General features: G+C 71.4%; 193 protein-coding genes and 7 pseudogenes (1 of these 200 only partly in view). 100 read left to right on the top strand and 100 right to left on the bottom strand.

Annotated features, from left to right (window positions below; translation table 11 throughout):
- Together ACFZDK_RS39590 and ACFZDK_RS39585 are read left to right on the top strand one after the other, a co-directional pair.
- Positions 1-878 carry the 3' portion of an ABC transporter permease gene (locus ACFZDK_RS39590; RefSeq protein ID WP_390979912.1) on the top strand. Its footprint begins 151 nt before the window's first position, so only the last 878 of its 1,029 coding nucleotides appear in the window; the start codon falls outside the window, past its left edge; it ends in the stop codon at positions 876-878.
- Between the two features lie 103 nt (positions 879-981).
- The gene (locus tag ACFZDK_RS39585) at positions 982-1,986 is read left to right on the top strand and encodes a substrate-binding domain-containing protein (RefSeq protein WP_390979910.1); all 1,005 of its coding nucleotides are present in this window, start codon (positions 982-984) and stop codon (positions 1,984-1,986) included.
- A gap of 92 nt (positions 1,987-2,078) precedes the next feature.
- Here the strand turns inward: ACFZDK_RS39585 and ACFZDK_RS39580 are convergent, their stop codons facing one another.
- The 6 genes from ACFZDK_RS39580 to ACFZDK_RS39555 form a co-directional block, all read right to left on the bottom strand.
- The gene (locus ACFZDK_RS39580; protein WP_390979908.1) at positions 2,079-3,587 is read right to left on the bottom strand and encodes a cellulose binding domain-containing protein; all 1,509 of its coding nucleotides are present in this window, start codon (positions 3,585-3,587) and stop codon (positions 2,079-2,081) included.
- A 199-nt stretch (positions 3,588-3,786) separates the two neighbouring features.
- A complete protein-coding gene (locus ACFZDK_RS39575) occupies positions 3,787-4,029 on the bottom strand; it encodes a hypothetical protein (protein ID WP_390979906.1) in 243 nt (80 codons plus the stop codon).
- A 190-nt stretch (positions 4,030-4,219) separates the two neighbouring features.
- The gene (locus tag ACFZDK_RS39570) at positions 4,220-5,539 is read right to left on the bottom strand and encodes a radical SAM protein (protein ID WP_390979904.1); all 1,320 of its coding nucleotides are present in this window, start codon (positions 5,537-5,539) and stop codon (positions 4,220-4,222) included.
- Between the two features lie 58 nt (positions 5,540-5,597).
- On the bottom strand, positions 5,598-6,260 hold the full coding sequence (locus tag ACFZDK_RS39565) for a pyridoxamine 5'-phosphate oxidase family protein (protein ID WP_390979902.1): 663 nt from the start codon (positions 6,258-6,260) through the stop codon (positions 5,598-5,600).
- 109 nt (positions 6,261-6,369) lie between these two features.
- Entirely contained in the window at positions 6,370-7,437 is a 1,068-nt protein-coding gene (locus ACFZDK_RS39560; RefSeq protein WP_390979900.1) for a substrate-binding domain-containing protein, read from the bottom strand.
- A 49-nt stretch (positions 7,438-7,486) separates the two neighbouring features.
- Positions 7,487-8,494 carry an NAD(P)-dependent oxidoreductase gene (locus ACFZDK_RS39555; protein WP_390979897.1) on the bottom strand — a complete coding sequence of 336 codons (1,008 nt, stop codon included), beginning with the start codon at positions 8,492-8,494 and terminating at the stop codon, positions 7,487-7,489.
- Between the two features lie 155 nt (positions 8,495-8,649).
- Between ACFZDK_RS39555 and ACFZDK_RS39550 the strand changes: the two genes are divergently transcribed.
- The 5 genes from ACFZDK_RS39550 to ACFZDK_RS39530 all read left to right on the top strand — a co-directional run bounded on the left by ACFZDK_RS39550 (position 8,650) and on the right by ACFZDK_RS39530 (position 13,995).
- Positions 8,650-9,903, top strand: coding sequence for an FAD-binding protein (locus tag ACFZDK_RS39550; RefSeq protein ID WP_390979895.1), 1,254 nt, complete (start codon positions 8,650-8,652; stop codon positions 9,901-9,903).
- 71 nt (positions 9,904-9,974) lie between these two features.
- Positions 9,975-11,210 (top strand): ROK family protein, encoded by a 1,236-nt coding sequence (locus tag ACFZDK_RS39545; protein WP_390979893.1) that lies wholly within the window; start codon positions 9,975-9,977, stop codon positions 11,208-11,210.
- Between the two features lie 160 nt (positions 11,211-11,370).
- Positions 11,371-12,384 carry an ATP-binding cassette domain-containing protein gene (locus tag ACFZDK_RS39540; protein WP_390979891.1) on the top strand — a complete coding sequence of 338 codons (1,014 nt, stop codon included), beginning with the start codon at positions 11,371-11,373 and terminating at the stop codon, positions 12,382-12,384.
- 1 nt (position 12,385) lies between these two features.
- Entirely contained in the window at positions 12,386-13,189 is an 804-nt protein-coding gene (locus ACFZDK_RS39535) for an ABC-2 family transporter protein (protein ID WP_390979889.1), read from the top strand.
- A 5-nt stretch (positions 13,190-13,194) separates the two neighbouring features.
- A complete protein-coding gene (locus ACFZDK_RS39530) occupies positions 13,195-13,995 on the top strand; it encodes an ABC-2 family transporter protein (protein WP_390979887.1) in 801 nt (266 codons plus the stop codon).
- A 7-nt stretch (positions 13,996-14,002) separates the two neighbouring features.
- On the opposite strand, the gene ACFZDK_RS39525 is transcribed toward ACFZDK_RS39530, so the two are convergent.
- Both ACFZDK_RS39525 and ACFZDK_RS39520 read right to left on the bottom strand, forming a co-directional pair.
- Positions 14,003-14,686, bottom strand: coding sequence for an alpha/beta fold hydrolase (locus ACFZDK_RS39525; RefSeq protein ID WP_390979885.1), 684 nt, complete (start codon positions 14,684-14,686; stop codon positions 14,003-14,005).
- The gene (locus ACFZDK_RS39520; RefSeq protein ID WP_390979883.1) at positions 14,679-15,269 is read right to left on the bottom strand and encodes a WHG domain-containing protein; all 591 of its coding nucleotides are present in this window, start codon (positions 15,267-15,269) and stop codon (positions 14,679-14,681) included. The genes ACFZDK_RS39525 and ACFZDK_RS39520 overlap by 8 nt, the downstream gene beginning before the upstream one ends.
- 116 nt (positions 15,270-15,385) lie before the next feature.
- Here ACFZDK_RS39520 and ACFZDK_RS39515 point away from each other — a divergent pair, with 116 nt between their 5' ends.
- The gene (locus tag ACFZDK_RS39515) at positions 15,386-16,654 is read left to right on the top strand and encodes an MFS transporter (RefSeq protein WP_390979881.1); all 1,269 of its coding nucleotides are present in this window, start codon (positions 15,386-15,388) and stop codon (positions 16,652-16,654) included.
- A gap of 51 nt (positions 16,655-16,705) precedes the next feature.
- Positions 16,706-18,088 (top strand): hypothetical protein, encoded by a 1,383-nt coding sequence (locus ACFZDK_RS39510; RefSeq protein WP_390979879.1) that lies wholly within the window; start codon positions 16,706-16,708, stop codon positions 18,086-18,088.
- Here the strand turns inward: ACFZDK_RS39510 and ACFZDK_RS39505 are convergent.
- The 3 genes and pseudogenes from ACFZDK_RS39505 to ACFZDK_RS39495 form a co-directional block, all read right to left on the bottom strand.
- A complete protein-coding gene (locus ACFZDK_RS39505; protein ID WP_390979877.1) occupies positions 18,078-18,329 on the bottom strand; it encodes a hypothetical protein in 252 nt (83 codons plus the stop codon). The genes ACFZDK_RS39510 and ACFZDK_RS39505 overlap by 11 nt on opposite strands.
- 75 nt (positions 18,330-18,404) lie before the next feature.
- Positions 18,405-20,105, bottom strand: coding sequence for a DUF2264 domain-containing protein (locus ACFZDK_RS39500; RefSeq protein WP_390979875.1), 1,701 nt, complete (start codon positions 20,103-20,105; stop codon positions 18,405-18,407).
- 93 nt (positions 20,106-20,198) lie between these two features.
- Positions 20,199-20,690, bottom strand: a pseudogene (locus tag ACFZDK_RS39495) (carbohydrate esterase); the annotation flags it as partial.
- A 713-nt stretch (positions 20,691-21,403) separates the two neighbouring features.
- Here ACFZDK_RS39495 and ACFZDK_RS39490 point away from each other — a divergent pair.
- Both ACFZDK_RS39490 and ACFZDK_RS39485 read left to right on the top strand, forming a co-directional pair.
- A complete protein-coding gene (locus ACFZDK_RS39490; RefSeq protein ID WP_390979873.1) occupies positions 21,404-23,083 on the top strand; it encodes a rhamnogalacturonan lyase B N-terminal domain-containing protein in 1,680 nt (559 codons plus the stop codon).
- Positions 23,084-23,219: 136 nt separating this feature from the next.
- Positions 23,220-24,143 (top strand): pectinesterase family protein, encoded by a 924-nt coding sequence (locus ACFZDK_RS39485; RefSeq protein ID WP_390979938.1) that lies wholly within the window; start codon positions 23,220-23,222, stop codon positions 24,141-24,143.
- 7 nt (positions 24,144-24,150) lie between these two features.
- Here ACFZDK_RS39485 and ACFZDK_RS39480 read toward each other — a convergent pair whose 3' ends face one another.
- On the bottom strand, positions 24,151-25,560 hold the full coding sequence (locus tag ACFZDK_RS39480; protein WP_390979871.1) for an RICIN domain-containing protein: 1,410 nt from the start codon (positions 25,558-25,560) through the stop codon (positions 24,151-24,153).
- 207 nt (positions 25,561-25,767) lie between these two features.
- On the opposite strand from ACFZDK_RS39480, the pseudogene ACFZDK_RS39475 reads away from it, so the two are divergent.
- From ACFZDK_RS39475 to ACFZDK_RS39460, 4 genes and pseudogenes are all read left to right on the top strand, one after another.
- Positions 25,768-27,869 (top strand): annotated as a pseudogene (locus tag ACFZDK_RS39475) (autotransporter).
- 67 nt (positions 27,870-27,936) lie between these two features.
- The gene (locus ACFZDK_RS39470; RefSeq protein ID WP_390979869.1) at positions 27,937-28,242 is read left to right on the top strand and encodes an antibiotic biosynthesis monooxygenase; all 306 of its coding nucleotides are present in this window, start codon (positions 27,937-27,939) and stop codon (positions 28,240-28,242) included.
- Between the two features lie 79 nt (positions 28,243-28,321).
- Positions 28,322-29,239, top strand: a complete 918-nt coding sequence (gene mmuM / locus ACFZDK_RS39465; RefSeq protein WP_390979867.1) for a homocysteine S-methyltransferase — start codon at positions 28,322-28,324, stop codon at positions 29,237-29,239.
- A 128-nt stretch (positions 29,240-29,367) separates the two neighbouring features.
- A complete protein-coding gene (locus ACFZDK_RS39460; RefSeq protein WP_390979865.1) occupies positions 29,368-30,426 on the top strand; it encodes a substrate-binding domain-containing protein in 1,059 nt (352 codons plus the stop codon).
- Here ACFZDK_RS39460 and ACFZDK_RS39455 read toward each other — a convergent pair.
- The 7 genes from ACFZDK_RS39455 to ACFZDK_RS39425 all read right to left on the bottom strand — a co-directional run bounded on the left by ACFZDK_RS39455 (position 30,373) and on the right by ACFZDK_RS39425 (position 41,189).
- On the bottom strand, positions 30,373-31,962 hold the full coding sequence (locus ACFZDK_RS39455; protein ID WP_390979863.1) for a carboxylesterase family protein: 1,590 nt from the start codon (positions 31,960-31,962) through the stop codon (positions 30,373-30,375). The two genes, ACFZDK_RS39460 and ACFZDK_RS39455, sit on opposite strands and share 54 nt — an antisense overlap.
- A gap of 107 nt (positions 31,963-32,069) precedes the next feature.
- The gene (locus ACFZDK_RS39450) at positions 32,070-33,308 is read right to left on the bottom strand and encodes an alginate lyase family protein (protein ID WP_390979861.1); all 1,239 of its coding nucleotides are present in this window, start codon (positions 33,306-33,308) and stop codon (positions 32,070-32,072) included.
- 29 nt (positions 33,309-33,337) lie between these two features.
- Complete coding sequence (locus tag ACFZDK_RS39445; protein ID WP_390979858.1) at positions 33,338-36,448, bottom strand: alginate lyase family protein; 3,111 nt, start codon at positions 36,446-36,448, stop codon at positions 33,338-33,340.
- Positions 36,445-37,971: a glycosyl hydrolase family 28 protein gene (locus tag ACFZDK_RS39440; protein ID WP_390979856.1), complete on the bottom strand. Its 1,527-nt coding sequence runs from the start codon at positions 37,969-37,971 to the stop codon at positions 36,445-36,447. Before ACFZDK_RS39440 ends, ACFZDK_RS39445 begins: the two co-directional genes overlap by 4 nt.
- A 37-nt stretch (positions 37,972-38,008) precedes the next feature.
- Positions 38,009-38,860: an ABC transporter permease subunit gene (locus ACFZDK_RS39435; RefSeq protein ID WP_390979854.1), complete on the bottom strand. Its 852-nt coding sequence runs from the start codon at positions 38,858-38,860 to the stop codon at positions 38,009-38,011.
- Positions 38,857-39,849 carry an ABC transporter permease subunit gene (locus tag ACFZDK_RS39430; protein WP_390979852.1) on the bottom strand — a complete coding sequence of 331 codons (993 nt, stop codon included), beginning with the start codon at positions 39,847-39,849 and terminating at the stop codon, positions 38,857-38,859. Before ACFZDK_RS39430 ends, ACFZDK_RS39435 begins: the two co-directional genes overlap by 4 nt.
- Complete coding sequence (locus tag ACFZDK_RS39425; protein ID WP_390979850.1) at positions 39,846-41,189, bottom strand: extracellular solute-binding protein; 1,344 nt, start codon at positions 41,187-41,189, stop codon at positions 39,846-39,848. The genes ACFZDK_RS39430 and ACFZDK_RS39425 overlap by 4 nt, the downstream gene beginning before the upstream one ends.
- 329 nt (positions 41,190-41,518) lie before the next feature.
- On the opposite strand from ACFZDK_RS39425, the gene ACFZDK_RS39420 reads away from it, so the two are divergent.
- From ACFZDK_RS39420 to ACFZDK_RS39395, 6 genes are all read left to right on the top strand, one after another.
- Positions 41,519-42,847 (top strand): extracellular solute-binding protein, encoded by a 1,329-nt coding sequence (locus ACFZDK_RS39420; protein WP_390979847.1) that lies wholly within the window; start codon positions 41,519-41,521, stop codon positions 42,845-42,847.
- A gap of 10 nt (positions 42,848-42,857) precedes the next feature.
- The gene (locus ACFZDK_RS39415; protein WP_390979845.1) at positions 42,858-43,742 is read left to right on the top strand and encodes an ABC transporter permease subunit; all 885 of its coding nucleotides are present in this window, start codon (positions 42,858-42,860) and stop codon (positions 43,740-43,742) included.
- A complete protein-coding gene (locus tag ACFZDK_RS39410) occupies positions 43,742-44,647 on the top strand; it encodes an ABC transporter permease subunit (protein ID WP_390979843.1) in 906 nt (301 codons plus the stop codon). Before ACFZDK_RS39415 ends, ACFZDK_RS39410 begins: the two co-directional genes overlap by 1 nt.
- Complete coding sequence (locus ACFZDK_RS39405) at positions 44,644-46,293, top strand: family 43 glycosylhydrolase (RefSeq protein WP_390979841.1); 1,650 nt, start codon at positions 44,644-44,646, stop codon at positions 46,291-46,293. The genes ACFZDK_RS39410 and ACFZDK_RS39405 overlap by 4 nt, the downstream gene beginning before the upstream one ends.
- 199 nt (positions 46,294-46,492) lie before the next feature.
- Positions 46,493-47,557, top strand: a complete 1,065-nt coding sequence (locus tag ACFZDK_RS39400) for a substrate-binding domain-containing protein (RefSeq protein ID WP_390979838.1) — start codon at positions 46,493-46,495, stop codon at positions 47,555-47,557.
- A 30-nt stretch (positions 47,558-47,587) separates the two neighbouring features.
- Complete coding sequence (locus ACFZDK_RS39395) at positions 47,588-47,794, top strand: hypothetical protein (protein WP_390979836.1); 207 nt, start codon at positions 47,588-47,590, stop codon at positions 47,792-47,794.
- A 52-nt stretch (positions 47,795-47,846) separates the two neighbouring features.
- Here the strand turns inward: ACFZDK_RS39395 and ACFZDK_RS39390 are convergent, their stop codons facing one another.
- From ACFZDK_RS39390 to ACFZDK_RS39375, 4 genes are all read right to left on the bottom strand, one after another.
- On the bottom strand, positions 47,847-48,092 hold the full coding sequence (locus ACFZDK_RS39390; protein WP_359219088.1) for a hypothetical protein: 246 nt from the start codon (positions 48,090-48,092) through the stop codon (positions 47,847-47,849).
- A complete protein-coding gene (locus tag ACFZDK_RS39385; RefSeq protein ID WP_390979834.1) occupies positions 48,089-48,955 on the bottom strand; it encodes an isocitrate lyase/phosphoenolpyruvate mutase family protein in 867 nt (288 codons plus the stop codon). The genes ACFZDK_RS39390 and ACFZDK_RS39385 overlap by 4 nt, the downstream gene beginning before the upstream one ends.
- 160 nt (positions 48,956-49,115) lie before the next feature.
- Entirely contained in the window at positions 49,116-49,766 is a 651-nt protein-coding gene (locus ACFZDK_RS39380) for a ThuA domain-containing protein (RefSeq protein ID WP_390979832.1), read from the bottom strand.
- 31 nt (positions 49,767-49,797) lie between these two features.
- Positions 49,798-50,340, bottom strand: a complete 543-nt coding sequence (locus tag ACFZDK_RS39375; RefSeq protein ID WP_390979830.1) for a membrane lipoprotein — start codon at positions 50,338-50,340, stop codon at positions 49,798-49,800.
- A gap of 6 nt (positions 50,341-50,346) precedes the next feature.
- On the opposite strand from ACFZDK_RS39375, the gene ACFZDK_RS39370 reads away from it, so the two are divergent.
- Positions 50,347-50,793 (top strand): VOC family protein, encoded by a 447-nt coding sequence (locus ACFZDK_RS39370; protein WP_390979936.1) that lies wholly within the window; start codon positions 50,347-50,349, stop codon positions 50,791-50,793.
- A gap of 54 nt (positions 50,794-50,847) precedes the next feature.
- A complete protein-coding gene (locus ACFZDK_RS39365) occupies positions 50,848-51,243 on the top strand; it encodes a VOC family protein (RefSeq protein ID WP_390979827.1) in 396 nt (131 codons plus the stop codon).
- Here the strand turns inward: ACFZDK_RS39365 and ACFZDK_RS39360 are convergent.
- The 3 genes and pseudogenes from ACFZDK_RS39360 to ACFZDK_RS39350 form a co-directional block, all read right to left on the bottom strand.
- Complete coding sequence (locus tag ACFZDK_RS39360) at positions 51,232-51,903, bottom strand: helix-turn-helix domain-containing protein (protein ID WP_390979825.1); 672 nt, start codon at positions 51,901-51,903, stop codon at positions 51,232-51,234. The genes ACFZDK_RS39365 and ACFZDK_RS39360 overlap by 12 nt on opposite strands.
- Before the next feature lie 81 nt (positions 51,904-51,984).
- Positions 51,985-52,563 (bottom strand): annotated as a pseudogene (locus tag ACFZDK_RS39355) (cupin domain-containing protein); the annotation flags it as partial.
- Entirely contained in the window at positions 52,467-53,615 is a 1,149-nt protein-coding gene (locus tag ACFZDK_RS39350; RefSeq protein ID WP_390979823.1) for a YhjD/YihY/BrkB family envelope integrity protein, read from the bottom strand. The gene ACFZDK_RS39350 and the pseudogene ACFZDK_RS39355, both read right to left, overlap by 97 nt.
- A 149-nt stretch (positions 53,616-53,764) precedes the next feature.
- Between ACFZDK_RS39350 and ACFZDK_RS39345 the strand changes: the two genes are divergently transcribed.
- From ACFZDK_RS39345 to ACFZDK_RS39275, 15 genes are all read left to right on the top strand, one after another.
- Positions 53,765-55,408, top strand: a complete 1,644-nt coding sequence (locus ACFZDK_RS39345) for an acyl-CoA dehydrogenase family protein (protein ID WP_390979821.1) — start codon at positions 53,765-53,767, stop codon at positions 55,406-55,408.
- A gap of 421 nt (positions 55,409-55,829) precedes the next feature.
- Positions 55,830-57,107: a GAF domain-containing protein gene (locus ACFZDK_RS39340; protein ID WP_390979819.1), complete on the top strand. Its 1,278-nt coding sequence runs from the start codon at positions 55,830-55,832 to the stop codon at positions 57,105-57,107.
- Between the two features lie 185 nt (positions 57,108-57,292).
- Positions 57,293-58,627 (top strand): hypothetical protein, encoded by a 1,335-nt coding sequence (locus ACFZDK_RS39335; protein WP_390979816.1) that lies wholly within the window; start codon positions 57,293-57,295, stop codon positions 58,625-58,627.
- 42 nt (positions 58,628-58,669) lie between these two features.
- Positions 58,670-59,254: a GNAT family N-acetyltransferase gene (locus tag ACFZDK_RS39330; protein ID WP_390979814.1), complete on the top strand. Its 585-nt coding sequence runs from the start codon at positions 58,670-58,672 to the stop codon at positions 59,252-59,254.
- A 109-nt stretch (positions 59,255-59,363) separates the two neighbouring features.
- Positions 59,364-59,447: a putative leader peptide gene (locus ACFZDK_RS39325; protein WP_309500612.1), complete on the top strand. Its 84-nt coding sequence runs from the start codon at positions 59,364-59,366 to the stop codon at positions 59,445-59,447.
- Between the two features lie 127 nt (positions 59,448-59,574).
- The gene (locus ACFZDK_RS39320) at positions 59,575-61,272 is read left to right on the top strand and encodes a nitrite/sulfite reductase (RefSeq protein ID WP_390979812.1); all 1,698 of its coding nucleotides are present in this window, start codon (positions 59,575-59,577) and stop codon (positions 61,270-61,272) included.
- Complete coding sequence (locus ACFZDK_RS39315; RefSeq protein ID WP_351328653.1) at positions 61,269-61,448, top strand: hypothetical protein; 180 nt, start codon at positions 61,269-61,271, stop codon at positions 61,446-61,448. The genes ACFZDK_RS39320 and ACFZDK_RS39315 overlap by 4 nt, the downstream gene beginning before the upstream one ends.
- Positions 61,445-62,155 (top strand): phosphoadenylyl-sulfate reductase, encoded by a 711-nt coding sequence (locus ACFZDK_RS39310; RefSeq protein WP_390979809.1) that lies wholly within the window; start codon positions 61,445-61,447, stop codon positions 62,153-62,155. Before ACFZDK_RS39315 ends, ACFZDK_RS39310 begins: the two co-directional genes overlap by 4 nt.
- Positions 62,156-62,199: 44 nt before the next feature.
- Complete coding sequence (gene cysC, locus ACFZDK_RS39305; RefSeq protein ID WP_390979807.1) at positions 62,200-62,736, top strand: adenylyl-sulfate kinase; 537 nt, start codon at positions 62,200-62,202, stop codon at positions 62,734-62,736.
- Complete coding sequence (gene cysD, locus ACFZDK_RS39300) at positions 62,733-63,671, top strand: sulfate adenylyltransferase subunit CysD (protein WP_390979805.1); 939 nt, start codon at positions 62,733-62,735, stop codon at positions 63,669-63,671. Before cysC ends, cysD begins: the two co-directional genes overlap by 4 nt.
- Before the next feature lie 2 nt (positions 63,672-63,673).
- Complete coding sequence (locus ACFZDK_RS39295; protein WP_390979803.1) at positions 63,674-65,011, top strand: GTP-binding protein; 1,338 nt, start codon at positions 63,674-63,676, stop codon at positions 65,009-65,011.
- A gap of 231 nt (positions 65,012-65,242) precedes the next feature.
- Positions 65,243-66,352, top strand: coding sequence for an aliphatic sulfonate ABC transporter substrate-binding protein (locus tag ACFZDK_RS39290; protein WP_390979801.1), 1,110 nt, complete (start codon positions 65,243-65,245; stop codon positions 66,350-66,352).
- Between the two features lie 35 nt (positions 66,353-66,387).
- Positions 66,388-67,173, top strand: coding sequence for an ATP-binding cassette domain-containing protein (locus ACFZDK_RS39285; RefSeq protein WP_390979799.1), 786 nt, complete (start codon positions 66,388-66,390; stop codon positions 67,171-67,173).
- Positions 67,160-68,038 (top strand): ABC transporter permease subunit, encoded by an 879-nt coding sequence (locus ACFZDK_RS39280; protein WP_390979797.1) that lies wholly within the window; start codon positions 67,160-67,162, stop codon positions 68,036-68,038. The genes ACFZDK_RS39285 and ACFZDK_RS39280 overlap by 14 nt, the downstream gene beginning before the upstream one ends.
- Before the next feature lie 5 nt (positions 68,039-68,043).
- Entirely contained in the window at positions 68,044-68,784 is a 741-nt protein-coding gene (locus ACFZDK_RS39275) for a CbiX/SirB N-terminal domain-containing protein (protein WP_390979795.1), read from the top strand.
- A gap of 175 nt (positions 68,785-68,959) precedes the next feature.
- Here ACFZDK_RS39275 and ACFZDK_RS39270 read toward each other — a convergent pair whose 3' ends face one another.
- The gene (locus tag ACFZDK_RS39270; protein WP_390979793.1) at positions 68,960-71,581 is read right to left on the bottom strand and encodes a fibronectin type III domain-containing protein; all 2,622 of its coding nucleotides are present in this window, start codon (positions 71,579-71,581) and stop codon (positions 68,960-68,962) included.
- 174 nt (positions 71,582-71,755) lie between these two features.
- On the opposite strand from ACFZDK_RS39270, the gene ACFZDK_RS39265 reads away from it, so the two are divergent.
- On the top strand, positions 71,756-72,613 hold the full coding sequence (locus ACFZDK_RS39265) for a transglutaminase domain-containing protein (RefSeq protein ID WP_390979791.1): 858 nt from the start codon (positions 71,756-71,758) through the stop codon (positions 72,611-72,613).
- Here the strand turns inward: ACFZDK_RS39265 and ACFZDK_RS39260 are convergent.
- Positions 72,594-73,145, bottom strand: coding sequence for a DUF1697 domain-containing protein (locus tag ACFZDK_RS39260; protein ID WP_390979789.1), 552 nt, complete (start codon positions 73,143-73,145; stop codon positions 72,594-72,596). The two genes, ACFZDK_RS39265 and ACFZDK_RS39260, sit on opposite strands and share 20 nt — an antisense overlap.
- A 383-nt stretch (positions 73,146-73,528) precedes the next feature.
- On the opposite strand from ACFZDK_RS39260, the gene ACFZDK_RS39255 reads away from it, so the two are divergent.
- On the top strand, positions 73,529-75,775 hold the full coding sequence (locus ACFZDK_RS39255; protein WP_390979787.1) for an MMPL family transporter: 2,247 nt from the start codon (positions 73,529-73,531) through the stop codon (positions 75,773-75,775).
- A gap of 85 nt (positions 75,776-75,860) precedes the next feature.
- Here ACFZDK_RS39255 and ACFZDK_RS39250 read toward each other — a convergent pair whose 3' ends face one another.
- From ACFZDK_RS39250 to ACFZDK_RS39240, 3 genes are read right to left on the bottom strand one after another with little or no spacing between them, the layout of a single operon-like run.
- Entirely contained in the window at positions 75,861-77,141 is a 1,281-nt protein-coding gene (locus ACFZDK_RS39250; RefSeq protein ID WP_390979785.1) for an extracellular solute-binding protein, read from the bottom strand.
- Positions 77,141-77,974, bottom strand: coding sequence for an ABC transporter permease subunit (locus ACFZDK_RS39245; protein WP_390979783.1), 834 nt, complete (start codon positions 77,972-77,974; stop codon positions 77,141-77,143). The genes ACFZDK_RS39250 and ACFZDK_RS39245 overlap by 1 nt, the downstream gene beginning before the upstream one ends.
- Positions 77,971-78,894, bottom strand: coding sequence for an ABC transporter permease subunit (locus ACFZDK_RS39240; protein WP_390979934.1), 924 nt, complete (start codon positions 78,892-78,894; stop codon positions 77,971-77,973). Before ACFZDK_RS39240 ends, ACFZDK_RS39245 begins: the two co-directional genes overlap by 4 nt.
- Before the next feature lie 199 nt (positions 78,895-79,093).
- On the opposite strand from ACFZDK_RS39240, the gene ACFZDK_RS39235 reads away from it, so the two are divergent.
- Complete coding sequence (locus ACFZDK_RS39235; protein ID WP_390979781.1) at positions 79,094-79,957, top strand: phosphotransferase; 864 nt, start codon at positions 79,094-79,096, stop codon at positions 79,955-79,957.
- 125 nt (positions 79,958-80,082) lie between these two features.
- Here ACFZDK_RS39235 and ACFZDK_RS39230 read toward each other — a convergent pair whose 3' ends face one another.
- From ACFZDK_RS39230 to ACFZDK_RS39215, 4 genes are all read right to left on the bottom strand, one after another.
- Complete coding sequence (locus ACFZDK_RS39230) at positions 80,083-80,802, bottom strand: exonuclease domain-containing protein (RefSeq protein ID WP_390979779.1); 720 nt, start codon at positions 80,800-80,802, stop codon at positions 80,083-80,085.
- A 103-nt stretch (positions 80,803-80,905) separates the two neighbouring features.
- Positions 80,906-82,147 carry an SAV2148 family HEPN domain-containing protein gene (locus tag ACFZDK_RS39225; protein ID WP_390979777.1) on the bottom strand — a complete coding sequence of 414 codons (1,242 nt, stop codon included), beginning with the start codon at positions 82,145-82,147 and terminating at the stop codon, positions 80,906-80,908.
- Positions 82,148-82,249: 102 nt separating this feature from the next.
- Entirely contained in the window at positions 82,250-83,590 is a 1,341-nt protein-coding gene (locus ACFZDK_RS39220) for a copper amine oxidase (protein WP_390979775.1), read from the bottom strand.
- Between the two features lie 64 nt (positions 83,591-83,654).
- Positions 83,655-84,476: a Tat pathway signal sequence domain protein gene (locus ACFZDK_RS39215; RefSeq protein ID WP_390979773.1), complete on the bottom strand. Its 822-nt coding sequence runs from the start codon at positions 84,474-84,476 to the stop codon at positions 83,655-83,657.
- A 196-nt stretch (positions 84,477-84,672) separates the two neighbouring features.
- Here ACFZDK_RS39215 and glgX point away from each other — a divergent pair, with 196 nt between their 5' ends.
- From glgX to ACFZDK_RS39200, 3 genes are all read left to right on the top strand, one after another.
- Complete coding sequence (gene glgX, locus ACFZDK_RS39210) at positions 84,673-86,781, top strand: glycogen debranching protein GlgX (RefSeq protein ID WP_390979771.1); 2,109 nt, start codon at positions 84,673-84,675, stop codon at positions 86,779-86,781.
- Positions 86,782-86,884: 103 nt separating this feature from the next.
- Positions 86,885-89,209: a malto-oligosyltrehalose synthase gene (gene treY, locus ACFZDK_RS39205; protein WP_390979932.1), complete on the top strand. Its 2,325-nt coding sequence runs from the start codon at positions 86,885-86,887 to the stop codon at positions 89,207-89,209.
- Between the two features lie 262 nt (positions 89,210-89,471).
- Entirely contained in the window at positions 89,472-90,722 is a 1,251-nt protein-coding gene (locus tag ACFZDK_RS39200; RefSeq protein ID WP_390979769.1) for a M14 family zinc carboxypeptidase, read from the top strand.
- Positions 90,723-90,756: 34 nt separating this feature from the next.
- Here ACFZDK_RS39200 and ACFZDK_RS39195 read toward each other — a convergent pair whose 3' ends face one another.
- The 3 genes from ACFZDK_RS39195 to ACFZDK_RS39185 all read right to left on the bottom strand — a co-directional run bounded on the left by ACFZDK_RS39195 (position 90,757) and on the right by ACFZDK_RS39185 (position 93,215).
- A complete protein-coding gene (locus ACFZDK_RS39195) occupies positions 90,757-91,173 on the bottom strand; it encodes an SSI family serine proteinase inhibitor (protein WP_390979767.1) in 417 nt (138 codons plus the stop codon).
- Positions 91,170-92,495, bottom strand: a complete 1,326-nt coding sequence (locus ACFZDK_RS39190) for a M14 family zinc carboxypeptidase (RefSeq protein WP_390979765.1) — start codon at positions 92,493-92,495, stop codon at positions 91,170-91,172. The genes ACFZDK_RS39195 and ACFZDK_RS39190 overlap by 4 nt, the downstream gene beginning before the upstream one ends.
- Before the next feature lie 168 nt (positions 92,496-92,663).
- Positions 92,664-93,215 carry an FHA domain-containing protein gene (locus ACFZDK_RS39185; RefSeq protein ID WP_390979763.1) on the bottom strand — a complete coding sequence of 184 codons (552 nt, stop codon included), beginning with the start codon at positions 93,213-93,215 and terminating at the stop codon, positions 92,664-92,666.
- A gap of 176 nt (positions 93,216-93,391) precedes the next feature.
- On the opposite strand from ACFZDK_RS39185, the gene treZ reads away from it, so the two are divergent.
- Positions 93,392-95,137, top strand: a complete 1,746-nt coding sequence (gene treZ, locus ACFZDK_RS39180) for a malto-oligosyltrehalose trehalohydrolase (RefSeq protein ID WP_390979761.1) — start codon at positions 93,392-93,394, stop codon at positions 95,135-95,137.
- A gap of 13 nt (positions 95,138-95,150) precedes the next feature.
- Here the strand turns inward: treZ and ACFZDK_RS39175 are convergent, their stop codons facing one another.
- From ACFZDK_RS39175 to ACFZDK_RS39160, 4 genes are all read right to left on the bottom strand, one after another.
- Positions 95,151-96,098 carry a phosphotransferase gene (locus tag ACFZDK_RS39175; protein ID WP_390979759.1) on the bottom strand — a complete coding sequence of 316 codons (948 nt, stop codon included), beginning with the start codon at positions 96,096-96,098 and terminating at the stop codon, positions 95,151-95,153.
- Between the two features lie 62 nt (positions 96,099-96,160).
- Positions 96,161-97,291, bottom strand: a complete 1,131-nt coding sequence (locus ACFZDK_RS39170) for a M24 family metallopeptidase (RefSeq protein WP_390979757.1) — start codon at positions 97,289-97,291, stop codon at positions 96,161-96,163.
- A 196-nt stretch (positions 97,292-97,487) separates the two neighbouring features.
- Positions 97,488-98,042, bottom strand: a complete 555-nt coding sequence (locus tag ACFZDK_RS39165; RefSeq protein ID WP_390979755.1) for a PDZ domain-containing protein — start codon at positions 98,040-98,042, stop codon at positions 97,488-97,490.
- Between the two features lie 91 nt (positions 98,043-98,133).
- Entirely contained in the window at positions 98,134-99,018 is an 885-nt protein-coding gene (locus ACFZDK_RS39160; RefSeq protein ID WP_390979753.1) for a LysR family transcriptional regulator, read from the bottom strand.
- Between the two features lie 87 nt (positions 99,019-99,105).
- Here ACFZDK_RS39160 and ACFZDK_RS39155 point away from each other — a divergent pair, with 87 nt between their 5' ends.
- Positions 99,106-99,840: a hypothetical protein gene (locus ACFZDK_RS39155; protein ID WP_390979751.1), complete on the top strand. Its 735-nt coding sequence runs from the start codon at positions 99,106-99,108 to the stop codon at positions 99,838-99,840.
- A gap of 69 nt (positions 99,841-99,909) precedes the next feature.
- On the top strand, positions 99,910-100,743 hold the full coding sequence (locus ACFZDK_RS39150) for a hypothetical protein (RefSeq protein ID WP_390979749.1): 834 nt from the start codon (positions 99,910-99,912) through the stop codon (positions 100,741-100,743).
- A gap of 19 nt (positions 100,744-100,762) precedes the next feature.
- Here the strand turns inward: ACFZDK_RS39150 and cyc2 are convergent, their stop codons facing one another.
- Together cyc2 and rox are read right to left on the bottom strand one after the other, a co-directional pair.
- The gene (gene cyc2 / locus ACFZDK_RS39145; protein WP_390979747.1) at positions 100,763-102,928 is read right to left on the bottom strand and encodes a germacradienol/geosmin synthase Cyc2; all 2,166 of its coding nucleotides are present in this window, start codon (positions 102,926-102,928) and stop codon (positions 100,763-100,765) included.
- A gap of 153 nt (positions 102,929-103,081) precedes the next feature.
- Positions 103,082-104,515, bottom strand: a complete 1,434-nt coding sequence (gene rox, locus ACFZDK_RS39140; protein ID WP_390979746.1) for a rifampin monooxygenase — start codon at positions 104,513-104,515, stop codon at positions 103,082-103,084.
- A 291-nt stretch (positions 104,516-104,806) separates the two neighbouring features.
- Between rox and ACFZDK_RS39135 the strand changes: the two genes are divergently transcribed.
- Together ACFZDK_RS39135 and ACFZDK_RS39130 are read left to right on the top strand one after the other, a co-directional pair.
- Positions 104,807-106,510 (top strand): protein kinase, encoded by a 1,704-nt coding sequence (locus tag ACFZDK_RS39135; RefSeq protein ID WP_390979744.1) that lies wholly within the window; start codon positions 104,807-104,809, stop codon positions 106,508-106,510.
- A gap of 46 nt (positions 106,511-106,556) precedes the next feature.
- Positions 106,557-107,822 (top strand): cytochrome P450, encoded by a 1,266-nt coding sequence (locus ACFZDK_RS39130; RefSeq protein ID WP_390979742.1) that lies wholly within the window; start codon positions 106,557-106,559, stop codon positions 107,820-107,822.
- Here ACFZDK_RS39130 and ACFZDK_RS39125 read toward each other — a convergent pair.
- Both ACFZDK_RS39125 and ACFZDK_RS39120 read right to left on the bottom strand, forming a co-directional pair.
- On the bottom strand, positions 107,785-108,945 hold the full coding sequence (locus ACFZDK_RS39125; protein ID WP_390979740.1) for an ARMT1-like domain-containing protein: 1,161 nt from the start codon (positions 108,943-108,945) through the stop codon (positions 107,785-107,787). The genes ACFZDK_RS39130 and ACFZDK_RS39125 overlap by 38 nt on opposite strands.
- A gap of 53 nt (positions 108,946-108,998) precedes the next feature.
- The gene (locus tag ACFZDK_RS39120; protein WP_390979738.1) at positions 108,999-109,646 is read right to left on the bottom strand and encodes a ScbR family autoregulator-binding transcription factor; all 648 of its coding nucleotides are present in this window, start codon (positions 109,644-109,646) and stop codon (positions 108,999-109,001) included.
- 473 nt (positions 109,647-110,119) lie between these two features.
- On the opposite strand from ACFZDK_RS39120, the gene ACFZDK_RS39115 reads away from it, so the two are divergent.
- Complete coding sequence (locus ACFZDK_RS39115; protein ID WP_390979735.1) at positions 110,120-111,067, top strand: lytic polysaccharide monooxygenase; 948 nt, start codon at positions 110,120-110,122, stop codon at positions 111,065-111,067.
- A gap of 17 nt (positions 111,068-111,084) precedes the next feature.
- Here ACFZDK_RS39115 and ACFZDK_RS39110 read toward each other — a convergent pair whose 3' ends face one another.
- On the bottom strand, positions 111,085-111,729 hold the full coding sequence (locus ACFZDK_RS39110) for a Tat pathway signal sequence domain protein (protein ID WP_390979733.1): 645 nt from the start codon (positions 111,727-111,729) through the stop codon (positions 111,085-111,087).
- 608 nt (positions 111,730-112,337) lie between these two features.
- Between ACFZDK_RS39110 and ACFZDK_RS39105 the strand changes: the two genes are divergently transcribed.
- From ACFZDK_RS39105 to ACFZDK_RS39095, 3 genes are all read left to right on the top strand, one after another.
- The gene (locus ACFZDK_RS39105; RefSeq protein ID WP_390979731.1) at positions 112,338-113,039 is read left to right on the top strand and encodes a DUF6230 family protein; all 702 of its coding nucleotides are present in this window, start codon (positions 112,338-112,340) and stop codon (positions 113,037-113,039) included.
- Entirely contained in the window at positions 113,039-113,479 is a 441-nt protein-coding gene (locus ACFZDK_RS39100; RefSeq protein WP_390979729.1) for a DUF6114 domain-containing protein, read from the top strand. The genes ACFZDK_RS39105 and ACFZDK_RS39100 overlap by 1 nt, the downstream gene beginning before the upstream one ends.
- Positions 113,480-113,693: 214 nt before the next feature.
- On the top strand, positions 113,694-114,659 hold the full coding sequence (locus tag ACFZDK_RS39095; RefSeq protein WP_390979727.1) for a sporulation protein: 966 nt from the start codon (positions 113,694-113,696) through the stop codon (positions 114,657-114,659).
- Between the two features lie 25 nt (positions 114,660-114,684).
- Here the strand turns inward: ACFZDK_RS39095 and tatA are convergent, their stop codons facing one another.
- The 3 genes from tatA to ACFZDK_RS39080 form a co-directional block, all read right to left on the bottom strand.
- Positions 114,685-114,948: a Sec-independent protein translocase subunit TatA gene (gene tatA / locus ACFZDK_RS39090; RefSeq protein WP_390979725.1), complete on the bottom strand. Its 264-nt coding sequence runs from the start codon at positions 114,946-114,948 to the stop codon at positions 114,685-114,687.
- Between the two features lie 153 nt (positions 114,949-115,101).
- Positions 115,102-117,600: a magnesium-translocating P-type ATPase gene (gene mgtA, locus ACFZDK_RS39085; protein ID WP_390979723.1), complete on the bottom strand. Its 2,499-nt coding sequence runs from the start codon at positions 117,598-117,600 to the stop codon at positions 115,102-115,104.
- Positions 117,590-117,952 carry a metalloregulator ArsR/SmtB family transcription factor gene (locus ACFZDK_RS39080; RefSeq protein WP_390979721.1) on the bottom strand — a complete coding sequence of 121 codons (363 nt, stop codon included), beginning with the start codon at positions 117,950-117,952 and terminating at the stop codon, positions 117,590-117,592. Before ACFZDK_RS39080 ends, mgtA begins: the two co-directional genes overlap by 11 nt.
- Before the next feature lie 194 nt (positions 117,953-118,146).
- Between ACFZDK_RS39080 and ACFZDK_RS39075 the strand changes: the two genes are divergently transcribed.
- A complete protein-coding gene (locus ACFZDK_RS39075) occupies positions 118,147-118,602 on the top strand; it encodes a tellurite resistance TerB family protein (RefSeq protein ID WP_132890095.1) in 456 nt (151 codons plus the stop codon).
- Between the two features lie 24 nt (positions 118,603-118,626).
- On the opposite strand, the gene ACFZDK_RS39070 is transcribed toward ACFZDK_RS39075, so the two are convergent.
- From ACFZDK_RS39070 to ACFZDK_RS39050, 5 genes and pseudogenes are all read right to left on the bottom strand, one after another.
- The gene (locus ACFZDK_RS39070) at positions 118,627-119,988 is read right to left on the bottom strand and encodes an MFS transporter (protein WP_390979718.1); all 1,362 of its coding nucleotides are present in this window, start codon (positions 119,986-119,988) and stop codon (positions 118,627-118,629) included.
- 163 nt (positions 119,989-120,151) lie between these two features.
- Positions 120,152-120,226, bottom strand: a pseudogene (locus ACFZDK_RS39065) (ABC transporter ATP-binding protein); the annotation flags it as partial.
- A complete protein-coding gene (locus ACFZDK_RS39060; RefSeq protein ID WP_390979716.1) occupies positions 120,196-120,711 on the bottom strand; it encodes a hypothetical protein in 516 nt (171 codons plus the stop codon). The pseudogene ACFZDK_RS39065 and the gene ACFZDK_RS39060, both read right to left, overlap by 31 nt.
- Positions 120,597-121,052 (bottom strand): aromatic amino acid lyase, encoded by a 456-nt coding sequence (locus tag ACFZDK_RS39055; protein WP_390979714.1) that lies wholly within the window; start codon positions 121,050-121,052, stop codon positions 120,597-120,599. The genes ACFZDK_RS39060 and ACFZDK_RS39055 overlap by 115 nt, the downstream gene beginning before the upstream one ends.
- 17 nt (positions 121,053-121,069) lie before the next feature.
- On the bottom strand, positions 121,070-122,029 hold the full coding sequence (locus ACFZDK_RS39050) for a glycine betaine ABC transporter substrate-binding protein (protein ID WP_390979712.1): 960 nt from the start codon (positions 122,027-122,029) through the stop codon (positions 121,070-121,072).
- A gap of 319 nt (positions 122,030-122,348) precedes the next feature.
- On the opposite strand from ACFZDK_RS39050, the gene ACFZDK_RS39045 reads away from it, so the two are divergent.
- From ACFZDK_RS39045 to ACFZDK_RS39030, 4 genes are read left to right on the top strand one after another with little or no spacing between them, the layout of a single operon-like run.
- Positions 122,349-124,823 carry an ATP-binding protein gene (locus ACFZDK_RS39045; RefSeq protein WP_390979710.1) on the top strand — a complete coding sequence of 825 codons (2,475 nt, stop codon included), beginning with the start codon at positions 122,349-122,351 and terminating at the stop codon, positions 124,821-124,823.
- Positions 124,820-125,296, top strand: a complete 477-nt coding sequence (locus tag ACFZDK_RS39040) for a roadblock/LC7 domain-containing protein (RefSeq protein ID WP_355707758.1) — start codon at positions 124,820-124,822, stop codon at positions 125,294-125,296. Before ACFZDK_RS39045 ends, ACFZDK_RS39040 begins: the two co-directional genes overlap by 4 nt.
- Positions 125,297-125,330: 34 nt before the next feature.
- Positions 125,331-125,747, top strand: coding sequence for a DUF742 domain-containing protein (locus tag ACFZDK_RS39035; RefSeq protein WP_390979707.1), 417 nt, complete (start codon positions 125,331-125,333; stop codon positions 125,745-125,747).
- Complete coding sequence (locus ACFZDK_RS39030) at positions 125,734-126,330, top strand: ATP/GTP-binding protein (RefSeq protein ID WP_355707762.1); 597 nt, start codon at positions 125,734-125,736, stop codon at positions 126,328-126,330. Before ACFZDK_RS39035 ends, ACFZDK_RS39030 begins: the two co-directional genes overlap by 14 nt.
- An 87-nt stretch (positions 126,331-126,417) precedes the next feature.
- Here the strand turns inward: ACFZDK_RS39030 and ACFZDK_RS39025 are convergent, their stop codons facing one another.
- Genes ACFZDK_RS39025 through ACFZDK_RS39015 form a run of 3 tightly spaced genes read right to left on the bottom strand, consistent with a single transcriptional unit; the run spans position 126,418 to position 128,860 of the window.
- Positions 126,418-127,086, bottom strand: coding sequence for an ABC transporter permease subunit (locus tag ACFZDK_RS39025; RefSeq protein ID WP_390979705.1), 669 nt, complete (start codon positions 127,084-127,086; stop codon positions 126,418-126,420).
- On the bottom strand, positions 127,083-127,733 hold the full coding sequence (locus ACFZDK_RS39020) for an ABC transporter permease subunit (protein WP_390979703.1): 651 nt from the start codon (positions 127,731-127,733) through the stop codon (positions 127,083-127,085). The genes ACFZDK_RS39025 and ACFZDK_RS39020 overlap by 4 nt, the downstream gene beginning before the upstream one ends.
- Positions 127,730-128,860, bottom strand: a complete 1,131-nt coding sequence (locus ACFZDK_RS39015; protein WP_390979701.1) for an ATP-binding cassette domain-containing protein — start codon at positions 128,858-128,860, stop codon at positions 127,730-127,732. The genes ACFZDK_RS39020 and ACFZDK_RS39015 overlap by 4 nt, the downstream gene beginning before the upstream one ends.
- Before the next feature lie 242 nt (positions 128,861-129,102).
- Here ACFZDK_RS39015 and ACFZDK_RS39010 point away from each other — a divergent pair, with 242 nt between their 5' ends.
- Together ACFZDK_RS39010 and ACFZDK_RS39005 are read left to right on the top strand one after the other, a co-directional pair.
- Complete coding sequence (locus tag ACFZDK_RS39010; RefSeq protein ID WP_390979699.1) at positions 129,103-129,984, top strand: glycosyltransferase; 882 nt, start codon at positions 129,103-129,105, stop codon at positions 129,982-129,984.
- Positions 129,981-132,098: a glycosyltransferase family 39 protein gene (locus ACFZDK_RS39005; protein ID WP_390979697.1), complete on the top strand. Its 2,118-nt coding sequence runs from the start codon at positions 129,981-129,983 to the stop codon at positions 132,096-132,098. The genes ACFZDK_RS39010 and ACFZDK_RS39005 overlap by 4 nt, the downstream gene beginning before the upstream one ends.
- A gap of 64 nt (positions 132,099-132,162) precedes the next feature.
- Here ACFZDK_RS39005 and ACFZDK_RS39000 read toward each other — a convergent pair whose 3' ends face one another.
- The 3 genes from ACFZDK_RS39000 to ACFZDK_RS38990 are packed head-to-tail and all read right to left on the bottom strand — an operon-like array spanning position 132,163 to position 134,937.
- Entirely contained in the window at positions 132,163-132,885 is a 723-nt protein-coding gene (locus ACFZDK_RS39000) for an FAD:protein FMN transferase (RefSeq protein WP_390979695.1), read from the bottom strand.
- 2 nt (positions 132,886-132,887) lie between these two features.
- A complete protein-coding gene (locus ACFZDK_RS38995) occupies positions 132,888-133,589 on the bottom strand; it encodes an FMN-binding protein (protein ID WP_390979693.1) in 702 nt (233 codons plus the stop codon).
- A 10-nt stretch (positions 133,590-133,599) separates the two neighbouring features.
- Positions 133,600-134,937 (bottom strand): ferric reductase-like transmembrane domain-containing protein, encoded by a 1,338-nt coding sequence (locus ACFZDK_RS38990; RefSeq protein WP_390979691.1) that lies wholly within the window; start codon positions 134,935-134,937, stop codon positions 133,600-133,602.
- Between the two features lie 151 nt (positions 134,938-135,088).
- Between ACFZDK_RS38990 and ACFZDK_RS38985 the strand changes: the two genes are divergently transcribed.
- Together ACFZDK_RS38985 and ACFZDK_RS38980 are read left to right on the top strand one after the other, a co-directional pair.
- A complete protein-coding gene (locus tag ACFZDK_RS38985) occupies positions 135,089-135,784 on the top strand; it encodes a response regulator (protein ID WP_390979689.1) in 696 nt (231 codons plus the stop codon).
- The gene (locus ACFZDK_RS38980; protein WP_390979687.1) at positions 135,781-137,229 is read left to right on the top strand and encodes an ATP-binding protein; all 1,449 of its coding nucleotides are present in this window, start codon (positions 135,781-135,783) and stop codon (positions 137,227-137,229) included. The genes ACFZDK_RS38985 and ACFZDK_RS38980 overlap by 4 nt, the downstream gene beginning before the upstream one ends.
- Before the next feature lie 163 nt (positions 137,230-137,392).
- On the opposite strand, the gene ACFZDK_RS38975 is transcribed toward ACFZDK_RS38980, so the two are convergent.
- The 5 genes from ACFZDK_RS38975 to ACFZDK_RS38955 all read right to left on the bottom strand — a co-directional run bounded on the left by ACFZDK_RS38975 (position 137,393) and on the right by ACFZDK_RS38955 (position 142,328).
- Positions 137,393-138,571 carry a SpoIIE family protein phosphatase gene (locus ACFZDK_RS38975; protein ID WP_390979685.1) on the bottom strand — a complete coding sequence of 393 codons (1,179 nt, stop codon included), beginning with the start codon at positions 138,569-138,571 and terminating at the stop codon, positions 137,393-137,395.
- A 167-nt stretch (positions 138,572-138,738) separates the two neighbouring features.
- Entirely contained in the window at positions 138,739-139,146 is a 408-nt protein-coding gene (gene msrB / locus ACFZDK_RS38970) for a peptide-methionine (R)-S-oxide reductase MsrB (RefSeq protein WP_390979683.1), read from the bottom strand.
- 13 nt (positions 139,147-139,159) lie between these two features.
- Positions 139,160-140,548 (bottom strand): UDP-N-acetylmuramate--L-alanine ligase, encoded by a 1,389-nt coding sequence (murC, locus tag ACFZDK_RS38965; RefSeq protein ID WP_390979681.1) that lies wholly within the window; start codon positions 140,546-140,548, stop codon positions 139,160-139,162.
- Positions 140,549-140,743: 195 nt separating this feature from the next.
- Entirely contained in the window at positions 140,744-141,217 is a 474-nt protein-coding gene (locus tag ACFZDK_RS38960; RefSeq protein WP_390979679.1) for an indole-3-glycerol phosphate synthase, read from the bottom strand.
- 154 nt (positions 141,218-141,371) lie between these two features.
- Positions 141,372-142,328: a dihydrofolate reductase family protein gene (locus tag ACFZDK_RS38955; protein WP_390979677.1), complete on the bottom strand. Its 957-nt coding sequence runs from the start codon at positions 142,326-142,328 to the stop codon at positions 141,372-141,374.
- Between the two features lie 37 nt (positions 142,329-142,365).
- Here ACFZDK_RS38955 and zapE point away from each other — a divergent pair, with 37 nt between their 5' ends.
- The 7 genes from zapE (at position 142,366) to ACFZDK_RS38920 (ending at position 148,340) form a co-directional block, all read left to right on the top strand.
- Positions 142,366-143,475 carry a cell division protein ZapE gene (zapE, locus tag ACFZDK_RS38950; protein WP_390979675.1) on the top strand — a complete coding sequence of 370 codons (1,110 nt, stop codon included), beginning with the start codon at positions 142,366-142,368 and terminating at the stop codon, positions 143,473-143,475.
- Positions 143,476-143,669: 194 nt separating this feature from the next.
- The gene (locus tag ACFZDK_RS38945; protein ID WP_390979673.1) at positions 143,670-144,065 is read left to right on the top strand and encodes a hypothetical protein; all 396 of its coding nucleotides are present in this window, start codon (positions 143,670-143,672) and stop codon (positions 144,063-144,065) included.
- Positions 144,066-144,157: 92 nt separating this feature from the next.
- Positions 144,158-144,736, top strand: coding sequence for a carbonic anhydrase (locus tag ACFZDK_RS38940; RefSeq protein ID WP_390979671.1), 579 nt, complete (start codon positions 144,158-144,160; stop codon positions 144,734-144,736).
- A gap of 8 nt (positions 144,737-144,744) precedes the next feature.
- Entirely contained in the window at positions 144,745-146,244 is a 1,500-nt protein-coding gene (locus ACFZDK_RS38935) for a SulP family inorganic anion transporter (RefSeq protein ID WP_390979669.1), read from the top strand.
- 160 nt (positions 146,245-146,404) lie between these two features.
- Positions 146,405-147,235 (top strand): SPFH domain-containing protein, encoded by an 831-nt coding sequence (locus ACFZDK_RS38930; RefSeq protein WP_390979667.1) that lies wholly within the window; start codon positions 146,405-146,407, stop codon positions 147,233-147,235.
- A 52-nt stretch (positions 147,236-147,287) separates the two neighbouring features.
- A complete protein-coding gene (locus ACFZDK_RS38925; RefSeq protein WP_390979665.1) occupies positions 147,288-148,139 on the top strand; it encodes a polysaccharide deacetylase family protein in 852 nt (283 codons plus the stop codon).
- A gap of 18 nt (positions 148,140-148,157) precedes the next feature.
- On the top strand, positions 148,158-148,340 hold the full coding sequence (locus ACFZDK_RS38920) for a hypothetical protein (RefSeq protein ID WP_390979663.1): 183 nt from the start codon (positions 148,158-148,160) through the stop codon (positions 148,338-148,340).
- On the opposite strand, the gene ACFZDK_RS38915 is transcribed toward ACFZDK_RS38920, so the two are convergent.
- Together ACFZDK_RS38915 and ACFZDK_RS38910 are read right to left on the bottom strand one after the other, a co-directional pair.
- A complete protein-coding gene (locus ACFZDK_RS38915; RefSeq protein ID WP_390979661.1) occupies positions 148,332-149,003 on the bottom strand; it encodes an ABC transporter in 672 nt (223 codons plus the stop codon). The genes ACFZDK_RS38920 and ACFZDK_RS38915 overlap by 9 nt on opposite strands.
- Complete coding sequence (locus ACFZDK_RS38910; RefSeq protein ID WP_390979659.1) at positions 149,000-149,908, bottom strand: ATP-binding cassette domain-containing protein; 909 nt, start codon at positions 149,906-149,908, stop codon at positions 149,000-149,002. The genes ACFZDK_RS38915 and ACFZDK_RS38910 overlap by 4 nt, the downstream gene beginning before the upstream one ends.
- 106 nt (positions 149,909-150,014) lie before the next feature.
- Between ACFZDK_RS38910 and ACFZDK_RS38905 the strand changes: the two genes are divergently transcribed.
- The 6 genes from ACFZDK_RS38905 to ACFZDK_RS38880 all read left to right on the top strand — a co-directional run bounded on the left by ACFZDK_RS38905 (position 150,015) and on the right by ACFZDK_RS38880 (position 156,741).
- Complete coding sequence (locus ACFZDK_RS38905) at positions 150,015-150,707, top strand: peptidyl-tRNA hydrolase (RefSeq protein WP_390979656.1); 693 nt, start codon at positions 150,015-150,017, stop codon at positions 150,705-150,707.
- Positions 150,708-150,812: 105 nt separating this feature from the next.
- Entirely contained in the window at positions 150,813-151,607 is a 795-nt protein-coding gene (locus ACFZDK_RS38900) for a DUF4142 domain-containing protein (protein WP_390979654.1), read from the top strand.
- Positions 151,608-151,765: 158 nt separating this feature from the next.
- Complete coding sequence (locus tag ACFZDK_RS38895; protein ID WP_390979652.1) at positions 151,766-153,037, top strand: DUF692 family multinuclear iron-containing protein; 1,272 nt, start codon at positions 151,766-151,768, stop codon at positions 153,035-153,037.
- Between the two features lie 222 nt (positions 153,038-153,259).
- A complete protein-coding gene (locus ACFZDK_RS38890) occupies positions 153,260-154,063 on the top strand; it encodes a DUF4142 domain-containing protein (RefSeq protein WP_390979650.1) in 804 nt (267 codons plus the stop codon).
- A 96-nt stretch (positions 154,064-154,159) separates the two neighbouring features.
- On the top strand, positions 154,160-154,939 hold the full coding sequence (locus ACFZDK_RS38885; RefSeq protein WP_390979648.1) for a TIGR04222 domain-containing membrane protein: 780 nt from the start codon (positions 154,160-154,162) through the stop codon (positions 154,937-154,939).
- Between the two features lie 155 nt (positions 154,940-155,094).
- Positions 155,095-156,741 carry an alpha/beta fold hydrolase gene (locus ACFZDK_RS38880; RefSeq protein ID WP_390979646.1) on the top strand — a complete coding sequence of 549 codons (1,647 nt, stop codon included), beginning with the start codon at positions 155,095-155,097 and terminating at the stop codon, positions 156,739-156,741.
- Positions 156,742-156,748: 7 nt separating this feature from the next.
- Here the strand turns inward: ACFZDK_RS38880 and hemQ are convergent, their stop codons facing one another.
- Both hemQ and hemG read right to left on the bottom strand, forming a co-directional pair.
- Positions 156,749-157,480, bottom strand: a complete 732-nt coding sequence (hemQ, locus tag ACFZDK_RS38875; RefSeq protein WP_390979644.1) for a hydrogen peroxide-dependent heme synthase — start codon at positions 157,478-157,480, stop codon at positions 156,749-156,751.
- A 5-nt stretch (positions 157,481-157,485) separates the two neighbouring features.
- Positions 157,486-158,937: a protoporphyrinogen oxidase gene (gene hemG / locus ACFZDK_RS38870; protein ID WP_390979642.1), complete on the bottom strand. Its 1,452-nt coding sequence runs from the start codon at positions 158,935-158,937 to the stop codon at positions 157,486-157,488.
- A 158-nt stretch (positions 158,938-159,095) separates the two neighbouring features.
- Here hemG and ACFZDK_RS38865 point away from each other — a divergent pair, with 158 nt between their 5' ends.
- Together ACFZDK_RS38865 and ACFZDK_RS38860 are read left to right on the top strand one after the other, a co-directional pair.
- On the top strand, positions 159,096-159,992 hold the full coding sequence (locus tag ACFZDK_RS38865) for a DUF4349 domain-containing protein (protein ID WP_390979640.1): 897 nt from the start codon (positions 159,096-159,098) through the stop codon (positions 159,990-159,992).
- Between the two features lie 58 nt (positions 159,993-160,050).
- Complete coding sequence (locus ACFZDK_RS38860; protein ID WP_390979638.1) at positions 160,051-161,436, top strand: FAD-dependent oxidoreductase; 1,386 nt, start codon at positions 160,051-160,053, stop codon at positions 161,434-161,436.
- A gap of 126 nt (positions 161,437-161,562) precedes the next feature.
- On the opposite strand, the gene ACFZDK_RS38855 is transcribed toward ACFZDK_RS38860, so the two are convergent.
- Positions 161,563-161,865, bottom strand: a complete 303-nt coding sequence (locus ACFZDK_RS38855; protein ID WP_390979636.1) for a hypothetical protein — start codon at positions 161,863-161,865, stop codon at positions 161,563-161,565.
- Positions 161,866-161,985: 120 nt separating this feature from the next.
- Between ACFZDK_RS38855 and ACFZDK_RS38850 the strand changes: the two genes are divergently transcribed.
- Positions 161,986-162,810 carry a rhomboid family intramembrane serine protease gene (locus ACFZDK_RS38850; RefSeq protein WP_390979634.1) on the top strand — a complete coding sequence of 275 codons (825 nt, stop codon included), beginning with the start codon at positions 161,986-161,988 and terminating at the stop codon, positions 162,808-162,810.
- Positions 162,811-162,829: 19 nt separating this feature from the next.
- Here ACFZDK_RS38850 and hemE read toward each other — a convergent pair whose 3' ends face one another.
- Positions 162,830-163,897 (bottom strand): uroporphyrinogen decarboxylase, encoded by a 1,068-nt coding sequence (gene hemE / locus ACFZDK_RS38845; RefSeq protein WP_390979632.1) that lies wholly within the window; start codon positions 163,895-163,897, stop codon positions 162,830-162,832.
- Between the two features lie 120 nt (positions 163,898-164,017).
- Between hemE and ACFZDK_RS38840 the strand changes: the two genes are divergently transcribed.
- From ACFZDK_RS38840 to ACFZDK_RS38830, 3 genes are all read left to right on the top strand, one after another.
- Positions 164,018-164,695 (top strand): DUF3000 family protein, encoded by a 678-nt coding sequence (locus ACFZDK_RS38840; RefSeq protein WP_390979630.1) that lies wholly within the window; start codon positions 164,018-164,020, stop codon positions 164,693-164,695.
- A 297-nt stretch (positions 164,696-164,992) separates the two neighbouring features.
- Complete coding sequence (locus ACFZDK_RS38835) at positions 164,993-165,655, top strand: response regulator transcription factor (protein ID WP_123973178.1); 663 nt, start codon at positions 164,993-164,995, stop codon at positions 165,653-165,655.
- Between the two features lie 225 nt (positions 165,656-165,880).
- Positions 165,881-167,161 carry an HRDC domain-containing protein gene (locus ACFZDK_RS38830; RefSeq protein ID WP_390979627.1) on the top strand — a complete coding sequence of 427 codons (1,281 nt, stop codon included), beginning with the start codon at positions 165,881-165,883 and terminating at the stop codon, positions 167,159-167,161.
- Between the two features lie 13 nt (positions 167,162-167,174).
- Here the strand turns inward: ACFZDK_RS38830 and ACFZDK_RS38825 are convergent, their stop codons facing one another.
- The gene (locus tag ACFZDK_RS38825; protein WP_390979625.1) at positions 167,175-167,861 is read right to left on the bottom strand and encodes a TetR family transcriptional regulator; all 687 of its coding nucleotides are present in this window, start codon (positions 167,859-167,861) and stop codon (positions 167,175-167,177) included.
- Between the two features lie 368 nt (positions 167,862-168,229).
- On the opposite strand from ACFZDK_RS38825, the gene ACFZDK_RS38820 reads away from it, so the two are divergent.
- The gene (locus ACFZDK_RS38820) at positions 168,230-169,483 is read left to right on the top strand and encodes a hypothetical protein (protein WP_390979623.1); all 1,254 of its coding nucleotides are present in this window, start codon (positions 168,230-168,232) and stop codon (positions 169,481-169,483) included.
- Here ACFZDK_RS38820 and ACFZDK_RS38815 read toward each other — a convergent pair.
- Positions 169,450-169,706 (bottom strand): annotated as a pseudogene (locus ACFZDK_RS38815) (carbohydrate ABC transporter permease); the annotation flags it as partial. The gene ACFZDK_RS38820 and the pseudogene ACFZDK_RS38815 overlap by 34 nt on opposite strands.
- A gap of 268 nt (positions 169,707-169,974) precedes the next feature.
- Here ACFZDK_RS38815 and ACFZDK_RS38810 point away from each other — a divergent pair.
- Positions 169,975-171,192, top strand: coding sequence for an acetyl-CoA C-acyltransferase (locus tag ACFZDK_RS38810; RefSeq protein WP_390979621.1), 1,218 nt, complete (start codon positions 169,975-169,977; stop codon positions 171,190-171,192).
- The gene (locus ACFZDK_RS38805; RefSeq protein WP_390979619.1) at positions 171,189-173,318 is read left to right on the top strand and encodes a 3-hydroxyacyl-CoA dehydrogenase NAD-binding domain-containing protein; all 2,130 of its coding nucleotides are present in this window, start codon (positions 171,189-171,191) and stop codon (positions 173,316-173,318) included. Before ACFZDK_RS38810 ends, ACFZDK_RS38805 begins: the two co-directional genes overlap by 4 nt.
- Before the next feature lie 66 nt (positions 173,319-173,384).
- Here the strand turns inward: ACFZDK_RS38805 and ACFZDK_RS38800 are convergent, their stop codons facing one another.
- Positions 173,385-173,912 carry a CDP-glycerol glycerophosphotransferase family protein gene (locus ACFZDK_RS38800; protein ID WP_390979617.1) on the bottom strand — a complete coding sequence of 176 codons (528 nt, stop codon included), beginning with the start codon at positions 173,910-173,912 and terminating at the stop codon, positions 173,385-173,387.
- 210 nt (positions 173,913-174,122) lie between these two features.
- Here ACFZDK_RS38800 and ACFZDK_RS38795 point away from each other — a divergent pair, with 210 nt between their 5' ends.
- Positions 174,123-175,175, top strand: coding sequence for an LCP family protein (locus ACFZDK_RS38795; protein WP_390979615.1), 1,053 nt, complete (start codon positions 174,123-174,125; stop codon positions 175,173-175,175).
- Between the two features lie 33 nt (positions 175,176-175,208).
- Here ACFZDK_RS38795 and ACFZDK_RS38790 read toward each other — a convergent pair whose 3' ends face one another.
- Positions 175,209-176,225, bottom strand: a complete 1,017-nt coding sequence (locus ACFZDK_RS38790) for a hypothetical protein (RefSeq protein WP_390979613.1) — start codon at positions 176,223-176,225, stop codon at positions 175,209-175,211.
- Positions 176,226-176,289: 64 nt separating this feature from the next.
- On the opposite strand from ACFZDK_RS38790, the gene ACFZDK_RS38785 reads away from it, so the two are divergent.
- Positions 176,290-176,661 (top strand): NTP pyrophosphohydrolase, encoded by a 372-nt coding sequence (locus ACFZDK_RS38785; RefSeq protein ID WP_390979611.1) that lies wholly within the window; start codon positions 176,290-176,292, stop codon positions 176,659-176,661.
- 27 nt (positions 176,662-176,688) lie between these two features.
- Here the strand turns inward: ACFZDK_RS38785 and ACFZDK_RS38780 are convergent, their stop codons facing one another.
- The 10 genes from ACFZDK_RS38780 to ngcE form a co-directional block, all read right to left on the bottom strand.
- On the bottom strand, positions 176,689-178,131 hold the full coding sequence (locus ACFZDK_RS38780) for a glycosyltransferase family 39 protein (protein WP_390979609.1): 1,443 nt from the start codon (positions 178,129-178,131) through the stop codon (positions 176,689-176,691).
- 72 nt (positions 178,132-178,203) lie between these two features.
- The gene (locus ACFZDK_RS38775) at positions 178,204-179,700 is read right to left on the bottom strand and encodes an amino acid permease (protein ID WP_390979607.1); all 1,497 of its coding nucleotides are present in this window, start codon (positions 179,698-179,700) and stop codon (positions 178,204-178,206) included.
- Positions 179,701-179,957: 257 nt separating this feature from the next.
- Positions 179,958-181,871, bottom strand: coding sequence for a 1-deoxy-D-xylulose-5-phosphate synthase (gene dxs, locus ACFZDK_RS38770; protein WP_390979605.1), 1,914 nt, complete (start codon positions 181,869-181,871; stop codon positions 179,958-179,960).
- Between the two features lie 194 nt (positions 181,872-182,065).
- Positions 182,066-183,415 (bottom strand): sugar ABC transporter permease, encoded by a 1,350-nt coding sequence (locus tag ACFZDK_RS38765; protein WP_390979603.1) that lies wholly within the window; start codon positions 183,413-183,415, stop codon positions 182,066-182,068.
- A complete protein-coding gene (locus ACFZDK_RS38760; protein WP_355724003.1) occupies positions 183,412-184,203 on the bottom strand; it encodes an ATP-binding cassette domain-containing protein in 792 nt (263 codons plus the stop codon). Before ACFZDK_RS38760 ends, ACFZDK_RS38765 begins: the two co-directional genes overlap by 4 nt.
- 325 nt (positions 184,204-184,528) lie before the next feature.
- Positions 184,529-185,623, bottom strand: a complete 1,095-nt coding sequence (locus ACFZDK_RS38755) for a substrate-binding domain-containing protein (RefSeq protein ID WP_390979600.1) — start codon at positions 185,621-185,623, stop codon at positions 184,529-184,531.
- 133 nt (positions 185,624-185,756) lie between these two features.
- On the bottom strand, positions 185,757-186,956 hold the full coding sequence (locus ACFZDK_RS38750; RefSeq protein ID WP_390979598.1) for an ROK family protein: 1,200 nt from the start codon (positions 186,954-186,956) through the stop codon (positions 185,757-185,759).
- Between the two features lie 332 nt (positions 186,957-187,288).
- Entirely contained in the window at positions 187,289-188,188 is a 900-nt protein-coding gene (locus ACFZDK_RS38745; protein WP_390979596.1) for an ABC transporter permease subunit, read from the bottom strand.
- 4 nt (positions 188,189-188,192) lie between these two features.
- On the bottom strand, positions 188,193-189,119 hold the full coding sequence (locus ACFZDK_RS38740; RefSeq protein ID WP_390979594.1) for an ABC transporter permease subunit: 927 nt from the start codon (positions 189,117-189,119) through the stop codon (positions 188,193-188,195).
- 28 nt (positions 189,120-189,147) lie between these two features.
- Positions 189,148-190,599 (bottom strand): N-acetylglucosamine/diacetylchitobiose ABC transporter substrate-binding protein, encoded by a 1,452-nt coding sequence (ngcE, locus tag ACFZDK_RS38735; protein ID WP_390979592.1) that lies wholly within the window; start codon positions 190,597-190,599, stop codon positions 189,148-189,150.
- A gap of 424 nt (positions 190,600-191,023) precedes the next feature.
- Here ngcE and ACFZDK_RS38730 point away from each other — a divergent pair, with 424 nt between their 5' ends.
- A complete protein-coding gene (locus ACFZDK_RS38730; protein ID WP_390979590.1) occupies positions 191,024-194,767 on the top strand; it encodes a GH92 family glycosyl hydrolase in 3,744 nt (1,247 codons plus the stop codon).
- Between the two features lie 306 nt (positions 194,768-195,073).
- Here the strand turns inward: ACFZDK_RS38730 and ACFZDK_RS38725 are convergent, their stop codons facing one another.
- Together ACFZDK_RS38725 and ACFZDK_RS38720 are read right to left on the bottom strand one after the other, a co-directional pair.
- On the bottom strand, positions 195,074-198,346 hold the full coding sequence (locus tag ACFZDK_RS38725) for a GH92 family glycosyl hydrolase (RefSeq protein WP_390979588.1): 3,273 nt from the start codon (positions 198,344-198,346) through the stop codon (positions 195,074-195,076).
- A gap of 343 nt (positions 198,347-198,689) precedes the next feature.
- On the bottom strand, positions 198,690-199,757 hold the full coding sequence (locus ACFZDK_RS38720; protein ID WP_390979930.1) for a lytic polysaccharide monooxygenase: 1,068 nt from the start codon (positions 199,755-199,757) through the stop codon (positions 198,690-198,692).
- A 253-nt stretch (positions 199,758-200,010) separates the two neighbouring features.
- On the opposite strand from ACFZDK_RS38720, the gene ACFZDK_RS38715 reads away from it, so the two are divergent.
- Positions 200,011-200,625, top strand: coding sequence for a Uma2 family endonuclease (locus ACFZDK_RS38715; protein WP_390979586.1), 615 nt, complete (start codon positions 200,011-200,013; stop codon positions 200,623-200,625).
- A gap of 26 nt (positions 200,626-200,651) precedes the next feature.
- Here ACFZDK_RS38715 and ACFZDK_RS38710 read toward each other — a convergent pair whose 3' ends face one another.
- From ACFZDK_RS38710 to acnA, 3 genes are all read right to left on the bottom strand, one after another.
- Positions 200,652-202,307: an ATP-binding protein gene (locus tag ACFZDK_RS38710; protein ID WP_390979584.1), complete on the bottom strand. Its 1,656-nt coding sequence runs from the start codon at positions 202,305-202,307 to the stop codon at positions 200,652-200,654.
- Complete coding sequence (locus ACFZDK_RS38705) at positions 202,304-203,029, bottom strand: winged helix-turn-helix domain-containing protein (protein ID WP_390979582.1); 726 nt, start codon at positions 203,027-203,029, stop codon at positions 202,304-202,306. Before ACFZDK_RS38705 ends, ACFZDK_RS38710 begins: the two co-directional genes overlap by 4 nt.
- Positions 203,030-203,202: 173 nt before the next feature.
- Positions 203,203-205,917, bottom strand: coding sequence for an aconitate hydratase AcnA (gene acnA / locus ACFZDK_RS38700; protein ID WP_390979580.1), 2,715 nt, complete (start codon positions 205,915-205,917; stop codon positions 203,203-203,205).
- A 414-nt stretch (positions 205,918-206,331) separates the two neighbouring features.
- Between acnA and ACFZDK_RS38695 the strand changes: the two genes are divergently transcribed.
- Positions 206,332-207,861 carry a UDP-N-acetylglucosamine 1-carboxyvinyltransferase gene (locus ACFZDK_RS38695; RefSeq protein ID WP_390979578.1) on the top strand — a complete coding sequence of 510 codons (1,530 nt, stop codon included), beginning with the start codon at positions 206,332-206,334 and terminating at the stop codon, positions 207,859-207,861.
- A gap of 55 nt (positions 207,862-207,916) precedes the next feature.
- Here the strand turns inward: ACFZDK_RS38695 and ACFZDK_RS38690 are convergent, their stop codons facing one another.
- A complete protein-coding gene (locus ACFZDK_RS38690; RefSeq protein WP_390979576.1) occupies positions 207,917-208,456 on the bottom strand; it encodes a hypothetical protein in 540 nt (179 codons plus the stop codon).
- A gap of 179 nt (positions 208,457-208,635) precedes the next feature.
- Here ACFZDK_RS38690 and ACFZDK_RS38685 point away from each other — a divergent pair, with 179 nt between their 5' ends.
- Together ACFZDK_RS38685 and ACFZDK_RS38680 are read left to right on the top strand one after the other, a co-directional pair.
- The gene (locus ACFZDK_RS38685; RefSeq protein WP_390979574.1) at positions 208,636-209,634 is read left to right on the top strand and encodes a substrate-binding domain-containing protein; all 999 of its coding nucleotides are present in this window, start codon (positions 208,636-208,638) and stop codon (positions 209,632-209,634) included.
- A gap of 137 nt (positions 209,635-209,771) precedes the next feature.
- Entirely contained in the window at positions 209,772-210,329 is a 558-nt protein-coding gene (locus ACFZDK_RS38680; protein WP_390979572.1) for a hypothetical protein, read from the top strand.
- Positions 210,330-210,372: 43 nt separating this feature from the next.
- Here the strand turns inward: ACFZDK_RS38680 and ACFZDK_RS38675 are convergent, their stop codons facing one another.
- From ACFZDK_RS38675 to ACFZDK_RS38665, 3 genes and pseudogenes are all read right to left on the bottom strand, one after another.
- Positions 210,373-211,563, bottom strand: coding sequence for an acyltransferase family protein (locus tag ACFZDK_RS38675; RefSeq protein ID WP_390979570.1), 1,191 nt, complete (start codon positions 211,561-211,563; stop codon positions 210,373-210,375).
- A 115-nt stretch (positions 211,564-211,678) separates the two neighbouring features.
- Positions 211,679-212,334 (bottom strand): annotated as a pseudogene (locus tag ACFZDK_RS38670) (ion transporter); the annotation flags it as partial.
- Positions 212,335-212,499: 165 nt separating this feature from the next.
- Positions 212,500-213,288, bottom strand: a complete 789-nt coding sequence (locus ACFZDK_RS38665) for a hypothetical protein (RefSeq protein WP_390979568.1) — start codon at positions 213,286-213,288, stop codon at positions 212,500-212,502.
- 300 nt (positions 213,289-213,588) lie between these two features.
- On the opposite strand from ACFZDK_RS38665, the gene ACFZDK_RS38660 reads away from it, so the two are divergent.
- From ACFZDK_RS38660 to ACFZDK_RS38650, 3 genes are read left to right on the top strand one after another with little or no spacing between them, the layout of a single operon-like run.
- Complete coding sequence (locus tag ACFZDK_RS38660) at positions 213,589-214,266, top strand: VTT domain-containing protein (RefSeq protein WP_390979566.1); 678 nt, start codon at positions 213,589-213,591, stop codon at positions 214,264-214,266.
- Positions 214,267-214,307: 41 nt separating this feature from the next.
- The gene (locus ACFZDK_RS38655) at positions 214,308-214,970 is read left to right on the top strand and encodes a response regulator (protein WP_390979564.1); all 663 of its coding nucleotides are present in this window, start codon (positions 214,308-214,310) and stop codon (positions 214,968-214,970) included.
- Positions 214,967-216,337: an ATP-binding protein gene (locus ACFZDK_RS38650; RefSeq protein WP_390979562.1), complete on the top strand. Its 1,371-nt coding sequence runs from the start codon at positions 214,967-214,969 to the stop codon at positions 216,335-216,337. Before ACFZDK_RS38655 ends, ACFZDK_RS38650 begins: the two co-directional genes overlap by 4 nt.
- A gap of 20 nt (positions 216,338-216,357) precedes the next feature.
- Here ACFZDK_RS38650 and ACFZDK_RS38645 read toward each other — a convergent pair whose 3' ends face one another.
- Positions 216,358-216,657: a hypothetical protein gene (locus ACFZDK_RS38645; protein ID WP_390979560.1), complete on the bottom strand. Its 300-nt coding sequence runs from the start codon at positions 216,655-216,657 to the stop codon at positions 216,358-216,360.
- 64 nt (positions 216,658-216,721) lie between these two features.
- The gene (locus ACFZDK_RS38640) at positions 216,722-216,949 is read right to left on the bottom strand and encodes a hypothetical protein (protein WP_390979558.1); all 228 of its coding nucleotides are present in this window, start codon (positions 216,947-216,949) and stop codon (positions 216,722-216,724) included.
- Positions 216,950-217,358: 409 nt separating this feature from the next.
- On the opposite strand from ACFZDK_RS38640, the gene ACFZDK_RS38635 reads away from it, so the two are divergent.
- Entirely contained in the window at positions 217,359-218,363 is a 1,005-nt protein-coding gene (locus ACFZDK_RS38635) for a substrate-binding domain-containing protein (protein WP_390979556.1), read from the top strand.
- Between the two features lie 3 nt (positions 218,364-218,366).
- On the opposite strand, the gene ACFZDK_RS38630 is transcribed toward ACFZDK_RS38635, so the two are convergent.
- Positions 218,367-219,392: a substrate-binding domain-containing protein gene (locus ACFZDK_RS38630; RefSeq protein ID WP_390979554.1), complete on the bottom strand. Its 1,026-nt coding sequence runs from the start codon at positions 219,390-219,392 to the stop codon at positions 218,367-218,369.
- 230 nt (positions 219,393-219,622) lie between these two features.
- Between ACFZDK_RS38630 and ACFZDK_RS38625 the strand changes: the two genes are divergently transcribed.
- From ACFZDK_RS38625 to ACFZDK_RS38610, 4 genes are read left to right on the top strand one after another with little or no spacing between them, the layout of a single operon-like run.
- Entirely contained in the window at positions 219,623-220,579 is a 957-nt protein-coding gene (locus ACFZDK_RS38625) for a TIM barrel protein (protein ID WP_390979552.1), read from the top strand.
- A gap of 10 nt (positions 220,580-220,589) precedes the next feature.
- A complete protein-coding gene (locus tag ACFZDK_RS38620) occupies positions 220,590-222,014 on the top strand; it encodes a sugar porter family MFS transporter (RefSeq protein ID WP_390979550.1) in 1,425 nt (474 codons plus the stop codon).
- Between the two features lie 18 nt (positions 222,015-222,032).
- A complete protein-coding gene (locus ACFZDK_RS38615) occupies positions 222,033-223,049 on the top strand; it encodes a Gfo/Idh/MocA family oxidoreductase (RefSeq protein ID WP_390979548.1) in 1,017 nt (338 codons plus the stop codon).
- Positions 223,046-223,912 (top strand): TIM barrel protein, encoded by an 867-nt coding sequence (locus ACFZDK_RS38610; RefSeq protein WP_390979546.1) that lies wholly within the window; start codon positions 223,046-223,048, stop codon positions 223,910-223,912. Before ACFZDK_RS38615 ends, ACFZDK_RS38610 begins: the two co-directional genes overlap by 4 nt.
- A 96-nt stretch (positions 223,913-224,008) precedes the next feature.
- Here ACFZDK_RS38610 and ACFZDK_RS38605 read toward each other — a convergent pair whose 3' ends face one another.
- The gene (locus tag ACFZDK_RS38605; protein ID WP_390979544.1) at positions 224,009-226,000 is read right to left on the bottom strand and encodes a BTAD domain-containing putative transcriptional regulator; all 1,992 of its coding nucleotides are present in this window, start codon (positions 225,998-226,000) and stop codon (positions 224,009-224,011) included.
- 57 nt (positions 226,001-226,057) lie between these two features.
- Here ACFZDK_RS38605 and ACFZDK_RS38600 point away from each other — a divergent pair, with 57 nt between their 5' ends.
- Positions 226,058-226,930, top strand: coding sequence for an alpha/beta fold hydrolase (locus tag ACFZDK_RS38600; RefSeq protein ID WP_390979542.1), 873 nt, complete (start codon positions 226,058-226,060; stop codon positions 226,928-226,930).
- A gap of 52 nt (positions 226,931-226,982) precedes the next feature.
- Here ACFZDK_RS38600 and ACFZDK_RS38595 read toward each other — a convergent pair.
- Positions 226,983-227,418, bottom strand: a pseudogene (locus ACFZDK_RS38595) (DUF6299 family protein).
- Positions 227,419-227,529 lie beyond the last annotated feature (111 nt).

Here is a 227,529-nt window from a genome sequence, read left to right as displayed (position 1 = left end):
TCACCACGTACGACATCACCCAGATCGCCGTGAACGCGGCCATCTATCTGGTGCTCGGTGTCGGCATGACCTTCGTGATCATCACGGCCGGCATCGATCTGTCGATCGGCTCGGTGCTGGTGCTGGCCGCGGTGGCGGCGGGCGAGTACAACCTCCATCACGGCGGCCCGAACTCGGGCTGGGGCACGGTCGCGTTCTGTGTGGTGATCGCGCTGGCCGTGGGCACGGCGTGGGGCGCGCTGCAGGGCGCGGTGGTGGCGACCGGCAAGGTGCCGCCGCTGATCGTGACGCTGGGCGGGCTCGGCGCGGCGCTGGGGATCGCCGAACTCGCCACCGGCGGCCAGGACCCGGCCGGCGCGGCCTCCACCCACCTCCAGAACAGCCTCGGCTTCGGCAAGGTGCTCGGCATCCCCTGGATGGTGATCCTGGCGGCCGTGGTCACGGCGGCCTTCGGCTGGGTGCTGGGCAGTACCCGGTTCGGGGAGCACACGCTCGCCATCGGGTCGAACCCGACGGCCGTACGGCGGGCGGGCATTCCGGTGGGCCGGCATCTGGTGAAGGTGTACGGGCTGATGGGGCTGCTGGCCGGGCTCGGCGCGGTGATGTGGCTGGCCTCGTACGGCACGACGTCGATCGCCGGGCACTCCACCGACAACCTCAAGGTGATCACCGCGGTGGTGCTGGGCGGTACCAGCCTGTTCGGCGGGCGGGGTTCGGTGCTGGGCACGGTGATCGGCGTGTTCATCCCGGCGGTGCTGACCACCGGGCTGATCGTGATCGGTGTCCAGCAGTACTGGCAGGACGTGGCGGTGGGCGTGGTGCTGGTCGTGGCGGTCTACGTCGACCAGCTGCGCAGGAAGACCCGGGAACGCGCATGACCGCATCTCCGGTGGCCACCGCATCACTCGTGACTACCGCATCGCTCGTGGCTACTGAATCGCTCGTGACTACTGAATCGCTCGTGACTAAGGAGACTCTGTGATGAGGAGCATTCGCAGCAGGCGCCGCATGCTGGTCGCGGTGGGCACGGTTCTGGCCCTCGGCGCGGGGGCCTCGGCGTGCGGTTCGTCGAACGACAGTGGCGGCTCGGGGAGTTCGGGCGGCGCGAAGGGCAAGAAGGTCCGGCTCATCACGGGCGTGAAGAGCGACCCCTTCTACATCACCATGACCTGTGCCGCGCAGGAGGAGGCCAAGGCCAAGGGGATGGACTTCACGGCCGACGGTTCCGCGCAGTGGGACGTGTCGGTGCAGCGCCCGCTGCTGGACTCGGTGGCGGCGGCCCGGCCCGACGGGCTGCTGATCTCGCCGGTCGACACCAGCGCGCTGACGCCGTCGCTCAAGCAGATACAGTCGGCCGGCACCAAGGTGGCGCTGGTGGACACGACCGTGAGCGACGACTCCGTCGGCATCACCCGGATCTCGTCCGACAACGAGAAGGGCGGCCGGGTCGCCGCCGACGCGCTGGCCAAGCTGATGAACGAGAAGGGCTCGGTCATCGTCATCAGCGTCAAGCCCGGTGTGTCGACGACCGACGCGCGGATCAAGGGCTTCACGGAGGAGATGGGCAAGTACCCGAACATCAAGGTGCTGCCCACGCTCTACGACAACGACCTGCCGGCCACCGCGGCCTCCCAGATCCAGTCGACGCTGGCCGCCCACCCGGACCTGGGCGGGGCGTTCGCGGGCAACACCAACACCGGTACCGGTATCGCCACCGGCCTGAAGCAGGCCGGCAAGCAGGGCAAGGTGAAGGTGGCCGCGTTCGACGCCGAGCCCGACGAGGTCGCCGCGCTGAAGGCGGGCACCCTCCAGGTGCTGGTCGCCCAGGACCCGGCGGCGATCGGCCGGCAGGCGGTGGACCAGCTCGCCAACTCCTTCGAGGGCAAGTCGGTCAGCAAGTCGATCGGCACCACCATGGTGGCGATCACCAAGGACAACATGAACGACCCGTCGGTCAGCAAGTACTTCTACAAGTCGCAGTGCTGACAGCAGGCCCGAACAGAGGTACATGACGGACAGTCAGCGGCCGGGCGGTCCCACCCTCTTGGGTCCGCCCGGCCGCCGGTCGTACGGACGGCTCAGCTCACCGAGCAGTCCGCGCCGTTCAGCGTGAAGCCGTCCGGCGCCGAGTTGCTGCCGCTCCAGGTGCCGAGGAAGCCGAAGGACAGGGTGCCGTTCGCGGAGACGGACTGGTTGTAGTCGGCGGCGTCGGCGGTGACCTGCTCGCCGCTCTGGCTGACGCTCGCGTCCCACATCTGGGTGACCCGCTGGCCGTCGTGGAAGAGCCACTGGACCCGCCAGCCGGCCAGGGCCCGGGAGCTGGTGACGGTGATGGTGGCCTGGAAACCGTCGTTCCACTGGTTGACCAGGTCGTAGGCGACTTGGCAGGTGGCCGCCGGGGCGGCGCTCGGGCTCGCGGAGGTGGTGGCGCCGCCCTTGTGCCCGGAGCCCGCCGTCGACGAGGAGGTGCCCTGGGGCTCCGGGTCGGGGTTCTTGCGGGCGGATGTGCCGGTGGAGGCGGAGGAGGACCGAGCGGCGGAGGCCGACGTGTGCGTGGGGGTCGGGTCGCCGGTCGGGAGGACCGCGGTGGGGTCGGCGACCGGCTGGCGGTCGTCGTGGGAGGCGGTGGCCGTGTCGTCGCCGGCGCCGCTGCCCATCGGCATCATCGACACGCCGAGCGCCACCAGCGAGATCAGCACCGCCGCGCCGAGCAGGCCGTGCCGCAGCACCTTGGCCCGGCCGCTGCCCTCCTTGGGGTCGGCGCCATCGTTGTCGACGGTGCCGGGCCGGCCCGCGCCGAGCCGTACCTCGGCGGCGCGGCGGCGACGCTCCAGGTAGGCGAGGCCGCCCCAGCCGATGACCCCGCCGGCGAGCGCCGCGGGCAGTCCGCCGCCGTGCAGCCGCAGACACGCGGCGGCCTCGGCGCACTGCACACAGGTCGCGAGGTGCCGGGAGAGGTCGTCGGGCGTGTCGGCCCCGGCGGACCGGGTGACCGCGTCGAGCAGCCGGGCGTAGCTGCGGCACTCGGCGTCCATCGGCGTGTCGAGGTGGGCGCGGTGGCAGCGGTCCCGGAAGAGCGCGCGCACCTGCTCCAGCTCCTGGGCGGCGACGGCCGGGTCGAGACCGAGCCGGCGGCCCACGGAGGACAGCGGCAGCGCCTCGACCTCGGCCAGCCAGAGCAGCGAGGCGTCCGCCTCCTGCATGTCCCGCAGGCCGCGCAGCGCGACGGGCCGCTGCAACGGCAGGCCCGTGTAGCGCGTGGCCTTCTCGGAGTTGAGCCAGAGCCGGAGGTCCGGATCGAGCTTGTGCCCGAGCCCCTCGGCCTCCCAGCTCGCAGCCGTGTTACGGACGGCGGTGAGCAGCAGCGGGATCATGGGCAGCCGGGCGGCGCGCCGGCCGGAGCTGCGGCCCGGTGTGAAGTCCGTTTCGCGGGCCTCGCGCATACCGAGCGTGAAGGCCTCGGTGGCCAGTTGATTGGCCGTCAGAGAGCCGGACGTGCACAGGTCGGCATAGGAGAGCACCGCGTCCCAGCATTCGGAGAACAGCGCTGCCTCGGTGGCGTCCTGAGGGGTCGGCAGGTCGGGCATGGGTCTCCTGCATCCAAAGCGAGGTCAACTCACCATATCGGCAATGGAGTTGGGGGGAACCTCGCGGCAGGACCCGAGCTTTTCACGTCTCCTGCACAACTGACAAGCGGCATATGCAAATCCGGTTACCGGTGGTCGTGCCACGGATTCTCCCCGTCACCCCTACCACCGGTCCCCGGAGTCACGTCAACCACTGTGCTCAGTTGTCCGGCCGCTCCTCGGCCACCACCCGCCCCCGCGCGTCCGGCGCCTGCACCGTGTACGCCGACCACGCGAGGGGATCGCGGTCGCCGTACCGGGCGTAGGTCACGAGATACCGCTTGCCGTCGACCTCGACGGGTCCTGCGGTACCTCTGTCCGCCCAGGTGATACGGACGCTGACGGCCGAAGCGGGCACATGGCCGTGGATCGCGGTCCAGTCGGAGAACGCTTTCGTGTCCACCGTGGCCCACAACTCCGGCCTCTTGTACGGACCGCGACCGCATTTCGACTCACCGTCCTCCTTGGTCCCTTCAACATCCATGGCACGGAGGTAGGTGCGGTCGCCGCCGGAGGGGCTGGGAGCCCACCAGCACTCCAGGCCCCGGCCGTCCGGCGTGCGACCCGTGAACAGCGGCTTTGCCCGACGGGAGTTACACCGTCGTCGCCTCCTGCGCGGGCAGGCTGTCCATGAAGGAGCTCACGGAGAAGACGGCGCGGCCGGGTCCGGGCGGGCCGTAGCCGGGCGGGGAGGAGAGCCCGAAGTCCTCCATGGTCTGGCGGTAGGCCTGGAGCAGGCGGATGTGGTACTCCAGCGGGGCGCCCTGCGGGTTGGCCTTGCCGAGCGGGGTGGTGGGCTCCGGGCACCAGGTGGTGAAGCGGGGCGTGATGCCCTGCGACATGAAGAAGCGCAGGCCCTCGGTGGTGGAGGCGATCGCCTCGTCGACGGTCTTGAAGCCGAAGGGCTCGGCCATCTCCACACCGGCCACGAAGTTGGGGATCACATTGCGGGCGCCGAAGATCTCGGCGGAGTCCAGGATCCGCTTGTGCCACTCGTCCCGGCCGACGTACCGCTCCTTGCCCGGGCAGTACATCTTGAACAGGTACTCGTCCCACACCTCGTAGTTGGGGTGGTAGATCTGCACGCCGTAGTCCTTGAACCGCTGCACGTCGTCACGCGGCAGCGCCTGGGCGACGACCTTGCCGATCCACCGCCCCGGGAAACGCTCCTCGATGGCCTTGGCGTAGTGGCCGTAGAAGTCGGCCTCGTCGCGCCCGGAGACGGTCTTGGTGATGGCACCGCCGGTGAGCGTGTAGGCGGTGGACGTCTTCGCGGTGTCGTACCGGTCGATGATCTCCAGGGCTTCGAGGACCTCCTCGACGTCCTTCACGCCCGTGTACGGCCGCCCGGCCGCCTTGTGCTGGCGCCAGTTGTGGTTGATGTCGCAGTACTGGCACTCCTCCTTGGCGCCGAAGTACTGGCAGACCCGGAAGACGGTGAGGTAGATCAGGTAGCCCCACTGGATGGTCGGGGCGACCTCCATCACGGACTTCCCGTTGGCGAGCTTGTGCCGGTAGTACTCCGGCATCGGCGGCACCCCGACGTCGGCGATCCGCTTGCCGTCGAGGTAGAGCGCGAGCATGCCCGCGTCGTCGGCGGCGACGCGGTACGGCGAGGTGGGGTTCACCCGCACCGACACCACGGTCCGGCGCAGGTCGTACGGCCCGCCGGTGAGGATGATCTCCTCCGGCGGCCGGCGCAGCGCGGCCTCGCCCAGCTCGGGCAGGGTGCCGTGGTCGAAGGAGAAGATGAAGTACGACTTCGGCTTGACCTCGCCGCTCTCGTTGTCGCTCAGTGCGGACGGGTCGAAGGCGACACCGCCCCGGAGCAGGTCCTCCTTGAAGACGGCCTCCCGTGGTACATGCGGGAACCTCTCCATCAGATCCTCGACCAGCGCGGTACGGCTGCCCATCCCGTGTCTCCTCCCGGCTCAGGCGTTCGGCTCCTCACGGTATGCCCCCACCCGGCCGTCAGCCGTGCCGGGTCCCCTCACGGCGAGCGATGTGTCCCGGTACGGGGGTGTTCGGGGGCAGTGCGGGATCCGTCACGGGGGCACCCCAGGCCGAGGTCAGGGGCAGCACACCGGCCCAGCGCCCCAGTTCCGCGTCCGGTCCGTCGCCGTCCTCCGGCGCACCGGTACGGATCTTGACGGAGGCCTCGTCCAGGGGGAGGGCGAGCAGGGTGGTGGCCGCCAGCTCCCTGCGGTTGGGGCGGCGGGCGTACGACCACTGCCCCGGCGCCGAGTGCTCGGTGAGCAGGCGCAGGCCCGTGAGCTTCTCCTCCGGGTCGGTCACCTTGCGGGCGGTGCCGTGGATCACCGCGCTGCGGTAGTTGACGCCGTGCTCGAAGACGGACCGTGCCAGCACCAGGCCGTCGACCTGGGTGACCGTGACGCACACCGGGGTCCCGCCCGCCAGGCTGCGGCTGGCGACCGAGCCGTGCAGGTACAGCTGCCGCTCGTCCCGCCCGTACACCGTCGGTACGACCAGCGGCCGTCCCTCGACCACCACGCCGAGATGGCAGACGAACCCGGCGTCCAGGATCGCCTCCAGATCGGCCCGGTCGAGGCTGCCCTGCTCGCGCAGGCGGCGGTGCCGGGTGAGGTCGGTGACGGGAAGCCGGTCTGCGGTCATGACCCGCACGCTACCGATATCGCAGCCTGATGGCCACACTCTTGCCGATTACCGACATCAAGCGCCTAAATTCAACGAAATCAGCAGTTCACCGAGCATCCCGCCCGGCTCAGCCGCCGCCCGCCCGCCGCGTCGACTCCCGCAGCACCACATGCGTGCCCAGCACCAGATGCTGGCCGTCCGGCAGCTCGTCGCGGTGCAGGGCGAGACGGACGGCGGCGCGGCCCAGTTCCTCCTGGGGCACGTGGACCGTGGTGAGGGTCGGGTGGACGTCCCGGGCGACCGGGATGTCGTCGTACCCGGCCACCGCGAGGTCGTCGGGGATACGGCGGCCGGACTCCCGCACCGCCTGGATCACGCCCGTGGCGATCATGTCGGTGGCGGCGAAGATCGCCGTGAACTCCCTTCCGGAAGTGAGGAGTTCACGGGTGGCCTGGTAGCCGTAGGAGCGGGAGAAGACGCCGTCGAGGATAAGGTCCGGGTCCGGCGCGAGGCCGAGGAGTTCATGGGCGCGGGTGAAGCCGGCGATGCGCTGTGCGCTGGTGGACAGGCCGGGCACGCGGCCGAGGTAGGCGATGCGCCGGTGACCGCCGGAGAGCAGGTGACCGGTGAGGGCGAAGGCGCCTCCCTCGTTGTCGTAGTCGACGACCGTGGCGGGGACGCCCGGGCCGAGCGGTGGCCTGCCCACCAGCACCAGCCGGGAGCCGGACCGGTCCAGGGCGTGCGCGAAGTGGGTCATGCGGTCGTGGTAGGCCTTGTCCTCCAGTGCGCCGCCCACCACGATCACCGCGTCGGCGCGCTGCTCCCGCATGGTCTCGACGACGGCGAGGATGCGCCGTGGGTCGCCGTGGGTGGTGCAGAGCATGCACAGCCGGCCCTCTGCCGAGGCCTGCTCCTCGACCCCGCGGGCGATGTGCGCGTAGAAGGGGCCGGTGACGTCGTCGACGACGAAGGCGACCGTCTTGTTGGTGGCGCCGCCGAGCGCGCGGGCGTGCGCGTTGACCACGTAGTCCAGCTCGCGCATCGCCTTGAGGACCTTGGCCCGGGTGGCGGCGGCCACCGGGTAGGTGCCGCCCAGGACCCGGGAGACGGTCGACGCCGAGACCCCGGCCCGCGCGGCCACGTCCCGTACCGTCGAGGCGTCCCCGTTCAGCGCCGGCTGCGTCCTCTTCACCACCGCTCGGCTCCCCTTCCTCGCGTGTTCAGGTCACCCTACGAGACGGTCGTCACGCGGCCCGCTCCAGGACCGACTGGTCGATGAGATGGACCAGGCCGTCGCCGCTCAGCAGCCGCTCGGCCTCTTCCACGACCGTGAGGCCGAGCCGTGCCACCTCGTTGCCCTGCGAGCCCGCGAGGTGCGGGGTGAGGAAGGCGTTGGGCAAATCGAAGAGGGGGGAGTCGGCCGGGAGGGGTTCGGGGTCGGTCACGTCGAGGATCGCGGTCAGCCGGCCGGTGCGCAGCTCCCCGATCAGGGCGTCGTGGTCGACGAGGGAGCCGCGCGCGGTGTTGACGAGGACCGATCCGTCCGGCATCAGGGCGAGTTCGCGGGCGCCGAGGAGGTGCCGGGTCTCGGGGGTCTGGGGGGCGTGCACGGTGACGATGTCCGAGGTGCGCAGCAGGTCGTCCAGGGGCAGCAGGGGGACGCCGAGCCGCGCGGCCTCCGCCTCGTCCACGTACGGGTCGGCGAGGCTCACCACCAGGTCGTGGGGGCGCAGGAGTTCGATCAGCCGGCGGCCGATGCGGGAGGCGCCGACGATGCCGACCCGGCGGTGGAAGTTGCCGATGCCGGGGACGATGTCGCCGTAGGGGAAGGCGCGGCGGGTGCGGAGCAGGTCACGGAAGGCGAAGACGTCCTTCCCGGCGAGCAGGATCATCGCGAGCGTGTACTCGGCGACGGGCAGGGCGTTGGCGGCGGCCGCCGAGGAGACGACGATGCCGCGCCGCCACACCTCGGGCGTGGTGAAGCCCTTGACCGAGCCGGCCGCGTGCAGCACGGCGCGCAGTCTGGGTGCCGCGTCCAGGGCCGCCGGGTCCAGGACCGGGCAGCCCCAGCCGGTGACGAGGACCTCGGTGCGGGCGAGCGTCTCCCGTACCCGGGGGTCGGTGAAGTCGTGCGCCACCAGAGTGGGATCGATTTCTACGCACTCGCGCAGCCGCGCGAGCACCTCCGGCGGGAAGATGTGCGGCACGTTCTGGGCCGTCATGGCGAACAGTGCCTGGGGACGCTCGGGCAAGGAAGTGACCTTCCGGCTCGGTGACGCGCGGATAGCAACCGGTCTCTACCGTAGGTCTCGGCGAATGAGAGGGTCAATGGACACGCACTCCCCGGAGTTCGACGGCGGACGACGGAGGACGACCGGGATGGCACGACAGGGATGGGACGGCACAGATGACGGATCCGGCGCAGAAGGTCACCAACTGGGCGCGCAACATCGCCTACACGGCCAAGGAGTTCCACCGTCCGCACACACCCGACGCGCTCCGCGCCCTGGTGGCCGGCAGTGCGCGGGTACGGGTGCTGGGCAGCGGGCACTCCTTCAACCGCATCGCCGACCCCGGCCCGGAGGGCGTGCTGCTCTCGATCGCGGACCTGCCGCCGGCCGTCGAGGTGGACACCGCGGCCCGTACGGTCCGGGTCGCGGGCGGGGTGCGGTACGCCGAACTGGCCCGCGCGGTGCACGCGCACGGGCTGGCGCTGCCCAACATGGCCTCGCTGCCGCACATCTCGGTGGCCGGCTCGGTGGCCACCGGCACCCATGGTTCGGGCGTGACCAACGGGTCGCTCGCGGCGCCGGTCCGGGAAGTGGAGCTGGTCCTCGCCGACGGCTCGGCGGAGACGATCGCCCGCGGGGACGCCCGTTTCGAGGGCGCGGTCACCTCGCTGGGGGCGCTCGGGGTCGTCACCGCGCTCACCCTCGACCTGGAGCCGGCCTACGAGGTCGAGCAGACGGTGTACGTCGAACTTCCCCTGGAGGGACTGGACTTCGCGGCCGTGTCCGGGGCCGCGTACAGCGTGAGCCTGTTCACCGACTGGCGGGAGCCGGGCTTCAGGCAGGTGTGGGTGAAGCGGCGCGCCGACCGGCCCGCCGTGGACTTCGGGTGGGCGGCCCCCGCGACGGAGGCGATGCACCCGGTGCCGGGCATGCCGGGCACCAACTGCACCGAGCAGTTCGGGGTGCCGGGACCGTGGCACGAGCGGCTGCCGCACTTCCGGGCGGAGTTCACGCCGAGCAGCGGGGACGAGCTCCAGTCGGAGTACCTGCTGCCGAGGGCGGCGGCGCTGGACGCGCTGCACGCGGTCGACGGCATCCGGGACACCGTCTCCCCCGTCCTGCAGACCTGTGAGGTGCGGACCATCGCCGCCGACCCGCAGTGGCTCAGCCCCGCCCACGGCCGGGACTCGGTCGCCCTGCACTTCACCTGGGTGGACGATCTGGCGGCCGTACTGCCGGTGGTGCGGCGGCTGGAGGCGGCGCTGGAGCCGTTCGGTCCGCGCCCGCACTGGGGGAAGGTGTACGCCGTCTCCGGGGAGCCGCTGCGCGGCCGGTACCCGCGGCTCGACGACTTCCGCGCCCTGGTCCGGAGCCTGGACCCCGCCGGGAAGTTCACGAACCCGTTCGTGGCAGAGGTCCTGCGGGAATGACCCGCCACTTAATCCAACCCTTAATGTAATGGCTTGTCGAAAGTGCTTCCCAGGCCATAGCGTTGCGCCGTGTGAAGCACACATCACGGGACATCCGCACCGCGAACCGCTACGAGGTGCTGCGGCACATCATCGCCGAGTCTCCCACCTCCCGGCAGGAGCTGGCGTCCGTCACCGGGCTGAGCCTGGCCACGGTCGCCACGCTCGTCGGCGAGCTGCTGGAGCTGCGGATGATCACGGAGGTCGGGTTCGAGGACTCGGCGGGCGGCCGTCCCCGGGGCCTGGTCGCGGTCAACGCGTCCGGGGGCGCGCTGATCGGCGTCGACATCGCCGAGACGTACGTCCATGTCGAGCTGTTCGACCTCGGACTGAACGTGCTGGCCCGCGCCGAGGAGGACATGCGCCCCGGCGAGCACCGGCCCCAGCAGGTGGTGGGCCATGTGGCCGCCGCGGTCGGCTCGGTGGTGGCGCAGGCGGGCGTGGAGGGCGCGCGGGTGCTCGGCGTCGGGGTGAGCGTGCCGGGGCAGGTGGACCGGGACACGGGCATCGCCGAGTACGCGCCCAACTGGGACTGGCACGACGTGCCCCTGCTCGACCTGCTCTCCGAGCACATCGCCTACCCCCTCCACCTGGACAACCCGCTGCGCGCCTGCGCGGTGGCCGAGCAGTGGTTCGGGGCGGCGCGCGGGCGCGGGGACACCGTGGTGGTGAACCTCGGCACCGGGGTCGGCGCCGGGCTGGCGCTCGGCGGCGGGCTGCACCGGGGGGTCAGCAACAGCGCGGGCGAGTGGGGCCATACGACGCTGGTGCTGGACGGGCGGCCCTGCCACTGCGGCAACCACGGCTGTGTGGAGACCTATGTCGGCGCGCCCGGCATCATGCTCAACCTGCGGGAGCTGAGCCCGCAGAGCCCGCTGCTGCACCCCGAGGACCAGACGGCCACCGTCGACGCGCTGGCCCGGGGCCTGGCGGACGGCGACCCCGTCGCGGTCCGGGTCGTGCGGGACACCGCCCGCTACATCGGCGCCGGGGTCGCCAACCTGGTCAACCTGCTCAACCCCGAACTGGTCGTGCTCAGCAGCTGGGTGGCCCGCAGGCTCGGCGAACCGCTCCTCGACGAGGTGCGCGAGGCCGTCCGCCGGCACGCGCTCGGCCGGCCCTTCGCCGCCACCGAGATCGTCCTCTCCCCCATCCCCACCGACCCGGTCTCCCTGGGCGCGGCCACCTTCGCGCTGGAGGGCGCCCTGCGCTCCGTGGGGCTCCGGAACACGGGACGGACGGCCCGTACCACACCGTCCGCACGCTGACCCGGCCGTCCTCCCGGTGATCGAATAGTCCAAATCGCGGGTCGATAAATCCATTGCCGGGCTATTCGGCGCTCTGCGACCGTCGTGACGTATCCGCGGCCGGTCGGCCTCAAAAACCGACCGGCCGTATGTCGTGCACGGAACGAGGGAGTCACCCAGCGTGGCCGCAAGCATCGAGGTCCGCGGTCTGTCCCGCACCTTCCACACCACCGTCCGGCGCCCGGGCTTCGCGGGCGCCCTGCGATCCCTGGTCAACCCCGAGCGCGTCGAGAAACACGCGGTCTGCGACATCACCTTCGACGTCGCCCCCGGCGAACTCCTCGCCCTGCTGGGCCCGAACGGCGCGGGCAAGTCCACCACCATCAAGATACTCACCGGCATCCTCACCCCGACCTCCGGGGAGGCCCGGGTCGCGGGCGTGGTGCCCTACCGGGAACGGGAGCGCAACGCGCGGAACATCGGCGCGGTGTTCGGGCAGCGGACCCAGCTGTGGTGGGACCTGCCGGTGCGCGAGTCGTTCGCGATCCTGCGGGACATCTACGAGGTACCGAAGGCCGAACACGCGGCCCGCCTGCGGGAGTTCGACGACCTGCTGGAACTCTCCGCGTTCTGGGACACCCGGGTCCGGCACCTCTCGCTCGGCCAGCGCGTCCGCTGCGACCTGGCCGCCGCCCTGCTGCACGACCCACCGGTCGTCTTCCTGGACGAGCCGACCATCGGCATGGACGTGGTGGTGAAGGAGCAGGTCCGCGAGTTCCTGCGGTACCAGGTCGCCGAGCGCGGCCGTACCGTGCTGCTGACCACCCACGACATGACCGAGGTGGAGCGGCTCGCCGAACGCGTGGTGCTGGTCAACCACGGCCGGCTGGTACTGGACGGCACCCTGGACGAGGTCCGCCGGGACTTCGGTTCGACCTGGCAGGTGCGGGCTACGCTCGCCGACCCGCACACCCCGGTCGGCCCGCTGCCCGGCATCACCCTGGTACGCCGCGACGGCCCCCAGGTGGTGTTCGGCCCGGACGGCCCGGCCGCGCCCACCGTCCACCAGGCGCTGAAGCTGGTCATCGAGCGGTACGAGGTGACCGGCGTGGCCGTGGACGAGGCGGACCTGGAGGACGTCATGCGCGCGGCGTACGCCGAGGCAAGGGCTGCTGCCAGGGCCGAGGCGGTCTGAGATGGCCCTCCTGTACGCCTGGCGCGCCGCCCGGGTCACCCCGCTCGGCGAGCTGTACACACCTCCCCGGATGACCGGGGTCCTGTTGCGGCTGACCGTGCAGGTGGTGCTGGTCGCCTCGCTGTGGCGGGGCCTGTACGCCCAGTCGGGTACCACCGCGGGTCTGGACCGCGGCCAGGCCGTCACCTACGCGGTGCTGGCCGTGCTCGCCTCCCGGCTGCGGGAGCTGGACCAGTACGCGGGCCGCGACTCCGTGATGCAGCACATGCACTTCGGCACGATCGTCTACTGGTATCTGCGCCCGCTGCCGCCCCAGCGCTACCACGCGCTGCGCGCGGTCGGCGAGCAACTGTACGGACTGACCTGGGCGTTGGCGGGATACGCGGTCTGTCTGGCCGCCGGGGTGGTGGATCCGCCGCGGTCGGCTGCGGTGGCGGCGGTGTTCGCGCTCAGCCTGCTGCTCGGCCAGCTGGTCCTCTACTACGTCATGCTCCTGATCGACCAGTTCTGCTTCTGGACGCTGCGCAACACCGCGGCGATGCTGATCCTGGTCTTCGCGCAGAACCTGCTGTCCGGGGTGTACGCGCCGCTGTGGTTCTTCCCGCACTGGTTCGTCGTACTCAGCTCCTTCCTGCCCTTCCAGGCGACCCTGAGCGTGCCGCTGTCGCTGTACGTGGGCCGGATCCCGCTGACCGACGCCGGTTTCCAGCTCGGTGTCCAGGCCGGCTGGGTCGTGGCGCTGCATCTCTTCACCCGTTTCGTGTGGCGGCGAGCCGCCCGCCGTGTCATCTCCCAGGGAGGCTGAGGCCGTTGAACGCCGTCCGGATCGCCTGGCGCATCACGCGCCTCAACTTCCGTGCGCAGCTGGAGTACCGCACCGAGTTCCTGATGATGATCGCGATCGGCGCGGTCTGGCAGGTGTCGGTGATCGTGTTCGCGACCGTGCTGCTCACCCGGTTCAGCGGGATGGGCGGCTGGGACAGCTCGGACGTCCTGCTCATCCCGGCGACGCGCATGCTGGCACACGGTCTGTTCGTACTGGTCCTGGGCCGGGTGCACGGTGTGGGCCGGTTCATCCAGGAAGGCAGGATCGACGCGTACCTGCTGCGTCCGCTGCCCGTGCACCGGCAGGTGCAGCTGGAGTACTTCCCGACCAACGCGATCGGTGACCTGACCGTGGCCGCCGGTCTGATGGTGGGCGCGCTCGGCCGCAGCCACCTCGACTGGACCGCGGGCCGGATCTCGTACCTGATCGCGGCGGTGCTCGGCGGGATGCTGCTGGAGGCGGCCCTGTTCACGGTCGTGGCCAGCGCCTCGCTGCGCTACCCGGCCGCCGACTACTGGAGCCGCTGGCTGGAGGAACTCCTCGGCACCTTCGGCAGCTACCCGCTGAACGTGCTGCCCCGGGCGGTCGGCGGGCTGCTCACCTACGGCCTTCCGCTCGCCTTCGTCGCCTACCTTCCGGCCGCGGTCCTCACCGGCCACGGCCACTCCACCGTCGTTCCCTACTGGCTGGCGGCGGGCTCCCCCCTCGTCGGTCTGCTCGCCTATCTGGCCGCGCGGTGGCTGTGGCGGTGGGCGCTGGGCCGGTACACGGGGGTGAACGGCTGAGAGGCCGTCACCCCAGGAGCGTCTCCCGGACCCGGTCCGCGAAGGCGGCCGGGTGCTCCACCGTGCCGAGATGCCCGCCGGGGAACTCGGCGAAGGTGCCGCCGGTGTGCCTGGCCGCGGACTCCGCCGTGTCGTGGAGGAGTTGGCCCCGGGAGTCGGTGCCGGCGGCCACGGTGAGGCGGGGCAGGCCGGTGACCGGGCGGTAGGCGGTGAACGGGCGCAGGACATGGTCGAGGAAGACCGAGAAGGGCGTCGGTCCGTCGTCGGTGACCGAGCGGCCGCTCTCCAGCTGACCGATCAGCTCGGCGCGCAGCCGCTCCCCGTCGGGCAGCAGGGTGACGCAGGGCGGTTCGTGGGCGACGACGCCCCGCAGTCGGGCGGGGTGGCGGGCCGGCAGGTCGAGGGCGGCGATCCCGCCCGCGCTGGTGCCGAGGACGTACGCCTCCTCGCCCTCGCCGAGCACCTCGGCCAGCACCCGGGAGGCGCCGTCGCTCCAGTCCTCGACCCGCTGGTCGGCGACGGGTTCGCCGAGGCGGCCGTGGGCGAGGCCGAGCGGGTCGTACGTGACGACGGTGAAGTGCGGTGCCAGCCGCCCGATCAGCGGGTCCAGGCCCATGGGGTGGCCGGCGCCACCGGGGAGGAGCAGCAGGACGGGTCCGGTGCCGGCGACGTCGTAGTGGAGTTCAGGCATGGCGTTCGGTCTCCTCGCGGGGCCAGTGGTCGAGGGCGATGTGCAGGGCGTCGATCGCCCGGTCCCAGGAGGCGCGGACATCGCGCGGGGCGTTGAAGCCGCCGCCCGCCTCCAGGGCGCAGTAGCCGTGGAAGGTGGCCCGCAACAGCCGTACGGCGTCGGTGAGATCGGGCTCGTCGAGGCCGTAGCCGCGCAGCATGCCGTAGGTGATCTCGACGGTACGGCGCATGGCCGGGTTGCCGGGGTCGACGAGGGCGGGGTCGATGCGGATCTGGGTGGCCGCGTACCGGCCGGGGTGGGCGAGGGCGTAGGCGCGGTAGGCGCCGGCGTAGGCGGCGAGCGCGTCCTTGCCGGACCGGCCGGCCACCGCGGTGGCGATGCGGTCGATCATCTCGCCGCCGGCGAGCAGCGCGAGCCGGTGCCGCAGCTCGTTCAGGTTTCTGACGTGCGAGTAGAGACTCGCGTCCTTCACCCCGAACCGGCGCGCCAGCGCGGAGAGCGTGACCTGCTCGAAGCCCGCCTCGTCCGCGAGTTCGGCCGCCGCCTCGACCAGCCGGTCGACGGTGATCCCGGCCCGGGCCATGGGCCCACCTCCCTAGTCTCTCTAGCTCTTATCCTAGGATCCCAAGGTTTTGTCGGTCCAGCGAATATCGCGGGACGTGGTCGGCGTAGGGTTGCCGGGGTGCGGAAGGGGGAGCCGTGACGAACGAGGCGCGGCGGGTGGAGCGGGCGGCGCGCTCGGGGGTGACGGCGGGACAACCGCTGTGGCGGCAGCGGGACTTCGGCTTCTTCTGGCTCGCCCAGACCCTGTCCGTCCTCGGCGACTCCTTCAGCCTGATCGCGCTGCCCCTGCTGGTCCTGCAGGCGACCGGCTCGGTGGCCCGGATGGGGCTGCTCACGGCCGTCGGCGGGGTCGCGATGGTGCTGGCCGCGGTCTTCGCCGGGGTGGTGGTGGACCGGGTCGACCGCCGCCGGCTGCTCATCGGCTGCGACCTGGTCCGCATGGTCCTCTACGGCCTGGTCCCGCTCGTCTGGCTCGCCGGACCGCGACTCTGGCTCCTGTACGTGGTCCTGCCCCTGTGCGAGGCCGTCGGCATGCTCTTCGCCGTCGGATACGTCACCGTCGTCCGCGGACTCGTCGACGTCACCCGGCTCACCGAGGCCAACGGGCGGGTCAACGCCACCGCGGCGGCCGCCGGGGTGCTCGGACCGCTCGGCGCGGGCCTGGTGGCCGCCTGGGCCGGGCCCGCCGACGCGGTGGCCGTGGACGCGGCCAGCTACGCCGTCTCGGCGGCCCTTCTCCTCTTCGTACGGGTCCGGGAGCGCACCGGGGACGACCACCCGGCCGAGCGCAAGGGCGTGTGGCGCGATCTGCGCACCGGGGTGGGCTACCTCGTCCGGCACCCCGTGCTGCGGTCGGTCACCGGCCTGCTCGCCGTCTTCAGCTTCCTCAGCCTCGGCATCAACGACCTGCTGATCTACCACCTCAAGCACGACCTCGGCCACGACGACGGCACAGTCGGCACGGTCCTGGCGATCGGTGCCGTCGGCACCATCGCCGGAGCGCTGCTGGTCGCCCGGCTGCGGCGGCGGCTGGGCTTCGGGCCGACCTGGATCGGCGCGACCGCCCTGTGCGGTCTGGCCTTCGCCGGGCTCGGCTGGGTGCGCACGGTACCGGCCGTGGCCCTGCTGAGCGCGGTCTACCTGGCCTGTGTGGGCATGGCGGGCACCTGCTCCATGTCCCTGCGCCAGGAGATCACGCCCGAACCACTCCTCGGCCGGGTCACCGCCGCCCACTGGACGCTCCAGTACTCGCTGGCCCCGGTCGGCGCGGCGGTCCTCACCTGGGCGGCCGAGCGGTACGGCACCGCGCCCGTGGCCGCCGTCGCCGGGGCCTGCTGCACGCTGATCGCCGTCGCCGGCCTGTGCACCCCCGTCCGGACGGCGGCGGCCCGGGATCAGCCCTAGAACAGACGGCGACGCGGGCAACCTTCCGCGGACCGGCGGCGACCACAGGGCATGACAACCGCACCACGCACCACAGAACACCGTCGGGTCCACGCCTTCCGCAAGCCCGCGATCGGTGCCCTCGCCGCGGCGGGCCTGCTGGCCGGCGCCTGGTACGCCACCGCCGGCGCCGCGACGACCCCGGACCTGAAGGTCACCTCCACGGCGGTCGCCCTCAGCGCCAAGTACCCCTATCTCTCCGCGGGTTACAACAACACCCGGGAGTGGAACCGCACCGCCACCGCGGTCGCCCCCGACGGCACGATCCGGGTCGCCTGGCCCGCCGCCGACGGCGTCCATGTCACCCCGCTCACGGCGGCCGGCAAGCGGTCCGGCGCCGACACCGTCGTCAAGGGCGCCAAGGAGGTCGGCGGCCTGGTCGCCCACACCAACGGGTTCGCCCTGCTCACCCGGGTCGCCGACACCAACAAGTGGAAGGAGACGGCGGCCGCGATCATCCGCTACACGGGCTCCCGGCGGACCTGGTCCGTCAAGCTCACCGGCACCGCCACGCACGACACCTCCCCCACCCTCGACGGCCAACTGACCTGGAACGGCTCCAAGTACGGCGCCTACTTCGTCGTGCACGGCGCGGGCGGCTTCGCCGACGGGCACTACGGCGACAAGCTGTCCTACGTCAGCGCCAAGGGCAAGAAGCTGAGCGGCGGCTGGAGTTGGGGCTGCAGCCACAACGAGGGCATAGCCCTGCACGCCGAGACCTCCGGCGCCTTCACCTCCCTCTGCTTCGACGACTGGCGCTCGGGCCTGTTCGTCTCCACCGGCATCGGTGCCCCGGACGTGGCCCCGGTGGTCCAGCGGGAGCAGTGCTGGGCGGGGTACTGCGGTGGTACCTTCCCCAGCCGCACCGGCGACCTCGTCAAGTCGTCCACCGGCAGGTACGCGACCGCGTTCGCCTCCCGGGGCGCGGCCTCCGCGAAGAAGACCCCGGACGACAGCAGCGGGCGCGGCTGGACGGTCACCCCGAAGACCGCCACCCACCAGGTCGCCGTCGCCTTCCTGAAGAACCGCAACTCCGGCCCCGGCAAAGCGGTCTACCTCACCAGCGCCAAGACCGTCGAGAACGTCGACGTCCACCTCGCCCCCTACGGCAAGGACAAGCTCCTGCTCTCCTGGGAGTCCCTGAAGAACGCCAAGTGCTCGGCCGGCACCTGCACCGGCACCTTCACGGGCACGCATCTGCGGCTGATCAACTGGAGCGGTGACTTCGTCAGCGCGGGCAAGGTGGTGAGCGCGCGGATCACCGGTGACATCGCGGTCCTCAAGGACGGCTCCCTCACCTGGGCCTACGCCCCGGTCACGCCGAGCTACGGCACCCCGCTCACCGGCGCGTCCCCGACCACGACGACCCTGCGGATCGCCCGTCTCACGCCGTGACCCGTGCCGCCGTCGCCAGTGCCTCCGCCATCCGGCCCACGACCCGTTCGGGCAGCGCCGGATCGCGGGCGGCGTCCTCGGCGGTGCCGCGGCTCCGCAACAGCCGCGTCAGCAGCCGTGCGGCGGCGGACAGCCAGGGGTCGGTCGCGGCGCGGTGGCGTACCTCGTCACTCGCGTCGCGGCTGAGCCGCTCCATCAGGTCGGGAGCCGACTCGGGGTCGTCCAGGGCGAGTCGGCGCATGCGCGGTCTCGGGTCGTCCGCGTACCCCAGGAGGCCCTGGCGAGGGACGTTCGGAGCCTCGGTGCCCGAGGCGGCTCAGTCCCGCGCGGCTTCCTCCACGACCACCGGGGACCCCTGCCACCGGACCCGCACGCCGGGACCCTCATGCCACCGAACGGTCAACTCCCCTTCCCCTGCGGCGCGCACCGCCACCGCTTCCCCCAGCGGCAACTCGTCCTCCGCACCCGTGAGCCGGCTCAGCGCCACGAACAGGGTCGGCCCCTCTCCCGTGACCCCGCTCAGCGTGTCGTCGAGGCCCACGGCGGGCAGCAGTTCGGCCCGCAGGCCCTCCCGTGCGGCCCACCCGGTCACCCGCACCGACGTCCCGGGCTCGGCGCCCGCCACGAGGAAGGCACGCACCTCCACGGCCCCGTGCGCGAGCACGACCGCGGTCACCCGGGCGGCGCCCGAACCGGCCGTGTGCCGCGAGGCCGCCCAGCCCTCCCCCACGCCCAGCGGCTCGATCTCCGTCCGGCTCGGATCGCCGCCGACAAGCACACTGTTGTCGTACGACGCCGAGGGCCGCGTCACGGTCGAGTACCCGAGCCGGGTGTAGTACGGGTCGTAACGGACGTCCTCGCTGCCGTGGTTGTGGAGCCGGACCACGCCGTCCGCACGCGTGGACTGGAGGAGCCAGTTGGCGGGGGCGATCGGCGTGACCGCGTCCGTGCGCTCCGCCGGGCCCGGTTCCTCCGTCGCCGTCCACACGTCGTGGTCCGCGGGGAGCAGCAGGCCGAGGAAGCCCTTGCTCGCCCAGTAGGGGGAGGCGGGGCCCGAATAGCCTTGCAGGACGGCGGAGTCGGGGCCGTGCCAGCCCAGGGTCAGCAGGCCTTGTTCGTCGACCGCGCCCCGGTAGAGGAAGTACTTCAGGGCGCCGGAGGCCAGTCGCCGGGTCTCCCCGGCGGCGAGGGGGGTGCGGCCGGTGAGCGCGCCGAGCCAGAGGGGGGCCGTGGTCGCGAAGCGGTAGGTCAGGGAGCGGCCCTGGTGCAGGGGGGCGCCGTCACCGCCGAACAGGCGGGCGTAGTCGGAGAGATGGCGTTCCAGACGACCGCCGTACAGGTCGAGCAGCTCCGTGTCGTCGGCGAGCCAGGCATGCAGCACGGGATAGAGGTGCATCGCCCAGCCGTTGTAGTAGTCGAACTTGCGGCCGTCGCCGTCGGTGTACCAGCCGTCGCCGACGTACCAGTCCTCGATGCGGGCCAGGCCGTGGTCGACCGCCTTGTGCGCGGCCTCCGGCTCGTGGCCGATCTCGGCCAGGAAGCCGCCGACCGTGACCGGGAACAACTCCCAGTTGCAGGGCCAGGGTTCGGCGGTGAGCGCGTCGCCGAGCCAGGCCGCGGCGCGCTGGCGCACGGCGTCGTCGAGCCGGTCCCAGAGCAGCGGGCGGGTCAGGCGCAGGGCGAGGGCGATCGAGGCGGCCTCGACGAGCGGCTGGCTGCGGTCCCCGATACGCGGCCAGACGCCCGACACACCGGCGGCGAGCCCGTCCGCGTACCGCTGGAGCGCGGTCTCGTCGCGGCGGAAGGCGGCGAGGAGCAGGGTGCGGGCGTAGCCCTCCAGGCCGTCGGAGAGCCGGCCGGACCAGCTCTCGTGGTCGCCGGGGAGGTGGTAGAGGGCGCGGTCCTCGGTGGCGTAGGGCTCCACGGCGGCGAGCAGGGCGTCGGCCGCAGCCTCCCAGTGGGCCCGGGTGTAGCCGGTGAGAGGGCTGGGACGGCGGTCCTCGGGAGGCAGCTGCATCGGTGCTCTTTCTCGCTCGTACCAGAACTCGTACCGAACCTCGTACCGGTTGAACCTGGGGCGCCCCGGTTCCGGTCGGGACGCCCCAGGGGCTCATCGCGCCCGCACGGTGCCCCGGGGCACCAGGTGCTGGGCGAGCAGTTCGTCACGCACCAAGCCCGCGTAGACGGTGGCGCCGTACGCGGAGGTGTGCGTGTTGTCCTTCTTCTCGTTGTACAGGTACAGCGCCTTGGAGCCCTCCACGCCGAGGGACTCGACCAGCGCCTTGGTCTTCGCCGTGAGGTCGATCAGCGGAACGTCCTCGGCGGCGGCGACCGAGCGGATCACCTCAGGATGATTGACGCCGAGCCCGTTGACCAGAAGGGCGATGTCATTGTTCAGCGTGCCGTCGGAGTTGAACCAGCGGCGCACGATGGGTGTGACGAGCACCGGCCGCCCGCCCTTCTCCCGTACGCCCGCCACGAGGGTCTCCAGATTCGCCCGGTAGGTGGCCTCGTCCGTGGTCTTGTCGTTGTGCGCCAGCTGGATCAGGACCAGGTCGCCCGGGCGGATCAACGGCTGGACAGTACCCCAGAGCTGGGGGTCGCCAGCTGGTCGCCGGGACCGGGCACAAGGGCGCTTTAACTCGATCGTGTGATGGTGGGCGTCTGGGCTTGCGGGGGTCTGGGCCGTGCGGGCTACGGTGATCGTGCGACCCGGGACACCGGGTGCGGCGCCAGCGTGCGGGGCCCCTGCTCCACCGGAGTGATGGTTCAGGGCCTCCCCGTCGCCTCTGGCCACACCCATACGGCCAGGTCGTGAGGGAACCGGCCTCCCGGGATCGGACCACGGACAGGATCCGTGTCGCTGCCCCGGGGTCGAGTACGCCGGGGACCAGTGCGCCCAAGACCGTTCGGGGCGCGCGGCTGAGCGGACTCAGTCCACAGGAACGGTTCTGGAGGTAGGTCACCGTACCTCCCCCGGAATCGGCGTAGTTGGCGACGCCGCCGCGGGTGACACGCTCACCCGCGGCCGCCCGCCGTGGGCCTGGGCGGCGGGAGCGGCCGTCAGGCAGGTGCCGAGGACGACCGCCGCGAGCGCGGCGGCACGTACTGGGTTGAAACGTCTCACCCGGGACTCCTCCGTCGGGGCGACATGGCCTGGCGAGGACCGTACCCGCACCCGCAAGCGCTTTCTAGACCTTGGACCGGTTTCACAAGATTGCCAACTCCATGCAGCCGAAAGCCCTTTCGCGAAATCGATTCAACTGCCACCCTCACAGACACCCGCACCCCCGCCCCACCGAAGGAGGCACCCCCATGTCCGGAATGAACGGGAGACCGCTCGGACGCCGCACCTTCGTCCTCGGCAGCGCGGCCGCCGCCGGTACCGCGGCCCTCGCCGGACCGCTCGCCGAGAGCGCGTCGGCCGCGAGCTTCGGCTGGTCGGACGACGGCTCCAACTACGTCGTGGACACCGGCGCCAGCCTGGTCTTCAAGGTCAGCAAGACCAACGGCGACCTGACCTCGCTGGTCTACAAGGGCACCGAGTACCAGGGCTACGGCGGCAAGAACTCGCACGTCGAGTCGGGCCTCGGCACCTCCACGGTGACCATCGCCCAGTCCGGTACCACGATCCTGGTCTCGGTCGCGTACGGCACGCTGAAGCACTACTACGCGGCCCGCAGCGGCGAGAACAACGTCTACCTGTGGACCAACAAGGCCGACTCGTCCGTCTCCGCCACCCGGTACATCGTGCGCGTCAAGGCGGGCCTGTTCCTCAACGACGAGCCGGACTCCTACACCTACGCGCCCACCACCATCGAGTCCGCGGACGTCTTCGAGAAGTCCGACGGCCAGACCCGCTCCAAGCACTACTCGAAGCTGCGGGTGATGGACTACAACTACGTCGGCTGGACGACCGGCAGCGTCGGCCTGTGGGTCGTGCGCAGCAACCACGAGAAGGCCTCCGGTGGCCCGTTCTACCGCTCGCTGCTGCGCCATCAGAGTGCCGACGGCGGCGGTCTGTACGAGATCCTGTACTACGGCGAGAACCAGACCGAGTCCGAGCGTTACGGCCTCCAGGGCCCGTACATCATCGCCCTCACGGACGGCGGCGCACCCTCCTCCTCGCTGTTCGCGGGCACCCTCACCACCTCCTGGGCGGACTCGCTCGGCATCTCCGGGTACGTCTCCGCGAGCGGCCGCGGCCGGGTCGCGGGCGTCGGCATCTCCGGGCGGGACACGGCGTACGCGTACACGGTGGGCCTCGCCAACTCGGCCGCCCAGTACTGGGGTTCGGCACGCTCCTCGGACGGCTGGTTCTCGATCGCGGGGGTGCTGCCTGGGACGTACACCCTCACCGTCTTCAAGGGTGAACTGGCGGTCCACACCGGCTCGGTGACCGTGATGGCGGGCACCACGACCACCCTCAACACGATCGCGATCGCGTCCTCCAACGACCCGAGCAACGCCTCCGCGATCTGGCGGATCAACAACTGGGACGGGACGCCGAGCGGGTTCAAGAACGCCGACCTGATGACGTACGCGCATCCGTCGGACGTCCGGGCCGCGTCCTGGACCGGGAACGTGGTGATCGGCAGCGGCACCGAGACCTCGGCCTTCCCCTGCTACCTGTGGAAGGACGTGAACAGCGGGATCATCGTCTACTTCAAGCTGACGGCCGCCCAGGCCGCCGCCGCGCACACCCTGAGGATCGGGGTGACGACGGCCTACGCGAACGGCCGGCCACAGGTCGTCGTCAACGACACCTGGACCTCCGCCGTGCCCTCGCCGCCCACCCAGCCGAACACCCGGTCGCTGACCGTGGGCTCCTACCGGGGCAACAACAACACGTTCACCTACAGCGTCCCGGCGTCCGCCTGGCTGACGGACACCAGCGCCTACAACACGCTGAAGATCTACGTGGCGAGCGGTTCGGGGACGACGTCCTTCCTCAGCGCCGGCACCTCGATCGACGCGATCGACCTGCTGGCCTGAGAACCGGCAACCCCCCGGGGCCGGGCGGCGACTTGGGGACACGACCGCTTCGCACGAGCAGCAGCCCTCCACCCCCGCCCGGCGCCGCACCACGGCGCTCACCGCCGGCACCGCGGCGGCCCTCGGGCTCGCCGCGCTGTCCCTGGCCGGGCCCGCCAGCGCCGCTGCCACCCTCACCGTCGCCAAGGACGGCTCCGGGATGTACACCACCGTCCAGGCGGCGGTGAACGCGGCCGCCGCCGGTGACACGGTCTCCATCGCGAAGGGCACGTACCAGGAGATCGTCAACGTCCCGGTGACCAAGACGGGGCTCACCCTGAAGGGCGCCACCGGCAACGCCGAGGACGTCGTCATCACCTACGACCGGGCCGCAGGTTACACCGACGCGAACGGCAACAAGTACGGCACGCTGGGCAGTTCGGTGGCGACCTTCTCCGCGAACAACCTCACCGACACCCAGGCCGTCGCGGTGACCGCGCAGGGTGACCGGCAGACCTTCCGCAACGCCCGGTTCATCAGCCGCCAGGACACCGTGCTGAACTGGGCGCCGTCCGCCACCGGCCAGTACCGCCAGTACTTCTCCTCGTCCTTCGTCACCGGGGACGTCGACTTCATCTTCGGTAACGCGACCGCCGTCTACGACCGCGTGAACATCCAGCTGCGCAACTCGGGTGCGGCCGCGGGCGGCCTGAACGGCTTCCTCGCCGCACCCAACACCAGCTCCGCGAAGACGTACGGGTTCCTGGTCACCGGCAGCACCATCAGCAGCTCCGCGGCGGCGAACACCTACTACCTGGGCCGCCCCTGGCATCCGACGTCGGATGCGGTCGGCCAGCTGGTGATCCGCCAGACCTCCCTGCCGGCGGCCGTGAAGACCGCCGGACCGTGGACCGACATGAGCGGCTACTCCTGGAAGAACGCCCGGTTCTTCGAGTACCGGAACACCGGGGCCGGTGCCGGCGTGAACTCCAACCGCCCGCAGCTCACCGACTCCCAGGCCGCGAACTACACGGCCCGGAAGTACCTGGCGGGCACGGACGGCTGGAATCCCGTCGGCTGATCTCCACTCAGCTGCCGCGTGTCCACTGCTGGTTGGTGCCGCTGTTGCACGTGTACGTGATGATGGCGGCCGAGTTGGCGGTGGACGCGCCGTTCACGTCCAGGCACTCACCGGTCGTCCGGGCCTTGATGTTGACGTAGGAGCCGGAGGTGACCACCGACCACTGCTGGGTGGTGGCGCCGGTGCAGTCCTCCTGGGTGACGTTGGTGGAGTTCTCCTGGAGGCAGAGGGAGCTGCCCCGGCCCATCAGCTCGTAGTAGCCGGTGCCGAGGTCCTTGAACCACCACTTCTGGTTGGTGCCGCTGTTGCAGGTGTACTGGCTGATCGCGATGGACTCCCAGAGCGACTGGTTGGGGACGTCGGCGCACTTGCCGCTGTGCCGGGCGATCAGGGTGTTGTACGTGGCGCTGGTGCCGCTGACCGTGCCCGCGGCGGTGTCGACGGAGACCTGCGGGTACCAGGACATCGACATCGAGGTGTCGGTCGGGAAGGTCAACGGCAGCCACACGTAACGGGAGTCGTTGACCGTACCGCCGAAGGAGTTGCCCCAGCGGTCGCCCATGTAGAGGTACGAGGTGCCCGAAGTGCCGCTGATCGGCAGGACGTAGGCGGTCTGGGAGTTGTACGCCGTGGAGTCGCCGACGTTGCTCCAGGAGGTCCAGGGGCCGGAGAGCGAGGTCGCGGTGGCGTACTCCTGCTGGTTGGCGCTCCAGCCGGTGGCGCCCGAGGTCAGCATGAAGTAGACACCGTTGCGCTTGAAGAGGGCCGGGGCCTCGCGGTGGCCGCCCGCCCACGGGTTGGCGACCAGGCTGTCGATCGCGGTGTAGTCGGACGTGAGCTTGTAGATGTGCAGGTCGTAGTTCTCGTTGGCCGCCGAGACCATGTAGGCGGTGCCGTCCGTGTCGACGAAGGTCGTGATGTCCCGGGACATGTACTGGCCGAGCGGCTGGAAGCTGCCCTGGTAGGTGTAGTTCCCGTCGACGGTGTCGGAGACGGCGACGGCGGCCTTGGCCTCGCTGTAGTCGACGCCGTTCTCCTTGTGCATCCACATCACGAACTTGCCGGTGGAGGCGTTGTAGATGACCTTCGGGCGTTCGATGTAGGCGGTGGAGAGCTCGGAGGCGGAGGACTGGGTGAGGACGTGGTTGCGGAACTCCCAGGTCTTCAGGTCGGTGGAGCGGTAGGCGTCCACGTACTTGAAGGTGTTGTCGGAGTTGCGGTCCTCGCCGAACCAGTAGTAATAGGAGCCGACCTTGATGACCCCGCCGCCGTGGGCGTGCACGATGTTCCCCGAGGTGTCGGTGAACTGGGTGCCGTTGGTGACGGTCTGGGAGGCCGCCGCGGCGGGTCCCGCGGTGGCCAGGGCGCCGACCACCGCCAGACAGAGGGCCAGCAGGACCGCGTACGCACGTCTCATCTCACACGCTCCTTGGGGGGAAGGACTGCGGTTCGGGATTCCGAACGACAGGTGGTATGACGAACGTTGTGATCGCCGAAAAGGTAAGGGTGTGTTACCCGTGGGTCAACGGGTCTGACGAGACATGAGGGAAAGCGATTTCCAAGAGATCGCCGCCCAGGCCTGTTTTTCTGTTATCGAGGACCACCCGCCCCCGTCTCCCCTCACGTGCGCACCCCTCTCCACACCACCGCCGCGGTCGCCGGCGCCCTCGCCGCGCTGCTGGCCTCCGCTCCCCCGGCCCTCGCCGCCGGCCCCCGGGACGTCACCGCAGACGTGCTGGCCGGCCGGGACGTGACCCTCACCGGCGACACCGTCGTCGTCGTGCCGGCCGGCACGACGACCTACGACGGCGTCCTGCGCGGCGAGGGCACGCTCACCGTGCGCGGCGGCGGCACCCTGATCCTCACCAAGGACGGCGACTTCACCCTGCCGAAGGCACGGCAACGGCAGATCGTCCGCACCCAGGGCGGCAACCACCCGTATACGACCGTCACCCACCCCGACCCGCCCGCGATCACCGTCGAGCGCGGTACGACCCTGCAGTACGGCACCGGCGGCGGCACCGGACTGCTCGGCCACTTCCCGTACGACACGCCCGGCTACCGGCTGAACCAGCTCAACATCCGCGTCGACGGCACGCTGCGGCTCTCCCTGACCCGCACCTTCAACATCGGCACGATCAGCGGCTCCGGCCTGGTCACCCAGCCCCGCGGCATGTGGGGCACCCTGGACCTGGCGGGCACCCACCCCTTCTCCGGGGTCATCGACAACGGCACGGGGATGGCGGTCGGCCGCCCCGAGTACCCGGTCGCGCTGCCCGCCGCCCGCGCGATCCTCAACCAGGGTTCCTGGATCATCGACACCCCGCTGTACCAGACGGTCACCCTGCGCCAGAACTTCTACCAGCGGGAGTACGGCAGCGACGTCAACGTCCACTCGCGGCCCGGCAGCAAGGTGGTCCTCACCGGGCAGTACAGCTACAGCGACCAAGGCGGCGACACCGACCCGTCGCTCAGCGACCCCTCGCTCAACTGGAAGGCGATTCCCCACCAGTTGAACAAGCGCGGCACCAACATCGAGGGCGCCGACGTGCACTGGGGCGACGGCACCACCCACCGCATCTTCATGCCGGGCACGAAGGACACCGTCTACATCAACCTGCACGCCGCGAGCGGCCGGCGGTCCCGGCTCACCTTCGACTACGACGGCCCGGTGACGCTGGGCGCCCCGATCGGCGGCGGCCGCTACCACGACACGCTCGCCGCGCCCGGCGCCGGGGACATCGTCGTCGCGGGGACCCGCGGGAACGACGTGACCTTCGCGGCCGCCCAGGACTACGACGGCTCGACGACGGTCGAGAAGGGCGCGGTGCTCCGGCTGGGCTCGGGCGCGCGCGGCGGCGACGGCTCCCTGCTGACCGGCACGCCGACCCGCCGGATCGTGAACGACGGCACGCTGTACGTCCGCAACACGTCGACGCCCGTGACCCTGGCGTACGTCGCGGATCGGGCGCCCTCGTCCAGTCGGGCGCGGCGACGACCACGCTCACCGGGAACTCGGTGTCGTACACGGGGACGACGACCGTCAGCAAGGGCACCCTGGCCCTGCGCTCCGGAGCGACGCTCGCCCACAGCAAGGCGATCCGGCTCACCTCGGCGGGCGCGAAGCTGGACGTGGGCACGGCGGGCCTCCGGGTCGCCACCAGCCTCTCGGGCACGGGCACGGTGCGGGGCTCGGTGACCAACGACAGCCTGGTGGCGAGCGGATTGACGGTGAAGGGGGACTACACCCAGCACAGGCGCGGCGAACTGGTCCTGCGGGACAAGCCGTTGAAGGTGACCGGCCGCCTCACCCTGGCCGGCGCCTTCGACCTGTCCGACGCCGGCACGTCCCCGGCCCGCCACATCACGGTGATCGACCACACCGGCACGGCCCGCACCACCGGTGCCTTCGACGGCCTGCCCGAGGGCACCGAGGTGAAACTGGCCGACACCGTCTACCGGATCACCTACCGGGGCGGCGACGGCAACGACGTGGTCCTGAACGCGCGGTCGGCCAAGGCCACGACGAAGAGCGACGACCTCACCGGCTCCCCCGCCACCGCTCCCCCGACCGTGACCACCCGCTCCGCCGCCGACTCCTCCGAGTCCTTCGGCTGGTGGCCGTACGCCCTCGCCCTCGGCCTCCTCGGCGGCCTGATGGTCCCGGCGGGCCTGCGCACCCAGAAGAAGGGCCGGACGAAGGGCGGCGGACGGCACGCGGCGTGACGGTGCGGGCGTGGTCCTGCGCCATGATGGGCGCCGGACCACGCACCTCTGAGGAAGGCGGCACGACATGGCCTACGGCTACATCGGCTCGATGCGGACCCGGCCCGGCAGACGTGACGAGGTCGTCGCGATCCTGCTCTCCGGCACCGACCGCCTCGGCGAGCTCGGCTGCCGTAGCTACGTGGTGGGCCTGGCCGCCGACGACCCGGACGCGATCGTGGTCACCGAGATCTGGGAGTCGAAGGAACACCACGACGCGTCCCTGCGGCTGCCCGAGACCAAGGAGGCGATCGCGACCGCCATGCCCCTGCTCACCGGCGAGTTCACGAGCCGCGAACTGACCATCGCGGGGGGCCTGGGCGCCGACGGCTGACGGATCATGGTGGCGTGCGGTGTGTTCGTACCGTGGGCGTGGTCGGCCGTTCGGTGGCGGGTCGGCTAGCGTCGGAGACATGACCAGCGACAATTCCCCCAGCCTCGCCGAAGCCCTCGCCGCCGGGACGGTCGTCCTCGACGGCGGTATGTCCAACCAGCTGGCGTCCGCCGGACACGACCTGAGCGACGAGCTGTGGTCGGCACGGCTGCTGGCCGACCGGCCCGACGCGGTCAGCGACGCGCATCTCGCGTACTTCAGGGCGGGCGCGGACGTCGCAATCACCGCGAGCTACCAGGCCACGTTCGAAGGCTTCGCCCAGCGCGGGATCGGACCCGAGGAGGCGGCACGGCTGCTCGCACTGAGCGTGGAGCTGGGGCGGGACGCGGTGCGGCGGGCGCGGGAGGAGGGGATCGTACGGCCGTTGTGGGTGGCCGCGTCGGTCGGGCCGTACGGGGCGATGCTCGCGGACGGCTCCGAGTACCGGGGGCGGTACGGCCTGAGCGTCGACGAGCTGGAGCGGTTCCACCGGCCGCGGATCGAGGTGCTGGCCGGGGCGGGTCCTGACGTGCTCGCGCTGGAGACCGTGCCGGACGCGGACGAGGCGGCGGCGCTGCTGCGGGCGGTGCGGGGGCTGGGGGTGCCGGCCTGGCTGTCGTACAGCGTGGCGGGCGGGCGGACCCGGGCGGGGCAGCCCCTGGAGGAGGCGTTCGCCCTGGCCGCCGACGTGGACGAGGTGATCGCCGTGGGTGTGAACTGCTGTGCGCCGGAGGACGTGGAGTTCGCGGTGGAGACGGCGGTGCGGGTGACCGGGAAGCCGGTGGTCGTCTATCCCAACAGCGGTGAGGTGTGGGATGCGGAGGCCCGGGCGTGGACGGGGCGGTCGACGTTCGCGGCGGAGCAGGTCGCCGGGTGGCGGGAGGCGGGGGCTCGGTTGATCGGGGGGTGCTGCCGGGTGGGGCCGGAGGGGATCGCCGGGATCGCGCGGGTGGTGTGAGGGGCGCCTGTTCGCCGTGAGGGTGCGGATGGAGGGCGGCTGCGGGCCGTGGGGGGCCGGTCGCGCAGTTCCCCGCGCCCCTGAAGGGGCGCTACTGTCCCCGGGGGAACCGGTTGGCGGGGGTGGGGTTGACCAGGAAAAGCGATGATGCGGGCCGGAGCACTGTCAGAGATGTGGCCGCTCGGGCCGGGGTGTCCGCGTCGACCGTTTCGCGGGTGCTCGGTGGGGACTACCCGGTCAGTGCCGCGACGCGTACGCGTGTGCTGCGTGCCGTGCGGGAGCTGGACTATGTGGCCGACGCGCGGGCGAGGGCGGTGGCCGGGGCCGGGACGCCGACGCTCGCCTTTGTGCTGGAGGACATCACCGGGCCGTCGTTCGCGCACATGGCGCACGGGGTGGAGCGGGAGGCGGCTCGGCTGGGGCATCTGAGTCTGGTGTGCAGCACGGACGGCGATGTGCGGCGTGAGCTGGAGTTCATCGAGATGATGAGGGCGCAGCGGGCCGCGGCCGTGATCCTGGTCGGCGGGGCGGCGGACACGCCGGAGTACCGGGAGCGGACCCGTCGGATCGCGGACTCGCTGGCCTCGGCGGGGTCCCGGCTGGTGCTGTGCGGGCGGCCGCCGCTCGGGCCCGGCGCGCCGGTCACGGTCATCGAGTACGACAACGAGGGCGGGGCCTTTGCCCTGGTCTCCCATGTGCTCGCGCAGGGCCATCGGCGGGTGCTGTTCCTGGGCGGGAAGCCGGACCACACGACGGCGCTGGGCCGGGAGCGGGGATACGCGGCCGCGCACCGGGCCAGGGGGCTGGAGCCCGACCCCGCGCTGCTGCTGCACGGGGACTTCACGCGGGACTCGGGGCACCGGTTGATGCGGCAGGCGCTCGCGCGGGAGCTGGAGTTCAGCGCCGTGGTCGCCGCCACCGACATGGTCGCGGCCGGGGCGCTGACCGCGCTGCACGAGGCCGGGCTGGCGGTGCCGGGGGACGTGTCGCTGGCCGGGTACGACGACATTCCGTTCGCCCGTGATCTGCACCCGGCCCTGACCACCGTGCACGTGCCCTACGAGGAGCTGGGGCGGCTCGCCGTACGCACCGCGCTCGGGCACGGCGGGGAGTCGGCCGACGAGCATCTGCTGCTAGGGACGCATGTCGTCGTACGGGACTCGGTGGCGGCGCACGGCGGCCATTGAGCGGCGCAACCGGCGTACGGCGAGGGCGAGTTCGGCCGACCGGTCGGGGTGGGGCGGCCGGGGCTCCGCGGCCGTCCAGAGGGCGAGGTCGTCGTCCCGGAGGCCGGGTACCGTGCGGGGCTCGCCGTCGCCGATGACGCGGACCGGGTGGGTGTCGTCCCAGGGCTGCCAGCCGGGGTCGCCGGTCGTCGCGAAGCGGACCCACGCGCCGTGCATCGCGTCGGCCAGGTCCTGCGGGGCGTCCTCGCCGGCCAGCCGGGCCGAGTCGGGCTGGTCGCCGGTGTCGAAGACGAAGCCCAGCTCGAGGGCGTGGCAGGCGCCGAGGCCGGGCCGGCGGGAGGGCCAGGCGAACTCGTAGAGGTACGAGGAGCCGGGGCGGGCCTCGGCCAGGCGGCGCAGCGGAAGGCGGAGCAGGTGGTCGGTGACCATCTGGCCGACGATCTCGGCGGGCCCTGCCTCCGGGTACCGGGCGCGGTAGCCGCGCGGCACCTCGTGGCCGACGTGGCAGCGGGCCATGGCACCGGCGAAGGCGACCGGGCCGAGCCGGTCGACGTGGTCGTGGAGGCCGCCGGGGACCAGCCAGAGCCGGTACTCGTCGCGGGTCCAGCCCATGAGAAGGTCGACGCCCCTGGCCGCCTGGCCGTCGAGGAGGGCTTCCAGCGGGTGGCGCGGAACGAGGTCGCCGTCGACGACGATGCCGAAGGCGGGGCCGCCGAGCACCGGGCTGCTCAGCCGGCCCACCTCGGCCTGGGTGCGCAGCAGCAGTTCGCGGTCGGCCTCGGCGAAGGCCTGGGCGGTCGCGGGGATCCTCAGCCGGTTCGCCATCCGGCGGACCATGCGCCGTACCTTGTCCCGCTCCGCGGCCTCGGGCGGGCCGCTCTGCAGCACGGCCCTGCGGATCAGGCCCTGGGCCTGGGGCGCGGCGAGCAGCGCACCGGCGCTGATGGCGCCGGCGGACTGGCCGCAGAGGGTGACCCGGTCCGGGTCGCCGCCGAACGCGGCGATCGCCTCGTGGACCCAGCGCAGGGCGGCGAGTTGGTCGCGCAGGCCGGGGTTGGGCGGGGCGTCCGGGAACAGTCCGTAGCCCTCCACCCCCAGCCGGTAGTTCACCGAGACGAAGACCACCCCGTCACGGGCGAACGCATGACCGTCGTACACCGGTACGGCCGAGGATCCCCTGGTCAGGGCTCCACCGTGCAGCCAGACCAGGACCGGGAGCCGGGCACCGGGGCCCGGCTCCGGGGTCCACACGTTGAGGTTGAGGCAGTCGTCGCCGGGGATCACCGGATCGGACAGGTACTGCGCGAACGCCTCCGAGTACGGCGGTTTGGGCGCCGTCGGCCCGAAGGCGCCCGCGTCCCGGACGCCGTCCCAGGGCTCGGGCGGCACGGGCGGGCGGAACCGATGCTCCCCGAAGGGCGGGGCGGCGTACGGGATGCCGCGGAACACGGCGATGCCGTGCTCCCATCTGCCGCGCACCGCCCCGTACGGGGTGTCGGCCACAGGGTCCGTCGGGTCCGTCCGGTCTGCCGTCATCCGCCACCAGCTCCTCCCGCCGCGCGTACCGGTACGCCGGTACGACAAGAGCACCACATCCGCTGCCGGTATTCCGGCACGCACGGCGTTCGGACGGACGTTCGGGGCTACTTGGCGTACATCAGGGTGCCGAAGCCGAGCTGGTCGTAGCCGCCGCTGGTGGAGCCGTAGTCCCCGCCGCCGCCCTCGGGGGCGACGAGGTCGTAGTACATGGCGGAGATGTACTTGTCGTCGAGGCCGATGCGCCGGTTGTAGTGGAAGTGGAGCATCGCCCACACGGGGCGGATCTGGCCGCGGGAGGCGTCGGAGATCACCGTCTGGGAGGACTGGGCACAGCTCTGCCCGGTGCCCCAGGTGTAGGTGGTGTACGGCACGTCCTGGCCGAGGTTGTACTTGGCGACGTACTGGGCGGCCTTCATGAAGCGTCGGCTGTCGTACGAGTAGAGGTCGTCGCCCTGGTTCCACGCCATCTCGCAGATCGCGCCCATCTGGCCCATGCCCATGACGGTGTGGCCCTGGTCGCGGCCGGACTCCTGCCACTGGCCGAGGGCGTAACCGTCGGAGTCGGTGTAGAGGTACGGCACCGCGTGTGCGAGGGAGCCGTTGCCCGCGCCGGACTTGAAGTAGGTGACGGCCTGGTCGTACTTGGCCGCGTTGTCGGTGAGGATCCCGATGGCCATGACCGAGGCCATGTTGCACAGGTCCCAGTTGGCCCAGTAGTTGGTGATGCAGGCGTCGTTGTGGTTGGTCAGGAAGCTGTTGTTGAGCGGGTAGAAGACGTTGACCATCATGTCCTGGAACGCCGCCAGGTCGAACCCGGCGTAGCCGCGCATGAGTTCGGCGGCCTGGCAGAACTCCCATCCGTAGATGCCGGCGGCGAGGAACCGGTCGGCGTTCCCGGTGAGGGTGGTCAGCGTGGCCGACCAGGCGTTGAGGATCTTCACGGCGGTGTCGCCGTTGGCGGCCGTGCCGGCGACCTTCCAGCGCAGGGCGTTCTGGTAGGCGGCCGCGATGTCGTTGTAGAGGATGCCGTAGTTCTCGCCGGTTCCTCCGCGGATGATGGTGGCCTGCGGGTTGGGCGTCCAGGTGGACGCGGAGTGGGAGTTGGCGGTCAGCCTGTTCCAGCCGGACAGCCAGGGGTCGGTGCCGGCGGCGACCCGCACCTTGGCGCGGTTGATGTCACCGGCGTTGTGCAGCATGCCGGGGTGGGTGAAGGTGGCAGGTGCCGCGTCGGCCACCGTGGGGGCGGTGACGGAGGCGGCTACGGCAAGCGCGGCGGCGGACTTCAGGACACCGCGGCGGCTCAATCCGCTGGTGTCTGACTGGGGTGGTACGCGGCGGCTCATCGCGTAACTTCTCCTTCGGTGGGGGGAGTTCAGGTGAGTCGGACACTCACCTCTTCGAACTGCGCGGTGCCGAGGGCAAGTGGCGTGCGGGAGCACACCACCAGGCCCACGTGGTAGGGGGCGTCACCGAAGGTGGGGATCGTGCCCGTGGCGAGCGCGGTCCAGGTGACGCCGTCATCGGTGGAGACGGCGGCGGCGAAGGCGGTCCCGGTGCGCTTCAGCCGCAGCAGCAGGGGCAGTTGGACGGCGGCGGTGCCGGTGAAGGCGGAGGCGCCGGCGACGGTCGGGCGCAGCATCAGCTGGGCGGTGGTGCCTCCGATGACGACGACTCCGGCCGCCTGGTCGAAGGGGGAGAGGGACTTGGTCATCAGCAGTCCGACCCGGTCGGCGGTGGCGCCGGAGCGGGAGGCCAGGCGGGCGGTGAGTTCGCAGTCGCCGGTGACCTGCCGTCGTACGAACTGGCCGGTCATGCCCTGTGAGTTGACGTTGAGGTCGACGCCCGCGCCGCGCACGGTGAAGGTGCCGTCGGCGTACGCCGCGTCGCCGGGGGTGAGGACGGCGACGACTCCGAGGGTGCCGTAGGCGCTCCGGTCGAGGATCACGTCGCCGAGGTCGCCGTTGGTCCAGGGGTCGGGCAGGGGCGGGGCGGCGATCGCCGTCGGTGCGGTGGTGGTGGCCGTGACGGCGGGCATCACCGCGCTCGCCGCAGCCGAACGCGGGCCATGTCCCGCGCAGTTGGTCTTGGCCACGGCGTAGTGGTACGTCGTCCCGGACGCACCGCTGCCGTCCGTGTACCGGACCCGGGTGCCGAAACCGACCGCGCCCACGTCCCGGGCGAGGGTCCGGTACGGCCCGTGGGCGTCAGTGGCGCGCAGAACGGTGTAGCGGGCCGACGGGTCCGGGTCGGTCCAGGTCAGCTCGGTACCGTCGATGGCCGTCCCGGCCACCAGGTCGGTGACCCTGCGGGCCGGGCGCGGGACGCGCCACACCGCGCCGCCGCCCCGGGAGACGACGCTGACGTTGTCGAAGGCGCCGGTGCCGGTCTCGGCGTAGTCGTGGTCGACGCCGAGGGAGGAGGTGAGGAGGAGCCCGGCGTATGTCACATGTGCCATGTCACATACCGCCGTGCCCACCTCGGTCCACCGCACCCCGTCCGCCGAGATCGCCCCGGTGAACCGGTCCCCCTCCCGGCTCACCCGCACCCAGTAGGGCGCCCGCAGCCGGTAGCCGTCCCCGGCCCCCTCCACATACGGGGCGGTCAGCGGGGTCGCCGACGCGGGCAGCGCGCCCAGGTCGGAGATCGGGAAGCCGGCGCCCGAGGTGATCGTCTGCTGCTGGCTCGGCGGCAACGGGGTGCTGCCGGTCGAGGAGATCCCGGCACCGGCCGACGGCCGTACGCTCCACACCCCGCTCCAGGTTGCCAGCGGCAGCCCCTGGATCAGCATCGAGGCCTGGGCGTCCGACGGGTCGAGCGAGGCCCTGAGGGTAACGCCGATCTTGGCGTACTGCGAGCTCAGCGGCCAGACGACCCGGGCGGTGACCGTGCCGTCGCCGTGCAGCGGCAGCCACACGCAGCGGTACGTGTCCGCGGTGCCGCTCGCCTCCAGCACGAACCGTTCGCCGTCGAAGCGCGCCGAGCCCGGCGTACGGACGGCACCCAGGTCCTGCGTCCGCCAGGGCTCCGGAAGTCCCGCGGTCGCCACGGCGACGGCCGACGTACCGCTCTCTCCGAGGGAGTTGGCGGCGGTGACCGCGTAGTAGTAGGTCCGCCCGGGCCGCACCCGCCCGTCCGCGTACGACGGCTCCGCCGCCTCGGCCAGCGGTTCATAGGGTCCGTCGGGGTGCCCGGCGCGCCGCACCTCGTAGCGCGTCGCGCCCACGGACGGCAGCCAGGACACCGCCACCGTCCGTTCGGCGCCGTCGGCCGTGACGCCCGCCGGAGGGGCGGGCACGCCCGGGGCGGGGGCCGTGGCACCGGCGTAGGCGAAGGTGCCCCAGCTCGGCAGGTCGTCGTTGCTGCCCTCGACGACCCGGGTGCCGCCGGTGCCCCGGAAGACGGCGGCCCGCGTGTACGGCGTGTCCAGGCCCCGTACGCCCGCGTAGTGGGCGTAGTACATCTCGTAGATCGGTGGCAGGGTGCCGCGTGCGGTCGCCGACACCGCCGTCTTGAGGTACTTGCCGGTGCGGTCGAGGTCCGCGGTGAAGGGGACGTCGCCGCCTAGGTTGTAGCGGGCCGCGTACTCGGCGTTGGCGAGGATGCGGTCGCCGTCGAAGCCCCACAGGTCGACGCCCTGGTTCCAGGCGACCTGGGCGGCGTCGCCCATCAGGCCCACCGCGAGCTGTTCGTGGCCCTGGTCGCGGCCGGACTCCTGGCCCTGGCCGGCGTCGGTGACGATCCGGTGGCGGACGCTGCCGTTGCCCGCGCCCGCGGCGGCGAAGCGGAGGGCGTCCTCGAAGAGGGTGCGTTCCTCGCAGAACACCCCGATGGCGAGGATGGTCTGCAGGGCCGTCAGGTCCCAGTTGCCGTTGGCGTAGAGCATGTAGCCGGAGACGGCCGGATACCAGACGTCGAGGAAGGACGCCGTGCAGCGCGCGATGCCGTCGTCGCTCCAGCCGTCGTAGCCGGTGTGCCGCAGGAGTTCGGCGGCGTTGGCGAACTTGAAGCCCTGCAGGCCCGCGCCGAGCGGGCCGTCGGCGCCGGTGACGATCGTGAGCGCGGCCGACCAGGCGTCGAGGATGTCGCGGGCCTTGTCGGCGTGGGCGCGGTCGCCGGTGACGGCCCACAGGAGGGCGTTCTGGTAGGCGGCGGCCGAGTCGGCGACGGCCTGGTTCTGGAAGTTCGAGGGGCCGCGGCCCCAGGAGGTGATCTGGCCGGTGTTCTGGACGGTGTACGACGCCTGGGAGCGGGCGTGGGCGGCCAGGGCGAGGTAGCCGTCGTACACGGGCGACTGCCTGCTCTCGACGGCGGATCGCATCCGGGCCAGATCGGCGGACGTGTGCAGGATGCCGGGGTGGGTGAAGGTGAAGCCCTCAAGGTCGCCGTCCGCCCGGGCCGCGGGCACGAACAGGGTGTTCGTGCCCGCGGCGAGCAGCAGCGCGCCGGAGGACTTCAGCAGGCCGCGGCGGCTGAGCGGGCTCACTGGGCGGCCGCCTCCGCCTCGGCGGTGGTGAGGAACTTGAGGTTCGTCACGTGCTCGTTGTAGAACCACTGGATGGCGTCGGTGGTGTAGTACCAGCTCGGCTTCTTCATCGAGTCGGCGATGACGACGCCGTTGATGACGAGGTTCTCGAACGTGACGTTCTTGATGGCGTGGTCGGCGTCGTAGCCGAGGAAGAGCGACGGGTTGGCGTGGGTGCCGGTGTAGCTGAGGTTCTTGACGTAGACGTTCTCGATACCGCGGCCGACCGAGGTGTTGTACTTCGTGTTGTACATGACCTTCATGTAGATGACCTGGCCCCAGCGGAAGTCCTCGATCCGCACGTCCTCGATGCGGACGTTGCTGATGAGGTTGGAGTCGCCCGGGTTGAGGGCGATGCAGCCCTGGTAGTTCATCTGGGGTTCGCGGTGGTCGAGGATGTCGATGTTGCGGATGACCAGGTTGTCGATGGTCTCCGGGGCGTCGGTGTTGCCGTGCGTGCCGATGTTGATCGGGTGGGCGACGTCGGCCCACAGGGAGCAGTTCTGCACGGTGATGTTGCGGGTGTCGCCGTAGTAGTCCCAGCGGTGGGCGTAGATGGCGATGCAGTCGTCGGAGTTGCGCAGGAAGCAGCCGTCGATGAGGACGTCGCTGGAGGAGAAGACGTCGATGCCGTCGCCGTTGCCCCTGGAGCTGAAGCCGCGGACCTTCCTGATGTGGACGTTCTGGGCCTCGCCGAGGGTGGCGATGTAGCCCCCGGGGTTCATGATGATGACGTCTTCCACCCGGATGTTCTTGCTGCCCTCGCACAGCACGCCTCCGCCCGGGCCTGCCCAGATCATTCCGTGCCCCCGGAGGGCTGCCTTCTCCACGTCCTTGAAGTAGACGGTCGCCTTGAGGACGGCGCCGCCGGCGAGGTAGACGGTCTTGCCGCTGGGGACGGTGAGGACTCCCCCGGGGACGGTCTGCACGCCGGGCCCGAAGTAGATGACGTCGGGGTCGTCGGCGGCCGGGGCGTGGTGCTCGACCCGGTTGGTGAGGACGTGCAGGCAGTCGAAGATCTCGTCGTTGATCTGGACGACGAGGTCCTTGGGCTCGTCGAGGGTGAACCGCAGGGTGTCGCCGAGGAGTTCGGGCTTGATGCCGTACGAGTCCGGTCTCACCCGGGCCTTGGTGGTGCCGCCCTTGAGGTAGGTCACCTCGACCTCGACGGAGCACTGGAAGTCGAAGTACACCAGCGAGGAGTTGTAGACCTTGCCGGAGCCGGTGTTGGCGTTGATCTCCTCGAACTGCGGCCGGTAGACGTCCAGCGTCTGCCAGTCGCCGTCGGGGGCGGTGCGCACCCGCACCTGGAAACTGGTGTTGGTCGGCACGGCGGACGGGCGGGGGTAGGTGACCAGCTGGGGCGCGGGTCCGCTGCCCTCGGCGTGGGCGGCGGTGGCGGTCAGCCCGCCGGACAGGCCGGCGGCGAGCGCGGTGGCTCCGGCGGCCTGCAGGGCGCTGCGGCGGGAGAAGGGCGCGTTCATCGGTGACTCCTTGCGGTGAACGGGTCGGCGGGCTGGGCTACTTGAGACCGGACGTCGACATGCCGGCGACGAAGCCGCGCTGGGCGACGAGGAAGACCAGCAGGATCGGGACGACGTACATGACGGAGGCGGCGGCCTGGAGATGGGTGACCGGCTGGCCGGCCTCGGTGACGTAGGTGGTCATGACGGCGACGGCGAGCGTGGTGCGGTCGGTGGACAGCAGCAGCTGGGGGGCGATGTAGTCGCCCCAGGTCCAGGTAAAGGCGATCACGAAGCTCGCGGCCAGGACCGGCCAGGACTGCGGCAGGAAGATCCGCCAGAAGATCCCGGCGTAGCCGCAGCCGTCGACGATCGCGGCCTCCTCCAGCTCCCGGGGCAGTCCGGCGAAGAACTGCCGGAAGAGGAAGACGAGATAGGGGGTGGCGGCCAGGCCCCACAGCACCCAGGGCCAGTAGGTGTCGACCATGCCGAGCTTCGCGAAGATCAGATAGGTCGGCAGCAGGGTGACCATCTGGGGCAGCATCATCGAGCCGAGCAGGACGCCGAACAGCGCCTTCTTGCCGGGCGCGGACAGCCGGGCGAAGCCGAAGCCGACCCAGGCGGAGCTCAGCGTGACAAGGGTCGCGTACAGCGTGGCGATGATCAGGGAGTTGCGGGCGTAGCCGAGGAAGTCGATCAGGCGGTAGGCGTCGGCGAAGTTGTGCCACTGGATGTGGGCGGGCAGCCAGTGGACGGGCGACGCGGCGAGCTCGGCGGGGGTCTTGAGGCCGGTGAGGACGAGCCAGCCGAAGGGGCCGAGGAAGAGGCCGGTGATCACCACCAGGACGGTGTAGAGGACCAGACGGCGGCCGTGGATCCGCGTCCGCGGACCGGGAAGGGTGGCGGTCACTTCTTCGCCTCCGGGTCGACGTTGTAGAACACCACGCCGGACGTGGCTTTGAAGATGACGGCGGTCACCAGCAGGATCAGCACGAAGAGCACCCACAGCAGCGCCGAGGCGTAGCCGTAGCGTCCGAGCGCGAAGTACTCGGCGAAGACGTGCATCATGTAGAGGTAGTTGGACTGCGGGATGGCGGTGACGCCCGCGGTGGTGCCGTCGGGGGCCAGCAGCAGCGGCATGATGGTCTGCACCGAGGCGATCACACCGGTCACGGTCTGGAAGAGCAGGACCGGTGACAGCAGCGGCACGGTGATGCTGCGGAAGGACCGCCAGGCGCCCGCGCCGTCGATCCGGGCGGCTTCGAGGAGTTCCCGGGGGATGTCCTGGAGTCCCGCCAGCGAGATGATCATGATGTTTCCGGCGGCCCACAGCACGGTCATGAGCAGGACGTAGCGGGCGTAGGGGTCGGAGAGCCAGTTGAGGGCGTCGAAGCCCAGGCCGGTCAGCACGCCGTTCGCGGCGCCGGAGTTCTGGTCGAAGAGCCATTTGAAGGCGAGTCCCGCGCCCACCGGGGGCACCACGGCCGGCAGGTACAGCAGCGTCCGGAACACCCCGCGTCCCTTCAGCGGCCGGTTGACCAGTACCGCGAGACCGAGCCCGGCGACGATCGACAGCGGGACCGAGGTGACGGCGAACAGACCGGTCCGGCCGAGCGCCTGCCAGGTGACCGAATCACCGAGCAGCTCGCGGTAGTTGGCGAGGCCGACGAACCGCCAGCGCGGCGAGAGGCCGTCGAAGGTGGTGAGGCTGAGCCACAGGGCGTAGCCCATGGGGACGATGGTCAGCAGCAGGAAGCCGATGATCCAGGGGGCGGTGAAGAGATAGAACGCGCGGTGCCGCCGCGTGGTCATGGAGGAGCGTGGGCGCTCCGCCGGCCGTGTCCGGCCGGTCGCCGCGGCGGTCCCACCCCGCACGGCGGGTATCTGCTCGACGCTCATCCCACCTGCTCCTTCCCGCGCTTGAGCTGCTCGTTCATCGTCGAGTTCAGGCGGCGGGCGAGGGTGTCCACGGACATCTCGCCGCGCATCGCGGCCGGGGCGGCCTGGTTGAAGAGGGCGTCGAGGGCGTCCGTACGGGCGTACGGCGTGAAGGAGATCACCGAGAAGTGCTTCAGTTCGGCCTGCTGCACCTTCAGCACGTCCTTCTGATAGCTCTCCTGATGGGGCATCAGGGACCGGAGCGACCTGAGCGTGGGGATCCCCCAGCCGCCGGATGCGCGTGCCTTCGCCGGGGCCTCGCCGAAGAACCACTCGAAGACCCGCCAGGCCGCGTCCTTGTTCCTGGCCTTACTCGGCATCCACATCCCGGTGGCGCCCTGGCAGGAGCTGATGCGCGGACCGCCCGCGAAGACCGGGGCCGGTGCCAGCCGGGAGACGGCGGCGAGTTTCTTGTCGGTGTTGATCAGACCGCCCAGCCAGTAGCCCGAGTTGGACATCGCCATCCGACGGGCCTGGTAGGTGGGTCCGTCCCAGCCGTTCGGGTCGGGCTGGATCAGGCTCGGGCCGACCTTGGCCCGGCACAGCTCGATGTACCAGTCCAGTGCCTTGCGGGCCTCGGGGGCGGTGAAGTCGACCCGGGAGAAGTCGGCGCTGAAGAGACTGCCGCCGGCCGAGGCGGTGAGGCCGGACAGCAGGGTGGAGGCGCCGAGGCCGTTGTAGCTGCCGCCGAAGACGGTCGTCTGGCCCTTGCTGGTCCGGGTCAGCCGCTTCGCCCTGTCCAGCCACTCCTCGAAGGTGACCGGCTCGGTCTCCGACGGGTGCTCGACGCCCGCGCTGTCGAACAGGGCGGTGTCGTACCAGTACATGGAGTCCTGGGAGAAGTCCTTGGCCATGCCGTAGCGCGGGCCCCTGCCCTGGGTGCGGCCGTCGTAGCGCCACAGGTCGTTGACCGGATCGAGGTCGTCGACCTTGAGGACGCCGCTGCGGGCGAAGTAGGGGTCGAGGTCCTCGGCCACGCCTCGTGCCGCGAGATACGGCGTGTCGACGGCGCCGACGCCACGGACCAGGTCGGGCGGGCTGCCGCTGGTCATCATCGCGATCAGCTTGGTGATGTCGTACCGCACCGTGTTGATGCGGATCCCGAGTTCCTGGTGGGCCTGCGCGAGCAGGTCGGTGCTGATGTCGTCGGCCTTGGTCATCAGGGTGACGGTCTCGCCCGAGCCGCCGACGCTTCCGGACACCGGAAGGGCACAGCCGCCCAGTGCGGCCGTGGCCGCCGCGGTGCCGCCGAGCGCGAGGAACCGGCGCCGGCTGACCGGAGCACGGGCGTGCGTCTGCATGGACTTCCCACTCTCTTCACGGAGGTGACGAGGCATCGACTGGTAAGCAACCGGTTGCTATGGGCGGTGAGGGGAGCTTCAACCCGTGGGAGGGCATCGTCAAGAGGCGTGACGAACTTTCGAAAACCCTTCGCCCGCAACCGGTTGCTCTTGCGTACCGGTTGCTGCTCATGGCCCGTTCGATCGACCGCACATCGAAAGATTCCGACTCATACCCCTTGCTGGGAGCGGCCGCACCGTCCTACGGTCTCGTGGAAACCGGTTTCTAAGGCACTGCCGAGCCGCCGCCCTCCTCCCGAGAGCGCCCACCTCCGAAGGAACACGGTCTGATGAACTCCACCAGGTTGGTCCGCGCCGCGATCGCGGGTCTCGCGCTGACAGGTCTGCTCTCCGCCTGCGGCGGATCGGGCTCCGGCTCCGGCGGCTCCGACGCGGCCTCCGGCCCGGTCACCCTGCCCTTCTGGGGCTGGGCGAACGGCCAGGAGGCCGTGGTGAAGGCGTTCAACGCCGCCCACAAGGACGTGCAGCTGAAGTACACGAAGGTCACCGACCAGCTGACCATGCAGAAGCAGCTCACCAACGCGGTCAAGGCGGGCAACGCGCCCTGCCTGGTGCAGAACACTGCCGAGTACGTGACGAGCTGGGTCGCCCAGGGCGCCCTCGCCGACATCACGGAGTACGTCGGCTCGGCCAAGGCCAAGTTCAACTCCGGCTCCTGGTCGGCCGCGCAGGTGCAGGGCAAGCTGTACGGCGTCCCCACCAGCTCCTCACCGAACTTCACGATCTACCGCACCGACGTCTTCCAGAAGTACGGCCTCAAGGCACCGACCACCTGGGACGAGTTCATCGCCGCCGGCAAGGTGCTCAAGAAGCACGGCGTCAAGATCACCAACTACGCCGGTGAGGACCCCAGCACCCTGGAGGTCCTCGCCATGCAGGCGGGCGCCCACTGGTACGCGATCGACGGCGACTCCTGGAAGGTGGACTTCCAGGACGCGGGCACCCTGAAGGCCGCCGCCGTGATCCAGCAGATCATCGACAACGACCTCGACTCGAAGCTGTCGTTCGCCGACTACGCGGCCGTGCAGCGCAACTACGACAACGGCGGCACCGTGACCCGCCAGATCTCCACCTGGCAGATGGCCGGCATGGTGCAGAACTTCACCAAGTCCTTCGGCAAGTGGGCCCTCGCCCCCTGGCCCGCCTTCACCGGTGAGGCCGCCAAGACCCCGGCCGGCACCAACCTCACCGGCGGCGTCACCCTCGTCACCAAGCAGTGCGCGCACCAACAGCAGGCCGCCGAGGCCGCGTTGTGGATGTCCACCGACGCCGGCGCGGTGAAGACGATGGCCAGCCCGACCACCGGCAACGGCGTGATGCCCGCGCTCGCCGACAGCAGCGCCTACGTCGACGAGGCGATCTCCCAGAAGCTGCTCGGGGCGAACTACGACCCGGCCAAGAAGGTCGTCACCGACAGCCTGAACACGGTCACCACCGACTGGACCTTCGGCCCCGACTGGACCGCCATGTTCACCGAACTGCAGAGCGGCTGGGCGAAGGTGGTCAGCAAGCAGCAGAAGGTCACCGACCTCCTCGCCCACATGCAGCAGTGGACGGTCGCCGACCTGAAGTCCCGCGGCATCAGCGTCAAGGGCTGAGGCGGCACGGATGGTCCGCTCCCAGCGCTGGAAGGGCGCCGCCTTCACGGTGCCCTTCCAGCTAGGTTTCGTCTTCCTCTACCTCGTCCCGATCGGGTACGCCGTCCACCAGTCGCTGTACCGGTCCCAGTCCTCCGGCCTGGGCCTCGGCGGCACCACGGACCGGTTCGCCGGTCTCGCCAACTACCGCGCGGGCCTGACGGACCCGGCATTCCTCGACTCCGTACTCCGCGTGCTCCTCTTCGCGTGCGTACAGATCCCGGTGATGCTGCTGGTCAGCCTGCTCCTGGCGCTCTTCCTGGACGCGCTGGCGTCCCGGGCGGCGGGCCGCTTCCGGGTGCTGCTCCTTGTGCCGTACATGATCCCCGGCGTCGTGGCGGCCATCGTCTGGATCAACCTCTACAGCCCCGACGTCGGCCCCCTCACCCCCCTGGGCAAGGTTTTCGGCCTCGACTGGAACTTCTTCTCCCCGTCGATGGTCTGGCCGTCCATCGGCAACCTGCTCACCTGGCACGGCATCGGCTACAACATGGTGATCATCTACGCGGCCCTGCAGGGCGTCCCGCGCGAACTCTTCGAGGCGGCACGGCTGGACGGCGCCTCGGAGCGCCGTATCGCACTGAGCATCAAAGTGCCGTACGTCCGGGGCGCGCTGGTCCTCACCGGCATGCTGTCGATCATCCAGATGCTCCAGATCTTCAACGAGCCGGCCCTGTTCCGCAACGTCACACCCCAGACGGTGAACGACAGCTTCACCCCGATCATGGTGATCTACAACCAGGCCTTCAACGCGGGCAACTACCACTACGCGGCGGCCCTTTCCGTCCTGCTGGCCCTGATCCTCGGCATCGCCTCCTTCCTCTTCTACCGGCTGACCGCGAAGGAGACCGACTGATGGCACTCACCGAGGAACGCACGAGAACCCACCACGTCCGACGCATCAACAAGCCCGACCCCGCGGCCCGTTCACGGGGCGGCCAGCGCTTCCTCCTCGTCGGCCTCGCCCTGGCGAGCGCGTACAGCCTCTTCCCGGTGTGGTGGCTGGTCGTCGCCGCGACGAAGGACCGCACCGGCCTCTACCAGAGCAACGGCCTCTGGTTCTCCGGCTGGCACCTCTGGGACAACCTGCACCAGCTGTTCACCTACGAGAACGGCATCTTCCTGCGCTGGACCGCCAACTCCTTCCTCTACGCCGGAGTCGGCTCCCTCGGCGGCACCCTCATCGCCCTCGCCACCGGCTACGGCCTGGCCCGCTTCCGGTTCCCCGGCCGCGACCTCGTCTTCGCCTGCGTGGTCGGCTCCTTCCTGATCCCGATCGCCCTGCTCACCCTGCCGCTGTACCTGCTGTTCTCCGAGATCGGCCTGGTGGACACCCCCTGGGCCATGCTGATCCCCTGCCTGATCAACCCGTTCAGCGTCTACCTGGCGAAGGTGTACACCGAGGCGACGGTCCCGTACGAACTCCTCGAAGCGGCCCGCATAGACGGCGCCGGCGAGCTGCGCATCTTCTTCTCGATCGTCCTGCGCATGATGACGACGGGCGGTGCGACGGTCTTCCTCCTGGCCTTCGTCAACACCTGGAACGCCTTCTTCCTCCCCCTCACCGTGCTCCGCGGCGAGGAGAACTGGACCCTCAACCTCGGCCTCTACAACTGGTCCGGCAAACGCCTGGAATCCGGCGTCGACCTGACCAGCCTGGTCCTGACCGGCGCCCTGCTCTCCATCGTCCCGATGGCCGTCATGATGATCGCGATGCGCCGCTACTGGCGGACCGGTGTCACCCTGGGAGCCCTCAAGTGACCGTGCTCCACAACCCGGTGATCCGCGGCTTCGCCCCCGACCCCTCACTGGTCCGCGTCGGCGACTGGTACTACCTGGCGACCAGCTCCTTCGAGTGGTTCCCGACGATCCCGATCCACCGCTCCCGCGACCTGGCCCACTGGGAGTACGCGGGCCATGTCGAGGGCGCGGCGCCCGGCGACTCCCTGGCGGGCGTCCCCGACTCGGGCGGCATCTGGGCCCCGTCGCTCAGCTGGGACGGCGAACGCTTCTGGGTGACCTACGCGATCGTCCGCTCGGTCGGCACCCCGTACTTCGACCTGGACACCTACGTCAGTACGGCCCCGGACGTCTCCGGCCCGTGGACTCCCCCACGCCGCGTCCCGAGCCACGGCTTCGACCCCGCCCTCTTCCACGAGAACGGCCACCTCTGGCTCCTCAACCTCCAGAACGACCACCGCCCCGACGGCCGCCGCTTCGCCGGCATCATCGCCACGCAACTGGACCGGGAGACGCTCACCACCGTCGGCCCGACCCGACTCCTCCTCCAGCACGACCGGTTGATCGAGGGCCCGAAACTGCTGAAGCGGGACGGCTGGTACGTCCTGGTCCTCGCGGAGGGCGGAACGGGGTTCGAGCACGGGGTACGGGTCGCCCGCAGCAGAAACCTGACCGGCCCGTACGACCTCCACGAACGGCCACTGCTGACGTCGAGGCACGACCCCGCCTGGACGTTGCAGAAGGCGGGACATGCGGAGTTGGTCCAATCCCCCGAGGGCGACTGGTACTTGAGTCACCTGACGGCACGCCCCCTGCGAACACCGGAGGGCCCGAGGTGCCCCCTCGGCCGCGAGACCGCGATCCAGGCGGTGACCTGGGACACGGAGGGCTGGCCGAGACTCCGCCACGGAGACACCCGACCGGCGGTGACGGTCAAGGTGCCTGCCGGGCAACGCCCCGCTCTCAGGGGCGCGGGGCTGTATTCGATATGCGGCTGCCGCCGCGTGGGCGCGACCAGCCCCCACCGGCCCGCAGCCGACAACGCAACCCCTTATTACACCCTCCGCTCCCCCGCCGCCCCCTCCTGGATCGACCCCACCACCCGCCCCGGCTGGCTACGCCTCCGCGGCCACCACGGCCCCGACTCCCTCTGGTCCCACCACCTCCTCGCCCGCCGCATCACCGAACACCGCACCGAAGCTCAGGTCACCCTCCAGGCGACCCCCACCACCTTCACCCAGGCCGCCGGCCTCCTCCTCTGGTACAACACCTCGGCCTACTACGCCCTGGACCTCACCTGGACGGAACCGGCAGGAGAGAACCAGCACGGCCAGCAATGGCAGCAGCAGAACTCGGGCCGGACCGTGCTGACCCTGACCACACGCGACGAGAACGCACTCCACCGCGTGTCCGAGACAGAAGTCGACGCGGCCACCCCCCTCACCCTCGGCGTCACCATCGACGGCGCGGACGCCCGGTTCTGGCATCTCACCGGCGACATCCGCTCCCCCATCGGCCCGCCCCTCGACTTCTCCCGCCTCTCCGACGACCACGGCCCCCGCCTCCGTTTCACCGGCGCAATGGCCGCGATTCATGCCGTAGACCTCGTCGGCGCCTCTTTCACCGCGGATTTCAAGGATTTCCAAGTCACCTGCACACCCGGCTGATCCGACCTCCTCTGTTCGAAGTTTCGAAAGTCCCGCCGCCAGTGATCCCGTGAATTCCCAGGTCTTCACGCCGTGTTGACGCGCACCTATCGTAGGAAGCGCTTACTGCACGGCTTGCACACAGACCGCGGAAGCAGCGTTGGTCACAACTTTCGTTACTTTCGTTGGCCCAAGGGCGGGCCGGAGAGGCGGGTTCCCCATGGTCCGTGCGGGAGGTACGAGCGTGGCGGCGGCCGGTCCGACGCTGGCGGTGGTGGCCCGCGAAGCGGGTGTCTCCGTGCCGACCGCGTCGAAGGTGGTGAACGGCCGTGAGGACGTGGCCCCCGAGACCCGCCGCCGGGTCACCGAGGCCCTGGAACGGCTCGGTTACGTCCGCAGGCCGCGTTTCGACGCGGCGAAGGCCCCCGCCCTCATCGACCTGGTCGTGCACTCCCTGGACAGCTCGTGGTCGGGCGCGGTGCTGCACGGGGTGGAGGAGGCGGCGCACGAGGCGGGCCTGGAGATCGTGGTGTCGGCGGGGCTGACCCGGACCCGGACGGGCGGTCCGGAGCGCGGCTGGCTGGACAAGCTCACCGTGCGCGGGTCCTCCGGGGTGCTGTTCAACCTGGCCGAGCTGACCCAGGCGCAGTACGCCTGGCTGGACCACCACCGCATCCCGTACGTCCTGATCGACCCCGTCCACGAGCCCCCGGCCGGTGTGGTCTCCGTCGGGGCGGCGAACTGGCAGGGCGGGGTCACCGCGACCGAGCACCTGCTCTCCCTCGGTCATGAGCGGATCGCGGTGATCGCCGGCAGCCGACGCCGGATGTGCAGCGGCGCCCGGGTGGCCGGCTACCGCTCGGCGCTCGCCTCGGCCGGGCTGCGCCACCGCGCCGAGTACGTCCGGCACGCGGGCTTCGACGAGGGCACGGCCCGGCACCGTATGCACGAGCTGCTCGACCTGCCGGAGCCGCCGACCGCGGTGTTCGTCTGCTCGGACCGGATGGCGCTCGGGGCGTACGCGGCGCTGGCCGAACGCGGGCTGCGGGTGCCGCACGACATCAGCGTGGTCGGTTTCGACGATCTGCCCGAAGCCCGCTGGGGCACCCCGGCGCTGACCACGGTCCGCCAGCCGCTGTCCGAGATGGCGGCGACCGCGCTGCGGCTGCTGGTGCGGCTGATGCACGGGGACCGTCCGGAGGGCACCCGGACGGAGTTGTCGACGCGGCTGGTGGAACGGGCGAGTACGGCTCCTCCGCCCGCTCTTTCGGCCCTACGCGGGTGACCGCGATTCCCTCAAGATCGTTTACCGGGCATGAAACTCACCCTGCGCACGGTGGCTGCCTGCGCGCTCGCCGCGGCCGCCCTGACGACGACGGCTCTGGTCACCGCCCACGCCACGACCCGGACCCTCGCCCCCTCCCGGCAGCACGCCACGGTGGCCGCGCCGCTCGACGAGCACGACCCGAAGGAGGACGTGGAGCTGGACGAGAACGGCCGCCCGGACCTGAACGAGGACTGAGCGCACACAGCCCCGCGCCCGTCATGGGCGCGGGGCTGTGCCGGCGAGTCGCTCAGTCGTCGTCGTCCTGGCGCGGCTCGCCGAGCAGCGCCTGGATCGCGTCCACTGCGCTGCCGTCGTGGTCACTGCCGGCGTCGCCTCTCCCGGTCTGGACGTTCGCCGTGCGGTCCACCTCCAGGATGGAGTCCGCGTGGGAGTTGTCGATCACGGTGATCAGACTGCCGGCCGCGTGCACGGGCGCCGCGGCCACGCCGAGGAGCGCCGCCGTGACGGCCGCGGCGGTCCGCAACCGCGTCACACGCCCACGCCCTCGGGCTCGTCGAGCCGTTCGCGGGCGATGTTGCGCTCCAGCAGGGTCGTGGACGCCTTGACGCCGACCCCGCTCGCCGCGTCCACCTGGGGCAGCCGACCGTCGGCCGCCCTGAGGTCGCTGAGCGCCGAGTCCATCGCCTCGTGCGCGGCGAACAGACACGGCGTGGAGTAGATCGCCACGTCGACGCCGAGGTCGTCCAGTTCGGTCAGCGAGAGCCTCGGCGACTTGCCGCCGGCGATCTGGTTGAACAGCAGCGGCTTGTCGCCGACGACCTTGCGGATGCGGCGGATCCACTCCTCGCTGCGCACCCCGTCGACGAGGATCACGTCGGCGTCGGTGGCGGCGAGCCGCTCCGCGCGGTGCAGGATGTCGTGCTCGTCGGTGGCGTCCGTACGGGCCACCACGACCAGGTCGTTGCGGGTCTCCAGGACCTTCTCCAGCTTGTCCAGGTACTCCTCCAGGGGCAGTACCTGTTTGCCGTCGGCGTGCCCGCAGCGGCGGGGCCGCTTCTGGTCCTCCAGGATCACCCCGGAGGCGCCGATCCGTTCCAGGCCCTCCACGACATGGCAGGCGACCTCGGGGTCGACGTACCCGTCGTCGATGTCGACGAGCAGATGGTGGTGCGGGAACGCGCCCCGCAGCCGCTGGACGAAGGCCACCATGTCGGGCCAGGCGATGAATCCGATGTCCGGCAGGCCGTAGTACGAGGCGGCGAATCCGAAGCCGGAGACGAACATCCCGTCGTAGTGCTTGGCCGCGATCGACGCCGAGTACATGTCGTACACGCCGATCAGCGGGGTGGTTCCCGGCCCGGCGATCTGCTCGCGCAGCTTCTTCCCGTAAGTCAAGGTCCGGCTCCTCCTGTGGGTGGGTGACGCGAAGGCACGAGCGGCCTCCGCGTCTCGACAGCCCTTTGCCAAGACAAGAGCATCTCTAGATACGCACGTGACTATCTCCGTGCGCGGCCTTTGCTCACCCCAATGGCCGAACGGGTTCACCGGAGAAACGTCACTGGCCGGGCCGTGCGGCCCAGGTGATGCCCCCGTGCAGATGGGCCAGGAAGGCCGGATCGCGGTAGGCCTCCGGGGCGTGCCCGAGGGCCGTGTAGAACACCCGTCCGGCCCCCTGCTCACGGCACCAGGCCAGCGGGTGGTCGTCCCCCATCCCGCCCCCGTCGTACGACGACTCGTCGGCGCGCAGCAGCACCCGCGCCCGGCCGCGCGGGCTGTCGCGGAAGTCGTACCACTCGTCGGTGAAGTCCCAGACGGCGGGCAGGTGCCGGGTCGCCGGATGAGCGTCGTCCTCGACGAGCGCTCTGCCGGACTGGTACTCCGGGTGGCGGTCGAAGCGGGCGCCGAGGAGTTCGCCGTAGTACGGCCAGTCGTATGCGGTGCAGGCCGCCGCGTGCACGCCGGCGAAGCCGCCGCCCGCCTCCACGTAGGCGGCCGGCCGCGCGCGCCCGGCCGGGGTCAGGATCTCGCCGCTGGTGGAGAGGAAGACGACGGCCGCGTACCCGTCCAGGGGCTGTTCGAGGGCGGCCGGGTCCGCCGTGGCGTCGACCCCGAAATCGCCGAACTCCCGTACGGCGGCAATGCCGTCCGGGATGGAGTCGTGGCGGTAGCCGGTGGTGCGGGTGTGCAGGAGCAGTCGAAGGGCCATGACCGCATGGTCGCCCAGGGACCGCCGCGGCTCAAAGGCCGGGCGTGGGCACGCTGTTGTCGGGAGCGCCGTCCCCGTTGGAGGGCAGGTCGCCGCGCTGTACCGGCACGTCGTCGGTGAAGGCCGGGTCGGGCGTCGGCAGGAGGGTGTCGAGTTCGGCGGCGGTGGGGCGGTGGACCGCGCGCAGCGCCTTGTCCAGCACGGCGCCGGAGACCCCGCCCTCGCCTTCGAGCCAGACCACGCAGTCCTTCTTGGTCACCTCGTACTTGTACCGGCCGGCGTAGCGCGCGTGGTCGGTGTAGAGGTGGATGACGGCACCGGTGCGGTCCGTGTAGGCGGCGGAGAAGCCGTCGTCGCCCTGGACGCCGACGGACTGCTGGGCGAGGGTGAAGCCGGCGGCCTCGGTGACGTACACCATCTCCGGGTCGATGCCCAACGCCGCTGCTTTGGAGGCGAGTTCGCCGGGATCGGCGGGCGCACCGGAGTCGCCGGCGCCCGCCTTCTGCGTTCCGCAGCCCGTGAGCAGGGCGGCGGCGAGGAGCAGGGGTGGCAGGACGCGCACGGCACGGATCATGCGCCCATCGTGCCGCACAGGTGTTCCACAGGCACCGGGTTTTCCGGTCGTCGCGCCGCCCGTACGGACGTCCCGCCCAGGCCTGGCCTCGGGCTCGCTGAACGCCATTGCGTCCACCCGGACCTCGGCACCCGCAACCATCTGGTGGCCCTGGACGGCACCGGCTACCTGGAGATCATCGGCCCGGACCCGGACCGGCCCGTACCGCCCGGCGCCCGCCCCTTCGGCGTCGACGGGCTGACCACCGCCCGAACGGTCACCTGGGCGATCAGTCCGCCGGACCTGGACGCGGCGGTCGCGGCGGCCCGGGCGCGCGGCCACGACCCCGGCACCCCGCACCCGATGAGCCGCCGCCGGCCTGGGGCCCCCGGCCTGGGGCCCATCCTGATCGACCGGGGTGCGTCGCTCTCCTTCACCGTCGACACCCCGAACGGCCCGGTGACCTTCACCTGAGCCGTGTCCGATTCGTTCAAGACCGCCGGCGGACTCTCCGCCTACGGTGACGCCATGACTCCGCGATTCGCCGTGATCGGCCTCGTCACCTCCGACCTGGCCGCGTCCCTCGCCTTCTACCGCCGCCTCGGCCTGGCCTTCCCGCCCGACGCCGAGGAGCAGCCGCATGTCGAGGCCGAGTTGCCCGGCGGCCTCACTCTCGCCATCGACACCGAGGAGACGATCCGCTCCTTCCACCCGGCCTGGCAGCCGCCCACCGGCGGGGGCCGCGTGTCTCTCGCCTTCCGCTGCGGTTCGCCCGCCGAGGTGGACACCGTGTACGAGGACCTGGTCGGCGCCGGACACCACGGCGAGCTCAAGCCCTGGGACGCCTTCTGGGGCCAGCGCTACGCGACGGTGCACGACCCCGACGGCAACGGCGTCGACCTGTTCGCCCCGCTACCGAAGTAGCCCGGTCAGCGGCGCTCCCGCCAGTTCCCGCACCTCGCGGGAGAGATGCGCCTGATCCGCGTACCCGGCCCGGACGGCCGTCTCCGCGAGCGGCACCCCGGCCCTGGCGAGCGCGAGCGCCCGCTGCATCCGGAGCACCCGGGCGAGTGTCTTGGGCCCGTACCCGAAGGACACCAGGGACCGGCGGTGCAACTGCCGGGTGCCGATGCCGAGTTCGTCGGCGGTGGCCGCCACCGCACGCCCCGCGTCCAGCGCCTCGACGAGCCGTGACAGCAACGGGTCGCGGGGCACGGCCCGTTCGAGCGCGATCTGTTCGAGCGCGGCGCCGGGATCGTCGGCGCCGTCGACGCGGGCGGTCAGCCGCCGTACGGCGGAGGCCGCCCACAGGTCGCTCAACTCGACGCGCCGGTCGCGGAGTTCGTGGGCCGGGACACCGAGGAAGTCGGGCGCGGTCCCCGGCGGGAAGCGCAGGCCCGTCCACACACCCGTGCCGCCCTCCGTGACATGGGCGTGCGTGTCGGGCCCGGCGACCAGCAGCCGCCCCTCGTTCCAGAGCAGGTCCATGCACCCGTCGGGCAGCACCCGCCCCGGCCCGGCGCCGGACGGATCGTTCGTCCAGACGACCGCACCGGCGAGCCGAGAAGCCCGTTCCCTGTACACAACGCCAGCGTAGACGCGCCCCGCCAAGGGCGCGGGAAACTGCGCGAGCACCCCTCACAACCATCAGCCGCCCACGCCCCCTCAGCCCGCCCGATGCTCCTGCGGACGCACCCCGTACACCCTCTTGAACGCACTCGACAGCGCGAACGCGCTCCCGTACCCGACCCGGCGCGCGATCGTCTCCAGCGTGTCATCGGTGTCCCGCGGCGCGTCCGCCTTGGCCGCGAGGGCGGCGACCGTCCAGGGGTGGGTGGGGTCGTCCTGGAGCAGCCGCGGCACCCGGCCGACCACCGGGTCCGCCAGCGCCCGGTACCAGCCGGGCGCCTCCCCCTCCGGCCGGGCGAACCACGCCCGCGGCGCGGCGGCGATGACGAGCAGGTCGGGGAGGCGGTCGAGGACCACCTCCTGCCCCGGCTCGTCGCGGACGATCTCCGCCATCAGCAGCGGGGTGAGCGGGCACTCCCAGACGTCGGCGGTGAGCGTCAGCAGCGGCGGCAGCGCGTCCGGCAGCCGACCGCTGATCTCGCCCCGCATCAGATACGTGCCATGGAAGCCCTGACCGCTCAGCGGCTCTCCGGCTTGGGCTTGTGCGGCGGGTGGCTGCTCTTCACATGGGTGCGCAGCCGGGCCGTGACGTCCTCGGGGGGCAGGAAGCGGGACCAGCGCTCCGGGAACTCGGAGGGCATGTCGGGGTCGTCGGGGTCGGGGTCGGCCTCGCGGGCCGCGGCGGCGCGGGCGACGTACTCGGCGACCTGGACCTCGCGCAGCCGCTCGTTGGCGGCGCGGGCCGCGGCGGTCGCGGCGGCCGGCCAGACCCGGTCGATCGCGGCGTTCACCGCGGCGCCGACCAGCACGGCGAAGGCCGACACACCGATCCACAGCAGCACGGCGACGGACGCGGCGAGCGAGCCGTAGATCGTGGCGCCCTCGATGGTGTTGGTCAGGTAGATGCGCAGCAGGAAGCTGCCGAGGACCCACATCGCCAGGGCGACCAGGGCGCCGGGCACGTCCTCGATCCACGGCGAGCGGACCGGCACGGAGACGTGGTACAGCGTGGTCAGGAAGACGATGGACAGGACGATCACGACCGGCCAGTACAGGACCTGGACGAGCGTCTCCGACCAGGGCACGATCCCGACCACGGCGTCCGGTCCCGCCACCATCAGCGGCAGCGCCACCGAGCCGATCAGCAGCGCCGCGATGAAGAGCAGGAAGGAGACGATCCGGGTCCTCACGATGCCCCGGACGCCGTCGAGGCCGTACATCACGGTGATGGTGTCGATGAAGACGTTCACCGCGCGGGAGCCCGACCACAGGGCGAACAGGAAGCCGATGGAGATGACGTCGGGGCGGCCGCCCTTCATCACGTCGTGCAGGATCGGCTCCGCGATCTCCTTCACGCCCTTGTCGGACAGGACGGTGCGGGAGGCCTCCAGGAGGTTGCTCTCCAGGCTGGCGATGGTGTCGGCGCCGGTCCAGTCGTCGACGTAGCCGAGCAGTCCGATGAGGCTGAGCAGCAGCGGTGGGACCGACAGCAGGGTGAAGAAGGCGGCCTCGGCGGCCAGGCCGAGGATGCGGTACTCCATGCAGGAGTTGACGGTGTCCTTGAGCAGCAGCCAGACCGTCCGGCGCTTGGAGACGTTCCGGTAGAGGGCTCTGGCCCGATGGAGCCGGCCGGAGGGCCGCTCGGGGGTATCGCTTGCTGGCTGCACGCCCTAACGGTATCCGCCGTCCGGGGCGCTACTCATCTTCCGGGGCCCCGATCGTGATCTTCCGCGAACAGCGGATCACGCGACGCGGCCGGTGGTGCCCCTGTGTCAGGCTGGAGACCACCGCCGTCGCCCCGGGTAGGTTCGCAGACATGGCAGGCACCACCACCCACACCGTGACCAACCAGCCTCCCCCGCTCGTCGGATACGACCTCTTCGGCGCCGACCACGCCCTCGTCGAGGCCGTCGGGCGGCACACCGCCCCCGAGCTGCTGGACGAGGTGCGCGCCGAGCTGTCGGGGATCGGCGTCTCGGCCGGTTCGGCACAGGTGCAGGAGTGGGGGGCGCAGGCGAACGAGCACCCGCCGCGGCTGCGCACCCACGACCGCTACGGGCACCGGATCGACGAGGTCGAGTTCCATCCGGCCTGGCACCGGCTGCTCGGCAAGGGCGTGGGCGCGGGCCTGACCACGGGCTGGGTACGGCCGTCCGGGCACGTCCGGCGCGCGGCCGCCTTCCTGGTCTGGACCCAGGTCGAGGCCGGCAACTGCTGCCCGCTGTCGATGACGAACGCGGCGGTGCCCGTGCTGCGCACCGACCCGGAGCTGGCCGCCGTGTGGGAGCCGCTGCTGACGTCCGTGATCTACGACCGTGAGCTGCGGCCCGCCGCCCGGAAGGCCGGCGCCCTCTTCGGCATGGGCATGACGGAGAAACAGGGCGGCAGCGACGTACGCGCGAATACGACCGCCGCGGTGCCGCTCGCCGAGTCCGGGACGTACGCCCTCACCGGACACAAGTGGTTCTGCTCGGCACCGATGTCGGACGGCTTCCTGGTGCTGGCCCAGGCGCCCGCCGGGCTCACCTGTTTCCTCGTCCCCCGGGTGCTGGCGGACGGCACTCGCAACGTCTTCCTCCTGCAGCGGCTCAAGGACAAGCTCGGCAACCGGTCCAACGCGTCGAGCGAGGTCGAGTTCGACGGGACCTGGGCGCGGCGGGTGGGCGAGGAGGGGCGGGGGGTGCCGACCATCATCGAGATGGTCGCCGCGACCCGGCTGGACTGCGTGCTGGGCTCGGCGGGCCTGATGCGGCAGGCGGTGGCCCAGGCCGTGCACCACGCCACCCACCGCGAGGCGTTCGGCGGCCGGCTGGCCGACAAGCCGCTGATGCGCAACGTGTTGGCCGACCTCGCGGTCGAGTCGGAGGCCGCGACCACGCTCGCGCTCCGGCTGGCCGCCGCCTACGACGACGACAGTGAGGCCGAACGGGCGTTCCTGCGACTGGCGTTGCCCGCCGCCAAGTACTGGGTGACCAAGCGCTGCGCGCCACTGACCGTCGAGGCCGCCGAATGCCTCGGCGGCAACGGCTACGTGGAGGAGTCGGGCCTGCCCCGCCTGGTCCGCGAGTCCCCGCTCAACTCGGTCTGGGAGGGCGCCGGCAACATCCAGGCCCTGGACGTCCTGCGCGCCCTGCACCGCGAACCCGGCGCCCTCGACGCCTACCTCCAGGAAATCGGCCGCGCCCACGGCGCCGACCACCGCCTGGACCGCGCCGTCAAGGACCTCTTCTCCGAACTGGCCGACCTGGAGGGCATGGAGGCCCGGGCCAGACGCCTCGTGGAACGCCTGGCAACAGTCCTCCAGGGCTCCCTGCTGGTCCGCTTCGCCCCACCGGAGACCGCAGACGCCTTCTGCGCCTCCCGCCTGGGCAACGACTGGGGCTCAACCTTCGGCACCCTGCCATCAGGACTGGACCTGACCGCCCTGGTGGATCGAGCCCGGGTGCCCGTCCCTACCTAAAGGGGCGCTGGGGGTACCCCCGGCCAAAGGCTGGGGGAGGAACTGCGCGAGCAACCCACCACAACCGTCAGCCGCCAACGCACCGGACAACGCACCCTCTGCCGCGCACGGCCAGGGCGCCGCAGGCACAGGCGGGGGTGGTGCTGCGCCGACACGGCACCACCCCCGCCCCCTCGGCCCATGTCAGGCCACTGACGCCGTGGCGTCGGCTCAAGTTTCGGCCACCCCCGGCTCGTTCACCAGGGTTGCAAGGGGTTGCAACATCTCGGTGTCTGTGTGCGGACTGTGTGCCTCCGGCACCGGAAAACGGCAGTATGAGACACGGAGTCGGACCGGAAACCGCCGCCCGGACGGCTTGACAGCGACTCATCGATGCCTTTTTCGAGGCGTATCCGGGAGGACCTCCGTGGGGAACCCGCCGATGGACGTGGCGCGACTCGCCGCGAAGAACGCGGCACAGGCGGCGCGGGTACTGAGCGAGGTACGCGAGGCCAGACTCGCCGGGAACCGTGGGCGGGTCTCGCCCCGGCCCGTGATCGAACAGTCCTGGGGGCGGATGCTGCGCAGCGGCGTCGACCCCGACCACGACTTCCGCACCGGGCTGCTGTCCGCCGACGAAGTCCGGCGCAGACGTGAGGAGTCACCGCTCAAGGACGTGCTGCCGGTACTGCGCGAGGGGTTGCTTTCGGTCGCGGACGTCGCCCAGCACATCATGGTGGTGGCGGATGCCGACGGCCGTGTGCTGTGGCGGGAGGGTTCCTCGCCGGTACTGCGCAAGGCGGACAGGCTGGGCTTCGAACTCGGCGCCGACTGGCGCGAAGACGTCGTCGGCACCAACGGGGTCGGCACCCCGGCGGTGGTGCGCCGGCCCGTGCAGGTCTTCGCCGCCGAGCACTTCGTCCGCTCGCACGCCTCCTGGACCTGTTCCGGCGCCCCGGTCACCGACCCCCGGGACGGCGCCCTGCTCGGTGTGGTGGACGTCAGCGGCCCGCTGGAGACCATGCATCCGGCCACCCTGGCCTGGGTGAACTCGGTGGCGAAGCTCGCCGAGGCGCGGCTGCGGGAGCTGCATCTGGACGCGCTGGAGCGGCTGCGGGCGGTCGCCGCACCGGTGCTGGCCCGGCTGGGCGGGCGGGCGCTGGTGGTGGACGCCGACGGCTGGACGGCGGCGGTGACCGGGATGCCGTGTCCACGGCGGCTCGCGCTGCCCAAGTCCCTGTCGCCGGGCCGCCGCTGGCTGCCCTCGCTCGGACTGTGCGCGGTGGAGCCGCTGGCCGGGGGCTGGCTGCTGCGGGCGGTGGACGAGCCGGTGCCGGTGGGCGGCGGCCGGCTCGTGCTGGACCTGACCCGGCCGCGCCGGTCCTCGGTGACCGTCGGCGGCGGCGTGGGCACCTGGTCGCGCGAACTGAGTCCCCGGCACGCCGAGTTGCTGTACCTGCTGGCGGTGCGGCGCGCCGGGCGGAGCGCGGCCGGGCTGGCCGAGGACGTGTTCGGGGACGCCTCACGGACCGTGACCGTACGGGCCGAGATGTCCAGGATCCGGCGGTATCTCGGGGCGCTGCTCGAACACCGGCCGTACCGCTTCCGTGAGGACGCGGAGATCGAGGTGCTGTTCCCGGACGACCCTCGCGACCTGCTGCCGTACTCGACCGCCCCGGCGGTGACGGCGGGCCGGACACCGGGCCGCCGGCCCGAATAAGCGTCCCCTTACCCTGAGCTTATTTAACGCATCCGGTGCATCAAGGGAGGTATCTTCCGCATATTTGCGGGGTCTTCGAGGTACGGCGGCCCGGACTGCCGTAGCATCCCGGTACGGGCCTCCCCACCTGCTCCTCGGTCAACGTACGGACCATCAGGCGCAGTTGGCCCGCCTCGGGAGGAAACATGAAGCATCGCGGCAGACACCGGCGACGCAGGCGGGGCGCGGCACTGCGCGCCGCCCTGGCCGGGACCGCACTCGCGCTCACCGCGACTGCCACGATCGTCAGCGCCTCGCAGGCCACGGTCGCCGAGGATCCCGGCGCGCTGAAACCGCTGGCCTCCACGACCGACAGCGCGCGGCTGCAGTTGCAGGAGCACCTCGTACCGCGCCGCTCGCTGGACCGGCTCGCCGCCGCGATGGGCGGCACGGTCGGGGTCGCCGACGTCCTGGCCACCGCCGACCACACCCTGCGCGAGGCGGCCGACTGCGACTCCGACGACCGGGACTCGCTGCCGGTCACCCCGGCGGCCGACGAGGCGTACTGCTGGGACCCCGCCGACACCCTCACCGCCGACTGGCGGCCGGCCTCGGTGACCACCTCCTCCGACGCCGACGACGACGGCCTGTGGGGCGCCAACCGGGTCGTCCTGGCCGGCTGGACGCACAGCACCGACACCGGCCCCGCCGCCTCCCGGGGCCTGGCCCGGGTTGCCGTGATCAACACGAACGACCCGGCGCACCCCTCCTACTCCTGGGTCCTGCTGACCGTGCCCAGCGCCGACGGCAGCACCTACCGGGGCCTGTCCTCGCAGATCTCCGGCATGGCCTGGTACGAGGACAAGCTCCTGGTCACCACCGTCCAGGGCAGCGCCGACGCGCTCTACGTGTACGACCTGAACCGCATCCAGCGCACCTCGGTGCTGGCCGACGCGATCGGCCGGGTGCGGGGCGGCTGGTCGGCTGACGGCTTCCGGTACGTGATGCCCGCCGTCGGCTCGTACAGCTTCACCGCCGGAGCCTGCTCCGCGAGCGGCGCACCCTGTCCGAGCGCGCTCTCCGTGGACCGGGGGACGTCCCCGGACAGCCTGGTCCTCGGCGAGTGGACCTCCGCGGACAGCGACCGGCCGGCCCGGCTGTGGCGGTACGCGTTCGACGAGACCCCGCGGCGGGACGGGCTGCTCGCCACGGACACCTTCGGCCGGGCCGACGCCGTCGAGGCGTACCGGACCGGGGCCTCCGAGATCCGGGGCGTCCTGTCGTACCGTCCGCCGGGCGCGACCGACTCCCTGTGGTATGTCGGTCACCTCCCCGGCGCCATGGACGGGCACGGCGGCCTGTGGCGGCAGGACACGAAGGGCGCGCAGGCGGCGCGCTGCGGCTCGGACGACTCGCACCGCTGCTGGGCCGAGGGCACCGGCTCGCTCTCCTACGCCCCGGACACGGGCGAGGTGTGGTCGGTCACAGATCGCATGCTGTTCTCGGTGCCGCTGCGCTCGATCGACTCGTCGCTCGGATAACGGCCGTCGACACGTCCGGGGCCGGGATGATTGCCTGGCCCCATGAGCACCATCGCCGTGACCACCTGGTCCCTGGAGCAGACGTCCCCCACCGACCTCCGACCCGCCGCCGTCCCCGACGGCGACGCGGTCAGGATCGTCCGCTCCGCGGTCCCCTCCCCCGAGTTCAGCCGCTTCCTGTACGCCTCGGTGGGCGGTGACATCCGCTGGACCGACCGGCTGAGCTGGAGCTACGCCCGCTGGCAGCAGCACCTGGAGCGGCCGGGCGTGGAGACCTGGGTCGCCTACGACCGGGGCACCCCGGCGGGCTACGTCGAGCTCGAACCGCAGGACGACGGGGTCGTGGAGATCGTCTACTTCGGTCTGATCCCGGCGTTCCGGGGCCGCCGGATCGGCGGCCACCTGCTCTCGTACGGCGCCGCCCGCGCCTGGGACCTGGCGGAGCGGTGGGCCGCGCTCCCGCCGACCAAGCGGGTGTGGCTGCACACCTGCAGCCTGGACGGCGAGCACGCGATGGCGAACTACCAGCGACGCGGCTTCCAGCTCTTCGACACGAAGATCGAGGAGGAACCGGAGGTCACGGCGCCGGGGCCCTGGGTGGGGGCGCATCCGGACACCCGGCCGTAAACGCGCCCGGGGCGTGACGCACGACACCTTGTCTCACCATTCAGAATAGATCCGTCCGAATCGCGGACAATGGTGGACTGGCCGGAGATCCGCGTGACACGCTTCCGTCATGTCTGGAACTGGAATTGCCTTGGTGAGTCGGCGGCACGTCGACCTCGGCCGCATGTCCAGCGCCATCTGTCCGGCGGGCTGAGAGCACAGCACCGCCGCGCTTTCCTGTCCAGACCTCCCGTTGCGCAACGTTGCGCACGTATGCCCGCATGCGCCCGCACGCGCAGGTCAGAGCCGCTTCCCCGCCTGTCCCGAAGGACGTATCAACCATGGCCGCCACCCCGCAGAACCCTGCCGCCTCCGCGCCCCGCCGCAAGGTGAGCCGTCACCGCGGCGAGGGTCAGTGGGCTATGGGTCACTTCACCCCGCTCAACGGCAACGAGCAGTTCAAGAAGGACGACGACGGTCTCAATGTGCGGACACGCATTGAGACGATCTACTCCAAGCGCGGCTTCGACTCGATCGACCCCAACGACCTGCGCGGCCGTATGCGCTGGTGGGGGCTGTACACCCAGCGCAAGCCCGGCATCGACGGCGGCAAGACCGCCATCCTGGAGCCGGAGGAGCTGGACGACAAGTACTTCATGCTGCGGGTGCGGATCGACGGCGGCCGCCTCACCACCCAGCAGCTGCGGGTGATCGGCGAGATCTCGCAGGAGTTCGCCCGGGGCAGCGCGGACATCACCGACCGGCAGAACATCCAGCTGCACTGGATCCGCATCGAGGACGTTCCGGAGATCTGGAACCGCCTGGAGGCCGTCGGGCTGTCCACCACCGAGGCGTGCGGCGACACCCCGCGTGTCGTCATCGGCTCGCCGGTGGCCGGCATCGCCGAGGACGAGATCATCGACGGCAGCTGGGCGATCGACGAGATCAACAAGCGGTACATCGGCAGCAAGGAGTTCTCCAACCTGCCGCGCAAGTTCAAGTCCGCGATCTCCGGCTCGCCGCTCCTGGACGTGGTGCACGAGATCAACGACATCGCCTTCGTCGGCGTGGAGCACCCCGAGCACGGCCCCGGCTTCGACCTGTGGGTCGGCGGCGGCCTCTCCACCAACCCGAAGATCGGCGTCCGGCTCGGCGCCTGGGTGCCGCTGGCGGAGGTCCCGGACGTCTGGGCCGGCGTGATCGGCATCTTCCGGGACTACGGCTACCGCCGGCTGCGCACCCGCGCCCGCCTGAAGTTCCTCGTCGCCGACTGGGGCGCGGAGAAGTTCCGCCAGGTGCTGGAGGACGAGTACCTCAAGCGCCCGCTGGTCGACGGCCCCGCGCCGGCCCAGCCCCTGCAGCGCTGGCGCGACCACGTCGGTGTGCACCGGCAGCAGGACGGCAACTTCTACGTCGGCTTCGCCCCGCGCGTCGGCCGGGTGGACGGCGCCACCCTGGCGAAGATCGCGGACCTCGCCGAGGCGCACGGCTCGGGCCGGGTGCGGACCACCGTCGAGCAGAAGATGATCATCCTCGATGTCACCGAGGCACAGGTCGAGTCGCTGGTCGAGGCCCTGGAGGCGCTGGACCTGACCGCCAGGCCGTCCTCGTTCCGGCGCGGCACCATGGCCTGCACCGGCATCGAGTACTGCAAGCTCGCCATCGTCGAGACCAAGCAGCGCGGCAGCTCGCTCATCGACGAGCTGGAGCGCCGCCTGCCGGACTTCGACGAGCCGCTCACGATCAACCTCAACGGCTGTCCGAACGCCTGCGCCCGTATCCAGGTCGCGGACATCGGTCTCAAGGGCCAGCTGGTCCTGAACGACGCGGGCGAGCAGGTCGAGGGCTACCAGGTGCACCTGGGCGGCGCCCTGGGCCTGGAGGCCGGTTTCGGCCGCAAGGTCCGCGGTCTCAAGGTGACCTCGGAGGAGCTGCCCGACTACGTCGAGCGGGTGCTCAAGCGTTTCCAGGCCGAGCGCGAGGACGGCGAGCGGTTCGCCGCCTGGGCGTCCCGTGCCAGCGAGGAGGCCCTCTCATGAGCGAGCGGGCCGCCCCCTTCTACTGCCCCTACTGCGGTGACGAGGACCTGCGTCCCAGTGAGCAGGGCCACGGTGCCTGGGAATGCGCGGCCTGCAACCGCGCATTCCAGCTGAAGTTCCTCGGGCTGCTCGCCCGGGGGCTGAAGCATTCCGAAGCCGGAGGGGAACAGATATGACCACCGCTCAGGAAGAGCGAACGAGCGAGGAGTTGAAGGCGCTGGCCGAGCAGGCCGGCCGCGATCTCGAAGACGCCTCCGCCCTGGAGATCCTCCAGTGGGCGGTGGACACCTTCGGCAAGGGCTTCTGTGTGACCTCCTCGATGGAGGACGCGGTGGTGGCCCATCTGGCGTCGCGCGTCCAGAAGGGCGTGGACGTCGTCTTCCTCGACACCGGTTACCACTTCCCGGAGACCATCGGCACCCGCGACGCGGTCGAGGCCGTGATGGACGTCAACGTCATCACCCTCACCCCGCGCCAGACGGTCGCCGAGCAGGACGCCGAGTACGGCCCCCGGCTCCACGACCGCGACCCCGACCTGTGCTGCAAGCTCCGCAAGATCCAGCCGCTGGAGCGGGGCCTGACCAAGTACGCGGCCTGGGCGACCGGGCTGCGCCGCGACGAGTCCCCGACCCGGGCGAACACCCCGGTGGTCGGCTGGGACGAGAAGCGGCAGAAGGTCAAGATCTCCCCGATCGCCCGCTGGACCCAGGACGACGTGGACGAGTACGTCGCCGAACACGGCGTACTGACCAACCCGCTGCTGATGGACGGCTACACCTCCGTCGGCTGCGCCCCCTGCACCCGCCGGGTGCTGGAGGGCGAGGACGCGCGCGCCGGCCGCTGGGCCGGGCGGGCCAAGACCGAGTGCGGGCTGCACGAATGACGACCACCGCGCCTTCGACGAACTCTACGAATCAGGAGAACACCGTGACGACCGGAGCCACCGTCTGGCTCACGGGTCTGCCGAGCGCCGGCAAGACCACCATCGCGTACGAGCTGGCCGCCCGGCTGCGCGACGAGGGCCACCAGGTCGAGGTGCTCGACGGCGACGAGATCCGCGAGTTCATCTCGGCGGGCCTCGGCTTCAGCCGCGAGGACCGGCACACCAACGTGCAGCGCATCGGCTTCGTCGCCGAGCTGCTGGCGCGCAACGGCGTCAAGGCCCTGGTCCCGGTGATCGCCCCCTACGCGGACAGCCGCGACGCGGTGCGCAAGCGTCACGAGGAGAACGGCACCGCGTATGTCGAGGTGCATGTGGCGACCCCGGTCGACGTGTGCTCCGTACGCGACGTGAAGGGTCTGTACGCCAAGCAGGCCGCCGGTGAGCTGACCGGGCTGACCGGGGTCGACGACCCGTACGAGGAGCCCGAGACGCCCGATCTGCGGATCGAGTCGCAGCACCAGACCGTCGCGGAGTCCGCGGCGTCCGTGCACGCCCTGCTGAGCGGGAAGGGACTGGCATGACGACGACCGTGGCGGCTCACGGGGAGGGCACGGGCACCCCGTACGCCCTGTCCCACCTGGACGCGCTGGAGTCCGAGGCGGTCCACATCTTCCGCGAGGTGGCGGGCGAGTTCGAGCGGCCGGTGATCCTGTTCTCCGGCGGCAAGGACTCCATCGTCATGCTGCACCTGGCGCTGAAGGCGTTCGCGCCCGCGCCGGTCCCCTTCTCGCTGCTGCACGTCGACACCGGGCACAACTTCTCCGAGGTCCTGGAGTACCGGGACCGCACGGTGGAGCGGCACGGGCTGCGGCTGCATGTCGCCTCCGTGCAGGACTACATCGACCGGGGTGTGCTGCGCGAGCGCCCGGACGGCGTCCGCAACCCGCTCCAGACCGTGCCGCTGACGGAGAAGATCCAGGGCGAGAGGTTCGACGCGGTCTTCGGCGGCGGCCGCCGGGACGAGGAGAAGGCCCGCGCCAAGGAACGGGTGTTCTCGCTGCGCGACGAGTTCTCCCAGTGGGACCCGCGCCGCCAGCGCCCCGAGCTGTGGAACCTGTACAACGGCCGGCACGCCCCCGGCGAGCACGTCCGTGTCTTCCCGCTCTCCAACTGGACCGAGCTGGACGTCTGGCAGTACATCGCCCGCGAGGGCATCGAGCTGCCGGAGATCTACTTCGCGCACGAGCGTGAGGTCTTCCGGCGCAACGGCATGTGGCTGACCGCCGGCGAGTGGGGCGGCCCGAAGGACGGCGAGAGCGTCGAGAAGCGCCAGGTGCGCTACCGGACGGTCGGCGACATGTCCTGCACCGGTGCCGTCGACTCCGACGCCGGCACGCTGGACGCCGTGATCGCCGAGATCGCCGCCTCCCGGCTCACCGAGCGCGGCGCCACGCGTGCCGACGACAAGCTCTCCGAGGCCGCGATGGAAGACCGCAAGCGCGAGGGGTACTTCTAACCATGAGCACCAGCACCACGGAACTCGGCCTCACCGAGACGACCCTGCTGCGGTTCGCGACCGCGGGCTCCGTCGACGACGGCAAGTCCACCCTCGTCGGGCGGCTGCTGCACGACTCCAAGTCGGTCCTCACCGACCAGCTGGAGGCCGTCGAGCGCGCCTCCGCGTCGCGCGGCCAGGACGCCCCCGACCTCGCCCTGCTCACCGACGGGCTGCGCGCCGAGCGGGAACAGGGCATCACCATCGACGTGGCCTACCGCTACTTCGCCACCCCGAAGCGCCGGTTCATCCTCGCCGACACCCCGGGACATGTGCAGTACACCCGGAACATGGTGACGGGCGCCTCCACCGCCGAACTGACCGTGGTCCTGGTCGACGCCCGCAACGGCGTCGTCGAGCAGACCCGCCGGCACGCCGCGATCGCCGCCCTGCTGCGCGTCCCACACGTGGTGCTCGCCGTCAACAAGATGGACCTGGTCGGCTACCAGGAGTCGATCTTCGCCGGGATCGCCGAGGAGTTCACGGCGTACGCCACCGAGCTGGGCGTCCCGGAGGTCACCGCGATCCCGATCTCGGCGCTCGTCGGCGACAACGTCGTGGAGCCGTCCGCGAACATGGACTGGTATGGCGGCCCGACCGTCCTGGAGCACCTGGAGACCGTCCCGGTCAGCCACGACCTGGCGCACTGCCACGCCCGGCTGCCCGTACAGTACGTGATCCGCCCGCAGACCGCCGACCACCCGGACTACCGGGGCTACGCCGGCCAGATCGCGGCCGGCACCTTCCACGTCGGCGAACCGGTCACGGTCCTGCCGTCCGGCCGTACGACGACGATCTCGGGCATCGACCTGCTGGGCAAGCCGGTCGACACGGCGTGGACCACCCAGTCGGTGACCATCCTGCTCACGGACGACATCGACGTCTCGCGCGGCGACCTGATCGTCCCGACCAAGGACGCCCCGGCGACCACCCAGGACGTCGAGGCGACCGTCTGCCACGTGGCCGACCAGCCCCTGACCGTCGGGCACCGGGTGCTGCTCAAGCACGGCACCCGCACGGTCAAGGCGGTCGTCAAGGACATCCCGTCCCGCCTCACGCTCGACGACCTGTCCCTGCACCCGCACCCGGGGCAGCTCGTCGCCAACGACATCGGCCGCGTGAAGATCCGCACCGCCGAGCCGCTGCCGGTCGACTCCTACGCCGACTCGCGCCGCACCGGCTCGTTCATCCTGATCGACCCCGCCGACGGCACCACGCTCACCGCGGGCATGGTCGGCGAGTCGTTCGCGTCCCCCGAGCCGGTCAAGGACGAGACCGAAGACGACGGCTGGGACTTCTGACATGACGATGACCGACGTCTACTCGACGTTCGCGAAGGAGGGCGGCCGCGTCGGCAGCGGCGCCCTCGGCAGCGGGCAGGGCGGGGTGGCGCGATGTGCGCGATGACGTACGCGCACTGCCTGCGCGCCCTGGCCCCCCACCCGCCGTCCCGGATGCGACGAAGACCTGCCGACCTCCCGGCCACGACCTGAAAGACCGTGACCGCCGGGCCAACGAGAGGAAAGCCTCCCGTGCCTGCCAACCGCTCCCAGCTCCTCCGTCGCGGCATAGCCGCGGTCGCCGCACTTCCCCTGCTCACGCTCGCCGCCTGCGGGTACGGGTCGGACTCCGACAAGAGCGAGACCACCAAGGTCGCCGCCGGGGCCAAGAAGATCGACGGGCTCGACACCGTCAAGATCGGCTACTTCGGCAACCTGACCCACGCGACCGCGCTGGTCGGCAACCAGAAGGGCTTCTTCCAGAAGGAGCTCGGCGCCACCAAGGCGAAGTACGCGATCTTCAACGCGGGGCCCTCCGAGATCGAGGCGCTCAACTCCGGCTCCATCGACATCGGCTGGATCGGCCCCTCCCCGTCGATCAACGGCTACACCAAGTCCAACGGCACCGACCTGAAGATCATCGGCGGTTCGGCCTCGGGTGGCGTGAAGCTCGTCGTCAACCCGAAGAAGATCAAGTCCCTCAAGGACGTCAAGGGCAAGAAGATCGCGACGCCTCAGCTGGGCAACACGCAGGACGTGGCGTTCCTCAACTGGATCGCCGACCAGGGCTGGAAGGTCGACGCGCAGAGCGGCAAGGGTGACGTCACGGTCGTCCGCACCGACAACAAGATCACCCCGGACGCCTTCAAGGCCGGTTCCATCGACGGCGCCTGGGTGCCGGAGCCGACCGCGTCCAAGCTGGTCGCCGAGGGCGGCAAGGTGCTGCTCGACGAGTCCACGCTGTGGCCCGACAAGAAGTTCGTGATCACGAACATCATCGTGTCGCAGAAGTTCCTCAAGGAGCACCCGAAGGTCGTCGAGGCGGTCCTCAAGGGCTCGGTCGAGACCAACAAGTGGATCAACGCCAACCCGGACGCGGCGAAGACCGCGGCCAACAAGCAGCTGGCGATCGACTCCGGCAAGGCGCTGCCCGACGCCGTCCTGAACTCGGCCTGGTCGTCCATCAAGTTCACCGACGACCCGCTGGCCTCCACCCTCAACACCGAGGCCCAGCACGCCGTCAAGGCCGGTCTGCTCACCGACCCGCTGCTGAAGAACATCTACGACCTGACGCTCCTCAACAAGGTGCTGAAGGCCGACGGGCAGAGCCCGGTCGACGCCGCCGGTCTCGGCAGCAGCTGACCCCGGCCCCGACGAGTTCCCAGGAGGTGACGACCATGGCCACGACCACGACACTCGCCAAGGCCGACGAGTCGGTCGAGTACGCGGCACGCCTTGAGCATGTCTCGAAGTCCTTCGCGACTCCGGGCGGGCAGCAGCTCGTCCTGGACGACATCACCCTCGATGTCGCGCCGGGCGAGTTCGTCACCCTCCTGGGGGCCTCGGGCTGCGGCAAGTCCACGCTGCTGAACCTGGTGGCGGGGCTCGACAAGCCCACCGCGGGCTCCATCGCGACGGACGGGCGGCCCGCCCTGATGTTCCAGGAGCACGCCCTCTTCCCGTGGCTGACCGCGGGCAAGAACATCGAACTCGCCCTGAAGCTCAGGGGAGTTCCCAAGAACGACCGCCGGGACAAGGCCGAGCGGCTGCTCGAACTGGTCCGGCTGAAGGGCGCGTACGGCAAGCGCGTCCACGAGCTGTCCGGCGGTATGCGCCAGCGGGCCGCGCTGGCCCGCGCGCTCGCCCAGGAGAGCAGGCTGCTGCTGATGGACGAGCCGTTCTCGGCCCTGGACGCCATCACGCGGGACGTGCTGCACGACGAGCTGACCCGGATCTGGCAGGAGACGGGGCTGTCCGTCCTGTTCGTCACGCACAACGTGCGCGAGGCGGTACGGCTCGCCCAGCGGGTGATCCTGCTGTCGTCCCGGCCGGGCCGGATAGCCCGCGAGTGGGAGGTCGGCATACCGCAGCCGCGCCGCATCGAGGACGCCCCGGTGGCCGAACTGTCCCTTGAGATCACCGATGTACTGCGTGGGGAGATCCGCCGTCATGGCCAGCACTGAGACGACGCCGGCCAAGGACGCCGGAAGTGTCGAGGCCGGCCTCGACGCCCTGGAGACGACGGCCACCAGCCGCCCGACCTTCCGCCAGACCTTCACCAGCAAGATCCTTCCCCCGATCATCGCGCTCGCCGTGGTCCTCGTGGTCTGGACGCTGCTCGTCCCGGTCGTCGACGACCCGTCCAAGCTGCCCTCGCCGGCCGCCGTGGGCGACACGTTCAAGGACGCCTGGCTCAAGGGCGACCTGCTCGGCTACATCTGGACCAGCGTCAGCCGCGGTCTGCTCGGCTTCCTCTTCGCGCTGGTCATCGGCACCCCGCTGGGGCTGCTGGTGGCGCGGGTGAAGTTCGTGCGGGCGGCCATCGGACCGATCCTGTCCGGCCTCCAGTCGCTGCCGTCGGTGGCCTGGGTGCCGCCGGCCGTGATCTGGCTCGGCCTGAACAACTCGATGATGTACGCCGTGATCCTGCTCGGCGCGGTCCCCTCCATCGCCAACGGTCTCGTCTCCGGCGTCGACCAGGTGCCGCCGCTGTTCCTGCGGGCCGGGCGCACGATGGGCGCGACGGGCGTCAAGGGCATCTGGCACGTCGTGCTGCCGGCGGCGCTGCCCGGTTATGTGGCGGGCCTGAAGCAGGGCTGGGCGTTCTCCTGGCGGTCGCTGATGGCGGCGGAGATCATCGCGAGCTTCCCCGACCTCGGGGTGGGCCTCGGCCAGCTCCTGGAGAACGCGCGCACCGCCAGCGACATGGCCATGGTGTTCGAGGCGATCATCCTGATCCTGTTCGTCGGTATCGCGATCGACCTGCTGATCTTCAGCCCGCTGGAGCGGTGGGTGCTGCGCAGCCGCGGTCTGCTGGTGAAGAGCTGAGGTCCATGCGTACGAAGCCCGTTCTCCTCGTCATCGCCCACGGCAGCCGCGATCCGCGGCACGCGGCGACCGTCCACGCCCTGGTGCGCCGGGTACGGTCGCTGCGGCCCGGGCTGCGCGTGGAGACGGGCTTCCTGGACTTCAACATCCCGTCCGTGCACGGGGTGCTGGAGTCCCTGGCGGCGGAGGGCGTCCGGGACGTCGTAGCCCTCCCCCTGCTGCTGACGCGCGCGTTCCACGCGAAGGCGGACATCCCGGCGGTCCTGCGGGACGCGCCGGCGCGGCTTCGTATCCGCCAGGCGGAGGTGCTGGGCCCGTCCCCGCTGCTCCTGTCGGCCCTGGAACGGCGGCTGTACGAGGCGGGGCTGTCCCCCGCCGACAAGTCCTCGACCGGGGTCGTGCTGGCCTCGGCGGGGTCCAGTGACCCGGAGGCGATCGCGGTGATCGCGGAGATCGCGCGGGAGTGGCTCCACACCGGCTGGTGGGCCGTACGGCCCGCGTTCGCCTCCGCGTCCCTGCCCCGCACCGAGGACGCGGTACGGGAGCTCCGGGAACTCGGCTGCGCCCGGGTGGCCGTGGCGCCGTACGTCCTCGCCCCCGGCTTCCTGCCCGACCGGATCGCCCGGGGCGCCGCCGAGGCGGATGTGCTGGCCGCGGTGCTGGGTCCGGCGCCGGAGGTGGCCCGGGTGCTGCTGGAGCGGTACGACGCGGCGCGGCGGCCCGCGCTGGCGGCCGTGGGGGCCTGAGAACGAGTCGGGGTTCGCGGTCCGGCGCTCCCCTGTGACGTCGGACCGCGAACAGCCGGCCTACGGCGGGGCTCTCGCGAGCTTCCCTGCCGTGGCCGGCTCTTACTACTGCGTCCAGTGCCGCGAAGGTGTCACACCTGGGGCTTTACCGGTTCAGGTTCCCAACGGCTTGTCCCTATTGGGCAGTTGATCGGGTGGTCGCGGTGACCGTCGCCGCCGGTCCGACGCCGGCCGCGGTGACGGCGGCGACGGTCACGGTGTAGGCCGTGCCGGGCTCCAGTCCGCCGATCACCCGGAACATGCCCTTCGCGGAGGGCTGGGTGACCAGCACGTCCCGTCCGGTGACGTCGATGGGGATGCGGCCGTCGGAGACGGTCACCCGGTAGCCGGTCACCCGGGCGTCGCCGGTGGCGGTCGGCGGGGTCCAGGCGAGGGTGGCCGCGGTGGCCGCCGTACGCAGCTTGGGACCGGTCGGCGCGGCCGGGAGGGTGTTCGCGGCCGTCGCGGCCAGCGGTGCCGAGGCGAGCGAGGGGGCGCTCTCGCCGTAGGCGTTGCGGGCGGTGACGGTCACGGTGACGGGTCCGGTGGGGACTGTGAGTCGGACCAGGGCGGTGCGCTTGAACTCGGCGGCGGAGACGCTCTGTTCGGCGACCTGACGGCCTGCCGCGTCATAGCCGCGGGCGGTGTAGCCGGTCACCGGTGAACCCCCGTCCGCGAAGGTGGGGTTGAAGGTGACCCACAGCGCGTCGGCGCCGGCCGTGGCGGTCCCGACCCGGGACGGTGCCTCGGGGACGGAGGGGGCGCCGATCCGGCGGTCGAGGAGTGTGCGGAAGGCGGGCTCCAGACCCGCGTTCTGGATCACGTCCGACGGTACGTCGGACGGTCCCGTCCTGATCGTGTTGCCGGTGGTGACCAGGCCCTTGTTGTCGCCGTCGGCGGTGCCCTCCTCCCACCAGTTGTCCTTGACCAGGGTCGGGTCGTTGTTGCCGAGGCCGTCGCGGTAGTCGGTGTGCCGGGAGGCGACGTTGGCGTAGGAGGCGCTGTAGAGGACATTGCCCTCGACCGTCTCGTAGGTGCAGCCGTTGTCGGTGTAGACGTTCTTGCCCAGGCCCCACTGGTCGTGAATGACGTTCCCGGTGACCTTCTCCCCGTCGGCGATCGAGGTGCCGGTCAGGCCCTGGGTGTAGACGCCGCCGCCGTCGTCGAGCATCTGCATGTAGTCGAAGATCAGGTTGTTCCGTACGGCGTTGTCGTGGCTGGGGTTCGCGGTGGCCGGGTCGCCGATCTTGTCGGGCCAGCCGCCCCAGCCCAGGGAGACGGCCGAGTAGCCGACGTGGTCGATCTGGTTGTGGGCGATGGTGTCGTGCCGGGTGTAGCCGTTGAGGATCGCGACCCCGCCGTGGTACTCACGGGGCAGCCCGTAGAGGTGGTTGTCCGTCACCTGGACACCGGAGGCGGGGGTCTGCCCGTCGACCCCGCCGATCTCCATCCCGTTGCCGGAGATGTCGGTGAAGATGCTTCCGCTGACGGTGGAGTCCGTGGAGCCCGCCCCCAACTCCAGCCCGGACGCGCCGAGATGGGCGAAGACGTCATCGGCGAAGTCGATGCGCTGTCCGTGGGCGAAGGACACGTTGCCGGGCATCTTCGTCCAGGACGCGAACGGGCAGGTGCCGCCCTCGACGTATTGGCACAGCCCCTGGGTGGCCCAGCCCTTGTCTCCGGTGATGGTGTAACCGGCCTGGATCTCGGAGAAGCCCTCGGCCGTGGACGGGGTCAGCCAGGTGGCGTAGCCGAACTCGATGCCCCGGAAGGCGATGTCGTGCACAGGTGCGTCCGCCGTGCCCTGCCCCTCGACCAGCTTCTCGGCCTCGGCGGCCTCCACGTCGGCGCGGGCGAGGTTCTCGCCCTTGCGCGGCAGGTAGAAGACGCGGTGGGCGCTCCGGTCGAGGTACCACTCGCCGGGCTGGTCGAGGAGTTCGTAGGCGTTCTCGACGTACGACGGCTTGCCACCGTTGGTGAGCTTGCCCGGGCCGACCATGCTGACGGTGCGGCCGGGGATGTCGGGGAACTCGACCCGCTTGTTGGAGTTGTCCCAGCAGGGCTGGGTCATGGTGATCGTGGTGCCCTCGGCGGCGGCGATGCGGCAGCGCGGCTCGGTCCACTGGCCGAGGCCGTTGCGCTCGACGTTCCACAGGGCCTCGCCGCTGGTGTATACGAACTCGGCGTCGGCGGGGTGCTTCCAGTGGGCGAGGGTGTCGGCGGAGGCGATGTAGCCGGTGTCGGTCTGGGTGAGCGTCACCGGGACGGTCCCGCGGGCCCGTTGCGCGCGCACCCCGTCGACGTACAACTGCCGGGTGTCGCGGAGCCCTTGGGGGGCCGGTGCGGACCACAGCCCGGGCCGGCCGGGCTCCCGCTGCCAGCCGGTGACCCGACGGCCGCCGCTGACCAGGGTGCCGTCGCCGGTGCCCTGCCAGATGACCTTGTGCCCGTTGCCTCCGGAGTCTCGGGCGTCCAGGACGAGGGGCTTCGTACGGCGGTAGGTGCCCGGGGCGAGATGCACGGTGAGGTCGGCGCGCAGCCGGGCGGCCCTGGCGCGGACCAGGTCGCGGGCGCGGTCCAGGGTGCGGACGGGGTGGCGGGCGGTGCCGTCGGCGTGGTCGTCGCCGGTGGGTGCGACATAGACGTCGGAGGAGGCCGTGGCCCCGGCCGCCGGGGCCGGGGCGGCGAGGCCCGGCGTGCCGAGGGCGAGGACGGCGGCGGCGAGGGTGACGAGGGCGGCTCTTCGGTGCGTGGGCATGTACCCCTCCCGTGGGATCAGCCTGTACCCAACGCCGGGAAAGGTAGGAGCACTTGAATGCTCGAGTCAATGAAGTTGACAGGATTACGCGTGGAGTTCAGACCAAACCCCTTGATTCATCGGATCAGTTCAGTCCCTTGACTCTCCCCCCAGGGCAAGGCCGAGGGTCCGGGCATGGACCCCTACCTGAAGCAGACGCCGTACAGCGATCCGGGCGACCTCGACACCGGCGGCCTGCCCCGCGATCCGCGCGCGCTCACCCGGACGGTCCGCGGGCTGATCGTCCACCGGGCGGAGGGCGGGCGGCTCGGGTACGACATCCCCGAGGAGCGGCTGCGCCACGACGGCGAGTCCCGCTACGTCCGGGAGATCCTGCGCCTCCTGCGCGAACGCAAGGACGCCCCGCTGACCGAACCCCGCTCCTTCGACCAGCGGTTCGTCGGGACCTGCCGGGACTTCTCCCTGCTGCTGTGCGCGCTCCTGCGGGCGACCGGGACCCCGGCCCGGGTCCGGGGCGGCTACGGCACCTACTTCGTGCCGGGCTTCCACGACGACCACTGGGTGACCGAGTACCGGGCGGCGGAGGGCAGTTGGCGGCTGGCGGACGCGCAGGTCTGCGCCGACTTCTACGACGTGCCCTTCGACCCGCTGGACGTGCCCCGGGACCGGTTCGTGGTGGCGGGGCAGGCGTGGCGGGCCTGCCGGGCGGGCGAGGCCGACCCCGGGACGTTCGGGGTGTGGGCCGAACCCGGGCTGCGGGGCCTGTGGCTGGTGCGCCGCAACGTGGTCCTGGACCTCGCCGCCCGGCACGGCACCGAACCGCTGCCCTGGGACGGCTGGGGCCGCCTCGCCGGTCTGGAGGACGGCACGCCCACGGCGGAGGAGCTGGCACTGGTCGACGCCGTGGCGGCCACGGACGACCCCGGCGAGCTGCGCCGCCTGGCCCGGGACCCGCGGCTCGCGGTGCCGCGCGAGATCCGGTCGCGGGCCCCCTTCCTCGGCCTGCGGACGGTCACGCTCCCGGCGCCGTGAGCTCCACCAGCTTGACGACCGTGTTCCAGTTCCGGGTGGTGGCGATCAGCCCCTTGTTGATCCGGGGCCGGGCCAGCGCCTCCGCCAGCTTGGAGCGTCCCAGGCCGTCCGGGGCGTACAGGTACAGCGCGCGGTCGCCGAGCCTGAACTCCTCGGGGAGGTGGGCGGCGGGGTCCATGTCCGCGAACCGTTCCGGGCCGACCGGCGCGGAGAAGTAGGTGACGTGCAGCTGCTTGGCCTCCAGCTCGGCGGCCGGGAACGGGCAGGCCTCGGCGACCGCCTTCAGATAGGCGTGGTCGCGGACGAGTACGTCGACGGTGAAGCCGAACCGCTCCTCGATCGCCTTGCCCAGCTCGGCGGCGAGCGACTCCGCGTCCCCGTGGCCGCAGGAGAAGACGGCCTGCCCGCTCTGCAGATAGGTCTGGACGGACTCGTAGCCCAGCCCGGCCATCAGCCCGCGCAGCTCGGCCATCGGGAGCTTCTTCCTGCCACCCACGTTGATCCCGCGCAGCAGCGCCGCATACGTCGTCATTCGAACACCTTAGAACGGCCGTCGTGCCCCGTGGGGGTGGGCACGACGGCCGTGCCGGGCAGGCCGGGCTGCCCGAAACTCTGGCCGATCGGACCGGTCCGGATCAACTCCTACACGCACCTGTGACTTGTTCAACAAGGTTCCGTAATCACAAAGAGGACCCGCGTCGTCGGAAGGGACAGCCCTGATGATCACCCCCGAGATGGGGCGATAGATGTAGGGGCCCGACATCCTCCTGGGTGACGACGGCCGGCCGCCGTACTTCACCGGAGAGCACGACGAGTCACTCTTATCCGGCCCATACCTTCGATTCCAGCGAAGGAAGTCGTGAAGACACCGTGGCGGCCGGGGGCCGTCACCGCACACGAGGGGGCAATCCCGTCATGGGGAACGGAGACACACGGGTGCGGGGCCTGGCCGCCCGGGCCGGCGGCTGGAGCGCCCGGCACCGCTGGGCCGCCGTCGGCATATGGGTGCTGTTCGTCGTCCTGGCGATGGGACTCGGCTCGGCGGCCGGCCGGGTCGACGTCGACGAGAGCGACCAGCTCAAGGGCGAGACCCATACCGCAGCGAAGATCATCGACGACGCGGGGATCAAGGAACCGGCCGGAGAGACGATCCTGATCCAGGGCAGGGACGGATCGGTCAAGGCCACCGACGCCGCCTTCAGGGCCGCCGTCGCGGACGTGGTGAAGGCCGTCGACGGCACCGGCAAGGTCACGGACATCACCTCGCCGTACGACGCCGGGACGATCTCGAAGGACGGCCGCAGCGCGCTGGTCCAGTTCGACATGCGCGGTGACGCGGAGACCGCCGCCGACCGGGTGCAGCCGGTCCTGGACGCGGTGGCGGGGGTGCAGAAGGCGCACGGCACGCTGCGGATCGAGGAGATCGGCGGCGCCAGCATGAACAAGCAGTACGACGACGCCTTCGGCAAGGACTTCCAGCGGGCCGAGTACTCGGCCGTACCGGTGGCCTTCGGCATCCTGCTGATCGCCTTCGGCGCGCTGGTGGCCGCGCTGCTGCCGGTCGGCCTCGCAATCACCGCGATCATGGCGACGATGGGCCTGATGGGCCTCGTCAGCCATCTCCAGCCGATGAGCGACACCGCCAACTCCGTGATGCTGCTGGTCGGCCTGGCGGTCGGCGTCGACTACTGCCTGTTCTACCTCCGCCGGGAACGGGAGGAGCGGGAGGCCGGCCGGGACGCGGGCGCGGCGCTCAGGATCGCCGCCGCCACCAGCGGCCGGGCGATCATCGTCTCCGGTGTCACGGTCTGCGTGGCGATGGCGGGCATGCTCTTCACCGGCCTCGCCGAGTTCGAGGCGATGGGCCTGGCCTCCCTGATGGTCGTCGCGGTCGCCATGGTCGGCTCCGTGACCGTGCTCCCTGCGCTGCTCTCGCTCCTTGGCGAGCGGGTCGAGAAGGGCCGGATCCCCTTCCTGCGCCGCCGCAAGCGCACGCACGGCCCCTCCGAGAGCCGCTTCTGGACGGCCGTCCTGCGGGGTGTCCTCGCCAGGCCGCTGGTCTCCGTGGTCGTCGCGGTCGGCGCGCTGCTCGCGGTCGCCGCGCCCGCCCTCGGCATGAAGACCTCGCAGCTCACCCTGGACCAGGAGTTCGGCGACTCACTGCCGATCGTGCAGACCTACGACCGGGTCAACCAGGCCTTCCCGGGCGGCTCCGAGCCGGCCGAGGTGGTCGTCAAGGCGAAGGACATCAACGCCCCCGAGGTCAGGCAGGCCCTCACCGACTTCCGGGAGCGGGCGATCAGTTCGGGCGTCTCACGCGGCCCGGTCGACATCAAGCTGCACGACGCCCAGAACGTCGCCCTGATCTCCGTGCCGCTGGTCGGCGGCTCCGACATGGACAAGGCCGGCAAGAGCCTGGAGAAGCTGCGCGACGAGGTGCGGCCGGCCACCCTCGGCAAGGTCGCCGGGGTGCAGGCCCCGGTGACCGGGAACGTCGCGGGCAACGAGGACTTCAACGACCAGCTGATGGGTTCGGTCGTCCCGGTCTTCGCCTTCGTGGTCGTCTTCGCCTTCCTCCTGATGCTGCTGTCCTTCCGCTCGCTGACGGTCGCGATCACCTCGATCGTGCTCAACCTGCTCTCGGTGGGCGCGGCCTACGGCATCCTGGTCGCCGTCTTCCAGCACGGCTGGGGCGCCTCCCTGGTGGGCGCGGAGGGGGTCGGCGCCATCGTCACCTGGCTGCCGCTGTTCCTCTTCGTGATCCTCTTCGGCCTCTCCATGGACTACCACGTGTTCGTGGTCTCCCGGATCCGCGAGGCCCGGCTGCGCGGCCGGTCCACCCGGGACGCCATCCGGCACGGGGTCGTCACCACGGCCGGGGTCGTCACCAGCGCCGCCGTCATCATGGTCGCCGTGTTCGCGATCTTCGGCACGCTGTCCATGCAGTCCATGAAGCAGATGGGCGTGGGCCTGGCGGCCGCGGTCCTCATCGACGCGACGGTCATCCGGGGCGTGCTGCTCCCGGCGGTGATGGCGCTGCTCGGCGAGCGCAACTGGTACCTGCCGAGCTGGCTGCGGTGGCTGCCGGACCTGACGCACGACGAGTCGCCGGAGCCGGTGGCGCCGACGCGGCACGGTGAGCACGACCGGCTGCCCGTCTAGGGACACCCTGCTCGTAACACCCTCTGGCACAGGGTCCGTTGGTCTCCGGGGGAGCCAACGGGCCCTGTCGTGTGTCTACGACTGCTCAGCGCTGGTAGCGGGCCAGCACCAGGTTGCCGTCCTTCTCCAGCCGATGGCGGAGTTCGTCGATCCCGATGGCGCCGCTGTAGTACTCCTGGAGGGCCGGGGTGGCCACCTTGTCCTTCCACTCCGGGTAGCCCCGGACGGTCTGGGCGGGGGCCGGGGCGAGGTGGGCGGCGAGGGCGGTGCCGGTGGCCCAGCCGTACTTCGCGGTGTGCAGGGCGGGGTCCTTCAGGGCCTGGGTGCCGGTGGGCAGCATCCAGTCGCCGAGGGCGAGCCGGACCATGTTCTTCGGCCGGAGCAGGAAGTCGATGAACTCGGCCGCCTCCTTCTTGTGCGGGCTGTCCTCGGCGACGGACAGTGTCTGCGGGCTGACGCCCTGCGCGAGCCCGTCGGCACCGGCCGGGGCGGGCAGCACCTCCCAGTCGAAGCCCTTGGGCGCCTGCTGGACGATCTGCTGGCGGTAGGAGAAGCCGAGCGGCACCATCGCGTACCTGCCGCCGAAGAAGCCCGGCAGGGTGTCCGAACCGCCACTGCCCAGGGTGGAGCCGGGCGCGCTGTGGTCGACGTCCACCTGGTCGTGAACGGTCCTCGGCACGACCTGGTCGGCGGCCTCGAACCGCACGGTCACCTTGCCGTCCGCGTCCCGGTGGAAAAGCTGTCCGCCCTCCGACAGCGACAGGTTGAGCGTGGCGGAGACGGGCTCCTTGAGCGGCCATGCGACGCCGTACTTCCCGCCGCCGCTGAGCTGCTTGGTGATCTGCCGGAACTCCGCCCAGGTCCAGGGGTGTTCGGGGGTGGGAATGCGCACACCGGCCTGGTCGAGCCAGGTGGTGTCGGCAATCAGGACGCGCGGCTCCTGGAGGAAGGGCACGCCGTAGATGCCGTCGCCGAAAGTCGCGGTGTCCCAACTGCGCCGCGGTATGTCGGACCTGAGCCAGGCCGGCAGCAGATCGGTGAGGTCGGCGAGGTAACCGCCGTAGGCGAAGTCCGCGAGGTCGTCGGAGGCGTCGTGGATGATGTCCGGGGCCTCACCGCCCTCGAAGGAGGTGAGCAGCTGGTCGTGGACGCTGTCCCAACTTCCCTGGACGTACTCGACCTTGACGTCGGAGTGGGTGGCGTTCCACTCCTTCACCAGCTCCTTGTTGGCGGCCACCGACTCCTCCTGCCAGGCCAGGGACTGGAAGCGGAGGGTGATCGGGCCGCCCGTGCCGCTCCCGCCGGCCGAGCAGCCCGCGAGCAGGAGAAGCAGGACGACGAGTGCCGTGGGGACCCTGGCGCGCATCAGCTCTTCACCGCCCCGGCGAGCATCCCGCCCGTGATCCGCCGCTGGACCAGCGCGAAGACCAGCAGCGAGGGCAGGGTGGCGAGGAAGGCGGCCGCGGCCAGCGGTCCCAGGTCGGCCACGCCCTCGGCGCCGATGAAGTGGGTGAGGACGACCGGCAGGGTCTGTTTCTCCGGTGTCTTCAGCAGCACCAGCGCGAAGAAGAACTCGTTCCACGCGGTGACGAAGGCGAACAGGGCCGTCGCCACGAGCCCGGGCGCCAGCAGCGGCGCCGTCACCGACACCAGCGTCCGCAGCCGCCCGGCCCCGTCCACGGCCGCCGCCTCCTCCAGTTCGACGGGCACCGCCCGGACGTAGCCGACGAGCATCCACAGCGCGAACGGCAGCGCCCACACCACGTACACCAGCACCAGGCCGAACAGGGAGTCGATCAGCCGCAGGTTCTTCAGGACCAGGAACAGCGGGATGATCACCAGCACGAACGGGAAGGCCTGGCTGACCACCACCCAGCCGGTGGCCGCCCGGGAGAGCGCGGTGCGGCGCCGGGCCATGACGTACGCCATCGGGGTCGCGAGGAGTACGGCGATCACGGCGGCGCCGAGCGCGGCCAGCAGGGAGTTGAGGCCGGCGCGCAGCAGCGGCTGTTCGTCGAAGGCCTGGCGGAAGTTGGCCAGGGTGGGGTGCCGGGGGATCCAGGTGGGGTGCAGACTGCCGAGCTCCTGCGGGGACTTGAAGGCCGTGGAGAGCAGCCAGAGCAGCGGAAAGGCCAGGAAGACGAGGTAGGCGAGCAGGGCCGCGTACTGGCCGACGCGGGTGCCGGTACGGGTCCTCACGCGTCCTCGCCTCCCCCCAGCCGGCCCGCCAGGAAGACGGCCAGCAGCACCGCGATCACGGCGACCATCACACAGCCCATGGCCGCCGCGTACCCGAACTGGCCGTAGCGGAAGGCCTCTTCGTAGGCGAACAGCATCGGCAGCCGGGTCTTGCCGCCGGGGCCGCCGTGGGTGAGCACATAGACCAGGGCGAAGGAGTTGAAGTTCCAGATCAGGTTGAGCGCGGTGATGGCCAGGGCGACGGGTCTGAGGGCGGGCCAGGTGACCGTGTGGAAGCGGCGCCAGGCGCCCGCGCCGTCCACGGCGGCTGCCTCGTGCAGTTCGCGCGGGGTGTTCTGGAGGCCGGCGAGCAGGGCGACCGTGGTCTGCGGCATCCCGGCCCAGACGCCGACGACGATGACGGCGGGCAGGGCGGTGCCGAGGCCGCTCAGCCAGTCCCGGCCGTCGCCGAGGCCGAGGTCGCGCAGGGTCTCGTTGAGGATGCCCGCGTCCGGGTTGTAGACCAGCCGCCACATGATGCCGACCACGACCTCGGGCATCGCCCAGGGGACGATCGCGAGGGCCCGGGCCAGCCACCGCAGCCGTAACTCCTGGTCGAGGAGAAGGGCCAGGCCGAGCGCGAGCAGGAACTGGGGCACGGTCACACCGACCGCCCAGACCAGGCCGATCCGGAACGACTCCCAGAAGAGGGTGTCGTGCAGCAGGTCCTGGAAGTTGAGGCCGCCGATCCACCGCGTCGCCGCGGTGCGGCCCGACTGGGCGTCGGTGAACGCCAGCAGAATGCCGTAGATCAGCGGGCCGACGCTCAGCACGAGGATCGGGATCAGGGCGGGCAGGACGAGGAACCAGGCGCCGCGGTCGGTTACGCGGGAGGGGACCGGTCGCCCGTGCGGCCGGGCCGTACTCGCCACGTTCGTCACCAATGCCACGTCATCCCCCTTTGCGCGGCCCGGTCGGGCCTGGACATGGTCGTGAAGGCCGGTGGTCCCGTCAAGGCACCGCGCACACGGCCCGACCTCCGTGGATGCGAGACTGACCGCCGGACGGCGAGAACAGGACACCGTGTGCACCCGCACACGGCGGGCGCGGGTGCGCCGGGGACCGACACGGAGGCGGACGATGGACGAGGCAAGGGCGCGGGACGTACTGGCCGCGGCGGATGTGCTGCCCGGTGCGGCGGCCGGCGCCTCGCTGCTCGCGCTGGGCGAGAACGCGGTGTTCGCCGCAGGGGACCTGGTGGTGAAGGTCGGCCGGGACGCCGAACTCCTCGACCGGGCCCGGCGGGAGCTGGAGATCGCCGGGTGGCTGGCGGAGGCGGACGTACCGGCCGTACGCGCCGCCGAGCCGAAGGCACGGCTCGTCGAGGGCCACCCGGTGACGGTGTGGCACCGGCTGGCGGATCCGGTGCGGCCGGCCGAGCCGGTCGATCTGGCCGAACTGCTGCGGATCGTGCACGCACTGCCCACTCCCCCCTTCGCCCTGCCGCCCCGCGAGCTGCTGGGCGGTGTGGAACGCTGGCTGCGGCTCGCCGGTGCCGCCATCGACCCGGCCGACGCGGCGTATCTGCGGGAGCGCCGGGACGGCTTCGCGACGGCCGCGGCCGCGCTGACGCCCCGTCTGACGCCGGGACCGATCCACGGGGACGCGCTGCCCCGCAATGTGCACGTCGGACCCGAGGGGCCGGTGCTGGTGGACCTGGAGACCTTCTCCTCGGACCTGCGCGAGCACGACCTGGTGGTGATGGCACTGTCCCGGGACCGGTACGGGCTGCCGGCCGAGGCCTATGACTCGTTCACCGAGACCTACGGCTGGGATGTGCGCGAGTGGGAGGGGTGCGGCGTGCTGCGCGGCGCCCGGGAGACGGCGAGCTGCGCATGGGTCGCCCAGCACGCCCCGAGCAACCCGAAGGCACTGGCGGAATTCGAGCGCCGGGTCGCATCTCTACGGGAGGGCGACGAGTCGGTGCGCTGGTACCCCTTCTGAGCCGCGCCCGCTGAGGAGCGCCCCGCAGGGGCGCTGGGGGTACCCCCGGCCGAAGGCTGGGGGAGGAACTGCGCGACCAGCCCCCACCGGCCCGCGGCAAACGAACCACGTGACCAGCCCAGCGCTCAGACGGCGTCCACAAGCTCCCGCAGGGGCCACGCCCCGTCCACCACCGCGTCGGCCTCCCCCTTGCGCCGCAGGAACTGCTGGAAGTCCGCCGCCCACTCCGCGTACCACTCCACCTGGCGCCGGTGCAGCTCCGCCGGACCCAGCGCCGCGATCTTCGGGTGGCGCTCGGCTATCGCGCCCGCCAGCCGCGCCGCGGCGAGGGCGTCGGCGGAGGCGTTGTGGGCGGTGGTGAGGGTGATGCCGTACTCGGCGCAGACCGCTTCGAGGTTGCGCTTGCCGCGCCGGTAGCGGTCGACCCAGCGGTCGATGGTGTACGGGTCGACGACCGGCGCGGGGTCGAGGCCGCCGAGGCGGTCGGAGAGGGACGGCAGTCCGTGGCGGCGCAGTTCCGCCGAGAGGAGGGTGAGGTCGAAGGTCGCGTTGTAGGCGACGACCGGGACACCCGTCTTCCAGTAGCCGGTGAGGACGTCCGCGAGGGCGTCGGCGACCTGGTCGGCCGGCCGGCCCTCGGCGGCCGCCCGCTCGTTGCTGATGCCGTGCACCGCCACCGCGTCCGCCGGGATCTCCACGCCCGGATCGGCCAGCCACTCGCGGCGGCCCAGTTCCTGCCCGGCCCTGACCTCGATCACGGCCCCCGTGACGATCCGTGCCTCGCGCGGATCCGTACCCGTCGTCTCCAGGTCGAAGCCGATCAGGAGCTCCTGGTGCCAGCCCATGGGCGGCCCCCCTTCTTGGTGGTGCTTTCCCCCAGTGGTCTCCACCCTCGCATGCGCCACTGACAATCAGAGGACCGGCATTCCGCTTATCGCCACGCACACATCAGGACACCGGGCGCGAATCCGCCCAAGCCATTTCGAACTCCTCGCGATATGTGGGGAAGAGCCCTGTTTCTACGACATCTTCCGACTTGACCACCTTGCTGCCGTTGCGCAGCACCAGCACCGGTGACTCCATGCCCCGTGCGCCGCGCAGATACGACTGGATGATCCCGACGCCGTCGGCGCCGTCGCCGTCCACCAGGTAGGCGGAGAAGCGGGGGGTGTCGTCGTACACCTGGATCTCGAAGGCGCCCGGATCGCGCAGGCGCGACCGCACCCGGCGCATGTGGAGGATGTTCATCTCGACCGAGCGGGCGAGTTCGCCCCGTTTCATCCCGAGTTCGCGCTCGCGGCGCTTGACCGCGCTGGAGGCGGGGTTGAGGAAGAGGAGGCGGACCCGGCAGCCGGTCTCGGCGAGGCGGACCAGGCGGCGGCCGGAGAAGTTCTGCACGAGCAGGTTGAGGCCGATGCCGATGGCGTCCAGGCGGCGGGCGCCGCCGAAGAGGTCCTCGGCCGGGAACTGGCGCATCAGGCGGACCCGGTCGGGGTGCACGGCGACCACGTCGGCGTAGCGGTCGCCGACCAGGTCCTCCACCGCGTCCACCGGCAGCCGGCGCGCGGAGGGCACGTCGCCGTCCGCGCCGAGCATCTCCAGGAGCCGGGCGGAGGCCCGTTCGGCCTGGTCGAGGACGGCACCGGACAGGGCGCGGTTGCGGGAGACGATGTTGCGGGTCACCTCGAGCTCGTCCAGGGCGAGTTCGACGTCCCGGCGCTCGTCGAAGTAGGGCTCGAAGCACGGCCAGTGCTGGACCATCAGCTCGCGCAGCTGCGGGAGGGTGAGGAAGCTGAGCACGTTGTCGTCGGCGGGGTCCAGCAGATAGCCCTTGCGGCGGCTGACCTCGCGGACGGCGGCCGCCCGCTGGACCCACTCCTGGCCGGCCGGACCGGCCGCGGCGACCACCCAGTCGTCGCCGTGGACGGGTTCGTAGATGGGCCGCAGCACGGCGGCCACCACGGCCCGCATCCGCTGCTCGACGAGGTTCAGCCAGATGTAGGCGCGGCCGGCCCGCTGGGCGCGCGTACGCACCTCGAGCCAGGCGTCGGCGCCCCACTCCAGCTCTGGCCCGATGGAGCCCGTGGCGTCCATCGGCCGGGCCAGGGACACCGCGCCGGGCGGGACGTCTGTGGAGTTCCCCTCGTGACCCTCGTCACCAGGGGGCAGCTCCAGGCCTCCCGAGCCCACCCGTGCACCGCCTTCCGCTCCCCCGAGCTCTCCCCGTGCCAACGATCAAGGAAGGGTACTCCGGGAGTGGTCGGCGGTGCAGCCGGATGGACAGGTCGTTTCTCAACTACCGCCTCCCGGCTGACCGTTCTGATCAGCAAGGGCGGCCGGAGTGAGCGGATTCATAGCGGTGACGTCACGCGGGGCGATGGAGAAGCCCTGCCAGTGGACCGGCATCGGCTGCTGGTCCTCGTCGCGCGCGATGTGGTGGAAACCGACGTTCACCCAGACCACAGGGTTGGTGAGGGTCTGTCCGTTGACCCACTTGTCGACGGTCTTGGGGTGACCGGTCGCGCAGCCCGGGTTGTTGCTGGCGAACAGCTCGCACTTGTCGTACTGGGTGAAGTAGACGTCGTGCTTGGTGAAACCGTGACCCGGGTACTTGTTGGTCGCGCCCTGGACGATCTCGTACGAACGGGCGTGCCCGTCCTTGTTCTTGCCGGCGGTGCTGACCACCCGCCACCACCGCATGTTCTTGGAGTCACCGGCGAGTTCCTTGGTGACGTTGGTGCGGGTGGTCTTGTTGGTGGGCGCCTCCTGGCCGTGCGTCGGGGCGCTGACCACCGAGTCGTACTGCTCGATGCGGCTCTTGGAGGAGCCGTCGAGGTCGAAGTTCAGCTTCCAGAACACGTTGTGGCTGTGGCTGGTGGCGTAGGCGTGGGCGCCCTTGCCGATCGGCCAGCCGCGGCCGTCGCCGGCGTCGTAGTCGCCCGGCGAGAGGCTGCCGGTGGCACCGACGTTCATGTTGATGGTGCCGTCGTCCTGGAACCGCCACTCGGTCATGTACTCGTACCAGCCGACCTTGTTGACCGTGTAGATCAACAGGTCCTTGCCCTGCTGCTGGTACACCCGGTTGCCGGTGTCGGCCTGCATCCGGTAGGCGTGGCCGCGCGAACGGGTCGTGGTGCACAGGCCGTCGACGTTGGGGTGGGCCGGGTCCCAGGCGTCGGGGACCTTGACGGTCTTGATGGTGCCGCCGGGGCACTCGGCCGAGGCCAGCGGCACCAGGCCCTGGGCGAAGCCGAAGCCGGTCAGGTCGTCGTACTCGACGCTGCCGTCGTCGTAGGGGACGTCGATCTGCGCGAGCCGGGCGCTGGAGAGGACCTTGATGGGGGCGGCCTCGCCCTTGGGCTGGTAGGAGATGTGCTCCAGGACCAGTCCGGCCTTGCTGTCGTAGCGCCAGCACATCCGCCAGGTGGTGCCGGTGGAGAGCTTCTGCTCGATGCGGTAGGCGGCGGAGCAGTCGGCGGCGGCCGCAGCGGCCCGCTTCGGCTGGGCGGCGGCTGGCCCGGCCGCCGTGGTCGCGCCGGCCGCCAGCGCGGCCACGGACAGACCGACGGCGGCCGTCCTGCGGGCACGGCTGATTCTGGGCACACGCGCGTGCGCGCGCTCGTTCACGTGCATGACGAAGTGACTCCTCGTACGGAAAACGCGGTGAAGTGCGATGGGCGGGGTGAACGGCGTCGGCTCAGCGGCCGAGCTTCACGACCTTGCGCGCGCTGAGGTCGACGATCAGGGAGCGGGCGTCGATCCACGGCCCGTTCTTGACCTTCGGGAAGAGCCGCACGCAGCGGTGTTCGCCGCACTTGTCGAGCGCGGCCGGCTGGGCGCCCGGGGTGGCGCGGTAGACCGCGCTGTTGAGCAGCAGCTGCTGCTCCGGGTCGGTCAGTTCGCTGCCGGTGGCGTCCTTGAAGTCCGCCTTCAGGCCGGCGCCGAGCGGGTCGCCGATCAGCAGCTTGAGCGCCTCGACGTTCTCGTCGTGGCTGAGCGGCGGCTGGACGCCCTGCCGGCTCGTGGTCTGTTCGACCTTGCCGGTGTCGAGGTTCACGGTCCGGGTGACGAGGCTGTCGTTCCGGTAGTCGTAGAACGTCACGTCCGCGCGGCGCGGCGCGTTCGAGCTGTCCAGTTCGTTCGCGTCCGGCTCGGCGAGGTCGACGCTGATCCGCTCCGGGCCGCGGGCGCCCTCGACGTTCTCCCCGGCGTTGAACATCTGCTTGGTCAGAGCGAGTTGTTCGACGCGCTTGGTCTCGTCGTCGGTCAGCGGGTCGCTGCCCGTGCCCTTCTTGCCCTCGGCCGGCGCCTGTTCCACCACGCCGCCCTTGACGGCGTCCTGGCCCTGCCCCCGGCCCGCCGACTGCGCGGCGGCCGTGCCGCTTCCGTCGCTCCCTCCCGACTCGTTGGCCCCGGCCGTGCCCGGCAGGGTGATCCCGACCATCACGGCGGTCCCCGCCACCGCCAGTCCCGCACCGGCCACCACTTTGCCCAGATGGCGGTGCACTATCTTGCGCACATCTTCCCCCTACTCCCCCTTGGTCACAGGGAGTACGTGTATGCCCCACTGGTTCGGCACACTTCGCCCCACGGGCCACTGTGTGCACTGGTCGCCGGGTAAGAGGGGCGTAAGTCACATGGGGTTCCATTAGTTTCGGGCAGACTCATGACCAAGGCGCCCCCGGGCGCGAGACACACCTGGAAGAGTCGACTTCATGCAGGTCTGGCCTGGAGAGGCGTATCCGCTCGGTGCCACGTACGACGGCGCCGGGACCAACTTCGCGGTGTTCACGGAGGCCGCGGACCGAGTGGAGCTGTGTCTGCTGCACGACGACGGCTCCGAGACGGCGGTGGAACTGCGGGAGAGCGACGCCTTCGTGCGGCACGCGTACCTGCCGGGCGTGATGCCGGGGCAGCGCTACGGCTTCAGGGCGCACGGCCCGTACGACCCCGGGCGCGGGCAGCGCTGCAACTCGGCGAAGCTGCTGCTGGACCCGTACGCGAAGGCGGTCAGCGGGTCGGTGCGCTGGGGCGAGGAGGTGTACGGCTACCACTTCGGCGACCCCGACAAGCGCAACGACCTGGACTCGGCGCCGCACACCATGACCTCGGTGGTGATCAACCCGTACTTCGACTGGGGCGACGACCGCCGGCCGCGCACCGAGTACCACCACACGGTGATCTACGAGGCCCACGTGAAGGGCCTGACCATGCGCCACCCGGGCCTGCCCGAGGAGCTGCGCGGCACCTACGCGGGCCTGGCGCACCCGGCGCTCATCGAGCACCTGGTGGAACTGGGAGTGACCGCCCTCGAACTGATGCCGGTCCACCAGTTCGTGAACGACCACCGGCTGGTCGACATGGGCCTGAACAACTACTGGGGCTACAACACCATCGGCTTCTTCGCCCCGCACAACGCGTACGCCTCCTGGGGCGACCGCGGCCAGCAGGTCCTGGAGTTCAAGTCGGCGGTCCGCGCCCTGCACGAGGCCGGGATCGAGGTGATCCTCGACGTGGTCTACAACCACACCGCCGAGGGCAACCACCTGGGCCCGACCCTGTCCTTCCGCGGCCTGGACAACCCGTCCTACTACCGCCTCACGGACGACCCCCGCTACTACATGGACACGACGGGCACCGGCAACTCCCTGCTGATGCGCTCGCCCCACGTCCTCCAGATGATCATGGACTCACTGCGCTACTGGGTCACCGAGATGCATGTCGACGGCTTCCGCTTCGACCTCGCGGCCACCCTGGCCCGGCAGTTCCACGAGGTGGACCGGCTGTCCTCGTTCTTCGACCTGGTGCAGCAGGACCCGATCGTCTCCCAGGTGAAGCTGATCGCCGAGCCCTGGGACGTCGGCGAGGGCGGCTACCAGGTGGGCAACTTCCCGCCGCTGTGGACCGAGTGGAACGGCAAGTACCGCGACACGGTGCGCGACCTCTGGCGCGGCGAGCCCCGCGCGCTGGCCGAGTTCGCCTCCCGCCTCACCGGCTCCTCCGACCTCTACCAGGACGACGGCCGCCGTCCGCTGGCCTCCATCAACTTCGTCACCTGCCACGACGGCTTCACCCTGCACGACCTGGTGTCGTACAACGACAAGCACAACGCGGCCAACGGCGAGGACAACCGGGACGGCGAGAGCCACAACCGCTCCTGGAACTGCGGGGTCGAGGGCCACACCGACGACCCCGCGATCCTCGAACTGCGCGACCGGCAGATGCGCAACTTCATCGCCACGCTGATGCTGTCCCAGGGCGTGCCGATGATCGGCCACGGCGACGAGTTCGCGCGCACCCAGCACGGCAACAACAACGCGTACTGCCAGGACAACGAGGTCTCCTGGGTGGCCTGGCCGTCCCCCGAGGACGACAGCGGCCTGCTGTCCTTCACCCGCGCGATGGCCCGGCTGCGCAAGGAACACCCGGTCTTCCGGCGCCGCCGCTTCTTCCACGGCCGCCCGGTGGAGGGCACCCACGACGACCTCTCCGACATCGCCTGGTTCACCCCCGAGGGCCATGAGATGGCCCAGCAGGACTGGGACTCGGCCCAGGCCTTTGCCCTCACCGTGTTCCTCAACGGCAACGCGATCTCGGAACCGGGCATGCGCGGGGAGCGCATCGCCGACGACTCCTTCCTCCTGATGTTCAACGCCTCACCAGGAGAGCTCGACTTCGTGGTCCCGGTGAACCACGGCCGCCAGTGGGAGGTGGTGGTCGACACGGCCCAGACCGAGGGCGTACTCCCGGGCCCGAAGGTAGATGGGGGCGCACACCTGACCCTGCTGGGCCGAAGCCTGACCGTTCTGAAAAGGCCCGCATAGACGCGCCCCTTCAGGGGCGCGGGGAACTGCGCGATCAACCCCCACCGGCCCGCGCTGTGACACAAAAACACACAGCGCGGGTACACACATCCGCATGACAGCCGTGCCGACAGCCACCTACCGCCTACAGCTCCAGCCGAGCTTCCCCTTCTCGGCCGCCGAAACCGCCGTGCCGTACCTCGCCTCGCTAGGCATCTCCCACCTCCACCTCTCCCCCGTCCTGGAAGCCGTCCCCGGCTCCACCCACGGCTACGACGTCGTCGACCACGCGCGCGTACGCGAGGAACTCGGTGGCGAGGACGCGCTCCGCGCACTCGCGCACACCGCGCGGCAGCACGGCCTCGGCCTCGTCGTCGACATCGTGCCGAACCACATGGCGATGTCCCCCCGCCACAACCACGCCCTGTGGGAGGTCCTGCGCGAGGGCCCGAAGTCGCCGTACGCGCGCTGGTTCGACATCGACTGGGCGGCTCAGGGCGGCCAGCTGCTGCTGCCGGTGCTCGGCGGCCCGCTCGGCGACGTGCTCGGGCAGCTCGTGGTCGACGGTGACGTGCTGCGCTACCACGAGCACGCCTTCCCGCTCCGGGCCGGCACCGCGGACCTGCCGCTGCCGGAGCTGCTGGACGCCCAGTGGTACCGCCCGGCGTGGTGGCGGCTGGCCCGCACCGAGCTCAACTACCGCCGGTTCTTCAGCATCTCGGAGCTGATCGGGGTGCGGGTGGAGGACCCCGAGGTGTTCGAGGCGACCCACGGCAAGATCCTCCAGCTGCTGCACGAGGGCGTGGTGGACGGGCTGCGTATCGACCATCCCGACGGGCTCGCCGACCCCGACGGCTATCTCGCGCGGCTGCACGAGGCGACGGGCGGGCGCTGGACCGTGGTCGAGAAGATCCTGGCCGACGGCGAGCACCTGCCGGCCGGCTGGCCGGTCGCGGGGACCACCGGGTACGACGCGCTGCGGCAGGTGGACGGCCTGTTCACGGATCCCGCGGGAGCCGGTGAACTGCTCGGCCAGTACCGGCGGTTCGCGGCCCCGCAGACGGACCGGGGCGGCGACTGGGCGGCGACGGTGCGGCGGGCGGCGTACAAGGTGCTCACACACGAGCTGGCGGCCGAGACGGACCGGCTGACGCGGGTGGCCACGCGCGTGTGCGCGACGTCCCCGGACCCCGCGCTGCGCGACCGGGCGCCCTGGGCGTTGCGCACCGCGCTGCAGGAGCTGCTGGTGCGGATGCGGGTGTACCGGCCGTACGCCTCCGGTGACGCGGCCGCCGTGGTCACCGAGCGGGCCGCCGAGGAGGCCCGCCTGGCCTTCGTGGTGCCCGAGGAGGGCGGGGCGGTGGACGCGGTGCGCGGGCTGCTGCTGGCCGGGGACGGGCCGGGGGCCGCGGAGTTCCGGACCCGGTTCGCGCAGACGGCCTCGGCGCTGCGCGCCAAGTCGGTGGAGGACACGGCGTTCTACCGCTACGTGCCGTTGCTGTCGGCGACCGAGGTGGGCGGGGACCCCGGCAGTCCGGGGGTTTCCCCCGACGCCTTCCACGCGTACTGCGCGCGCGTGCAGCGCGACTGGCCGCTCTCCGGGACGGTGGTGACGACGCACGACACCAAGCGCAGCGCCGATGTGCGGGCGGCGCTGGCCGTGCTCACGGAATGCCCGGAGCGCTGGGCGGACGTGCTGACCGAGGTGACCCGGGACGGCGAGGGCGTGCCGGACGCGCAGCTGGCCTGGGCGGCCTGGCAGACCGTGTTCGGGCTCGGCCCGGCGGAGCCCGGGCGGGTGCAGGGGGCGCTGCTGAAGCATGTGCGGGAGGCGGGGCTCTACACGAGCTGGACGGAGCAGGAGCCGCCGTACGAGGAGGCGGTGGCGTCGTTCGTCGCGGCGGGGCCGTGCGGGCCGCCGGGTGAGCGTGTGGCGGCCTTCCGGGCCTCCCTGGCGGCGCAGGTCCGGGCGAACGTGCTCGGCACGGCTCTGGTCCATCTGACGATGCCGGGGGTGCCGGACGTCTACCAGGGCACGGAGGGCGAGTACCGGGCGCTGGTGGACCCGGACAACCGGCGCCCGGTGGCGTTCCCGCCCGCGCGTCCGGGCGAGAAGGACGCGGTGACGGCGGCGGCGCTGCGGCTGCGGGCGCGGCGCCCCGCTGCCTTCGGCGACACGGCGACGTACGCGCCGCTGACGGCCGAGGGCCCGGCCGCGGCACACTGCCTTGCCTTCGCGCGCTCCGCGGAGGTGGTCACGGCGGTGACCCGGCTGTCGCTGCGGCTGGCCGCGGCGGGCGGCTGGCGGGACACGGTGCTGCCGCTGCCACCGGGGCGGTGGGCCGACGTGCTGGCACCGGGGCGGGAGTTCACGGGGCACGCGCGCGTGGCGGAGCTTTTCGAGGCGCTGCCGGTGGCGCTGCTGGAGCGGGTGGGAGACGGGGACTGAGAGGCACATTCACCCATACGAGTGAAATGCGCGGCCGGGTGGGGGCCTTGCTGAAACTCGCCGGGCGCGGACCGCGTCCGTATGGGCGCGCGGAGCCGTTCCGCGCCCCGGAGTGACTTCGCACCCCCAGCGGCGCCCACCGCCCGGCCGGCCGACGGCTCGTGCCCCTGGGCGCCCCCGGGAGCCTCCCCCGGGAGGTTCTTGACAGTTCACCTATGCCGTGCGGGACTGGGGAATGCGAAGCCGGGCGGACAAGTCGGGGGTGAGTCTCCTGCCGGAGCTGCGTTACCCCAGTGTTCCCGAACTCGTCGCAACCGCCCGGGCGTTGGCCGCGCACCGGCCCGGCCTGTGCACCTTGCGGCAGATCGGCCTCTCCCGCGCGGGCAGACCGCTGCACCTGCTGTCCGTCGGACACGCCCGGCGGGCGGTCCTGGTGGTCGCGGGTGCCCACGCCAACGAGCCGACCGGGGGCGGCACTCTCCAGGTACTGGCCGAGCGGGTGCTGCACGAACGGGAGCTGCGGGCGGAGACCTCCTGGCACTTCCTGCTCTGCGCGGACCCGGACGGGGCGAGCCTGCACGTCACCCCGGCCCCGCGCAGCCTGTTCGACTACCACCTCGGTTTCTACCGGCCGGCGGGCCCGGAGCAGCCGGAGTGGTCGCCGTCGGTGCTGCCGCCGGACCGGCTGCCGCCCGAGACCGTGGCCCTGCTCGCGGTGATCGACGAGCTGCGCCCCTACCTCCAGGTGACCCTGCACGGCACCGATCTGGGTGGCAGCTGGGTGCAGCTGACGAAGGACGTGCCGGGGCTGGCCGAGCCGTTCGCCAAGTCCGCGGCGGAGCTGCACATCCCGGTGGAGACGGGCGCCTCGGACGCCGCGGGCTGGCCGGCCTCCGGGCCCGGGGTGCGGGTGATGCCCGGTCCTGAGACGGGGGTGGCGTACCCGAGCATGCCGGACGACGCACGGCACAGCACCTGGTACCACGCGCACCGCTACGGCGGTCTGACGGCGGTGGTCGAGGTGCCGATGTGGGCGAGCGACCTGGTCGACGACCCGGCGCCGCACCCGGCGCCGGCGGCGGCGATGCGGCGCCTGGCGCGCCGGCTGCTGCGGGACTCGCGGGAGGTGGAGCAGGTGCTGGCCGAGGCGCTGCCCCGGCTGGACGGCCTGGACGGGCCGCTGCTGCGGGCGGCCCGCTGGGCGCTGGGGCTGATCCCGGGGCTCGCCGAGGACTGGATCGGCCGGCAGCCCGTCGACACCACGATGGCGTACGTCGGCAGTGTGGACGCCTTCGGGCGGCGGCTGCCGCTGCGGGCGGCCTCGATGCTGCTGCGGGTGCTGCGGGAGGCGGACGACCGCGCGGCACCGGTGCTGGAGGAGCTGGTGGCCGCCTGGTGCGAGGCCTACGGGGAGCGTTTCCGGGCCCGCTGGGTGCCGCTGGAGCGCCAGGTGGAGCATCAGTCCCGGACGGTACTGGCGGCCGCGCAGCACGCGCGTGAGGGGGCGGCGTGAGGTCTCGGGGGCCGCACGCCGCCCGCCCCCGGGGTCAGCCGTCGAGGGCGAAGACCGGCCCGGTCCGGGCCGCCATCACACAGGAGTTGGAGAACGTCTCGCGGTACTCGATCGGCCGGCCGTTCCACTCCCCGCGCGCCTGGGCGGTCACGGGGGCGTAGAGCATCGGGCACATCGCGTCCTTGGGCGGGGCGATGCGCGTGATGTCACCGCCCACCGTGTCCAGTTCGGCACAGGCCTCGGCCGCGTGGGAGTACCCCTGCGGCGGGTCGCACAGCAGCAGGGTGCCGCGCGTGTCGATGGAGCGGCTGTCGCCCTTGGTGACGGTCAGGAAGAGGTAGTCGCCGCCGCGCGTGGCGTCGGGCGCGGCCTGGACCGGGCCGGCGGCGAGGAGGGCGGTGGCCGCCAGCAGGGCGCCGCCGGCCGCTGTCGCTCTGATCAGAGGGGTCATTCCCTGTGCATCGGCACGGCGGCCTCGGCGCCCCAGCCCGGCTCACCCGAACGGGCACCCACGCGCGCGTGGCGGTGCGCCAGTTCGAACGCGCTCAGGACCACGCGCGTCTGGTACTCGGCCTGGCGTGCGACCGGGATCCAGCGTGCGCCGAGGGACTCCTGATAGTCCGCGCACCAGGTGTCGATCAGCCGGTCCAGGTCGGGCAGCGCGTCGGCCGGGTCGTGCCCGGTGCTGCGCAGCAACTGGTGCAGCAGCCCGGCGGTGCGCAGGGCCAGCCGGCGTCCGGCGATGCGCAGCGCGGCCAGGTGGGCGCTGCTGAGCGGGGGCAGCGGGCGGGCGCTGCCGGCGTCGGTGTCGGGGTCCCAGGCGTCGGCGAGGCCGGGGCAGACGAGCAGGTAGTCGTCGACCGGCGCGAGCAGCCGGGCCGCGTCCGGGGCCGCGGACAGCTGGGGCCGGACCCGCGCCAGGACGCCGTCCAGGAGGGCCGTGTCCTCCCGCAGGGTCCGGCTGACGGCCCGCAGGGACGCGTCCCGGTCGGCGGGCGGTGCGCCGTCCTGGACGGCGTTCACGCCCCACATGGGGGCCTCGACGATGGCGGTGACGGTGCCGTGCCGGTGGGGATGGAACCAGGTGGACTCGACGGCGGCCTCGGTGATGGCGGCGGCCAGGTCGCCCCGGCGGGGCGGCGGGACCCGGTAGACGGCCGGGCCCAGGGCCGGCCAGTACAGGGTGTCGTAGGCGCCGAGTTCCCGGGGGATGCCGAGCCGGCTCGCGGTGTGCGTGAGGCGGCGGTCGAGGCCCGGCAGGTCGCGGGTGAGCTCGACGAAGCCGCCGCCGACGTCGACGCCGTGCAGCGAGCACTGGAGGAAGGGCCGCAGCTCGTCCTGGACGTCGAGCAGCGCCCGGGTCTCGGGCAGCGCGGCCGCCTCGGCCCCGTCGGGCAGCCATTCGGGCTGCTCCAGGAAGCCGGGCCGGAAGAAGTTCCGGAAGTAGTGGCCGAGGGTGTACGGCCCGGCGAGCCAGCCCTCGTTGCGGCGCGAGCCGTCCGGGTCCAGGCACAGCAGCAGGTGCCAGGTGACGTCGGCGTCCTCGGTGAGCCGGGGGTCGGCGAGCACCCGGTCGGCGAGGCGCAGCACGGTGGCGCCGCCGATGGGTTCGTTGGCGTGCGGGCCGGCGACGACCAGGGCGTGACGGCCGCCGTGACCGATGGAAAGCAGCCACATGGGGGTGCCCGCGCGGGAGGTCCCGACCCTGCGCAGCCGGGCGTCTCGGGGTCGGTCGGCGGCCAGCGCGGCCGCCTGGGAGACCAGCTCGTCCACGGACGGGTAGCGGAGGAGCGGCAGGACACACCTCCACAATGCGGTGCCGTCGGGTCACATGACGTGCATGGCCTCCACACAGTCAGTCACGACTTGAGGGGTACGTCAACACCGCGACGGGCATACGTCTTTCAGCCACTCGACCACTGCGGCCGGCAAAGGGCGGGCTCAGGAGGCCGCGAGCCGGAAGCACATCCGGCCGAAGCCGATCTGGTCGCCCTCGCGCACGACGGCGGCGCCGATCACCCGGCGGCCGTTCACGGTCGTGCCGTTGGTGGAGCCGAGGTCCCGGAGCACCCACAGGCCGCCCTGGCGGCGGAGTTCGGCGTGCACCCGGGAGACCGTCTCGTGGTTGAGCCGCAGCCCGTTGGCCGGATCGCGGCCGATGCGCAGCGGATGGCCGTTGCCCGGGTGCGGCAGCAGCAGCTTGGGCAGCCGCTCGGCCTGCCAGGCCCGGCGCAGCCGCACGGTGAACCCGGAGACGGCCTCGACGGTACCGAAGAGCACGCGCGCGAAGCGGCTCTCCTGGGGCAGGTCCGCGGTGAGCGCCGCGAGTTCGTCCGCGCGGCGGGCGGCGAGCGCCAGCTCCATACGGCGCACGAACGTGTCGTGCGACAGCCGCCCCATGACGACGCCGTCACGCAGCACACTCAGCGCCTTCTCGCGCTCCGCGTCGGACAGCCGCGCGGGGTAGGTGTTGAACTCGAAGGACGACGTCACGCTGCTGATTCTGGGTCAGTGAACCCCGGGTGTCCAGAAAACGGGGAAACGGCCGTCACGCGCGCGTACGGACGGCGACACCCTTCGGGAAAGCCGGGATTCAAAGGCGGTCTGATCGCTTTCCCGGCACGATGGACGGACTACCTCACGAGGAGCCAGACGAAGGGGAACCGTCCGTGCAGTTCGAGGTGTGGGCACCGCAGGCAGACCGTGTGACGCTCCATTGCGACGGCGTCACGCGCGCGTTGGAGCGCGATCCGCAGCGGCCGGACTGGTGGACCGGTGCGGCGGACGCCGAGGACGGCACCCGGTACGGGTTCGCCCTGGACGACGGCCCCGTGCTGCCCGACCCGCGCTCGCGCCGCCAGCCGGACGGACCGGACGGGCTCAGCGCGGTCGTCGACCACGGACGCCACCCGTGGCGGGCCGAGTGGCCCGGCCGGGCCCTGCCGGGCGCGGTGCTCTACGAGCTGCACGTGGGCACGTACACCTCCGAGGGCACCCTGGACGCGGCTGCTGCCCGCCTGGAGCACCTGGTGGAACTGGGCGTCACCCACGTGGAGTTGATGCCCCTGTGCCCGTTCCCGGGCCGGCACGGCTGGGGGTACGAGGGGGTCTCGCTGTGGGCGGTGCACGAGCCCTACGGCGGACCCGAGTCGCTGAAACGGTTTGTCGACCGGGCCCATGAGCTCGGGCTCGGCGTCGTCCTGGACGTCGTCCACAACCACCTGGGTCCGTCCGGCAACTACCTGCCCGCGTTCGGGCCGTACTTCACGGAGACCCACCACACGCCCTGGGGCGCGGCGGTCAACCTGGACGCGCCCGGTTCGGACGAGGTGCGCGCGTACCTGGTGGGCAGCGCGCTCGCCTGGCTGCGCGACTACCGGATCGACGGGCTGCGCCTGGACGCGGTGCACGCGTTGTGCGACACGCGCGCGTGCCACTTCCTGGAGGAGCTGTCGACGGCCGTGGCCGCCCTGGCGGCCGAGTCGGGACGGCCGTTGTTCCTCGTCGGCGAGTCCGACCTGAACGACCCGCGTCTCATCACCGCACGCGCGGAGCACGGGCTCGGTCTGGACGCGCAGTGGAACGACGACTTCCACCACGCGCTGCACACCGCGCTGACCGGCGAGTCCCAGGGCTACTACGCCGACTTCGCGCGCGACCCGTTCGCGGCCCTCGCCAAGACCCTCACCGGCGGCTACTTCCACGACGGCTCGTACTCCGGCTTCCGCGGCCGCCATCACGGCCGCCCGCTGGACCGCGCGCGGGTGGCCGGGCACCGGCTGCTCGGCTACACCCAGACCCACGACCAGGTCGGCAACCGGGCCCAGGGCGACCGGCTCTCGGCCTCCCTCTCCCCCGGCCTGCTGGCCTGCGCGGCCACCCTGACCCTGACCGCGCCCTTCACACCGATGCTGTTCATGGGCGAGGAGTGGGCGGCCGGCACTCCCTGGCAGTTCTTCACCGACCACACGGACCCCGAACTGGCGGAGGCCGTACGGCGGGGCAGGCGGCGGGAGTTCGCCGCGCACGGGTGGGCCGAGGAGGACGTACCCGATCCGCAGGACCCGGCGACCCGGGACCGGTCCTGCCTGGACTGGTCGGAACCCGAACGCGAGCCGCACGCGCGCGTGCTGGCCTGGTACCGCCGGCTGACCGCCCTGCGCCGGGAGCAGCCGGACCTCACCGACCCCGACCTCGCCGACACCAAGGTGGCGTACGACTCGGAGGCACGCTGGCTGGCCTTCCGGCGCGGGGACGTACGGGTGGCGGTGAACCTGGGCAAGGAGCCGGCCGCCATCCCGCTCGGCACCGGGCGGGTGGAGGTGCTGGCCGCCTGGGACCCCGTGGCGGCACCGGACGCGGACGGGGTGCTGCGGATACCGGGCGAGTCGTGCGTGGTGCTGACCCAGCCCTGAGCGGCCGGCCGCGCTACAGCTCCCCGTCGTCCTCGGTGTCCTCGCGCAGCTCCGTCACCCGCTCCAGCAGGATCGCCTCCCAGGCGCGCCGGAGCCGGGTGCGCAGCAGCGGCAGGGGGCTGTCGTCCCGGCCTTCCAGACGGTCGGCGAGGCGGATGACGGTGTCGCAGCGGGCCAGCCACAGGCCGCGCAGGCAGGGACGGGCGCCGTAGCCGGCGAGGGTGGCCGCGCGGACGGCCGCGCCGGAGCCGACCGCGAGCGCGAGTCCGGCGATGTCCTCGGCGGGGTCGCCCACGGCCGCCTCGGTCCAGTCCAGGACGCCGCGCACCCTGCCGTCGGCACTCACCACCAGATGCTCGCCCTTGAGGTCGTGGTGGACCAGCACGGCCGTGCCGGGCTGCGCGGCGAGCTGGGCGGCGCCCGGCGAGGTGAACTGGAGCAGCGGCGCGGGATCGAACTCGTCGGCCGCGGCGAGGCGTTCGGCGGCGGGTACGGCCATCCGGCGCAGCGCCTCCAGGGAGCGCGGCGGGGTGCGCGGCACACCGAGCGTCTCCGCCTGCCGTACGGGCACCTCGCGCAGGCCGGTGAGCAGCCCGGCCAGGTCGGCCTCGCCGACCGCGGAGACGTCGTGCTCCTCGGCCGTGCCCCCGGCGATCGCGGTGTCCAGCGTGTAGGTCAGGCCCGGCGCCCACTCGCCGTGCGCGACGCTGGTCGGGACGGCGACCGGCAGGTGCGGGCGTGCCAGGTCGCGCAGCCGCAGTTCGCGGCGCTGCCGCGCGGCGGCCTCCCGGTCGGGCGCCAGACGCAGCACATGGCGGGTGCCGACCCACCAGGTGGAGTGCTCACCGCCCGCCGCGACGGGCCGGACATCCGGTCCCGAGGTTCCGGTCGTGCTCTCCTTGAGCAGCGAACGGACCAGTCGGCGGACGGTGTCCGCGGTGGGTGTCGGTGCCTGGGTCATGGATCGTGCCGTTGCCGTTCGGGTGGGGTAGGGGCGAGAAGGTACTCCCGGGGCCGGGTCGGTCAGCCCACTACGACCATCTCGCGGGTGGTGTTGTTGAAACGACGTCCGCCTTCCTCGGTCACCGTGACGATGTCCTCGATCCGCACGCCGAAGCGGCCCGGCAGATAGATGCCGGGCTCCACGGAGAAGCACATCCCGGGCACGAGCGGCTGCTCCTCGCCCTCGATCATGTACGGCGGCTCGTGCGTGGTGACGCCGATGCCGTGGCCGGTGCGGTGGATGAAGAACTCGCCGTACCCGGCGTCGGCGATGACCGCGCGGGCGGCCCGGTCCACCTCCTGGCAGGCCGCGCCGGGGCGGACGGCCCGGAACCCGGCCTCCTGGGCGGCGCGCACGATGTCGTGGACCTCGCGCTCCTCGGCGGTCGGCGGGCCGACGTGCACGGTGCGGGTGGTGTCGGAGCCGTAGCCGTCCTTGAGACCGCCGAAGTCGAGGACGACCATGTCGCCGTCCTGGATGACCCGGTCGCCGACCTCGTGGTGCGGGTTGGCGCCGTTGGGTCCCGAGCCGACGATGGTGAAGTCGACCTGTTCGTGGCCGAAGCGGCGCAGCAGGTCGGCGAGGTCGTGGCCGACGTCGGACTCGCGGCGGCCGGCGAAGGGAACCTTGCGGATCTCCTCGAACGTCGAATCAGCGGCGGCTCCGGCGGCCGCGAGGAGTTCGAGTTCGGCCGCGTCCTTCACGGCGCGGAGCATGGGCACCGCGTCGGTGAGGGAGGCATACGAGGTGTCCGGGAGTGTCTTCTGCAGACCCAGCAGGTGCATGGCCCAGGCGTTGTCGCTGATACCGAACCGGCCGCCCTTGTCGAGCAGGTCGGCGGTCACGGCGTAGGGGTCCTTGCCGTCGGTCCAGTCCCGCAGGGTCAGCACGTCCGCGCCGGCCGACTTCGCGGCGTCGGGAGCCTCCAGGGTCGGGACGACCAGCACGGGGTCCCTGCCGGGGGCGAGGACGAGGAGGGTGAGCCGTTCGGTGACGGCGGTGGGGGTGTAGCCGGTGAGCCACACCATGTCGGGGCCGGGGGCGATCAGGAGGCCGGCGAGTCCGGCGTCCGCCGCGGTGTGCGCTGCGCGCGTCATGCGGGCCCTGTAGTCGTCGGCGGTGAAGGGCGCGGCGGGTGTCGTGCCGGTCATCCGTGGCCTCCTTGCGCGGGTGAGGGGGCTGTAGGGCCTTCGGTGAGCATCCTGCCGGGTGCGGCGTGGCCGCGCGAGCCGGTTTGCGCGGAAGCCCCGTTGTGTGTCTTGGTTGTGGGGGCGGTGCGGGTGCGTGGTGGCTGGTCGCGCCCACGCGGCGGAGCGCATGTCGATACGGCCCCGCGCCCCTGGTGGGTCACGTCACGACGCCGGGAACCACTGTCAGCTGCTGGTACCCCCCGCTCTCGTGCCGCACCGTGAGTTTGGCCTCCTTGCCCGGGCGGGCCTCGGTCACCGCTCGTACCAGGTCGGCGGCGTCGTCGATGCGGCTGTTGCCGAGTTGGAGGAGTACGTCGCCCCGTACCAGCCCGGCCGCATAGCCCGGCCCGGGTACGTGGACGCCCACCACCAGGGCGCCCACCTTGTCGGCGTCCACGGCCTCCACGCCCAGGGTCGCGATGGGCGGGTGGGAGGGGGCCGGGGCGGTGGACGGGGTGGGCCTGGGGGTCGTCGCCGGGGTCCGGTGCTGGAGTTCGGAGAGTTTGGAGAGGCCGATCACGGTGGCGCCGACCGTGCCGATGCCGACCCCGGAGAGCACCAGGAGGGTGCCGGCGAAGAGGCCGAACAGCAGGGTCCTGATCCGGCGGCCGCGGCGGCGGGCGGCGTGCGGGCGGTTGGCCGGGTCGGGTGGGGGGTCTTCCCCGCGTTCCTGACCCGGGATCGGTTCGGGACGCAAAGCGGTCTGTTCCATGGTTCGCCTCCAGCCCGAGCCCTACCCGGCGCACGCGGGCGCGACGAGTCACGAACGAGTGAGACTGACCCCCGGTCAGGAGCGGGAAGCCTTAGGCCTCACCTGCGTCTCGGGCACCGTCGACCAGGCTCGCCACCAGGTCCGCGGCCGCCCCTGCGGGGGTCCAGCCGTACACCAGTTCCACCCGGTGGATGACTCGGGGCACGGTGACCGGGACGGCGACCGTGCCGGGGATGCCGGTGGCCGTCCGGCGGGGCAGCAGGGTGAGGCCGCGGCCGGTGGCGGTGAGGGTGGTGAGGGTACGGAGGTCGCAGCCGTCGTAGCGCAGGGCCGGACGGAAGGCGCCGCCGCCGGTCGCGGTGCGCAGCTGGGCGAGGGGCAGGGCCGCGCCGGGCGCGTCCAGCCAGCGGGCGTCGGCGAGGTCGGCGAGGCGCAGGCCCGGGCGGCCGGCGAGGGGATGGCCGGCGGGGAGCAGGACGGCTACGGGTTCCTCGCCGACGCCGTGCGTGGTCAGCGGGGCCACGTCGGGCAGGCGCAGGGGGTCGCTGGGGGCGGCGAGGCCGTCGAGCAGGCCGAGGTCGGCGGCGCCGGTGGCGACGGCGGCCGGGATCTCCTCGCGCGGCAGGACGCGCAGGGTGACTCCGTCGGCGGGAAGCGCGGCGAGGACGCCGGGGCCGAGCGCGGTCGGGGTCGCGGCGAGGGTCAGGCCGGGCACGGGCGCGGCGGCCATCCGTACGACGTCCGCGCGGGCCGCCTCCAGCCGCAGCAGCAGCGGGCCGGCGTGCTCCAGGAGCCGTTCACCGGCCGCCGTGGGGGTCACCGGGCGCCGGGTGAGCAGGGGCGCGCCGAGGTCCTGTTCGAGGGCGGCGATGTGCTGGGAGACCGCGGACTGGGTGTAGCCCAGTGCGCGTGCGGCCTCCGAGAAGGAGGCGAGGCGGGCCACGGTGACGTACGTGCGCAGCAGGTGCGGGTCCATGCCGTACAGGGTCGCATCAGTAACGCTTATCGAGAGTGCACCGATCATCGTTGGACGTGAACCGGAACCGGCACCCAGGATGAGGGCATGACGAACTCCGCAGCTCGGACCGCCACGATCGCCCTGGTCGGGGACCGCTCCCCCAACGTCGTCTCGCACACCCGGATCCCGCTCCTCCTGGACGCCCTCGCCCAGCGCGACCGGCTGGTCCTGGACGCCTACTGGGTTCCCTCCGAGGACGCCGAGGACGTGGGCGCGGTGCGCGGCTTCGACGCCGTGTGGGTGCTGCCCGGCAGCCCGTACCGCAGCGAGGCGGGCGCCCTGCGGGCCATCCGCACCGCCCGCGAGGAGGGCATCCCCTTCCTCGGCACCTGTGCGGGATTCCAGCACGCGCTCCTGGAGTACGCCCGGAACGTCTGCGGACTGACCCGGGTCGCGCACGCCGAGACCGACCCCGACGCCGAGGACCCGCTCATCGAACCGCTGGCCTGCTCGCTGGTGGGTCACGAGGCCGTGGTGACCGTCGAGCCGGGCTCGCTCGCCGAGTCGGCGATCGGCTCGGGGCGCACGGTCGAACGGTACTTCTGCGCGTACGGCCCCTCCCGCCACCTCGACACCCTGCGCGCGCACGGAATGCGGCTGTCCGGCCACGACGAGGACGGCCATGTCCGGGTCGCCGAACTGCCCGGCCACTCCTTCTTCCTGGCCACGCTCTTCCAGCCGGAGCTGGCCGGTGACGGCTCGCGTCCGCATCCGGTGGTGCGGGCGCTGGCGCGGGCGGCGGTCGCCCATGCCGCGGAGCGGACGCGCGCGTCGGCATGAGACCGGGACGGCGCCGGTCCGGGTCGCGGCCGGAGTCCGTTGTCAGTGACGGCTGTTACGTTCTGTGACATGACCGATCACTGCCTGCGGCTGCTCCGGCAGCACCGCCGCCTGGCCGAACTGGCGGCGTTTCCCTTCAACTTCGACCTGGACCGGGCCGCCCACGGCCACCTCGAACCGGTCCGCCTCGCCTCCGGCGGCTCGCTGGAGGTCGTGGCCGGCTGCGACACCGGCGGCACGTATTTCGTGTGCCCGGACGGCTCGTTGCTGTACGCGGACTCCGAGGGCTCGGCCGGGATCATAGGGTCGTCCGTCGACGAGGCCCTGGAGATCGTGATCGGCCTGCCGGGCTGGCGCGACTACCTGGACCTGGCTCCGGCGGACGGCGAGGAGGCGATCCTCGCGCGCGTGGCCGAGATCGAGGACGAGATCCGGGAGTACCACGGCATCGACGCCGAGCGCGCCGAACTCCGCGCCGCCCTCGGCCTGCCCGACCGCTCCCCCGTCGACCTGCTCGGCAGGCTGCACGCGGCCCTGCTGCGCACCGAGCCCGACTTCCTCCTCCTCAACTCGGACGAGGACTGCGCCTACGACCTGCTCGACCCGCACCCCCGGCCGCCGCTCTGGGAGTCGGTACGGCACGAGGTGCCCGGCGACCCGGCCGGCGAGCCGCTGACGACCTGGACCCGGCTGGCCGCCGACCAGGGGCTGACCGAACTCGCCAGAGTGGCGTTGATCCGCCGGATGGACGAGATATTCATGGACCAGAGCCAGCTGCTCCGGCCCGGCAGCAGGAAGGAACTCGACCTGTCGCCCCTGCGCCTGCTGGCCGAGGAGTTCGACGGGCTGGGCGACCTGCGGCAGGCCGAGCGCGCCCGGGGCCTGTACACCGCCCTCCAGTAGAGAGTGCCGGTGCTGGTCGTCAGCCGACGGGGAGGGCCGGGGCGAGCGGTGGCCGGTCCGGCAGGAATCCGTGGGCGCGGCGGGCCAGGTGGTCCGGCTGGTAACGGTCCACGCGCCGGTGCCAGTTGAGGATCCCGGCCATCCAGTTCTGCAGGTCCCGGACGTAGTCACCCATGGCCTCGCGGGCCTCGGCCGACAGCTCGAAGTCGTCGTACACGACCGGGAGTTCGCTCGCGACGACATGCTCGAACTGCCGCATCCGCTGGGTCATCAGGTCGTGCACGACACGGAGGGCGGTGGGGTAGTCGACGCCGAAGAAGTTCTGGACGACGAGGATCGCGTTGTGGAGCTCGCCCTCGTACTGGATCTCCTTCTGGTAGGAGAAGACGTCGTTGACGAGCATGCCGTAGTCGATGGCGGCGTTCTCCAGGGAGCGGACCGGGCCGCTGCGGTAGACCTCGGGCGGGATGGCGGGGCCGTGGCCGCGGCGGGCCAGGCTCAGGGTGAGGTCGGAGCCGAAGGTGTCCCGGCGCATCTCCAGGTAGTCGATGGGGTCGGGGATGCGGTGCTGGAGGTGGTTGGCCATCTCCCAGAGCCAGCTCTCGGTCATCCTGTCGACGGCCTGCTTCAGGAAGAGCCGGCCGTCGGGGTCCATGCCGGCGGTGGTGCGCGCCCACAGGTCGATCAGGCCGCGTTCCATGCCGGTGACCGGGGCGGGGACGGGCTCGTCGGCGAGCGGCATACAGGCGGACAGCCGGGCGGTGGCGAGCCGGGCGCCCGCCAGGTCGCGCCGGGTGCCGAAGTACAGGGGGTAGTAGTCGTCGGCGTAGGTGCCCCAGGCCAGCCACTGGGCGGCGAGGTCGAGTTCCTGGGGGGTGGCGTCGGGGTCGAGGCCGGCTGCGCAGAGGACGAGATCGCCTGCGGCGAGCTTGTCCTCGTCCCAGACGCCCTCGGCGAGCATCCCGGTGGCGTGCATCCAGGCGGTGAGGCGGGGGCGGGCGGTGTCGAGGTGCGGGCTGAGCTCGACCTCGTAGGGCATGTGGAAGTCGGGCAGGAGGGCGGGGCCGACCTGCTGGAAGGGGACGTGGGTGTAGGCACGGAGGCGCTCCGCGGCGGCCTCGGCGAGTAAGGCGCCGACGTCCGCGGCGGACGTGCCGGGGCCGGTCAGGGTCTGCCAGGGGGCGGCCGGGGTGGTGGCGCCCTGGTTCATGTAGCGGCTGGAGCGCAGATGCCATTCGTGGCCGCCGGACTGCCAGTCCTGCAGGCCCTTGGTGTAGGCGGCGATCGCGGCGGCCTGGTCGGGGGTGAGGCCCTTCTCGACGGCGAGGGCGGGCACTTCGGTGAGGGCGGTGTGCTCGAACTGGTGGAGGCGGGAGGTGAGGATGTCGTTGACCGTGTCGGCGGCCTCCTGGGTGGAGCAGTCGAAGAAGGTCTCCAGGACCAGCACGCCGTTGCTGTTCTCGCCCTCGTCCTCGACCTCGCGCTGGTAGGAGAACAGGTCGTTGCGGAGGTGGACGGCGTCGGCGAAGGTCTCCATCAGTACGCGCAGCGGCCGGGTCCCCGCGACGGCCGCGGGCACCTCGGCCGTCGCGTACTCGACGAGCCCCGCCGACCAGGGGGCGCCGCCGACCTTGCGGCGCATCTCGATGTACTCGACGGGGTTGGCGATCCGCCCCTCGTTGATGTTGGACAGCTCCCACATCGACTCGTTCAGCAGGTGCTCGGTGGCGACCGAGAAGCGCCGTCGCCAGTCGACCGACATCGAGGGCACCGTGCGCGCCCACAGGTCGGCGAGGCCCGCCTCGACCGGGTTCTGTGGCTCCGGCACGGGTGTCGTGAGGTCGAGCGGCATGAACAGCGGGAGCCGGTCGAGGTGGGCCTTGCCTCCGGCGCGGTCCTGGGTGCGCTTGTACATGTCGAGGAAGTGGTCGTCGAAGAAGAACACCCACACGTACCAGTCGGTGATCAGCGAGAGGGCGGGGCCGTCGCAGTCGGGGTGGGTGTAGCCGCACAGCAGGCCGTAGTCGTGTGCCTCCAGGTCCGCCTGGGTCCAGATCCCGGAGCCCTCCAGCATGCCCATCTCCCGGGCCCACTCGGTGGAATGGGTCCGGGCCTCCTCCAGATGCGGGTTGAGCCGCGCGGGATACGGCATGTAGAAGTGCGGGAGTTCGAACGGCTGCGTCATGGCCGGGGCCCTACCCGTGCGCTCCGACGGCCATCCGCCGCGCGACACATGATCACACCATCGCGTGAACCGGGGTGGTATCCGGGAACTCCGGGCGCCGGCTGTGGCGTTGGACGGACATCCCTCGCCCCCGGCCACGGGCAGGTCCGGTGGTCAACCCGTCGCGGTGCCGAACCACCGGGGCAACCGGTCGAGCAGTTCCCGCTGGTCGTCGCCGAGCCATGCCACATGGCCGTCCGGCCGCAGCAGGACGGCGGGCGCGTCCAGTTCCTCGCTGACGTCGACGACATGGTCGACCCGGTCCGCCCAGCCCGCCACCGAGAGCCGGCCGGTCTGATCGAGCAGGAGTCCGCGTCCGGCGCGCGTCAGCTCGTAGAGGCGCCCCCGCTTCAGCCGCACGTCCCGGAGCCGGCGGCCGAGGAGGCCGGGCCCCTCGCCGAAGTCGTAGCGGACGGACAGCGCGGCGATCTTCTCGATCAGGTACCGGTTCACCTCCTCGAAGTCCATCAGCTCCGCCACCAGCCGGCGCACCGCGCGCGCACCGGGCTCGGCGGACAGCAGTTCCGACTGGGCCCGGGTGTTGTCCAGCACCGCGGCGGCCACCGGGTGCCGTTCGGTGTGGTAGCTGTCCAACAGCCCTTCCGGAGCCCAGCCGTTGACCTCGGCGGCCAGTTTCCAGCCGAGGTTGAAGGCATCCTGGATGCCGAGGTTGAGGCCCTGCCCGCCGGTCGGGGGGTGGATGTGCGCCGCGTCGCCCGCCAGCAGCACCCGGCCCGACCGGTAGCGCTCGGCGAGCCGGGTGGCGTCGCCGAAACGGGAGATCCAGCGCGGGGAGTGCACACCGAGGTCGGTGCCGGCGAACTCCCGCAGCCGCAGCCTGAACTCCTCGAGGGTGGGCGGGACCCCGCGGTCCTCGGACACCCCTGCGGCGGGCACGATGACGCGGTGCACGCCGTCCTCGCGGGGCATGACACCGAACCGGGCACTGTTCTTGCGGACCTCGGCCACCACGGCGGCCAGTTCCTCCGGCGGTACGGCCACCTCCAGTTCGCCCAGCCAGGTCTCGTTGGCGGCCGGTTCGCCGGGGAAGGCGACGCCGAGCAGCCGGCGCACGGTGCTGCGGCCGCCGTCGCAGCCGACGAGGTAGCGGGCGCGCAGCCGCGTTCCTCCCCCAACGGCCAGTTCGACGGTGACGCCGTCATCGTCCTGGCTCAGTCCGGTCAGTTCGGTGCCGCGCCGGATCTCGGCGCCGAGTTCGACGGCGCGCTCGGCCAGCAGGCGCTCGGTGACGGTTTGCGGAATGCCGAGAACGTACGAATGCGCGGTGTCCAGCCGGTCGGGCCACGGCGCCGGAATGCCGGCGAAAAAACCGCCGGTGGCGAACTTCTGGCCGAGCGGGAGGAACCGCTCCAGCAGCCCGCGCTGGTCCAATATCTCGACACTGCGCGCGTGCAGCCCGAGCGCGCGGGACTGCCCGGTCGGCACCGCCTCCTTCTCCAGCACGAGCACCCGCACCCCGTGCAGCCGCAGTTCACCGGCGAGCGTCAGTCCGGTCGGACCGGCGCCGACGACGATGACATCGAGCATCGAAATCCCCCATAGAGCCATAGAAAAGGAAAGGCGTGCACAGTACGCGGATCACCGATCTCCACAGGTAACCGGCTACGGCCGGAGATTCTGCAACAGCGACCGGGGCTTGCCGCAAGGCCCCCGGTGCGCTATACGTTGAGAGTGGCAAGGAGCGGACGAACTCCTTGCCTTTCGCATTTCCGGCGTTCGCTCCGGACGGGCCCTTCCCCCGAAGCATTCACACGCCATCCATTAGGCTGCCGCCGTTGGCCGACTCATCGGATCAACAGATTCAGGGGGCGGGGGCCGATGGACAACGCGACCGAGGTGTTCCAGCCGTTGCAGGCGGACGATCCGCCCAGGGTGGCCGGGTACCGCCTCGCCGCACGGCTCGGCGCCGGGGGCATGGGCCGGGTGTATCTGTCGCACACCCAGGGCGGCCGGCCGGTGGCGATCAAGGTGGTGCGGCCGGAGCTGGCCGACGACCCGGAGTTCCGGCGCCGCTTCCGCCGGGAGATCACGGCCGCCCGGCGGGTCCGGGGCGCGTACACCGCCGAGTTGATCGACGCCGACGCGGACGGCGTACCGCCGTGGCTGGCCACCCTGTACGTGCCCGGGCCCGCCCTCTCCGAGGTCGTCGCCCGGCGCGGTCCGCTGCCGGTGCCGGCGGTGCTGTGGCTGATGGCGGGGGTCGCCGAGGCGCTGCAGGCCATCCACGGCGCGGGCATCGTGCACCGGGACCTCAAGCCCTCGAACGTGCTGCTGGCCTCGGACGGTCCGCGCGTCATCGACTTCGGTATCTCGCTGGCCGCCGACGCCACCTCGCACACCGCGACGGGCGCCGCCATCGGCACCCCCTCGTTCATGGCTCCCGAGCAGGCCTCGGGCGGCGAGGTCACCCCGGCGACCGACGTGTTCGCGCTGGGCCAGACGGCGGCGTTCGCGGCCCTGGGCGCGCCGCTGTACGGCGACGGCCCCGCCGTCAACGTGCTGTACCGGATCGTGCACTCCGAACCCGACCTCTCCCCGCTGCCCGAGGAGGTGCGTCCGCTGATCGCCCGCTGTCTGGCCGCCGACCCGGAGCAGCGGGCCACCCTGGCGGAGGTCCTCGACTGGTGCCGGCGGCGACTGGGCCCGGACGCCGACGCGGGCGCCGGACCGGCCGTGTGGCAGGAGATCACCGGACCCGAGGTGGCGGTACCCGCCCCCGCGCCGACCCCGGCTCACCCTCCGCTCACCATGGCGGCCCCGGTCACCGTCACGTCCGCCGCCCCCGCCCCGGTCGGGCCGCTCCTCCCGCCGACCTATCCGTTCGCCCCGCCGCCGGAGCAGGCGGAGCCGCGGCCCGGCCGCCGCAGACGGGCCGTGCTGATCGCGATCGCCGCCGTGACCTCGGTCGTCGGGACGCTGACGGTCATGGCGCTGATACTGACGCAGACCGCCGACTGGGTCCGCCAGCAGGCCGAGACCAGGTCCTCCGGCACCCCGGATCCGACGGCCGGCGGCCGGTCGGCGGGTTCCACGTCGACGAAGTCGCCGGACACCGCCGCCGGCACCGACACCACCGCCGACACCAGCGGCGACACCGGCACCGACACCGCCGCCACTCCCTCGGCCACGGCCCTGCACCCCGAGGCGTACCCCCAGGTGTGGGTGGACGAGAAGAGTTCCCTGAGCCTCAAGGAGCCGGTCGAACGGAAGAACCGCAAGGGGGACATCCGCTTCGACTGCAAGAAGATCGGCTGCGCACTGGAGAGCGACACCAGCGTCATCGAGAACGTGTGGGACAACAAGGCCCAGGGCACCCTCGAAACCTGCCGTGACTCCCTCACCGCCTCCAAGAACCACAGCCTCACCCTGAACGTGGCCGCGGCCGGCAGCCTGATCTGCGTCAAGTCCCGCTCCGGGGACATCGCGCTGCTCGTGGTCAAGGTGAAGTCGACCGCGCTCTGGGACCATCCCGGGATCAGCTTCATGACCGCGGACATGACCATCTGGCGCAAGGCGGCCTGAGCTCCGCCGTCTTGCCGGACCCCGGCCCCCGGGCCACGGTGGTGCCATGACCTCCTCCGCGCGCCCCGGCGAGGCACCGCCCGTCCCCGACGTCTTCGACCCGCGCCGGTATGCGGGCGGAGTGCCGTACGACGACTACCGCGTGCTGCGCGAGCACCATCCGGTCTCCTGGCAGGAGGAGCCGGAGGTGCAGGGGTGGCCGGCCGGGCCGGGGTTCTGGGCGGTGGCGCGGCACGCGGACGTGGTGCGGGTGCTCAAGGACCCGGGGACGTACTCCTCGTGTCTCGGCGCGACCCAGATCCGGGACCCGGACCCGGAGGACCTGCCGTTCATCCGGCGCATGATGCTCAACCAGGATCCGCCGGAGCACGGGCGGTTGCGGCGCACGGTGAGCCGGGCCTTCACCCCGGGGCGGATCGAGCGGTTCGGGGCGGTGGTACGGCAGCGGGCGCGGACGCTGTTCGCCCGGGCGCTGGAGACGGCCCGGGCGGGGGACGGCACGGTCGACCTGGTCTCCGCCGTCACCGACGAGTACGCGCTGCTCAACCTCGCCGATCTGCTGGGGGTCCCGGAGAGCGACCGCGGGCTGCTGCTGCACTGGACCCAGCGGGTGATCGGCTACCAGGACCCGGACGAGGCCGGACCCCGGACGGTCGACGACCGGGGCCGGCCGGTCAATCCCCGCTCCCCCGCGATGCTGCGGGACATGTTCGACTACGCCCGCCGGCTCGCCGCGTACAAGCGCCGCCATCCGGCGGACGACGTGCTGACCGCCCTCGCGCACGACGCCGAACTCGCCGACGGCGAGCTGGAGATGTTCTTCTTCCTGCTCACGATCGCCGGCAACGACACCGTGCGCTCGGCGGCTCCCGGCGGGCTGCTGGCGCTGGCCGAACACCCGGAGTCGTACGCCCTGTTGCGCGCCGGGAAGGTGCCGGCCGACACCGCCGTGGACGAGTTGCTGCGCTGGCATCCCCCGGTGCTGACCTTCCGCAGGACCGCCGCGCGGGACACCGAACTCGGCGGGCGGCGCATCGAGAAGGGCGCCAAGGTGGTCGTGCTGCACGCGGCGGCCAACCGCGACGAGCGGGCCTTCGCCGCACCCGGCCGACTCGACCTCGGCCGTACCCCGAACCCGCACGTCTCCTTCGGGGACGGGCCGCATGTCTGTCTGGGCGCCCACTTCGCCCGGCTGCAACTGCGCTCGCTCTACGCGGCGGCACCGCCGACGCTACGCCCCGCGGGACCGGCCGGGCGGCTCGTCTCCAACTTCATCAACGGGGTGAAGTCGCTGCCGACGGAAGTGGGTTGACCTGGATCAGCGCATGGGTGCCGGCCGTGCGCCAGCGCTGCCCCTCGGCGGCGTCCAGGGCCGCCTCGGTGTCCCCGGAGAGTCCGGTGATCACATCGGACTTGAGGGTGCGCAGCGCGGCCACCGGGCCCGGGAACCAGGCGGTGACGTCGGCGAAGGGGGTGGTCGGGGGCCAGCGGCGATCGCCCACCAGGCGGCGGTAGTTGAGGTCGCCCTTGAAGAGCGTGAGGTCGGCGGAGGCGAACTCGGCGCGCAGGTCGTCGGGCATCTCGGCGTAGGGCAGCGGGGCGCAGGAGAAGGGGTGGGCGCGGACGGTGAGCCGGCCGTCCGACATCGCGGACCAGAGCGTACGGCCGTACGCGGCGGCCGTGCCGGGTGCGGCGGTGAGCCTGCGCAGGGCGTCGAGGACGTCGGCGGTCGTGGCGTCGGAGACGTAGTAGGGGTACGGCTTGATGTGCAGGACCGCGCGGCCGACGCGCCCGGTGTCCAGGAGATGGGCGATCAGCAGGAGGTCGGGGACGAGTTCGCGGCCCGCGTTGTCGGCGACCAGGCACAGGGTGCCGCCCCGGAGCAGCGGCCACAGGGCGGCGCTGTCGTCGGCGACCAGGGCGGAGACGGCCGCGCCCGCCTCCGCGGAAAGACGGAAGCCCAGGTCGGCGCGGTTGCCCCAGAGGGAGCCGTGCAGCAGGGCGTGGTCCGGGTCGTCGTCGAGGGTGTCGAGGGCGGCCAGTTCCTCGTCGGTCTCCTTGGCGTCGAGTTCGGCGAGCTTGAACGGGCGGAAGGGGTCGATGCCCTGCCAGGGGCCGGTGCCGAAGTAGCCGACGGCGTCCAGGAGGCGCCGGTAGAACCAGCTCTCGGACCACAGCCACGGCACGTCGAACCAGGACTGTCCGGCGTAGGTGTCCAGGCCCCAGTCGTGCCACCGGTCGTGGCCGGGCAGGGCTTCGACGACGCCCTCGGTGCAGTTGCGCAGCAGGGCGTCGAGGGCGCGGTGCTGCTCGGGGCCGTACGGGAAGGCGTCCCGCACCTGGTGGATGATCGCGGGGTGGCGTTCGGCCAGCACGCTGTGCGGGAACGGGCCGGTGGTGCCGAGGATCACGGGTGCGGCGGCGGAGTCGGGCATGGGCGTCACGCTATCGCGCAGGCCGCCCGGCTCCGCCGAACGCGGGGCGCCGGTCACGCCGTTCTGATCTCGCGCTCCAGCTGCGTGGCGAGGGTCATGTAACGGGCGCGCCGGTGCACCGGGACCAGGCCGCGGATCATCAGGAACCACATCTCGGCGACCCTGCGCGGCAGTCGGCCCACCGGTTCCAGGTTGCGGCCGGCGACCCGGGTGCCGACGAAGAAGCAGACGATCGAGTGGGCGACCGCGCCGACGTCGATGTCCGGGTGGACGTCGGACTCCCTGACGGCGCCCGTGAGTTTGCGCGTGGCGAACTCCAGCCACTCCGTGAACGGATGCCTGAGCGGCGGCCGTACGGTGACGTCCGCGGTGGCGAGCCGCAGTCCCGCGCGCGGGATCGGGCCGTCGACGGAGAGCCGGGCGATCGCGAACGTGGTGCGCATCAGGCCCTCCAGCGAGGAGTAGCCGCGGCTGTCCATCTCCCTCACCAACTGGCTGGAGGTGCGGGACTGGACTTCCATGATGGCCTGGGCCAGGTCCTCCTTGGCGGCGAAGTGGAAGTAGAGCGCCCCCTTGGTGACCTTCGCGTGTTCGACGATCTCGCTCAGGCTGGTGGATTCGTAGCCGTGCCGGTCGAAGAGGTCGGCGGCGGCCGTGATGATCGTGGCACGGGTCTGTTCCGCACGTAACTGCCTCGCCATCGACTCAACACTCCTTCACGACATCACGACTTCACGACTTCGTGTTCTCGACTGCACGGCTTCAAACCGACGGGGCATGCGGTTTGTTTTTTACCCCGTGCACACGATATCTCACCGTGCGGCAGCGGGAGACAACTGTGCGGACCTGGTGGCGGACACGTGTAAGTCACGCCCGCCGACCTCCGACCGGCGTCCACAGTGCACAAACGGACGAGATCAGAACGCGTCCCTCCCTCGTGTTCGTGCCGGTTCCCGGAAGCGATGCGCAGAGCCGGGCGCACATCGGTGATCGCCACGATACGAGCCGGACGGTTGGTTCTCAACGGCGCCCGGGGAGTCCATAAAACGGACGAGCCGGTCGGCGCCGTATACACCGCCCGGCGCCGTGATCAACCGCGCTGAACGGTGCGCACCCGGTTCCCGTACTCACCTCAGCAGTCCTTGTACCCGCGCCTGCCGAGGAGACGTCCCCGATGACTCGGACGACCGACCGGATGAGAGTCACGGGAGCCGCCGTGGCGGCTCCGCTTCTGCTCCTGTTCTGGGCGGCGGGGCCCGCCCAGGCGCACGGCGCGCCCACCGATCCCGTCAGCCGGGTCTACGCCTGCTCGCCCAGCGGCGGCAGCGCCGGCACGGCGGCCTGCAAGGCGGCGATCGCGGCGAGCGGACAGAACTTCGTCGCCTGGGACAACCTGCGGGTGGCGGACGTCAACGGCCGGGACCGGCAGGTGATTCCGGACGGAAAGCTGTGCAGTGGCAACCTGGCGGCGTACCGGGGGCTCGACCTGGCGCGCGCGGACTGGCCCGCCACCGAACTGATTCCGGGCGCCCGGCTGACGATGACGTACGCCTCGACGATCGCGCACACCGGCACGTTCAAGCTGTATCTGACGAAGCCGGGGTACGACCCGACGAAGCCGCTCACCTGGTCCGAGCTGCCCGCGCAGCCCTTCGCCGAGGTCAAGGACCCGCCACTGACCAACGGGGCGTACCACTTCGGCGCGACGCTGCCGGCCGACCGGACGGGCCGTCAGTTGCTGTACACCATCTGGCAGAACAGCAGCACGTCGGACACCTACTACTCGTGCTCCGACGTGGTGTTCACGACCAAGAAGGACGCGAAGAAGGGCACCGCGGGCGAGGCGGGGAAGGACGGCGGGACGACGGCGAGCGAGAAGCCGCGGGCGAGTGCCTCGCCGACCCCTAGCGCCTCGAAGAGCGGTGCCGCCCCGGCACGGACGACGGCGGCGGCGTCCCCGGTCTCCCCAAAGACCGGAACCACCGCCGCCGACAGTACTCCCGTGGCCTCCGACACGAGTTCCGGTTCGGGCCCGTCGGCGCCACTGCTGGCGGGCGGCGCCGCAGCGGTGCTGGTGCTCACCGGCGGCGCCGCCCTGGCATTGCGTCTGCGTCGACGCTGACTGCCCGAGCCGGAAGGTCAGTTGACGAAGACGGTGGCGCCGTTGTCGGTGACCGGGGCGTACTTCGCGGTGAAGTAGCCGGCGGACGGGCAGAGCACGGAGCCGGAGGACTTCGCGAACGCCTGGTTGGCGAAGGCGAGGCTGTTGTCGGTGTTGCTGCTGGTGCCGGACAGGCTGGAGGCCTGGTAGACGCAGGTGATGCTGCCCAGCAGGGTGGTCAGCTTGACCGTGGTCTGGATGGTCGAGCCGCTCGGCGGGGTGACCGTGACGCTGCCGCCGGAGGAGACCGCCGTGGTGTACGGCAGGTTGTCGACGGTGATGCTGGAGACGCCGGTCACGCCCGTGACGTTGCTGGTGCAGCTGCCGAAGGTCTGCGCGGTGGCCGACTCGGTGGCGGTGCCGGAGGCGGCCGGGTTGTCGGTGACCGTCGCGGTGAAGGTCGAGGCGGCACAGGTGATGCCGCTGGTGCTGGTGGAGCTGGAGTAGAGGGTGGCGGTGGTGCCGCTGGCCAGCGCCGCGGTGAGGGTGTCACCGACCGCGACGGCGGTGCCGCCGGCGCTGCCGGTGGTGAGGACCGCGCCGTCGGCGGAGGCGGGCACGGTGGCCGCGACCGAGAGGGCGACGACAGTACCGGCGAGGGCGAGGAGAGAACGCGTACGCATGCGGGTTGCCTCTTTCTTCGGGGGGACTTGCATGGGGTGAGGTGGGGGGTTCTGGGGGCGCGTGTGCGGCGCCAGCCGTTGCCGGCCCGTGACGCCTTCTCCGTACGTGACGGACCGGCAACGGCAGCCGTGCCGGACCGGCCGAAAGCCTGGGGGGGTTAGGCCTCCGGCCGGGCCGGTTGAGGGCGTTCGGGCACGGTCCCTGGGGGGAAGCGACCGTGCCGACGCCGCGAGCGGAGCGGTGATCGAGGAGGCCGGGAAGCGGTCGATGCCGCTCGGCGGATCCGGCGCCACGGATCCGAAGGAAACCAGGGAGAGTTGTAGACCTGATCAACCGTCAACGTCAAGGCCGATCAAGGGAGTTGAGCAACCGATCAAGGGAATACAAGGTCAGAACAGAACTGACGCATATTCAACACCCTTTTTTCACAACTGCCTTGACCCTGAAAAGTAACCGCCGGTAACTTTCGGCATGGCTACTGCTGCGTAACGAGAAAGCCCTTGCGTCCGCCGGGAGTTGTGAGGAGGCGTGCGCGGCAGCCGCTGTCCGCGCCAGGACAACGCGCCAACTGAAGCCCAACCAGCGTGACTAATGCATGGGAGCAGACATGGCCTCGTCCTCGGACGTTCCGTCCGCCGACAACACGCCGGAGAACCCGGGAAGCGGTTCTCTTTCCGAAACACCAGACACCACCGGGGTCACCGGAGGGGACCAGAGACGCGGACGGGTCCGGGCGCGCCGGGCCGCGGTGATGGCGATCCCCGCCACCCTGGTCGCCGCGGGTCTCGCGATCTTCACCGCGCAGGGTGTCCTGGGCGTGCAGTTCGCCATCTCCGGCATGCCCTTCGTGGTCACCGCCGACCGGCTCGACGGCACCGGCTTCGAGCAGTTCGGCGCCCTCGACAACATGATCGAGAACAGCCCCAACGCCGGTGACACCGGCGGCCAGGAGCTGGTCGTCACGTCGGTGGTGAAGAACGGCACGATCACCAACATGTGCCAGAGCGTCGACCTCGGCGGCATCCAGCTTCTCCTCACGGCCGGCGCCGGGTCCAAGCCGGTGTCCGTGCAGAACCTGGCGATCGACTCCGACGACATCAAGGGCGACGCCACCTTCAACAACATCGAGATCGGCCGCGACGCCAGCACCTTCGACAAGGGCGGCGTCCAGGGTCCGAAGGGCGTCTACGGCCAGCAGGCCGACAGCGTCGTGATCGACCACCTCTACCAGCACAACTACGCGGCCACCGCCGCCGTCTTCAAGCTCCCGAACCTGCACATGTCGTTCGCCGACCACGGTTGCGACTGATGACCGACTCAGGGACCCGGAGCGAGCGTTTCCGGCAGTGGCGGGGAGAACGGCCCTTCGCAGGGGGCGTGCTGCTCGTGCTGGCCGGTGCCGAGATCCTGGTGACCATGAAGGCACCCCTTCCGGTCATCCTGCACATCGGCATGCAGGGCCTGGCGGGTTACCTGCTGCCGGCCCTGATGATCGTCTGCGGCGTGCTGATCGTGTTCAACCCGGCGCAGCGACTCTTCTACTCCGTTCTCGGCATCCTGCTCTCCCTGGGAACCTGGCTCACCTCGAACCTCGGCGGTTTCATGGTCGGCCTGCTCCTCGGGGCGGTCGGCAGCTGCATCACCTTCGGCTGGCTGCCGGACCAGGAGCCGCGCGTCAGTCGCCGGAAGCGACGCAAGGCGGCGCGCGCTGCCGCGCAGGGCTTCGGGGACGGTGCGGAAGCGGTTTGACGTAGAAGGACACAGAAGAAGGGGCGGGCCGGTGATATCGGTCCGCCCCTTCTTCCATTTCTTCTCCGTGCGGGGAGTTCCCCGGTCGCGCGCGCTTCCGCCGAACGGGTGACTTGGGAACTTCTTTGCCGTTCTTGCGAGTTCATCGCGCAGTCGGGTGGCGTGTGGTCTGCCCGGTCGTGAGTGATGAGTGCGGCGAAGGAGCGGCGGCTTCATGGTGTTCAAACGGCTGCTGGGAGCGATCGGGGTCGGTGGGCCCTCGGTGGACACGGTTCTCGACAGCGCAGTGGTGGTGCCCGGCGGAGCGGTGTCGGGGCGGGTGTGGCTGAAGGGCGGCTCGACGGCGGCGGAGATCGAGCACATCGGGCTCGAACTGCTCGCGCGGGTGGAGGCGGAGCACGAGGACGGGGAGAGCGAGGGCGCCGTCGTCTTCGAGCGGCTCACCGTGGGCGGCGGGTTCCGGCTCGGCGAGGAGGAGGAGCGGGAGGTGCCGTTCAGTGTGCCGGTGCCGTGGGAGACCCCGGTCACCGAGCTGTACGGCCAGCCGCTGGGCATCGTGCTCGGTGTGCGCACCGAGGTCGGGGTGGCCGGCGCCCGGGACAAGGGCGATCTGGACCCGCTCACCGTCGGACCGCTGCCCGTCCAGGAGGCGGTCCTGGAGGCCCTCGGACAGCTGGGGTTCGGCTTCCGCTCGGCGGATCTGGAGTACGGCCGTATCTGCGGCACGGGCCAGCGGCTGCCGTTCTACCAGGAGGTCGAGCTGACCCCGGCGCCGCAGTACGCGCACGCGGTGAACGAGATCGAGCTGACCTTCCTGGCCTCGCCCTCGGGCCTGGAGGTCGTCCTGGAGGCGGACAAGCACGGCGGCCCGTTCTCCTCCGGCCACGACGCGCTGACCCGGTTCACGGTGCGCCACGAGGACGTGCCCGCGCTCGACTGGAACGGCGAGGTCGACGGCTGGATCCGCCGGCTGATCGCGCACCGCGAGGCCTACGGCGCCCATGCCACGTACGGCCACGTCGAGCACCACGGCCACGACGACCGCCACCACCGCGGACCCGGCCTCGGCACGGCGGTCGCCGCGGGTGCGGCTGGCCTCGCGCTGGGCGCGGTCGGCGGAATGGTGGCGGCCGAGGTGGTCGACGAGATCGGCGACTTCTTCGAGGGGGAGGAGGACTAGGACCTGTCCGGGCGCCGGGGAGGCGTCAGCTCGGGGAGGCGGTCGGTTCGCCGGCCGTCCTGGGCTCCGGCTGGGCGGGGGCCGGGGCCGGCTCCGCCGCCATCTGCACCGACGTCGGTTCCACCGGGGTCGCGTCGTCCGCCTTCATCGCCTTCGCCTCGCTCTTGAGGATGCGCATCGACTTGCCCAGGGCCCGGGCGGTGTCGGGCAGCTTCCGGGAGCCGAAGAGCACGATGAAGACGATCGCGACGATCAGCAGATGCCAGGGTTCGAGTCCGTTGCGGAGCATGGCCGCCCCCTCCCTTTCTCACGTTGTCCGGTGCCGGCGAAGAGGGCTTCACGCGCCTCGGCCGGGCAGCGACGGTTGCTACATTGCGCAACTGTACAACCCGGCTGGGAAACGGTGGACAAACGTGGCCCCACGACTGTCACCGCTCGCGTGTCATCGCCCACGCCGGTCGTGACGTGCCCGCACGGCCCGCAGCGCCAGGGCGTACAGCCCGAGGACGGCGGCGAGCAGCAGGTGGTAGGCGGGCGGCAGGCCGGTCATGCCCAGGGCCGCGCCCAGCGGGCTCGGCGGAAGCAGCAGACCGACGGCGGCCAGGGCGGCGGCGGCCCGGCCGACGGGGCCCGGGCGGACACCGCCGCGCAGCAGGAACATCACCAGGGCCTGGGTGAGCAGGTTCTCGGTGAACCAGGCCGAGTGGAAGACGGCTTGGTCGTCGAGGGCGTCGGGGCCGCGCAGGGCGAGCGCGAGGACGCCGAAGGTGGCGAGGTCGGCGATCGCGTTGAGCACTCCGAAGCCGGTGATGAACCGCAGGAAGGCCCGCGACCGCAGCACGGTCGGGCGACGCAGCGCCGCCGGGCCGGGTCGGTCGTGGGCGAAGGCGAGCTGGGCGGCGTCGAAGCAGAGGTTCTGGGCGAGCACCTGGGCCGGGAGCATCGGCAGGAAGGGGAGGAGCAGGCCGGCGGAGAGCATGGCGATGACGTTGCCGAGGTTGGAGGAGAGCGTGACGCGCAGATAGGCGGCGATGTTGGCGCTGCTGTGCCGGCCCGCGGTGACGGCGTGCCCGATCGCGCCGAGGTCCTTCTCGGCGAGCACGACGTCGGCGGTCTCACGGGCGAGGTCCACGGCGGTGCGGGGCGCGACACCGACGTCGGCCGCGCGCAGGGCGGGGATGTCGTTGACCCCGTCCCCGAGGAACCCGACGGTGTGCCCGGCGGCCCGCAGTCCTGCCACGATCCGGGCCTTGTCCTCGGGGGTGCAGCGGGCGACGACGCCGGCGTCGAGGTCGTGGGGGTCGCCGGCCACGGCCGTCCGCGCGGTGTCGAGGCCGAGGTCACGGCAGGCGCGGGCCGCCGTCGCCGGGTGGTCGCCGGTCAGGATCCGGACCGTGATGCCCAGGTCGGTCAGGCCGCGCAGCGCCTCGGCGGCGCCGGGGGCGAGGGCGTCCCGGAAGGTGACCAGGCCCCGGAAGGTGAGGCCGCGTTCGTCGGCGGGGGTGTAGGGGCGGGTGCGGGCGGGGACCTCGGCGGTGGCGACGGCGAGGACGCGCAGCCCGGCCCCGGCCTCGCGGGCGGCGAGGGCGAGCAGGCGCTCGCGTTCGGCGGGGTCCGGGTCGCAGCGGTCCAGGACGTCCTCGGCGGCGCCCTTGGTGACCAGGAGGTGGGAGCCGAGGGCGGCACCGGCGACGATCGCGGTCGCCGTGCGCCGCTCGGGGTCGAAGGGGACGGCGCCGATGCCGTCGTACTCCTCCCCCACCGGTCCGGCCGCCGTGAGCAGGGCCTCGTCGAGGGCGTCGGGGGCGGGCAGTTCGGCGAGCTGGAGGGTCCACCAGGCGCCGACGGCGGCCCAGCGCAGCACCTCCGGGTCGTCACCCCCGTCCGGGCCCAGCGCGCGCTCGGCCACCGGCAGGTCCTGGGTGAGGGTGCCGGTCTTGTCGAGGCAGAGCACGTCGACCGCGCCCAGGTCGTGCAGCGCGGGCAGCCGTCGTACGACGACCCGGTGGGCGCGGGCGAGCAGCGCGGCGCCCCGGGCCAGGCAGGTGGTGACGATCACCGGGAGCATCTCGGGCGTGAGCCCGACGGCGACCGCGACCGCGAAGGGCAGCGTCTCCAGGCCCCGGCCGCGCAGGGCCGCGTTGGCCATGAGGACCAGCGGCGGGGTCAGCAGCATGAACCGGATGAGCACCCAGGAGATGCCGTGCACGGAACGGTCGAAGGCGCTCGCCTCCCGCCGCCCGGCCCCGGTGCTCTGCGCCACGGCGAACCGGGTCCGCTCCCCCGTCGCCACGACCACCGCCGTGGCACTGCCCGAGGCGACCCCGCTGCCCTGGAAACAGAGGTAGGGCTCCTGGAAGGGACCTTCGGCGGCCCGGTCGGCGACGTCGACGGCGGCCTTGGCCACGGGCGCCGACTCCCCGGTGAGCACGGCCTGGTGCACGGTCAGCCCCCGGGCGCGCAGCAGTCGTACGTCGGCCGGGACCAGGTCGCCGGGGCCGAGCCGCACGACGTCGCCCGGGACCAGCTCCGCGACCGGGACCTCCCGGGCCTGCGGTTCGATGTCCTCCCCGGTGCGGCGGAGCACGGTGGCGGTGCCGGCGACGAGTTCGCGCAGGGCGGCCAGCGAGCGGTCGGCGCGGTGTTCGCCGGCGGCCCGCAGGCCGGCGCTGACCGCGACCAGGGCGAGGATCACGACGGCCGTGCCCCAGGAGGCGACGAGGGCGGAGACCAGACCGAGGGTGAGGAGGACGGCGGTGAAGGGGTCGCGCAGGGCCCGGAGGCAGCGCAGCGGCCAGGAGGCGGTGTGCGGGAGGCGCGGGGTGTTCTCGCCGACGTCGGCGAGCCGGGCCGCGGCCTCGGCCTCGGTCAGCCCGCGCGGTCCCGTGTCCAGCCCGCGCAGCACCTGCAGCGCGGTGGCGGCCTCGCCCTCAGAGACCACGGAGGCGGCGGGGGGCCGGAAGTCCGGCACCGGTGGTGCGGGCGGTGAGCCGGCCGACGAGGAGGCGTACGACCTCGACGACGTCCGGGTCGTCCAGGAGGTACACCTGGCGGCGGCCCTCCCGGCGGGAGCGGACGAGCCCGGCGAGCTTCAGCTTGGTGAGGTGCTGGCTGACGGCGGGCAGCGCGCCGCCGACCCGCTCGGCGAGGCCCGTGACATCGCTCTCGCCCTGCGCCAGGGCCCAGACGATGTGCAGCCGGGCGGGCGAGGCGAGCAGCCCGAAGGCCGCGGCGGCCTCCGTGAGTACGTCCGCGGAGGGGTCCTCGATACCGCTGCCGGGCGCTGTCGCCACCGTCGTACTCCTCCTGTCCACCGCGTCGAGGGGACCTGTTCCGGAATGAAGGGAGATGAAGAAGGGAGATGAAGGGGCCAGTCTAGGGCGCGGGAACTTCTCGGCCGCCGGGGCAGTTTCTACGTTGTTGTAGAAGTAAATTCTTGGCAAGCGACGTTCTTGGCAAGCACATACCGACCGAGGAGTGAGTGCGCATGGCTCTGTGGGACCGCATCAAGGATTCCGCGACGCAGATGCAGACCCAGCTCGTGGCGAAGAAGAACGACTTGAAGAGCGGTGCGTTCCGCGACGCGAGCATGGCGATGTGTGCGCTCGTGGCGGCGGCCGACGGCACCATCGACCCGGCGGAGCGGCAGCGGGTCGCCCAGCTCATCGCCACCAACGAGGTGCTGCAGAACTTCCCGGCGGACGACCTGCGCCGCCGTTTCGAGGAGAACCTGAACAAGCTGACCACCGACTTCGCCTTCGGCAAGGTGAGCGTGCTCCAGGAGGTCGCCAAGGCGAAGAAGAAGCCGGCCGAGGCGCGTGCCGTCATCCAGATCGGCATCGTGATCGGCGGCGCGGACGGCGACTTCGACAAGACCGAGCAGGCCGTGGTCCGCGAGGCCTGCTACACGCTCGACCTCCCGCCGCACGAGTTCGACCTCTGACGGCACCGCCCGGACGGGGGCGGCTCACATCCGTCGGCTCGTGGCCCAGCAGAGCGCGGTGAGGGCCATGGCCGCGGCACAGGCCGCCTCCGCCGAGCCGTCCAGGTAGACCCTGCCCAGGGTCGCCACGCCCAGGGTCGCCCCCAGTTGCTGTACCGCGTTCAGCGCACCCGCCGCCGAACCGACCTCCTGGGGGCGCAGTGGTTCGAGGGCCAGGGTGAAGAAGGCGGGGGTGAACAGGCCCGCGCCGAGACCGACCAGGGCCAGTGCGGGCAGCAGCGGCCAGGGGGCGCGGTCGGGTGCCGTGAGCGCGTACCCGGCCGCGGCGGCCGTCAGGCCCGTGGCCACCAGGGCCAGGCCGTACGGCATCATGCGGCGCCGGGCGCCGTGCCGGCCCGACAGCCAGGACGACACGGCCAGGCCGGCCGACCACGGGGTGAGGCTGAGACCGGCCGCCAGTACGCCCTTGCCGGCCGCCAGTTGGAGTTGCAGGACCACCACCGTCAGCAGGCCGTTGGTCACCGCGAAGAACGTCGTCGAGGTGGCGAGGGCGGGCAGGAAGCCCCGGTGGGTGAACAGGGTGGGTTCGAGGAGCGGGGCGGTCGCGCGGCGCTGGTGCAGCGTGAACGCGGCCAGCACCAGGAGGCCCGACACCAGCAACGCCCAGCTGTGCGGCGGCAGTTCGGTGAGGTCGGTGCCGATCAGGGGGTAGACCAGCAGGCCCGTGCCGGTCGCGGCGAGTGCCGTGCCCGTCCAGGCGAGGGTGGGACGGCGTGGGGCACGGTTCTCCAGGAGCTTCGGGGACAGCGCCAGGACGACCACGGCGAGCGGCACGTTCACCAGGAACGCGGCACGCCAGGAGGAGCCGAACAGGTCGGCGTGGGTGAGGACGCCGCCGAGGATCGGGCCGCAGACGGCCGCGAGGCCCATCACCGGGCCGATGCTGCCCAGCGCCCGGGACATCTCGTCGCCCGTGAACATCGCCCTGATCAGTCCGATGGTCTGCGGGACGATCACGGCCGCGGCGGCGCCCTGGACGGCGCGGAAGGCGATCAGCAGGGCCGGGGACGGCGCCAGTGCGCAGGCGGCCGAGGCGACGGTGAAGAGGGCGACGCCAAGGACGAAGAGCCTGCGGCGGCCCGCGATGTCGCCGAGGCGTCCGCCGGTGATCAGCAGGACCGCGAAAGGGAGGGTGTACGCCGTGCTGAACCACTGGACGTCGGAGACCGGGCCGCCGAGGTCGGCGTGCACGGCGGGGGCGGCGACCTGGACGATCGTCGCGTCCAGGAGGTTCATCGCCTCGGCGAGGAGCAGGGCGACGAGGGCCGGCCACCGCCACCGGTAGGGGGTGGCGGTGGCCGGCGGACGGACGGCTGCGGACGTCATGGGTGGGCGGTCCTCTCACGCTCGGGGCCTGACGTGGGACAGCCTGCGAGCTACGAGGAGCCGCTCCCCGGACTCAGGCGGGGAATCGCGGTTTTCCTCCGTCGACCCGGCCATCGGTGACGGAATCCGACGCCGAGCGCACGGGACGAACGACCGGCGATGCTCAGTCCTCGCCCAGATACGCCTTCCGTACGCTCTCGTCGTGGGTCAGTTCCGCGCCCGTGCCCTCCAGGACGACGTCCTCGCTCTACCGGACCCTGCGGTACACGCCCTCCTCCCGCAGCAGGGCGAGATACGGCTCGGGGCAGGCGCGGCCCAGGACGCGGTGGGCGGTGTCCTCGATGCTGACGGGGCCGCCGGCGAGGGCGGCGACGGTCTGGGCGAGGGAGTAGAGCCGTGCGCGCGGTCGTCGGCCGCGGCGGCGGCCCGGGCGAGTTCGCCCTGGACGACGGCGGCGACCTCGTCCCAGCGGATGCCGGGCGGGACGACGAGGAGGGTGGTGCCGGCCTTCTCGGCGGCTTCCAGGAGCGCGGGGTCCTCGCGTACGGCGACGGCGGCGCCGGGCGTGCGGCCGACGAGGTCCGTGGGCCGGGCGCCCACCGCGAGGATCAGGGCGCCGGGCGTGGCCGTGGGACGGTCGCCGGGTTCGGTGATGACGACCTCGGTGACGGGGGTGGCGCGGCGGGCGGCCGGGAGGACGGCGGCACCGAGGAGGTCGGCCATGCGGCCCAGCGGGCCCGGCGGGGCGGCAGCAGGGGGCCGGCGCCGCCGGCGTGGCTGCGCAGCAGGCGCAGGGTGTGGCCGGCCGCGCCGGACGGGCCGACGCTGACGGAGCGCGGGGCGCCGACGCCGGTCCCGCGCCCGTACCGACGGCCTTGCGCGGCAAGGTCGTCGGCGGTCTCGTGGGCGCGGCGGACCCGGTCGAGCGCCGTGGGCGCTACGACCGGGTCGGCCACGGCGTCGGCGAGCCGGACGAGTCCGGACAGGCCGAGGCCGTTGCCGTCGAGCACGACACGGGAGCGCGGGGGCACCCGTCTCGGTACGTCGGTGGTGCTGCTGTCCAAGAGGGTTCGGCGACGGGTCAGCTGAGGCCGACCTGCTTCAGCCACGCCTGGGCGACGTCCAGCGGGTCCTTGTTGTCCGACTGCACCTGGGTGTCCAGGTCCAGCAGGGCCGCCGTGTCCAGCTTGGCGGAGACGGCGTTGAGGGCGTCGGTGGCCGTCTGGTTCAGGGCGCTCTTGTAGACCAGGGGCTGGACGTTCTCGAAGCCGAAGAGGTTCTCCGGGTCCTGCAGGACGACGAACTTCTCCTTGGTGATGGTCGGGTCCGTGCTGAAGATGTCGCCGGCCTGCACGGCGTTCTTCTTCAGCGCGGCCTGGGTGAGCGGGCCGCCCGCGTCCAGCGCCTTGAAGGACTTGAACTCCAGGCCGTAGACGTCCTTCAGGCCGACCAGGCCCTGCTGGCGGGTCTGGAACTCCGGCGAGGCGCCGATGACCAGGTCCTTGGCGATGGTCTTCAGGTCCGCTATGGAGGACTTCTCGGTGAGGTTGTACTTGGCGGCGGTGGTCGCGTTGAGCGTCACCGTGTCCTTGTCCTGCGCGTCCGCCGGGTCCAGCAGCGTCAGCTTGGAGTCCAGCTTGGCCTCGATGGCCTGGGTGGTCTCCTCGACGGTCTTCGGGGCGGCCTTGGGGTCGAGGTAGGCGAGCAGCGCGCCGTTGTACTCGGGCAGGACCGAGATCGAACCGTTCTTGAGCAGACCGTAGGTGGTTTCACGACTGCCGATGTTCGACTTGTAAGTGACCTTGACGCCCTTGGCCTTGAGCGCCTCGCCGTAGATGTCCGCGATCAGGATGCTCTCGGCGAAGTTGTTGGAGCCGACGACGACGGTGTCGCCACTCGCCTTGCTGTCCGACAGCGGGTCGGACTTGCTGTCGTCGGAGGAGGAACAGCCCGCCAGCAGGGCCGTCGTCGCGGCGAGCGCGACGGCCGCCACGCCTCGGTATGTCCGGATTGACCTGCTGGGAAGGGTGTTGGAAGTCACGGTTGCCGTTCCGGGAGCTGTGGGAAGGGTGGGGGTGTTGCGAACCACTCCGGACGATCCAATCCAGCCCGTTCTCGGTCAGTCAAGTGTCTCCGGGTCACCGATTGGCTTCGATCCGTGGCCAGTTGTGGACGGAGCGCGGTCTCTTTGTAACGGATTCTTGATAAAGAGCAAGCGGAACCGCGCTTCGAGAACGCTGTAGTCTCACGGCAGTTGATATCGGTCACAGCGGTGCACGGGGCCCGCTACTCGGTGTCGTTCCGCAGCAGCTCGGGGTGAAGACGCCCCCCAGACCAGACACCCTCATGAAGGAGGCCCGGTGTCCACGAACCAGGTGGACGCGCCCGTCCGGCCCGCCCAGGAGCGGGGCGGGATACGGGGATTCGCCGACCGTTGGCCCTTCCGGCGCAAGCTCAACCTGCTGGTCGGTGTGCCGCTCGCCGTCATCGCCGTACTGCTGGCCTACGTCTTCACCGACCTGGTGCAGCAGTCCAGCAGCGCGGACTCCGCGGCGCAGATGGTCCGGGACAGCGCCCAGGTGGCACGCCTCGTGGACAAGGTCGAGGCCGAGCACCAGCAGGCGATCCTGCTCTCCGCGCGTTACGAGTCCGGTGACTCCACGCCCTCGCGGAAGGCCTACCGCACGGCCCAGGAGGCGGTGGACTCCCAGGTGGAGACGGTCCGCCACGCCTTCGACGACCGGCTGCCGGACACGGAGGCGGCCGCGCTCCGGCAGGTCGAGGGCCTGTCCAGCCTGCGCGACTCCGTCGAGCAGTCCTATCTGCCGGCCGACAACATCGACCCGGCGTACGCCAACGCGGCCAACGACCTGATCGACGGCCTCGGACTGGACCGCAACACCAACCTCGCCTCCACCTTCACCGGCAACCTGCTGGACTCGCTGCTGCGCGCGGACGCCGCCCACGGCGCCTTCGAGACCAACGTGCTCGCGGCGACCACCGGGGACACCAACGCGCTGATCGAGTTCACCAACGCGGTCGGCGCCTACGACCTCTACCAGCACCAGGCCGACCGCTTCAGCCGGTTCGCCACCGAGGGCCAGGCCCGGCAGCTCGCCGACGTCGAGCACACCAAGGCGCAGAGCACCATCGCCGAGTCCTACGCCGAGCTGCAGATCGACCCGACCAAGCTGCAGTCCGGCAACCAGGAGCAGATCCGGCTGGCCGTCAAGGACGCGCTGACCGACTACCCGGCCTATCTCGACCAGGCCACCGCCCGGCTGACCATCACCACCTCGCTCATCGGCCAGATCGCCGACCGCGCGGACTCGGCCGCCGACTCCGCGCGGTGGCACGCGATCTGGCTGCTGAACGGCTCACTGCTCGGCTTCGTCCTCTGGTTCGCCCTGTCGGTGCTGGTGCGCCGCTCCGTGATCCGCCCCGTGCAGGCCCTGACCGGGGTCGCGCACGAGGTCGCCGAGGTCGCGAACCGCGAACTCGCCCGCGTCGCCGACGACGACGCCGAGGACTCCGGCCCGCCCCGGCTGCGGGACATGCCGGTCACCGCCCGCGACGAGATCGGTGACCTGGCCGAGGCGTTCAACCAGGTGCAGACCACGGCCGCGGCCCTGCTCGAACGCCAGGTGCTCAGCCGCCGCAACACCGCCGAGATGTTCGGCAACGTCGGCCGCCGCGTCAGCAACCTGACCACCCGCCAGCTCGCGTTCATCGACGCGGTGGAGCGCGCCGAGACCGACCCGGCGCTCCTGGAACGCCTCTACTCCATCGACCACATCGCCGTCCGTCTGCGCCGCAACGCCGACAGCCTGATGCTGCTGGCCGGCATCCGCGAGACCGTCCTCGCGGCCGGCCCGACCCCGGTGTCCAACGTGGTCCGGGCCGCGCTCGGCCAGATCGAGGGCTATCAGCGGGTACGGCTGTACGCCGGCACGGACGCCATGATCGAGCCGGACATCATCGGCGACCTCACGCTGATGGTGGCCGAACTCCTGGAGAACGCGGTGTCGTTCTCCCCGGCGGGCAGCCCCGTCGAGGTGACCGTCCGCTCCAGCGACCAGGGCGCGCACATCGTTGTCACCGACCACGGCCTCGGCATGAGCGCCGAGCGGCTGGTCGAGGAGAACCAGCGGCTGATCCGCCGTGAGCGCCTCGACCTGGTGCCGACCAAGGTGCTCGGCCTCTTCGTGGTCGGTGCGCTGGCCCGGCGCTGGGAGATCAGCGTCGAGCTGACCCGGACCCCGGGCGGCGGTGTCACCGCCGAAGTGACCCTGCCCAGCACGCTGTTGCTGACGATGAGCGCGGTGGCCGACACCGCCGGCACCCCGCTCGCCGCGGAGCCGACGGCACCGGCGGCCCCGGCGGCACCCGCCGAGCAGGTCGGCCGGACCGGGCCGACCTGGGCCGCCACGGCGCAGCCCGCCGACGAGCCCGACGGTCCGCTCCCCCGCCGGCTGCCGCGCCGCGAGCCGGCCGCCGAGACCGCGCCCGCGTCCGACGCGGCGGCCCAGCTGATCCCATCCGCCCGCTCCGGCGAGCCCCCGGACGCCGACTCCGCCGACGGGACCCGGCAGCTGCGCCGCCGGGTACGCGGTGCGACTCTCCGCACCACCGTCGGCGCCGCCCAGACGCTCTCCCAGCCGGCGCGCACCCGCGACGCCGAGGCCGAACGGGACGCGCTGGACGAGTTCGAGGCGGCGGTGGAGCGCGCCCGGCGCGACAGCGAGACCGGAAGCCACGAGCGGCCCCGGCCGCGCATCGACCCCCAGAACCCCCCGCGGGACCAGAACCACCTTCCGGAAGGAGCCGAGCAGTGAGCACGTCGACAGGTGACACCCCGACGGGCGGCGTCACGCCGACCGACCTGCAGGCGGCCGCAGCCGACTTCACCTGGCTGCTGAACCGCTTCGCCACCGAGACCGCAGGCGTGGTCGACGCGATCGCCGTGTCCTCCGACGGTCTGCTGATCGCGGTCTCGGAGCTGCGCGAACGCGCCCACTCCGAGCGACTGGCCGCGATCGTCTCCGGCATCACCAGCCTGGCCGCCGGAGCCTCCGGCAACTACGGCCTGGGCGGCCTCAACAAGGTCATCATCGACCTGGAGGGCGGCCATGTCATCGTCTCCGCGATCGGCAGCGGCGCCGTGCTCGGCGTGGTCGCCGACAACGAGGCCAAGCTCGGCAACATCGCCTACGAGATGACGCTGTTCGCCAACCGTGCCGGTTCCGCACTCAGCCCGCAGCTCGTGCTGGAACTGAAGAACAGCGTCGGCGTCCCACAGACGCGCTGACCGGGACCGCCGGTCGAGAGAGGAAGACACAGCCATGGCGGACGGCACCCCGCCCCCGGGCCCGGACCCGGTCGGCCCAGCCCCCGCCGTACGGCCGTTCCTGGTCACCGCCGGCCGGGTGGCGGACAGCGCCTCCGGACCGGCGATGCCCGTCGAGACCCAGGTGGTGGCCACCGCCGCCGGGCTCGCCGCCCTCGCCCGGCTCTCCTTCGAGCAGCACGACATCGTCGCCGCGTGCCGGATTCCGCAGTCGCTCGCGGAACTGGCGGCGCGGCTGCGGCTGCACCTGAACGTGGTCCGGGTGCTGGCCGAAGACCTGCGCGAGGCCGGACAGCTGTCCGTGCATGTGCCCGACTTCGAGGCCACCCACGACTCGTCCGTCCTGCGCAGGGTTATCGACGGCCTGCGGGCCATCCCAGACTCCCGAGGGGTACTCCGTGACACCGACTGACTCGCTGACCCGGGGCGCCGGGCGTACGGCCGTACGGCCGCCGCTGCCGGTGAAGATGGTCATCGCGGGCGGTTTCGGCGTGGGCAAGACCACCGCCGTCGGCTCGATCTCGGAGATCGAGCCACTGACCACCGAGGCGTCGATCACCGAGGTCGCGGCGGGTGTGGACGACCTCTCGCTCACTCCGCGCAAGACGACCACGACCGTGGCGATGGACTTCGGCTGCATCACCATCGACCCGACGCTGAAGCTGTACCTGTTCGGCACGCCGGGGCAGGAACGCTTCGGCTTCATGTGGGACGACATCGTCGAGGGCGCGCTCGGCGGTCTGGTGATCGTTGACACGCGTCGCCTGGACGACTGCTACGCCGCGGTCGACTACTTCGAGCACAAGGGCATCCCGTTCGCCGTCGCCATCAACGCGTTCGACGGGAAGGTCGAGCACACGCTGGACGAGGTGCGGTGGGCGCTGGACGTCGCCGAGGCGACGCCGCTGGTCGTCTTCGACGCGCGGGACCGGGGTTCTGTGCGGGACGCGCTGCTGGTGGTGCTGGAACTGGCGTTGGCGCGTAGTGGGGGGTAGTGCGGCGGGCGGGGAACGGCCCGCCGCGTGGGGCTGGTCGCGCCCACGCGGCGGAGCCGCATATTGATACAGCCCCGCGCTCCTGAGTCAGTTGCTCCGCCGGACGCCGGGAGAGACTGTCAGTCTCTGTACCGCCCAGAAGATCCCCAGCGTCGCCAGGGCCATCGCCGCCACCAGGGTGGCGCCGCCGACGACCTTCTCGTAGTTCTTCTGGTAGAGGCCGTCGATGATGTAGCGGCCGAGGCCGCCCAGGCTGACGTAGGCCGCGATGGTCGCGGTGGAGACGATCTGGATGGACGCCGAGCGCAGGCCGCTGAGGATCAGCGGAAGGGCGACCGGGAGTTCGACCTGGAAGAGGACGCGTGACTCGGGCATGCCCATGCCCCGCGCCGCGTCCACCGGGGACGGGTCGACCGAGCGCATCGCCTCGTAGGTCGTGACCAGGATCGGCGGCACCGCGAGGATCACCAGCGGGATCATCACCGGCAGCATGCCGAAGCCGAGCCAGATGAACATCAGGACCAGCAGACCGAAACTGGGCAGGGCCCGGCCGGCCGTGGCGATCAGGGCGAGGGTGTTGCCGCCCCGGCCGTAGTGGCCGGTGACCAGGCCGATCGGCAGGCCGATGGCGGCCGCGTAGGCGAGCGCCTCCAGCGAGTACTGGATGTGCTCCCAGAGCCGGGTGGGGATGCCGTCGTAGCCGTGCCAGTGGGAGCTGTCGCTGAAGAAGGCGTGGACGAAGTTGAGGACGTTCACCGGGTGCTCTCCTTCGGCATCCAGGGAGTCAGCACACGGCGTACGAGAACGAGGATTGCGTCGGCCAGGATCGCCAGCACGGCGGTGGTCACGACCGAGTTCACGGCCAGCTCGGGGCGGTGGTAGATGTTGGCGTCGTTGAGCAGGTTGCCGAGGGCGCCCTGGTTGCCGATCAGCATGCCGACGCTGACCAGGGAGATGCTGGAGACGGTGGCGACGCGCAGGCCCGCGATGATCGCGGGGACGGCGATCGGCAACTGGACCTGGAAGTAACGGCGTACGGGGCCGAGACCCATCGCGGTCGCGGCGGCGAGGGTCTCCGCCGGGACCGAGCGGACGCCGTCCACAATGGCCGGGACCAGGACCACCAGGCTGTACACCGCGAGCGGGATCATCACCGTCGTCTCGGTCTGGCCCGTGTAGTCGATGAGGACGACGAAGAAGGCCAGGGAGGGGATGGCGTAGAGGATCGTGGTCACGCCGAGGACCGGCGGGTACAGCCAGCGGAAGCGGACGCAGAGCTGGGCGATGGGCAGCGACACCAGCAGACCGGCCAGCACCGGGATGAGGGCCTCGCGGAGGTGGAGGCCGATCAGTCCGAAGTAGGTGTTCTGGAGGTCGCTGGGGATGTCGAAGAAGCCGCTCATCCCCCGACCTTCGCGTTGTCGTGGCCCTCGGCGTGGGCGGTGCGGATCGCGGCGCCGATGACCTGCTGCGAGACGACGCCGACCGCGCGGCCCTCGCCGTCCACGGCCACCGCCCAGCCGGTCGGCGAGAGCACCGAGCCGTCGAGGGCGGCGCGCAGCGAGTCCTTGCCGGGCACGAAGGGCCGTCCGTAGGTGAGCAGTTGTGCCGGGTCGATCGAGCCAGCGGTGAGCGCGCGCGGCTCGCCCCAGCCGAGCGGCCTGCCGTCCAGGTCGGTGACGAGGAGGTAGGGGGCGTCCACCGAGGTGCGGGCGTCGAGCTTCGTGGCGTCGGCGTCGATCGGGACGATCGGGGCCCGCTGCAACTCAAGCCCGGAGGACGGGAAGAAGGAGAGCCGGCGGATGCCCCGGTCGGCGCCGAGGAAGTCCTCGACGAAGGCGTCGGCGGGGTCGGTGAGCAGCTCGGCGGGCGGGGCGAACTGGGCGAGGTGGCCGCCGGTGCGCATCACGGCGACCATCGTGCCGAGCTTGATCGCCTCGTCGATGTCATGGGTGACGAAGACGATCGTCTTGCCCAACTCGTCCTGGATGCGCAGGAGTTCGTCCTGGAGTCCCTTGCGGACGACGGGGTCGACGGCGGAGAACGGCTCGTCCATCAGGAGCACCGGCGGGTCGGCGGCGAGCGCCCGGGCCACGCCGACGCGCTGCTGCTGGCCGCCGGAGAGCTGGTAGGGGTAGCGCTTGGCGAGTGCGGAGTCGAGCCCGACCCGCTCCATCAGCTCGGCCGCCCGGGCGCGCGCCTTCTGCTTGCTCCAGCCGAGCAGCCGGGGCACGGTGGCGATGTTGTCGACGATCGTGCGGTGCTGGAAGAGCCCGGCGTTCTGGATGACGTAACCCATGGACCGGCGCAGGGTGTTGACCGGCTGTGCCTGGATGTCGGCGCCGTCGAGGAGGATGCGGCCCTCGCTCGGTTCGACCATGCGGTTGATCATCCGCAGGGTCGTCGTCTTGCCGCAGCCCGAGGGGCCGACGAAGACGGTGATCGAGCGATCCGGTATCTCCAGGGAGAGTCGGTCGACGGCGACCGTACCGTCCGGGTACCGCTTGGTGACTGAATCTATCCGTATCAAAACGCCGAATACCCTTCGGGTTTGGCAGAGAGTGCCCAGTTTTCGACCACGGTCGCCGTGGTACAGGCCGTTGCGGACAGAGTTTAAACCGCGAGTGTTTCAGTACTTTGGCGACTGACTGGTCGTCTTCAGTCTGTGACCTGCCGGTGTCCACTGTGCGGTACCTGTGAGTTCCCTGATTCTCATTCTTCGCTCAGTGAAGCCTCAGGACCGCCCCAGACGACGCCCCGATCGTCGGGGTCATGAACGAAACGAACGCGGGAGGCGTCCGGCGCCGGTCGGTCGAGATCGTGGTGCCGGTCTACAACGAGGCCCATGTCCTCGCCGACAGCATCGGCCGTCTCCACGCATACCTCGAAGAGTCCTTCCCGTTCCCGTTCCGCATCACGATCGCGGACAACGCGAGCACCGACGCCACCTGGACCGTGGCGACCGGCCTGACCCTGCGCCTGCCGCACGTCCACGCGCGGCGCCTTGAGCAGAAGGGCCGGGGCCGCGCCCTGAAGCACGTGTGGAGCCGGTCCACGGCCGATGTCGTCGCCTACATGGACGTCGATCTGTCGACCGGGCTCGAAGGCTTCCTGCCGCTGGTCGCGCCCCTGCTCTCCGGGCACAGCGACCTCGCCGTCGGCAGCCGGCTGCACCGGCAGTCGGCCGTCGTACGCGGCCCGAAGCGGGAGTTCATCTCGCGCTCCTACAACCTGCTGCTCAAGGCCGGGCTCGGGGCCCTCCCCCACTCTCGGCTTCGCTCGAGCGGGGGGACCCCCACCTCGGACGCGCAGTGCGGCTTCAAGGCCGTGCGCACCGAGGTGTTCCGCGCCCTCGCCCCGCACATCGAGGACACCGCCTGGTTCTTCGACACCGAACTGCTCGTGCTCGCCCAGCGCAACACGCTGCGCGTCCACGAGGTCCCGGTCGACTGGGTCGACGACCCCGACAGCCGGGTCGACATCGTCCGCACCGCCGTCGACGACCTCTTGGGCATGGCCCGCATGTTCCGGGCCACTGTCACCGGCCGCACCCGCGTCCACGCCGTACCCCGCCGCACCACCGTCCCCCAGAACGTCACGGCCCTGCCCACCGCGGCAGCCACCGCCGTCGAGCCCATGGAGTACGCGTCATGACGACCCTCACCCCGCCGCCCGCCCCGGTCCAGGAAGGCCGGGACCGGGCCGCCACCCCGCCGGTCTCCCGGGCCAGAGGGCTGTTCCTGGGCGCCCCCGAGGACCCGCGCTGGGCCCGCCCGGCCCTCTGGGCGATCCTGCTCCTGGCGACCGCCCTGTACGCCTGGAACCTCTCCTCGATCACCGGCAACACCTTCTACGACGCGGCGGTCTACTCCGGCACCAAGAGCTGGAAGGCGTTCTTCTTCGGTGCCCTGGACTCCGGCAGCTTCATCACCGTCGACAAACCCCCGTTCGCCCTGTGGGTGATGGGCCTGTCCGCCCGCGCCTTCGGCTACGGCACCTGGCAGTTGATGCTGCCGATGGTCGCGGTGGGGGTCGGCTCGGTCGGCCTGCTGTACCGCCTGGTCAAGCGGGACTTCGGAGTCGTGGCGGGCACGATCGCCGCGCTGGTGCTGACGCTCACCCCGATCACCGTCGCCATCAACCGGGACACCAACCCGGACCCGATCCTGGTCTTCCTGATGCTGCTCGGCGCGGCCGCCCTGCTGAAGGCCGTGCGCACGGGCAGGTTGATGCCGCTGGTCTGGTCGGCGGTCGCGATCGGCTTCGCGTTCAACACCAAGATGATGCAGGCGTACGTCGTGCTGCCCGCGTTCTTCCTGGTCTATCTGTGGGCCACGAACCTGTCGCTGGGCAGGCGCGTCCGCAACCTCGCCGTCGGCACGGTCGCCCTCGTCGTGAGCAGCGCCTGGTGGATGGTGATCGTCGACCTGATCCCCGCCTCCTCGCGGCCGTACATCGGCGGCTCCACCGACAACACGGTCTGGGACCTGGTCATCGGCTACAACGGCTTCGGCCGGATCTTCGGGGCGAGCTCCTCGGTGGGCTCGGCGGGCAACGGCGCCAGCTTCGGCGGCAGTTCGGGTCTGTACCGGATGTTCAACGACATCATGGGCGGCCAGATCTCCTGGCTGATCCCGTTCGCCGCGATCGCCCTCGTCGGCGGCCTGGTCCTGCGCGGCCGGGCACCGCGCACCGACGCCAGGCGCGCGGCGCTGATGCTCTGGGGCGGCTGGTTCGTCCTGCACTTCCTGACCTTCTCCCTCGCCGAGGGCACCTTCCACCCCTACTACGTCACCGCCATGGCGCCGGGGATCGCCGCCCTGGCCGGCGCGGGCGGGGTCATGCTCTACAAGGCCTTCCGGGAAGGCTCCGCCGCCATGGGGGTCCCCCCGCGCGAGCGCATTCGAGCGTGGGGGAGGGGCTGGGTGCTCCCGGCCGCCGTCGCGGTCAGTGCGGTGTGGGCGGTCGTCCTGCTCCAGCGGGTCTCGGGCTCCGGCACGGTGTACACCGTCGCCGAGGTGGCGGCCGGACTGGGCGGTGCGCTCGCGGTGACCGGGCTACTGGTCGGGCGGTTCATGAAGCGGCAGAAGCTGATCGGCTTCGCGGCGTTGGCGGCGATCGTCGCCCTGCTGGCCGGACCGGCCGCCTACTCCGTCTCGGCGGCCACGACCGCGAGCACCAACGGCACCAACCCGACGGCCGGACCCAGCACCGGCGGTGGCATGGGCGGGATGGGCGGCGGCGGTGGCCAGCGCCCCAGCGGCAGCGCCCCGAGCGGGAGCAAGAGCGGCACCGCCCCGAGCGGCACCGGAAGCTCCGGCGGGCAGTCCATGGGACAGCCGCCGACCGGGACGGGAAGCACCGGCACCGAGTCCAGCTCCAGCTCCAGCAGCGAGTCGCAGTCCGGCCGTACCGCCGGAGGCATGGGCGGCGGCCAGGTCAGCTCGGCGATGATCACGTACCTGAAGAAGCACCAGGACGGCGCCACCTGGCTGGTGGCGGTGGCCACCGACCAGACGGCCTCCTCGATCATCCTGGAGTCCGGTCAGCCCGTCATCTCCATGGGCGGCTGGTCCGGCAGCGACAACGCGATGACCCTCGCCAAGCTCAAGAGCCTGGTGAAGTCCGGCAAGCTGCACTACATCGTGGTCAGCAGCGACGGCGGCCAGGGCACCAACACCGAGATCGCGACCTGGGTGAAGAAGCACGGCACGGCCGTGAGCGCCTACAGCGGCCTGTACCGCCTGGACGCCTCCGACGTGAGCTGATCCCCACCCCGACAGAGAAGGCGGGCCGCCAGGCGCGGCCCGCCTTCTCGTGTCGTGTCCGGGGTCAGGCGGCGACCGGCAGCCCCGGCGTCCGCAGCACGGCCCGGTCCGTGTCCACCACGAACACCTCGCAGCCCGGACGGCTCGCCGCCCACGCGGCACCGTCCGTGCCCATCGCGAAGGCGGCCGTCGCCGCGGAGTCGGCCTCCGTCAGCGTCGGGGCGACCACGGTGACGCTGAGCAGACCGGTGGCCGGACGGCCCGTGCGGCCGTCGACGATGTGGTCGCCGCGCTCGTAGCGCCCGGAGGTGGCCACCGCCCCGTCCGTGATCTCCAGCACCAGGCACAGCTGATCGGCGTGCTCGGGGTGGCGCACCCCCACCCGCCAGGGCCCGCCGGCCGCGACCACGTCTCCCCCGGCGTTCAGGCAGAACCGCTTCGCCCCGGCCGCCGACAGCAGCTCCGCCGCCCGCTGCACCGACCAGCCCTTGACCACCGCGCACGGGTCGAGACCCCGCCCCGGCAGCCGTACGTCGAACGCGCCGCCGGTCGCCAGCCGGTACTCCTCGCACAGCGCGAGCACCTCGGCGAGGTCCGGGCTCACCTCGGCCGCGGAGAGTTCGCCCCGGTCCAGCCGGGAGACCTCGCTGTCCGCCCGGAAGGGGCTGAACCGCGCGTCGACCTCCCGCAGCCAGGCGAAGACGGCGTCCGCGGCCGCCGCGAAGTCCCCCTCGTCGTCCACCCGCAGCGAGACCGGGAAGCCCATGACGTGTTCGACTCGGTGCATGGTCAGCCCTTCGCGTCGATCGCGGCCTGGAGGGACTCCTTGTAGCCGTCGCTGGTGATCGTCGCACCGGAGACGCTGTCGATGTCCGCGCTCTGCGCCTTCAGCGTCTCCGAGATCAGCACCGGCACCGCGGCCGTCGTCTGCGGATGATTCGGCTGCTGCAGCATCTTCACCGCGGTGATCTTGTCGCCGTCGAAGGCCACCTGGACCTGCACCGGCCCCTTCTCGGTGTCGACCGTCGAACCGGCGACCACCTTCGAGGCGGAGGCGGACGATGCGGAGGCGGACGGCGAGGGCGACGCGGAGGACGACGCGGTGTTGTCGTCGATCGCTGCCTGCAGGGACTTCTTGTACGCGTCGCTGGTGATCGTCGCGCCCGAGACCGTGTCGATGTCCGCGCTCTGCGCCTTCAGCGTCTCCGAGATCAGCACCGGCACCGCGGCCGTCGTCTGCGGATGGTTCGGCTGCTGCAGCATCTTCACGGCGGTGATCTTGTCGCCGTCGAAGGCCACCTGGACCTGCACCGGCCCCTTCTCGGTGTCGATGGTCGTGCCCTTGACGACCGTGCCGGACGTGGCGGCGGAGGAGGCCGAGGGAGTCGGCTCGGCGGTGGAGGTGGTCGTACCGCCGATGGACGGCTCGTAGCGCCAGACGGGGATGAGGCCCGCGATGCTCAGGGCGACGACAGGTATGGCTCGCTTCACGGTGTCTCTCTCATCCCGCCAGGCTGAAACGCTCGAAGTGGATCTGCGGCTTGGGCACGCCCAGGTCTCCCAGGCTGCGCAGCACCGCGTTCATCATCGGGGGCGGCCCGCAGAGGAAGACGTCCCGGTCGGCGATGTCCGGCACCAGCCGGCTCAGCTCGCCCGGGGCCAGCCGGTCGGGGACGGGCGGGCCGGTGACCAGGTGGAGTTCGGCGCCCTTGGCGACGGCGAGGTCGCGCAGCTCGTCGTAGAGGACGGCGTCCCGATCGGCGGCGACGCGGTAGATGACGATCGCGTGGCCTTCGAGGTCCTCCAGGAGGGCGCGGATCGGGGTGACACCGACCCCGCCCGCGATGAGCAGGGCCTCGGGCTTCTGCCGGTGCAGGGTGGTGAAGGCGCCGTAGGGGCCCTCGGCGAAGACCCGGGTGCCGGCCTTCAGGTGCCGCAGGCCGGCGCTGCCGTCACCGGCCGCCTTGGCGGTCAGGCGCAGGGTGCGGCCGTCGGGGGCGGCGGAGAGGGAGAACGGGTTCGCCTGCCACCAGCGGTCCTTGGTCAGGAACCGCCACAGGAAGAACTGGCCGGCCTGTGCGCCGAGCCGGTCAAGGTCGCGGCCGGTGACGTACACCGAGACCACGTTGTCCGACTCCGGGACGACGGCGGAGACCCGGAACTGGTGGCGGTAGTTGCGCCACAGCGGCAGCACCAGACGGCCGAGGGCCACCGAGCCGAGCGCGACAGCCCACACCGCGTACCAGTACGCCGTCGCGGCGGACGACGACGTGAAGGTCGTACCGACCGCGACCTGGTGGCTGAAGGCGAGCACCACGGCCACGTACGTGTACAGGTGGATGAAGTGCCAGGTCTCGTAGGCGAGCCGGCGGCGGGCGTAGCGGGCCGAGACGGCGCCGACCACGAGGATGACGCCGAGCGCGACCACGGCCCGGAGCACGCCTTCCGTGGTCTCCGCGAGGTCGACGATCTCGGTGACCGGGCCGACGCCCGCGCCGTCGGCGTAGCCGAAGCTGATGAAGACGGCGTGCGCGAGCAGCGTCCACAGCAGGGCGAAGCCGGTCCAGCGGTGCCAGGAGGTCAGCCGGTCCATGCCGATCCGGCGGTCCAGCCAGGGCAGCCGGGCCACCAGCACCAGCTGGAAGGCCATGACGAGGGCGCCGTACAGGCCGAAGAGGCGGCCGATGACGATCAGCGCGTTGGAGGCGAAACCGGCCTGGGCGAAGAAGTAGGCGACCACGGCCGCGTTCACAGCGAGCACGGCGTACAGGCCCGTGCGGGCCACCACCCTGGGGCGTATCGCCGTGGGGGGCGCAGAGGGTGATTGGACGGTCGTCACGGGTCGGCAGCTCCTTGATCGGGTCCTGGGAGTCGAGCTTCACCCGCGACTGCTGTCGTTTTCCTGTCGGTGTGCTTTCAACTGGTTATCGATGTGTTCTCTGTGTGGGCACGGGTCTGGCGTCCACGGCCGGGGGGCGCAATATGAGCGGGTGGAAAAAGTACGACTCCTCGTCGTGGACGACGACCCGCCGATCGCCGACCTGGTCGCGACGGTCGCGCGGTACGAGGGCTGGGACGCGGTCACCGCGTATTCGGGTGAGGACGCGCTGGCCCGGGCGGCCGACTTCCGGCCGGACATCGTCGTACTCGACCTGATGCTGCCGGACCTGGACGGCTTCGGGGTGCTCGACCGGCTGCGGCACTCCGGGACGATGGTGCCGGTGGTGTTCCTCACGGCCCGCGACGGGGTCGCCGACCGGGTCGCGGGGCTGACCCGGGGCGGGGACGACTACCTGGTCAAGCCGTTCGCCGTGGAGGAGCTGATGGCCCGGCTGCGGACCGTGCTGCGGCGCAGCGCCGGCCCCGGCTTCCAGCGCTCGGTGCTCCGGGTCGCCGATCTGACGATGGACGAGGACACCCGCGAGGTCCGCCGCGCCGACCGGATGCTCTCCCTGACCCCCACCGAGTTCGAGGTGCTGCGCTATCTGATGCGCAAGTCGCCGACCGTGCTGACCAAGGCGCAGATCCTCGACCATGTGTGGGAGTACGGCTTCGGCGGCCGCTCCAACGTCGTCGAGCTGGTGGTCAGCCGGCTGCGCCGCAAGATGGACGAGACCGGCGGGGAGCCGTTGATCCACACCGTGCGCGGCTTCGGGTACGTCATTCGGCAGCAGGCCGCGGAGTGATCGGCCGGCTGCTGCGCTCGTACCGGAGCATGCGCCTGGGCACCCGCCTCGCGCTGGGACTGGGGGCGCTGGCCCTGGTGGTGTTCGCGGTCGTCGGCACGGCCCTGACCACCTACATGCGGGACTATCTCTCGGCCCAGCTCGACGACCAGCTCGGGCTCGCCCAGACCGCCCAGTCGAAGAGCATCGAGCAGAACGGCACCCTCCAGGGCAAGAAGTACTACCGCTGGTACTACGCCGTGTACGACGTCTCGCACGGCACCCCGGTGCTGCGCAAGCCCGAGGAGAGCAGTGACCTGCCCGCGGACATCGGCGACCTCACCTCGGTGGCGAAGGCCCAGGTCGCCGCGGGCACCGAGGTGCTGCGCACCAAGGACCTGACCGGGGAGGGCCAGTACCGGCTGCGCGGGTGCGAGGTCGAGCCCGGGGTGGTGCTGGTCAGCGGGGCGCCGATGGACAGCATCGACGACACGCTACGACAGCTGGTCACGGTCCAGGTGGTGGCCTTCGGGCTGGCCCTGCTGGCGCTGGTGGTGTTCGGCCGCCGCCTGCTGCGCAACGGCCTGGAGCCGCTGAGCGACATGGCGCACACCGCGCACGGCATCGCCTCGCACAACCTGACCGAGTCGGCGGCCCGGCTGCCGCTGCGCGCGGCCAAGCAGGGCGGCGGCCCCGAGGTCGAGGAACTGCGCACCGCGTTCAACACGATGCTGGAACACATCGACCACTCCCTCGCCGTCCGCGCCGAGGCCGAGCAGCGGCTGCGCCGGTTCGTCGCGGACGCCTCGCACGAGCTGCGCACCCCGCTGATGTCGGTACGCGGCTACGCCGACCTCTTCCAGTACGCGGCCGCCAACCGCCCCGAGGAACGCGACAAGCACCTGGCCCGGCTGCGCGCCGAGGCGGCCCGGATGGGCGTCCTCCTCGACGACCTGCTGCTGCTCGCCCGCCTGGACGCGGCCGAGGTGGAGGCCCCGCTGCGGCTGGAGGACACCGACCTGACCGAGCTGGTGCGGGAGGCCGCCGACGCCTTCCGCGCGGCCCACACCGGCCACCCCCTGACGGTGACGACCGGCCCGGACCCGGTCCCGCTCCGCCTCGACCCGGTCCGCATCCGCCAGGTCCTGGACAACCTCCTCACCAACGCGGCGGTGCACACGCCCACGGGCACACCGGTCTCCGTCACCGTCACCGTCACGCCCGAGTCGGCCTCCGTGAGCGTCGCCGACCGGGGCCCCGGCATCCCGCCCGCCGACCGGTCCCAGGTCTTCGACCGCTTCTACCGCGTCGACAAGGCCCGCAGCCGCGACCGCGGCGGCAGCGGCCTCGGCCTCTCGGTGGCACGGGCACTGGTGCAGGCGCACGGCGGCACCATCGCGCTGACCGACGGCCCGGAGGGCACGACCGTGTTCACCCTGACGCTGCGCCGGCTCAACGGCCGGTGAGCGCGGGCGCGAGCCCACACGTCCCGACCGGCGCGGGGTCGTCGAACGCCGTGATACGGCGGCCCGGGCACCGATCGGGGTCAGCACCCGCACGCCTTGTGCCCGGTGCCGATCGTCCTCGGCGCGTGGGGCGGTGTCCGACGAGAGCCCTGCGGCAAAGAGGTCAGGCCACCCCCATACCCGCCTCGCCCTGCTCCGGTTCGAGCGGGCCCTGCCGGGGGTGCGGGCGGGCCGCCAGGACCGCGACGTCGTCCTCGGCGTGGCGGGCGTCGAGGCGGGTGAGGATGGATTCCAGGAGGGCGTCGACCCCGACGGCCGGGCTGAAGTGGAGGGCGGCCAGGCGGTGCAGGGAGCGGTCGATGTCCTCGCCACGGTGTTCGACGAGGCCGTCGGTGAAGAGGATCAGGGCCTCGTCGGGTTCGATCCGGTGGGTGGCCGACTCGTAGCCGCCGAAGCCGGTGCCCAGGGGCGGGCCCACGGGGACCGGCAGGAGGGAGGTCCGGCCGGCCCGGGTGATCAGCGCGGGCGGGAGGTGTCCGGCGCTGGCCAGGGTGACCTGGCTGCGGCTCGGGTCGACGCGCACCAGCAGGCACGTAGCGGGTCTGCGGTCCGCCTCGGTGGCGGCGATGTCGTCCAGCTGGCGCAGCACCCGGTGCGGAGGCAGCTCGGAGGAGGCGATGTAGCGGAGGGAGGAGCGGTAGGCGTTCATGTCGACGGCGGCCTCGAGGCCGTGGCCCATCACATCGCCGACGACGAGCAGGGTGCGCCCGAAGTGCAGCCGTACGGTCTCGCACCAGTCGCCGCCGACCAGCACCCGCCCGCCGGCCGGGAGGTAGCGGATCGCCACGTCCAGGTTCGGGTGCGGGCGGCCCGGCTCGGACAGCAGGGCGCGCTGCAGGTCGCCCGCGGTGCGGTTGACCTGCTCGTACTCCCGGGCGTGCCGGATGTGGGAGGCGGCGCGTTCGGCGAGGAGGGCCAGCAGCTCGGCCTCCGCGCGGGCGAAGTCGATGCCCGCACGGGCGCACACCAGGACGCCGTACTGCTCGGACCCGCTCGTCAGAGGCACGCACAGGGCCGGACGGGTGCGGCCGGCGACCGGGCGGGACAGCCAGGGGTCCGCCCAGCGGTCGGCCGTCGGGTTCCCCGCGTCCCGGGCCACCGCCGTCGCCCAGCGGGCGTCGGGCAGCAGGTCGGGGGCGCCGGTGATCGACTCGTAGCCGGAGACGGCATCCCCGACCCGCCGCATCACGGCCGCGCCACCGCCGACGATCCGCACCACCGCCCGGGTCAGTTCCGTGCAGGTCGTGGGCTCGTCGAGCGTCGTGCCGATTCCCGCCGCCACCGTCCGCAGCAACCGGAGCGATCGGCCCGGGCCGTCGGCGGACGCGGGTCCCCTACGGGACCGGAACCATCGCGCGACACCCGACACCCTCACAGAATCTCAAACGGCACCGGGCCGGGCGCACCCACCACGCGCGCCCGGCCCGGCTCCCCTTGCCGCTTCCGCTGTCAGCTCCCGTCCTCGGTCAGCCGCAGCGAGATCGAGTTGATGCAGTACCGCTGGTCGGTCGGGGTGGCGTACCCCTCGCCCTCGAAGACGTGGCCGAGGTGCGAGCCGCAGCGGGCGCAGCGCACCTCGGTGCGGACCATGCCGTGGGTGCGGTCCTCGATCAGTTCGACGGCGTCGGTGTCCTTCGGGTCGTAGAAGGACGGCCAACCGCAGTGCGACTCGAACTTCGTGGTGGAGGTGAACAGTTCGGCGCCACAGGCGCGACAGGAGTAGACACCCTTGGTCTTGGTGTCGGTGTACTCACCGGTGAAGGCCGGCTCGGTCGCCGCCTGACGCAGCACGGCGTACTCGGCCGGGGTCAGCTCCGCCCGCCACTGCTCGTCCGGCTTCTCTACGTCGTACGACATGACTCTCAGCCCCTCACTTCGCCAGGCGTTCCAGGATCCTCGGGCCCAGGTCGGTCACGTCGCCCGCGCCCATGGTGAGAACCAGATCGCCCGGCTTGGACATTCCCGCGATCACGGCGGGCACCTCGTCCTTGTCGTGCACGGCGGTGACGTCGGCGCCCGCGGCCCGCGCCGCCTCGATGATCAGCTCGCTGGTGATCCCGGGGATCGGGTCCTCGCGGGCCGGGTAGATGTCGAGGACGACCGAGGCGTCCGCGAGGGCCAGCGCGTCGCCCATCTCCTTGCCCAGCTCCTGGGTGCGGGAGAACAGGTGCGGCTGGAAGACGACGAGGATGCGGCTGTCACCGGCGGCGCCGCGCATCGCCTCCAGGTCGGCGGTCATCTCGGTCGGGTGGTGGGCGTAGGAGTCGATCACCTGGACGCCGGCCGCCTCGCCCTTGAGCTGGAGGCGCCGCTTCACACCGGTGTACGCGGCCAGGGCGGGTGCGAGGTCCGCGGCCGGGACCCCGAGGGCCACGCCCGCGGCCAGCGCGGCGACGGCGTTGTGCGCGTAGTGGCGGCCGGGGACGGAGACCGCGAAGGTCAGCTCGGCCCCGTCCAGCAGGACGGTGACCTCGCTCTTCAGGCCCTGCGGTACGACGGACAGCACCCGTACGTCGGCGTCCTCCGCCTCTCCGTACGTCACCGTCCGCACCTTGCCGGCCAGCCGCCGGGTCAGCTCGCGCGCGCCCTCGTGGTCGGCGTTGACCACCAGCGTGCCGCCGGGCACGATCCGGCCGGCGAAGGTCTCGAAGGACTCGTAGATCTCGTCCATCGAGGCGTAGTTGGCGTGGTGGTCCAGCTCCACGTTGAGGACGATCGCGACCTCGGGCGCGTACTTGTGGAAGCTGTGGTCCGACTCGTCCGCCTCGGCGACGAAGATCTCGCCCTCGCCGTGCAGGGCGTTGGAGCCGGGGGCGTCCAGGTCGCCGCCGATGGCGTACGACGGCTCACGGCCCAGCGCGGTCAGCGACACGGCCAGCATCGAGGTGGTCGTGGTCTTGCCGTGGGTGCCCGCGACCGCGATCGGCCGCAGGCCGTCCATCAGGGCGGCCAGCGCGTCCGAGCGGTGCACCACCGGGATGCCCAGCTCGGCCGCGCGCGCCAGCTCGGGGTTGTCCTCCCGGATCGCCGACGACACGACGACACAGCTGGCGTCGTCGGCCAGGTGCCCCGCCGCGTGCCCGATGTGCACGGTGGCACCCAGCGCCCGCAGCGCCTCGGCCGTGGCCGACTCCTTGGCATCACTCCCCGCCACCGCGGCACCGCGCTGAGCGAGGATCTTCGCGATCCCCGACATCCCGGCGCCGCCGATCCCGACGAAGTGCGGTCGCTCCATGGCGGAAGGAAGGCCGGGTGCCATGTGTTTCTCCCCAGAGACGGTGACGTGCGAAAGCGTGCTCAGCCTATGCGCTCGGACACCGGGCACCTCGCAAGGGGCGCGAGTATCAGCGCCCCGAAAGGGGCGCGGGGCTGTGTTGATATGCGGCTACCGCCGCGTGGGCGCGACAAGCCACGACGAAGCCGCGCCCACCGACGCACCGCACCCCCACGGCGCCTACGCCTTGCTGTGCGAGAACAACTTCAGCACCGGCACCCCCACCTTGTGCCGCGCCCGGGACGCCCAGTCCCGGTGGAAGAACTCCTCCACATAGTGCGGATCGGTCAGCACGATCACCTCGTCCGCGCCCACCTCTTCCACCAGCTTCCGCAGCGCGTCCAGCGGGTGGTCCTCGACCATCCGCCCCTCCGCCGTGCTCCCGGCCGCCCGCAGGGCCGTCAGGGACACGTCCAGCGCCTGCTCGGCCGGGCCCTTCGCCGCGTCCCCCTCCGGGGTCTCCCGCTCGCGCGCGGCCTCGTCGAGTTCGCCGAGTGCGATGTCGTCGATGGCCCGCAGCAGACGGTCCGCCTGGTCGCCGCGCGGCTGGAGGAGCACGTGGAAGACGACCGGCTCGTCCCCGTGCAAGGTGGTGACGAACTCCACGTCGGCGGACGTCAGGGCCTTCTCGATCATCAGAACGCTTGTGAACACCAGGCGCCTCTTCTCCTTGGAGGACCGCTTCGGCCCTCTGTCCTCCGTGGGGCCCAGCACCCCTGCGGAAACCATCCTGCCCCGTGATCGCACGGGTACTGCCGGATTTAGTGTGCCCGCCGGAAGCTAAGCGGAACGGTAGATTCCGCTGATGTCAGGACCGGCGGTAACGACCGAACAGGAATCCGGCCTCCTCCAGCAGGGACACTAGTTCGAAGCGCTGGGGTACCGCGACACCAGGGCCCCCGGCGATGCGCTGCGCGGCCCCCGCCGTGAGCATCGGCGAGACCGTCAGGCACAGCTCGTCGAGGACGCCGGCGGCGATGAACTGCCCGAGCAGCCGGGGGCCGCCCTCGGTGAGCAGCCGGGTGTGGCCGAGGCCGGCGAGGGCGCGTACCGCGCGGTCGGGGTCGACGCCGACGCCGTCACCTGCGGTCACCACCCGGGCGCCGGCCTTCTCGGCGGCGGCGACCCGGTCGGGGGCGGCCGCCGCGCCGGTCAGGACCAGCGTGGGCACCAGGGGCGAGGTGAACAGCGGCAGCGAGAAGTCGAGGTCCAGGCTCGCGCTGACGACGGCGACCGCGGCGACCGCCGCCTGCCCTGCCGCGGCCCGGGCGCCCGCGAACTCCGCCCGCTCGCGTACCGGTCGGTACTCCTCCTGCCGTACCGTTTCCGCACCGACGACGACGACATCGGCGAGCCCGCGCAGGGTGCCGAAGATCCGCATGTCGGCCGCGCCGGAGATGGGCTGCGAACGTCCGTCGTGCTGACCCGCCCCGTCCAGCGTGGACACCATGTTGGCCCGCAGCCACGGCTCCCGCCCGACGGACTGCGGGTAGGCATAGGCGAGAGCCAGCTCGGCGAGACTCCACTCCCGGTCACCGCCCGCCCCCTCACCCGGACCACCGGAGCCGCCCGCCCGGCCACCGCCGGGCCGCCCGTCCCCCGAAGCCGCCCGCCCGTCGGCACTCCCACCGGAGCCCCTCACACCCCCGGGCCGCTCCCCCGCACCGCCGGCGGCTCCGGCTCCGGGGGCCGTCCCCTCGCCCGAATCGCCGGAGGCCTCGGCCCGGGCTGCTGTTTGTTCGGTCACAGGGAACAGGCGTCGCATGTCGTGCAGTGTGGCACGGCAACTAGCATGGGTAACCGTGTCGTCTTCTCCCGCCGCATCCGAGGTCAGTCCCATAGCCGACGCGGGCCCGCTGTCGCTGTGCGCCCGTTCGCCGCACGTCCCCGCGGACCGGCTGGTCGCCGAGATGGTGCCGCCGCCACGCTTCGACTCGGTGCGCTTCGCCACCTACCTCCCGGACCCGAACCAGCCGAGCCAGACCGAGGCCGTGGGGGTTCTCGAAGGCTTCGCGGCAGGTCTCGGCGGGGCGCACGCGGTGGCCGGCGGCGCGAAGCGCGGCTTCTTCGGCTTCGGGAAGGCCAAGGCGGCGAAGACGCCCGCCGGCCCCCGCGGGGTCTACCTCGACGGCGGGTACGGCGTCGGCAAGACCCATCTGCTCGCCTCCCTCTGGCACGCCACCCCGGCCGAGCCCGCGCTGAAGGCGTTCGGCACCTTCGTGGAGCTGACCAACCTGGTCGGCGCCCTCGGCTTCCAGCAGACCGTGCAGACCCTCTCCGGCCACCGGCTGCTGTGCATCGACGAGTTCGAGCTGGACGACCCAGGCGACACGGTCCTGGTGTCGAGCCTGCTCGCGCGGCTGGTCGAGGCCGGGGTCGCGCTCGCCGCCACCTCCAACACCCTGCCGGGCAAGCTCGGCGAGGGCCGGTTCGCGGCCGTCGACTTCCTGCGCGAGATCCAGGGCCTGTCCGCCCACTTCCGCACCCTGCGGATCGACGGCGAGGACTACCGCCACCGCGGCCTGCCCGAGGCACCGGCGCCGCACTCCGACGAACAGGTGACCAAGGCGGCCTACGCCACCCCGGGCGCCTCGCTCGACGACTTCCCGCACCTCCTGGACCACCTGGCCAAGGTGCACCCCAGCCGCTACGGCGCGCTGGCCGACGGCCTGACGGCGGTCTGCCTCACCGACGTGCAGCCGGTGCCGGACCAGTCGACCGCGCTGCGGCTGGTGGTCCTCGCGGACCGGCTCTACGACCGTGAGGTGCCGGTGCTGGCCTCCGGGCTGCCCTTCGACAGGCTGTTCAGCGAGGAGATGCTGAACGGCGGCTACCGCAAGAAGTACTTCCGCGCGATCTCCCGGCTCACCGCGCTGGCCCGGGACGCCAAGGGGCTCGTGGACGCCGCGTAGCCGGCTGATATTCGATCAGGCTCGCCAGGTCAAGAGCCCGATCGAGCCACCCCAGCGGCATTTTTCACGCTCTCTTCGGCTCGCAACACCGATTTAACCCTGCAAACAACTTTGCAGGGTTAACGTGTTTCTTGACCAGTCATTGACCTGTGCTTGGTGCACACAAGAGGCGTGAACTGCCGCGAGGGGGGCTCATGTTCCGAGGTACGACGGCCCGGACCGTGTTCTCGCTCCTGGCCGCCGCCCTGCTCGCCGTCCAGTTCTTCGCGCCCGCCGCAACCTTCGCAGCCGCGCACACCCTCAGTCATGCCGAGGCCAAGGCTCAGCCCGGACCGAAGTCCTTGGCGAAGGCCGTACGGGACGGCTCGCACACCCTCCGCGACCACGGCCTCTGCGGGGAGCCCCCCAGCCCCCCGCCGACCGCGGACCGCCATCGCGCCTCCACCGCCGGCTGGGCCGACGACCGTCAGCTCACCGCCCGGCCCACCGAGGCGATACACGCCTCGACGCCTCCCCCGGCCGGGCACCACCGCACGACAAGAGCCTCCAGAGCCCACTCACCGGCCGCGCTCCAGGTCTTCCGCTGCTGACGGGCGGGTTCCGCCCCGGCTCTTCACCCCCCCCACACCCGTCGTGCAAGCCCGACGCGCCGCTGTGGCGCGCCAGGAGGAGTCCACACACCATGCAGCCCCTCATCGACAACGCCCGTACGTTCGGACAGCGCCCTGAGGAGTTCGCCAGACTCGCCGAAGGCCAGTCCCCGCAGGTGCTCTTCATCACCTGCTCCGATTCCCGGGTCGTCCCGGCCCTGATCACCGGCGCCCGCCCGGGCGAGCTCTTCGAGCTGCGCACCGCGGGCAACATCGTCCCGCCGTACGCCTCGGAACACCCCACCAGCGAGGCGGCCACCATCGAGTACGCCGTGGAGGTGCTCGGCGTCCGCGACATCGTCGTCTGCGGACACTCGCACTGCGGCGCCGTCGGCGCGCTGGTGCGCGGCGACGACCTGACCGCCGTACCCGCCGTACGGGACTGGCTGGCCAGCGCCGAACCCCGCCCGAGCGGGGCGGCACAGGACCCGGCCGTGGCCGAGGGCGTGCAGAACCATGTGCTCGCCCAGCTGCTGCGGCTGCGCTCGTACCCCTTCATCGACAGGAAGCTGGCGGCGGGCGGACTGACCCTGCGCGGCTGGTACTACGAGGTCCACACCGGTGCCGTGCGCGAACACCGCGCCGGGACCGACTCCTTCGAGGCCCTGTGAGCGCCACGATGACCAAGTTCCCTTACATACGTCAGGACTTCGCCGCCTCTCTCGTCGTCTTCCTGGTCGCGCTCCCGCTGTGCGTGGGCGTGGCCGTCGCCTCCGGTGTCCCGGCCGAACTGGGCCTGGTCACCGGCATCGTGGGCGGTCTCGTCACCGGGCTGCTGCGCGGCAGCAGCCTTCAGGTGTCGGGGCCGGCCGCCGGCCTGACCGTGCTCGTCTTCGAGGCGGTGCGGGAGTTCGGGCTGCCGGTGCTCGGAGTGATCGTGCTCGTCACCGGCCTCCTCCAGATCACCATGGGCGCCCTGAAGCTGGGGCGGTACTTCCGGGCCATCTCGGTCTCGGTCGTCGAGGGCATGCTGGCCGGAATCGGTCTGGTCCTGATCGCCGGCCAGCTGTACCCGGCGCTCGCCGCCAAGGCCCCGGAGTCCGGCCCCGGCAAGATCGCCGGGCTGCCGGGGGCGTTCCTGGACGCCCTCGGGGACGGGAAGGCCCTGGCCTCCCTCGCCCTCGGCGCGGGCACCGTCGCGGTGCTGGTGCTGTGGAAGTACGTCCCGGCGAGGGTGCGTACGGTCCCCGGACCGCTGGCCGCCGTCGGTCTCGCCACCCTGGCCGCGCTCTTCCTGAGCCTGCCGGTCGCCACCGTCGAGGTGCACGGGCTGCTGGGCTCCGTCCAGCCGCCGCCGCTGAGCGCCTTCGGCGAACTGGCGAGCCTCGGGGTGATCGGCACGATCGTCGCGTTCACGCTGATCGCGTCCGCCGAGTCGCTGTTCAGCGCGGCGGCCGTGGACCGGCTGCACAGCGGTCCGCGCACCAGGTACAACCAGGAGCTGATCGCCCAGGGCGCGGGCAACGCGCTGTGCGGAGTGCTCGGCGCGCTGCCGATGACCGCGGTGATCGTGCGCAGCGCGGCCAATGTGCAGGCGGGCGCCCGGACGAAGGCGTCCCGGGTGCTGCACGGCGTCTGGCTGCTGCTGTTCGCGGCCCTGCTGCCGGGAGTGCTGGGCTACATACCGATCCCGGCGCTCGCCGGAATCCTGGTCTACTCGGGCGCCAAGCTGATCCCGGTGCGCGCGCTGGCCGCGCTGTGGCGGGAGCACCGGGGTGAGGCGCTGATCCTGGTCGTCACGGCGGTGTCGATCGTCGCGGTGAGCATGTTCGAGGGGGTGCTCATCGGGCTCGCCCTGTCGATCGTCAAGACCGCCTGGGAGGCCTCGCACCTCAAACTGGAGGTCGTCGACAAGGGCGCGGGCCCGATCGACGCCTACCTCTCGGGCAACGCGACCTTCCTGCGGCTGCCCAAGATCCTCGACAGTCTGGAGTCGCTGCCCCAGGACCGCCCGATCCGGGTGGACCTGTCGGGGCTGCACCACCTCGACCACGCCTGCCGGACCGCCCTGGAGAGCTGGGCCGAGCGGCACAGCGACGCCGGCACCGAACCGGTGAAGGTCACGGCAGCCGAGGCCACGGCCGCCGACGCCACGACCACCGGGGTCGCGGCGACCTGAGACACGGCCGCCTGAACCGGCGGCCGCATCCGGGCCGGGATGCCGACGCCCCTCGGCATCCCGGCCCGGACCTGCTTCCCGGAGACCGTGGCCCCGACCCTCCCACCGGGCATATCGTTGCAGCATCAGATAAATCGGACCTCTTTACCTGGAGGTCGTGATGGTTCAGGAGCTGCTGGTCGCGGTGGTGGCGGCGCTGAGCGCCGGCGCGCTGTACGTGGCCGCCGGGGCACGGGTCATCAAGCAGTACGAACAGGGTGTGCTGTTCCGGCTCGGCCGGCTCACCGGTGACGTCCGGACGCCCGGCTTCAACCTGGTGATCCCGTTCGTGGACCGGCTCTACAAGGTCAACCTGCAGATCGTGACGCTGCCGGTCCCCGCCCAGGAGGGCATCACCCGCGACAACGTCACGGTGCGCGTGGACGCGGTCGTCTACTTCCGGGTGGTCGACGCGGTGAGCGCGCTGGTCAAGGTCGAGGACTACAAGTTCGCCGTCTCCCAGATGGCCCAGACCTCGCTGCGGTCCATCATCGGCAAGAGCGACCTGGACGATCTGCTCTCCAACCGCGAGAAGCTCAACCAGGGCCTGGAGCTGATGATCGACAGCCCGGCCGTGGGCTGGGGGGTGCAGGTGGACCGTGTCGAGATCAAGGACGTGTCGCTGCCGGACACGATGAAGCGCTCGATGGCCCGCCAGGCCGAGGCCGACCGGGAGCGCCGGGCCCGGATCATCAACGCCGACGCCGAACTCCAGGCCTCGAAGAAACTGGCCGAGGCGGCCCAGCAGATGGCGGCCACCCCGTCGGCCCTGCAACTGCGGCTGCTGCAGACGATCGTGGCGGTGGCGGCCGAGAAGAACTCCACCCTGGTCCTGCCCTTCCCGGTGGAACTGCTGCGCTTCCTGGAGCGCGCCCAGCAGCCGGCGCCGAACGGCGACACCCCGGCGGAGATCACCGAGAGCACGGTGAAACAAGGCCCGCCGCCCGGGTGACCCGGCGCCGCGCCACCCCAGAAAATCGGACATTCCACCCTACGTTCATACGGTGATCCGACTAGCACGCCGTCTTACCGGTACGACCGCCGTCTGCGTCGCCCTGGGCGCCGCACTCGCCGCCTGCGGCACCGCCCAGGCGCCGCACGCCGGACCTCCCGCCCCCGCGAAGCCCGCCCCCGCCGCCAAGCCGCCCACGCTCGCGGCGGGCCCGGGCGGTACGGCCCCCGTCTTCATGAACGGCCCGCGGACCCTGGGCAAGACCGTCGCCCTCACCTTCGACGCCGACATGACCGCCGACCAGGGGCCCCGCGCGGCAGCGGGCGAGCACTTCGACAACCCCGCGCTGATCGCGACCCTGCGCCGCCTGAAGGTGCCGGCCACGGTCTTCATGACCGGCCGCTGGGCCGACCAGTACCCGGCCCAGGCCCGCTCCCTCGGCCGCGACCCGCAGTTCGAGGTCGCCAACCACTCCTACAGCCACTACGCCTTCACCAACGACTGCTACGGCCTGCCGACCGTATCCGCCGCGAACATGAAGTCGGACGTGGAGCGCGCCTACGCCGCCCTGCTCCGGGCCGGGGTGCCGCACCCGATGCCGTACTTCCGCTTCCCCGGCGGCTGTTACGACAACCAGGCACTCCGCGCGGTCGGCGCCCTCGGGGTCACCGCGGTGCAGTGGGACGTGGTCAGCGGCGACGCCTTCGCCACGGACGCCGACGCGGTGGCCAAGCAGGTCCTGGACGGCGTGAAGCCCGGCTCCGTGGTCGTCATGCACTGCACCCGCAGCGCCGCCCCCACCACCGAACAGGTGGTCCGCACCGTCGTACCGGAACTCCGCGAACGCGGCTTCCGCTTCGTGAAGGTGTCCGAGCTGATCGGGGAGACACCGGGTCACCGGTGACCGTCCTACGCTGGAGACATGAGCGACGAGGGCTACTGCACGATCACCGAGGGCGTGAAACCGCCGAAGGCGGACGGGCCGCCGTATGCCGAGTGCGTGCTGTGCCGGGAGCCGACGGAGTACCCGGAGTCGTACAAGGGCATCACGATGTGTCCCCGGTGCGAGTGGCAGGAGGCGCAGCGGAGCGCCTGTTCAGGGTGAGCGGCGGCCGTTGAGGGCACAGGCCACGGTGAAGGCCGCGGTGGTGAGCAGGGCCGCCGCGGCCGGCGGCAGCAAAGAGACCGGGATACGGCCGGACTCCGAGCCGGTGACCAGGCCGCTGACCGCCGCGTGTGCCGGGGAGCCGGCGACCACCGTGGAGAGCAGGGCGGCCAGCAGCATCGTGGGCACCGCGCGGCCCGGCGAGCGCAGCAGCGGCCGGTTGGTGAGCGCGCCGACGGCGGTGCCGAGCAGCGCGCAGGCGAGGGTCGCGAGCAGACCGGCGGCCCCGGCCCGCAGGGGTGACACGGGGAGCCGGTGGTCGTTGGTGGCGTGCCGGCTGATCACCGTCACGAGCAGGGTGGCCGCCGTGCCGAGCAGCGCGGCGGCGAAGAGCGCGGTGAGCAGCGCGGCCAGATGGGCCCTGGCCGGGCCGCGCGCGGCGGTGACACAGGCGCGGGCGGCCGGCGGTTCGCCGGTGACACAGATCCGTACCAGCCAGGCGGCCACCGGCAGCAGCGCGGCGGCCGTGTAGCCGAGCGAGTCCAGCACCGGCTGGCCGCTCTGCACGCCCACACCGAGGAACACGGCGTACAGGATCACCGGCGGCAGCCAGCGCTGGGAGCGCAGAAGGAGTGCGGTCTGGTAGCGGAGGAGTGCGGTCATGGGCGGTCTTTCTCGTCCGGTGGGACGGCTGGGTCGGCTGGGTCGGCCGGGACAGCTGGGGCGGTTGCGGGGCCCACGGTGACCACGTGCCAGGGCGGGTCGGTCGTGAGAAGAGCACGCAGGACCACGTCCGAGTGGGACGCGGGAACCGTAAGACGGTAGGTGCCGGGGGTCGGTTCCTCGGCCGAGGACGCCGCGCGGGTCGCGTCGGCGGGGAGACGACCGCCGGCCGGGCCCCGCACCGTCACGACGGTGTGCGGGCCGACGGGTACGGCCACCGGTACGGCACCGGGTTCGAGAGTGCCGTCGACGACCCGGTAGATCGCGTCGGGCGCCCCCGCGAGCCGCCGCGGATCGTGGTCGACGAACACGACGGCACCCCCGGCGGCGGTGCGTTCGGCCACCGCCCGCTCCAGCTCCGCGCGCGCCTCGGCGTCCAGGCCGGTCCAGGCCTCGTCGAGCACGAGAAGCTGGGGGTCGGCGAGCAGGGCCTGGGCGACCGCGACCTTCTGGCTGGTGCCCTTGGAGAGCTGGGCCATGGGGGTGGTCGCGTAGGCGGCGGCGCCGAACCGCTCCAGCCAGTCCGCGGCGCGGGCGGCGGCCGTACGGCGGGAGAGGCCGTGGACCGTGCCGAGGTGGGTGAGGTAGCCGGAGGGGGTGAAGGGGAGGGCCGACGGGAAGCGCTCGGGGACGTAGGCGGTGCGGGGGCGGCCGGTGATACGGCCCTCGGTGGGGCTGTCTATGCCGGCGACCAGGCGGAGCAGGGTGGACTTGCCGGTGCCGTTCGTTCCCTCGACGCGGGTGAGGGAACCGGGGGTGAGGGTGAGGTCGACGCCTCTTAACACCCAGGGGCCGCGTATGCCGTAGCGGCGGCCTACGCGGGCCAGTTCAAGATCACGGTGCACGGGGACATTGTCGTGCGGGACGGGGGTGGGCGGTGCCCGACGCGGCGGGGTGCGGGTACGTGGGTGGCTGGTCGCGCAGTTCCCCGCGCCCCTTAAGGTTGGTGCGGTGAGCGCTCCCTTCCAGGTCTCGGCCAATAGTCGTGACGAAGCACCCCAGTTCGTGTTGCCGCTTGTCGTGCGGATCGAGAAGGCGGCTCCGCCGGACCGTACCGACGCTCTGGAGACGGCCGCTCGGGCTGTGCTGACGCTGCTCAGTGATCCGCGGGCCCACGGGGACGGGGAGTGGGCCCGGGCCGTTCGGGACTGGGAGGACGCCCGGATCCGGAAGGTGGTGCGACGGGCCCGGGGGGCCGAGTGGCGGCGGGCCGAGGGGCTGCCCGGGATCACCCTCACGGGGAAGGCGGCCGAGGTACGGGTGTTTCCGCCGGTTCCCCTGGACGGGTGGCCCAAGGATCTGGCCAAGTTGCAGGTGTCGGGGACCGAGCTGGAGGACCCGGAGCCGCCCGTCGGCGCCGACCGGTCCGAGCCCGTGCTGTGGCTGAACCCCGAGCTGGAGATGTCCGCGGGGAAGGCGATGGCGCAGGCCGGGCACGGGGCCCAACTGGCGTGGTGGGCGCTGTCGGAGGAGGAGCGGGAGGCTTGGCGGGACGCCGGGTTCCCGCTCGCCGTACGGACCGCCGATCCGGCCGAGTGGCGTGAACTGACGGGCGGCGGGCTGCCGTTGGTGCGGGACGCCGGGTTCACCGAGATCGCGCCGGGCAGCTGCACGGTGGTCGCGGACCATCCCGCACTTCACTGACCAGCACTTTTTTAACTTCCCTGGAAAACTTTACCGTTTGTTTGAGCACCCTCGCCGTCCCAGCCGTACGTCCTGGCACTGAACCAGCGACACGGGGAGGCATCCTTGCGGCGTTTGAATGGAACGGCCCTGATTCTGGCGACCCTCGCCGGAACGGTCGGCGCGCTCGTGTACCCCGTGTGGTCGTACGCCGACCGCTCCGGCACCGGGCAGGCCAACGTTGCGGCGGGGACCGTGATGACCGAGTGGGGTCCGTTGACGGCCTCCGACCGAGACCTGATCGTGCGGGTCCGGCTGGCCGGGCTGTGGGAGCTGCCGGCCGGGCAGCAGGCCATCGAGCGGGCACCGAGCAACGCGATCAAGGAGGCCGGCGACCATCTCATCGTCGGCCACACCGACCTGGACCGGCGGGTGCGGATCGTCGCGTCGCAGCTGGGCGTCGACCTGCCCAACGTGCCCAACGAGCAGCAGCAGGGCTGGCTCCAGGAGATGTCGGCGGCCACCGGCGCGGAGTACGAGTACAAGTTCGTGAACCTGCTGCGGGCCGCGCACGGCAAGATCTTCCCGGCGATCGGGACGGTGCGGAACACCACCCGCAACACCTTGGTGCGGCAGTTGGCCTCCGATGCCAACCAGACCGTGCTCGACCACATCACGATCCTGGAGAAGACCGGCAAGGTCGACTTCGAGGCCATCGCCAACGAGATCGCCAACGCGAGCACGGCCAGCCCGACCGGCCCGGCGGTGCCGGCGCCGGGAGTGGTGGTGCCCTCCGCGCCTGCCGCGCAGGCCAGCGGCGATGTGCGCACCACGTCCAAGCCGTCCCCCGGCGCACCGGGCACGGTGAACACCGCGCGCCCCGACCCGGAGGACTCGCAGGGCGGCGTGCTCAGCCGGTAACCGAAGAGCTCCCCGGAGCGCGGACCCGAACCTCAAATGTTGCTCTGAAGCGGCAGGCAGCACGGTTCGCGGGCGCGCTCCGGGGCCATACCCCCCTCACTCGGAGCAGCACTCGGAGCAGCACTCGGAGCAGCACTCGGAGCAGGAGGGGGAGGACCATGACCTTGCAGCGGCTGGGCACGGGCATCGGCTGGCGGCCGGAGATCGCGGACGCCGTGGAGCGGATGCCGGGCATCGACTGGGTCGAGGTCGTGGCCGAGAACACCTGTCCGGGCCATCTCCCCGAGTCGCTGCGGCGGCTGCGCGAGCGCGGGGTGACCGTCGTCCCGCACGGCGTCTCGCTGGGCCTCGGCGGCGCGGACCGTCCCGACGAGGAGCGGCTCGCGGCCCTCGCCGAGCGGGCAGCGGCGCTCGGCGCCCCGCTGGTCACCGAGCACATCGCGTTCGTCCGCGCGGGCGGCCCGCTCACCGCCTCCCCGGTCCTGGAGGCGGGCCACCTCCTCCCCGTCCCGCGCACCCGGGACGCCCTGGACGTCCTCTGCGAGAACATCCGTATCGCCCAGGCCGCGCTGCCGGTGCCGCTCGCCGTCGAGAACATCGCCGCGCTGATCGCCTGGCCGGGCGAGGAGATGACCGAGGGGCAGTTCCTGTACGACCTCGTCGACCGCACCGGGGTCCGGCTGCTGATCGACGTGGCGAACCTGCACACCAACCACGTCAACCGCGGCGAGGACCCGGCCAAGGCGCTCGCCGAGCTGCCCGTCGAGGCCATCGCCTACGTCCATGTCGCGGGCGGCGTCGAGCGCGACGGCGTCTGGCACGACAGCCACGCCCACCCGGTGCCCCCGGCCGTCCTGGACATCCTCACCGACCTCGCGTCAAGGGTCACACCGCCCGGCGTCCTGCTGGAGCGGGACGATCTCTTCCCGGAACCGGCCGAGCTGGAGCGGGAGTTGGAGGCGATCCGGGCGGCGGTCGCAGCGGGTGGCGGGGGCGCCGGTGGACCGGGGGAACCTCCGACGCCACCGGCCGCCGCCGAGGTCGCCGACGCCACCCGGCAGCGGGTCGGGCTCGCCCAGGCCGCGGTGCTGTCCTCGCTGGTCGCGGGGACGCCGGTGCCGGAGGGGTTCGACCGGGTGCGGATGGGCGTGCAGGCGCGGGCGCTGGCGGCGAAGCGGGCGGACGTGGTGGCGAAGGTGGCGCCCGAGTTGCCGGAGATTCTGGGGGCGGCGTACCGGGGGGCGTTCCTGGCGTATGCGCAGGAGCGGCCGATGACGGGGGGCTATCGGCGGGACGCGCTGGACTTCGCCGCGGAGCTGCTGCGGGAGGGGCGGGCCGGGGGTGGTGGTGCGCATCGGCGGCTGCGGGCGTGGTGGCTGGAACGGTCCGGGCCGGCACCCCGGCGGAGGGCGTTGCTACGCAGGGCGTGAGCGGCGGGGTTTCGCTTACCGGCGCCGGCAGGGTGCCGCGACTGACGCGAGTGCAGCGCCCCTTCAGGGGCGCGGGGCTGCATCGATGTGCGGCTCCGCCGCGTGGGCGCGACCAGCCCCCACCCACCCGCACACGACATCCGCCCCAAGCCCTCACCGCACCGCCTGGGTACTATGCCAAGCCCGCACGGCGAAGCCCCACCGTGCGGTGCTGGAGGCATCATGCGCGCGCGACCCCGACCCCCCGTCCAAGGGCGAGGCATACTCAGCGGGACCGGACTGATCATCGCCTGTCTCGCGGCGACCCTCGCCGCCCTGGTGTTCCCGATCTGGTCGTACGCCGACCGTTCGGACCCGACCGGCTCGGTGAACGTGCTCAGCGCGCAGACCGTGTCGACCGCGTACGGGCCGCTGTCCGCGCAGGACCGGGACTTCGTCGTCAAGGTCCGGCTGGCCGGGCTCTGGGAGCTGCCGGCCGGGGAGATGGCGGAGCAGAAGGGCACCACGGCGGCCGTACGGACGGCCGGGCAGCACCTCGTCGACGGGCACATCTCCCTCGACGCCCACGTCCGCAGCGTCGCGACCCAGCTGAACGTGCCGATCCCGAACCAGCCCAACGACCAGCAGCAGCAGTGGCTCGCCACGCTGAGCGCGGCGCAGGGGCAGGACTTCGACCGGGAGTTCGCGAACATCGTGCGGCTGGCCCACGGCCGGGTCTTCTCCGTCGTCGCGCAGGTCCGCGCCGCCACCCAGAACACGCTGGTCCGCGATCTCGCCGACGACGCCAACACCACCGTCCTGGACCACATCAAGGTCCTGGAGGCGACTGGGTACGTCGACTTCTCCACGCTGGCGCAGCAGTTGGCGGTCACCCCCTCCCCCGCCGCCTCGCCGCCGGTCTTCGCGCCGAGCGACGCGATCCCGGTCGCACCGTCGGCGACACCGGCGGCGACCCCGTCGCCGTCCGCGCCGTACACGCTGCCGCCCGCCACCACCAGTCCGCCGCCGGCCTCCGACAGCCCCTGACCTGCACGGCAAGCGGAACGTCACAGACCGACAACACTCGGTCCGGAATGTGAACAGGGCATGGCGGTTCGCAAGCCCCTGGCATAGAAACGTGTCATGTTCTGGGTCCTTCTCCTGCTCCTGGCCTGGGCCGTCGCCGGCACCGCCTGCACCCGGCTGTGCCTGGCCGCCGTCCGGACGGCGGCCTTCGACGCGGACGCGGGCCGAGGGCACGATCTGACGCTGTACGAGGCCGCGTTCCTGTCCGGCGGACCCGCGCGGGTCGCCGATCTGACCCTGGTGTCGATGGCCCGGGAGCAGCGGCTGCTGCTCGCCCACACCGGCTGGGCGACCGTCGTCGACCCGACGGGGCGGGACGAGATGGAGCGGTCGGTGATAGGGGCCATCGGGCCCGAGGGGCAGTCGCGGATAGCGCCGGTGCGGTCGGCGGCGGCCGACGCGGACGCCGTGCGCAGTCTCGGCGAGGGGCTGGTGCGGGCCGGGCTCGCGGTGCCCGACGCGGCGGCGCGGACGACGGTCGCGTCCGGCGTACGGCAGGTGCGGGCCGCCGCGGTCGCCGTGTTCGGCCTGGGGGTGACGGCGCTGCTGCTGCCCGCCCCGACCGACATGCCGCGCGACCTGGTGGCCGTCTGGTTCGCGCTGCCGTTCACCCTGACGCTGAGCTGTCTTGGCATCGCCCGGGTCGAGGTGCACCCGTACTCGCGCTGGGCCTCCCCGGCCGGGCAGCGGCTCCTCGGCGCGCTGCACCGGCGGGTGAACCGCACGGTCGACGACCACACGCTGCTGACCTCCGTCGCCGTGCGGGGTATTCGCGCGGTCGGCGAACCGGAGCTGCGTGCGGCCTTCGCACACCGGGACCAGCCGCCACGGGAGTGAGCGGGGGCGCATCGGGGGCATTGGCGCCGACACCGGCCCGATGGTGCTTGCCTTCACCGACAACCGGTCGAAATATCCCTTTTATTGCTGCCGTGCAGTCGCTGCGGTGCCGTTGCCGCCACGCCACCGCAGCCGTGCACCGAAAGGGATACGCCATGAGAGCCCCCGCCCTGTACTCGGCAGCCGGGTCCCTGATCCTGACCACCCTGGCCGCCGCCCCGGCCGGGAGCGCCCCCGGCGTCCCGGACACGGCGACGGCCGAACTGCGCGGTACCGCCGTGGCCGCCGCGCGGGCCCGCGCGGAAGGCATCGACTTCGGCAAGTGCGCCGCCGACCTGGAGGTGCCCGACCCCTTCCGGTGCGGCACGCTGAGCGTCCCGCTGGACTACGCGCACCCGGACGGCAAGCAGATCAGACTGACCGTCAGCCGGGTGCGGGCCACCCACAAGGACCCGCACAACAGCAAGCGCAAGGTGCCCCGGCAGGGCACCCTGGTCTACAACCCGGGCGGCCCCGGCGCCTCCGGCATGGCCTTCCCCATGGTCGGCGTGCTGCCCGAGTGGAAGCGCATCGCCGCCGCCTACGACCTGGTCGGCTACGCCCCGCGCGGGGTGGACCGTTCGGCGCCGCTGTCCTGTGTCGACCCCAAGCACTTCTTCAAGGCGCCCTCGCAGTCGCCGACGCACCCCTCCGAGTCGTACAAGAAGGCACGGATCAAGGAGGCCAAGGCGTACGCGCGGGGCTGCCTCAAGCGGTCCGGGAGCAGGCTGCGTTTCTACACCTCGCTCAACAACGCCCGTGACCTGGACGTGCTGCGCGCCGCGCTCGGCGAGGACCGGCTGACCTTCATGGGCGCCTCGTACGGCACCTACTTCGGTGCGCTGTACGCGACCCTGTTCCCCTCGCACGTACGGCGGATGGTGCTGGACTCGGCGGTGAACCCGGACCCGGCGCAGATCTGGTACCGCGACAACCTGGAGCAGTCGGCCGCGTTCGAGAGCCGCTGGGCGGACTACCGGGAGTGGATCGCCCGGCACGACGACGTGTACAGGCTCGGCGACACCGCCGCGAAGGTGCAGGCGAGTTACGACAAGGCGAGCAGGCGGCTGGCGAAGAAGGCGGCCGGCGGGAAGGTCGGGCCGGGGCAGCTGCAGGGCGCGTTCCTGTCGGCCGGGTACTACGACGACTACTGGCCGAGCCGGGCGGAGGCGCTGTCGAAGTTCCTGAAGGGGGACTCCAAGCCGCTGGTCCGGCTGGCGGCGCCCGCGCCGGAGACCGCCGCCGAGGCGGAGAACGGCAACGCGGTCTACACGGCCGTCGAGTGCAACGACGCCCCCTGGCCCACGAAGTGGAAGACCTGGGACCGGGACAACACCCGGCTCGCGCGGACGGCACCCTTCGAGACCTGGGACAACGCGTTCATGAACCTGCCGTGCGCCTACTGGCCGGTGTCCCGGCAGAAGGCCCTGGACGTGCAGACGGGCCCCGGTGAGCTGCCGCCGACGCTGATCCTGCAGGCCGAGCGGGACGCGGCCACACCGTACTCGGGCGCCCTGGAGATGAACCGGCGCCTGGCCGGCTCGGTGCTGGTGACCGAGCGGGACGCGGGCACGCACGGCATCGGCGGCGGACCCAACAAGTGCGTCAACGGGTACCTGGACGCCTACCTGCTGGAAGGGCGGCTCCCGGACCGGCGCGCGGCCTGCGCGGGGCACCCGGAGCCGAAGCCGGCGGCGCCGGCCGACCGGCCCGGGCACAAGGAACTGCGGGACTCCCTGAAGGGCAAGGCCGACCAGCGCTGAGCGGCGGTTACGCGAGGCCCGCGACCAGCTCCGCGATGTCCTTGCGGCGGCCCGTGAAGAACGGGACCTCCTCGCGGACGTGCATCCGGGCCTCGGAGCCGCGCAGATGACGCATGAGGTCGACGATGCGGTACAGCTCGTCGGCCTCGAAGGCCAGCAGCCACTCGTAGTCGCCGAGCGAGAACGAGGCGACCGTGTTGGCGCGCACGTCGGGGTAGCCGCGGGCCATCTTGCCGTGGTCGGCGAGCATCCGGCGGCGGTCCTCGTCGGGCAGCAGGTACCAGTCGTACGAGCGCACGAACGGGTACACGCTGACGTAGTTGCGCGGGGTCTCGTCGGCGAGGAACGCCGGGATGTGCGAGCGGTTGAACTCGGCGGGGCGGTGCAGCGCCATGTTCGACCAGACCGGCTTGAGGGCGCGGCCCAGCCGGGTGCGGCGGAAGAGGTTGTACGCCTCCTGGAGCTGGTCGCTGGTCTCGGCGTGCCACCAGATCATCAGATCGGCGTCGGCGCGCAGACCGGAGAGGTCGTAGGTGCCGCGGACGGTCACGTCCTTGGCGGCGAGCTGGTCGAACAGCTCCTGGACCTCGTCGGCGTAGCCCGCGCGGTCCTCGGGGAGTACGTCCTTCAGCTGGAAGACGGACCACAGGGTGTAGCGGATGACCTCGTTGAGGTCCTTGGCCAGCTTGCCCTTGTTCGGGATCCTGCCGGACTCGGTGGTGGGGGCGTCGTCACTCATGGTCCCTATTCTCCCGCTCCGCCGTGCAGACTCTGCACCGGGTTGGCCGTCAGCTCCCGGACCCCGTCGAGGTCCCCCGCCAGCTGGTCCACGGCCGCGTACGCGCTCGCGATGCAGGCGGGGATGCCCACCCCGTCGTACTGCGCCCCGCAGACCGCGAGGCCCGGGAGCTTGGCGACGTGCTCGCGGATCCGGGCCACGCGCGCGTGGTGGCCGACCGGGTACTGGGGCAGGCCGTCGGTCCAGCGGGTGACGCGGGTGGCGACCGGGGTGGCGTCGAGGCCGGTGGCCGCGCGCAGGTCCTGCCGGGAGAGGTCCACGAGCCCGGCGTCCTCGCGGTCGAGGATCGCGGTCTCGCCGTACCGGCCGACTGAGGTGCGCAGCACCAGCACGTCCGGGTCCTCGTCGGCGATCCAGCCCCACTTCTGGGAGGCGAAGGTCGACGCCTTGATGGTGCGGCCGTCGACGGGCGGGACCAGGAAGCCGCTGCCGGCGGGGAGGCCGAGGCCGGTGCGGCGGTAGGCGAGGGTGATCAGCGCCATGGAGGCGTACTCGATCGCGGCCAGCTCGGCCGCGGCGGCGGGCGCCTCGGCACCGAGCAGGGCGGCGGCGACGGGCGCCGGAGCGGCCACCACCACGGCGTCGGCGTGCAGCACCCGGTCGCCGGCGGCGATCCGCCAGCCCTCCGGCTCCCGGCGCAGTCCGGTCACCGGTGTCCCGGTCAGGATCTCGCCGCCGCGCGCCCTGACGGACTCCGCGACGGCGAGCGGCAGGGTGCCGACCCCGCCCTCGATGCCCATGAACACCGGCCCGGTCTGCTGCTGGGCGACCGCCCTGGCCTGGATCTCGCGGACGGCCTCGGTGAGCGAGTCATGGGTGAGCGCGGCCTGGTAGAGCTGCGGGACCGCCGAGCGCATCGAGATGCGGTACGCGTCGCCCGCGTAGACCCCGCCGAGCAGGGGCTCGACCAGCCGGTCGACGACCTCCCGGCCCAGCCGGTCGGCCACGTACTCCCCCACCGCCACGTCGTCGCCGACCTCGGTGCGGGGCAGGTCGGCGTCGCGCTCGATCCGGGCGAGGCCCTCGTCGGACAGCACACCGCAGAGCGCGGCGGCGGTCCCGGGGACGCCCATGACATGGCCCTTGGGCATGGGGCGCAGGGCACCCCGGGTCCAGATCGAGGCGGTGGCGGTGGCCGGCGGCTGCAGCCGCTCGCCGAGGCCCACCTCGCGGGCGAGGGCGACCGCCTCGGGCCGGCGGGCCAGCATCGACTCGGCGCCCAGGTCGACCCGCACGCCCGCGATCTCGCCGGGCAGCAGCTTTCCGCCGACTCTCTCCGAGGCCTCCAGCACGGTCACGCGCGCGCCGCGCTCCAGCAGCCGGTGGGCCGCGGCCAGCCCCGCGATCCCGCCTCCGATGACGACGACCTGCCCCGTGCCCGTACCCGTTGCGCTCATGCCCCCACTCTGTCAGACCCCTCCGACACCGCCGTCCCCCCGGCCCGGTGACCGGCGCGCGTCCGGACCGTGACCGCATCGGGACCGTCCACGGCCAAACGTCCTGCCCCGCTCGGGCGTCGAAGGAGCGTCAGTCACCACGTCCCTCGGGGGGAACCATGCGACATCCCGTACGACCCGCCTTCGCCGGCCTGCTGCTCGCCGCCGCGCTCGTCCTCACCGGCTGCGGCGGGAGCGACAGCTCCGACAGTGGCGGCTCCGCCGACGACGCCAAGGCCGGGGTGAACAGCGCGGCCCAGGACGCGGCGGGCTCCGCCGGCGTCAAGGAGAGCAGCGGCCGGGGCACCGACAAGGCCCCGTCCCTCACGGTGAACCACATCATCCGCACCGCCTCCCTGACCGTGCAGGTCAAGGACGTGCCCAAGGCCCTCGACGAGGCCCGCACCACGGCCGAGAACTCCGGGGGTTATGTCGGTAACGAGACCACCAGCCGCGACTCCCGGGGCCACGAGCGCACCCGGGTGGTCCTGCGCGTGCCCACCGACCGGTACGACGAGGTGCTCTCCGACCTCCAGGGCGCGGGCAAGCTGCTCGACCGCACCGCGAAGGCGCAGGACGTCACCGACCAGGTGGTGGACGTCGAGAGCCGGATCAAGTCGCAGCGGGCCAGCGTGGCCCGGGTCCGCGAGCTGATGGAGCGGGCGAACAAACTCAGTGACGTGGTGACCCTGGAAGGGGAGTTGAGCACCCGGGAGTCCGACCTGGAGGCGCTGCTGGCCCAGCAGGCCTCCCTCAAGGACCGCACCAGCCTGGCCACCATCACCCTGTCCCTCACCCAGACACCGGTGAAGAAGGCGGCCGCGAAGGACGACTCCCCGGGGTTCGTGGACGCCCTGTCCGGCGGCTGGCACGTCTTCGTCACCATGCTGCGCTGGATCGCCCTGGCCCTGGGCGCGGCCCTGCCGTTCGCGGCGCTCGCGGCCCTGCTGGCGGCGCTGTGGTGGAAGCTGGTCCGCAGGCGTCGTACCCCCGCCCAGCCCGGCAGCGAGACCTGAGCGAGCCTCCACCAGCCCTGGGCGAGCCCGAAATGCCCGCGCCCCGTAGCGTGTTCGCATGAGCATGAACGGTGGGCGGGAACGGCTGGTCGTGATCGGCGGGGACGCCGCGGGCATGTCCGCGGCCTCCCAGGCGCGTCGGCTGCGGGGACCGGACGAGTTGGAGATCGTGGCCTTCGAGCGCGGCCACTTCAGCTCGTACTCGGCGTGCGGCATTCCGTACTGGGTCGGCGGTGACGTCGGGGAACGGGACCAGCTGATCGCCCGTTCCCCCGAGGAGCACCGGGCGCGCGAGATCGACCTGCGGATGCGCACCGAGGTCACGGAGATCGACGTGGCCGGGAAGCGGGTACGCGCGCGTGACGTCGATTCCGGGGCCGAGTCCTGGACGTCGTACGACAAACTCGTCATCGGGACCGGCGCCCGCCCGATCCGGCCCGACATGCCGGGCGCGGACGCGCCGGGCGTGCACGGCGTGCAGACCCTCGACGACGGCCAGGCCCTGCTCGACACGCTGGCGGGCACACGTGGCCGCCGGGCCGTGGTGGTCGGCGCCGGTTACATCGGCGTCGAGATGGCCGAGGCGATGATCAACCGGGGCTACGAGGTGACGGTCGTCAACCGCGGCAGCGAGCCCATGTCCACCCTCGACCCGGACATGGGCCGGCTGGTGCACAAGGCCATGGCGGGCCTAGGCATCACCATGGTCGACGACGCCGAGGTCACCGAGGTGCGCACCGGCCCGGACGGCCGGGTGCGCGCGGTGGCCACGACGGACGCCGAGTACCCGGCGGACGTGGTGGTCCTCGGCATCGGCGTCCGTCCCGAGACCGGCCTCGCCCGCGCGGCGGGCCTGCCCCTGGGCCGCCGCGGCGGTCTGCTGACCGACCTCGCGATGCGGGTGCGCGGCCACACGGACATCTGGGCGGGCGGCGACTGCGTGGAGGTCCTGAACCTCGTCTCCGGCCAGGAGCAGTACGTCCCGCTCGGCACCCACGCCAACAAGCACGGCCAGGTCATCGGCACCAACGTGGGCGGCGGCTACGCCACCTTCCCGGGCGTCGTCGGCACGGCCGTGAGCAAGGTCTGCGACCTGGAGATCGCCCGCACCGGCCTGCGCGAGAAGGACGCGCTGCGCGTGGGTCTGCAGTTCGAGACCGTCACCATCGAGTCCACGAGCCGCGCCGGCTACTACCCCGGCGCGGACCTCATGACGGTCAAGATGCTCGCGGAACGCCGCACCGGCCGCCTCCTCGGCGTCCAGATCGTCGGCCGCGAGGGCGCCGCGAAGCGGGTCGACATCGCGGCGGTCGCCCTCACCGCCAACATGACGGTGGAACAGATGACAGCCCTGGACCTGGGCTACGCCCCACCGTTCTCACCGGTCTGGGACCCCGTACTGGTGGCGGCGAGAAAAGCAGCAGCAAAGGTCCGGGCCTTCTAAGGCGCGCCAGGGATACCAACCCAGGGGCGCGGGGCTGTGTCTGCTTTGCGGCTACCGCCGCGTGGGCGCGACCAGCCACACTCCACCCGCACCCCGCACCCCGCACCCCGCACCCCGCAACGCGTCCTAAGCCGTCCCACTGATCCGCGGCAACGAAGTAACCCCCGCCCCACCCGGCGCGGCCGCAGCAGCGGGCTGCTCCGCCCCGGGACGGGCATGCGCCGCCGCCGGCCGGGTCGACCGCAACCGATTGCTCACCGCCTCGTCCAGCGTCACCGGCCGCTGCATCTGCGCGGCCAGCCGCCCCGCCTCCTGACCGAGCCGCGCCACGTCCTCCCAGGGAAGCCGCACGACCAGGGAGATCTCCGCCTCGCCGTCGGGCATGGCCTGCATGGGAGGGAGTGCCTGAGGGGTAACCCGCTCGTTCATCGCCTGTTCCTCACGTCGCCTGAACCTCAGTCGTTCCCAGAGACATACGCACCCAACCGGGCCGACGTTCACATGAACGCCACCCGCTTCGGCCGGTGATTCCCTGGGCACTACTTCCCTGTGGTCATCCCCGTCCATGACGTGAACCCGGTGCGACGCACGCCGTATGTGACGTACGCGCTGATCGCCGCGAACATCCTCGTGTTCCTCTTCACGCCCGGCATAGCCGGTTCCGTGGCGGGCGGCAGCGACCTGGCGCAGCTGTGCCATCTGCAGGCCTTCCTGGACCACTACGCGGCGGTCCCCAAGGAGCTGATCCACCATCAGCTGCCCCAGGTGGTCCCCACGGGCCAGGTGGGCATCGGCCGCGGCGGCCCCGGCTGCGTGGTCGGCCCGCCGGCCTACGACAAGTCGCCGCCGCTGTCCGTCTTCACGGCGATGTTCCTGCACGGCAGCTGGCTGCACCTGCTGGGCAACATGCTGTTCCTGCTGATCTTCGGCAACAACGTCGAGGACCGGATGGGCCACGTCCGGTTCTTCCTCTTCTACGTCGTCTGCGGCTACGCGGCCGGCTACGGCTTCGCGCTCCTCAACGACACCTCGGGCGACCCGCTGATCGGCGCGTCCGGCGCGATCGCCGGCGTCCTGGGCGCCTATCTCGTCCTCTACCCGAGGGCCAGGGTCTGGGTGCTGGTCCCGTTCCTGATCTTCCTGCCGCTGCGGCTGCCGGCCTGGCTGGTGCTGGGGTTCTGGTTCGTGCTGCAGGCGGTGTACTCGTCGGGCGAGGGCGTCTCCGACGCCGGCACCGTGGCGTACGCGGCGCATGTCGTCGGCTTCCTCGCGGGCATGCTGCTCGCCTGGCCGCTCAAGGCGGGCACGCCCCCGCCGCCGGAACCGCGCGGCCTGCTGTTCGGCAGGCGGGCCCGGCCCCGGCACAGCTGGTGAGGACTGCTCAGGGAACTGCTCAGCGGGCGGACTCCGTGTGGACGAACTCGACCAGCCGGGTGAGCGCGTCCGGGTCGGTGGACGGCATCACGCCGTGCCCGAGGTTGAAGATGTGGCCCTCGAGGCCCGCGGCCGCGTCGAGCACCTCGCGCGCCTTGGTCTCCACCACGTCCTTGCCGGCGAACAGGACCGTCGGGTCGAGGTTGCCCTGCAGCGCCTTGCCGGGGCCGATGCGGCGGGCGGCCTCGTCGAGCGGAACGCGATAGTCGACGCCGACCACGTCCGCACCGGCCTCGCCCATGAGCTTGAGCAGTTCGCCGGTGCCGACGCCGAAGTGGATGCGGGGGACGCCGTACCCGGAGACCGCGTCGAAGATCTTCGCGGAGGCGGGCAGCACCGAGCGGCGGTAGTCGGCGGGGGCGAGCGCACCTGCCCAGGAGTCGAAGAGCTGGACTGCCGAGGCGCCGGCCTCGATCTGCACCTTGAGGAACGCGGCCGTGATGTCGGCGAGGCGGCCGAGGAGGTCGGCCCAGAGTTCGGGGTCGCCGTACATCATCGCCTTGGCGTTCTCGTACGTGCGCGAGGGGCCGCCCTCGATGAGGTAGCTCGCGAGGGTGAACGGGGCGCCGGCGAAGCCGATCAGCGGGGTCGGACCCAGCTCCTGGGTGAGCAGGCCGATCGCCTCGGTGACGTAGGAGACGTCCTCGGGGGTGAGGTCACGGAGCTGGGCGAGGTCGGCGCGGGTGCGGATCGGGTGTGCGACGACCGGGCCGACGCCGGGCTTGATGTCGAGGTCGACGCCGATGGCCTTGAGCGGGACGACGATGTCGCTGTAGTAGATCGCCGCGTCCACGTTGTGCCGGCGGACCGGCTGGAGTGTGATCTCGGTGACCAGCTCGGGCCGCGTGCAGGACTCCAGCATCGGGATGCCCTCGCGCACCTTGAGGTACTCCGGCAGCGAGCGCCCGGCCTGGCGCATGAACCACACGGGGGTGTGCGGCACGGGTTCACGCCTGCACGCCTTGAGGAAGGCGCTGTCGTACGTCGCTGTCGGCTGCTGGCCCGTGGGGCTTCCGTTCGCACTCACGACGGCAAGTCTCGCACGCCCCCGGAGCACGCGTGGCCGCGCCCTGTGTGCCGCCCCAGGTGCGGCCTTAGGTGGTGTCTCTCCCTGCGCGAAGGCGTCGTTCCCCTTACTCTTCCCCGCATGGCTGCGGCTCAGGGACGACTGTCGGACGGCGCTGGCGGGACGGGCGAAGGGAAGGAGAACGGGGACGAGGAAGGGCATACGGGGAGTACGGCGCCGCCGGCCTTCCGCGCGGCGGTGGACGCACTGCGCGGGGCGCGCCTGCGGCCGCAGGTCGAGGTGGAGCCGACGCCCGCACCGCAGCGGCTCGCCCCGTTCGCGTACGCCCTGGAGGCCGCGGTGGTCGACGGCGACCAGGATCTCGCCGACGGGCGTCTGGTGCTGCTGCACGACCCGGCCGGGCACGACGCCTGGCGCGGCACGTTCCGGCTGGTGACGCTGGTGCGTGCGGAGCTGGAGCCGGAGATGGCGGCCGACCCGCTGCTGCCGGAGGTCTGCTGGTCGTGGCTGACCGGGGCGTTCCAGGCGCGCGGTCTGTCGTACGGGGAGCCGAGCGGGACCGTCACGCGCGCGAGTTCGCACTACTTCGGCGGGCTGTCCGAGCGCCCCGCCGCCTCGCAGATCGAGATCCGGGCCTCCTGGACGCCCCGGGAGGGGCGCACCGGCGTCCCGGACACGGCAGCACACCTCGCCTCCTGGTGCGACCTGCTGGCGCAGGTCGCCGGCCTGCCGCCGGCCGCCCCCGGAGACGCCTCGGTGGTCACGCTGCCCCAGCGCCGCGACCCGCAGGCTCGCTGACCCCGCACCACCATGTCATCGGGACCCGTCCACCCGGGTCCCGTCGACTCACCCTTCATTGACCATCTCTTTGTCGATACGGCCACTTTCTGTCCCGTACGGCAACGGCCCGAACCGATTCGATCTTCGGATGATCGATCGCGTGTCCGAATTGCACGTATTGTTACTCACCAGATCGTGATCATTCTCTAAAGGCGGACAGGTTTGATGCCGAAGACGACTGTGACCTTGAAAGCACGGTTCGTCCCGGCTTCATCCCCACAAGCCGGCCCCCCGTCCCCCACCCCAGGAGGCCTGGTGTCCGTTCTCCTCGAGCAGCCCGCAAGCCTGGTCGCCTACCGCCCGAACAAGCCCACCGCCATGGTGGTCGTGGCCGACCCGCGCGTCCGCTCCACCGTCACCCGCCACCTGTGGGCGCTCGGCGTGCGCGATGTCATCGAAGCCTCGTCCATCGCGGAGGCTCGTCCCCGCATCGGCAACCCCCGCGACATCTGCGTCGCCGACGTCCACCTCCCCGACGGCTCCGGCCTCACCCTCCTGTCCGAGACCCGGGCGGCGGGCTGGCCCAACGGCCTGGCGCTGTCCGCCGCCGACGACATCGGCGCCGTGCGCAACGCCCTGGCGGGCGGGGTCAAGGGCTACGTCGTCACCGGCACCCGCACCAACATCGGGCTCCCCACCCGACCGGGTGCCGCCCCCATCGGTTCCGCCGCCGCCCGTATGCACCGCCGCCCCCCGGGTGCCCCGAGCCACCCGGGCGGCTACCGCGAGCTCTCCGGCCGTGAGGTCGAGGTGCTCCGACTGGTCGCGGAGGGCCAGTCGAACAAGGCGATCGGCGTCTCGATGGGCCTGTCCGCCCTCACCGTCAAGAGCCACCTCGCCCGCATCGCCCGCAAGCTCGGCACGGGCGACCGCGCCGGGATGGTCGCCGTGGCCCTGCGCACCGGCATCATCCACTGACCCGCCGCACACCGACCCACCGCACACCGACCCACCGCACACCGACCCGTCGAACGTTCATCGACGTGAACAGGATCGGCAGCCCGTCCCCCCTCACGTCTCAGCCCACGGTCCCCCGTTCGTGGACCTGATCTTTCACCGAGCTGACTGGTTTACGACCCTCCGGCGCCCGTCGACGGAACGTTCCGTCGACGGGCGCCGTCCACACACGGATACCCTTGACATGTGACCGACGCCCAAGACACCGCAGCAGACAGTTCACTGCGCACCACCGGGGGTACCCCTCCGGACGACGCCGGGTCTTCTGTGACGGAGGCGCCGATCCCCTTGCTGGAGCCCCGCGAGGGCATTCCGCCCGTGGTCGCCGACGAGGCCGCCCTCGCCCGCGTGATCGCCGCGTTCGCCGCCGGCTCCGGCCCCGTCGCCGTCGACGCCGAGCGCGCGTCCGGCTACCGCTACGGACAGCGCGCCTACCTCGTCCAGCTGCGCCGCGAGGGCGCCGGGACCGCGCTGATCGACCCCGTCGCCTGCCCCGACCTCTCCGGCCTCGGCGAAGCCCTGGCCGGCGTCGAGTGGGTGCTGCACGCGGCCACCCAGGACCTGCCCTGTCTGCGTGAGATAGGCATGGTGCCCAGCAGCCTCTTCGACACCGAGCTGGCCGGCCGGCTCGCCGGGTTCCCCCGGGTCGGGCTCGGCGCGATGGTCGAGAGCGTCCTCGGGTTCGTCCTGGAGAAGGGCCACTCCGCCGTCGACTGGTCGACCCGGCCGCTGCCCGAGCCCTGGCTGCGGTACGCGGCCCTGGACGTCGAGCTCCTCGTCGACCTGCGGGACGCCCTGGAGAAGGAGCTGGACCGGCAGGGCAAGCTGGAGTGGGCGCGGCAGGAGTTCGACGCGATCGCGGCCGCGCCGCCGGCCGAGCCGCGGAAGGACCCCTGGCGCCGGACGTCGGGGATGCACAAGGTGCGGCGGCGCCGGCAGCTGGGCGTGGTGCGCGAGCTGTGGGAGACCCGGGACCGGATCGCGCAGAAGCGGGACGTGTCGCCGGGCAAGGTGCTCAGCGACGCGGCGATCGTGGAGGCGGCGCTGGGCCTGCCGGCGAACGTGCACGCCCTCGCCGCGCTGAACGGGTACGGACACCGGATGGGGCGCCGGCAGCTGGAGCAGTGGCAGGCGGCCGTGGACCGGGCCAAGGCGCTGCCGGACGCCGCGCTGCCGCAGCCGGGGCAGCCGGTGACGGGTCCGCCGCCGCCCCGCGCCTGGGCCGACAAGGATCCGGCCGCCGCGGCCCGGCTGTCCGCGGCGCGGGCCGCGGTGTCGGCGCTGGCCGAGCAGCTCAACATGCCGCAGGAGAACCTGATCACCCCGGACACCGTGCGGCGGCTCTGCTGGGAGCCGCCGAAGGCGGTGGACGCGGAGAGCGTGGGGGCCGCGCTGGTGGGGTACGGCGCCCGGCCGTGGCAGGTCGAGCAGGTGACGGCGGTGCTGGTGACGGCGTTGTCCGCCTAGCCTCGGCGTCCTCTCACTCCGGTGCCTCCGGATCGGGGGCGCCTTCGAGGTACGCGGTGTACAGGTGCTCGCCCCGCCGCACCGAGAAGTCGATCTCCGGCAGCAGCTCCGGGACCGCGATCGCCGTCAGCAGATTGCGGTACATGCGCGACACCCTGGTTTCGACGTTCCCCAGGTGCCGGTCGACGGTGTGGGAGATGAGCACCACCCCGGCCCAGTCCCCCGCGAGTTGGTAGGCCTGTTCCTCGGGCTCGACGAAGGACCGGAGCTCGCCCCGCTGCCGGGCTTCCGTCAACTGCCCGGTGTTGAACGCGATCCAGTCCGGCCAGGGAGTGCCGTAGGTCTCCGGCGCGTTGCTGTGGAACGACAGCATCAACGCGGCCTGAAGGGCTTTCTCGCGGGAGATCCGGTGGGCCAGGATCATGCCGATGTCGACCACTTCCTGGAGCATCAGCCGCTGCTTCCGCAGCCCGTCCATGGTCAGCGTGTCTTCCATGATGGCCGACGCCACGTCGACCTTTCCCCCGGGGAAATGCCGGTAGAAGGCACCCTTGCTGGTCCGCGCGGCCGTGATGAGGTCGCTGACCGAGGTCCCCTCATAGCTGTCCGACACGAAGAGCGCGCCCGCGGTGTCGAGGATGCGCTGCCGGGTGTTGATGGCGCGCTGCTGCTGACGTCGCGGCCTGCGCGGGTTGCTCATTCGCTCTCGCCTTCGAGGCCGCGTACACGGTGATCGGGTCGCCGATCCTACCGGCCCCCGCGACCGGGCATTGGTAAGGCACTGTATCGGACATCAGTCGTTACCTGCCTCATTCCGGAGTGCGCTCCGAAGCGACCGGTGGGCACCACTCCCGCATCACTGTGATCGAGGATCACTTGACGTCGCACTGCCGGGGTTCCAGACTTGACGCCGTCAGAACAGACTGGTCGGTCCCTTCTGCCGCAGACGGTCGTCTGTCCGGCTACCGCACGCCCGGGGGAGGTGCGGTCGTCACAGGGAACAGCAGAAGAGACCGATCGGTCCCAACAAGCCGGGGTGGCACCCCTCCGCCTGGGAGCCCGCACGCCATGACCCATCCCTGCGTCACCGGCATCGCGGCGGTGGTCGCCCCGTACGACGGCGAAGGCCCCTATCCGCGGGTGTTCGCCCGGCACGGCTGGCGGACCGTGGCGGTCGTCCCGGAGCCCCGTCCGCGACCGTGGACGTACCCGCCCTCGGCAGGGTCCGCCGGGCACACCGGCGCGGTCGTGCACCGGGGAGTTCGACAGACCGTCAAGGCGCTGCGGGCGCTCGGGGTTTCGGCCGTCGTCGCGGGCAGCGCCGGCGGCATCGAGACGGCCGAGCGGATCGCCTGGCAGCTCGGGCTTCCCGGAGCCGATCCGGCGTCCTCGCCGCTGCGCTACGACCGCGGCGCTCAGGCGGCCCTGCTGTGCCGGGTGGGGATCCCCGCCCTGCGGAGCATCCGCACGACGAGTCTGGCCGACGCCCTGGCCTGGGCACGGGCCCTCCCCCGGCCCGGCTACCTGCTCGCCCCGGCGGTCACCGGAACCCCGGTCGCCCCGGTGGAGTGCGCGAACGCACTCCAGATCGGCACCGCCTGGCCCGCGATGCGCAGCGCGGCGGCACGGCAGTGCGGCAGCCCGCATCTGGTCCTGAGCGAGCGGCCCTCCCGCCGCCAGTACACGGTCAACTCCGCCACCCGTCCGGGCCCGCGGGGGCGGCCCGAGCACGTCGTCACCGACCTGTGGGCGGACGTCCGCACCCGGCACGGCCGGCTGGACCGCGCCGACCTGCTCGCTCCCGGCAGCGCGCTGTCCCGGACGCTCTCGGCCGCCACGGTGCGGGTGCTCGACGCGCTCGGCGTGCTGTGCGGACCGGCCACCACCCGGTTCGTGTACGGCGACGACGACCGCGCCGAGGACGGACCGCTGCTGGTGTGCGCGCTCGCGGCGCCCGTCGTGACACCCGCCGACGAGGCGCTGCGGGCGGCGACCGGCCACGACCGTGCCGCCGAGGCGCTGGAGACCTGGATCCCTTCCCCGTCCTCCCGGCCGGTGCCCGCTCCGGGCGGACAGCACCTCGTCCGGGTGCGGATGTGTCCGCGGGCCGCGAGCACGCCGTGGACGGACGCCGTCCTGCGGTCCCTGCCCACCGTGGTCGCGGTGGGCGAGGTCCGTACGCCCGCCGGCCGGGTGCCCGCCGAGGCCGTGCTCTGCGGCAGCGAGCCGTCGGCCGTCGAACAGGACTACCGGGCGATCCGTGCGCTGGAGCGCGGACGGCAGCTCCCTCACCTCGTCGCTCCGCGCATGAAGCCGTTGTAGATGAAGCGCTGCAGGCAGAGGAAGACGATCAGGGGCGGCAGGATGACCAGGATCGCTCCCGCCGAGATGATCTCCCCGTGCGCTCGTACGGGCCCCTGAACCGGAACAGTGACGTCGAGATCACGCCAAGATCTTGTGACGGCATGTAGAGGAACGGGATGCAGAAGTCGTTGTAGACGGCTATGCCCTTCACGATGACGACGGTCGCGATCGCCGGTTCCAGGAAGCGGGAGGGTCCACGGCGCCGCCTCGGTGACGGTCGTGGCGGGGGTGCGGGTTGTGGTGGGTCGCTCGCGCCCACGCGGCGGAGCCGCATATCGATTACGCCCCGCGCCCCTGAAGGGGCGCTCCCTGACCGTCGGCTTCAATGTGACCTTCGCCGCTCCCGCCGTCGGGACTGGGCAGTCACGTTACTCATAAGTAGCATGGGCCCTGAGCGCGCGCTCAGCGCATGCAGCAGTGCCATCCCGCACCCTGGAGGAGAGCCAATCGTGCCTCGTACCGTCAGGGATGTCGTCTTCGTCGACGGCGTCCGTACCCCGTTCGGCAAGGCGGGCCCGAAGGGCATCTACCACGAGACCCGTGCCGACGACCTCGTCGTGAAGGCGATCCGGGAGCTGCTGCGCCGCAACCCCGGTCTGGACACCAAGAACATCGACGAGGTCGCCATCGCCGCGACCACGCAGATCGGTGACCAGGGTCTGACCATCGGCCGTACCGCGGGGATCCTCGCGGGTCTGCCGCAGTCCGTGCCGGGCTACTCCATCGACCGGATGTGCGCGGGCGCCCTGACCGCCGTCACCACGGTCGCCGGTTCCGTCGCCTTCGGCGCGTACGACGTCGCCATCGCCGGCGGTGTCGAGCACATGGGCCGCCACCCCATGGGTGAGGGCGTGGACCCGAACCCGCGGTTCGTCAGCGAGAAGCTGGTCGACGAGTCGGCGCTGTTCATGGGCATGACCGCGGAGAACCTGCACGACCGCTACCCGACGATCACCAAGCAGCGCGCGGACGAGTACGCGGTCCGCTCCCAGGAGAAGGCCGCCAAGGCGTACGCCAACGGCAAGATCCAGGCCGATCTGGTGCCGATCTCGGTGCGCCGGACCAACCCGGAGGGCGGCGAGACCGGTTGGGGTCTCGTGACGGCCGACGAGCCGATGCGGCCGGGGACCACCCTGGAGAACCTGTCGGGTCTCAAGACGCCGTTCCGCGTCCACGGGCGGGTCACCGCCGGTAACGCGGCCGGTCTGAACGACGGTGCGACCGCCTCGCTGATCGCCTCCGAGGACTTCGCCCGCGAGAACAACCTGCCGGTGAAGATGCGTCTCGTGGCGTACTCCTTCGCGGGTGTGGAGCCGGAGGTCATGGGCTACGGCCCGATCCCGGCCACGGAGAAGGCGCTCGCCCAGGCGGGGCTCAGCATCTCCGACATCGGTCTCTTCGAGATCAACGAGGCCTTCGCCGTGCAGGTGCTGGCCTTCCTGGAGCACTACGGCATCGCGGACGACGACGAGCGCGTCAACCAGTACGGCGGCGCGATCGCCTTCGGTCACCCGCTGGCCTCCTCGGGTGTGCGTCTGATGACGCAGCTGGCCCGCCAGTTCGAGGAGCAGCCGAACGTCCGCTACGGCCTGACCACCATGTGCGTCGGCTTCGGCATGGGCGCGACGGTCATCTGGGAGAACCCGCACTTCGAGGGGGACAAGTGAGCACCACCGCCGAGCTTCTGAAGCAGGCCTCGGACCTGTTCCCCGACGAGGTCGTGACGTCCGCGCACGTACGCCACTTCGACCTGCCGTCCGGGGCCGGCCGCTTCGCGCTGATCACCCTGGACAACGGGCTGGACCACACCAAGCCGACCACCTTCGGCCCGGCCTCGCTGGCGAACCTCAACACCGCCATCGACCAGGTGGAGAAGGAGGCCGCCGAGGGCACGATCGTCGGTGTCGGCATCACTGGCAAGCCGTTCATCTTCGCGGTCGGCGCCGACCTCAAGGGCGTCGAGCTCCTCAAGGAGCACGAGCACGCGCTGGCCATCGGCAAGGGCGGCCACGAGGTCTTCAAGCGCCTCGCGAGCCTCGCGGTGCCGACCTTCGCGTACTACAACGGTGCCGCCATGGGCGGTGGCGTCGAGGTCGGTCTGCACTGCACGTACCGGACCGTCTCCAAGGCCATCCCGGCGTTCTCGCTCCCCGAGGTCTTCCTCGGCCTGGTTCCCGGCTGGGGCGGTTGCGCCCTCCTCCCGAACCTGATCGGCGCCGACAAGGCCGTCTCGGTGATCATCGAGAACAGCCTCAACCAGAACAAGCAGCTCAAGGGCCAGCAGGTCTTCGACCTCGGCATCGCCGACGCTCTCTTCGAGGGCGCCGACTTCCTGGAGCAGTCGCTGATCTGGACCGCCCAGGTGCTGAAGGGCGACATCGAGGTCGAGCGCCCGGTGATCGACCGCGGCGAGGCCTGGGACCAGGCCGTCGCCAAGGGCCGGTTCATCGCGGACTCCAAGGTGCACGGCGCCGCCCCGGCCGCCTACCGCGCCCTGGACATCATCGCCGCGGCCAAGAACGGCGACCTGCAGCAGGGCTACGACGCCGAGGACCTGGCGCTCGCGGACCTGATCATGGGCGGTGAACTGCGCGCCGGCATCTACGCGTTCAACCTGGTGCAGAAGCGCGGCAAGCGTCCGGCGGGTGCGCCCGACAAGAACCTGGCGCGTCCGGTCACCAAGGTGGGCGTCGTGGGCGCGGGCCTCATGGCCTCGCAGCTCGCGCTGCTCTTCCTGCGCCGCCTCGAGGTGCCGGTCGTGCTGACCGACATCGACCAGGAGCGCGTCGACAAGGGTGTGGGCTACGTCCACGCCGAGATCGACAAGCTGCTCGGCAAGGGCCGTATCAACCAGGACAAGGCCAACCGCCTCAAGGCCCTGGTCACCGGTGTGCTGGACAAGGCCGAGGGCTTCTCCGACGCTGACTTCATCATCGAGGCCGTGTTCGAGGAGATCGGCGTCAAGCAGCAGGTGTTCGCGGAGGTCGAGGCGGTCGCCCCGGCGCACGCGATCCTCGCCACCAACACCTCCTCGCTGTCGGTGACGGAGATGGCGTCGAAGCTCAAGAACCCCGAGCGGGTCGTGGGCTTCCACTTCTTCAACCCGGTCGCGATCCTCCCGCTCCTGGAGATCGTGCGCGGCGAGCAGACCGACGACGCGTCGCTGGCCACCGCCTTCGCCGTCGCCAAGAAGCTGAAGAAGACCGCGGTCCTGGTGAAGGACGCTCCGGCGTTCGTCGTGAACCGCATCCTCACCCGCTTCATGGGCGAGATCCAGAACGTCATCGACGAGGGCACCCCGGTCGAGGTCGCGGAGAAGGCGGTGGAGCCCCTGGGCCTGCCGATGTCCCCGCTGGTCCTGCTGGAGCTGGTCGGCCCGGCGATCGGCCTGCACGTCTCGGAGACCCTCAACCGGGCCTTCCCGGACCGCTTCACCGTCTCCCCGAACCTCGCGGCCGTCGTCAAGGCGGGCAAGCGCGGCTTCTACGTGTACGACAGCGGGAAGCCGGAGCTGGACCCCGAGGTCGCCGCGCTGCTCAAGCAGGGCGACGTGGTCCTCTCCGAGGAGCAGGTCCGGGACCGCGTCCTGGACGCCGTCGCCCAGGAGATCGGGCTCATGCTCGACGAGGGTGTCGTCGCCGAGGCGCAGGACATCGACCTCTGCCTGATCACGGGCGCCGGCTGGCCCTTCCACCTGGGCGGCATCACGCCGTACCTGGACCGCGAGGGTGTCTCCGAGCGCGTGAACGGCAAGAAGTTCCTGGCCCCGGGCGTGGCATCGGTCCCGGCGTAACGGCCACAAAGTGAAGGGGGCCTCCGCGGCAACGCGGAGGCCCCCTTTCGCATGCCCGCGAGGAGGTCAGGCCGCGCCGACCCACTCCGGGTCGGCGGGCCGGGGTGCCGGGAGGGCGCCGACGGGGCCGGGCGGGGCCAGTTCGGCGGCGGAGGCGGTGCCGAGGGCGTCGATGGCGTCGAAGACGCGTTCGCAGTTGCCGCCGCCGCGGTGGACGAAGAACTCCGCCACCCGGGCGCGGTGTTCGGGCCGCACGGTGAAGTCGCGGGCGATGGCGTCGATGATCTCGTCGACGGCCTGGTCGACGGTGCGGCAGACCGGGCCGAAGCCGTCCTCGGCGAGGTTGAAGTAGCCGCGCTTGTAGTGCCGCCCGTAGAAGTCCTCCTCGTCGAAGGGGACGTAGACCAGCGGGATGCCCATGTAGGCCACGTCGAAGAACACCGACGAGTAGTCGGTGACCATCAGCGAGCACTCCTTCATCGCCTGCTGCACATTGCGGGTGTGCGGGTCGGCGACCTGGATGGACGGCGAGGAGAACCGGAAGGTGTGCAGGTAGGGGCGGATCTCGTAGTGCGGGAAGAACTCCAGGTCCACGCCGAAGTGGTCGAGGCATACTATTTCTTTGGCTGTTGTTTACAAATACATCACCGGTTGGGCATGATCGTGCGGTCGTCTGCCCCTTGTACGGTTTGCCCGTACGGTTTCGACCGGGCAGCACCACCACCGGGACCGGCCACCCCCCACCCGAGTCCTCACCCACTGCACCGCCCCGCCGGGGCACGACCTTTGAGGATTCGAAGCAGGATGAGCCATGTCCCGACGCCCAAGCGCCAGCGCACCGGCAAGCGCCGGACCGGCCGCTGGATCCTGCTCGCCCTGGCTGTTCTGGTCGTCGCCGGAGCCGGTACCGGTTACTGGCTCTACAGCGACGTCGACGGCAACATCAAGGGCGTCGACATCGACCGGGCGATCGGCGACGACCGCCCGGAGAAGCTGCCCACCTCCGGCCAGAACGTCCTGATCCTGGGCTCGGACTCACGGGCGGGCGCCAACGCGAAGCTGGATGACACCAAGGTCTCCGGCGCCCGTTCGGACACCGCGCTGGTGATGCACATACCCGAGGGCCGCAAGAAGGCCGTCGCGATCAGCATCCCCCGCGACACCCTGGTGACCCGCCCGAAGTGCACCAAGGCGGACGGCACCGAGGTGGCCTCGGCGAAGCGTGTGATGTTCAACTCCATCTACTCCCAGGTCGGCCCGGCCTGTGTCGTCAAGACGGTGGAGCAGATCTCCGGGGTCCGCATGGACCACTACGTCGAGGTGGACTTCGCCGGCTTCAAGGACCTGGTGGACGCGATCGGCGGGGTGACCGTCACCGTCGACCAGGACATCCACGACTCCTCCAGCGGTCTGAACATCACCAAGGGCACCCACAAGCTGGACGGCACCCAGTCCCTGCAGTTCGTCCGCACCCGGCACGGCATCGGCGACGGCAGCGACCTCGGCCGGATAGGCCTCCAGCAGCAGTTCCTGATCGCCCTGCTCGCGGAGATCCAGAAGCAGGACCTGCTGGGCAGCCCGGTCAAGGCGTACAAGATCGCCGACAAGCTCACCGCGGCCCTCACCACCGACTCCGACCTCGCCTCGCTCACCAAGCTCGCGGAGTTCGGCCGCAGCCTGAACGGCGTCAACCCGTCCACCATGGAGACGATCATGCTCCCGGTGGCGTACGACAAGGTCGACCCGAACCGCGTGGTGGCCGCCGAACCGCAGGCGTCGACGCTCTGGAAGGCGATCCGCACCGACTCCACGATCCCGGAGTCGGCCAAGAAGTCCCCGGCCACCGGCGGAAGCTGACGGCACATCAGGCAGGAGCCGGAGCCGGGCACATCAGACCTCGCGCCAGGCCTCCAGCGCCAGCCCCGGCTCGTCCTTGCGGCGGGCCAGCAGGATCTGGCCGGTGGACGGCGCGCGGGTCGCCGCGGTCACCCGGTCGTCCCCGTCCGTGGTCAGGGCGACCGTCGCGTCCGCCGGGAGCTGCGGTCCGGACTCGGTCCACCAGGCGCCGGCCCGCTCGTCCTGCGTCGGATACGCGGCGAAGGCCACCCGGCCGCTCGCCGAGCGCTGGGCGAGCAGGGTGCAGTCGTACCCGTCGAGTTCGCAGCGGACCGCCGCGACCGGGCCCGGCCCGGCGGAGGGCAGCAGGGTGTACGGCTTGCCGCCCGGCCGCCAGGCGCACAGGTCGCCGGACTCGTCGGTGTAGTAGACGGTCGTGCTCTCGGCCGAGGTGGCGAGGGCGGCGAGGGTGCCCGGGCGGACCGGGGACTCGAGTGCCTCCTGCAGCACCGGCGGCTTGCCCGCCGCCTCCTGACGCCAGTACACGATCCCGCCGGGGACGGCCGCGTACAGCTCCACCCGCCCGGACTCGCCCGTCACCGCCGCCAGCCCGTCCTCGACCAGCCGCCCCTTCAGATCCCGCCAGGGGTCCCAGCCGCCCTTCTCCTTCTGCGCGACCATGCTCACCCCGCGCCCCCGGTTGCGGACGAAGACATGGGCCCGGCCCTGCGCGTCCACGGCGACGGCCGGGGCGCCGGTCACCTGGCCCTTCTTGCTCGGGTGGCCGATCGGCTTCCAGTCCAGGGCGGCCAGGTGCGGCCGGAAGTGCGTGGAGTGGACGAGCCCCGACTCGCCGTCCACGGTGGGCCGCCAGGCGACCAGGTGGGCGTACCCGTCGGCCCCCTGCCCCACCGAGAAGCCGGGGAGCAGCCGCTGGTCGCCGCCCACTTGCCGGGGAGTGCCCCAGGGGCTGCCGGGGCCGCGCTCGGCCCGGCACAGCACGGTGTCGCCCGACGGCAGATAGACACTGAGCCGGCCGTCACGGCCGCGGAGGAGCCAGTCGCCGTTCACCGCTTCACTCTAAGCCGGGCCGTTCGGGGCAGTGGCCCGGCCCCGGGCATGCGAGGCTGGAGGCATGGAAGACGAAGCTCCCCTGCTGGTGATCGTCGACGGCGCGAACGTCGTCGGATCCCGGCCGGACGGCTGGTGGCGGGACCGCAAGGGAGCCGCGGAGAGGCTGCGCGACCGGCTGGCCGAGCAGGGGCTGCCCGGCCGTCCGACCCCGGTGGAACTGGTGCTCGTCGTGGAAGGCGCGGCCCGTGGAGTGGAGTCGGTGCCCGGGGTACGGGTGGAGTCGGCGCCCGGCAGCGGCGACGACCGCATCGTGGAGCTGGCCGCCGACGACCCCGGCCGCCCCCGTCTCGTCGTCACCGCCGACCGCGAACTGCGGCGCCGGGTGACGGAACTGGGCGCCGAGGTGATCGGGCCGCGCTCGGTGCTGGGCTAGGACCCGCCGCCGGACGGCCACCGACGCTCAGGGCACCCGTGCGTACAGCACCGCTCCGTCCACCTCGCCCACCTGCTCGTACCGTGCGGCGAGGAAGCGGCGCAGGCTGGGGACGCGGTCGGGGCCGTACCGCTTGCCCCGGGAGTCGTCGATCACCAGGGCCGGGGCCCGGTCGGCCAGTTCCGCGCGGAAGACCGGCCAGCTGCCCTCGACGGCGTACTTCTCACCGACCTGGGGGCCGTCCCGGCCGCCGCTGAAGTTGGTGAGGAGACCGGCGGTGAGGTAGCGGGTGGCGGGGGTGCGGTCGGCGAGCCAGTACGTCTCCGGGTGTATGCCCCACACCAGGACCGGGTCGCCGGGCGCGGTACGGCGGTCGAGGGTGACCGCGAGCCGCTGGGCGTGCGCGAGTTCGGGGCGGGGGGCGAGGAATCCCCAGGTCAGGAACAGGACGCAGGCGCAGGCCGAGGTGAGGACGGCGGCGGAGGTCCGCTCCCGCGGCAGGATCTGCAGCGCGGCCGTGGCCAACAGCGCGACGGGCGGGGTGAGTTGCAGGAAGTAGTGGCCGAAGAAGTGGAAGCCGAGGGTGACGGCGACCCCCGACGCGGCCAGCCACAGCCACAGGTCGGCGGCGCCGGTGCGGGCGATCCGCAGGGCGCGCGCGATCGGCCGCAGCAGACCGGCGCAGGCCGCGGCGAGGATCGCGGTGTTGGTCAACGCCCGGGCCAGGACATGGAGTTCGGAGCCGGTGAAGGAGGCGTAGGCGCCGGAGCCGGTGACCGTCCAGAAGGCGAAACCGGCCGGGTCGGTGACCAGGACCACGCCGAGCACGGGCAGGACGACTCCGGCGGCCAGCCGCAGCAGCGCGCGGCCGGGGACGCCGTGCCGGTGCAGCAGGAAGGCCACCGGCAGCAGCACCGCGCCGCCGGTCTGTTTGGTGAGGAAGGCGCAGGCGACGGCGGCTCCGGCGGCGCCCCAGCGGCGGCGGTCGGCGCACCACATCGCGGCCGCCGTGCAGGGCAGTATGAACACCTCGAAGGTGGCCGCCTGCGCGTCCTCCGGGTTGAGCCCCACCGAGACCAGCAGATACAGCACCCCGGCGCTGCGGCCCGCGCGGTCGCCCCAGCGGCGCCGGGCGATCGAGGCCAGCAGCACCGCGGTGGCCAGCTGCGCGAGCACCGCGAGCACCCGGACCGGGGTGAGCGACCCGGACCCGAAGACCGCGAACACCCCCTCGTACAGCCAGGGCAGCAGCGGCGGCTTGCGGTCCACCACCGTCTCGTACAGCTGTCCGCCCCGCGCCAGCATGCGGGCCTGTACGGCGAGATAGCCCTCGTCCGGGTTCCACAGCGGGCGCAGGAAGGACGGCACCCGGGTCACACAGGCCAGCAGCGCGAGCAGCGGCAGCAGCCGCGCCCAGTACCCCTTCCCTGCGACTACGGACCGTGGCGGGGCGAGGGGCGCGACAAGCATGGAGAGCACGCTATCCGGCCCCGCAGTCCCACCCGGACGGGACATACGGGGCCGGAGTGGCGAGCCTGGTGTTTACGGAGCGTCCACCGGCGTCCGCTCCTGTCCGGCGAGACGGCTGTGCGAGCGGCCGTAGAGGAAGTAGACGACGAAGCCGATGACCATCCAGATGGCGAACCGCAGCCAGGTCTCGGCGGGCAGGTTGAGCATCAGCCACAGCGAGGCCAGCACGGACACGATCGGCAGCACCGGCACCCACGGGGTGCGGAAGGAGCGCGGCAGGTCGGGGCGGGTGTTGCGCAGGATGATCACGCTGATCGCGACCACGATGAAGGCGAAGAGCGTGCCGATGTTCACCAGTTCGGCAAGTTCGCTGAGACTGGTGAAGCCGGCGACGATCGCGATGACGACACCCAGCAGGATGGTCGGCCGGTACGGGGTGCGGAACCTCGGGTGGGTGTGCGAGAAGAACCTGGGCAGCAGCCCGTCCCGGCTCATCGCGAAGAACACCCGGGACTGGCCGAGGAGCAGGATCATGCAGACCGTGGTCAGGCCGACGGCGGCGCCGAAGCTGATCAGGCCCGCGAACCAGGGGTGCCCGGTGGCCTTGAACGCGTCGGCGAGCGGGGCGTCCACGGACAGCTCGGTGTACTTCTGCATGCCGGTCACCACGATGGCCACGGCGACGTAGAGCACGGTGCAGATGATCAGGGAGCCGATGATGCCGCGCGGCACGTCCCGCTGGGGGTTGCGGGTCTCCTCGGCGGCGGTGGCGACCACGTCGAAGCCGATGAAGGCGAAGAAGACGACCGACGCGGCGGTGAAGATGCCCATCACACCGAAGTTGGAGGGGGCCCAGCCGAACATCAGCTGGATCAGTGGCGCCTTGAGGTTGCCGCCGGCCGCGACGGGCTCCTTGGGCGGGACGAAGGGGCTGTAGTTTCCGCTGTGGATGAAGAAGGCGCCCGCGATGATGACGACCAGGACGACGGCGACCTTGATGGCGACGACGACCGAGGTGACCCGGGCGGAGAGCTTCATGCCGACGACGAGGATCGCGGTGAGGACGAGGACCAGGGCGGCGGCGAGGATGTCGAAGCCGAAGCCGTGGGCGCCGTCGCGGCCGCTGAGGTACGCGGGCAGATGCCAGCCGGCGTTGTCGAGGAGCGAGTGGATGTATCCCGACCAGCCGACGGCGACCACCGCCGTGCCGAGCGCCAGCTCCAGCACCAGGTCCCAGCCGATGATCCACGCGGGGAACTCGCCGAGCGAGGCGTACGAGAACGTGTAGGCGGAGCCGGCCACCGGGACGGTGGAGGCGAACTCGGCGTAGCACAGCGCGGCGAGTCCGCAGACGACGCCGGCCACCACGAAGGAGAGGGCGACGGCGGGTCCCGCGGTGTTCTTCGCGGCCGTGCCGGTCAGGACGAAGATGCCGGTGCCGATGATGACGCCGACGCCGAAGACCGTGAGGTCCAGGGCCGACAGCGACTTCCTTAGCGCGTGTTCCGGTTCCTCGGTGTCCTTGATGGACTGTTCGACGTTCTTGGTCCTGAAGAGCGTACTGCTCACGTGCCTACCTCCCACGTTTGTCGTCCTCGACATGATCGAGAGGGCCGGGGATGCGTATGCCCCGGCAAGGGCAGGTTCACGCAGATGGGTCGGTTTCGCCACCGGAGGGGTGAGCGAGACCGACCCATCGGGGTGGTTCGGGTTTGGTCGGGGCCGCGGGTTGCGTGTGGCTGGTCGCGCCCACGCGGCGGTAGCCGCAAATCAACTACAGCCCCGCGCCCCTTCGGGGCGCTCCGGCCAGGGGCGCTTCAAGATCGTCAGTCCCTTGCGGGCTCCACGTCCACCTCCGCCGTCGGACCGTCCAGCTTCGCGACGAGGCCCGTGACCTGGCGGGCGATGTCGGGGGCCGTGAGGCCGATCTCCGCCATGACCTCGGCGCGGGAGGCGTGGTCGAGGAAGCGGGGCGGGATGCCGAAGTCGCGGAGGGGGACGTCGACGCCGGCGTCGCGCAGGGCCTGGGCCACGGCGGAGCCGACGCCGCCGACGCGGCTGTTGTCCTCGACGGTGACGACCACCCGGTGGCGCTCGGCGAGCGGGGCCATGGCCTCGTCGACCGGCTTGACCCAGCGCGGGTCGACGACGGTCGTGGAGATGCCCTGCTTGTCGAGGAGGCCGGCGATCTCCAGGCACATGGGGGCGAGGGCGCCCACGGAGACGAGGAGCACGTCCGGGGTGTCGGTGCCGGGCTCGCGCAGCACGTCCATGCCGCCGACCTTGCCCACGGCGGGGACGGCGGGGCCGACCGCGCCCTTGGAGAAGCGGACGACCGTGGGGGCGTCGTCGACCTCGACGGCCTCGCGGAGCTGGGCGCGGACCTGCTCGGCGTCGCGCGGGGCGGCGAGCCTGAGGCCGGGGACGACCTGGAGGATCGACATGTCCCACATGCCGTTGTGGGAGGCGCCGTCGGTGCCGGTGACGCCGGCCCGGTCCAGGACGAAGGTCACCCCGCACTTGTGCAGGGCCACGTCCATGAGGACCTGGTCGAAGGCGCGGTTGAGGAAGGTGGCGTACACGGCGAAGACCGGGTGCAGGCCCGCCGTGGCGAGGCCGGCGGCGGAGACGGCGCCGTGCTGCTCGGCGATGCCGACGTCGTAGATCCGGTCCGGGAAGGTGTCCGCGAACTTCTTCAGGCCGACCGGCTGGAGCATGGCCGCGGTGATCGCGACGATGTCCTTGCGCTCCTTGCCGAGCTCGACCATCTCGTCGCCGAAGACGGAGGTCCAGTCGGCGCCGGAGGCCTTGACCGGCAGGCCGGTGTCGGGGTGGATGGGGCCGATGCCGTGGAAGCGGTCGGCCTCGTCCTGGAGGGCGGGCTGGTAGCCGCGGCCCTTCTCGGTGAGGCAGTGCACGATCACCGGGCCGCCGAACCGTTTGGCCCGGGCCAGCGCCGACTCCAGGGCCTCCATGTCGTGGCCGTCGATCGGGCCGACGTACTTCAGGCCCAGGTCCTCGAACATGCCCTGCGGGGCGATGAAGTCCTTCAGCCCCTTCTTGGCGCCGTGCAGGGTGTCGTAGAGCGGCCTGCCGACGACCGGGGTGCGCTCCAGCAGGTCCTTGCCGCGGGCGAGGAACCGCTCGTAGCCGTCGGTGGTGCGCAGGGTCGCCAGGTGGTTGGCGAGGCCGCCGATGGTCGGGGCGTACGAGCGCTCGTTGTCGTTGACGACGATGACCAGCGGGCGGTCCTTGGCGTCGGCGATGTTGTTCAGCGCCTCCCAGGCCATACCGCCGGTGAGGGCACCGTCACCGATGACGGCGACCACGTGGCTGTCGCGTTCGAGCAGTTGGTTGCCCTTGGCGATGCCGTCGGCCCAGCCGAGGACGGTGGAGGCGTGGCTGTTCTCGATGACGTCGTGCTCGGACTCGGCCTGCGAGGGGTAGCCGGACAGGCCGCCCTTCTGCTTCAGCTTCGAGAAGTCCTGCCGGCCGGTGAGCAGCTTGTGCACGTAGGACTGGTGGCCGGTGTCCCACAGCACCTTGTCCTTCGGGGAGTCGAAGACACGGTGCAGGGCGATGGTGAGCTCGACCACGCCCAGGTTGGGACCGAGGTGTCCGCCGGTCTTGGAGACCGCTTCCACGAGGAAGCTCCGGATCTCCTCTGCCAGCTGGACCAGCTCCTCGGGGCTGAGCCGGTCCAGATCGCGCGGTCCCCTGATACGGGTCAGCAGCGGCACCCGTGCCTCCTTGCAGTAGAGCTGATCGAGCTGTTGCCGGGCTCGTCGAGTCTAATGTTCCGCCCGGGCGGCCGACGTCCGGGCTGTACGTCATACGTCACGGGAACGGCCGTACCCATCGAAAGGGTTCCTGAGACACAGCTGTGCCCGGTGCCTTTTCGGACACCGGGCACAGCTGGCTGGCTCTGGAGGCGCTATCCGCGCCCGGCCGCCTTCTGGCTCTTGCGGGAGACCGAGTCGATGACGACGGCACCCAGCAGAACACCACCGGTGATCATGTACTGGATCGAGGTGTTCATGTTCAGCAGGTCGAGGCCGGTCTGGATCGACTGGATGACCAGCATGCCCAGGAGGGCGGACCAGACGGTACCGCGGCCGCCGAACAGCGACGTGCCACCGATGACCGCCGCCGCGATGGCGAGCATCAGCGTGTTGCCGCCACCGGCGTTGAGCGTGGCACTCGCCGTCTGACCGGCGAAGAACATACCTCCGATGGCCGCGAAACCGCCGGAGATCGCGAAGACCGTGATGCGGATCAGCGGCACGCTGATACCCGCACGGCGGGCCGCCTCGATGCCGCCGCCGACCGCGAAGACCTTGCGGCCGAAGGTCGTACGACGCAGCACGAAGTCGACGATGACCAGGGAGGCCAGGAAGATCACCAGCGCGTTGGAGACACCGGACGCGTTGTTGAGGACGGCCGCGGCCACGAAGGACGCGATCGCGAGCAGGGCGACGCGGATGATGATCTCGCTGGTGGGCCGGAACGGCACACCAGCGGCACGGCGCCGGCGCTGCTCGTTGAACTGGCCCAGCGCCGAGAGCACGACACCGAGGCCGGCCAGCAGGTACGCGCCGATGATGGCCTGGTCCATGAAGAAGGAGGACTGGCCGAGGATGTGCACCGGGCCGCTGTCGGCCGGGATGTTGATCGTGCCGCTGTCGCCCAGCAGCCACAGCATCAGACCGTTCCAGCCGAGGAAGCCGGCCAGGGTGACCACGAACGCGGGTACGCCGATCTTGGCGAAGAACCAGCCGTGCAGCGCGCCGATGCCGATGCCCGTGATGATCGTGAGGATCAGGGCCAGCCACTGGTTCATTCCGTGGTTGACCACGAACACCGCGAACACGGTGGAGGCCAGTCCGCTCACCGAACCGACGGACAGGTCGATCTCACCCAGCAGCAGCACGAACACCAGGCCGATGGCGAGCATGCCGGTGGCCGCGAGGAAGTAGCTGATGTTGGAGAGGTTGTCCGCGCTGAGGAACAGGCTGTTCTTCACCTGGAAGATGGTCCAGATGATGATCAGGCCGATGACCACCGGCAGCGAGCCCAGCTCGCCGCCGCGCACCCGGCGCTTGAACTCCGTGAGGTAGCCCTTGAAGCCCTCTTCACGGACCAGCAGCCGCGGGTCGACGACCGTGACCGGCGCGGCCGTGGGGTCGTCGGCGGGGGCCACCGTGGTCGGGGCGGCCACGGCCGCCTCGGTCTTGCCGAGCTCGGGCGACTCTTCGCCCTTCACGGTCTTGGACGTCTCGCTCACTTTGCCGCCTCCGGAGTGCGACGATCCGCACGACGGGTCACGGCGTTGTCCGTGGCGCCCGTGATCGCGGCGATGATCTCTTCTTGGCTGGTGCTCTTCACGGGGAAGAACCCGTTGTTCCTGCCCAGGCGCAGCACGGCGACGGTGTCGGCGACCGCCTTGACGTCGGCCATGTTGTGGCTGATCAGGATGACGGCGAGGTTGCGCTCGCGCAGTCGCTCGACGAGGTCGAGGACCTGCGCGGTCTGCTCGACACCGAGGGCGGCGGTGGGCTCGTCGAGGATGACGACCTTGGGGTCGCCGATGAGGGCGCGGGCGATGGCCACGACCTGGCGCTGACCGCCGGAGAGGCTGGCGATCGGGATGCGCACGCTCGGGATGCGGATGGAGAGCGTGCTGAGCAGCTCGCGCGCCTGCTTCTCCATCGTCACCTCGTCGATGACGCCCCGGTGCAGGAGCTCACGACCGAGGAAGAGGTTGCCGACCACGTCGAGGTTGTCGCAGAGCGCGAGGTCCTGGTAGACCGTCGCGACGCCGAGCCCCTGGGCGTCGTGCGGCTTGTTGATGCTGACCGGGTTGCCCTCCCACTCGATGACGCCCTCATCGATGGGGTGCACACCCGCGATCGTCTTGACCAGGGTCGACTTTCCTGCGCCGTTGTCGCCCACCAGGGCGACCACTTCTCCGGCGTGGACCTCCAGGTCGACATCGGTGAGGGCCTGGACCGCACCGAATCGCTTGGAGGCTCCGCGCAACGCCAGCACGGGCGTAGCGGACACGTGAACCATCTCCTTCGCCGCCTGACCGGCGGGGATGCCGCGCTTGATGATCAGGCGCGGAGGGTCGTGCGGTACCTCGGGGTGTCGTCGGTGTTCGCACGCGGTTTACAAGATGAACATGCGCGAATCCGCCGCGCTTGGCAACGGGTCCGTCCGACGCCCGCTCCGGCAGCGGGGTATGAAGGCCGGAGCGGGCGTCGGAGGGGTTTCGCGAGACCGCCGGACGGGGTGGGCACCTTGCGGAAGGGCCGGGCACGTCGGGCGGCCGGGGCCCGGGTGTCGTACTGCGATCACCCGGGCGCTGGCGGCCGGAGCCGTACGGCTCCGGTGCTGACTACTGCAGGCCGGCGGCCTTGCAGGCCTTGGCGAACTCGGCGGTGCAGATGTCCGCGACGGTGTACAGCTTGTCCTTGATCACCGTGTCCTTGATGTTGGCCTTGGTGACCGACACCGGGGTGAGGAGCTGCGAGGGCACCTTGTCGCCGGAGCCGCTGGTCTGCGTGGTGGTGGCGAGCGAGGAGATGCTCTTGCCCTCCAGCAGGTCCACCGCGATCGTGGCGGCGGCGTCGGCCTCCGGCTTGAACGCCTTGTAGACGGTGGAGGACTGGGTGCCGGCGACGATGCGCTGGATACCCGCGAGCTCCGCGTCCTGACCGGTCAGCGGGATGCCGCTGATGCCGGCGCCCTTGAGGGTGGTGGCGATACCACCGGCCATGCCGTCGTTGGCGGAGTAGACGCCCGCGATGTTCTTGGCACCGAGCTGCGTGATGGCCGCCTTCACCTTCTGCGCGGCGACGGTGTCCTTCCACAGGCCGGACTGCTCGTAGGCGATGTCGACCTTGCCGTCCAGGGCCTCGTGCGCGCCCTTCTTGAACATGGCGGCGTTCGGGTCGGCGTCGTCACCGTTGATCATGACGACCTTGGACTTGGTGGTCGCCTTGGAGCCGAGGGCGTCCAGCAGGGCCTGGCCCTGGAGCTGGCCGACCTTGACGTTGTCGAAGGAGACGTAGGCCGAGACCTTGCCCTGGGCGAGGCGGTCGTACGCGACGACCTTGATGCCCTTGGCGACGGCGGCGTCGATGGAGGACTTGATGGCCGCAGAGTCCTGGGCGGAGATCACGATGACCTTCACGCCCTTGGTGACCATGCTGCTGACCTGCTGGGCCTGCTTGGCCGCGTCACCCGCAGCGTTCGCGTACTCGACCTTGCAGTCGGCACACAGCGAGCTGACCTGCGCCTCGAAGTACGGCTTGTCGAACTTCTCGTAGCGCGCGGTCACGCTGTCGGGAAGCAGCAGGCCGATGGTCTTGCTACCACCGGAGGAGCTGCTGCTTCCCGAGTCGCTCTTCTTGTCGTCGCCGGCCTTGCCACAGGCGGCGAGCGACAGCGCCATGGAAACCGCGGCGGTGCCGATCACGACTCTACGCATCGTTGCGTTCATTGGGGGTGCCTCCCTGACAGGGCCGCAACGCTGCGGCCGAGGTGGCTCGAAGTCAACTCGGCCGAAAGTTCGACGTCAAGAAGTAAATACTTAACGAGATGGCAACGGCGCCATTCGTTCTCTAAGTGAAGGCAGGTGCAACGGTCGGCAACGACCCGTCCAAAAGGGTCGAATCGCCCATCTCGCTGAGCGCGAGAGCAAGCGCTCCGAGCACCTCCGCACGGCCGCCCAGGGCCCCGGGGAGCACCGAGAGCTGCCGGGCCGCACTGGGGATCGCATAGCGGCCCACGGACTCCCTGATGGGCCCCAGGACCAGTTCTCCGGCCTCGGCGAGGTCGCCGCCGAGGACCACCCGGCTGGGGTTCAGCAGGTTGCAGAGATTGGCCACACCGCTGCCGATATGACGGCCGACGTCGGCGATCACCCGACGGCAGCCCGGGTCGCCGTCCCGGGCCAGCCGCACGACACCCTCCATGGTCAGGTCGGAGCCGTGACTGGGCTGGAGGAGCGGCAGCACGTAGCGGGCCGCCGCGAAGGTCTCCAGACAGCCGCGGTTGCCGCAGCGGCAGACCGGGCCGGACTCATCGAGCGTAATATGTCCTATTTCGCCAGCCGTGCCGCCGGGACCCCGGTAGATCTTCCCGTTGATCACCAGGCCGGCACCGACACCGCTCGCGACCTTGATGTACGCGAGATCACGGACGCCCTTGCCGCTGCCCCAGACGAGTTCGCCGAGGGCGCCGAGGTTGGCGTCGTTGTCGACGTGGACGGGGACGCCGAGGCGGAGCCTGAGCTCCTCGGCGGGTCTCGCGCCGATCCAGCCGGGCAGGATCGCGCTGGAGCCGAGGGTGCCGGACTCGACGTCGATCGGGCCGGGGACGCCGACACCCACGCCGGCGATCTTCGAACGGTCCACGCCGGTCGCCGCGATCAGGCGGTTGACCAGTTCCTCCGCCCGGTCGAAGCCCTGGCTGGACGACGCGTCCACGTCGAGGGGCTCGGACTCCTCGGCCAGCACCTGGTGGGCGAGGTTGCCGATCGCGACGCGCAGGTGGGTGTGGCCGAAGTCGATCCCTATGACGATCCCTGCGTCTCCGCTGAGACTCACGCTGCGGGCCCTGCGGCCGCCCGCCGACGTGGGCGTGACCTCGACGGTTCCGCCGTCCTTGAGCTCGCGCACGATGTTGGAGACCGTCGCGGCCGACAGGCCGGTCGTGCGCGCGATCTCCGCCTGCGTGAGCGATCCGGCCAGACGTACCGCCCGTACGACACGTTCCAGGTTGGCTCGGTGCAGCGACGACTGCGACCCCGGAGTCTCCATCGACCCATCCACTCCCGCCATCGGAGGCGGCCACGGTGCCGCCAACGTGACCCAGGTCACATCACTGGAACCGGGTCACTTACAAGTTATGAACTCCAAGCTCTGCTGAACGGGTTACCGCCGTCAAGACCTTGACAGAAATCGTTGGCGGTTCGGGGGTTGCCTGGGGGACACGCTTTCGACATGTCTAGGCCACTGGTCAGCAGGTGGGAGAGGGGGTGGCGGGACCGGCTGAGTGGGTCCGTGGGGGTGCGTCGTGGCTGGTCGCGCCCACGCGGCGGAGCCGCAGATTGAACACAGCCCCGCGCCCCTTGGGGAGGGAAACTCAGCGCCTACTTCAAGGCACCGGCCGTCAGACCGGCCACCACCTGGCGCTGGAAGACGATGTATGCGGCAAGCACCGGGAGCATCGCCATCACCAGGCCCGCGAAGAGGCCGGACCAGTCGCCCTTGTAGCCCTGGCTGACGGCCAGCTGGACCAGGCCCTGGGTGAGGACGTGCTTGTCGGGGTCGGTGTTGAGGACCGTGGGGAGCATGTACTGGTTCCACTGGCCGAGGAAATTGAAGATCCCCACGCTGATCAGCCCGGGCTTGGCCATCGGGAGCATGATCTGGAAGAACGTGCGGGAGTGCGAGGCGCCGTCGACGAAGGCGGCCTCGGCCACGGAGGTGGGCAGCGTGCGGAAGAACGCCGTGAGGAAGAAGACCGTGAACGGCAGCGAGTACGCGATGTAGACCAGGATCAGGCCGTGGATCGTGTTCAGCAGGCCCATGTTGTTCACGACGTAGAACAGCGGGACCAGCGCGAGCATGATCGGGAAGCTCATGCCGCCGATGAACAGGTAGTAGATGAAGCGGTTGCCCGGGAAGTCGAAGCGGGCGAGGACGTAGGCCGCCATCGAGCCGAGGACCAGGGTGCCGATGAGCGAGCCGCCGACCACCAGGATGGTGTTCAGGAAGTAGTCGCTCATGTTGGCCTGGGTCCACGCCCGCGACCAGTTGTCGAAGTGCAGCTTGTCGGGCAGCGCCCAGGGCGAGCTGAAGATCGACTTGTCGTCCTTGAACGACGTCATCACCGCCCACAGCAGCGGTGTGACCACCATCACGGCCCAGATGATCAGGATGCCGTGCGAGAAGACGTTGAGGACCCCGCCCTCGCGCTTCGGCCGGGACGGCTTCGACGCGGGGGGCTCGACCTTGGTGACAGTGACATCGGTCTCGGTCGTCGTCATCGCTTCAGTACTCCAGCCGCTCGCGACGGCCCAGCCGCATCACGATCGCCGCGAAGGCGAGCGTGACGAGCAGCAGGGCGACGCCGATGGTGGTGGCGTAGGCGGCCTGACCGTCCCGGAACGCCTTCTGGTACACGTACAGGACCATCACGGTCGTCGAGTAGTCGGGTCCGCCCGGTCCGGTCGTCATGATCTGTACGACCGCGAACGACTCGGCGCCGAGCGCGAGGATGCCCATGTAGACCCAGCCGGACTGCACGGTGTCCCACAGCAGCGGCAGGGTGATGCGGAAGAAGGTGGCGGCGCGGCCGGCGCCGTCGAGCAGGGCGGCCTCGTAGAGGTCCGTGGGGATCGAGGCCATGCCCGCGGAGAAGAGGACGACGAAGAAGCCGACCGTCGACCAGACCAGCACGGCCATCACGCACCACAGGGCGAGGCTCGGGTCGCCCAGCCAGAGCGGCTGGATGTTGTCCAGACCGATTCCGCGGAGCAGTGAATTGATCGCGCCGCTGTCCGGGTTGTAGGCGAAGGCGAACAGCAGCGAGACGATCGCGATCGAGAGCACCTGCGGGAAGAAATAGACGATCTTGTAGAAGGAGGAGCCCCGGACCCCGGAGATGACCGGGCCGCCCCTCCTTCTCCGGCCGCCGACATTGATCATGAAGGCGAAGAACAGCGCGAGGCTGATCGTCACCAGCGGCAGCACGAGCGCGAACATCAAGCTGTGCTGCAAGGACTTCCAGAAGATGTCGTCGTGCAGCATCCTCCGGTAATTGTCCAGGCCGACCATCTTGAATTCGGGGCTCAGGCCGGTCCAGTCCGTGAACGAGTAGTAGATGGACTGGATGAACGGCCACACCACGAAGAGCGCGTACAGTCCGAGGGGCAGCGCCAGAAACCCCACAATGAACCGGTACTTGCCGTGCTGCATCGCCACTCCGGTGCCGTCGGGTTCCTGGTTACTGGTGCTTGTAGTGCTTGATCGAGCTGTCCTTGGCGGCCTCGTCGGCAAAGCCCTGGATCTTCTTGATGGCCTCCGCCGGGGTGAGCCGGCCCGCCATCATCTCGCCGAGGCCGGCGACTCCGATCTTCTCCTTCTGGAGCTGCACGTACCAGTCCTGGAGCCGCGGGTTGACCACGTTCGACCCGGCCAGCTTCAGCGCGGCGACACCCGAGGTGAGGCCGGGGGTGAGGGTGATGCCCTCGGTGCCGCCGTTGTAGGCGGTCAGCGACTTCACCTTCGACGTGAAGTTCTTGGAGGAGGCCTCGCTGAGCATGATCCGCAGCTGCTCCATGCCGCCCTCGGCGTTCGCGGCCTTGGCCGGGACGATGAACGGCTCGCCGCCGGAGGCCCAGATGGTGCCGAAGGGCATCTTGTCGTTCTTGTCGATGCCGGTGGGCGCGGAGACGGCGAGGTTGAAGTCGGAGGGGATGACGTTCGCCGACTCGTTCTCCACCCAGGAGCCGTTCGGGATGAACAGCGCCTTGCCCTGCGCCCAGGCGGTCTGCGACTGGATGTGGTCGAGTCCGGGGGTGCCCTTGAGGATGTAGCCCTTCTTGTAGAGCTCGTAGTAGGCCTCGAAACACGCCTTGACGGCCGGGTGCTTCCAGGCGTTGGGCTCCAGGTTGTCGATCGCGTTCAGGACCTCGACGCCGCCGACCTTGCCGATCATCGGGTAGAGCGAGAAGGGGATGTAGTACGGGTACTTGCCGGCGTAGGTCCAGCCGGCCATGCCCTTCTTCTTGGCCTTCTCGCAGACGGCGATCATCTGGTCCCAGGTCTGCGGGTACTCCGCGTCCAGCGAGTCCAGGGCCTTCTGCGAGTACCAGACGCCGTAGACCGTGTAGGCGTAGTACATGATCCAGACCGGGTCGCCGTCGAACTGGCCCATCTCGACGATCCCGGGCCGCAGCGTGTCGCGGACCTTCTTGTTCGGGTCGTCGTACGACGGCGCGTCGAGCAGCGGGGTCAGGTCGGCCAGCTGGTTCTTGCCGACCAGGACGCCCATGTCCATCTGCTCGGCGCCGGAGTTGTCGATGAGGTCCGGCGGGGTGCCCTGGTTGAAGCGGGGCTGCAGGGTGGACTGGATCTTCTGGGTGGCGGAGAACTTGACCTTGGCCTTCGGGAAGTCCTTCTCGTAGATCTTGACCGCGTCCTCGGCGTACTCCTTGCCGAAACCGCCGTCGAAGAGGACGAATTCCATCTGCGCGGTGTCGTTGACGCCCAGCGGGTTCTTGGTCGTCTTCTTGCCGGCCTTGTCCTTGGACTGGCCGCCTCCGCCGCTGCTGGCGCAGGCGGACAGGAATCCGACGGTGGGGACCGAAAACAGGCCGAGTGCGGCCGAACGCTTGATCAGATCGCGGCGGCCGACACCCTCGGAACCGTGGTTCGCTGCGGTAGTGGATCCCATGCTCAAGTCCTCGCCCTCTCCAGGACTCAGGCGGTGAACCGGATCCTCCCCGGCACCGCGGTCGGGTAGTGCTGGGTCGTGCAGGAAGTCATGCGGGAAACGCCGACAGGTATAGTCCACTTCCCGCCAGCGGGGCAAGATCGAATGCAAGGTTCGCCGTCGGTCTTTTCCTAGTTGAGACCTGTCGGAAATATGAGCGACCTGTGTACGCCTTGCCGGAAAAAGAGCCGACATAGACCCCTGAACGCCGCAGCCAACACCCTTGACATCACCGGCCACTTGACCACCTACTGGTTCCTGCGCCACGCAGCTGACAACGTTGTCTCATGTGGCAGGGAGGGTACCCGTTGTGATGCAGCGGACAACGCAGCGAAGAACAGGACACAGATCTGGTACGGCGGTCGTGATCACGGCCGCCGTAGTCATGACCCTGGGCTCCCAGGGTGCCGCGGTCGCCCTGCCGGACCGGGCACCGGCCGCCGCCACCCAGTTCGCCTCCTCGTTCGAGTCCGGCGATCCGTCCCCGGACTGGACCGACACCGTCGACACCGACCCGGGCGGCGCCCCGCGCGCCTCGGGCGTGGACGGCGGCTACAGCACCGGCATCCCGGGCAACGTCACCGACCATGTGACCGACGAGCGGGCGAGCGGGGAGAACACCGGCGCGGGCGAGGTGAAGGAGAACCTCGTCGACGGGGAGCCGGGCACCAAGTGGCTGACCTTCGAGCCGACCGGCTGGGTCGAGTTCGACTTCGACAAGCCCATCAAGCTGGTGACGTACGCCCTCACCTCGGCGAACGACTACGACGAGCGCGACCCCAAGGACTGGACCCTGCAGGGCTCCACGGACGGCAAGGACTGGAAGACCCTCGACACCCGGACCGACGAGACCTTCGCGGAGCGGTTCCAGACCAAGTCGTACGACCTCGCCGCCCCCGCCGAGTACCAGCACTTCCGGCTCGACGTGACGAGGAACAACGGCGCCTCCGACATCCTGCAGATCGCCGACGTGCAGTTCTCCACGGGCGGCAGTGGCGGGCCGGTGCCCCAGGACATGCTCTCGCTGGTCGACCGGGGCCCGAGCGGCTCGCCGACCGCGAAGGCCCGAGCCGGGTTCAGCGGGACGCACGCGCTGCGCTACGCCGGACGGCACACGGCGAGCGGCCGGGCGTACTCGTACAACAAGGTCTTCGACGTGGACGTGAAGGTCGGCCAAGACACCCGGTTGTCGTACCGGATCTTCCCGTCCATGGCCGACGGCGACCTGGACTACGACGCCACCGATGTCTCCGTGGACCTGGCCTTCACCGACGGCACCTATCTGAGCGGCCTGGGCGCCACGGACCAGCACGGTTTCGCGTTGTCCCCGCGCGGCCAGGGCGCGTCGAAGGCGCTCTACGTCAACCAGTGGAACAACGTGTCGTCGGTGATCGGTTCGGTCGCGGCCGGCAAGACCGTCGACCGGATCCTGGTGGGGTACGACTCCCCCGCAGGGCCCGCCAAGTTCCGCGGCTGGATCGACGACGTGTCCCTGAAGCCGGTCGCCCCCGAGAAGCCGAAGGCGCATCTGTCCGACTACGCGCTGACCACCCGCGGCACCAACTCCAGCGGCAGCTTCTCGCGCGGCAACAACTTCCCCGCGACGGCCCTGCCGCACGGCTTCAACTTCTGGACGCCGGTGACCAACGCGTCCTCGGAGAGCTGGCTGTACGAATACGCCCGCGCCAACAACGACGACAACCTGCCGACGATCCAGGCGTTCAGCGCGAGCCATGAGCCGAGCCCCTGGATGGGCGACCGGCAGACCTTCCAGATGATGCCGTCCGCCGCCTCCGGCACCCCGGACACCGGCCGGGAGGCACGGGAACTGGCCTTCCGGCACGAGAACGAGACCGCGCGGCCCTACTACTACGGGGTGCGGTTCGAGAACGGGCTGAAGGCCGAGATAACGCCGACCGACCACGCGGCCGCGCTGCGCTTCACCTACCCGGGCGACGACGCGAGCGTGATCTTCGACAACGTGACCGAGCAGGCGGGCCTGACCCTCGACAAGGAACACGGGATCGTCACCGGCTACTCCGACGTCAAGTCGGGCCTGTCGACGGGCGCGACCCGCCTCTTCGTCTACGGCGTCTTCGACAAGCCGGTGACGGGCGGCGACGCCGGCGGGGTCAAGGGCTACCTGCGCTTCGACGCGGGCTCCGACCACACCGTCACCCTGCGCCTGGCCACCTCCCTCATCAGCGTGGACCAGGCCAAGGACAACCTGCGCCAGGAGATCCCGGACGGCACCTCCTTCGACACGGTGAAGACGCAGGCGCAGAAGGTCTGGGACAAGCTGCTCGGCAAGGTGGAGGTGGAGGGCGCCACGGCCGACCAGCTGACCACCCTCTACTCCAGCATGTACCGGCTGTACCTGTACCCCAACTCCGGCTTCGAGAAGGTCGGTTCGACGTACCAGTACGCCTCGCCCTTCTCGCCGATGACGAGCCAGGACACCCCGACGCACACCGGCGCGAAGATCGTGGACGGCAAGGTGTACGTCAACAACGGCTTCTGGGACACCTACCGGACCACCTGGCCGGCCTACAGTCTGCTGACGCCCTCTCAGGCCGGTGAGATGGTCGACGGGTTCGTGCAGCAGTACAAGGACGGCGGCTGGACCTCGCGCTGGTCCTCCCCCGGCTACGCCGACCTGATGACCGGCACCTCCTCGGACGTGGCGTTCGCGGACGCGTACGTCAAGGGCGTGAACTTCGACGCCAAGGCCGCCTACGACGCGGCCGTGAAGAACGCGACGGTCGTACCGCCGTCCTCCGGCGTCGGCCGCAAGGGCATGTCCACCTCCCCCTTCCTCGGCTACACCAGCGACGACACCCGTGAGGGCCTGTCCTGGGCGATGGAGGGATACGTCAACGACTACGGCATCGCCCAGATGGGCAAGGCGCTGTACAAGAAGACGGGCGAGAAGCGCTACAAGGAGGAGTCCGACTACTTCCTCAACCGCGCCCAGGACTATGTGGACCTCTTCGACTCCAAGGCCGGCTTCTTCCAGGGCAAGGACGCCCGGGGCGACTGGCGGGTGGACTCGTCGTCGTACGACCCGCGCGTCTGGGGCTACGACTACACCGAGACCAACGGCTGGGGCTACGCCTTCACCGCCCCGCAGGACAGCCGGGGCCTCGCCAACCTGTACGGCGGCCGGTCCGGCCTCGCGGACAAGCTCGACGAGTACTTCGCGACGCCCGAGACGGCCTCCCCCGACTTCGTCGGCTCCTACGGCGGGGTCATCCACGAGATGACCGAGGCCCGGGACGTCCGGATGGGCATGTACGGCCACTCCAACCAGGTCGCGCACCACGTCATCTACATGTACGACGCGGCGGGCGAGCCCTGGAAGGCGCAGGCGACCGTCCGTGAGGCGCTCTCCCGGCTCTACCTGGGCAGCGAGATCGGCCAGGGCTACCACGGCGACGAGGACAACGGCGAGCAGTCGGCCTGGTACCTCTTCTCCGCCCTCGGCTTCTACCCGCTGGTGATGGGCAGCGGCGACTACACGATCGGCTCCCCGCTGTTCAAGAAGGCGACCGTCCATCTGGAGAACGGCCGCGATCTGGTGATCCGGGCCCCGCAGAACAGCGCGCGGAACGTGTACGTCCAGGGCGTCCGGGTCAACGGCCGGATCTGGACGTCGACTTCGCTCCCCCACTCGCTCATCTCCCGGGGCGGTGTCATCGACTTCACGATGGGCCCGAAGCCGTCGACCTGGGGCACGGGCAAGAACGCCGGCCCGGTCTCCATCGCCCAGGACGACAAGGTCCCGGCCCCCCGCGCGGACGTCCTGAAGCCCGACGGCTCCCTCTTCGACAACACCTCGGCGACCCAGCAGACCCTGACCTCGGTGGATCTGCCGGTGACCAGGTCGGCCAAGGGGATCCAGTACACGCTCACCTCACCGTCGGACCACACCAGGGCTCCGACGGGCTGGACCCTCCAGGCATCGACGAACGGCACCGACTGGAAGACGGTGGACCGCCGTTCGGGCGAGACCTTCGCCTGGAACCTCCAGACCCGCGCGTTCACCATCCAGAAGTCCGGCACGTACGCCCACTACCGGCTCGTCCTGGACAGTGAATCAACCCTGGCGGAAGTCGAGTTGCTCGCCTGAGACACCGGCACGAAACGGGGCGGGCCCGGAGGACACTCGGGCCCGCCCCTCTCGTTGTTCATACCTCCGGGATCGCCCCGAAGGGCGTCCTCGACTCACGACCGGCGAGGTACCAGAGCCGCACCGCCGGGCCGGCGCGCCGGAACACCAGCCCGAGGCGGTCGTCCTTCGGTTCCGAGAAGCCCTCGCTCTCGGTCAGGCAGGCGAAGGCCGTGTGCTCCTCCGACCGGAACCCGTCCGGCGTTGGTCCCAGACAGGGTGGTGCCCCGGCCGGTCGGGAACCGGCCGGGGCAGGGGGGATGATGCTCAGCCCACCGCGAGGGTGAAGATGTGCAGGTCGCTGTTGTCGGGGAGCCGGACGCTCTTGACGGTCTTGCCGGCCGGTGCTTCGAAGGGCTTCGTCGCGAAGACGTACGTCGCCACCGGGTCCTTGTCGGCGCCCGCGACGTTGCGGTACGCGCTCCTCGCCACGATCTCGTTGCCGTACTGGACGGTGCCGCCTCCGCCGCCGATGGTCCAGTCGGTGAAGGAGAGGTCGAGGGTGGCGGTGCTGCCGTCGGTGTAGGTGACGGTCGCGGTGGTGGACTGGTTGCCGTTGGTGGCGCTGCCGAGGAACGACAGCTTGGCGGCGGGGGTGGGGAGTTGGATGGTCTGGGCGGCTGCCGTCGCGTTGTCGGGGCGGCCGGCGGGGGCGTTCGGCCAGGTGTAGGTCAGGCCGGCCACCGTGCCCTGGCCGCCCGCGGTGAGGCCGGCCGCCGCCAGGGCCTGGCGGGAGTAGCTCCAGCCGCCGCCGTCGAAGTCGGCCTCGTCGTGCTCGCCGGAGTCGTCCGAGACACCGGTGTTGTCGTAGGCCGCAAGGAGGGTGCCGGGCGCGGCGACGGTCAGGGCGACCGGCTGGGAGTAGGCGGTGTGGGTGGAGGTCACCGTGACCTTGACGTCGTAGTAGCCCTGCGGGGTGTCGGAGGTGGTGGCGAGGGCGATCCGCTGGGCGCCGTCGGTCACCGTGCCCTCGGCGGGGGTGGCCCTGACGCCGTCCGGGGTCTCGACGTGGAAGCGGACCTCCGGGCCGGTGCCGCCGGTCAGGGACAGCGCCCGGATGTCGACCTCGGTGCTGTCACCGGGGGCCACCGTCGCGGTCGTCGGGCCGACGCCGATCTGGTACGGCTGCTCGCCCGTCCGGAAGGACGGCGGCGCGGAGGCCGTGCCCCAGGTGCGGTTCGGAGTGGCGGAGAGGGTGTAGTCCAGGCGGCCGCCGTCGCGGACGAAGGAGCCGGCCAGCCAAGGGCGGTCGCTGGTACGGCCGTCGACCTTCAGGGACTGGACGTAGGGCGCGTCCGCCGCCGCTCCCGGCGCGTGGATCGAGATGTCGTTGCCGCCCGGGCGGTCGATCTCGACGCGCTCGAACAGGGGGGAGGCGAGGACGAGTTCGGCACGGGACGGGACCTGGGGGTACATGCCGAGCGCCGAGAAGACGTACCAGGACGACATCGCGCCGAGGTCGTCGTTGCCGGGGATGCCGCCGGGCTGCGTCGACCAGAGCCGGGTCATCGCGGCGCGGACGGTCTCCTGCGTCTTGTAGGGGGCGCCGGCGTAGTCGTACAGGTAGGGCACGTTGAGCGAGGGCTCGTTGTCGAGCTCGGACTTGTCGCCGCCGCTGCCGGTGAAGGCCCAGCTGCCGTCGCTGTTGTGGAAGAAGGAGTCGAGGCGGGCGAGGGCCTTGTCGGTGCCGCCCATCGCGGCGAAGAGTCCGGCCGGGTTGTGCTGGACCATCCAGGTGTACTGGGCGGCCGTGCCCTCGACGAACCCGTTGCCGGTGGCCGGGGTGAACCCGGTGACCCAGCTGCCGTCCGCCTTGCGGTTGGCGATGTAGCCCCCACTGGGGTCGGCGGCGATGTTGAAGTTGTTCTGCCACCACTGGGCGCGGTCCGCGAAGGCGGCCGCCGTGTCCTTCTCCCCGGCCGCCGCCGCGAGCTGGGAGAGGGAGAAGTCGGCCGTGGACATCTCCAGCGTCTCGGCGGCGCCGCCCCAGGCGTTGGACACGGACGGCATGTAGTGCTTGTCCAGGTACTTGTCGAGGGAGGGGCGCTGGCCGACGGAGAGCACCGGCTTGCCCGCGGCGGACAGGTCCTGGGCCGTCGGTACCGTCGCCGCCTTCACCAGCGAGTCCAGCGCGCCCTTCAGGTCGAAGTCGGTGCCGCCGAAGGCGCGGATGCCGGCGAGGGCGGTGGGCGCGGGGTCGCCGTTCATGACGTGGGTGCCGCTCGCGCCGTGCAGCCAGCGGTCCCAGACCCCGCCATTCTGCCGGGCGAGTTCGTACAGCGACTGGGCGATGTCCGAGCCGGTGCGCGGGTCGAGCAGGGTGAGGAGCTGGACCTGGTCGCGGTAGACGTCCCAGCCGGAGAAGGTGCCGTACTGCGCCCGGTGGCCACGGGCCACGCGGTGCACCTGGTCGTCGCTGCCCCGGTAGCGGCCGTCGGCGTCGCTGATGACGTTCGGGTGGAAGAGCGCGTGGTAGAGGGCGGTGTAGAAGGTGGTGCGCTCGGCGTCCGTGCCGCCGCCGACCCGGATGGCGTCGAGGCGGTCGCGCCAGGCGCGGTGGGCCGCGTCCCGGACGGCGTCGAAGGAGCGGCCGGGCGGGTTCTCCGCCCTGAGGTTGGCCGCGGCGGCGGCCTGACTGACGTACGAGATGCCGACCTTGACGTTCACGGGTCCGGCGCCGGGCGCGAACTGGACGTAGCCGCCGGCCCCCTTGCCCGCGACGGGCCGCCCGCCGGCGGCGAACCCGCCGGTGCCGCCGGAGGCGGTGGTCGAGCCCGGGCTCAGCCGGTCGTCCTGCCAGGTGCCGGTGGCGGTGAAGGCGCGGTCGAAGCGGGCGGTGAAGTAGAGGGTGTAATAGGCGCGTTGCCCCTCGGGGTCGAGGTAACCGCAGAAGTCGCCGGAGGTGACCGAGCCGGAGACCGTGCGGGTGTCCGGGTCGATGGTGACGGTCGAATCAGCCGACCCCACCTCGGAGTTGGCGGTGCGGACGAGGAGCGAGGCGGGCTTGTCGGCCGGGTAGGTGAACCGGGCCGAGCCGGTGCGGGTGGTCGCGGTGAGGTCGGCGGTGACGCCGGAGGCGAGGCCCACCTTGTAGTGGCCGGGTTCGGCGGTCTCGTCGGCGTGGCTGAAGTCGGAGGCGTAGACGGCGTCCTTGGTGTCGCTCGCGGGCGACGAGGTGACCTCGCCCGCGTACGGGAAGAACGGGATGTCGCCGCTGCCGCCCGCGCAGCCGGTGCCGGACATGTGGGTCAGGCTGAAGCCGCGGATGCGGGTGGCGTCGTACTGGTAGCCGCCGGGCGCGGCCGTTCTGGTCGCGTCGCCTCTGGTGTTCTCCGGGCTCCAGGAGAGCATGCCGAACGGCATGACGGCGCCCGGGAAGGTGTTGCCGCCGCTCCTGCTGCCGATCAGCGGATCGACGTACGCCGTGGGGTCCTTGACCAGTTCGGGGGGTGCGTTGGTGGTCGTCGCCGCGAGGGCGGGGGTGGCACCGCCGGCCGCGAGTACCGCGGCCAGCAGCAGGGACATGGGTCGGAAACGCATGACGCGGCCCTTCCTCCTCCGGACGGGTCGCGCACCACAGGTCACACAAGCCGCAGGGACAGTAACGTGCGCCACCGGTAGCACGGAAGACCGCGTGTGCCCGCGTGAGCCGGGGCAGGCTCGGACCTGTTTCACCCGGTCGGGCTACCCCAAGTGGGTTGACATCGTTGTCGGTTGAGGCGGTAGAGTCATGTACAGACCATGAGACAACGTTGTCGCACGTCACAGCGTCGACACAAGCCGAACCACTTCCCCCCGGACAGGCCACCCACCCCCCCCTCGCCTGCCCGGCTCGCGGACCCGGTGTGCACCGACACCGGGTCCGCCCAGAGCGTCACCCGGGTCAACCGACCTGACAGGGCAGGTCGGTTGCGCTGTCCCCGCCGTCGCCCTGGACGACGTAGCCGAAGGTCGTGCTCTGCCCGGGACCGAGCGAGCCGTTCCAGTCGACGTTGTGGACCATCACGTCCTGTCCGCTGTAGGTGGCGTTGCCGTTCCAGAGGCTGGCCACCGACTGGCCGGCCGGGAGCGTCCAGTCGACCATCCAGCCGAGCATCGCGACATCACCGCTGTTGGTGACGGTGACCTGGGACTGGTAGCCGCCGGGCCAGCTGTTGGTGGTGGTCCTGGTGGCGGTGCAGGTGCCGGGCGGGGGTTCGGTGGGGTTGCCCTGGTCGTGGACGCCGGTGACCTCGCCGTTGCCGCCGTCGAAGACCACGTCGGAGCAGGAGTAGAAGGTCTCCGTGCTGTCCGAGCGCTGCCACACCATGTAGATGATGTGCCGGCCGGTCTTGTTCGCCGGAAGCTGCCCGGTCCAGGAGTAGTTGGCCTCGACCGTGCCCGGGGTGCCGTTGAGCGGCGGGTGGTCGACGGTCAGGAACGGGGTGTCCTCCATGTCGTCCCAGGTGAGCGGCTGGGTCGGGTCGTAGCCGTCCTTGGTGACGTAGACGTGGAACCAACCCGGGTGCGCCGCCCAGGCGTTGTAGGAGAAGTCGACGGTCGCACCCGAGGTGAGGTGGGTGACCGGCCAGTCGTCGCGGGGCAGGTCGAAGCCGGTGAAGTTGGGGTTGCCGCCGCTGCACAGCTGACCGTCGGGCACGAAGCCGCGGGTGCGGCCGGCGCCGTCCGAGCGGAGCACGGAGAACCAGTTGTAGAACGGCGTGGTCCCGCTGACCTGCTGGGCTGCCTTGCAGGCCGGGTTGACGGGCTTGATCTCACCGGTGTCGGTGAGCCCGTCCTGCCAGCACAGGAAGGTACGGCTGCCGGGCTTCATGGGGGTGCCGTGTGCCTGGGCCGGAGCACCGGCGGCCAGGATCAGGGCAAGGGCGGGAACCGTGGTGAGGAGGGCCAGCAGGGCGAGGAACAGGGCCCGGCCGCGGGTGGGGAGGGGTAATCGGGGTTTTCTTGTCATAGTCATGACAGACAACTCCCTCCGTGTGGGGTGCACGGTTGTGCGCGGGTCAGGGAGATGAACGCGGGGCGGGAGCGGCCCGGTCCCGACGGGTTCCGGTCCGTACAGTGGTGGGAGCGCTCCCACCCCACTCTCCTGTGAAGCTAGCGCGGACGGGGGCGGGTGTAAACGGCGCGGCATGGCTTCACCGCTTCGGGTGGCGATACCTTCGTACAGAGGATCACGACGCGTCACCGCGTCCACACTCTCGCCCATGGGAGCAGTGATGACGACACGCCAGCAGGGACCGGCCAACGAGGACAACTGGATGTTCCCGCCTGCTGACGGCTGGACATTCGACCAGGTCAAAGACCTGGAACTGCCCTTCGACTGGGAACTCGTGGACGGAGTGATCGTGGCTCGTGGGCAGACCAAGTTCTGGCACAACCGTGTGCGGGACAAGGTGGCACGCGCCCTGGAAGACGCATGCGCCGAGCCCTACGAGGTGGTCCTGGAGCAGTGCGTGATGATCGACGAGCAGAACATCGTCAAGCCGGACGTCATCGTCTTCGACCCTCGGAAACTCGACTTCTTCGAGTTGGAGTGTGTCCCGACAGCACATCTCGCCCTCGTGGTCGAGGTCGTCTCACGCGGCTCCCGCCGCGACGACCGCGTGAGCAAGCCCGCGCAGTTCGCCGCAGCCAAGATCCCGTGCTACTGGCGCATCGAACTTGGCCGGGACCAGAAGCCGACAGTTCACGAGTACTGGCTCAACGCGGACACCCTGACGTACATCCCGGCCCCCATGCACCCGGTGCACCACGGCAAGCTCATCACCGAACTGCCGTTCCCGGTCGAGATCGACCTCGACGCCCTCGTCGGATTCTGATCACCCTCCGTCCGGCGCGGTGCTTCCTAGACCGACGCCGGACGGGCCCGTACCGCCGTGTCCGTGGGCGGGAGTTCGGCGATCGGGAGTTCGACGGTGAACTCTGTACGGCCCGGCGCGCTCTGTACGTCGATACGGCCGCCGTGGGCCGCCGTGATCGCGTCGACGATCGCGAGGCCCAGGCCGGAGCCGCCCTCCAGGACGCCGGTGCGGGTGCGGGAGGTGTCGGCGCGGGTGAAGCGTTCGAAGACGGTGGGGAGGAGGGCGGGCGGGACGCCGGGGCCGTCGTCGCGGACCCGGACCACACAGGCGGTGGGGGTGGCCTCGACCGTGGCGGTCACCGTCGTACCGGCGGGGGTGTGGACGCGGGCGTTGGCCAGCAGGTTGGCCACCACCTGGTGCAGCCGGGCCTCGTCGCCCAGGACCAGTGCCGGGCCGCCGTCCAGCTTGAGTTCGAGCTGCCAGACGTGACCGGCGCCGGCCGCCCGCGCGTCCCACACCGCCTCCGCGACCAGCGCGGCCATGTCGACCTCGGCTGACTGCAGCGGGCGGCCTTCGTCGAGGCGGGCCAGCAGGAGCAGGTCCTCCACCAGGCTGCGCATCCGGGCCGACTCGGCGTTGACCCGGCGCCAGGCGAGACCCGGCTCGATGGGGTCGGTGCCGCGGTTCATCAGCTCGGCGTACCCGGCGATCGAGGCGAGCGGGGTGCGCAGTTCATGGCTGGCGTCGGCCAGGAAGCGCCGCATGCGCTCCTCGCTCCGGCGCATCTGCTCCTCGCTGCGCTGGCGTTCGGCGAGCGAGGCCTCGACGTGGTCGATCATCCGGTTGAGGGCGGCGCCGACCTGACCGGCCTCGCTGCCGGGGTCGGTGTCCCGGTCGGGCACTCTGGTCAGCCCGGTCACCTGGCCCCGGCCGAGGGGCGCGTGCGAGACCTCCACGGCGGTGGCGGCGACCCTGCCGAGGGGGCGCAGCTGCCGTCGTATCACCACCGCGCAGACACAGCCGGCGGCGGTGAGACCGAGCGCGGCCACCACGGCCTCGATCTCCACCAGACCGCTGATGGTGTTGAGCACGTCGTCCATGGGGAGGCCGGCCAGGACGCGGATGCCGCTGGCGTTCAGGGCGGTGACCCGGTAGGTGCCCAGGCCCGGGACCTGGCGGGTGTGGGTGGAGCCGTCCGGCGCGAGGCCCCGGAGGGCGGCGGTCTGGGCGGTGCTGAGCGGGGCCGGGGGCGCGTCCTGGGTGACGACGGCCGCGCTGAGGATGTTGCCGTCGGCGTCGAAGCGGGCGGCGAGCATGCCGACCGGGTGGCCGCTCTCGTTGAGGAAGGTGAGGTCGCGGGTGAGCTGGGGGTGCAGGGCTGCGCCGCCGACACCGCGCTCGGCCGCGTCGCTGACCTGGTTGTCCAGGCTGCCCATCAGATAGGCACGTTGGGCGAACACCGTGGTCAGGGCCATCGCGGCGCAGACGCAGACCAGGACGGCGGTGATGAGGACGAGCAGGCGGGTGCGCAGCGACCGGCTCCGCAGCCGGGTCGCGGCCGACTGCCGCTCGTTCGGCCGGGCCGCGGCCGGCGGTCGCTCGTTCGACGGGGCCGTCGTCCGCCGATCGTCGGACCGGGCCGTCGCCCGGCCGCCGCGCAGCCGGGTGGTCAGCTGCCAGCGACTGAACCGGGTGGTCATCTGCCGTCCTCCACGGGCCTCACGACGTAGCCCATGCCACGCACGGTGTGGATCATCGGCCTGCGGCCCCGGTCGATCTTGCGGCGCAGGCTGGAGATGTAGACCTCGACGAGGTTGCCGCCGCCGTCGAAGGAGGTGCTCCAGACGTGTTCGAGGATCTGGGCCTTGCTGAGCACCTGGCGGGGATGGTCCAGCAACAGGCTGAGCAGGTCGAACTCCTTGGCGGTCAGCCTGATCGAGGTGCCGGCCCGCTGCACCTCGCGGGACTCCCCGGTCAGCACCAGGTCGCCGAGGACGCGGACGGAGTCCTCGACGGAGGTCCGTTCGGTGCCGGCCCGGCGCAGGAGTCCGCGCACCCGGAGCACGACCTCCGCCACGGAGAAGGGCTTGGTGACGTAGTCGTCGGCCCCCGCCTCCAGACCGTCGATGCGGTGTTCGACGGCATCGCGGGCGGTGAGCATCAGGACGGGCAGCTTCGGCATCTCGTAACGGAGTCTGCGCAGTACCTGGAGGCCGTCGAGGTCGGGCAGCATCCCGTCGAGCACCACCGCGTGCGGGGCGCAGCCGCGGGCCAGCCGCAGGGCCGTCTGTCCGTCGAACGCGGGGTAGGGGCGCCAGCCCGCGTCGGCGACGGCGGCGGAGAGCAGCTCGGTGAGACCGGGCTCGTCGTCGACGATCAGGACGCGGACTCGGCCGGTTCGGGACCCTTCGGTGGCAGACATGTATCAAGTCTGTGCCGGTTGGCTGGGGGAACCCTGTGTTCCGACTGAGCCTGGGCGATGTCACGGGCGGACAACGCGCACCGGCAGCGGCGGGAAAGGCGAAGGGCCGCGCCCCCGTTGACCGGGGACGCGGCCCTCACAGGCCTCTTCCGCTCACTCGCGGATCAGGCTGCTTACTTGCGGATCAGGCTGCGCAGCACGTACTGCATGATGCCGCCGTTGCGGTAGTAGTCGGCCTCACCGGGGGTGTCGATCCGGACGACCGCGTCGAACTCGACGCCCGTGTCGGTGGTGACCTTGACCGTGCGCGGGGTGGTGCCGTTGTTGAGCTCCTCGACACCGGTGAAGGAGAAGGTCTCCTCGCCGGTCAGACCGAGGGACTCGGCGGTGGCACCCTCCGGGAACTGGAGCGGGAGGACGCCCATGCCGATGAGGTTCGAGCGGTGGATGCGCTCGTACGACTCGGCGATGACGGCCTTGACGCCGAGCAGCGCGGTGCCCTTGGCGGCCCAGTCGCGGGACGAGCCGGAGCCGTACTCCTTGCCGGCCAGGACGACCAGCGGGATGCCCTGCTCGATGTAGTTGCGGGAGGCGTCGTAGATGAACGCCACCGGCGCGTCCGCCTGGGTGAAGTCGCGGGTGTAGCCGCCCTCGGTGCCCGGCGCGATCTGGTTGCGCAGGCGGATGTTGGCGAACGTGCCGCGGATCATGACCTCGTGGTTGCCTCGGCGGGAGCCGTAGCTGTTGAAGTCACGACGCTCCACACCGTGCTCGGTGAGGTACTTGCCGGCCGGGGTGTCGGCCTTGATGGCGCCGGCGGGCGAGATGTGGTCGGTGGTGACCGAGTCGCCGAGCTTGGCGAGGACGCGGGCGCCGGCGATGTCGGTGACGGGCGACGGCTCGTGCTGCATGCCCTCGAAGTACGGGGGCTTGCGGACGTAGGTCGACTGCGGGTCCCAGTCGAAGGTGTTGCCGGTCGGGATCGGCAGCGACTGCCACTGGGCGTCACCGGCGAAGACGTCGGCGTAGGACTTGTTGAACATGTCCTCGCCGATCGCGTTGGCGACGACCTCGTTGACCTCGGCCTCGGTCGGCCAGATGTCGGCCAGGTAGACCGGCTTGCCGTCCTGGTCGGTGCCGAGGGCGTCCTTGGTGATGTCCACCTTCATGGAGCCCGCGAGCGCGTAGGCGACCACCAGCGGCGGGGAGGCCAGGTAGTTCATCTTCACGTCGGGGTTGATCCGGCCCTCGAAGTTCCGGTTGCCGGAGAGGACCGCGGTCACGGCCAGGTCGTGGTCGTTGACCGCCTTGGAGACCTCCTCCGGCAGCGGGCCGGAGTTGCCGATGCAGGTGGTGCAGCCGTAGCCGACCAGGTTGAAGCCGACCTTGTCGAGGTACGGGGTCAGGCCCGCCTTCTCGAAGTAGTCGGTGACGACCTTGGAACCCGGGGCGAGGGTGGTCTTGACCCACGGCTTGCGGGTCAGGCCCTTCTCCACGGCCTTCTTCGCGACGAGCGCGGCGGCGACCATGACGTACGGGTTCGAGGTGTTGGTGCAGGAGGTGATCGCGGCGACGGTGACCGCGCCGTGGTCGATCTCGTAGGTCGTGCCGTCGAGGGCGGTCACGGTGACCGGGTTGGACGGGACGCCGTTGATGGTGGCCGGGGCGTCGGAGGCCGGGAAGGACTCCTTGCCCGCCTCGTCGGCGGTGTCGACGTAGTTGCGCACGTCGCTCTTGAACTGCTCGGCCGCGTTGGCGAGGACGATACGGTCCTGCGGGCGCTTCGGGCCGGCGATCGACGGGACGACCGTCGAGAGGTCCAGCTCCAGCTTCTCGGAGAAGTCGGGCTCGGCCTTCGGGTCCAGCCAGAGGCCCTGCTCCTTGGCGTACGCCTCGACGAGGGCGACCTGCTGGTCGGAGCGGCCGGTCAGGCGCAGGTAGTTCAGGGTCTCGCCGTCGATCGGGAAGATCGCGGCGGTGGAGCCGAACTCCGGCGACATGTTGCCGATGGTCGCGCGGTTCGCGAGGGAGGTGGCGGCCACGCCCTCGCCGTAGAACTCGACGAACTTGCCGACGACGCCGTGCTTGCGCAGCATCTCGGTGATCGTGAGGACGAGGTCGGTGGCGGTGGTGCCCGGCTTCAGCTCACCGGTCAGCTTGAAGCCGACGACACGCGGGATGAGCATCGAGACCGGCTGGCCGAGCATCGCGGCCTCGGCCTCGATGCCGCCGACGCCCCAGCCGAGGACGCCGAGGCCGTTGACCATGGTGGTGTGCGAGTCGGTGCCGACCAGGGTGTCGGGGTAGGCCTGCCCGCCCCGGACCATCACCGTGCGGGCCAGGTGCTCGATGTTCACCTGGTGGACGATGCCGGTGCCCGGGGGGACGACCTTGAACTCGTCGAACGCGGTCTGGCCCCAGCGCAGGAACTGGTAGCGCTCCTTGTTGCGGCCGTACTCCAGCTCGACGTTCTGCTTGAAGGCGTCGTTGGTGCCGAACTTGTCGGCGATGACGGAGTGGTCGATGACCAGCTCGGCCGGGGCCAGCGGGTTGATCTTCGCCGGGTCGCCGCCGAGCTCCTTCACGGCCTCACGCATGGTGGCGAGGTCCACGACACAGGGGACGCCGGTGAAGTCCTGCATGATCACGCGGGCCGGCGTGAACTGGATCTCCTGGCTGGGCTGGGCCTGCGAGTCCCAGCCGCCGAGGGCGCGGATGTGGTCGGCGGTGATGTTCGCGCCGTCCTCCGTGCGGAGCAGGTTCTCCAGCAGCACCTTCAGGCTGTACGGAAGGCGAGCCGAGCCTTCCACCTTGTCCAGCCGGAAGATCTCGTACGACTCGTCGCCCACCTGCAGCGTGCTGCGGGCGTCGAAGCTGTTCGCCGACACGACAGTCTCCTTCATTGATGTGCGCGTACCACCACGATCCTGCCGCCACGCCGACTTGGCCGATCCACTAAGGTAAGGCTAAGTTAGGTAACCCTCACTGGGGTGGCGGTCACGGTGCGCCTGGCAGATATCTCGATGTCGAGATAACTCTAGTACACAGGGGCCGGATGGTCATGCCCGGACCGCCGTCCGACGGAGTTTCAACGCCGCGCCACGGAGAAGAAGAGCCGGAGGAGGCCGATCCGGCCACCGGGGCACGGATCCTCCTCATGACCCGACCGACACTGCCACATACGACGACACACCGGACATTCCGATCCCGACCAGCCCTGCCGCAGGGTCCCGTTGACGGCCTGTCACCTGAACGGCCCCCCTTGCCGGGCCCCATCTCATATCTGAGATAACCTCGGTCTCATGTCAGACGACTACCTCGTACGCATCGGCAAGCTCATCCGTGACGCCCGGCAACACCGCGGCTGGACACAGGCACAGCTCGCGGAGGCGCTCGGCACCAGTCAGAGCGCTGTCAACCGCATCGAGCGCGGCAATCAAAACATCAGCCTTGAGATGATCGCTCGAATCGGTGAAGCCCTGGACAGCGAGATCGTCTCACTGGGCTACGCGGGCCCGATGCATCTGCGGGTGGTCGGCGGTCGCCGGCTGTCCGGCGCGATCGACGTCAAGACCAGCAAGAACGCGTGCGTGGCCCTGCTGTGCGCCTCGCTGCTCAACAAGGGGCGCACGGTGCTGCGCCGGGTGGCGCGGATCGAGGAGGTGTACCGCCTGCTGGAGGTGCTCAACTCCATCGGCGTGCGCACCCGCTGGATCAACGACGGCGTCGACCTGGAGCTGGTGCCGCCGGCCGACCTCGACATGGCGTCGATCGACGCGGAGGCCGCCGTACGCACCCGCTCGATCATCATGTTCTTCGGCCCGCTGCTGCACCGCATGGACCACTTCAAGCTGCCGTACGCCGGCGGCTGCGACCTCGGCACGCGGACCATCGAGCCGCACATGATCGCGCTGCGCCGGTTCGGGCTGGACATCGCGGCGACCGAGGGGCAGTACCACGCGCGGGTCGACCGCGCGATCCGCCCGGACCGCCCGATCGTGCTGACCGAGCGCGGCGACACGGTGACCGAGAACGCGCTGCTGGCCGCCGCGCGCCACGACGGCGTCACCGTCATCCGCAACGCCTCCTCCAACTACATGGTCCAGGACCTCTGCTTCTTCCTGGAGGCGCTCGGCGTCAAGGTCGAGGGCATCGGCACGACCACGCTGACCGTGCACGGCGTCCCGAACATCGACGTGGACGTGGACTACTCCCCCTCCGAGGACCCGGTCGAGGCGATGAGCCTGCTGGCCGCGGCGGTGGTGACGGAGTCGGAGCTGACGGTGCGCCGGGTGCCGATCGAGTTCCTGGAGATCGAGCTGGCGGTCCTGGAGGAGATGGGACTCGACCACGACCGCAGCCCCGAGTACTTCGCGGACAACGGCCGTACCCGCCTGATCGACCTCACGGTCCGCCCCTCCAAGCTGGAGGCGCCGATCGACAAGATCCACCCGATGCCGTTCCCGGGCCTGAACATCGACAACGTGCCGTTCTTCGCGGCCATCGCGGCGGTCGCGCAGGGCAAGACCCTGATCCACGACTGGGTCTACGACAACCGGGCGATCTACCTGACCGACCTGAACCGCCTCGGCGGCCGCCTGCAACTCCTGGACCCGCACCGGGTGCTGGTCGAGGGCCCGACCCGCTGGCGCGCCGCCGAGATGATGTGCCCGCCGGCGCTGCGTCCCGCGGTGGTCGTCCTGCTCGCCATGATGGCGGCCGAGGGCACCTCCGTGCTGCGCAACGTGTACGTCATCAACCGCGGCTACGAGGACCTCGCGGAGCGCCTGAACACCATCGGGGCGCAGATCGAGATCTTCCGGGACATCTGACGCGCGAGTGCCGCCGCGCCCCACCTCCGAAGGGGCGCGGCGGCACTCGTCGTACTCACCAGGTGTGGGCGACGTCCACCACGAGGTGGTTGGCGGTCTGGAAGACGCGGAACGGCAGCCGGGCGCGGACGCCCAGTCCGGCCTGGGTGTAGCCCTCGGAGCCGCCGGTGATCTTGAACTCCCGGAAGGTCCGGTACCCGGTGACGTCGACGGACGGAAGCGGCGGGTAGGGCGTTCCGGTCGCCGGGTCGTAGCGCGGGGCGAACAGCGAGATCTCCAGGATGGCTCCGCCCTTGATCGGAATCACGGCGTCGCTCGGGTCCTGGTGCAGTACGTCGACGTAGCGGACGGTGTAGCCGATCGGGTCGGCCGACGTGCCCTGGGCGTCGAAGACCAGACGGTCGAAGCACTCGTGCTGTCCGGTCCGTACGTCGGTCAGCCGCCTGGAGGCCGCGGAGTCGCCGGTCTTGGCCAGGCTTCCCCATGTCACGGCGCAGTCCACCGCCGTCGGCGCGGCCACCGCCGGAACCGTGCCGGCCAGCAGGCCGCCACCCGCCAGCATCATCGCGACCACTGCTGTACCTATCCGTCGCATGGCTACCCCCCGGTAGTTCGCGTAGGTGTGTGTTTGGTCAGACTCGCGGCTTTCCAGAAGGTTGTGCGGCATGCAGCAGTTCCTTGTGGTACGACGCTGCGATTCCCCATGCCGTACAGAACTGAGAGTTTTCACCCTAATCTTGCAAGCCGGAGAAGGGGACCGACGGAGGGAACCGCATGAAGGTCGGCATCACCGAGGTCGCGGACCGGGCGCAGGTCAGCGAGGCCACGGTCAGCCGGGTCATCAACCGGCGCCAGGGGGTGTCGCGCAAGACCCGCGAGGCGGTCGAGCGGGCCATGGCCGACCTGGGGTACGAGCGGCAGACCCGGGGCCAACTCGTGGCGATCATCACCGAGTTGGTCTCCAACCCGTTCTTCGCCGACATGTGCGAGCGGATCGAGTCCACCCTCGCCCCGCACGGTCTGAAGACGATCGTGTGCCCGTGCTTCCCCGGCGGAGTGCAGGAACCGGACTACCTGACCTCCCTCGCCGACCGGGGTGTCGCCGCCGTCGTCTTCCTCTCCGCCAGCAACACGATCGAGGACGCGGACCCTGAGGCGTACGAACTGCTGCGCTCCCGCAGGATTCCCTTTGTCGGGATCAACGGCCGGTTCGAGGGCGGATACGACGCCCCGGTCTTCTCCACCGACGACCTGCTGGCCGCCGAACTCGCCGTCGACCACCTGTACCGGCTCGGGCACCGCCGCATCGGCATGGCCTCGGGGCCGGTCGGCAACCGTCCGGCCGACCGCCGGGTCGACGGCTTCGTCGCCTCGCTCGCCCGGCGCGGCATCGCGGATCCGGAGCAGTGGGTGGTCCGGCAGTCGTACACCGTCGAGGGCGGCCAGTCCGCCGCGGTCTCGCTCCTCGGCCGTGGCGCCACGGCCGTCGTCGCCGCCAGCGACTACATGGCCCTGGGCGCGATCCGCGGCGCACGCCGGCAGGGGTACGACGTCCCGGGGGACGTCTCGGTCGTCGGCTACGACGGCTCCCTGATCATGGACTTCGTCGATCCGCCGCTCACCACGGTCCGGCAGCCGGCCGACCGGCTCGCCCCCGAGGTGGCCCGTAGCGTCCTCGCGCTGCTGGGCAACCGCGAGGTCCCCGTCGGCGAACTCCTCTTCGACCCCGAGCTGGTGATCCGCGCGAGCACCGCGCCGCCGAAGGCGGACTGAGGAGCCGGACCGCGCTCCGGTGGGCGGGAGGGGCGATGGTCAAGACTGCGTCACGTGATCTCGGTGGCTGAGAGGGCGGGAGCCGGTCCACGTACTAGGGAGGCGAGTGACCGCGACTCCCGACGAAGGGCACCTCCTTGATCTCGCGACGCATCGTCCTGAGCCTCGCCGCAGGGCTCGCCGCCAGCTGCCTGCTGGGGGCGTGCGGTTCGTCCGACGACTCCGGTACCGCCGGGGCCGCCGCCCCGGTCGCGCCGGCCACCTCGGCCCCCGCGACCTCCGCTCCGGCCGCGACCGGCAGCAGCGCCGGCTCCGGGAGCGGGCAGCCGGGCACGACCGCCGGGGTGACGGCCGTGGCGGCCCAGGGCATCGGCAGCATCGTCACCGACGACCAGGGGCTCACCCTCTACCGCTACGACAAGGACGAGCCGAACCCGTCCAAGTGGACATGCTCCGGGGCGTGCACGAAGACCTGGATCCCGGTGATCGTGCAGGACTCGGTGCAGACCACGGGAGTGGACAAGAGCCTCCTCGGCACGGTGCACCGCAACGGCCGGACCCAGCTCACCCTTTCCGGCTGGCCGCTCTACCGGTACGTCGGCGACACGGCGGCCGGACAGGTCAACGGCCAGGGGAAGGACGGCGCGTGGTACGCCGTCACCCCGTCCGGGCAGAAGTCGGCCGCGACGGGCTGACGCCCGCGGCCCGGTGACCGCGGCCCGGTGACCGCGGGGGACGTCACACCGTCGGTTCCCCGCGGAAACTCCCCGGCGCGAGCAGGGACTTCCAGGACCTGTTCCGCTTGAACGGTGTCTCGAAGACCTTCGCGAACAGCCACGCCCCGAGCACGGAGACCGGCAGGGCCACGGCGAGCGTGAAGCAGAAGGTGGGCAGTCCGCGCGCGACGAAGTGCGGGGCCACGCGGCGGATCACGGCCATGACGATCGGCAGATGGATCAGGTAGAGGCTGTAGGAGAAGCCGCCGAGGCGGTGCACGGGACGGGCGGTCAGGAGCCGTACGAGAACGGCGGGCCGGCCGGTGGCGACGGCGGCGAGCAGCATCGTCATGGCGGGGGCGATGGCGAGGTCGATCCAGAAGTAGTGGTTCACCGTCCAGACGGAGCCCCGGAGGACGCCGAGGGCCGCCACGGGCAGCGCGGCGAGGGCCGCGAGCCATCCCCACGGCAGGCGTCGGACCCGGTCCGACGCGGTGACGATGCCCGCGCCGATCACCCCCGCGGCGAACACGGGGGCGAGGTGCGGGGCGAGCCAGTTGTCGCCCTCCACCGGGTTCGCTTGCGCCGCCATCAGCCCACCGGCGACCACCGGAAGCGTCACGCACACGGCCAGGACCACGGCACCCCGGCGCCGGCGGAGGAACAGGAGGAGGGGGAAGAGCAGATAGAGCTCGGCCTCCACGCCTATCGACCAGAACGCGCCGTTCGGTGTCGGGGCGGTGAACAGGTCCTGGGCGACGAGGCCGTACACGAGAACCGTCGCGCCGGTGGGCGGCCCGAAGTGCGAGGCCGGTACGACGAACCACGAGACGGCCAGGCTCAGGGCCAGTGCGGCCCAGTACGGGGGCAGGATGCGCCAGGCGCGCCGTCGCAGGAACTCGCCGACGCCGGCCGTCCGCCAGCCGTGCCGTGCCGGGGAGATCGCCAGCGAGAACCCGGACAGCACCAGGAAGAAGACGACGGCGAGGCGCCCGAACATCAGCCCGTCGAGCCAGAAGGGCGCCGAACTGTCCGGGTAGCCGGGGAAGGTGTACAGCCAGCAGTGGAAGAGGACCACGTAGAGCGCCGCCAGGCCACGGAGACCGTCGAGGCCGGCCACCTGCCGACGGACCCGCGCTCCGCTCTCCGCCTCCTCCCGGGGCACCGGGGGTGCCAGGTCGAGAGCGCTGCCGACCGGGCGACTCGAATCCACGGAAATCGTCCGACCCCTTTTCCGGGCAGCACCGCGCCGTCCACGGCGACTGGTACGTGGCCTGCGGCCCGGCTGTTCAACGGCCGGTCAGGTCCGCGTGGTGGTCCCGCTGTTCCGGCGGGGCGCCGAGCTCCATCTCCCGGGCCTCGTCGAGGGAGGTGATGACCACGCCTATCAGGACGTTGACCAGGAAGAAGGAGGCGATGAGGACGTACGAGGCGTAGGAGACGAGGCTCCAGCGGGAGATCTCCAGGCCCGCGTGGACCGCGTCGCCGATGCCGTCCAGGGTCAACAGGAGGAAGAGGGTGAGGACGGCGCGGCCGATGGAGCCGTAGTGCCGGGGTCGTGGCGGCCGAAGAAGACCCAGCCCACCCTCGCGTACACGTACGGCAGCAGCGCGCCGACCAGCAGGAAGCTCAGCGTGCCGGGCAGGCTGCGGGCCACCGCGACCAGCACGATCCGCAGTGGGGGCAGGAAGCGGGCGGTGCGCAGCACCCGGGCCAGCCGCAGCAGCCGGAGCACGGTGGCGTTCTCGCGGACGACGGGCAGGAAGGCGCAGAGGACCACAGCGAGGTCGAAGAGGTTCCAGGGATCCTTGAGGAAGTCCCGCGGTCGGTCGGCGTGCGCGCCGAGGCGCAGCCGGAACTGCCACCGTTCGACCAGGCCGGAGTAGGTCTCCACGCCCAGCAGTACGGCGTTGAGGAGGATCACGGCGAAGACGGTCAGGGCGAACCGGCGGGATTCCGTGACGGCACGGCACCGCTGTGCCAGGTCCGGACGGACGGATCGTAACGCGACGGCGTTCGTCTGGTCGTACTGCTCCGGCTCGTGGTGCCCTGGCTCCTTGTCGCACGAACACCGCCTTCCGGCCGACTCGGCCGGAAGGCGGGCTTGTCCGGTGATCACTCCCCGGAGGAATTTCTACAGCACTGTAGATCAACCGGCGACGGAGGCGGTGTCCCGGCGGGAGACGGCGAGGTAGCCGACGAAGCAGACGATGGCGACCGTCCAGGCGAGGGTGACCGGCCCGAGGCCGAGGCCGAGCCCGCTCCGGGCGCGGGTGACCGCCATCCAGTCGGCGAGGGAGGCGCCGAGCGGGCGGGTGATGACGTAGGCCGCCCAGAAGGCGGCCACCGCGTTGAGGGCGCCGGCCCGGTGGGCGATCGCGGGCACGCAGATCGCGACGGCGAAGAGCACCGCCGAGCCGAGGTAGCCGAGGCCGGCGGTGGCGGTCAGGTCGCCGGCGGCGGTGCCGAGCGCGAAGGTGGCGAGGACGGCCGCCCAGTAGAAGGCCTCGCGGCGGCGGGTGCGGATGCTGTGGATGGACAGGGTCCGCTCGACGGCGTACCAGAGGGCGAAGACCCCGGTCAGCGCGAGGAGGAAGAAGGGCGTGGAGAGCGTGTAGGGCACGCCGAGGCCGATGTGCAGGACGTCGGCGGCCATCGTGCCGAACACACTGACCATGACGACGGCGGTCCAGTAGACCCAGGCGATGTAGCGGCGGACGGCGAACTGCACGGCCAGCGAGACCGCGAGCGCGAGACCGCCGAGGGCGACCGCGGGCACCGGGCCGAGGACGTGGGCGAGCAGGTCCGAGGCGGTCTCGCCCATCCCGGTGGTGAGCACCTTGATGATCCAGAAGTAGACGGTCACTTCCGGCACCTTGTTCGCCATGGCGCGGAGCGGAACACGGGGCCGGTCGTCGAGGAGGTGCTCTGTGGTCATGAGCGGCACGATGACACGGCGGATCCCCGGTGCCACAGATGCCTTTGCCATTGTTTTGGGGCTTCTGGTGCATGAGTTTCACCGGCGCGCGGCCAACCTGACCGCAACCTGAACGCCTCGGCGAAGACCCTGGGCAGGCCGGTGGGCGTACTGATAGGCAGGAGGGTTTCCGGGCCGCGGCGGGCCGTCGCCGCACGCCGTGCCGCGCGATCGTCTACAGTGCCAGCAGACGTCTACAGGACTGTAGTCATTCGTGTGACCGTGACCCTGTCAGATCTTCCCAGGAGAGGCCCTCCGTCCATGACGACACCGATCGCCGCCGCCTCGCAGCTGGCCGTGAACGTACTCGACGCCCATTCCCTGCTGGCGGCCTTCGGCGTGCTGGGCGTCGGGGTGGTGATGTTCGTCGAGACCGGGCTGCTTGTGGGGTTCTTCCTGCCCGGCGACTCCCTGCTGTTCACGGCCGGCCTGCTGTGCACGGGCACCGCCGAGGGGTCCGTGCACCTGTCGCTGGGACCGCTGCTCCTGGCGGCCGCGGCCGGTGCGCTGGCCGGGGCGCAGTGCGGATATCTGCTCGGCCGGAAGGCGGGCACCACCCTGCTGGCCCGCAGCCGCTCGCAGCGGCTGCGCGAGGGCGCCCAACGCGCCGAGGAACTGCTGGAGCGGTACGGGTACGCCAAGGCCATCGTCCTGGCCCGGTTCGTGCCGGTGGTCCGGACGGTGCTCAATCCGCTGGCGGGCGCGCTGGAGGTGCCGGTACGGACGTTCACGCTCTGGCAGACCGTCGGCGGACTCCTGTGGAGCGTGGGCCTCACCCTCGCGGGCTACGGGCTGGGCTCCTCGATCCCGAACGTCGACCACTACCTGCTGCCTTTGGTGGCGCTGATCGTGGTCGTGTCGCTGCTCCCGCTGCTCGCCGAGGTGTACCGGGGCCGCCGAACCGCCCGGACCGCCCGGCCCGAGGGCGGGGACAGGTGACCGGGGCGCCGGCGGTACGGCCGGAGGACTGACGGAGAGCCATGCCGCACCGCATCCTTGTCGTCGAGGACGATCACGCCCTGCGTGACGTGCTGCGCCGAGGCCTGGCCGAGGAGGGCTTCGAACCGGTGCCCGCCGCCGACGGCGCCACCGCCCTGCGGCTGACCGACCACGGCATCGCCGCCGCCGTCCTGGACGTCGGGCTGCCCGACGCCGACGGCCGGGACGTCTGCCAGGCCATGCGTGCGGGCGGCTTCGCGGCCCCGATCATCTTCCTGACGGCCCGCCACGGTCTCACCGACCGGCTGTCCGGGTTCTCCGCCGGGGCCGACGACTACCTGCCCAAGCCGTTCCACCTCGCCGAACTCGTCGCCCGGCTGCGGGCCACGCTCAAGCGGGCCGCCCCGCCGGCCATGGCCACGGCCGGCGACCTGGTGCTCGACGCCACCCGGCACCGGGCACGCGTCGGCGCCGTGGACGTCGACCTGTCCCCCACCGAGTTCCGGCTGCTGGCCACCCTCGTCGCCGCCGGCGGCACCCTGGTGAGCCGCCGTGACCTGGTCCGGGCCGCCTGGCCGGACGGGGCCCAGGTCAGCGACAACACCCTCGACCAGTATCTGAGCCGGCTGCGCCGCAAGCTGCGCGAGGCGGGCAGCGACCTGAGCCTGGGCACGGCGCGCGGGATCGGCCACCGGCTCTCATGAACGCCCCGCTCCGGCAGCTGGCCCCCCGCACCCTGCGCGGCCGGCTCTCGCTCGTGGCGGTGACCACCGCGGCACTGCTGATCACCGTGCTGACCGTGGCGTTCACCACCGTGATGGACCGGCATCTGCGGCACCAGGCGGACGACGAACTGCGCACCCGCGCGGCCGCCGTCGCCACGACCGTCGACACCAGCGGCCGGCGGGTACGGATCCTGGACACCGTCAACGACGGCCTCCTCGACGCGAACGCCTGGATCTACACCGGGACCCGCCTTCTGGAGAAACCGCCCGCGGCCGCCGCCACCCTGACCCGGGCCGCCGACCGGCTCGCCGCGGGACGGAACGGCGGCTGCAGGACCGTGGAGACCGCGAACCCCCGCTTCGTCCGGCTCTGCGCCCGCCCCGTGACCGGCCGTCGCAGTACGGCCACCGTCGTCACGGCCCTGGATCTCGCGCCGTACCGCAACTCGGCGGACACCCTGCTGGTGGGGTCCCTGGTCCTGGACGCCGTCATGCTCGCGGGCACCTACGCGCTGACCCGGCTGGCCGTGGGGCGGGCGCTGCGTCCCGTGCGCACCATGACCGACCAGGCCACCGAGTGGAGCGCCGTCGGCTCCGCCGAGCGTTTCGGCGCGGCCCGGCAGCCGGCCGAACTCGCCCGCCTGGGCGCCTCGTTGGACGCGCTCCTCGACCGCATCCGGACCGTGCTGCGGCACGAGCGGCAGCTGACCGGTGAGCTCTCCCACGAGCTGCGCACCCCGCTCACCCGGATCGTGATCGAGCTCGACTGGTGGCGGGCCCGCCCGCGCTCCGCCGCCGAGACCCGCGCCGCCCACGAGGTGATAGCCGAGGCCGCCCGCTCCATGCGGACCATCTGCGACACCCTGCTCGACGACGCCCGCGACGACGCGCTGAGCGCCGGCACGGCTCCGGGGACCACCCAGGTCGTCCCGGTGCTGCGCCGGCTGGTCGGGAACCTCGGCCCGCAGGACCGGGTGACGGCCGTCGTCGACATCGGCGATCCGGCGCTGGAGGCGGGCGTCACCCCCGCCGTCCTCGAACGCATCGTCAGCCCGCTGCTGGCCAACGCGGTCCGCCACGCCCGCGCCACGGTGACCGTGTCCGCGCGACGGCTGCCGGACGGGGTGCGGATCGACGTCACCGACGACGGTCCCGGCGTACCGGAGGCGTTCCTCGGCGAGCTCTTCCAGCCCGGCCGCCGCGCCGACCAGGACGACGGGCACGACGGCGCGGGCCTCGGGCTGCCGCTCGCACGGCGCCTGGCCCGCGCCGTCGGCGGCGAGGTGTCCCACGATCCCGGGCACACCGGCGGAGCGCGTTTCCTGGCCGACCTGCCCGCCGGCTGAGCCCGCCGCCCCGCAGACTCTCAGCCGGCCCTGCGCTCCCGGACCTGCGCATAGGCCATGAGGCCGAGCAGCAGCGCCAGCAGGACGGCCGAGGACCCGGCCGTGCCGAGGTCGAGACCGCCCTTGGCGACCGGCTTGGTCAGGAAGTCGCCCGCGGTGGCGCCGAGCGGGCGGGTGAGGACGAACGCGATCCAGAACAGCAGGACGTTCGGCACCACGGGCACCTTCATCAGGGCCACCAGTACGGCGAGCAGCCCGGTCACCAGGAGCGCGCCGCCCGCATAACCGAGACCGGAGCTGTCGGACAGGAAGTCGCCCATGGAGGTGCCCAGGGTGTTGGAGACGAGGATCGCCGCGCCGGCCGGGTAACCCAGGCCCAGGCCCTCAGGATGACCGTCCAGTAGAAGAACGGGTTGTAGCGGCGGGACCTGAGCTGGACGGCGAGTAACCCAGCTTCAGGGTCTGGGAGAAGGGGTCGCCGGCCGTCTCACCGAAGGTGGTCGCGGCGATCTTCATGATCCAGAACGCGAGGGTGACCTCGGGCAGTTTCCTCATCACCGACGCGGCCGTGCCCGGGACATCAGGACCGGCGAGGACTTCGGACTGTTCCAAGGTGGAGGGCCCTGTTCCGTTTCCGTCGTACCGCGGGGCGACCGCGCGCAGACGGCCACCACGACCGACCTTGACAGAACCGACCTGAACGCATCCTGAACGGCTTGCGCGGCAGCTCGGTCTCTTTGTTGGAACGTCATGACAAAGTGATTGACATCCCCTGGGGGCCGCCCCATAGTACGTGTCACTAGAGCGCGCTAATAAAGCGCTCTAGCGCAGCAGCAGACGTCGGCGGCCGCACCCCTTGGCCGTCGGCACGGAGCTCCGTCCCCGCCCGTGCGCGGCACCCGGTCGGCCGCCGGTGCCGCAGCCGCCACCACCGGCGGACCGCTTCTCTCCCGCCCCGTATATCTCCCGCTCGTTCCGCTCCCCAGAGCCGATCCAGACCGCACAGCGAGGTGCAAGGGACATGCACAGAAACCACCGGGCCGCCGCCATGGCCGCCACCGTTCTCGCGGGCGTCCTGCTCGCCACGGGCTGTTCCAGCAGCTCCGGCGGCAAGAAGTCCGAGGACAGCGGCGCGGCCGCGTCCGCCGGCAAGGCGTCCACGCCCCGCATGACCGTGGCCATGATCACCCACGCCCAGCCCGGCGACACCTTCTGGGACCTGATCCGCAAGGGCGCCGCCGCGGCCGCCGCCAAGGACAACATCAAGCTGGTCTACTCCGCCGATCCCAGCGCCGCCAACCAGGCCAACCTGGTGCAGAACGCGATCGACCAGAAGGTCGACGGCATCGCCCTGACCGCCGCCACGCCCGACGCCCTGAAGTCCGTCATCGCCAAGGCCGAGGCCGCCGGCATCCCCGTCGTCGGCTTCAACTCCGGTGTGGACGCCTGGAAGAAGCTCGGCATGCTGGAGTACTTCGGCCAGGACGAGAACATCGCGGGCGAGGCCTTCGGCGAACGCCTCGACAAGCTCGGCGCCAAGCACGCGCTCTGTGTCGTGCAGGCCCAGGGCCAGGTCGCCCTGGAAGCCCGCTGCGCGGGTCTGGCCAAGGGCTTCAAGGGCAAGACCGACAAGATCTACGTCAACGGCACCGACATGCCCTCGGTCAAGTCCACCATCACCGCCAAGCTGCAGCAGGACTCCTCGATCGACCAGGTCGTCACCCTCGGCGCCCCCATCGCCCTGACCGCCATCCAGTCCGTCAAGGACGCGGGCAGCAAGGCCAAGGTCGCCACCTTCGACCTCAACAAGGACCTGGTCTCCGCCATCCAGGACGGTTCCGTCGAGTTCGCCGTCGACCAGCAGCCGTACCTCCAGGGCTACCTCGCGGTCGACGCCCTGTGGCTGTACAAGAACAACGGCAACTACAGCGGCGGCGGCACCGCCCCGGTCCTGACCGGCCCGGCGTTCGTCACGAAGGACAACGCCGACACGATCGCCAAGTTCGCCGCGAACGGCACCCGCTGACGCTCAGTCGGCACGCGCCCGGGCATGCGGGCCGTCCCCTTCGGGAGGCGGCCCGCTCGTGCCGCGTACCACCAGCTTCGGGTCCAGCACCGCCTCGCGCGGCTCCAGTTCGGGGTCCTCCAGCCGCTCCACGGCGAACCGCACCGCGTACTCGGCCATCAGCCCCGCGTCCTGCCGCACGGTGGTGAGGCCGACCGGCATGAGGTGGGAGAGATGGCTGTCGTCGAAGCCGACCACCGAGATGTCCCGGGGGACCTCGACACCGGCGCGGGTCATGGCCATCAGCACGCCCATCGCGCACCGGTCGTTGCCCGCCAGCACCGCCGTCGGCAGGGGCAGCCCGCGGTCGCGTTCCGCCAGCAGCAGCCGTCCGGTCTCGATACCGGACTGCTCGGTGTGCTCACCCGGTATCACCCGGATCTCCGGCTCAAGACCGTGCCGGCGCATCGCGGCCCGGTAGGAGCGCCGCCGCTCGGCCGAGCCGGGACCCCGGCCGCCGTCGATGTGCACGATCCTGCGGTGCCCGAGCTCGACCAGGTAGTCCATGGCCTGCCGGACGCCCTTGCTCTCGGCACTGTGCACGAAGTCCACCCGGGCCCGCGGCACCCGGCGGCTGACCGACACCGTGACGGCCCGCTGGCCGAGCCCGTCGAGGTAGGCGGGGTCCGTCTCGGGGCCGAGCAGGATCAGCGCCTCGCAGCGGTGGCCGAGCAGCGCCTCGACCGCCTTCTCCTCGCTGCGGCCCTGGGCGGCGGCCGAGAGCAGCACGTCGTAGCCGAGCCGCTCGGCCTCCGGGTAGATGCCCTCGATGAGGTCGGTGTGGAAGGTCTGGTGCACGGTGAACATCACGCCGAGGGTGCGGCTGCGCCCGCGGGCCAGCAGCCGGGCCGCGCTGTCGGGCCGGTAACCGATCTCGTCGGCGACCCGCAGCACCCGCTCACGGGTCTCCTGGCTCGCGCCCGGCTGGTTGCGGAACACGATCGACACCAGCGCCCGGGAAACCCCCGCCCTGTCGGCGACATCGGCCATCGTCGGCCGCCGCCGCCCCGCTGCATCCACCTGAGCACCCACCCTTCGACGGAGCCCCAGCCTAGGCCCTGCGCTCGGCGGCTCCAGGAAATCCCCCGGCAACAAGGTATTGACATGACATTCGGACAGGGGTCATCGTACTCGCACTAGAGCGCGCTAGTAGAGCGCAGCAGCCTCCTCACGGCAGAACTCTCCGTCCCCTCTCCCCGAGTCTCCCCGAAGGACACACCATGGCGACGGCGCCATCCCCCCTCCGCACCACCGTGGGCAACCTGTGCCTCGGCTCCGCGCCCGACTCCTGGGGCATCTGGTTCCCGGAGGACGAGCACCAGGTTTCGTACACCCGCTTCCTCGACGAGCTGAAGCAGGCCGGCTACGAGTGGTTCGAGCTCGGGCCGTACGGCTACCTGCCCACCGATCCGCAGCGGCTGAAGGAGGAGCTCGACGCCCGTGGGCTCAAGGTCTCCGGCGGCACCGCGTTCGGCGCCCTGCACCGCCCCGAGGCCTGGGACGAGATGCTCGCCCACGTCCGCCAGGTGGCCACGCTGACCCAGGCCGCCGGCGCGCACCACCTCGTTCTCATCCCGCCGATGTACCGGGACGAGAAGACCGGCGCGTTCACCGAGTCGCCCGAGCTGACCGCCGAGCAGTGGGCGGGCTTCGGCAAGGCCGCCGACCGGCTGGGCAGGCTGCTGCTCGACGAGTACGACGTACGGCTGGTCGTCCACCCGCACGCGGACAGCCACATCCAGACCCAGCCGGAGATCGAGCGGCTGCTCAACGAGTCGGACGGCCGGTACACGAACCTGTGCCTGGACACCGGACACGTGGCCTACGGCGGCGGTGACAACGTCGACCTGATCCGTCGCTTCGGCGAGCGCGTCGGCTACGTCCACATCAAGCAGATGGACCCGGAGGTGCTCGCCCAGGTCGCGGCCGAGGACCTCGGGTTCGGCGAGGCCGTGAAGCGGGGCGTGTGCGTGTCGCCGCCGGCCGGTGTGCCGAACCCGGCCGACGTGGTGGCGGAGCTGGCGAAGCTCGACGCCGAGCTGTTCGTGATCGTCGAGCAGGACCTCTACCCGTGCGCCCCCGAGGTGCCGCTGCCCATCGCCACCAGCACGCGTGAGTACCTGAACGGCCACGGTCTGTCCGGTACCCGGCGGCCCACCCTGAACCCGAACCGGTAGGAGGCGGCCGATGAACGTCAGGGACGACACGGTTCAGGCCACCGCCCCCGTCACCGACCAGCCCTCCGCGGCGGTCTCCCGGCGGCTGCGGCTCATCACGATCATCGCCACCTTCGGCGGTCTGCTCTTCGGCTACGACACCGGTGTCATCAACGGTGCCCTGCCCTACATGAGCGAGGACCTCGGGCTGAACTCGGTCACCGAGGGCATGGTCACCAGCTCGCTGTTGCTGGGTGCCGCGCTCGGCGCGGTGGCCGGCGGCCGCCTCTCGGACGCGCGGGGCCGCCGCCGTACGATCCTCACCCTCGCGGTGCTGTTCTTCGTCGGCGCGCTCGGCGCCACCCTCGCGCCGACCACCGCGGTCATGATCGTGGCCCGCTTCGTGCTGGGCCTCGCGGTCGGCGGCGCCTCGGTGACCGTGCCGGTCTACCTCGCGGAGATCTCCCCCGCCGAGCGGCGCGGCGCCCTGGTCACCCGGAACGAACTGATGATCGTCAGCGGGCAGTTGCTGGCCTTCACCTCCAACGCGGTCATCGCGAACGTGGGCAGCGAGTCCGGCGGCATCTGGCGCTGGATGCTGGTGATCGCCACGATCCCGGCGGTGGTGCTCTGGTTCGGCATGCTCGTCATGCCGGAGAGCCCCCGCTGGCTGGCCTCCCAGACCCGCTTCACCGAGGCGCTGGACGTCCTGAAGCAGGTCCGCTCCCAGCAGCGGGCGGAGGCCGAGCTGGCCGAGGTCTCCGCGCTCGCCGTGAAGGAGGAGCAGGAGAAGCTCGGCGGCTGGCAGGACATGCGGGCCACGCCGTGGCTGCGCAAGCTGATGTTCGTCGGCTTCGGCATCGCGATCGTGCAGCAGATCACCGGCGTCAACACGATCATGTACTACGGCACGCAGATCCTCTCGGACGCCGGTTTCGCCTCGGACACCGCGCTGACCGCGAACATCGCCAACGGCGTGATCTCGGTGCTGGCCACCTTCGTCGGCATCTGGCTGCTCGGCCGCGTCAACCGCCGCCCCATGCTGATGACCGGCCAGATCGGCACCACGCTCGCCCTGCTGCTCATCGGTGTCTTCTCGCTCGTGCTGCCCGCCGGGGACGGCCGGGCCTACGCCGTGCTCGCCATGACGGTCACCTTCCTCGCCTTCCAGCAGGGCGCGATCTCCCCGGTGACCTGGCTGATGCTCTCCGAGATCTTCCCGATGCGGATGCGCGGCTTCGGGATGGGCGTCGCGGCCGTGGTGCTGTGGCTGACCAACTTCGTGATCGGGCTGGTCTTCCCGTCGCTGGTCGCCGCCGTCGGGATCTCCAACACCTTCTTCCTGTTCGTCGTGGCGGGCATCTTCTCGCTCACCTTCGTGAAGCTCTACGTCCCCGAGACCAAGGGCCGCACCCTCGAAACCCTCGAAGCCGAGCTCCGCGCACGCTTCTCCTGACCACGTGAAGGAATCACCATGACTGTTCGAGTAGGAGTGATCGGCGCCGGCTGGATCGGCAAGGAGCACATCCGGCGCCTCACCCACACCGTCACCGGTGCCCAGGTCACCGCGGTCACCGACATCGATCCGGCGCGTGCCGCCGAGGCCGCCGAGCCGGTCGGCGCGCGGGCGCTGCCCGACGGCGCGGCCGTGGTCGCCGCGGACGACGTCGACGCCGTCCTCGTCACCTCCTGGGGCCCCACCCACGCCGAGCACGTCCTCAACGCGATCGCCGCCGGCAAGCCGGTCTTCTGCGAGAAGCCCCTCGCCACCACCGCCGAGGACTGTCTGAGGATCGTCGAGGCCGAGCAGGCCCACGGCCGGCGTCTGGTCCAGGTCGGCTTCATGCGCCGCTACGACGCCGGCTACCGCCAGATGAAGCAGGTCATCGAGGCGGGGACGATCGGCGAGCCGCTGATCGTGCACTGCGCCCACCGCAACCCGACCGTCCCGGAGTCGTACACCTCCGAGATGGCCTCGCTGGACACGGCGGTGCACGAGGTCGACGTACTGCGCTGGCTCCTCGACGACGAGATCGTCTCCACCCAGGTGATCACGCCGCGTGCGACCAGCAAGCGGTTCCAGCACCTCAAGGACCCGCAGATCATCCTCTTCGAGACCGCCAAGGGCGTCCGCATCGACCTGGAGGTCTTCGTCAACTGCCAGTACGGCTACGACATCCAGTGCGAGACCGTCGGCGAGCAGGGCCTGGTCCGGCTCCCCGACCCGGCCGCGGTCGGCGTCCGCACCGCCGCACAGCACAGCACCGCCGTCCTCACCGACTGGGTCGGCCGCTTCCGCGACGCCTTCGACACCGAGTTCCGCGAGTGGATCGCCGACCTCGCCACCGGCAACGAACCCACCGGCCCCTCCGCCTGGGACGGCTACGCCGCCACCGTCATCACCGCCGCGACCGTCGAGGCCCTGGAGTCCGGCAGCGTCGTCGCCACCGACATCAAGCCCCGCCCGGCCTTCTACGGAGGCACCGCATGAAGATCGCCCTCGACCCGTACATGTTCCGCGCCCTGCCGATCGACGACATGGTGCGCACGGTGGCCGAACTCGGCTACGAGTACATCGAATTGTCGCCGCGCGACGACTTCATGCCGTTCTTCCTGCACCCGCGCGCGGACGACGAGCGCATCGCGGAACTGAAGAACTCCCTGCGCAGGCACGGCGTGCGGCTCTCCTCGGTGCTGCCGCTGTACAAGTGGTCCTCCCCGGACGAGACGGAGCGGCAGGCGGCCGTCCGCTACTGGAAGCGGATGATCGAGATCACGGCGGACCTCGAATGCCCGTTGATGAACAGCGAGTTCAACGGGCGCCCGGAGCGGGCCGCCGAGAGCGAGGCCGCGTTCTGGCGCTCGCTGGAGGAACTCCTCCCCCTCTTCGAGCGCGAGGGCATCGCCCTCGACCTGGAGGCGCACCCGGACGACTTCTGCGAGGAGAACACCCCCGCGGTCGACCTGGTCCGCGCGATCAACAAGCCGTGGGTGAACTACCTCTACTGCGCCCCGCACTCCTTCCACCTGTCGGGCACCGACCCGACGGCGGACATCGCGGCGATGATGCGTTACGCCGGTGACAAGCTCCAGCATGTGCACATCGCGGACTCCTTCAACCACAAGGGCTCCAGCGGGCTGCGCTACATCCTCAACCCGCCCGGCACCACGGCCCGGATCCACCAGCACCTGGACATCGGCCAGGGCGAGGTCGACTGGAACGCGTTCTTCGGCACCCTGCGCGAGCTGGACTTCGACGGCGTCGCCACCGCGTGTGTCTTCGCCTGGGAGGAGCGGGCCCGCGAGTCCTCGGCGTTCATGCTGGACCGCATCACGAAGGAGCTGGCTGCTTAGGCGCTGCGCTGGGGGTGCCGGGGGATGCGTTGTTGTTCGGCAGCGGCGCCGTCGTGGCTGGTCGCGCAGTGCCCCGCGCCCCTTCGGGGGCGCTGCTTAGCGGAGAGTCTCTTCGATCGCCGCCAGCCAGGTGTCGACCGGGCCTGCCGTCAGCAATCCGCTGCCCGCGCCGGCGAGTTGGCCTGCGGCCGGGCGTAGCGCCGCCAGGCAGCGGCGCAGGGCGGGACGGTCGCCGAGGTCCAGGGCGGCGGCCGCCGCGACGCACCACAGCGCCTCCTGCACGAGGTCGGCAGGGGGCTCGGGCAGGAGGCGCACTGCGTCGCGGGCTGCCCTTTCGTCGTCGGCGGCGAGGGCGAGCGCGGGCCGGATCCAGGGGAGGTACGGACCCCAGTCGGCGTCCGGGTCGATGGCGTCCCGGATGCCGTACGGCCGCCCCGCCAGCCGGAGACAGAGCAGCGCGAGCGGCAGCAGACCGTCGCGCACCCCGGGCATCCCCGGCCCGTCCAGCAGCCGGTCGACCTCGCGGTAGGCGTCTTCGACGGCCCCGCTCGCAAGGGGCGGCCGGGCCTCCCCCTCCGCCGCCAGCCGCACCGCCCGGTAGCCGGTCGTGAACACCCGTACCAACGGCAGTTCATGACGGTCCGCCAGCCGGTCGGCCGCCGCCGCGTGTTCGTCGGCCGTCGTGAAGTCGGCGAGGGCGGCACGGGCCTGTGTCCGGATCAGGTGGCCCAGCACCTCGTAGGCGACCAGGCCGTGGCGCTGGGCCAGGGTGACGAGTTCGGTGCCGATGGTGTCCCGGCGTGGGGCGAGACCGGAGCGGGTGCAGGACTGCATGAAGACGCCGTTGAGGGCGAAGGCGAGCAGGGCCGGATCGTCCAGGCGGCGGGCGAGCCGTTCCGCCTCGGCGGCGGCCTGCGGGGCCCGGGCCGACCGGGTGCCGCGTGACTCCAGGGCGACGGTGGCGAGCAGCCGGCAGCGTGCCGCGTCCTGGGCCGGGGTGGCGGGGAGCCGGGCCAGTGCCCGTTCGGCGGCCTCGACGATCCGGGCGGCGCCCGCCGGGTCGTCCGAGCGGGTCCAGATCGCGGGTACGTCGTAGGCGCCGATGACCCGGGCCGTCAGGTCCGGGTCGCCGACCTCCTCGGCCGCGGTGATCGCGGCGAGCCGGTGCTCCCGGGCGGCGGCCAGTCCGCCGGAGCCGGTCACCGCGAGGGTGCGCAGCAGGCCGACGGTCGATTCGAGCCGGGCCCGGGCACCGGCGGCGACGGTACGGTCGTACGCCGCCGCCGCCCGGGACCACACCCGTGCCGCCGTGGCGCCGCGTTCCGCGTCCAGGCCGGGGTCCTGCGCGAGGACGTCGGCCTCCAGGCGGCGCAGGGCCGGGCCGGGGTCGACGCCGAGCTGGTCGGCGAGGGTGGCGCGGGCCCGGCGCAGCACGGTGAGGGCGTCGCCCTGGCGGCCGGTCCGGTACAGGGCGAGCGCCAGCAGCCGCCAGCCCTCCTCGCGCCACGGGTGCCCGGTGAGGTGGGCGTCCAGATCGGGCACCGCCTCGGCCGCCCGGCCCGCCGCCAGCAGCGCCCCGGCCCGCTGTTCCACCGCCCGCAGCCGCAGCTCGGCGAGTCGCGCCCGCTCGGCCCCGCACCACGCCTCGTCCGCGAACTCGGCGTAGGCGGGTCCCCGCCACAGCTCCAGGGCCGCCCGCAACGTCCGCACGGCCCGCGCGGGTTCCTCCTCGACGGCCGTCTCCACGGCCGTCTCGAACCGCCAGGCGTCCACCGCCTGTGCCCGCAGGGCGTAGCCGGGGCCGTCGGTGACCAGCAGCCGGGCGGGGGTGCGGGGCGGGCGGTCGGGTTCGAGGGCGCGCCGCAGATCGCCCACGAAGGTGCGGACGGTACCGACGGCGGTGGGCGGCGGCTCCTCCCAGAGGTCGGCGACCAGGCGGGCGACAGGGACGACCCGTTTGCGGGCGACGATCAGCCGGGCCAGCACGGCACGGTGCCGGGGGCCCTTCAGGGCGAGCGGCACGCCGTCGTGCTCGGCCGTGACCGGCCCGAGCACCCCGAAGGCGACCTGGTCCCTGTCCCTGCTCACCCGCCCACCGTACGTGCTGCTGATCGGCTGCTGATCCGGGCACGGGAGCCTCGGCGCATGAACATCCCCGGTTTTCGGCAGCACCGCGTCCCGGTCGCGGACGGCGTCTGCCTGCACACGTCCGTCGGCGGCACCGGCAGTCCCGTCGTGCTGCTGCACGGTTTCCCCCAGACCCGTCTGATGTGGCGGCACGTGGCGGCCGACCTCGCCGCCGACCACACCGTGATCTGCCCCGACCTGCGCGGTTACGGCGCCAGCGACAAGCCGGCCGACGCGGACGGGACGTCGTACGCGAAGCGGACCATGGCCGCCGACGTCGTGGCGCTCGCCCGGGCCCTGGGTCATGAGCGGTTCGCCCTGGCCGGGCACGACCGGGGTGCGCTGGTCGCGTTCCGGGCCGGCCTCGACCACCCGGACGCGGTCACGCACCTGGCCCTGCTGGACGTCCTGCCGACGCCGGACATGTGGGAGGTGCTGCACGGCAGCACGGCCGCCGTGGCCTTCCATCTGTATCTGATGGCCCAACCGCCGGGTCTGCCCGAGCAGTTGATCGGCGCGGCCCCGGACCTCTTCTTCGGCCACTTCCTGGACCTGTGGTCCCGCACGCCCTCGGCGATCCCCGCCGACGTCCGCGCCGCCTATCTCGCGGCCTGCCGGGCGGCGGTGCCGTCGATCGTGGCCGACTACCGGGCCTCGGCGGGCGTCGACACCGAGCACGACCGGGCCGACCGGGCCGCCGGGAACGTGCTGCGGATGCCGGTCACCGTGCTCCAGCAGGACTGGGGTGCCGCCCTCGGCTACGACGCGGCCGGGCTGTGGCGGGCCTGGGCGCCGGACCTGGAGCACCGGACGGTGACCTGCGGGCACTTCATGGCGGAGGAGGCGCCGGAGGAGGTGACCGCGGCGATCGGGAAGCTGCTCTCCCGCTGAGCGTGCGGGCGGCCCGGCACCCCTGGGATGCCGGGCCGCCCTCGGCCGGGTGTCAGGCCTTGGAGAGGGTGACGTCCTGCTGCCCGGTGGCATGGAAGGACGGCAGCGGCAGGCCGCCCGAGGAACGCAGCTCCATGATCGTGGCCTCGACATGGGCCGCGCCGGGCTCCAGCTTCTCCGAGGTCACCTTGCCGCTGTTCTCCCAACGGTGCTCGGCGCCGTCGCAGACGGCCCGGGTGCCGCCGATGCCGTGGCGGTAGTTCGGCGAGCCCTGGCTGAGCGACGAGCTGATGAACACCGGGCCCGCGGCGCCGGTGCAGGTGTAGGTGCCGGAGAGCGTGACCGTGCCGTCGGCGGCGAGCCGGCCGGTCCGGTCCGGTCCGGTCGACGGTGACGGACTCGTTGGGGGCGGCGGTGGCGGGGCCGACCGCGGCACACAGCAGAGCGGCGGAACCGAGGGCCGCGGCGAGGAGAGGGCGTACGCGCATGGCTTCCTTCCCGGATCGGGGGGTGCCTCTATGTCCTTCGTCAAGGCGCCCCTGTCGGGGTTTGGGGTGATTCGCTCTTGCTGGTGTCATGCGGCGAGCTCGACGTCCGCG

Origin of the sequence: Streptomyces sp. NPDC007901 (genome assembly GCF_042959465.1) — a bacterium.
GTDB lineage: Bacteria > Actinomycetota > Actinomycetes > Streptomycetales > Streptomycetaceae > Streptomyces.
The sequence above is the reverse complement of the archived record's forward strand: the minus strand, read 5'-3'. Positions and strand labels throughout refer to the sequence as shown.

What these genes read in the sequence shown, in the direction of transcription:
- ACFZDK_RS39160 (WP_390979753.1), bottom strand. Translation starts at nt 99,018, where the DNA reads ATGGACCCGCACCTGCTGCGCACGTACGTCACCGTGGCCCGCCTCGCC.
- ACFZDK_RS38690 (WP_390979576.1), bottom strand. Translation starts at nt 208,456, where the DNA reads ATGCGACGGATAGGTACAGCAGTGGTCGCGATGATGCTGGCGGGTGGC.
- ACFZDK_RS39010 (WP_390979699.1), top strand. Translation starts at nt 129,103, where the DNA reads ATGAACGAAACGAACGCGGGAGGCGTCCGGCGCCGGTCGGTCGAGATC.
- ACFZDK_RS38650 (WP_390979562.1), top strand. Translation starts at nt 214,967, where the DNA reads ATGAACGCCCCGCTCCGGCAGCTGGCCCCCCGCACCCTGCGCGGCCGG.
- ACFZDK_RS39100 (WP_390979729.1), top strand. Translation starts at nt 113,039, where the DNA reads ATGACCGACTCAGGGACCCGGAGCGAGCGTTTCCGGCAGTGGCGGGGA.
- ACFZDK_RS38660 (WP_390979566.1), top strand. Translation starts at nt 213,589, where the DNA reads ATGACGACACCGATCGCCGCCGCCTCGCAGCTGGCCGTGAACGTACTC.
- ACFZDK_RS39270 (WP_390979793.1), bottom strand. Translation starts at nt 71,581, where the DNA reads ATGCCCACGCACCGAAGAGCCGCCCTCGTCACCCTCGCCGCCGCCGTC.
- ACFZDK_RS38885 (WP_390979648.1), top strand. Translation starts at nt 154,160, where the DNA reads ATGTTCTGGGTCCTTCTCCTGCTCCTGGCCTGGGCCGTCGCCGGCACC.
- ACFZDK_RS39375 (WP_390979830.1), bottom strand. Translation starts at nt 50,340, where the DNA reads ATGATCCGTGCCGTGCGCGTCCTGCCACCCCTGCTCCTCGCCGCCGCC.
- cysD (WP_390979805.1), top strand. Translation starts at nt 62,733, where the DNA reads ATGACGACGACCGTGGCGGCTCACGGGGAGGGCACGGGCACCCCGTAC.
- ACFZDK_RS39035 (WP_390979707.1), top strand. Translation starts at nt 125,331, where the DNA reads ATGGCGGACGGCACCCCGCCCCCGGGCCCGGACCCGGTCGGCCCAGCC.
- ACFZDK_RS39500 (WP_390979875.1), bottom strand. Translation starts at nt 20,105, where the DNA reads ATGCAGCTGCCTCCCGAGGACCGCCGTCCCAGCCCTCTCACCGGCTAC.
- ACFZDK_RS38705 (WP_390979582.1), bottom strand. Translation starts at nt 203,029, where the DNA reads ATGTCTGCCACCGAAGGGTCCCGAACCGGCCGAGTCCGCGTCCTGATC.
- ACFZDK_RS39120 (WP_390979738.1), bottom strand. Translation starts at nt 109,646, where the DNA reads ATGGCGAGGCAGTTACGTGCGGAACAGACCCGTGCCACGATCATCACG.
- ACFZDK_RS39520 (WP_390979883.1), bottom strand. Translation starts at nt 15,269, where the DNA reads ATGGCCCGGGCCGGGATCACCGTCGACCGGCTGGTCGAGGCGGCGGCC.
- ACFZDK_RS39425 (WP_390979850.1), bottom strand. Translation starts at nt 41,189, where the DNA reads ATGCAGACGCACGCCCGTGCTCCGGTCAGCCGGCGCCGGTTCCTCGCG.
- ACFZDK_RS39455 (WP_390979863.1), bottom strand. Translation starts at nt 31,962, where the DNA reads ATGACGGCAGACCGGACGGACCCGACGGACCCTGTGGCCGACACCCCG.
- ACFZDK_RS39150 (WP_390979749.1), top strand. Translation starts at nt 99,910, where the DNA reads ATGACCGATCACTGCCTGCGGCTGCTCCGGCAGCACCGCCGCCTGGCC.
- ACFZDK_RS39525 (WP_390979885.1), bottom strand. Translation starts at nt 14,686, where the DNA reads ATGCCTGAACTCCACTACGACGTCGCCGGCACCGGACCCGTCCTGCTG.
- ACFZDK_RS38635 (WP_390979556.1), top strand. Translation starts at nt 217,359, where the DNA reads ATGCACAGAAACCACCGGGCCGCCGCCATGGCCGCCACCGTTCTCGCG.
- ACFZDK_RS39565 (WP_390979902.1), bottom strand. Translation starts at nt 6,260, where the DNA reads ATGACCGCAGACCGGCTTCCCGTCACCGACCTCACCCGGCACCGCCGC.
- ACFZDK_RS39295 (WP_390979803.1), top strand. Translation starts at nt 63,674, where the DNA reads ATGAGCACCAGCACCACGGAACTCGGCCTCACCGAGACGACCCTGCTG.
- ACFZDK_RS39400 (WP_390979838.1), top strand. Translation starts at nt 46,493, where the DNA reads ATGGTCCGTGCGGGAGGTACGAGCGTGGCGGCGGCCGGTCCGACGCTG.
- ACFZDK_RS39195 (WP_390979767.1), bottom strand. Translation starts at nt 91,173, where the DNA reads ATGACCCCTCTGATCAGAGCGACAGCGGCCGGCGGCGCCCTGCTGGCG.
- ACFZDK_RS38840 (WP_390979630.1), top strand. Translation starts at nt 164,018, where the DNA reads ATGGCTGCGGCTCAGGGACGACTGTCGGACGGCGCTGGCGGGACGGGC.
- ACFZDK_RS38750 (WP_390979598.1), bottom strand. Translation starts at nt 186,956, where the DNA reads ATGGAGACTCCGGGGTCGCAGTCGTCGCTGCACCGAGCCAACCTGGAA.
- murC (WP_390979681.1), bottom strand. Translation starts at nt 140,548, where the DNA reads ATGGCACCCGGCCTTCCTTCCGCCATGGAGCGACCGCACTTCGTCGGG.
- ACFZDK_RS39505 (WP_390979877.1), bottom strand. Translation starts at nt 18,329, where the DNA reads ATGCGCCGACTCGCCCTGGACGACCCCGAGTCGGCTCCCGACCTGATG.
- hemQ (WP_390979644.1), bottom strand. Translation starts at nt 157,480, where the DNA reads ATGAGTGACGACGCCCCCACCACCGAGTCCGGCAGGATCCCGAACAAG.
- ACFZDK_RS39365 (WP_390979827.1), top strand. Translation starts at nt 50,848, where the DNA reads ATGACTCCGCGATTCGCCGTGATCGGCCTCGTCACCTCCGACCTGGCC.
- ACFZDK_RS39095 (WP_390979727.1), top strand. Translation starts at nt 113,694, where the DNA reads ATGGTGTTCAAACGGCTGCTGGGAGCGATCGGGGTCGGTGGGCCCTCG.
- ACFZDK_RS39550 (WP_390979895.1), top strand. Translation starts at nt 8,650, where the DNA reads ATGACGGATCCGGCGCAGAAGGTCACCAACTGGGCGCGCAACATCGCC.
- mmuM (WP_390979867.1), top strand. Translation starts at nt 28,322, where the DNA reads ATGACCAGCGACAATTCCCCCAGCCTCGCCGAAGCCCTCGCCGCCGGG.
- ACFZDK_RS38820 (WP_390979623.1), top strand. Translation starts at nt 168,230, where the DNA reads ATGACCCATCCCTGCGTCACCGGCATCGCGGCGGTGGTCGCCCCGTAC.
- ACFZDK_RS39260 (WP_390979789.1), bottom strand. Translation starts at nt 73,145, where the DNA reads ATGACGACGTATGCGGCGCTGCTGCGCGGGATCAACGTGGGTGGCAGG.
- ACFZDK_RS38610 (WP_390979546.1), top strand. Translation starts at nt 223,046, where the DNA reads ATGAAGATCGCCCTCGACCCGTACATGTTCCGCGCCCTGCCGATCGAC.
- ACFZDK_RS38665 (WP_390979568.1), bottom strand. Translation starts at nt 213,288, where the DNA reads ATGACCACAGAGCACCTCCTCGACGACCGGCCCCGTGTTCCGCTCCGC.
- ACFZDK_RS39175 (WP_390979759.1), bottom strand. Translation starts at nt 96,098, where the DNA reads ATGACCCAGGCACCGACACCCACCGCGGACACCGTCCGCCGACTGGTC.
- hemG (WP_390979642.1), bottom strand. Translation starts at nt 158,937, where the DNA reads ATGAGCGCAACGGGTACGGGCACGGGGCAGGTCGTCGTCATCGGAGGC.
- ACFZDK_RS38655 (WP_390979564.1), top strand. Translation starts at nt 214,308, where the DNA reads ATGCCGCACCGCATCCTTGTCGTCGAGGACGATCACGCCCTGCGTGAC.
- ngcE (WP_390979592.1), bottom strand. Translation starts at nt 190,599, where the DNA reads ATGGGATCCACTACCGCAGCGAACCACGGTTCCGAGGGTGTCGGCCGC.
- ACFZDK_RS38935 (WP_390979669.1), top strand. Translation starts at nt 144,745, where the DNA reads ATGACCAAGTTCCCTTACATACGTCAGGACTTCGCCGCCTCTCTCGTC.
- ACFZDK_RS39060 (WP_390979716.1), bottom strand. Translation starts at nt 120,711, where the DNA reads ATGGCCGACCTCCTCGGTGCCGCCGTCCTCCCGGCCGCCCGCCGCGCC.
- ACFZDK_RS38710 (WP_390979584.1), bottom strand. Translation starts at nt 202,307, where the DNA reads ATGACCACCCGGTTCAGTCGCTGGCAGCTGACCACCCGGCTGCGCGGC.
- ACFZDK_RS38730 (WP_390979590.1), top strand. Translation starts at nt 191,024, where the DNA reads ATGACCCTGGGCTCCCAGGGTGCCGCGGTCGCCCTGCCGGACCGGGCA.
- ACFZDK_RS38645 (WP_390979560.1), bottom strand. Translation starts at nt 216,657, where the DNA reads ATGGGCGACTTCCTGTCCGACAGCTCCGGTCTCGGTTATGCGGGCGGC.
- ACFZDK_RS39280 (WP_390979797.1), top strand. Translation starts at nt 67,160, where the DNA reads ATGGCCAGCACTGAGACGACGCCGGCCAAGGACGCCGGAAGTGTCGAG.
- ACFZDK_RS38915 (WP_390979661.1), bottom strand. Translation starts at nt 149,003, where the DNA reads ATGACCGCACTCCTCCGCTACCAGACCGCACTCCTTCTGCGCTCCCAG.
- ACFZDK_RS39255 (WP_390979787.1), top strand. Translation starts at nt 73,529, where the DNA reads ATGGGGAACGGAGACACACGGGTGCGGGGCCTGGCCGCCCGGGCCGGC.
- ACFZDK_RS38860 (WP_390979638.1), top strand. Translation starts at nt 160,051, where the DNA reads ATGAGCATGAACGGTGGGCGGGAACGGCTGGTCGTGATCGGCGGGGAC.
- ACFZDK_RS39285 (WP_390979799.1), top strand. Translation starts at nt 66,388, where the DNA reads ATGGCCACGACCACGACACTCGCCAAGGCCGACGAGTCGGTCGAGTAC.
- ACFZDK_RS38625 (WP_390979552.1), top strand. Translation starts at nt 219,623, where the DNA reads ATGGCGACGGCGCCATCCCCCCTCCGCACCACCGTGGGCAACCTGTGC.
- ACFZDK_RS39020 (WP_390979703.1), bottom strand. Translation starts at nt 127,733, where the DNA reads ATGAGCGGCTTCTTCGACATCCCCAGCGACCTCCAGAACACCTACTTC.
- ACFZDK_RS39155 (WP_390979751.1), top strand. Translation starts at nt 99,106, where the DNA reads ATGACGAACTCCGCAGCTCGGACCGCCACGATCGCCCTGGTCGGGGAC.
- ACFZDK_RS38780 (WP_390979609.1), bottom strand. Translation starts at nt 178,131, where the DNA reads ATGCTTGTCGCGCCCCTCGCCCCGCCACGGTCCGTAGTCGCAGGGAAG.
- ACFZDK_RS39490 (WP_390979873.1), top strand. Translation starts at nt 21,404, where the DNA reads ATGTCCGGAATGAACGGGAGACCGCTCGGACGCCGCACCTTCGTCCTC.
- ACFZDK_RS39005 (WP_390979697.1), top strand. Translation starts at nt 129,981, where the DNA reads ATGACGACCCTCACCCCGCCGCCCGCCCCGGTCCAGGAAGGCCGGGAC.
- ACFZDK_RS39000 (WP_390979695.1), bottom strand. Translation starts at nt 132,885, where the DNA reads ATGCACCGAGTCGAACACGTCATGGGCTTCCCGGTCTCGCTGCGGGTG.
- ACFZDK_RS38955 (WP_390979677.1), bottom strand. Translation starts at nt 142,328, where the DNA reads ATGCGACGCCTGTTCCCTGTGACCGAACAAACAGCAGCCCGGGCCGAG.
- ACFZDK_RS38630 (WP_390979554.1), bottom strand. Translation starts at nt 219,392, where the DNA reads ATGGCCGATGTCGCCGACAGGGCGGGGGTTTCCCGGGCGCTGGTGTCG.
- ACFZDK_RS38615 (WP_390979548.1), top strand. Translation starts at nt 222,033, where the DNA reads ATGACTGTTCGAGTAGGAGTGATCGGCGCCGGCTGGATCGGCAAGGAG.
- ACFZDK_RS39115 (WP_390979735.1), top strand. Translation starts at nt 110,120, where the DNA reads ATGACTCGGACGACCGACCGGATGAGAGTCACGGGAGCCGCCGTGGCG.
- ACFZDK_RS39275 (WP_390979795.1), top strand. Translation starts at nt 68,044, where the DNA reads ATGCGTACGAAGCCCGTTCTCCTCGTCATCGCCCACGGCAGCCGCGAT.
- rox (WP_390979746.1), bottom strand. Translation starts at nt 104,515, where the DNA reads ATGCTCGATGTCATCGTCGTCGGCGCCGGTCCGACCGGACTGACGCTC.
- ACFZDK_RS39430 (WP_390979852.1), bottom strand. Translation starts at nt 39,849, where the DNA reads ATGAGCGTCGAGCAGATACCCGCCGTGCGGGGTGGGACCGCCGCGGCG.
- ACFZDK_RS38795 (WP_390979615.1), top strand. Translation starts at nt 174,123, where the DNA reads ATGAGCCATGTCCCGACGCCCAAGCGCCAGCGCACCGGCAAGCGCCGG.
- ACFZDK_RS38740 (WP_390979594.1), bottom strand. Translation starts at nt 189,119, where the DNA reads ATGCAGCACGGCAAGTACCGGTTCATTGTGGGGTTTCTGGCGCTGCCC.
- ACFZDK_RS39310 (WP_390979809.1), top strand. Translation starts at nt 61,445, where the DNA reads ATGACCACCGCTCAGGAAGAGCGAACGAGCGAGGAGTTGAAGGCGCTG.
- ACFZDK_RS38895 (WP_390979652.1), top strand. Translation starts at nt 151,766, where the DNA reads ATGACCTTGCAGCGGCTGGGCACGGGCATCGGCTGGCGGCCGGAGATC.
- ACFZDK_RS39105 (WP_390979731.1), top strand. Translation starts at nt 112,338, where the DNA reads ATGGCCTCGTCCTCGGACGTTCCGTCCGCCGACAACACGCCGGAGAAC.
- cyc2 (WP_390979747.1), bottom strand. Translation starts at nt 102,928, where the DNA reads ATGACGCAGCCGTTCGAACTCCCGCACTTCTACATGCCGTATCCCGCG.
- ACFZDK_RS39535 (WP_390979889.1), top strand. Translation starts at nt 12,386, where the DNA reads ATGGCCCTCCTGTACGCCTGGCGCGCCGCCCGGGTCACCCCGCTCGGC.
- ACFZDK_RS39230 (WP_390979779.1), bottom strand. Translation starts at nt 80,802, where the DNA reads ATGGGCTGGCACCAGGAGCTCCTGATCGGCTTCGACCTGGAGACGACG.
- ACFZDK_RS39250 (WP_390979785.1), bottom strand. Translation starts at nt 77,141, where the DNA reads ATGCGCGCCAGGGTCCCCACGGCACTCGTCGTCCTGCTTCTCCTGCTC.
- ACFZDK_RS39235 (WP_390979781.1), top strand. Translation starts at nt 79,094, where the DNA reads ATGGACGAGGCAAGGGCGCGGGACGTACTGGCCGCGGCGGATGTGCTG.
- ACFZDK_RS39585 (WP_390979910.1), top strand. Translation starts at nt 982, where the DNA reads ATGAGGAGCATTCGCAGCAGGCGCCGCATGCTGGTCGCGGTGGGCACG.
- ACFZDK_RS38785 (WP_390979611.1), top strand. Translation starts at nt 176,290, where the DNA reads ATGGAAGACGAAGCTCCCCTGCTGGTGATCGTCGACGGCGCGAACGTC.
- ACFZDK_RS39510 (WP_390979879.1), top strand. Translation starts at nt 16,706, where the DNA reads ATGACAACCGCACCACGCACCACAGAACACCGTCGGGTCCACGCCTTC.
- ACFZDK_RS39125 (WP_390979740.1), bottom strand. Translation starts at nt 108,945, where the DNA reads ATGCCCGACTCCGCCGCCGCACCCGTGATCCTCGGCACCACCGGCCCG.
- ACFZDK_RS39580 (WP_390979908.1), bottom strand. Translation starts at nt 3,587, where the DNA reads ATGCCCGACCTGCCGACCCCTCAGGACGCCACCGAGGCAGCGCTGTTC.
- ACFZDK_RS39075 (WP_132890095.1), top strand. Translation starts at nt 118,147, where the DNA reads ATGGCTCTGTGGGACCGCATCAAGGATTCCGCGACGCAGATGCAGACC.
- ACFZDK_RS39440 (WP_390979856.1), bottom strand. Translation starts at nt 37,971, where the DNA reads ATGAACGCGCCCTTCTCCCGCCGCAGCGCCCTGCAGGCCGCCGGAGCC.
- ACFZDK_RS38940 (WP_390979671.1), top strand. Translation starts at nt 144,158, where the DNA reads ATGCAGCCCCTCATCGACAACGCCCGTACGTTCGGACAGCGCCCTGAG.
- ACFZDK_RS39380 (WP_390979832.1), bottom strand. Translation starts at nt 49,766, where the DNA reads ATGGCCCTTCGACTGCTCCTGCACACCCGCACCACCGGCTACCGCCAC.
- ACFZDK_RS38695 (WP_390979578.1), top strand. Translation starts at nt 206,332, where the DNA reads ATGTCAGACGACTACCTCGTACGCATCGGCAAGCTCATCCGTGACGCC.
- ACFZDK_RS39320 (WP_390979812.1), top strand. Translation starts at nt 59,575, where the DNA reads ATGGCCGCCACCCCGCAGAACCCTGCCGCCTCCGCGCCCCGCCGCAAG.
- ACFZDK_RS39130 (WP_390979742.1), top strand. Translation starts at nt 106,557, where the DNA reads ATGACCTCCTCCGCGCGCCCCGGCGAGGCACCGCCCGTCCCCGACGTC.
- ACFZDK_RS39410 (WP_390979843.1), top strand. Translation starts at nt 43,742, where the DNA reads ATGGCACTCACCGAGGAACGCACGAGAACCCACCACGTCCGACGCATC.
- ACFZDK_RS39345 (WP_390979821.1), top strand. Translation starts at nt 53,765, where the DNA reads ATGGCAGGCACCACCACCCACACCGTGACCAACCAGCCTCCCCCGCTC.
- ACFZDK_RS38725 (WP_390979588.1), bottom strand. Translation starts at nt 198,346, where the DNA reads ATGCGTTTCCGACCCATGTCCCTGCTGCTGGCCGCGGTACTCGCGGCC.
- ACFZDK_RS38865 (WP_390979640.1), top strand. Translation starts at nt 159,096, where the DNA reads ATGCGACATCCCGTACGACCCGCCTTCGCCGGCCTGCTGCTCGCCGCC.
- ACFZDK_RS38760 (WP_355724003.1), bottom strand. Translation starts at nt 184,203, where the DNA reads ATGGTTCACGTGTCCGCTACGCCCGTGCTGGCGTTGCGCGGAGCCTCC.
- ACFZDK_RS38600 (WP_390979542.1), top strand. Translation starts at nt 226,058, where the DNA reads ATGAACATCCCCGGTTTTCGGCAGCACCGCGTCCCGGTCGCGGACGGC.
- ACFZDK_RS38685 (WP_390979574.1), top strand. Translation starts at nt 208,636, where the DNA reads ATGAAGGTCGGCATCACCGAGGTCGCGGACCGGGCGCAGGTCAGCGAG.
- ACFZDK_RS38720 (WP_390979930.1), bottom strand. Translation starts at nt 199,757, where the DNA reads ATGACAAGAAAACCCCGATTACCCCTCCCCACCCGCGGCCGGGCCCTG.
- ACFZDK_RS39330 (WP_390979814.1), top strand. Translation starts at nt 58,670, where the DNA reads ATGAGCACCATCGCCGTGACCACCTGGTCCCTGGAGCAGACGTCCCCC.
- ACFZDK_RS38945 (WP_390979673.1), top strand. Translation starts at nt 143,670, where the DNA reads ATGTTCCGAGGTACGACGGCCCGGACCGTGTTCTCGCTCCTGGCCGCC.
- tatA (WP_390979725.1), bottom strand. Translation starts at nt 114,948, where the DNA reads ATGCTCCGCAACGGACTCGAACCCTGGCATCTGCTGATCGTCGCGATC.
- ACFZDK_RS39110 (WP_390979733.1), bottom strand. Translation starts at nt 111,729, where the DNA reads ATGCGTACGCGTTCTCTCCTCGCCCTCGCCGGTACTGTCGTCGCCCTC.
- ACFZDK_RS39395 (WP_390979836.1), top strand. Translation starts at nt 47,588, where the DNA reads ATGAAACTCACCCTGCGCACGGTGGCTGCCTGCGCGCTCGCCGCGGCC.
- ACFZDK_RS39340 (WP_390979819.1), top strand. Translation starts at nt 55,830, where the DNA reads ATGGACGTGGCGCGACTCGCCGCGAAGAACGCGGCACAGGCGGCGCGG.
- ACFZDK_RS39450 (WP_390979861.1), bottom strand. Translation starts at nt 33,308, where the DNA reads ATGAGCCGCCGCGTACCACCCCAGTCAGACACCAGCGGATTGAGCCGC.
- ACFZDK_RS38715 (WP_390979586.1), top strand. Translation starts at nt 200,011, where the DNA reads ATGGGAGCAGTGATGACGACACGCCAGCAGGGACCGGCCAACGAGGAC.
- ACFZDK_RS39220 (WP_390979775.1), bottom strand. Translation starts at nt 83,590, where the DNA reads ATGCACGTGAACGAGCGCGCGCACGCGCGTGTGCCCAGAATCAGCCGT.
- ACFZDK_RS38920 (WP_390979663.1), top strand. Translation starts at nt 148,158, where the DNA reads ATGAGCGACGAGGGCTACTGCACGATCACCGAGGGCGTGAAACCGCCG.
- glgX (WP_390979771.1), top strand. Translation starts at nt 84,673, where the DNA reads ATGCAGGTCTGGCCTGGAGAGGCGTATCCGCTCGGTGCCACGTACGAC.
- ACFZDK_RS39470 (WP_390979869.1), top strand. Translation starts at nt 27,937, where the DNA reads ATGGCCTACGGCTACATCGGCTCGATGCGGACCCGGCCCGGCAGACGT.
- ACFZDK_RS39165 (WP_390979755.1), bottom strand. Translation starts at nt 98,042, where the DNA reads ATGGAACAGACCGCTTTGCGTCCCGAACCGATCCCGGGTCAGGAACGC.
- ACFZDK_RS38745 (WP_390979596.1), bottom strand. Translation starts at nt 188,188, where the DNA reads ATGACGACGACCGAGACCGATGTCACTGTCACCAAGGTCGAGCCCCCC.
- ACFZDK_RS39325 (WP_309500612.1), top strand. Translation starts at nt 59,364, where the DNA reads ATGTCTGGAACTGGAATTGCCTTGGTGAGTCGGCGGCACGTCGACCTC.
- ACFZDK_RS38880 (WP_390979646.1), top strand. Translation starts at nt 155,095, where the DNA reads ATGAGAGCCCCCGCCCTGTACTCGGCAGCCGGGTCCCTGATCCTGACC.
- ACFZDK_RS38930 (WP_390979667.1), top strand. Translation starts at nt 146,405, where the DNA reads ATGGTTCAGGAGCTGCTGGTCGCGGTGGTGGCGGCGCTGAGCGCCGGC.
- ACFZDK_RS38755 (WP_390979600.1), bottom strand. Translation starts at nt 185,623, where the DNA reads ATGCGTAGAGTCGTGATCGGCACCGCCGCGGTTTCCATGGCGCTGTCG.
- ACFZDK_RS39070 (WP_390979718.1), bottom strand. Translation starts at nt 119,988, where the DNA reads ATGACGTCCGCAGCCGTCCGTCCGCCGGCCACCGCCACCCCCTACCGG.
- ACFZDK_RS38825 (WP_390979625.1), bottom strand. Translation starts at nt 167,861, where the DNA reads ATGAGCAACCCGCGCAGGCCGCGACGTCAGCAGCAGCGCGCCATCAAC.
- ACFZDK_RS39315 (WP_351328653.1), top strand. Translation starts at nt 61,269, where the DNA reads ATGAGCGAGCGGGCCGCCCCCTTCTACTGCCCCTACTGCGGTGACGAG.
- ACFZDK_RS39135 (WP_390979744.1), top strand. Translation starts at nt 104,807, where the DNA reads ATGGACAACGCGACCGAGGTGTTCCAGCCGTTGCAGGCGGACGATCCG.
- ACFZDK_RS39415 (WP_390979845.1), top strand. Translation starts at nt 42,858, where the DNA reads ATGGTCCGCTCCCAGCGCTGGAAGGGCGCCGCCTTCACGGTGCCCTTC.
- ACFZDK_RS39480 (WP_390979871.1), bottom strand. Translation starts at nt 25,560, where the DNA reads ATGAGACGTGCGTACGCGGTCCTGCTGGCCCTCTGTCTGGCGGTGGTC.
- ACFZDK_RS38855 (WP_390979636.1), bottom strand. Translation starts at nt 161,865, where the DNA reads ATGAACGAGCGGGTTACCCCTCAGGCACTCCCTCCCATGCAGGCCATG.
- ACFZDK_RS38890 (WP_390979650.1), top strand. Translation starts at nt 153,260, where the DNA reads ATGCGCGCGCGACCCCGACCCCCCGTCCAAGGGCGAGGCATACTCAGC.
- msrB (WP_390979683.1), bottom strand. Translation starts at nt 139,146, where the DNA reads ATGTCGTACGACGTAGAGAAGCCGGACGAGCAGTGGCGGGCGGAGCTG.
- ACFZDK_RS39570 (WP_390979904.1), bottom strand. Translation starts at nt 5,539, where the DNA reads ATGGGCAGCCGTACCGCGCTGGTCGAGGATCTGATGGAGAGGTTCCCG.
- ACFZDK_RS39170 (WP_390979757.1), bottom strand. Translation starts at nt 97,291, where the DNA reads ATGACCGGCACGACACCCGCCGCGCCCTTCACCGCCGACGACTACAGG.
- ACFZDK_RS39335 (WP_390979816.1), top strand. Translation starts at nt 57,293, where the DNA reads ATGAAGCATCGCGGCAGACACCGGCGACGCAGGCGGGGCGCGGCACTG.
- ACFZDK_RS38620 (WP_390979550.1), top strand. Translation starts at nt 220,590, where the DNA reads ATGAACGTCAGGGACGACACGGTTCAGGCCACCGCCCCCGTCACCGAC.
- ACFZDK_RS39265 (WP_390979791.1), top strand. Translation starts at nt 71,756, where the DNA reads ATGGACCCCTACCTGAAGCAGACGCCGTACAGCGATCCGGGCGACCTC.
- ACFZDK_RS39420 (WP_390979847.1), top strand. Translation starts at nt 41,519, where the DNA reads ATGAACTCCACCAGGTTGGTCCGCGCCGCGATCGCGGGTCTCGCGCTG.